At 70.7% G+C, this 225,748-nt stretch carries 229 protein-coding genes, 1 tRNA gene and 1 pseudogene (1 of these 231 cut by a window edge); 118 read left to right on the forward strand and 113 right to left on the reverse strand.

The features are described from left to right. Positions 1-102: 102 nt before the first annotated feature. Positions 103-558, reverse strand: coding sequence for a helix-turn-helix domain-containing protein (locus HQQ88_RS16315; RefSeq protein ID WP_173170315.1), 456 nt, complete (start codon positions 556-558; stop codon positions 103-105). Between the two features lie 85 nt (positions 559-643). On the opposite strand from HQQ88_RS16315, the gene HQQ88_RS16320 reads away from it, so the two are divergent. The 3 genes from HQQ88_RS16320 (at position 644) to HQQ88_RS16330 (ending at position 2,432) form a co-directional block, all read left to right on the forward strand. Continuing rightward, positions 644-1,339, forward strand: coding sequence for an SDR family oxidoreductase (locus HQQ88_RS16320; RefSeq protein ID WP_173170316.1), 696 nt, complete (start codon positions 644-646; stop codon positions 1,337-1,339). A 101-nt stretch (positions 1,340-1,440) separates the two neighbouring features. Then, the gene (locus HQQ88_RS16325; RefSeq protein WP_173170318.1) at positions 1,441-1,854 is read left to right on the forward strand and encodes a hypothetical protein; all 414 of its coding nucleotides are present in this window, start codon (positions 1,441-1,443) and stop codon (positions 1,852-1,854) included. Then, positions 1,851-2,432 carry a DUF6036 family nucleotidyltransferase gene (locus tag HQQ88_RS16330; protein ID WP_173170320.1) on the forward strand — a complete coding sequence of 194 codons (582 nt, stop codon included), beginning with the start codon at positions 1,851-1,853 and terminating at the stop codon, positions 2,430-2,432. Before HQQ88_RS16325 ends, HQQ88_RS16330 begins: the two co-directional genes overlap by 4 nt. Before the next feature lie 6 nt (positions 2,433-2,438). On the opposite strand, the gene HQQ88_RS16335 is transcribed toward HQQ88_RS16330, so the two are convergent. The 5 genes from HQQ88_RS16335 to serS form a co-directional block, all read right to left on the reverse strand. Next, a complete protein-coding gene (locus HQQ88_RS16335) occupies positions 2,439-3,002 on the reverse strand; it encodes a GrpB family protein (RefSeq protein WP_173170322.1) in 564 nt (187 codons plus the stop codon). Beyond that, positions 2,999-3,541: a GNAT family N-acetyltransferase gene (locus HQQ88_RS16340; protein ID WP_173170324.1), complete on the reverse strand. Its 543-nt coding sequence runs from the start codon at positions 3,539-3,541 to the stop codon at positions 2,999-3,001. Before HQQ88_RS16340 ends, HQQ88_RS16335 begins: the two co-directional genes overlap by 4 nt. Then, positions 3,541-3,628, reverse strand: a tRNA-Ser gene (locus HQQ88_RS16345). The genes HQQ88_RS16340 and HQQ88_RS16345 overlap by 1 nt, the downstream gene beginning before the upstream one ends. Positions 3,629-3,716: 88 nt before the next feature. Next, on the reverse strand, positions 3,717-4,580 hold the full coding sequence (locus tag HQQ88_RS16350) for an HAD-IIB family hydrolase (protein WP_123291842.1): 864 nt from the start codon (positions 4,578-4,580) through the stop codon (positions 3,717-3,719). Continuing rightward, positions 4,577-5,839 carry a serine--tRNA ligase gene (gene serS, locus HQQ88_RS16355; protein WP_173170326.1) on the reverse strand — a complete coding sequence of 421 codons (1,263 nt, stop codon included), beginning with the start codon at positions 5,837-5,839 and terminating at the stop codon, positions 4,577-4,579. Before serS ends, HQQ88_RS16350 begins: the two co-directional genes overlap by 4 nt. A gap of 72 nt (positions 5,840-5,911) precedes the next feature. Between serS and HQQ88_RS16360 the strand changes: the two genes are divergently transcribed. Next, positions 5,912-6,988, forward strand: a complete 1,077-nt coding sequence (locus tag HQQ88_RS16360; protein WP_159573183.1) for a diacylglycerol kinase family protein — start codon at positions 5,912-5,914, stop codon at positions 6,986-6,988. Between the two features lie 307 nt (positions 6,989-7,295). Here HQQ88_RS16360 and pheA read toward each other — a convergent pair whose 3' ends face one another. The 4 genes from pheA to HQQ88_RS16380 form a co-directional block, all read right to left on the reverse strand. Further along, on the reverse strand, positions 7,296-8,252 hold the full coding sequence (gene pheA, locus HQQ88_RS16365; RefSeq protein ID WP_123338582.1) for a prephenate dehydratase: 957 nt from the start codon (positions 8,250-8,252) through the stop codon (positions 7,296-7,298). A gap of 65 nt (positions 8,253-8,317) precedes the next feature. Continuing rightward, the gene (locus HQQ88_RS16370; protein ID WP_123291838.1) at positions 8,318-8,863 is read right to left on the reverse strand and encodes a MarR family winged helix-turn-helix transcriptional regulator; all 546 of its coding nucleotides are present in this window, start codon (positions 8,861-8,863) and stop codon (positions 8,318-8,320) included. Positions 8,864-8,872: 9 nt separating this feature from the next. Next, a complete protein-coding gene (locus HQQ88_RS16375) occupies positions 8,873-9,322 on the reverse strand; it encodes a hypothetical protein (RefSeq protein ID WP_123291837.1) in 450 nt (149 codons plus the stop codon). Next, entirely contained in the window at positions 9,319-10,719 is a 1,401-nt protein-coding gene (locus HQQ88_RS16380; protein ID WP_173170328.1) for a molybdopterin-dependent oxidoreductase, read from the reverse strand. The genes HQQ88_RS16375 and HQQ88_RS16380 overlap by 4 nt, the downstream gene beginning before the upstream one ends. Before the next feature lie 21 nt (positions 10,720-10,740). Here HQQ88_RS16380 and HQQ88_RS16385 point away from each other — a divergent pair, with 21 nt between their 5' ends. From HQQ88_RS16385 to HQQ88_RS16395, 3 genes are read left to right on the forward strand one after another with little or no spacing between them, the layout of a single operon-like run. Continuing rightward, entirely contained in the window at positions 10,741-12,180 is a 1,440-nt protein-coding gene (locus HQQ88_RS16385) for a glycosyltransferase family 87 protein (protein WP_173170330.1), read from the forward strand. 5 nt (positions 12,181-12,185) lie between these two features. Continuing rightward, complete coding sequence (moaA, locus tag HQQ88_RS16390) at positions 12,186-13,232, forward strand: GTP 3',8-cyclase MoaA (protein ID WP_134194601.1); 1,047 nt, start codon at positions 12,186-12,188, stop codon at positions 13,230-13,232. Between the two features lie 3 nt (positions 13,233-13,235). Next, positions 13,236-13,475 (forward strand): MoaD/ThiS family protein, encoded by a 240-nt coding sequence (locus tag HQQ88_RS16395; protein WP_173170332.1) that lies wholly within the window; start codon positions 13,236-13,238, stop codon positions 13,473-13,475. Between the two features lie 278 nt (positions 13,476-13,753). Here HQQ88_RS16395 and HQQ88_RS16400 read toward each other — a convergent pair whose 3' ends face one another. The 6 genes from HQQ88_RS16400 to HQQ88_RS16425 are packed head-to-tail and all read right to left on the reverse strand — an operon-like array spanning position 13,754 to position 19,039. Next, positions 13,754-14,854: a calcium:proton antiporter gene (locus HQQ88_RS16400; RefSeq protein ID WP_123938380.1), complete on the reverse strand. Its 1,101-nt coding sequence runs from the start codon at positions 14,852-14,854 to the stop codon at positions 13,754-13,756. A 12-nt stretch (positions 14,855-14,866) separates the two neighbouring features. Beyond that, entirely contained in the window at positions 14,867-15,892 is a 1,026-nt protein-coding gene (locus HQQ88_RS16405) for an ABC transporter ATP-binding protein (RefSeq protein WP_132099866.1), read from the reverse strand. Next, positions 15,889-16,689 carry an ABC transporter permease gene (locus tag HQQ88_RS16410; RefSeq protein ID WP_131846675.1) on the reverse strand — a complete coding sequence of 267 codons (801 nt, stop codon included), beginning with the start codon at positions 16,687-16,689 and terminating at the stop codon, positions 15,889-15,891. Before HQQ88_RS16410 ends, HQQ88_RS16405 begins: the two co-directional genes overlap by 4 nt. A 3-nt stretch (positions 16,690-16,692) precedes the next feature. Further along, positions 16,693-17,502, reverse strand: a complete 810-nt coding sequence (modA, locus tag HQQ88_RS16415; protein WP_132099865.1) for a molybdate ABC transporter substrate-binding protein — start codon at positions 17,500-17,502, stop codon at positions 16,693-16,695. Next, on the reverse strand, positions 17,499-17,915 hold the full coding sequence (locus HQQ88_RS16420) for a molybdopterin-binding protein (RefSeq protein WP_111084694.1): 417 nt from the start codon (positions 17,913-17,915) through the stop codon (positions 17,499-17,501). The genes modA and HQQ88_RS16420 overlap by 4 nt, the downstream gene beginning before the upstream one ends. Positions 17,916-17,968: 53 nt before the next feature. Further along, the gene (locus tag HQQ88_RS16425) at positions 17,969-19,039 is read right to left on the reverse strand and encodes a HesA/MoeB/ThiF family protein (protein WP_165918768.1); all 1,071 of its coding nucleotides are present in this window, start codon (positions 19,037-19,039) and stop codon (positions 17,969-17,971) included. 95 nt (positions 19,040-19,134) lie between these two features. On the opposite strand from HQQ88_RS16425, the gene HQQ88_RS16430 reads away from it, so the two are divergent. Continuing rightward, on the forward strand, positions 19,135-20,787 hold the full coding sequence (locus tag HQQ88_RS16430) for a glycosyltransferase family 39 protein (protein ID WP_131921467.1): 1,653 nt from the start codon (positions 19,135-19,137) through the stop codon (positions 20,785-20,787). A 66-nt stretch (positions 20,788-20,853) separates the two neighbouring features. Here the strand turns inward: HQQ88_RS16430 and HQQ88_RS16435 are convergent, their stop codons facing one another. The 5 genes from HQQ88_RS16435 to HQQ88_RS16455 form a co-directional block, all read right to left on the reverse strand. Beyond that, positions 20,854-21,786, reverse strand: coding sequence for a 4-(cytidine 5'-diphospho)-2-C-methyl-D-erythritol kinase (locus tag HQQ88_RS16435; RefSeq protein ID WP_131921466.1), 933 nt, complete (start codon positions 21,784-21,786; stop codon positions 20,854-20,856). A gap of 9 nt (positions 21,787-21,795) precedes the next feature. Next, entirely contained in the window at positions 21,796-23,103 is a 1,308-nt protein-coding gene (locus HQQ88_RS16440) for a PLP-dependent transferase (protein ID WP_173170334.1), read from the reverse strand. Next, positions 23,103-24,155 carry an LLM class flavin-dependent oxidoreductase gene (locus tag HQQ88_RS16445; protein WP_173170335.1) on the reverse strand — a complete coding sequence of 351 codons (1,053 nt, stop codon included), beginning with the start codon at positions 24,153-24,155 and terminating at the stop codon, positions 23,103-23,105. Before HQQ88_RS16445 ends, HQQ88_RS16440 begins: the two co-directional genes overlap by 1 nt. Before the next feature lie 109 nt (positions 24,156-24,264). Further along, a complete protein-coding gene (locus HQQ88_RS16450; protein ID WP_173170338.1) occupies positions 24,265-25,263 on the reverse strand; it encodes an alpha-L-glutamate ligase in 999 nt (332 codons plus the stop codon). Between the two features lie 172 nt (positions 25,264-25,435). Beyond that, complete coding sequence (locus tag HQQ88_RS16455; RefSeq protein ID WP_111084701.1) at positions 25,436-26,278, reverse strand: helix-turn-helix transcriptional regulator; 843 nt, start codon at positions 26,276-26,278, stop codon at positions 25,436-25,438. A 102-nt stretch (positions 26,279-26,380) separates the two neighbouring features. Here HQQ88_RS16455 and HQQ88_RS16460 point away from each other — a divergent pair, with 102 nt between their 5' ends. Beyond that, complete coding sequence (locus HQQ88_RS16460; protein WP_131921464.1) at positions 26,381-27,121, forward strand: SDR family oxidoreductase; 741 nt, start codon at positions 26,381-26,383, stop codon at positions 27,119-27,121. Positions 27,122-27,239: 118 nt separating this feature from the next. Here HQQ88_RS16460 and HQQ88_RS16465 read toward each other — a convergent pair whose 3' ends face one another. The 8 genes from HQQ88_RS16465 to rsmI form a co-directional block, all read right to left on the reverse strand. Further along, on the reverse strand, positions 27,240-27,656 hold the full coding sequence (locus tag HQQ88_RS16465) for a hypothetical protein (RefSeq protein WP_173170340.1): 417 nt from the start codon (positions 27,654-27,656) through the stop codon (positions 27,240-27,242). A 52-nt stretch (positions 27,657-27,708) separates the two neighbouring features. Continuing rightward, positions 27,709-28,248: a hypothetical protein gene (locus HQQ88_RS16470; protein WP_173170342.1), complete on the reverse strand. Its 540-nt coding sequence runs from the start codon at positions 28,246-28,248 to the stop codon at positions 27,709-27,711. 37 nt (positions 28,249-28,285) lie between these two features. Next, a complete protein-coding gene (locus tag HQQ88_RS16475) occupies positions 28,286-28,819 on the reverse strand; it encodes a PIN domain-containing protein (RefSeq protein WP_165901072.1) in 534 nt (177 codons plus the stop codon). A gap of 2 nt (positions 28,820-28,821) precedes the next feature. Further along, positions 28,822-29,094, reverse strand: coding sequence for a hypothetical protein (locus HQQ88_RS16480; protein WP_173170344.1), 273 nt, complete (start codon positions 29,092-29,094; stop codon positions 28,822-28,824). A 92-nt stretch (positions 29,095-29,186) separates the two neighbouring features. Beyond that, positions 29,187-30,038, reverse strand: a complete 852-nt coding sequence (gene rsmA / locus HQQ88_RS16485) for a 16S rRNA (adenine(1518)-N(6)/adenine(1519)-N(6))-dimethyltransferase RsmA (protein WP_173170346.1) — start codon at positions 30,036-30,038, stop codon at positions 29,187-29,189. Beyond that, positions 30,038-30,946 (reverse strand): TatD family hydrolase, encoded by a 909-nt coding sequence (locus tag HQQ88_RS16490; protein ID WP_173170348.1) that lies wholly within the window; start codon positions 30,944-30,946, stop codon positions 30,038-30,040. The genes rsmA and HQQ88_RS16490 overlap by 1 nt, the downstream gene beginning before the upstream one ends. After that, positions 30,943-32,520, reverse strand: coding sequence for a methionine--tRNA ligase (metG, locus tag HQQ88_RS16495; RefSeq protein ID WP_173170350.1), 1,578 nt, complete (start codon positions 32,518-32,520; stop codon positions 30,943-30,945). Before metG ends, HQQ88_RS16490 begins: the two co-directional genes overlap by 4 nt. A gap of 134 nt (positions 32,521-32,654) precedes the next feature. After that, on the reverse strand, positions 32,655-33,476 hold the full coding sequence (gene rsmI / locus HQQ88_RS16500) for a 16S rRNA (cytidine(1402)-2'-O)-methyltransferase (RefSeq protein WP_123292295.1): 822 nt from the start codon (positions 33,474-33,476) through the stop codon (positions 32,655-32,657). A gap of 66 nt (positions 33,477-33,542) precedes the next feature. On the opposite strand from rsmI, the gene HQQ88_RS16505 reads away from it, so the two are divergent. Then, complete coding sequence (locus tag HQQ88_RS16505) at positions 33,543-35,174, forward strand: phospholipid carrier-dependent glycosyltransferase (RefSeq protein ID WP_173170352.1); 1,632 nt, start codon at positions 33,543-33,545, stop codon at positions 35,172-35,174. A 178-nt stretch (positions 35,175-35,352) separates the two neighbouring features. Here the strand turns inward: HQQ88_RS16505 and HQQ88_RS16510 are convergent, their stop codons facing one another. Further along, positions 35,353-36,015: a TetR/AcrR family transcriptional regulator gene (locus HQQ88_RS16510; RefSeq protein ID WP_159574131.1), complete on the reverse strand. Its 663-nt coding sequence runs from the start codon at positions 36,013-36,015 to the stop codon at positions 35,353-35,355. A gap of 169 nt (positions 36,016-36,184) precedes the next feature. Between HQQ88_RS16510 and HQQ88_RS16515 the strand changes: the two genes are divergently transcribed. From HQQ88_RS16515 to HQQ88_RS16545, 7 genes are all read left to right on the forward strand, one after another. Continuing rightward, positions 36,185-37,726 carry an MFS transporter gene (locus HQQ88_RS16515; RefSeq protein ID WP_123291813.1) on the forward strand — a complete coding sequence of 514 codons (1,542 nt, stop codon included), beginning with the start codon at positions 36,185-36,187 and terminating at the stop codon, positions 37,724-37,726. Between the two features lie 344 nt (positions 37,727-38,070). Further along, the gene (locus HQQ88_RS16520; protein WP_165932391.1) at positions 38,071-38,943 is read left to right on the forward strand and encodes a sulfurtransferase; all 873 of its coding nucleotides are present in this window, start codon (positions 38,071-38,073) and stop codon (positions 38,941-38,943) included. A gap of 31 nt (positions 38,944-38,974) precedes the next feature. Beyond that, a complete protein-coding gene (locus HQQ88_RS16525) occupies positions 38,975-40,042 on the forward strand; it encodes an NAD(P)-dependent oxidoreductase (protein WP_131880447.1) in 1,068 nt (355 codons plus the stop codon). A 2-nt stretch (positions 40,043-40,044) separates the two neighbouring features. Beyond that, complete coding sequence (locus HQQ88_RS16530) at positions 40,045-40,584, forward strand: ATPase (protein ID WP_131880445.1); 540 nt, start codon at positions 40,045-40,047, stop codon at positions 40,582-40,584. A 90-nt stretch (positions 40,585-40,674) separates the two neighbouring features. Then, positions 40,675-42,519 carry a DUF255 domain-containing protein gene (locus HQQ88_RS16535; protein ID WP_173170353.1) on the forward strand — a complete coding sequence of 615 codons (1,845 nt, stop codon included), beginning with the start codon at positions 40,675-40,677 and terminating at the stop codon, positions 42,517-42,519. 18 nt (positions 42,520-42,537) lie between these two features. Next, positions 42,538-46,395, forward strand: coding sequence for an ATP-dependent RNA helicase HrpA (hrpA, locus tag HQQ88_RS16540; protein WP_173170355.1), 3,858 nt, complete (start codon positions 42,538-42,540; stop codon positions 46,393-46,395). A 19-nt stretch (positions 46,396-46,414) separates the two neighbouring features. Then, a complete protein-coding gene (locus HQQ88_RS16545; RefSeq protein ID WP_123292292.1) occupies positions 46,415-46,783 on the forward strand; it encodes a VOC family protein in 369 nt (122 codons plus the stop codon). Here HQQ88_RS16545 and HQQ88_RS16550 read toward each other — a convergent pair whose 3' ends face one another. After that, positions 46,784-47,338: a YbaK/EbsC family protein gene (locus HQQ88_RS16550; protein WP_173170357.1), complete on the reverse strand. Its 555-nt coding sequence runs from the start codon at positions 47,336-47,338 to the stop codon at positions 46,784-46,786. A 40-nt stretch (positions 47,339-47,378) separates the two neighbouring features. On the opposite strand from HQQ88_RS16550, the gene HQQ88_RS16555 reads away from it, so the two are divergent. Together HQQ88_RS16555 and HQQ88_RS16560 are read left to right on the forward strand one after the other, a co-directional pair. Beyond that, positions 47,379-48,071, forward strand: coding sequence for a maleylpyruvate isomerase family mycothiol-dependent enzyme (locus HQQ88_RS16555; RefSeq protein WP_132099849.1), 693 nt, complete (start codon positions 47,379-47,381; stop codon positions 48,069-48,071). Continuing rightward, positions 48,068-48,721 carry a CatA-like O-acetyltransferase gene (locus HQQ88_RS16560; protein ID WP_132099848.1) on the forward strand — a complete coding sequence of 218 codons (654 nt, stop codon included), beginning with the start codon at positions 48,068-48,070 and terminating at the stop codon, positions 48,719-48,721. The genes HQQ88_RS16555 and HQQ88_RS16560 overlap by 4 nt, the downstream gene beginning before the upstream one ends. A gap of 158 nt (positions 48,722-48,879) precedes the next feature. Here HQQ88_RS16560 and HQQ88_RS16565 read toward each other — a convergent pair whose 3' ends face one another. The 3 genes from HQQ88_RS16565 to HQQ88_RS16575 are packed head-to-tail and all read right to left on the reverse strand — an operon-like array spanning position 48,880 to position 52,420. Beyond that, a complete protein-coding gene (locus tag HQQ88_RS16565) occupies positions 48,880-50,502 on the reverse strand; it encodes a hypothetical protein (protein ID WP_173170359.1) in 1,623 nt (540 codons plus the stop codon). 5 nt (positions 50,503-50,507) lie between these two features. Beyond that, positions 50,508-51,434, reverse strand: a complete 927-nt coding sequence (locus HQQ88_RS16570; RefSeq protein WP_123291805.1) for a carbohydrate ABC transporter permease — start codon at positions 51,432-51,434, stop codon at positions 50,508-50,510. Next, a complete protein-coding gene (locus HQQ88_RS16575; RefSeq protein ID WP_235036018.1) occupies positions 51,431-52,420 on the reverse strand; it encodes a sugar ABC transporter permease in 990 nt (329 codons plus the stop codon). Before HQQ88_RS16575 ends, HQQ88_RS16570 begins: the two co-directional genes overlap by 4 nt. Positions 52,421-52,584: 164 nt before the next feature. Between HQQ88_RS16575 and HQQ88_RS16580 the strand changes: the two genes are divergently transcribed. Together HQQ88_RS16580 and HQQ88_RS16585 are read left to right on the forward strand one after the other, a co-directional pair. Then, positions 52,585-53,592: a LacI family DNA-binding transcriptional regulator gene (locus HQQ88_RS16580; protein WP_173170361.1), complete on the forward strand. Its 1,008-nt coding sequence runs from the start codon at positions 52,585-52,587 to the stop codon at positions 53,590-53,592. A 61-nt stretch (positions 53,593-53,653) separates the two neighbouring features. Continuing rightward, positions 53,654-54,040: a VOC family protein gene (locus HQQ88_RS16585; protein WP_243698104.1), complete on the forward strand. Its 387-nt coding sequence runs from the start codon at positions 53,654-53,656 to the stop codon at positions 54,038-54,040. Positions 54,041-54,199: 159 nt separating this feature from the next. Here the strand turns inward: HQQ88_RS16585 and HQQ88_RS16590 are convergent, their stop codons facing one another. Then, positions 54,200-54,859, reverse strand: coding sequence for a triacylglycerol lipase (locus tag HQQ88_RS16590; protein WP_123292289.1), 660 nt, complete (start codon positions 54,857-54,859; stop codon positions 54,200-54,202). Between the two features lie 170 nt (positions 54,860-55,029). Here HQQ88_RS16590 and HQQ88_RS16595 point away from each other — a divergent pair, with 170 nt between their 5' ends. The 3 genes from HQQ88_RS16595 to HQQ88_RS16605 all read left to right on the forward strand — a co-directional run bounded on the left by HQQ88_RS16595 (position 55,030) and on the right by HQQ88_RS16605 (position 57,494). Continuing rightward, the gene (locus HQQ88_RS16595) at positions 55,030-55,524 is read left to right on the forward strand and encodes a hypothetical protein (RefSeq protein ID WP_173170363.1); all 495 of its coding nucleotides are present in this window, start codon (positions 55,030-55,032) and stop codon (positions 55,522-55,524) included. 19 nt (positions 55,525-55,543) lie between these two features. After that, positions 55,544-56,092: a dihydrofolate reductase family protein gene (locus tag HQQ88_RS16600; RefSeq protein WP_173170365.1), complete on the forward strand. Its 549-nt coding sequence runs from the start codon at positions 55,544-55,546 to the stop codon at positions 56,090-56,092. A 67-nt stretch (positions 56,093-56,159) separates the two neighbouring features. Then, complete coding sequence (locus HQQ88_RS16605; RefSeq protein ID WP_258373215.1) at positions 56,160-57,494, forward strand: NAD(P)/FAD-dependent oxidoreductase; 1,335 nt, start codon at positions 56,160-56,162, stop codon at positions 57,492-57,494. 273 nt (positions 57,495-57,767) lie between these two features. Here the strand turns inward: HQQ88_RS16605 and HQQ88_RS16610 are convergent, their stop codons facing one another. Beyond that, on the reverse strand, positions 57,768-58,673 hold the full coding sequence (locus HQQ88_RS16610) for an SDR family oxidoreductase (protein ID WP_173170367.1): 906 nt from the start codon (positions 58,671-58,673) through the stop codon (positions 57,768-57,770). 109 nt (positions 58,674-58,782) lie between these two features. On the opposite strand from HQQ88_RS16610, the gene HQQ88_RS16615 reads away from it, so the two are divergent. The 3 genes from HQQ88_RS16615 to HQQ88_RS16625 all read left to right on the forward strand — a co-directional run bounded on the left by HQQ88_RS16615 (position 58,783) and on the right by HQQ88_RS16625 (position 61,847). After that, positions 58,783-59,355, forward strand: coding sequence for a TetR/AcrR family transcriptional regulator (locus tag HQQ88_RS16615; RefSeq protein WP_173170369.1), 573 nt, complete (start codon positions 58,783-58,785; stop codon positions 59,353-59,355). Positions 59,356-59,444: 89 nt separating this feature from the next. Beyond that, entirely contained in the window at positions 59,445-60,656 is a 1,212-nt protein-coding gene (locus tag HQQ88_RS16620; protein WP_173170371.1) for an acyltransferase, read from the forward strand. 9 nt (positions 60,657-60,665) lie between these two features. After that, entirely contained in the window at positions 60,666-61,847 is a 1,182-nt protein-coding gene (locus HQQ88_RS16625) for an NAD(P)/FAD-dependent oxidoreductase (RefSeq protein WP_173170373.1), read from the forward strand. 30 nt (positions 61,848-61,877) lie between these two features. On the opposite strand, the gene HQQ88_RS16630 is transcribed toward HQQ88_RS16625, so the two are convergent. Both HQQ88_RS16630 and HQQ88_RS16635 read right to left on the reverse strand, forming a co-directional pair. After that, positions 61,878-62,747: a UbiA family prenyltransferase gene (locus tag HQQ88_RS16630; protein ID WP_367917041.1), complete on the reverse strand. Its 870-nt coding sequence runs from the start codon at positions 62,745-62,747 to the stop codon at positions 61,878-61,880. Then, positions 62,744-63,667 (reverse strand): DMT family transporter, encoded by a 924-nt coding sequence (locus HQQ88_RS16635; RefSeq protein ID WP_111084731.1) that lies wholly within the window; start codon positions 63,665-63,667, stop codon positions 62,744-62,746. Before HQQ88_RS16635 ends, HQQ88_RS16630 begins: the two co-directional genes overlap by 4 nt. A 71-nt stretch (positions 63,668-63,738) precedes the next feature. Between HQQ88_RS16635 and HQQ88_RS16640 the strand changes: the two genes are divergently transcribed. The 9 genes from HQQ88_RS16640 (at position 63,739) to HQQ88_RS16680 (ending at position 72,300) form a co-directional block, all read left to right on the forward strand. Next, positions 63,739-64,587, forward strand: a complete 849-nt coding sequence (locus HQQ88_RS16640) for a LysR family transcriptional regulator (RefSeq protein ID WP_131880419.1) — start codon at positions 63,739-63,741, stop codon at positions 64,585-64,587. Between the two features lie 74 nt (positions 64,588-64,661). After that, positions 64,662-65,096, forward strand: coding sequence for an excisionase family DNA-binding protein (locus HQQ88_RS16645; RefSeq protein WP_131921444.1), 435 nt, complete (start codon positions 64,662-64,664; stop codon positions 65,094-65,096). Positions 65,097-65,124: 28 nt separating this feature from the next. Further along, on the forward strand, positions 65,125-65,691 hold the full coding sequence (locus HQQ88_RS16650; RefSeq protein ID WP_132099842.1) for a putative toxin-antitoxin system toxin component, PIN family: 567 nt from the start codon (positions 65,125-65,127) through the stop codon (positions 65,689-65,691). A gap of 45 nt (positions 65,692-65,736) precedes the next feature. Continuing rightward, positions 65,737-66,549, forward strand: a complete 813-nt coding sequence (locus HQQ88_RS16655) for a fructosamine kinase family protein (protein ID WP_131880415.1) — start codon at positions 65,737-65,739, stop codon at positions 66,547-66,549. Positions 66,550-66,641: 92 nt separating this feature from the next. Continuing rightward, positions 66,642-68,822, forward strand: coding sequence for a glycosyltransferase family 39 protein (locus HQQ88_RS16660; protein ID WP_243692414.1), 2,181 nt, complete (start codon positions 66,642-66,644; stop codon positions 68,820-68,822). Between the two features lie 35 nt (positions 68,823-68,857). Further along, on the forward strand, positions 68,858-69,580 hold the full coding sequence (locus HQQ88_RS16665; protein ID WP_131880413.1) for a response regulator transcription factor: 723 nt from the start codon (positions 68,858-68,860) through the stop codon (positions 69,578-69,580). After that, the gene (locus tag HQQ88_RS20235) at positions 69,577-71,151 is read left to right on the forward strand and encodes a HAMP domain-containing sensor histidine kinase (protein ID WP_173170378.1); all 1,575 of its coding nucleotides are present in this window, start codon (positions 69,577-69,579) and stop codon (positions 71,149-71,151) included. Before HQQ88_RS16665 ends, HQQ88_RS20235 begins: the two co-directional genes overlap by 4 nt. 108 nt (positions 71,152-71,259) lie before the next feature. Continuing rightward, positions 71,260-71,538: a hypothetical protein gene (locus tag HQQ88_RS16675; protein WP_173170380.1), complete on the forward strand. Its 279-nt coding sequence runs from the start codon at positions 71,260-71,262 to the stop codon at positions 71,536-71,538. A gap of 273 nt (positions 71,539-71,811) precedes the next feature. After that, complete coding sequence (locus HQQ88_RS16680) at positions 71,812-72,300, forward strand: hypothetical protein (protein ID WP_111084734.1); 489 nt, start codon at positions 71,812-71,814, stop codon at positions 72,298-72,300. Positions 72,301-72,339: 39 nt separating this feature from the next. Here the strand turns inward: HQQ88_RS16680 and HQQ88_RS16685 are convergent, their stop codons facing one another. Continuing rightward, the gene (locus HQQ88_RS16685; protein ID WP_216834979.1) at positions 72,340-73,170 is read right to left on the reverse strand and encodes a helix-turn-helix transcriptional regulator; all 831 of its coding nucleotides are present in this window, start codon (positions 73,168-73,170) and stop codon (positions 72,340-72,342) included. 131 nt (positions 73,171-73,301) lie between these two features. On the opposite strand from HQQ88_RS16685, the gene HQQ88_RS16690 reads away from it, so the two are divergent. From HQQ88_RS16690 to HQQ88_RS16700, 3 genes are all read left to right on the forward strand, one after another. Beyond that, positions 73,302-74,588: a bifunctional glycosyltransferase family 2/GtrA family protein gene (locus HQQ88_RS16690; protein WP_254067194.1), complete on the forward strand. Its 1,287-nt coding sequence runs from the start codon at positions 73,302-73,304 to the stop codon at positions 74,586-74,588. A gap of 328 nt (positions 74,589-74,916) precedes the next feature. Further along, positions 74,917-80,484, forward strand: coding sequence for a glutamate synthase-related protein (locus tag HQQ88_RS16695; protein WP_173170384.1), 5,568 nt, complete (start codon positions 74,917-74,919; stop codon positions 80,482-80,484). Then, positions 80,481-82,271 (forward strand): sulfite reductase subunit alpha, encoded by a 1,791-nt coding sequence (locus tag HQQ88_RS16700; RefSeq protein ID WP_173170386.1) that lies wholly within the window; start codon positions 80,481-80,483, stop codon positions 82,269-82,271. Before HQQ88_RS16695 ends, HQQ88_RS16700 begins: the two co-directional genes overlap by 4 nt. 398 nt (positions 82,272-82,669) lie before the next feature. On the opposite strand, the gene HQQ88_RS16705 is transcribed toward HQQ88_RS16700, so the two are convergent. Genes HQQ88_RS16705 through HQQ88_RS16720 form a run of 4 tightly spaced genes read right to left on the reverse strand, consistent with a single transcriptional unit; the run spans position 82,670 to position 85,515 of the window. After that, positions 82,670-83,065, reverse strand: coding sequence for an ATP-dependent DNA ligase (locus HQQ88_RS16705; protein WP_123291787.1), 396 nt, complete (start codon positions 83,063-83,065; stop codon positions 82,670-82,672). Between the two features lie 8 nt (positions 83,066-83,073). Next, positions 83,074-84,216 (reverse strand): S9 family peptidase, encoded by a 1,143-nt coding sequence (locus tag HQQ88_RS16710; RefSeq protein ID WP_131880401.1) that lies wholly within the window; start codon positions 84,214-84,216, stop codon positions 83,074-83,076. A gap of 4 nt (positions 84,217-84,220) precedes the next feature. Next, entirely contained in the window at positions 84,221-85,126 is a 906-nt protein-coding gene (locus HQQ88_RS16715; protein WP_123938426.1) for a hypothetical protein, read from the reverse strand. Then, positions 85,126-85,515 (reverse strand): hypothetical protein, encoded by a 390-nt coding sequence (locus HQQ88_RS16720; RefSeq protein ID WP_173170388.1) that lies wholly within the window; start codon positions 85,513-85,515, stop codon positions 85,126-85,128. Before HQQ88_RS16720 ends, HQQ88_RS16715 begins: the two co-directional genes overlap by 1 nt. 197 nt (positions 85,516-85,712) lie before the next feature. Here HQQ88_RS16720 and HQQ88_RS16725 point away from each other — a divergent pair, with 197 nt between their 5' ends. After that, positions 85,713-86,696 (forward strand): SRPBCC family protein, encoded by a 984-nt coding sequence (locus tag HQQ88_RS16725; RefSeq protein WP_123938428.1) that lies wholly within the window; start codon positions 85,713-85,715, stop codon positions 86,694-86,696. Positions 86,697-86,762: 66 nt separating this feature from the next. Here HQQ88_RS16725 and HQQ88_RS16730 read toward each other — a convergent pair whose 3' ends face one another. From HQQ88_RS16730 to mvk, 5 genes are read right to left on the reverse strand one after another with little or no spacing between them, the layout of a single operon-like run. Next, positions 86,763-87,914 carry a hydroxymethylglutaryl-CoA synthase gene (locus HQQ88_RS16730; protein ID WP_173170390.1) on the reverse strand — a complete coding sequence of 384 codons (1,152 nt, stop codon included), beginning with the start codon at positions 87,912-87,914 and terminating at the stop codon, positions 86,763-86,765. Continuing rightward, the gene (locus HQQ88_RS16735) at positions 87,911-88,975 is read right to left on the reverse strand and encodes a hydroxymethylglutaryl-CoA reductase (RefSeq protein WP_173170392.1); all 1,065 of its coding nucleotides are present in this window, start codon (positions 88,973-88,975) and stop codon (positions 87,911-87,913) included. The genes HQQ88_RS16730 and HQQ88_RS16735 overlap by 4 nt, the downstream gene beginning before the upstream one ends. Then, positions 88,968-90,050, reverse strand: a complete 1,083-nt coding sequence (locus tag HQQ88_RS16740; RefSeq protein ID WP_123291779.1) for a phosphomevalonate kinase — start codon at positions 90,048-90,050, stop codon at positions 88,968-88,970. Before HQQ88_RS16740 ends, HQQ88_RS16735 begins: the two co-directional genes overlap by 8 nt. Next, positions 90,047-91,072 carry a diphosphomevalonate decarboxylase gene (mvaD, locus tag HQQ88_RS16745; protein ID WP_248703840.1) on the reverse strand — a complete coding sequence of 342 codons (1,026 nt, stop codon included), beginning with the start codon at positions 91,070-91,072 and terminating at the stop codon, positions 90,047-90,049. Before mvaD ends, HQQ88_RS16740 begins: the two co-directional genes overlap by 4 nt. Further along, positions 91,072-92,067: a mevalonate kinase gene (gene mvk / locus HQQ88_RS16750; protein ID WP_123938432.1), complete on the reverse strand. Its 996-nt coding sequence runs from the start codon at positions 92,065-92,067 to the stop codon at positions 91,072-91,074. The genes mvaD and mvk overlap by 1 nt, the downstream gene beginning before the upstream one ends. An 81-nt stretch (positions 92,068-92,148) precedes the next feature. Between mvk and HQQ88_RS16755 the strand changes: the two genes are divergently transcribed. Genes HQQ88_RS16755 through HQQ88_RS16765 form a run of 3 tightly spaced genes read left to right on the forward strand, consistent with a single transcriptional unit; the run spans position 92,149 to position 94,068 of the window. After that, positions 92,149-92,622 carry a MarR family winged helix-turn-helix transcriptional regulator gene (locus HQQ88_RS16755; RefSeq protein ID WP_173170396.1) on the forward strand — a complete coding sequence of 158 codons (474 nt, stop codon included), beginning with the start codon at positions 92,149-92,151 and terminating at the stop codon, positions 92,620-92,622. A 21-nt stretch (positions 92,623-92,643) separates the two neighbouring features. After that, positions 92,644-93,066 (forward strand): organic hydroperoxide resistance protein, encoded by a 423-nt coding sequence (locus tag HQQ88_RS16760; RefSeq protein WP_123291776.1) that lies wholly within the window; start codon positions 92,644-92,646, stop codon positions 93,064-93,066. 27 nt (positions 93,067-93,093) lie between these two features. Continuing rightward, entirely contained in the window at positions 93,094-94,068 is a 975-nt protein-coding gene (locus HQQ88_RS16765; RefSeq protein ID WP_173170579.1) for a zinc-binding dehydrogenase, read from the forward strand. A gap of 91 nt (positions 94,069-94,159) precedes the next feature. Here the strand turns inward: HQQ88_RS16765 and HQQ88_RS16770 are convergent, their stop codons facing one another. Both HQQ88_RS16770 and HQQ88_RS16775 read right to left on the reverse strand, forming a co-directional pair. Beyond that, positions 94,160-95,617: a sugar porter family MFS transporter gene (locus HQQ88_RS16770; protein WP_123938434.1), complete on the reverse strand. Its 1,458-nt coding sequence runs from the start codon at positions 95,615-95,617 to the stop codon at positions 94,160-94,162. 158 nt (positions 95,618-95,775) lie between these two features. After that, positions 95,776-96,309, reverse strand: a complete 534-nt coding sequence (locus tag HQQ88_RS16775) for a hypothetical protein (RefSeq protein WP_123938435.1) — start codon at positions 96,307-96,309, stop codon at positions 95,776-95,778. Positions 96,310-96,447: 138 nt separating this feature from the next. Between HQQ88_RS16775 and HQQ88_RS16780 the strand changes: the two genes are divergently transcribed. Continuing rightward, positions 96,448-97,350, forward strand: a complete 903-nt coding sequence (locus HQQ88_RS16780) for a LysM domain-containing protein (RefSeq protein ID WP_173170398.1) — start codon at positions 96,448-96,450, stop codon at positions 97,348-97,350. Between the two features lie 186 nt (positions 97,351-97,536). On the opposite strand, the gene pgi is transcribed toward HQQ88_RS16780, so the two are convergent. The 4 genes from pgi to HQQ88_RS16800 all read right to left on the reverse strand — a co-directional run bounded on the left by pgi (position 97,537) and on the right by HQQ88_RS16800 (position 102,204). Beyond that, entirely contained in the window at positions 97,537-99,258 is a 1,722-nt protein-coding gene (gene pgi, locus HQQ88_RS16785) for a glucose-6-phosphate isomerase (RefSeq protein ID WP_173170400.1), read from the reverse strand. 167 nt (positions 99,259-99,425) lie between these two features. Then, positions 99,426-101,663: a heavy metal translocating P-type ATPase gene (locus tag HQQ88_RS16790; RefSeq protein ID WP_173170402.1), complete on the reverse strand. Its 2,238-nt coding sequence runs from the start codon at positions 101,661-101,663 to the stop codon at positions 99,426-99,428. Beyond that, complete coding sequence (locus HQQ88_RS16795; RefSeq protein ID WP_123292282.1) at positions 101,660-101,848, reverse strand: heavy-metal-associated domain-containing protein; 189 nt, start codon at positions 101,846-101,848, stop codon at positions 101,660-101,662. The genes HQQ88_RS16790 and HQQ88_RS16795 overlap by 4 nt, the downstream gene beginning before the upstream one ends. Before the next feature lie 65 nt (positions 101,849-101,913). Continuing rightward, on the reverse strand, positions 101,914-102,204 hold the full coding sequence (locus tag HQQ88_RS16800; protein WP_111084793.1) for a metal-sensitive transcriptional regulator: 291 nt from the start codon (positions 102,202-102,204) through the stop codon (positions 101,914-101,916). 114 nt (positions 102,205-102,318) lie between these two features. On the opposite strand from HQQ88_RS16800, the gene HQQ88_RS16805 reads away from it, so the two are divergent. The 11 genes from HQQ88_RS16805 (at position 102,319) to HQQ88_RS16855 (ending at position 108,602) form a co-directional block, all read left to right on the forward strand. Further along, positions 102,319-103,527 (forward strand): AraC family transcriptional regulator, encoded by a 1,209-nt coding sequence (locus tag HQQ88_RS16805; RefSeq protein WP_173170404.1) that lies wholly within the window; start codon positions 102,319-102,321, stop codon positions 103,525-103,527. A 162-nt stretch (positions 103,528-103,689) separates the two neighbouring features. Beyond that, positions 103,690-104,157 carry an Asp23/Gls24 family envelope stress response protein gene (locus HQQ88_RS16810; RefSeq protein WP_123353902.1) on the forward strand — a complete coding sequence of 156 codons (468 nt, stop codon included), beginning with the start codon at positions 103,690-103,692 and terminating at the stop codon, positions 104,155-104,157. After that, complete coding sequence (locus HQQ88_RS16815; protein ID WP_123291766.1) at positions 104,154-104,345, forward strand: DUF2273 domain-containing protein; 192 nt, start codon at positions 104,154-104,156, stop codon at positions 104,343-104,345. Before HQQ88_RS16810 ends, HQQ88_RS16815 begins: the two co-directional genes overlap by 4 nt. Further along, complete coding sequence (locus HQQ88_RS16820) at positions 104,342-104,659, forward strand: hypothetical protein (protein WP_123291765.1); 318 nt, start codon at positions 104,342-104,344, stop codon at positions 104,657-104,659. Before HQQ88_RS16815 ends, HQQ88_RS16820 begins: the two co-directional genes overlap by 4 nt. A gap of 9 nt (positions 104,660-104,668) precedes the next feature. Continuing rightward, positions 104,669-105,244 carry a DUF6286 domain-containing protein gene (locus HQQ88_RS16825; RefSeq protein WP_111084757.1) on the forward strand — a complete coding sequence of 192 codons (576 nt, stop codon included), beginning with the start codon at positions 104,669-104,671 and terminating at the stop codon, positions 105,242-105,244. Next, positions 105,241-105,804, forward strand: a complete 564-nt coding sequence (locus HQQ88_RS16830; protein WP_173170406.1) for a hypothetical protein — start codon at positions 105,241-105,243, stop codon at positions 105,802-105,804. Before HQQ88_RS16825 ends, HQQ88_RS16830 begins: the two co-directional genes overlap by 4 nt. Positions 105,805-105,902: 98 nt before the next feature. Continuing rightward, positions 105,903-106,076: a CsbD family protein gene (locus tag HQQ88_RS16835; RefSeq protein ID WP_123291762.1), complete on the forward strand. Its 174-nt coding sequence runs from the start codon at positions 105,903-105,905 to the stop codon at positions 106,074-106,076. A gap of 76 nt (positions 106,077-106,152) precedes the next feature. Then, positions 106,153-107,235: an Asp23/Gls24 family envelope stress response protein gene (locus HQQ88_RS16840; RefSeq protein WP_173170408.1), complete on the forward strand. Its 1,083-nt coding sequence runs from the start codon at positions 106,153-106,155 to the stop codon at positions 107,233-107,235. After that, complete coding sequence (locus HQQ88_RS16845) at positions 107,232-107,648, forward strand: MFS transporter permease (RefSeq protein ID WP_131880374.1); 417 nt, start codon at positions 107,232-107,234, stop codon at positions 107,646-107,648. The genes HQQ88_RS16840 and HQQ88_RS16845 overlap by 4 nt, the downstream gene beginning before the upstream one ends. Positions 107,649-107,686: 38 nt before the next feature. Continuing rightward, complete coding sequence (locus HQQ88_RS16850) at positions 107,687-107,878, forward strand: hypothetical protein (protein ID WP_111084762.1); 192 nt, start codon at positions 107,687-107,689, stop codon at positions 107,876-107,878. 73 nt (positions 107,879-107,951) lie between these two features. After that, positions 107,952-108,602 carry a gamma-glutamylcyclotransferase family protein gene (locus HQQ88_RS16855; RefSeq protein ID WP_367917042.1) on the forward strand — a complete coding sequence of 217 codons (651 nt, stop codon included), beginning with the start codon at positions 107,952-107,954 and terminating at the stop codon, positions 108,600-108,602. On the opposite strand, the gene HQQ88_RS16860 is transcribed toward HQQ88_RS16855, so the two are convergent. Genes HQQ88_RS16860 through rimK form a run of 4 tightly spaced genes read right to left on the reverse strand, consistent with a single transcriptional unit; the run spans position 108,578 to position 114,610 of the window. Continuing rightward, complete coding sequence (locus tag HQQ88_RS16860) at positions 108,578-109,564, reverse strand: NAD-dependent epimerase/dehydratase family protein (RefSeq protein ID WP_173170410.1); 987 nt, start codon at positions 109,562-109,564, stop codon at positions 108,578-108,580. The two genes, HQQ88_RS16855 and HQQ88_RS16860, sit on opposite strands and share 25 nt — an antisense overlap. Further along, positions 109,561-112,275, reverse strand: a complete 2,715-nt coding sequence (locus HQQ88_RS16865; protein WP_367917043.1) for an alpha/beta fold hydrolase — start codon at positions 112,273-112,275, stop codon at positions 109,561-109,563. The genes HQQ88_RS16860 and HQQ88_RS16865 overlap by 4 nt, the downstream gene beginning before the upstream one ends. Continuing rightward, the gene (locus HQQ88_RS16870; RefSeq protein WP_123939401.1) at positions 112,272-113,378 is read right to left on the reverse strand and encodes a 3-oxoacyl-ACP synthase III; all 1,107 of its coding nucleotides are present in this window, start codon (positions 113,376-113,378) and stop codon (positions 112,272-112,274) included. The genes HQQ88_RS16865 and HQQ88_RS16870 overlap by 4 nt, the downstream gene beginning before the upstream one ends. A gap of 53 nt (positions 113,379-113,431) precedes the next feature. Beyond that, a complete protein-coding gene (gene rimK, locus HQQ88_RS16875) occupies positions 113,432-114,610 on the reverse strand; it encodes a 30S ribosomal protein S6--L-glutamate ligase (protein ID WP_123291758.1) in 1,179 nt (392 codons plus the stop codon). Positions 114,611-114,957: 347 nt separating this feature from the next. Between rimK and HQQ88_RS16880 the strand changes: the two genes are divergently transcribed. Genes HQQ88_RS16880 through HQQ88_RS16890 form a run of 3 tightly spaced genes read left to right on the forward strand, consistent with a single transcriptional unit; the run spans position 114,958 to position 116,579 of the window. Next, positions 114,958-115,434: a hypothetical protein gene (locus HQQ88_RS16880; protein WP_173170412.1), complete on the forward strand. Its 477-nt coding sequence runs from the start codon at positions 114,958-114,960 to the stop codon at positions 115,432-115,434. Continuing rightward, positions 115,431-116,063, forward strand: coding sequence for an RES family NAD+ phosphorylase (locus tag HQQ88_RS16885; RefSeq protein ID WP_173170414.1), 633 nt, complete (start codon positions 115,431-115,433; stop codon positions 116,061-116,063). The genes HQQ88_RS16880 and HQQ88_RS16885 overlap by 4 nt, the downstream gene beginning before the upstream one ends. Before the next feature lie 33 nt (positions 116,064-116,096). Beyond that, positions 116,097-116,579: a RimK/LysX family protein gene (locus HQQ88_RS16890; RefSeq protein WP_173170416.1), complete on the forward strand. Its 483-nt coding sequence runs from the start codon at positions 116,097-116,099 to the stop codon at positions 116,577-116,579. A gap of 118 nt (positions 116,580-116,697) precedes the next feature. Here the strand turns inward: HQQ88_RS16890 and HQQ88_RS16895 are convergent, their stop codons facing one another. Further along, the gene (locus HQQ88_RS16895) at positions 116,698-117,591 is read right to left on the reverse strand and encodes a hypothetical protein (RefSeq protein WP_216834985.1); all 894 of its coding nucleotides are present in this window, start codon (positions 117,589-117,591) and stop codon (positions 116,698-116,700) included. 119 nt (positions 117,592-117,710) lie between these two features. Beyond that, positions 117,711-118,271, reverse strand: coding sequence for a TetR/AcrR family transcriptional regulator (locus tag HQQ88_RS16900; protein ID WP_173170418.1), 561 nt, complete (start codon positions 118,269-118,271; stop codon positions 117,711-117,713). A gap of 23 nt (positions 118,272-118,294) precedes the next feature. Here HQQ88_RS16900 and HQQ88_RS16905 point away from each other — a divergent pair, with 23 nt between their 5' ends. Next, on the forward strand, positions 118,295-119,551 hold the full coding sequence (locus tag HQQ88_RS16905) for an MFS transporter (protein WP_173170420.1): 1,257 nt from the start codon (positions 118,295-118,297) through the stop codon (positions 119,549-119,551). On the opposite strand, the gene HQQ88_RS16910 is transcribed toward HQQ88_RS16905, so the two are convergent. Next, positions 119,457-119,795, reverse strand: a complete 339-nt coding sequence (locus HQQ88_RS16910; protein WP_173170422.1) for a YciI family protein — start codon at positions 119,793-119,795, stop codon at positions 119,457-119,459. The genes HQQ88_RS16905 and HQQ88_RS16910 overlap by 95 nt on opposite strands. A 147-nt stretch (positions 119,796-119,942) precedes the next feature. Here HQQ88_RS16910 and HQQ88_RS16915 point away from each other — a divergent pair, with 147 nt between their 5' ends. From HQQ88_RS16915 to HQQ88_RS16935, 5 genes are all read left to right on the forward strand, one after another. Then, entirely contained in the window at positions 119,943-120,617 is a 675-nt protein-coding gene (locus tag HQQ88_RS16915; protein WP_123939331.1) for a peroxiredoxin-like family protein, read from the forward strand. A gap of 10 nt (positions 120,618-120,627) precedes the next feature. Further along, positions 120,628-121,902: a sensor histidine kinase gene (locus tag HQQ88_RS16920; RefSeq protein ID WP_173170424.1), complete on the forward strand. Its 1,275-nt coding sequence runs from the start codon at positions 120,628-120,630 to the stop codon at positions 121,900-121,902. Further along, positions 121,884-122,588, forward strand: coding sequence for a response regulator transcription factor (locus HQQ88_RS16925; RefSeq protein WP_173170426.1), 705 nt, complete (start codon positions 121,884-121,886; stop codon positions 122,586-122,588). Before HQQ88_RS16920 ends, HQQ88_RS16925 begins: the two co-directional genes overlap by 19 nt. A 329-nt stretch (positions 122,589-122,917) precedes the next feature. Beyond that, the gene (locus HQQ88_RS16930; RefSeq protein ID WP_173170428.1) at positions 122,918-123,799 is read left to right on the forward strand and encodes an ATP-binding cassette domain-containing protein; all 882 of its coding nucleotides are present in this window, start codon (positions 122,918-122,920) and stop codon (positions 123,797-123,799) included. Continuing rightward, positions 123,796-124,872 (forward strand): ABC transporter permease, encoded by a 1,077-nt coding sequence (locus HQQ88_RS16935; RefSeq protein ID WP_132099822.1) that lies wholly within the window; start codon positions 123,796-123,798, stop codon positions 124,870-124,872. Before HQQ88_RS16930 ends, HQQ88_RS16935 begins: the two co-directional genes overlap by 4 nt. Positions 124,873-124,992: 120 nt before the next feature. On the opposite strand, the gene HQQ88_RS16940 is transcribed toward HQQ88_RS16935, so the two are convergent. Together HQQ88_RS16940 and HQQ88_RS16945 are read right to left on the reverse strand one after the other, a co-directional pair. After that, positions 124,993-125,496, reverse strand: a complete 504-nt coding sequence (locus HQQ88_RS16940; RefSeq protein ID WP_123673676.1) for a flavin reductase family protein — start codon at positions 125,494-125,496, stop codon at positions 124,993-124,995. Next, the gene (locus tag HQQ88_RS16945) at positions 125,493-126,008 is read right to left on the reverse strand and encodes an NADPH-dependent FMN reductase (protein ID WP_173170430.1); all 516 of its coding nucleotides are present in this window, start codon (positions 126,006-126,008) and stop codon (positions 125,493-125,495) included. Before HQQ88_RS16945 ends, HQQ88_RS16940 begins: the two co-directional genes overlap by 4 nt. Positions 126,009-126,627: 619 nt before the next feature. On the opposite strand from HQQ88_RS16945, the gene HQQ88_RS16950 reads away from it, so the two are divergent. From HQQ88_RS16950 to HQQ88_RS16995, 10 genes are read left to right on the forward strand one after another with little or no spacing between them, the layout of a single operon-like run. After that, on the forward strand, positions 126,628-127,809 hold the full coding sequence (locus HQQ88_RS16950; protein WP_173170432.1) for a sugar ABC transporter substrate-binding protein: 1,182 nt from the start codon (positions 126,628-126,630) through the stop codon (positions 127,807-127,809). Continuing rightward, complete coding sequence (locus HQQ88_RS16955; protein WP_248703865.1) at positions 127,806-129,419, forward strand: sugar ABC transporter ATP-binding protein; 1,614 nt, start codon at positions 127,806-127,808, stop codon at positions 129,417-129,419. The genes HQQ88_RS16950 and HQQ88_RS16955 overlap by 4 nt, the downstream gene beginning before the upstream one ends. After that, entirely contained in the window at positions 129,419-130,456 is a 1,038-nt protein-coding gene (locus HQQ88_RS16960; protein WP_123341179.1) for an ABC transporter permease, read from the forward strand. The genes HQQ88_RS16955 and HQQ88_RS16960 overlap by 1 nt, the downstream gene beginning before the upstream one ends. 55 nt (positions 130,457-130,511) lie before the next feature. After that, positions 130,512-131,612, forward strand: a complete 1,101-nt coding sequence (rutA, locus tag HQQ88_RS16965; protein ID WP_131846595.1) for a pyrimidine utilization protein A — start codon at positions 130,512-130,514, stop codon at positions 131,610-131,612. Further along, complete coding sequence (locus HQQ88_RS16970; RefSeq protein WP_132099820.1) at positions 131,609-132,520, forward strand: carbon-nitrogen hydrolase family protein; 912 nt, start codon at positions 131,609-131,611, stop codon at positions 132,518-132,520. Before rutA ends, HQQ88_RS16970 begins: the two co-directional genes overlap by 4 nt. Beyond that, complete coding sequence (locus HQQ88_RS16975) at positions 132,517-134,193, forward strand: amidase (RefSeq protein WP_173170434.1); 1,677 nt, start codon at positions 132,517-132,519, stop codon at positions 134,191-134,193. Before HQQ88_RS16970 ends, HQQ88_RS16975 begins: the two co-directional genes overlap by 4 nt. A gap of 43 nt (positions 134,194-134,236) precedes the next feature. Further along, positions 134,237-135,694: an MFS transporter gene (locus HQQ88_RS16980; protein ID WP_165932389.1), complete on the forward strand. Its 1,458-nt coding sequence runs from the start codon at positions 134,237-134,239 to the stop codon at positions 135,692-135,694. A gap of 46 nt (positions 135,695-135,740) precedes the next feature. Continuing rightward, positions 135,741-136,364, forward strand: a complete 624-nt coding sequence (locus HQQ88_RS16985; protein WP_173170436.1) for an isochorismatase family protein — start codon at positions 135,741-135,743, stop codon at positions 136,362-136,364. Further along, complete coding sequence (locus tag HQQ88_RS16990) at positions 136,361-137,005, forward strand: TetR-like C-terminal domain-containing protein (protein ID WP_132099817.1); 645 nt, start codon at positions 136,361-136,363, stop codon at positions 137,003-137,005. Before HQQ88_RS16985 ends, HQQ88_RS16990 begins: the two co-directional genes overlap by 4 nt. Beyond that, complete coding sequence (locus tag HQQ88_RS16995) at positions 137,002-137,820, forward strand: GntR family transcriptional regulator (protein ID WP_173170438.1); 819 nt, start codon at positions 137,002-137,004, stop codon at positions 137,818-137,820. The genes HQQ88_RS16990 and HQQ88_RS16995 overlap by 4 nt, the downstream gene beginning before the upstream one ends. A gap of 20 nt (positions 137,821-137,840) precedes the next feature. Here HQQ88_RS16995 and HQQ88_RS17000 read toward each other — a convergent pair whose 3' ends face one another. Then, positions 137,841-138,872, reverse strand: a complete 1,032-nt coding sequence (locus HQQ88_RS17000; protein ID WP_173170440.1) for a putative sulfate exporter family transporter — start codon at positions 138,870-138,872, stop codon at positions 137,841-137,843. A 57-nt stretch (positions 138,873-138,929) separates the two neighbouring features. Between HQQ88_RS17000 and HQQ88_RS17005 the strand changes: the two genes are divergently transcribed. Both HQQ88_RS17005 and HQQ88_RS17010 read left to right on the forward strand, forming a co-directional pair. Then, positions 138,930-139,613: a hypothetical protein gene (locus tag HQQ88_RS17005; protein ID WP_173170442.1), complete on the forward strand. Its 684-nt coding sequence runs from the start codon at positions 138,930-138,932 to the stop codon at positions 139,611-139,613. Beyond that, positions 139,610-140,275, forward strand: coding sequence for a hypothetical protein (locus HQQ88_RS17010; protein WP_173170444.1), 666 nt, complete (start codon positions 139,610-139,612; stop codon positions 140,273-140,275). Before HQQ88_RS17005 ends, HQQ88_RS17010 begins: the two co-directional genes overlap by 4 nt. On the opposite strand, the gene HQQ88_RS17015 is transcribed toward HQQ88_RS17010, so the two are convergent. Further along, entirely contained in the window at positions 140,266-140,874 is a 609-nt protein-coding gene (locus HQQ88_RS17015; RefSeq protein WP_173170446.1) for an LppP/LprE family lipoprotein, read from the reverse strand. The genes HQQ88_RS17010 and HQQ88_RS17015 overlap by 10 nt on opposite strands. A gap of 329 nt (positions 140,875-141,203) precedes the next feature. On the opposite strand from HQQ88_RS17015, the gene HQQ88_RS17020 reads away from it, so the two are divergent. Further along, complete coding sequence (locus tag HQQ88_RS17020; RefSeq protein ID WP_123291739.1) at positions 141,204-141,548, forward strand: hypothetical protein; 345 nt, start codon at positions 141,204-141,206, stop codon at positions 141,546-141,548. Positions 141,549-141,580: 32 nt separating this feature from the next. Here the strand turns inward: HQQ88_RS17020 and HQQ88_RS17025 are convergent, their stop codons facing one another. The 4 genes from HQQ88_RS17025 to HQQ88_RS17040 form a co-directional block, all read right to left on the reverse strand. Further along, positions 141,581-143,065: a hypothetical protein gene (locus HQQ88_RS17025; RefSeq protein WP_173170448.1), complete on the reverse strand. Its 1,485-nt coding sequence runs from the start codon at positions 143,063-143,065 to the stop codon at positions 141,581-141,583. Positions 143,066-143,147: 82 nt separating this feature from the next. Continuing rightward, the gene (locus HQQ88_RS17030; RefSeq protein WP_173170450.1) at positions 143,148-144,299 is read right to left on the reverse strand and encodes a Gfo/Idh/MocA family protein; all 1,152 of its coding nucleotides are present in this window, start codon (positions 144,297-144,299) and stop codon (positions 143,148-143,150) included. Beyond that, a complete protein-coding gene (locus tag HQQ88_RS17035) occupies positions 144,296-145,129 on the reverse strand; it encodes a sugar phosphate isomerase/epimerase (protein ID WP_132099813.1) in 834 nt (277 codons plus the stop codon). Before HQQ88_RS17035 ends, HQQ88_RS17030 begins: the two co-directional genes overlap by 4 nt. Before the next feature lie 99 nt (positions 145,130-145,228). Then, a complete protein-coding gene (locus tag HQQ88_RS17040) occupies positions 145,229-146,593 on the reverse strand; it encodes an MFS transporter (RefSeq protein WP_123939344.1) in 1,365 nt (454 codons plus the stop codon). 132 nt (positions 146,594-146,725) lie between these two features. Between HQQ88_RS17040 and HQQ88_RS17045 the strand changes: the two genes are divergently transcribed. Further along, positions 146,726-147,310 (forward strand): TetR/AcrR family transcriptional regulator, encoded by a 585-nt coding sequence (locus HQQ88_RS17045; RefSeq protein WP_133937762.1) that lies wholly within the window; start codon positions 146,726-146,728, stop codon positions 147,308-147,310. Between the two features lie 132 nt (positions 147,311-147,442). Here HQQ88_RS17045 and HQQ88_RS17050 read toward each other — a convergent pair whose 3' ends face one another. Further along, positions 147,443-147,625 carry a hypothetical protein gene (locus HQQ88_RS17050; RefSeq protein ID WP_123673659.1) on the reverse strand — a complete coding sequence of 61 codons (183 nt, stop codon included), beginning with the start codon at positions 147,623-147,625 and terminating at the stop codon, positions 147,443-147,445. A gap of 172 nt (positions 147,626-147,797) precedes the next feature. Here HQQ88_RS17050 and HQQ88_RS17055 point away from each other — a divergent pair, with 172 nt between their 5' ends. The 4 genes from HQQ88_RS17055 (at position 147,798) to HQQ88_RS17070 (ending at position 150,452) form a co-directional block, all read left to right on the forward strand. Beyond that, positions 147,798-148,559, forward strand: coding sequence for a 5-oxoprolinase subunit PxpA (locus HQQ88_RS17055; protein WP_173170452.1), 762 nt, complete (start codon positions 147,798-147,800; stop codon positions 148,557-148,559). Continuing rightward, a complete protein-coding gene (locus tag HQQ88_RS17060) occupies positions 148,556-149,188 on the forward strand; it encodes an allophanate hydrolase subunit 1 (RefSeq protein ID WP_173170454.1) in 633 nt (210 codons plus the stop codon). Before HQQ88_RS17055 ends, HQQ88_RS17060 begins: the two co-directional genes overlap by 4 nt. Continuing rightward, positions 149,185-150,069 carry a biotin-dependent carboxyltransferase family protein gene (locus tag HQQ88_RS17065; RefSeq protein WP_173170457.1) on the forward strand — a complete coding sequence of 295 codons (885 nt, stop codon included), beginning with the start codon at positions 149,185-149,187 and terminating at the stop codon, positions 150,067-150,069. The genes HQQ88_RS17060 and HQQ88_RS17065 overlap by 4 nt, the downstream gene beginning before the upstream one ends. Positions 150,070-150,149: 80 nt before the next feature. Next, entirely contained in the window at positions 150,150-150,452 is a 303-nt protein-coding gene (locus tag HQQ88_RS17070) for a putative quinol monooxygenase (protein ID WP_111086660.1), read from the forward strand. Positions 150,453-150,463: 11 nt separating this feature from the next. Here HQQ88_RS17070 and HQQ88_RS17075 read toward each other — a convergent pair whose 3' ends face one another. Beyond that, entirely contained in the window at positions 150,464-151,222 is a 759-nt protein-coding gene (locus HQQ88_RS17075) for a glycoside hydrolase family 16 protein (RefSeq protein WP_131880326.1), read from the reverse strand. 238 nt (positions 151,223-151,460) lie between these two features. On the opposite strand from HQQ88_RS17075, the gene HQQ88_RS17080 reads away from it, so the two are divergent. Together HQQ88_RS17080 and HQQ88_RS17085 are read left to right on the forward strand one after the other, a co-directional pair. Further along, positions 151,461-152,087, forward strand: coding sequence for a DUF433 domain-containing protein (locus HQQ88_RS17080; protein ID WP_173170459.1), 627 nt, complete (start codon positions 151,461-151,463; stop codon positions 152,085-152,087). Next, positions 152,084-152,494, forward strand: a complete 411-nt coding sequence (locus HQQ88_RS17085) for a hypothetical protein (protein WP_173170462.1) — start codon at positions 152,084-152,086, stop codon at positions 152,492-152,494. Before HQQ88_RS17080 ends, HQQ88_RS17085 begins: the two co-directional genes overlap by 4 nt. Positions 152,495-152,516: 22 nt before the next feature. Here the strand turns inward: HQQ88_RS17085 and HQQ88_RS17090 are convergent, their stop codons facing one another. Genes HQQ88_RS17090 through HQQ88_RS17100 form a run of 3 tightly spaced genes read right to left on the reverse strand, consistent with a single transcriptional unit; the run spans position 152,517 to position 155,333 of the window. Then, positions 152,517-153,572: a DUF2891 family protein gene (locus tag HQQ88_RS17090; protein WP_254067196.1), complete on the reverse strand. Its 1,056-nt coding sequence runs from the start codon at positions 153,570-153,572 to the stop codon at positions 152,517-152,519. Further along, positions 153,559-154,629 carry a DUF979 domain-containing protein gene (locus tag HQQ88_RS17095; protein ID WP_173170465.1) on the reverse strand — a complete coding sequence of 357 codons (1,071 nt, stop codon included), beginning with the start codon at positions 154,627-154,629 and terminating at the stop codon, positions 153,559-153,561. The genes HQQ88_RS17090 and HQQ88_RS17095 overlap by 14 nt, the downstream gene beginning before the upstream one ends. After that, positions 154,626-155,333, reverse strand: coding sequence for a DUF969 domain-containing protein (locus HQQ88_RS17100; protein WP_123291728.1), 708 nt, complete (start codon positions 155,331-155,333; stop codon positions 154,626-154,628). The genes HQQ88_RS17095 and HQQ88_RS17100 overlap by 4 nt, the downstream gene beginning before the upstream one ends. Positions 155,334-155,453: 120 nt before the next feature. On the opposite strand from HQQ88_RS17100, the gene HQQ88_RS17105 reads away from it, so the two are divergent. Continuing rightward, complete coding sequence (locus HQQ88_RS17105; RefSeq protein ID WP_131880322.1) at positions 155,454-156,098, forward strand: GntR family transcriptional regulator; 645 nt, start codon at positions 155,454-155,456, stop codon at positions 156,096-156,098. Positions 156,099-156,144: 46 nt separating this feature from the next. Here HQQ88_RS17105 and HQQ88_RS17110 read toward each other — a convergent pair whose 3' ends face one another. Then, positions 156,145-156,366 (reverse strand): hypothetical protein, encoded by a 222-nt coding sequence (locus HQQ88_RS17110; protein WP_173170468.1) that lies wholly within the window; start codon positions 156,364-156,366, stop codon positions 156,145-156,147. 32 nt (positions 156,367-156,398) lie between these two features. Beyond that, positions 156,399-156,974 (reverse strand): TetR family transcriptional regulator, encoded by a 576-nt coding sequence (locus HQQ88_RS17115; protein ID WP_173170470.1) that lies wholly within the window; start codon positions 156,972-156,974, stop codon positions 156,399-156,401. Between the two features lie 182 nt (positions 156,975-157,156). Here HQQ88_RS17115 and HQQ88_RS17120 point away from each other — a divergent pair, with 182 nt between their 5' ends. The 9 genes from HQQ88_RS17120 to HQQ88_RS17160 all read left to right on the forward strand — a co-directional run bounded on the left by HQQ88_RS17120 (position 157,157) and on the right by HQQ88_RS17160 (position 167,446). Then, positions 157,157-157,678, forward strand: coding sequence for a hypothetical protein (locus tag HQQ88_RS17120; RefSeq protein WP_134194784.1), 522 nt, complete (start codon positions 157,157-157,159; stop codon positions 157,676-157,678). After that, complete coding sequence (locus HQQ88_RS17125; protein ID WP_148061833.1) at positions 157,675-157,932, forward strand: hypothetical protein; 258 nt, start codon at positions 157,675-157,677, stop codon at positions 157,930-157,932. Before HQQ88_RS17120 ends, HQQ88_RS17125 begins: the two co-directional genes overlap by 4 nt. A 256-nt stretch (positions 157,933-158,188) precedes the next feature. Beyond that, the gene (locus HQQ88_RS17130; RefSeq protein ID WP_173170473.1) at positions 158,189-159,670 is read left to right on the forward strand and encodes a DUF6421 family protein; all 1,482 of its coding nucleotides are present in this window, start codon (positions 158,189-158,191) and stop codon (positions 159,668-159,670) included. Next, entirely contained in the window at positions 159,667-160,356 is a 690-nt protein-coding gene (locus HQQ88_RS17135) for an SDR family oxidoreductase (RefSeq protein WP_367917044.1), read from the forward strand. The genes HQQ88_RS17130 and HQQ88_RS17135 overlap by 4 nt, the downstream gene beginning before the upstream one ends. A gap of 4 nt (positions 160,357-160,360) precedes the next feature. Further along, entirely contained in the window at positions 160,361-161,434 is a 1,074-nt protein-coding gene (locus HQQ88_RS17140) for a low specificity L-threonine aldolase (protein WP_173170476.1), read from the forward strand. Between the two features lie 18 nt (positions 161,435-161,452). Next, positions 161,453-162,919: an SDR family NAD(P)-dependent oxidoreductase gene (locus HQQ88_RS17145; RefSeq protein WP_173170479.1), complete on the forward strand. Its 1,467-nt coding sequence runs from the start codon at positions 161,453-161,455 to the stop codon at positions 162,917-162,919. A 55-nt stretch (positions 162,920-162,974) separates the two neighbouring features. Further along, positions 162,975-165,707 (forward strand): LuxR family transcriptional regulator, encoded by a 2,733-nt coding sequence (locus HQQ88_RS20240; protein ID WP_173170481.1) that lies wholly within the window; start codon positions 162,975-162,977, stop codon positions 165,705-165,707. A 138-nt stretch (positions 165,708-165,845) separates the two neighbouring features. Beyond that, positions 165,846-166,562, forward strand: coding sequence for an alpha/beta fold hydrolase (locus tag HQQ88_RS17155; RefSeq protein ID WP_243692408.1), 717 nt, complete (start codon positions 165,846-165,848; stop codon positions 166,560-166,562). A gap of 47 nt (positions 166,563-166,609) precedes the next feature. Next, entirely contained in the window at positions 166,610-167,446 is an 837-nt protein-coding gene (locus HQQ88_RS17160; RefSeq protein WP_173170483.1) for an alpha/beta fold hydrolase, read from the forward strand. Between the two features lie 122 nt (positions 167,447-167,568). Here the strand turns inward: HQQ88_RS17160 and HQQ88_RS17165 are convergent, their stop codons facing one another. Continuing rightward, entirely contained in the window at positions 167,569-168,006 is a 438-nt protein-coding gene (locus HQQ88_RS17165) for a hypothetical protein (protein WP_173170485.1), read from the reverse strand. 82 nt (positions 168,007-168,088) lie between these two features. Next, complete coding sequence (locus HQQ88_RS20245) at positions 168,089-169,267, reverse strand: GDSL-type esterase/lipase family protein (protein ID WP_173170487.1); 1,179 nt, start codon at positions 169,265-169,267, stop codon at positions 168,089-168,091. A gap of 90 nt (positions 169,268-169,357) precedes the next feature. Here HQQ88_RS20245 and HQQ88_RS17175 point away from each other — a divergent pair, with 90 nt between their 5' ends. Beyond that, complete coding sequence (locus HQQ88_RS17175) at positions 169,358-170,851, forward strand: family 20 glycosylhydrolase (protein ID WP_173170489.1); 1,494 nt, start codon at positions 169,358-169,360, stop codon at positions 170,849-170,851. Between the two features lie 81 nt (positions 170,852-170,932). On the opposite strand, the gene HQQ88_RS17180 is transcribed toward HQQ88_RS17175, so the two are convergent. Next, a complete protein-coding gene (locus HQQ88_RS17180; protein WP_173170491.1) occupies positions 170,933-171,874 on the reverse strand; it encodes a LysR family transcriptional regulator in 942 nt (313 codons plus the stop codon). Between the two features lie 119 nt (positions 171,875-171,993). Here HQQ88_RS17180 and HQQ88_RS17185 point away from each other — a divergent pair, with 119 nt between their 5' ends. Next, positions 171,994-172,956 carry a putative oxygenase MesX gene (locus HQQ88_RS17185; protein WP_173170493.1) on the forward strand — a complete coding sequence of 321 codons (963 nt, stop codon included), beginning with the start codon at positions 171,994-171,996 and terminating at the stop codon, positions 172,954-172,956. 20 nt (positions 172,957-172,976) lie between these two features. After that, positions 172,977-174,026: a methionine synthase gene (locus HQQ88_RS17190; protein ID WP_173170495.1), complete on the forward strand. Its 1,050-nt coding sequence runs from the start codon at positions 172,977-172,979 to the stop codon at positions 174,024-174,026. A gap of 168 nt (positions 174,027-174,194) precedes the next feature. Here the strand turns inward: HQQ88_RS17190 and HQQ88_RS17195 are convergent, their stop codons facing one another. Both HQQ88_RS17195 and HQQ88_RS17200 read right to left on the reverse strand, forming a co-directional pair. After that, positions 174,195-175,040 carry a serine hydrolase domain-containing protein gene (locus tag HQQ88_RS17195; protein WP_367917045.1) on the reverse strand — a complete coding sequence of 282 codons (846 nt, stop codon included), beginning with the start codon at positions 175,038-175,040 and terminating at the stop codon, positions 174,195-174,197. Between the two features lie 110 nt (positions 175,041-175,150). Beyond that, complete coding sequence (locus HQQ88_RS17200) at positions 175,151-175,390, reverse strand: PLDc N-terminal domain-containing protein (protein ID WP_173170499.1); 240 nt, start codon at positions 175,388-175,390, stop codon at positions 175,151-175,153. 57 nt (positions 175,391-175,447) lie between these two features. Here HQQ88_RS17200 and HQQ88_RS19975 point away from each other — a divergent pair, with 57 nt between their 5' ends. Continuing rightward, the gene (locus HQQ88_RS19975; RefSeq protein ID WP_216834990.1) at positions 175,448-175,852 is read left to right on the forward strand and encodes an SdpI family protein; all 405 of its coding nucleotides are present in this window, start codon (positions 175,448-175,450) and stop codon (positions 175,850-175,852) included. A 129-nt stretch (positions 175,853-175,981) separates the two neighbouring features. Beyond that, positions 175,982-176,407, forward strand: a complete 426-nt coding sequence (locus tag HQQ88_RS17210; RefSeq protein WP_173170501.1) for a hypothetical protein — start codon at positions 175,982-175,984, stop codon at positions 176,405-176,407. 684 nt (positions 176,408-177,091) lie between these two features. On the opposite strand, the gene HQQ88_RS17215 is transcribed toward HQQ88_RS17210, so the two are convergent. Further along, positions 177,092-177,613 carry a hypothetical protein gene (locus HQQ88_RS17215; RefSeq protein ID WP_173170503.1) on the reverse strand — a complete coding sequence of 174 codons (522 nt, stop codon included), beginning with the start codon at positions 177,611-177,613 and terminating at the stop codon, positions 177,092-177,094. 81 nt (positions 177,614-177,694) lie between these two features. Here HQQ88_RS17215 and HQQ88_RS17220 point away from each other — a divergent pair, with 81 nt between their 5' ends. Together HQQ88_RS17220 and HQQ88_RS17225 are read left to right on the forward strand one after the other, a co-directional pair. Further along, on the forward strand, positions 177,695-177,835 hold the full coding sequence (locus HQQ88_RS17220; RefSeq protein ID WP_173170505.1) for a hypothetical protein: 141 nt from the start codon (positions 177,695-177,697) through the stop codon (positions 177,833-177,835). A 92-nt stretch (positions 177,836-177,927) separates the two neighbouring features. Beyond that, the gene (locus HQQ88_RS17225; protein WP_173170507.1) at positions 177,928-178,389 is read left to right on the forward strand and encodes a hypothetical protein; all 462 of its coding nucleotides are present in this window, start codon (positions 177,928-177,930) and stop codon (positions 178,387-178,389) included. Between the two features lie 227 nt (positions 178,390-178,616). Here the strand turns inward: HQQ88_RS17225 and HQQ88_RS17230 are convergent, their stop codons facing one another. Next, the gene (locus HQQ88_RS17230; protein WP_173170509.1) at positions 178,617-179,378 is read right to left on the reverse strand and encodes a hypothetical protein; all 762 of its coding nucleotides are present in this window, start codon (positions 179,376-179,378) and stop codon (positions 178,617-178,619) included. A gap of 95 nt (positions 179,379-179,473) precedes the next feature. On the opposite strand from HQQ88_RS17230, the gene HQQ88_RS17235 reads away from it, so the two are divergent. After that, complete coding sequence (locus tag HQQ88_RS17235; RefSeq protein ID WP_173170511.1) at positions 179,474-180,508, forward strand: hypothetical protein; 1,035 nt, start codon at positions 179,474-179,476, stop codon at positions 180,506-180,508. Positions 180,509-180,907: 399 nt separating this feature from the next. Here the strand turns inward: HQQ88_RS17235 and HQQ88_RS17240 are convergent, their stop codons facing one another. From HQQ88_RS17240 to HQQ88_RS17250, 3 genes are all read right to left on the reverse strand, one after another. Next, positions 180,908-181,627, reverse strand: coding sequence for a hypothetical protein (locus HQQ88_RS17240; RefSeq protein ID WP_367917046.1), 720 nt, complete (start codon positions 181,625-181,627; stop codon positions 180,908-180,910). A gap of 173 nt (positions 181,628-181,800) precedes the next feature. Further along, positions 181,801-182,202 (reverse strand): hypothetical protein, encoded by a 402-nt coding sequence (locus HQQ88_RS17245; RefSeq protein ID WP_173170513.1) that lies wholly within the window; start codon positions 182,200-182,202, stop codon positions 181,801-181,803. A 254-nt stretch (positions 182,203-182,456) separates the two neighbouring features. Then, a complete protein-coding gene (locus HQQ88_RS17250) occupies positions 182,457-183,209 on the reverse strand; it encodes a YfbU family protein (protein ID WP_173170517.1) in 753 nt (250 codons plus the stop codon). Positions 183,210-183,401: 192 nt separating this feature from the next. Here HQQ88_RS17250 and HQQ88_RS17255 point away from each other — a divergent pair, with 192 nt between their 5' ends. Then, on the forward strand, positions 183,402-183,677 hold the full coding sequence (locus HQQ88_RS17255) for a hypothetical protein (RefSeq protein WP_173170519.1): 276 nt from the start codon (positions 183,402-183,404) through the stop codon (positions 183,675-183,677). Positions 183,678-183,693: 16 nt separating this feature from the next. Here HQQ88_RS17255 and HQQ88_RS20250 read toward each other — a convergent pair whose 3' ends face one another. The 3 genes from HQQ88_RS20250 to HQQ88_RS17270 form a co-directional block, all read right to left on the reverse strand. After that, positions 183,694-183,906: a histone-like nucleoid-structuring protein Lsr2 gene (locus HQQ88_RS20250; RefSeq protein WP_173170522.1), complete on the reverse strand. Its 213-nt coding sequence runs from the start codon at positions 183,904-183,906 to the stop codon at positions 183,694-183,696. A gap of 163 nt (positions 183,907-184,069) precedes the next feature. Beyond that, entirely contained in the window at positions 184,070-184,822 is a 753-nt protein-coding gene (locus tag HQQ88_RS17265; protein WP_173170525.1) for an RES domain-containing protein, read from the reverse strand. After that, entirely contained in the window at positions 184,819-185,196 is a 378-nt protein-coding gene (locus HQQ88_RS17270; RefSeq protein WP_173170527.1) for a hypothetical protein, read from the reverse strand. The genes HQQ88_RS17265 and HQQ88_RS17270 overlap by 4 nt, the downstream gene beginning before the upstream one ends. 198 nt (positions 185,197-185,394) lie before the next feature. Here HQQ88_RS17270 and HQQ88_RS20255 point away from each other — a divergent pair, with 198 nt between their 5' ends. Further along, positions 185,395-186,144: a DUF4145 domain-containing protein gene (locus HQQ88_RS20255; protein WP_173170529.1), complete on the forward strand. Its 750-nt coding sequence runs from the start codon at positions 185,395-185,397 to the stop codon at positions 186,142-186,144. A gap of 89 nt (positions 186,145-186,233) precedes the next feature. Here HQQ88_RS20255 and HQQ88_RS17280 read toward each other — a convergent pair whose 3' ends face one another. From HQQ88_RS17280 to HQQ88_RS17295, 4 genes and pseudogenes are all read right to left on the reverse strand, one after another. Continuing rightward, positions 186,234-187,043 (reverse strand): hypothetical protein, encoded by an 810-nt coding sequence (locus HQQ88_RS17280; protein WP_173170531.1) that lies wholly within the window; start codon positions 187,041-187,043, stop codon positions 186,234-186,236. Position 187,044: 1 nt separating this feature from the next. Beyond that, the gene (locus HQQ88_RS19705) at positions 187,045-187,617 is read right to left on the reverse strand and encodes a hypothetical protein (RefSeq protein WP_254067197.1); all 573 of its coding nucleotides are present in this window, start codon (positions 187,615-187,617) and stop codon (positions 187,045-187,047) included. 47 nt (positions 187,618-187,664) lie between these two features. Next, positions 187,665-188,225 (reverse strand): annotated as a pseudogene (locus tag HQQ88_RS20260) (AAA family ATPase); the annotation flags it as partial. Between the two features lie 135 nt (positions 188,226-188,360). Next, positions 188,361-188,594, reverse strand: coding sequence for a hypothetical protein (locus HQQ88_RS17295; protein ID WP_173170537.1), 234 nt, complete (start codon positions 188,592-188,594; stop codon positions 188,361-188,363). Between the two features lie 838 nt (positions 188,595-189,432). Here HQQ88_RS17295 and HQQ88_RS20265 point away from each other — a divergent pair. Both HQQ88_RS20265 and HQQ88_RS17305 read left to right on the forward strand, forming a co-directional pair. Next, positions 189,433-190,179 (forward strand): TIGR02391 family protein, encoded by a 747-nt coding sequence (locus tag HQQ88_RS20265; protein WP_367917047.1) that lies wholly within the window; start codon positions 189,433-189,435, stop codon positions 190,177-190,179. A 138-nt stretch (positions 190,180-190,317) separates the two neighbouring features. Continuing rightward, positions 190,318-192,159 (forward strand): hypothetical protein, encoded by a 1,842-nt coding sequence (locus tag HQQ88_RS17305; protein ID WP_173170539.1) that lies wholly within the window; start codon positions 190,318-190,320, stop codon positions 192,157-192,159. Between the two features lie 251 nt (positions 192,160-192,410). On the opposite strand, the gene nrdF is transcribed toward HQQ88_RS17305, so the two are convergent. From nrdF to nrdH, 4 genes are all read right to left on the reverse strand, one after another. Continuing rightward, positions 192,411-193,412 (reverse strand): class 1b ribonucleoside-diphosphate reductase subunit beta, encoded by a 1,002-nt coding sequence (nrdF, locus tag HQQ88_RS17310; RefSeq protein WP_111086559.1) that lies wholly within the window; start codon positions 193,410-193,412, stop codon positions 192,411-192,413. Positions 193,413-193,506: 94 nt separating this feature from the next. Then, the gene (gene nrdE, locus HQQ88_RS17315; protein ID WP_123939379.1) at positions 193,507-195,612 is read right to left on the reverse strand and encodes a class 1b ribonucleoside-diphosphate reductase subunit alpha; all 2,106 of its coding nucleotides are present in this window, start codon (positions 195,610-195,612) and stop codon (positions 193,507-193,509) included. A gap of 17 nt (positions 195,613-195,629) precedes the next feature. Continuing rightward, positions 195,630-196,046, reverse strand: a complete 417-nt coding sequence (gene nrdI, locus HQQ88_RS17320; RefSeq protein WP_071291227.1) for a class Ib ribonucleoside-diphosphate reductase assembly flavoprotein NrdI — start codon at positions 196,044-196,046, stop codon at positions 195,630-195,632. 110 nt (positions 196,047-196,156) lie between these two features. Further along, complete coding sequence (nrdH, locus tag HQQ88_RS17325; protein WP_017886897.1) at positions 196,157-196,390, reverse strand: glutaredoxin-like protein NrdH; 234 nt, start codon at positions 196,388-196,390, stop codon at positions 196,157-196,159. Positions 196,391-196,723: 333 nt separating this feature from the next. Between nrdH and HQQ88_RS17330 the strand changes: the two genes are divergently transcribed. The 3 genes from HQQ88_RS17330 to HQQ88_RS17340 all read left to right on the forward strand — a co-directional run bounded on the left by HQQ88_RS17330 (position 196,724) and on the right by HQQ88_RS17340 (position 199,551). After that, positions 196,724-197,929 (forward strand): MFS transporter, encoded by a 1,206-nt coding sequence (locus HQQ88_RS17330; protein WP_123673613.1) that lies wholly within the window; start codon positions 196,724-196,726, stop codon positions 197,927-197,929. A gap of 196 nt (positions 197,930-198,125) precedes the next feature. Further along, positions 198,126-198,944, forward strand: coding sequence for an aldo/keto reductase (locus HQQ88_RS17335; protein WP_173170541.1), 819 nt, complete (start codon positions 198,126-198,128; stop codon positions 198,942-198,944). Positions 198,945-198,978: 34 nt separating this feature from the next. Further along, the gene (locus HQQ88_RS17340; RefSeq protein WP_123341236.1) at positions 198,979-199,551 is read left to right on the forward strand and encodes a hypothetical protein; all 573 of its coding nucleotides are present in this window, start codon (positions 198,979-198,981) and stop codon (positions 199,549-199,551) included. Here HQQ88_RS17340 and HQQ88_RS17345 read toward each other — a convergent pair. Beyond that, on the reverse strand, positions 199,548-199,799 hold the full coding sequence (locus tag HQQ88_RS17345; protein ID WP_173170543.1) for a hypothetical protein: 252 nt from the start codon (positions 199,797-199,799) through the stop codon (positions 199,548-199,550). The genes HQQ88_RS17340 and HQQ88_RS17345 overlap by 4 nt on opposite strands. 105 nt (positions 199,800-199,904) lie before the next feature. Between HQQ88_RS17345 and HQQ88_RS17350 the strand changes: the two genes are divergently transcribed. From HQQ88_RS17350 to HQQ88_RS17360, 3 genes are all read left to right on the forward strand, one after another. After that, positions 199,905-200,735, forward strand: a complete 831-nt coding sequence (locus tag HQQ88_RS17350) for a LysM peptidoglycan-binding domain-containing protein (RefSeq protein WP_173170545.1) — start codon at positions 199,905-199,907, stop codon at positions 200,733-200,735. Between the two features lie 70 nt (positions 200,736-200,805). After that, positions 200,806-201,327 (forward strand): ribonuclease H, encoded by a 522-nt coding sequence (locus HQQ88_RS17355; protein WP_123294960.1) that lies wholly within the window; start codon positions 200,806-200,808, stop codon positions 201,325-201,327. 86 nt (positions 201,328-201,413) lie between these two features. Continuing rightward, the gene (locus HQQ88_RS17360; RefSeq protein WP_173170547.1) at positions 201,414-202,451 is read left to right on the forward strand and encodes an NAD-dependent epimerase/dehydratase family protein; all 1,038 of its coding nucleotides are present in this window, start codon (positions 201,414-201,416) and stop codon (positions 202,449-202,451) included. Between the two features lie 31 nt (positions 202,452-202,482). Here the strand turns inward: HQQ88_RS17360 and HQQ88_RS17365 are convergent, their stop codons facing one another. Further along, positions 202,483-202,995: a GNAT family N-acetyltransferase gene (locus HQQ88_RS17365; protein ID WP_173170549.1), complete on the reverse strand. Its 513-nt coding sequence runs from the start codon at positions 202,993-202,995 to the stop codon at positions 202,483-202,485. Further along, the gene (locus tag HQQ88_RS17370) at positions 202,995-205,619 is read right to left on the reverse strand and encodes a DEAD/DEAH box helicase (RefSeq protein WP_173170551.1); all 2,625 of its coding nucleotides are present in this window, start codon (positions 205,617-205,619) and stop codon (positions 202,995-202,997) included. The genes HQQ88_RS17365 and HQQ88_RS17370 overlap by 1 nt, the downstream gene beginning before the upstream one ends. 87 nt (positions 205,620-205,706) lie before the next feature. Here HQQ88_RS17370 and HQQ88_RS17375 point away from each other — a divergent pair, with 87 nt between their 5' ends. Then, entirely contained in the window at positions 205,707-206,723 is a 1,017-nt protein-coding gene (locus HQQ88_RS17375) for an LLM class flavin-dependent oxidoreductase (RefSeq protein ID WP_173170553.1), read from the forward strand. 447 nt (positions 206,724-207,170) lie between these two features. Here HQQ88_RS17375 and HQQ88_RS17380 read toward each other — a convergent pair whose 3' ends face one another. Together HQQ88_RS17380 and HQQ88_RS17385 are read right to left on the reverse strand one after the other, a co-directional pair. After that, complete coding sequence (locus tag HQQ88_RS17380; protein ID WP_367917048.1) at positions 207,171-209,630, reverse strand: glycoside hydrolase family 3 protein; 2,460 nt, start codon at positions 209,628-209,630, stop codon at positions 207,171-207,173. 48 nt (positions 209,631-209,678) lie between these two features. Next, the gene (locus tag HQQ88_RS17385) at positions 209,679-210,947 is read right to left on the reverse strand and encodes an MFS transporter (RefSeq protein WP_243648859.1); all 1,269 of its coding nucleotides are present in this window, start codon (positions 210,945-210,947) and stop codon (positions 209,679-209,681) included. 131 nt (positions 210,948-211,078) lie between these two features. Between HQQ88_RS17385 and HQQ88_RS17390 the strand changes: the two genes are divergently transcribed. Continuing rightward, complete coding sequence (locus HQQ88_RS17390) at positions 211,079-211,669, forward strand: TetR/AcrR family transcriptional regulator (RefSeq protein WP_123341243.1); 591 nt, start codon at positions 211,079-211,081, stop codon at positions 211,667-211,669. 110 nt (positions 211,670-211,779) lie between these two features. Continuing rightward, positions 211,780-212,640, forward strand: a complete 861-nt coding sequence (locus HQQ88_RS17395) for an NAD(P)-dependent oxidoreductase (protein ID WP_123341264.1) — start codon at positions 211,780-211,782, stop codon at positions 212,638-212,640. A 22-nt stretch (positions 212,641-212,662) separates the two neighbouring features. Here the strand turns inward: HQQ88_RS17395 and HQQ88_RS17400 are convergent, their stop codons facing one another. Both HQQ88_RS17400 and HQQ88_RS17405 read right to left on the reverse strand, forming a co-directional pair. Further along, positions 212,663-214,210 (reverse strand): class I SAM-dependent methyltransferase, encoded by a 1,548-nt coding sequence (locus HQQ88_RS17400; protein WP_173170599.1) that lies wholly within the window; start codon positions 214,208-214,210, stop codon positions 212,663-212,665. A 44-nt stretch (positions 214,211-214,254) separates the two neighbouring features. Next, positions 214,255-214,620 (reverse strand): helix-turn-helix transcriptional regulator, encoded by a 366-nt coding sequence (locus tag HQQ88_RS17405; protein ID WP_123673599.1) that lies wholly within the window; start codon positions 214,618-214,620, stop codon positions 214,255-214,257. 100 nt (positions 214,621-214,720) lie between these two features. Here HQQ88_RS17405 and HQQ88_RS17410 point away from each other — a divergent pair, with 100 nt between their 5' ends. Beyond that, positions 214,721-215,974 (forward strand): MFS transporter, encoded by a 1,254-nt coding sequence (locus HQQ88_RS17410; RefSeq protein WP_123673782.1) that lies wholly within the window; start codon positions 214,721-214,723, stop codon positions 215,972-215,974. 161 nt (positions 215,975-216,135) lie between these two features. On the opposite strand, the gene HQQ88_RS17415 is transcribed toward HQQ88_RS17410, so the two are convergent. Beyond that, positions 216,136-216,591, reverse strand: coding sequence for a TIGR02611 family protein (locus HQQ88_RS17415; RefSeq protein ID WP_254067198.1), 456 nt, complete (start codon positions 216,589-216,591; stop codon positions 216,136-216,138). Positions 216,592-216,722: 131 nt separating this feature from the next. After that, positions 216,723-217,055: a TraR/DksA family transcriptional regulator gene (locus HQQ88_RS17420; RefSeq protein WP_134194835.1), complete on the reverse strand. Its 333-nt coding sequence runs from the start codon at positions 217,053-217,055 to the stop codon at positions 216,723-216,725. A gap of 50 nt (positions 217,056-217,105) precedes the next feature. Between HQQ88_RS17420 and HQQ88_RS17425 the strand changes: the two genes are divergently transcribed. After that, on the forward strand, positions 217,106-218,143 hold the full coding sequence (locus HQQ88_RS17425; protein WP_131881724.1) for an LLM class flavin-dependent oxidoreductase: 1,038 nt from the start codon (positions 217,106-217,108) through the stop codon (positions 218,141-218,143). A 36-nt stretch (positions 218,144-218,179) separates the two neighbouring features. Here HQQ88_RS17425 and HQQ88_RS17430 read toward each other — a convergent pair whose 3' ends face one another. After that, the gene (locus HQQ88_RS17430; RefSeq protein ID WP_367917049.1) at positions 218,180-218,650 is read right to left on the reverse strand and encodes an ASCH domain-containing protein; all 471 of its coding nucleotides are present in this window, start codon (positions 218,648-218,650) and stop codon (positions 218,180-218,182) included. 123 nt (positions 218,651-218,773) lie between these two features. Here HQQ88_RS17430 and HQQ88_RS17435 point away from each other — a divergent pair, with 123 nt between their 5' ends. Further along, positions 218,774-219,220 (forward strand): DUF2510 domain-containing protein, encoded by a 447-nt coding sequence (locus HQQ88_RS17435; protein WP_216834998.1) that lies wholly within the window; start codon positions 218,774-218,776, stop codon positions 219,218-219,220. A gap of 112 nt (positions 219,221-219,332) precedes the next feature. Here the strand turns inward: HQQ88_RS17435 and HQQ88_RS17440 are convergent, their stop codons facing one another. The 6 genes from HQQ88_RS17440 to HQQ88_RS17465 all read right to left on the reverse strand — a co-directional run. After that, complete coding sequence (locus tag HQQ88_RS17440) at positions 219,333-220,325, reverse strand: site-specific tyrosine recombinase XerD (protein WP_173170603.1); 993 nt, start codon at positions 220,323-220,325, stop codon at positions 219,333-219,335. Between the two features lie 19 nt (positions 220,326-220,344). Continuing rightward, positions 220,345-220,926, reverse strand: a complete 582-nt coding sequence (locus HQQ88_RS17445) for a DUF1349 domain-containing protein (RefSeq protein ID WP_173170559.1) — start codon at positions 220,924-220,926, stop codon at positions 220,345-220,347. Continuing rightward, complete coding sequence (locus tag HQQ88_RS17450; protein WP_173170563.1) at positions 220,923-221,498, reverse strand: NUDIX domain-containing protein; 576 nt, start codon at positions 221,496-221,498, stop codon at positions 220,923-220,925. Before HQQ88_RS17450 ends, HQQ88_RS17445 begins: the two co-directional genes overlap by 4 nt. A 163-nt stretch (positions 221,499-221,661) precedes the next feature. Beyond that, positions 221,662-223,377 carry a CTP synthase gene (locus HQQ88_RS17455; RefSeq protein WP_173170571.1) on the reverse strand — a complete coding sequence of 572 codons (1,716 nt, stop codon included), beginning with the start codon at positions 223,375-223,377 and terminating at the stop codon, positions 221,662-221,664. Positions 223,378-223,578: 201 nt separating this feature from the next. Then, positions 223,579-225,273, reverse strand: coding sequence for a DNA repair protein RecN (gene recN, locus HQQ88_RS17460; protein WP_173170573.1), 1,695 nt, complete (start codon positions 225,271-225,273; stop codon positions 223,579-223,581). Between the two features lie 25 nt (positions 225,274-225,298). Further along, on the reverse strand, positions 225,299-225,748 hold the 3' end of the coding sequence (locus HQQ88_RS17465) for an NAD kinase (RefSeq protein ID WP_111086586.1). It continues 480 nt past the right edge of the window; the window shows 450 of its 930 coding nt (coding positions 481-930); the start codon falls outside the window, past its right edge; the stop codon is at positions 225,299-225,301.

A 225,748-nucleotide genomic window follows, 5' to 3' on the forward strand; every position in this document is an offset into this window, starting at 1 on the left:
TGAGCCCGGTTCAATACCGAGCTCACGCCCTCGCGGCCTAATCTGACTTCACGGTCCAACAAACCGGGACCAGTTCAGGGGCCGCCACGGGCCTCCCGTCCGTCAGGTGGCCGGGTCCATGACGGCGGTGAGCCGCTGGAGCGGCACACGCTGCTGGGACTCCTGCGCCACCGCGACCGCTTCGACCGGCTCGCCGGAATCGGTGTCGACGAAGCGCAGGTCCGACGTCAGCTCCGTGGGGCGGTACCGATCCGCCCAGCCGCCGAGTGCCAGGAGCACCAGCGAGAGATCGCGGCCGGCGTCGGTGAGCACGTACTCCTCGCGCGCCCGGGCACCCTCCGCCTTGTAGGTCGTGCGCTCGAGCACTCCCCCGTCGACGAGGGAGGCCAGTCGTGCGGTCAGGACTTCGCGCGGGACGCCGAGGCTCTGCTGGAACTGACCGAAGCGCGTGGAACCGGCGAGGGCGTCACGCACGATCATGAGCGTCCACTTCTCGCCGAGGACGTCGAGGGACCGTGCGATGGGGCAGCGCTCGTCGCCGCCGAGGATGCCGAGCATGCCTTCATCCTAGCTGAGTTCGATTTCCGGACACAACGTGCTAGGTTCGGTTTTCGTACTCAACTTCTCTCGTCTGGAGCCCCTCATGACCGACCTCACCAACGCCATCGTCCTCGTCACCGGAGCGAACGGCGGCCTCGGCGCCGAGTTCGTCCAGCAGGCCCTGGACCGCGGCGCCGCCAAGGTCTACGCGACCGCCCGCACCCCGCGCACCTGGGACGACGAGCGCATCGTGCCGCTCGCCCTCGACGTCACCAGCCAGGAGGGCGTCGACGCCGCAGCCCGTGCCGCCGCGGACACCACGATCGTCGTGAACAACGCCGGGATCGCCGGCGCCGACCCGCTCGTCGACACCTCGGTCGCAGAGGTCGAGCGCATCTTCGCGACGAACGTCTTCGGCGCGCTCCGTGTCGCCAAGGCCTTCGCCCCCTCGATCGGCGGCGGCGCACTGATCGACGTGCACTCGGCCCTGAGCTGGGTCGCCCTCGCCGGCGCGTACTCGGCGTCGAAGGCAGCGTTCTGGTCGATCACGAACTCGCTCCGCCTCGAGCTCGCACCCCAGGGCACCCAGGTCGTCGGCGCACACCTCGGTTACACGGACACCGGCATGACCGCGGGGCTCGACGTCGAAAAGTCCGACCCGGCCGACATCGTCCGGCTCATCTGGGACGCCGTCGAGGCCGGTGAGCACGAGGTGCTGGCGGACCAGGTCAGCCGTGACGTCCGTGCCGGACTCAGTGCGCCGCTGGCGGCACTGTACCCGGCGCTCGCGACCGCTTGACCGGTTCGGCGGCTCCGGTTCAGGACCTCCGCGGTTCACGAACCGGAACCGCCCGCAAGATCGAGTGCGGGCGCGACCGGACGGACCCGTAGGATTCGACCATGGCCGGGAACGCACTGTTGATCCCGCTGTCGAGGGCAGCGGAGCTGATCCGCGACGCGCTCCGGATCGGCCACGTCGCCGCCGCCGACCGGGCTCTGACCGATGCAGTCAGCCGCATTCTGCACGCCGCTCCCGACACACCGGTAGATCCGGGTGTGACGGAGCGCGCTCCGTCGGTCGGCGATGAGCACTACGACGCGCTCCTGACCACGGCGTACGCGTACGCGCTCCTCCGGCACGGGACCCAGCCGCCGACGTGGATGCTCGAGCTCCGTCCGCTCGATCGCGAATGGCTCTGGGACGGGGATGCCGAGGCTTCGCTCGAGTGGCGTTCGTTCATCAAGGAACGGACGCCCGATCTCTTCCTGCGGAAGAACATCTTGCTTCGCGAAGGCGACCTCGAGGCCGCATGACCGAGGATTACCGTCTCCTCAGTGGCGCTGAGGTCGTCGACCTCCTCGGTGAGCTGTTGGAGCGCCTGGCTGGCCGCGGCGTCGAGGTCGAGACCTACATCGTCGGAGGCGCCGCTGTCGCTGTGCAACTCGGCCGCGACGAGGTGACCCCCGACATCGACGGACTGTTCCAACCGATGGACGAGGTGCTCGTCGAAGCGCGAGCCATGGCGGCCGAACACCGACTCGACCCCGAGTGGATCAACTCCCGCGCGTTCTCGTTCATGGAGTTCTCGCCGAATGACGACACCGAAGCGCTGCACACCACCATCAACGGTCGCCCGGTCGTCGTGGCCTCGAAACGACGGCTCTTGGCGATGAAGCTCGCAGCGTCCCGCCCGAAGGACCGGACGGACCTCAACCGTCTGATCATCGACCTCGACGTGAGGACCGCCGACGAACTCGTGGCGATCGCGCGCGAAGCGTACGGCGAGCACAGCATGACGCTTCCGGACGACCCAGCCGAGGTCCAGCTGATCGCCGAGGAGGCGCTCCGTCGGGCTGACGCTTGGAGACGACGAACGCACACGGCGGAGTGAGCGAACTCAACCGCGGGCGCCTCGGCCGGTGATGTCGCGGTTCACTTCGGTGATCGCGGCGCGCTCCTCGACCGAGATCCCCGCCGCAGCCAGGACACGACCGAGCACGCCGCTCTTGCGCTCGATGTAGTCGTCGATGTCCTCAGCCTCGGCAGCCGCCCGGCGCTTCACGGCGGCGTACTCGTCGCGCAGCCCCGGGTCGGCGCGCAGCACATCGCGGACGGCGAGGTGGTTCCGGAGCGAGAGCGATCCGGCGGTGGCGACGTAGGTGTTGCTCGGGGCGAAGTGCTCGGGCGTCCGGAAGGCCTGCCGGTCGGGAACACCGAGGTCTCCGCGTGGCTCGAACCCGATCGTGGTCAGCGCTGCGACCGCCGCCGCGACGTCGCCGGCATCGACCACGATGTCGACGTCGATGACGGGCTTCGCCGCGAGGCCGGGTACCGAGGTGCTGCCGACGTGCTCGATGCTCCGGTACCGAGCGCCGGCGGCGTCGAGCGCTGCGGCGTAGGCGTCCCGCAACACCGCGAACCGCTCGGGCCAGGATGGCTGGTACTCGACGACCTCGATCATCGAGTGCGCCGTGTGGCAGGAGGGGGTGCGAGGAGCTGGAACATGACGTGGTCGCGCCAGGCTCCGTTGATCGTGATGTACTCCGGCGCGAACCCGTAGCGCTCGAACCCCGCGGACTCGAGGGCACGCTGCGACCCCACGTTCTCCGGCAGCGTCTCGGCCTGCACCCGGTGGAGTCGGAGGACGTCGAACGCGTGGCCGGCGGCAGCGGCGACGGCGCGGGAGGCGTGGCCCTGGCGGAGTCGGTCGGCGCGGATCCAGTACCCCATCGCGCACGACTGTAGGGCGCCGCGGGTGATGCCGCTCAGCGTGATGCGCCCGAGGAGCTCACCGTCCGTCGACTCGATCACGAACGGGACCGCGGTGCCCGCGCGCTCTGCAGCGAGCGACTGCACGATGACGTCGTGCTGGCCCTGCTCGGTGAAGTACGCCGGCGCCCGGGACGGCTCCCACGGGCGCAGGTGCTCGGCGCTCGCGGTGGTGACGGCGGCGAGCGTCGCCGCGTCGTCGACGCGGAGCAGGCGCAACCGGGTGTCCATGGCGGAGGGTGTGGGATTCGAACCCACGAGACATCTCTGCCCACCTGTTTTCAAGACAGGCTCCATCGGCCGCTCGGACAACCCTCCAGTGACGCGACCACGTGGCGAGACGTGACCGCGTCCCGGGAAGTCTAACGGGCCTCCCGTCCGCCGTGCGCGTCAGCGCATGCCGGGGTCAGCGCGGCAGGGAGTCGAGCGCCGCTGCCAGGCCGTCGTCGGACACGCCACCGGTGAGTTCGTTGCCGGCGTCCACGACGTCGTCGGGCGCCTGGCCCATCACGACGCCACGACCGGAGGTCGAGGCCCACCGCAGCATGTCGATGTCGTTGCGGCCGTCCCCCGCGGCGAAGACGCGGGAGCGCGGGATGTCGAGCCACTCGCGCACGCGTTCCATCGCGGTGGCCTTCGTCACCCCCTCTGGTGCGATGTCGAGCCACGCGGTCCACCCGACCGTGTACGAGACCTTGTGCAGGCCCATGTCCTCGACGATCTGCAGGAACTCCTCGAGCCCGTGCTCCGGCGAGATCACGACGACGCGGGTGGCCTCGACCGTGAGCAGCTGCTCGAACGGCACCAGCTCGCCGGCGTTCGTCATGGTGTCGGCGGGGAAGTTCTCGGACAACCGGAAGTGGCCGGTCTCGTCCTCGACGCCGAAGGCCGCGTTCTCCAGAGCACCACGGATGGTCTGCAGCACGTCGCTCGGGTCGAAGTGCTCGACGTGGACACGCTCGTAGGACCCGTCCGGACGGCGGGCCAGGGTCAGCGCACCGTTGGCGCAGACGAGGTACTTCGGCTCGATGCCGAGGGTCTCGAGCAGCGGCACCGTCATGCCCTCGCTGCGGCCCGTGGAGAGCATGACCTCGTGCCCAGCGGCCTCGGCATCGCGCACGGCGGCGACCACGGCCTCCGTGATGACGCCGTCCTCGCGCATCGTGGTGCCGTCGATGTCGAGCGCCACCAGCCACCGCTTCGTGCGGGCGGGAGCACCGGCGCCCGCGCCCTGCGCCGCGCCGTCCACGAACCGCCCCTGCGTGCTCATCGGGGCTCGATGACCTCGACGCCACCGAGGTAGGGGCGCAGCACCTCGGGCACGACGACGGAGCCGTCGGCCTGCTGGTGGGTCTCGAGGATCGCGACGATCCAACGGGTGGTCGCGAGGGTGCCGTTCAGGGTGGCGACCGGGGTCGTCTTGCCGCTCTCGGTGCGGTACCGGATGTCGAGGCGACGGGCCTGGAACGTCGTGCAGTTCGACGTCGAGGTGAGCTCGCGGAACGTGCCCTGCGTCGGGACCCAGGCCTCGATGTCGTACTTCTTCGCCGCGCTCGTGCCGAGGTCACCCGCGGCGACGTCGATCACGCGGTAGTGCAGTCCGAGGTCCTGCAGCATCTGCTCCTGGTACGACACCAGCTTCTCGTGCTCGGCCTCGGCCTGGTCCGGGTGGACGTAGGCGAACATCTCGAGCTTGTTGAACTGGTGCACGCGCAGGATGCCGCGGTTGTCCTTGCCCGCCGAGCCGGCCTCGCGCCGGTAGCAGGTCGACCAGCCGGCGTAGCGGTGCGCGGTCTTCTCGATGTCGAGGATCTCGTCGGCGTGGAAGCCGGCGAGTGCGACCTCGCTCGTGCCCGTCAGGTACAGGTCGTCGGCCTCGAGCCGGTAGACCTCGGCCGCGTGCTCGCCGAGGAAGCCGGTGCCCGCCATCGTCTCGGGGCGGACGAGCGTCGGGGTGATGAGCGGTTCGAACCCGGCGGCGATGGCGCGGTCGAGGCCGAGCGACATGAGCGCGATCTCGAGCCGGGCGCCGAGGCCGCGCAGGAAGTAGAAGCGCGAGCCGGAGACCTTCACGCCCCTCGGGATGTCGATGATGCCGAGGTGCTCGCCGAGGTCGGCGTGGTCCTTCGGCTCGAAGTCGAACTCGGGCTTCGTGCCGACGGTGCGGAGGGTGACGAAGTCCTCTTCGCCACCGGCGGGGACGCCGGGCAGCACGACGTTCGGGATGGCGCGCACGACGGAGTTGAAGGTCTCCTCGGCCGCGGTGACGGCCGCCTGGGCTTCCTTCACCTGGGCCGAGAGCGCCTGGGCCTGCTGCACGAGCGCGACCTTCTCGTCCTTCGGGGCCTTGGCGACGGTCTTGCCGAAGGCGTTCTGCTCGGCGCGGAGCGACTCGAACGCGGTGATCGCGCTGCGTCGGGCGGCGTCGGCAGCGACGGCCTCGTCGACCACGGCGACGGATGCGCGGCGGGACTCCTGCGAGGCCTTGATGACGTCCGGGTTGTCGCGAAGCAGCTGGGGATCGATCACCGCTCCATCCTAGAGGCGGCGGCATGGGGAGGAACCCGCCGCTCGCAGCGTCCGATCGGTACCGTTGATCCCATGTCGACCCCTTCGGAGACCGCGCCCGCGGACCAGGACGCCCTCCCCACCGAGCACCGGACGGCTGCCGTGGTCTACAACCCGGTCAAGGTCCACCTGCCGACCCTCAAGGCCACCGTGGAACAGCACCAGCAGGAAGCCGGCTGGGCCGAGACGCTCTGGTTCGAGACCACCGAGGAAGACCCGGGCGGGGGCATGGCCCGCGCAGCGCTCGACGCGGGGGCCGACGTCGTCGCCGCCGCGGGTGGCGACGGCACCGTGCGCGCGGTCGCCGAGGTCGTGCACGGCTCCGGTGCCTCGCTCGCACTGCTGCCGAGCGGGACGGGCAACCTGCTCGCCCGCAACATGAAGCTCCCCCTCGACGACCTGGCGAGCAGCGCGCACACGATCTTCTCCGGCCACGAGCGGGCGATCGACTTCGGCCTGATCGGCATCGAGCGGCCGGACGGCGCCCGCGAGCAGTTCGGCTTCGTCGTGATGGCGGGCCTCGGACTCGACGCCCGGATGATCGCGAACACCCGCCCCGAGCTGAAGAAGCGCGTCGGGTGGCTCGCGTACCTCGACTCGCTGCTCCGCTCCGTGCGGGACACCGACGGCTTCGAGTTCAAGTACCGGCTCGACGAGTCGGCCCGCAACGGTTCGGTGCGCGCGCACTCGGTCATCGTCGGCAACTGCGGCATGCTGCAGGCGAACGCGATGCTGTTGCCCGACGCCGAGATCGACGACGGCGTGTTCGACATCGTCGTGATGCGCCCCCGCGGCTTCTTCGGCTGGGTGCGGATCGGTGCCCGCGTGTTCTGGGAGAACGGGATCCTGCGCTGGTTCCGGCGTTCGGCGCTGTCCGAGACGCTGATCGGTCGACGCATCACCACGGCGGCGAAGCAGGAGCGTCCGCTGCGCTACATGCGCGGCGAGGAGTTCACGCTGCGGCTCGAGAAGCCCGACGAGTTCGAGATCGACGGCGACCCGGTGGGCGAGATCACGGCGTTCCGCGCCCGGATCGACCCCGGTTCGCTGACCGTCAAGGTGCCGACGGTGGAGCCGCGGCCGAGCTGGGTGCGCGGCCGCAAGCGCTGAGCCGGGAGCTGGCCGCGCTGCACCGTGCGGGTTTGTTCGGCCCGTGCGCGGTTGCGCGGGCCGGGCGATCACGCACCGTGCGGGTTTGTTCAGCCCGTGCGCGGTTGTGCGGACCGGTGTGAGCACGCACCGTGCGGGGTCGTTCGACTGGTGCACGGTTGCGTCCTCGGTGCGAGGTTGTAGCGGCGCACGGAGCGGGGAACCTCGCACCGGCCGACAAGAGCCGCACCGTGCGGCGGACGCGCCGACCGACGAGCAGAGCACCGGCCGACAGCACAGCGCCGACCGACGAGCACACCGCCGCGCGTCAGCCCGCGTCGGGCTCGCCGGACACGATCGCTCGCAGCCAGTCCCGCGCCTCGACGAACGCGGCGTCCGAGTAGCGCGCCGGCACCTCGGGCTGCGCGCCATCGGCTCGCGGGTACGACCCGAGGAACGTCACGCGGGGGCTGAACCGACGGAGACCGAGCAGGGCGTCGGCCACGCGCTCATCCTGCACGTGCCCGTCCAGGTCGATGACGAACCGGTAGCGGCCGAGCTCGTCGCCGATCGGCCGCGACGACAGCAGCCCCATGTTGATGCCGCGGGTGGCGAACTGCTCGAGCATGTCGACCAAGGCGCCGGGGTGGTCGGCGGGCAGCTCGACGATGACGCTCGTCTTGTCGGCACCGGTCGGCTCGGGCAGCGCCAAGGTCTTGGACACGAGCACGAAGCGCGTGACGGCCGAGGCGTTGTCGCCGATCGACGACGCGAGCACGACGACGTCGTGGTGGTCGGTGATGCCGGGCGGTGCGACGGCGGCGTCGGCGGTGGGGTTCGCCTCGAGCAGGGCGAGCGCGGCGGCGACGTTCGACGACGCCGGGATGTGGCCGTGACCGGGCAGGTTCGCCTCGAGCCAGTTGTGGGTCTGCGCGTACGCCACCGGGTGCGCGTTCACGGTGCGGACGTCGGCGAGCACGGTGCCGGGGCGCGCGACGAGCACGAAGTCGACCGGCACGAGGTACTCCCCCACGATCCGCACGCCGGGGATCCGGGCGAGGGCGTCTTGCGTCGCGCTGACGCCGCCGTCGACGCTGTTCTCGATCGCGATGACCGCGCCGACCGAGCGGCCGGACATGACGTCGTCGAGCGCTTCACCGACGTTGTTGACGCTCCGCCAGGGCTTGCCGGCCGCGGCCTCGACGAGCTTGAGGGCCGCCTCGGTGAAGGTGCCGGCGGGTCCGAGGTAGGAGTACGTGTCGGACGGCGCGGCGGGGTCGGTCATGGGCCGAGCCTATTGCAACGACCGAGCCCGCAGACGCGGGCGCAGACGCGGGCGCACAGCGCCGTTCAGTCGGTGCTGGCACCGGTCAGCCGGGCCTCGCAGATCGCGGTGTCGTCGTCGTCCCGCGGGTACGTCAGGGCAGCGAACCGCCCCTCGGGGTCGAGCCGTGTGAGCAGTGCGGCCGCGATGCCGTCGAGCTGGACGACCTGCTCGTCGCTCAGGGCGTCGATCACGACGTGGCGTGCGGTGCGGACGTGGTCCGGAGCGGCCTCGACGATCGTGGCGTACCCGGCGTCGGTGAGCCGGACGTCGGTCGCACGGCGGTCCGAGGTCGAGGGGCAGCGCGTCACGAGCCCGCGCTTCTCGAGCCGGGACACCACGTGCGACAGCCGGGGCAGCGAGGCGTTCGTCGCCGAGGCGAGGGCCGACATGCGCAGCGTGCGACCGTCGGTCTCGGAGAGCATCGCGATGACCATGTAGTCGAAGTGCGTCAGGTCCGCGTCACGCTGCAGCTGCTGGTCGAGCGCCGCCGGCAGGAGTTCCATGACGGCCACGAGCTTCATCCACGCGCGCAGCTGCTCGCGGGTGAGCCACGGGGTCTCGTCGGTCATGTCTGCATCCTACCGAATGGTTGTCGCTTTAACCAGTGCCGTCCGCCGCGCACGAACCACCCCGACGACGAGCACCGCCACCACCACGAGCAGCAGCACCCCCTCGACGATCAGCAACCGCGTGCCGTAGTCGAACGGCAGGATCGTGGGGTTCTTCTGCCCGTGCCGCTTCGCCGCGATCTCGGGCAGCACCACGAGGGCGAGCACACTGCCGAGCACGATCACCGTCTGCACCACGACGAGCACCCACGCCCGGAGCGACCGCCCCGCCCGACGCAGGAGCAGTCCGGCGCCGACGACGAACGGCGACAGGATCGCGTCGTGCAGGATCACCGCGCCGAGCAGCCAGGTCGCCAGCCCGCCGATCCGGTTCGGCTTGACCGACGTCACCAGGACGTAGGCGCCGAACGCGATCACCAGCACGCCGAGCACGACGAGCACGATCCGCGCGGCCTTCACCGCAGCACCTCGATCTTCTCGATCCACTTGGTCTGCAGCACGCCCGGTCGCCCCGGAGCGATGATCCGCGCCGGGAACCCGTGGTCCAGGTCGAGCGTCGAACCGTTCAGCTCGAGCGCGACCAGGGTGGTCGGGTCCTCGGCGTACTCCGGCCCCATGTCCATGATCCGGTAGCCACCGTGCCGTTCCAGGCTCGTGACCCGCACATGAGATCCGGGCTCGGCCTGCACGGCACCGAGCAGGTCGCGCATCCGCACGCCCTTCCAGCTGCCCATCTGGCTCCACCCCTCGACGCACGAGATCGGCAGGTCGACCTCGGTGGTACCGAGCGCGACGAGTTCCGCGCGCACGAAGGTCCGGGTCACGTCGGGTCCGACGACGGTCAGCGTCCAGTCCGCGGCAGTCGCACTGGCGAGCACCCCCGCCGCGCGGGCGGTGCGGTTGACCGGCAGGCCGTTCGCGCCGAGACCGCGCTGGCGCGCGCCGAACACGTTGAACGGTTCGGCGAGCTTCGAGGACTGCCCCGCCGTCAGGGCGACGACGCCGACGACCGCGGCCGTCACACCGCCGAAGAACCCGCGTCGTGCGATCCGCTGGCGTCGGCCCTGCGCGCGCTCCTCGACCGACCGGGAGGCCCGGGTCGGCTCCGGCGCATCGGCCGTCGGTTCGTCCGGGGCTGCGTCGACCGCCTCGACAGCCTTGACCGCGTCGACGCCGTCGATCCAGCGGAACACGCGGCCGAGCAGGCCGGGGGCCGTGGACTGGGTCGTCTCGGCACCCGCAGCCGGCGGGGCGGACGCCGGGCGGGCCTCCAGGACGGGTGGGAGCAGCTCACTGCCGGACGCGGGGTCCACGATGAACCGGCCCTGCTCGTCGTAGGAGTCGCGCTTCCGCCAGTAGCGGGCGATCACCGGCAGCTTCGACGCGATGTGGATGATGAGCGACCCGATGATCACGTACGCCATCGCGTTGTGGACCTGGCGGAACGGGAACGGCCACGGGTACCACTGGTACGTGTTGAGCAGGCCGGTCGTGACCTGGATGATCGAGGCCGACACGAGCACGGCGATCGACAGCCGCTCGAACAGGTGCAGCACGCCGCGCACCGGCGGGACCTGCACCAGCGCGGGCATGACGGTGTTGAGCTTCGCCAGCAGCAGCGGGATGATCGCGATGCCGGTGGTGATGTGCAGGCCCTGCGTGAACTGGTAGAGCTGCGTCGGCCGGGTCGGGAACCGCATCCAGCCGAGGGGCTCCTGCAGCAGGTGACTGTAGATGCCGGTGCCGAAGCACACCACGAAGGCGATGCCGAGCAGTCGTCCGAGCACCACCGCGGAGCGCGCGTTCCGGTTCGGCGAGGCCAGCGCGGCCCGCGCCTCGAACAGCAGGTGCCGCACGCCCGCTAGCCTCGACGGACCATGAGCGACCGACTGCGTGCCGTCCGACCGTCCTCCGCCGTCGGACCCGGTGCCCGCCTCGCCGCCGTGGGCGCGGTCGTCGGGGTACTGGCCCTCGCGGGCGTCATCGCCTTCGGCGTCACGCATCTGGGGTTCCTCCGATCCGACACTCGTTCGTCATTCGTTGCGTGGACGCTGATCGCTTGGACGGTGTTCGTGATCGCCGTGCTCGCGCTGCGGTTCGTGCCCGCCCGGTGGATGACCGCCGTGGTCATGGTCGGGGCGGTGGTGGTCGGTCTCGCGGCGCTGGCCGGCCCACCGAGCACGAGCACCGACTCGGCGCGGTACGCGTGGGACGGCATCGTCCAGCATGCCGGAGTCTCACCGTACGCGCACACCCCCCAGTCCACGGCACTGTCCGGTCTGCGGCCCGACTGGCTGTTCCCGGACAAGGTGAACGGCACGTGCGACGACCTCAAGCCCCGGTTCCGCGGCCTGGGCGACGGCGCGGACGGCCACTGCACCGCGATCAACCGGCCGGACGTGACGACGATCTACCCGCCGATGGCGCAGCTCTGGTTCGCCGCGGTCCGTGCGTTCGTGCCGGCGACCGCGCAGTACATGCCGTTCCAGGTGGCGGGTCTGCTCCTCTCGCTGGTCGTGAGCGTCGCCCTCGTCGTGGTGCTGCGGAAGACCGGCCGTCCGACCTGGTGGGCGGCGCTCTGGGCCTGGTCGCCGCTCGTGGCGTCGGAGGCCGTGACGAACTCGCACGTCGACGCCCTCGGCGCGGCGCTCGCGACCGCGGGTGCCGTCCTCGTCGCGTTCGGCCGACCGATCTGGGGCGGGATCGCGCTCGGAGCGGCCACGGCCACCAAACTCATCCCTGCGATCGTGTACCCGCCGTTGCTCGGCCGGTGGCGTTCCTGGTGGGCGATCCCGGTCGGGATCGCCGTGTTCGGGCTGCTCTACGTGCCGTACGTGCTGACGACGGGGCTCGACGTGCTCGGGTACCTGCCCGGCTACCTGAGCGAGGAGGGCTACGAGGACGGCTCGCGCTTCGCCCTGGTCTCGCTGGTGTTCCGGGGCGACGCCGCGACCGTGGTGGTCGGGCTCGCCGTGCTGCTCGCCGCCTTCGTCGCGTGGCGGCTGTCCGACCCGTCGCGGCCGTGGTCCGGCGAGGTCCTGATGATCGGCGTGACGTTCCTGGCCGTGACCCCGCGCTACCCCTGGTACTCGCTGCTGCTCATCCCGTTCGTGGTGCTGTCGGGGCGGTGGGAGTGGCTGTCGATCGGGCTCGCCATCGCGCTGCGCGGGGTGTGGCCGTCGACGGACGCCTACCGGTGGTGGCTGCTCGTCGCCGTGGCCGTCATCGTGGTGGTGACGCTCCTGCGCACGAGCCGGTCGGACTGGCGGCGCTGGTGGGGACGGCTGTCGTTCCGGCGCGTCGAACACGTACGCTGAGCCGCATGGCACCCGCGACCCTGCTCGGCACGACCGTGGACCCGGCGTCCGCCGGGCTCGTCGACCGCTTCGGGCGTCGTGCGATCGACCTGCGGGTGTCCCTGACCGAACGGTGCAACCTGCGCTGCACCTACTGCATGCCGGCCGCCGGGCTGCCGTTCGCCCCCGACGACGCCCTGATGACCGCCGCCGAGATCGAGCGGCTGGTCCGGATCGGGTCGTCGCGCTTCGGCGTGCGCAAGGTGCGGTTCACCGGCGGCGAGCCGATGCTCCGGCACGACCTGGTCGACGTGATCGCCCGGTGCGCCGCGCTGCCCGACGCCCCGGAACTGTCGCTCACCACGAACGCCATCGGCCTCGCCCACCGCGCCCAGGCCCTGTACGACGCCGGGCTGCGGCGCGTGAACGTGTCGCTCGACACCGTCGACCCGGACGTGTTCACCACCGTGACCCGCCGCCCGTTCCTCGACAAGGTCATCGCCGGGCTGTCCGCCGCCCACGACGCCGGCCTCGACATCAAGGTCAACGCGGTGCTGCTGCGCGGGATCAACGACGAGGCCGCGCCGGAGCTGCTGCGCTGGTGCCTCGACCGCGGCTACGAGCTGCGGTTCATCGAGCAGATGCCGCTCGATCCCGACCACGCCTGGGACCGCACCGAGATGGTGACCGCTGCCGAGACCCGGGCGTTGCTGGCGTCGTCGTTCGTGCTGACGCCGGACGAGGCACCGCGTGACGGCGCCCCGGCCGAGCGGTACCGGGTGCAGGACGCACACTCCGGTGCGTCACTGGGCACCGTGGGCATCATCGCGAGCATCACCGAGTCCTTCTGCGCCGACTGCACCCGCACCCGGTTGACCGCCGACGGCAACGTCCGGAGCTGCCTGTTCTCCGACGCGGAGACCGACGTGCTCGGCCCGATGCGCGCGGGGGTCTCCGACGACGACCTTGCCGAGCTGTGGCGCCGGGCGATGTGGGCGAAGCCGCGCGACCACGGCGACGACAGCGACGAGCTCGTGCACCCGACGCGCGGCATGAGCGCGATCGGTGGCTGAGCGGTGACCACGATCCGGTTCTTCGCCGCTGCCCGTGCGGCGGTCGGCGCGGACACGCTGACCACCGCGGCCGGCACGCTCGACGAGGCGCTGCGCGAGGTCAGCGCCACCGACCCATCGCGGTGGAGTGCGCTGCAGGAGCGGTGCTCGTACCTGGTCGACGGCGTGACCACCCGCGACCGGGCCACTGCGCTGTCCGGGGTCGCGGTCGTCGACGTCATGCCCCCTTTCGCCGGCGGCTGAGCGCCCCCTCGCCCGTTCTTTCCCAGAACGCCCGCGATGCCTGGTGTTTCCGGGCATACCGGGTCAGAACTTCCGACCAGGTACGCCCGATCCGACCAGGTACGCCCGGAACGACCTGGTACTCCCGACTCGTCCCCGTGCCTGCGCGCCCTGTGTCCGTTCTTTCCCAGAACGCCCGCGATGCCTGGTGTTTCCGCATACCGGGTCGAAACTTCCGACCAGGTACGCCCGATCCGACCAGCTACGCCGCCGCCGCGCCGCGCCGCGCCGCCGCGCCCCTACGGCGAGACGGACAGCACGATGAACGCGGCGAAGATCACCAGGTGCACCCCGCCCTGCAGTCGCGTCGCCCGACCCGGCAGCACGGTGAGCACCGCGGCGACGATCGTCAGCGCGAGCAGCACGATCTGCGACGACCCGAGGCCGAGCAGCAGCGTGCCCGGCATGAACAGCGACGCCACCGCGATGGAGGGGATCGTCAGACCGATCGACGCCATCGCCGACCCCATCGCCAGGTTCAGGCTCGTCTGGATCCGGTTGCGGGCGGCAGCCTTCGACGCCGCGATGCCCTCGGGCAGCAGGATGAGCAGGGCGATCACGACACCGACGAACGACGGCGGGAACCCGACCGCGGCCACGCCGGCCTCGATCGCGGGCGACTCGACCTTGGCGAGCCCGACGACGGCGACGAGCGCGACGACGAGCAGTGCGAGCGAGATCATCGTCGCGCGTCCGGTCGGCCGGGCGGCGTGGGCGTCCTCGGACTCCGTGAGCACGCCGCCGGAGCGGTTGACCGGCAGGAAGAAGTCGCGGTGGGCCACGGTCTGCGTCACGACGAACAGCCCGTAGAGCACGATCGACGCCACAGCCACGAAGACGAGCTGCGTGCCGGTGAAGGACGCGTCGTCGGTGCCAGTGGTGAACGTCGGCAGCACCAGGGTCAGGACGGCGAGCGCGGCCACCGTCATCGTCGCGGCGCTCGCGCCCTCCTGGTTGAAGCGCACGGTGTTGTGCCGGAGCGTCCCGATCAGGATCGCGAGGCCGACCAACCCGTTCATCGTGATCATCACGGCCGAGAACACCGTGTCTCGCGCCAGCGTCTCGGCCTGGGCACCGCCGGAGCTCGACAGCGAGATGATCAGCGCGACCTCGATGATCGTGACCGCCACGGCGAGCACGAGTGACCCGAACGGTTCCCCGACCCGGTGCGCGACGACCTCGGCGTGGTGCACCGCCGCGAGCACGGTGGCGGCGAGCACGACCGCGACGATCGCCACGACCACGGTGCCGAGTCCGTAGCGGCCGTACGAGAACGCGAGCACGACGGCCGCCAGGATCGGGATGGCCACGGGCCACGCCTTGGGGAACCAGGAGGTCATCCGTCCATTGTCTCAACCGCGCGGCGCGTACACCGCCAGTTCGGACGCGGGAACGTCCACGTGGACCGCATCGCCGGGTCCGATCCCGAGCGCCGTGACCCGCGCCAGGGTCAGGTCCGCGACCAGGTCGCCAGCGCGCACCCGCACCAGACCGTCCCGCGGCTCGAGCGACGTGACGGTGCGCTCCGGTCCGGCGCCGTCCCGCGTGAGCACGGCGGCCGTCGGGTGGAAGGCGCCCAGGGCGGGCCGTCCGGGAGGCACGGCGTGCGTCCCGGACGCCAACTCGCCCCCGCCGTCGGTCGCGATCCCACCCGCGGTGGCGGTCCCGCGCACCAGCGCGAGTCCGGAGAACGCCGCCGCGAAGGCACTCGTGGGCCGTCCGAGCACGGCCGCTGGGGTGCCGTCCTCGACGACCCGGCCGTGCTCGACGACGACCACCCGGTCGGCCAGGGCGACGACCTCGACCGGGTCGTGCGTGACCAGGACGCTCGGACGCCCGCCGATCGCGGTCCGGAGGGCCGCACGGACCTCGTCGCGCGCGGAGACGTCGAGCGCCGACGTCGGTTCGTCGAGCAGCAGGACCGCCGGGTCGGTGGCGAGCGCCCGGGCGATGGCGACGCGCTGGGCCTGCCCGCCGGACAGCGCATCGGGGCTCCGTCCCGCCAGGTCGTCGATGCCGAGGGCCGCCAGGGCACGGAGCGCGCGGGCACGGGCAGCGGCCCGTCGGACACCGGCGGCGCGCGGGCCGAACGCCACGTTGCCGACCACGTCGAGGAACGGGAACAGGTCCGGCCGTTGGGCGACGAGTCCGATGCGGCGGCGGTGGGCGGGGACGGTCCGCCGCTGGTCCGACACGACGGTGCCGCCGAGGACCACCTGTCCGGCGTCGATCGGCAGCAGGCCGGCGAGGGCCTCGACCACGGTGGACTTGCCCGCGCCGTTCGGCCCAATGACCGCCACGCACTCCCCCGTCGCGACCTCGAGGGCGACGTCGACCCCGCGTCGCTCGACGACGATGCGTGCGGTGACCCCGCTCACGCTGCCACGCCCCGGGTCCGGAGCGACGAGGCACCGATGACCACGACGGCGACCACGACGAGCACGACCGCCAGTGCCACGGCGGTGTCCGGGTCGACCTCGCGCTGCAGGTAGATCTCCAGCGGCAGGGTCCGGGTGACCCCCTGCAGGCTGCCCGCGAACGTCAGGGTCGCACCGAACTCGCCGAGTGCGCGCGCGAAGCAGAGCACCAGTCCGGAGACGATGCCGGGCAGGACCCTCGGGGTCGTGACGGTGAGGAACGTGCGGGTGGGACCGGCGCCGAGGGTCGCGGCGACCCGCTCGTACCGGTCCCCCTCGACGCGGAGCGCACCCTCGATCGAGGAGACCAGGAACGGCATGGCGACGAACGTCTGCGCGATGACGACCGCGGTGGTGGTGAACGCGATGTGCAGTCCGTGGTCGTCGAGGAACGCCCCGACCACCCCGAGGCGACCGAACGCCGCCAGCAGCGCCAGCCCGCCGACGACGGGCGGCAGCACGAGCGGCAGCAGCACGACGGCGCGGGCGACACCCACCCACCGTGACCGGGACCGGGCGAACAGCACGGCGAGCGGGTACCCGAGCACGAACGCGACGGCAGTGGCGGTCAGCGCGGTGCCGAGGCTGAGCCCGAGGGCCGTGAGCGACGCCGTCGAGGTGACGAGGGCGACGAACGACGACCAGTCGACCCGACCGAGCATCGCGAGCACGGGGACGACGACGAACAGGCCGCCCAGCACCGCGGGCAGCGGGAGCCACCAGGCGACCGGCGGCCGTCCGTCAGCCCGCGAGGCCACGGGTCACGGCTTCCCGAACCCGGCGGCGGTGAGCACCTTCTGGCCGGTGGCGGACCGGACGTAGTCGGAGAAGGCCTGCGCGAGCTCCGGGTCCTCGGACGCCTTGAGCACGCCGATCGGGTACGTGTTGACGGCCTTGCTCGACTCGTCGAACGGGACACCGTCGACCTTGCCGTCGGCACCCTGCACGTCGGTCACGTAGACCAACCCGGCGTCGGCCTGACCGGACTCGACCTTGCCGAGCACGTCGGTGACGGACTGCTCCTCGCTGACGGGCTGCAGGTCGACGCCCGAGGCGGACTCGACCTTCGCCGTCGCGGCGCCGCACGGCACCGGGGCGGCGCACGTGACGAGCTGGACGTCGGAGCCGGTCAGGTCGTCGAGGCTCGTGATGCCCTTCGGGTTGCCCGGCGCGACGGCGATCTCGAGGACGTTCGTCGCGAAGTCCTCCGGTGACCCGCTCGCCAGGTCGGTCGCGGACAGCTTCGCCATGTTCGCCTCGTCGGCGGAGGCGAACACGTCGGCGGGGGCGCCGTTCTGGATCTGGGTGACCAGGTCGCTCGATCCCGCGAACGAGAACTCGATCGAGGCGCCGGGGTTCGCGAGCTCGAAGTCCTTGCCGAGCGTGGTGAAGGTCTTCTGGAGCGACGCCGCTGCGAACACCGTGATCGAGCCCGACACGCCTGCGTCCGCGCTCGACGACGATGACGGCGACGACGACCCGGCCGGAGCGTCGGCGGTGGAACACGACGCCAGGCCGAGCGCCGCGACGACGGCGAGGGGCACGAGCAGCGAGCGGGGACGACGGGTCATCGGGGGTCCTCCTGGTGGGTGGGCGCCTCGACGGTGACCATCGTGGCCTTGACGGACGCCACGGCGACGGACCCGACCTCGAGCCCGAGGTCGCGCACCGCCTCGGCGCTCATGAGCGAGACCACGCGGTGCGGGCCGCACTGCAGTTCGACCTGCGCCATCACGGTGTCGACGACCAGGTCGGTGACGATGCCGACGAAGCGGTTCCGTGCCGAGCTCTTCACGCCGGTGTCCGGGGCGGCCAGCTCGGTGCTCCGCGCCCGGGCGTACTCGGCCACCTGTCGACCGTCGACGACGGCGCGACCGGCGTCGTCGGTGGCCCGGTCGAAGGTGCCCCCGTCGACGAGTCGGCGCACGGTGTCGTCGCTCACCCCGAGGAAGGCAGCAGCATCGCGGATCCGCAGTTGCGTCATGATGCGACCATCCTAGCCGCGGAAGCGGCGCTCTGGACCCGATCAGTGTCGGATCAGGACATCAGCCCGTTCACCACGGGCAGCCCTTCGCGGCGCCAGGCCTCGAACCCGCCGTCGAGGACCGCCACGTGCCTCCAGGCCGGTTGTGCGGCAGCCCACGCGTCCGCACGCGGACCACGGGCGCAGTAGACGACCACGTCCGCCGCCTCGGCGTCGCCGGTGACCGCGTCGTCCGTGACGGCTCCGGCGACCACCCCGTCCGCCCGTTCGGCGTCGGTGCGCACGTCGACGACGACCACCGGGTCCGCGGGGTCGGCCAGGCGCGCGGCGAGCGCCGACGGGGCGATGCGGTCGGTCCGCGCGGGAGCGACCACGACGGGTCGGTGTGATGCCGGTCCGCGCCGGACGGGGCTCTCGCTCCACCGCCAGCGGCGTGCGTCGACGGTCAGGACGCGCCCGAGCAGCGGTTCGCCGGTGCCGGTGACCAGGGCCAGCACCTGTCCGGCCATCACCGCTCCGACGGCGCCGCACAGTGCCGGCACGACGCCGTCCAGGGCGCAGGAGCCCTCGTCGGGCAGGGCCTCGGGGTGCAGGTCGTGGAAGTCGACGCCGTCCGGTCCGGCGTCGCGGAACACGCTGACCTGGCCGTCGTGACCGAGCACCGTGCCCCAGACGAACGGCACGCCCGCGTCGGCGCAGGCGTCCGAGACCGCTCGGGTGACCAGGACGGAGTCCGCCGCGTCGACGACCACGTCGTGCCCGGCGACGAGCTCCGGGGTGAAGGACCCGACCACGGCGACGGCGTCGAGTTCCGGGTCGACGGCGCGGGCGCGGGCGACGGCGACCTCGGCCTTCGACGATCCGACGTCGGCCGCGGTGAAGAGCGTCTGGCGCGCGAGGTTCGACGCGTCGACCACGTCGGGGTCGACGACCGTGAGCCGTCCGACCCCCGCGAGGTACGCGACGACGGGCGCGCCGAGCCCGCCGGCGCCGACCACCAGGACGCGTGAAGCGGCCAGCCGGCGGAGCCCGATGCCGCCGACGTCGGACAGGGCAGCGGTCCGCGAGCCGAGCCGTGTCCGCCACGGGGAGAGCGCTGCGACGGGGGCGACGAGGGGGTCCATCCCGTCATTCTGGCCGGTCGCGCCGAATCCCTGCATGTGAATGCTCAGCGGGTGGACGCGGCGGATGCTCAGTGCCGCTCGGTACGGTCGCGGGCGTGAGTTCTCCCCGCACCGGCACCGTCACGGTCCGACGCACGACGTCGGACGCGTCGACGCGCGCACGGCTCCGGGCACTCGCCCTGTCGACCGTGCGGACCCTGGTGCGTGCGCCGGAGATCACCGTCGGTGTGGTCGGTGTGGTCGTCGCCGCCGCCTTCACGTGGGTGCCGTCGGTCTGGTACGACGAAGCCGCCACCCTGACGAGTGCGCAGCGCAGCTGGCCGGCGCTCTGGGCGGAGCTACAGAACGTCGACGCCGTGCACGGCCTGTACTACGCGCTCATGCACGTCTGGCTCGCGCTGGTCGGCTACTCCCCGTTCACGCTCCGCTTCCCGAGTGCCCTGGCGATCGGGATCGCCGCCGCCCTCGTGGTGGCGCTCGGCCGGCGGCTCGGCGGTGTCCGGCTCGGGGTCGTCTCCGGTCTGGTCTTCCTGCTGCTGCCCCGCGTCGCCTGGGCCGGTACCGAGGGCCGCCCGTACGCGACCGTCACCACCTTCGCGGCGCTCCTCACACTCGTCGGCCTGACCGCGGTCCGTCGCACCCGGGTGCGGCACCACGCGACGCGGTGGTGGGTCGTCTACGGCGTGCTGGCGGCCGTGGCCGTCCTGTTCAACGTGTACCTGTCCCTCGCCGTCGTGGCGCACGGCGTCGTGCTCGCGTGGACCGGGGTCGCCGACCGGGCGGCCCGACGGCAGGCCACGGTGACGGATCGCAGTGGCACGGTGCCCTCGGCGATGGTGGACCGCGCCGTCGTCGTCCGCTGGGCCGTCGCCGCCTCCGCCGCGGCCGTCGTGGTCCTGCCGTTCATCGGACTCGCCGCCGGTCAGGCCAAGCAGGTCGGCTGGATCACCGGCATCGGGTGGGCCACCCTGCGCCAGGTGTTCGCGACCGCGTGGTTCGGGGTCGTCTACCCGTACGCCGCCCTCGGGTGGCTGCTCATGATCGTCGCCGTCGTGCTGGCGGTGCGCGCGGCCCGACGCCCGTCGCCGGCCGCCCGCGACGTGCTCCGCATGCAGGCCGTCCGGGTCGCCGTGCCCCTGACGATCGTGCCCACCGCGCTGCTGGTCGCCGCGACCGCCGCCGGCGAGCACCTGTACTCCCCCAAGTACGCGAGCATAAGCCTGCCGTTCGTGGCGCTCCTGATCGGACTGGCGATCACGGCCATCCGGCCGCGACGCTGGATCGCGATGGCCGTCGTGGCCATGGTCCTGGTGTCCGTGCCGACGTCGACGATCGTCCGACTGCCGCACGCCAAGCAGTCCTCGCACTGGGCGAACGCGGCGGCGATCATCGAACGCGAGCGGAACGTGACCACCGACGCCGACGAAGGGGTGATCTACGGCAGCGTGTGGGAGCACCCGACCGCGACGGCGCAGGTCATCGCCGACGCCTACCCCGAGGCCTTCAGCGGCATGCGGGACCTGGCGGTGGCGAGCACGGGTGCGCAGCGTGGTGAGCTCTGGAACGTGAACGGCGACATCGCCACGACCGTGCCGGCACGCCTGGCCGACATCGACACCGTCTGGTTCGTCGGCGCCAAGTCGCGGAACATCCGCCCCGAGGTCTCCGAGACGCTCAAGGACCAGGGCTTCCACGTGGTGCGGTACTGGCACACCGACACGGTCATCCTGTGGAAGTACAGCCGCTGAGCTGACGGCCGGTCAGCGTTCGTCGTACGGTCAGCGTCTGTCGTACGGTCAGCGTCTGTCGTACGGTCAGTGCACGAGGCGGGCGCCGTGCACCGGACCGGTGGCTCGGAGCGCGACCAGGCCGGCAGCGCTGAGCTCGACCTGCAGTTCGAGCGCGGTGTCACGGTCACCGACCAGGAACGCCACCGTCGGACCGCTGCCCGACACCAGACCCGCGAGCGCTCCGGCCTTCTCGCCGAGTTCGAGGGTCGACGCGAGTCCGGGCTGCAGCCGCATGGCCGGGGCCTGCAGGTCGTTGTGGACGCAGTCGGCGAGCAGGTCGGGGTCGCCGGCACGCAGCGCCTGCAGCACGTTCGACTCCACAACGGGGTGGGACGGCGCCGGTGCGATGTCGGCGCGGTAGCGCTCCCGGTGCTCGTCGAGCGCACGGTACACCGCGGGGGTCGACAGCCCGTCGTCGCTCAGCGCGAGGACCCAGTGGAACTCGCCCTTCGCCAGCGCGGGGCTGAGTTCGTCGCCGCGGCCGGTGCCCACGGCCGTGCCACCGGCGAAGGCGAACGGCACGTCCGCGCCGAGCTGCGCGGCGAGACGGAGCAGTTCCTCACGCCCGAGGGCGGTGCCCCAGAGCGTGTCCACGGCGAGCAGCGTGGCCGCGGCGTCCGCCGAGCCACCACCCATGCCGCCGGCCACCGGCACCTGCTTGTCGATCGTCAACCGGACTCCGCCCCGGTGCCCAGCGGCGTCGGCCACCAGTCGGGCCGCACGGATCGCCAGGTTCGACTCGTCGACCGGCACGTTCGACGTGTCGATCGGACCGGTGAAGGTCACCGAGAAGTCGTCGGCGTGCTCGGCCGTGACGTCCTCGTACAGCGACACGGCCTGGTACGCGGTCGCCACGTCGTGGTAGCCGTCGTCCTGCAGCGCACCGACGGACAGGAACACGTTGATCTTGCCGGGGGCGCGCGTCCGCACGCGGGTCGGGGCGGCCAACGTGGTCATGCCCCCAACCTATCCCGCTGCGGCTGCCGCGAAGCCCCGCGCCAGGTCGGCGAGGACGTCGTCGATGTGCTCGAGGCCGATCGACAGCCGGATGAGCCCGTCGCCGACACCGGCCGCAGCACGCTCCGACGACGTCATCTGCACGTGGGTCGTCGACGCCGGGTGTACGACGAGCGACCGGACGTCACCGATGTTCGACACGTGGTCGAACAGCTCGAGGGCGGCCACGAACCGCCGTCCGGCCTCGACCCCGCCGTCCAGGTCGAACGCCAGGACCGCCGACGGCCCCTTCGGCACGTACCGCTGCTGCAGGTGGTGCCACGGCGACGACGGCAGTCCCGCGTAGTGCACGCCGAGCACCTGGTCGTGCGCGTCCAGCCACGACGCGACGGCGGCCGCGTTCGACACGTGCCGCTCCATCCGCAGGGAGAGCGTCTGGATGCCCTGCAGCACCAGGAAGGCGTTGAAGGGGGCGATCGCCGGACCGAGGTCGGCGGAGAGCTTCGACCGGGTGCGCTGGATGAACGCGCGCCGCCCGAACTTCTCGGCGAAGTCCGTGTTCGCGAACCCGGACTGTTCGGCGGTCGCGAGCTGCGGGAACCGCTCCGGAAAAGCCGCCCAGTCGAAGTTGCCGCTGTCCACGATGAGCCCGGCGATGGCGCTACCGTGACCGGCCAGGTACTTCGTCGCCGAGTGCACGACGATGTCCGCGCCGTGCTCGATCGGCCGGACCAGGTACGGCGTCGCGATCGTGTTGTCGACGATGAGCGGGACGCCGGCGTCGTGCGCGACCCCGGCCACCCCGGCGAAGTCCAGGACGTCACCGCGCGGGTTCGGGATCGACTCCCCGAAGAACGCCTTCGTCTCCGGACGCACCGCGGCAGCCCACTCGTCCAGGTCCGTGGGGTCCTGCACGAAGGTGAACGCGATGCCGAGGTCGTGCAGCGTCGACGCGAACAGCGTGTACGTCGCGCCGTACAGCGAGGCACTCGACACGACGTGGTCACCGGCCCGCGCGACGCCGAGGACGGCCAACGAGGTGGCCGCCTGGCCGGACGCCAGCGCGAGCGCGCCGACGCCGCCCTCGAGGTCCGCGATGCGCCGCTCGAGCGCCGCCGCCGACGGGTTGTTCACGCGCGAGTACGTGTGCCCCGGGGCGTTGAGCATGAAGCGGTCCGCCGCGTCCTCACCGGACGGGTAGACGAAGGCCGCGGTCTGGGCGATCGGCGGGACGTTGCCACCGAATCCCGGGTCGGCCTTGAAGCCCGCGCGGATCTGCCGGGTCTCGAACGCCCACTCCTCCTCGGTCGAGCCCATCAGACGACCGCCTCGGACGCCGCGGCCACCGACGGGCGGACGAGCGGGATGACCTGTTCGCCGAAGCGGTCCATCTCCTCGAGCTGCGGCGAGAACTGGAGCAGCAGTGTGTCCACCCCGGCCTCCTCGAACTCCTTGATCCGGGCCGCGACCTGCGCGGGCGTGCCGACGAACCCGGGGCGCAGGCCGCGGTTCGACACCGAGTAGTCCTCGAGCGAGGGGACGTGCTCGAGCTGCGACTTCGAGATGAAGTCCTGGTACGACTCGTACGCGTTGCCGTGCTGCACGTCGGTGATCCGCGCGAGCTCGGCCTGCGCCTCTTCCTCGGTCTCGCGGACGATGACGTACGCGGCCATGCCGAACGCCTCGAACGGCGGCAGTCCGGCGTCGACCCGGCGCTGCTTCATCTCGGCGATCTTCGTGCGGAGTTCCTCGACCGTGCCGCCGTGGGTCACGTAGGCGTCGGCGTACCCGGTGATCGCGGCCTTGCCCGCCTCGCTCTCGCCGCCGGCGTAGATCCGCGGCGTCACGCGGGGCTTCGGCTCGAGGTGCGCGTTCTCGATGTCGTAGTACTCGCCCGAGAACGAGTACGGCGTCTCCCGCCACATCCCCTTCATGACCTCGACGAACTCCGCCGTCCGCTTGTACCGGTCGTCGTGCTCCGAGAAGATGCCGCCGTACTGCTTGGCCTCCTCCGCCCACCACGCGCTCACCACGTTGAACGTGAAGCGGCCGCACGAGATGTCGTCGATCGTCGCCGCCTGCTTCGCCGTCACCGCGGGCAGGTGGTACCCGGGGCGCATGGCCGCCATGATCTCGAGGCGCTCGGTCGTCGCCGCGATGGCCGCAGCGAGCGACCAGGCCTCGAGCGACGGCGCGGCCGTGCCCTTGATGTCGTTGAGGTTGAGCTCCGGCACGAGCGTCAGGTCGAAGCCGATCCGCTCGGCGCGCTGCGCCAGCCGCTTCACGTAGTCGAAGGTGACCGGCATGTTCTCGTTGTCGACGTTGCGCAGCCAGCCGCCGAAGAGCGGGGTCCAGTATCCGAATCGCACGGGGTGAGTTCCTTGGGGAGGTGGGGAGTGCCCGGGAAGGGGCGCGGAACGGACGGGAGGCCCGTGGCGGGGCCCGCCACGGGCCTCCAGTCCGGTGGTTCTTGCGTGCTCAGGCCGTGAGTTGCGCCGCGTACTGCGTCTCCAGCAGGCCACCGAGGTAGCGCGCGATGGAGCGCGGGCCGGAGGCCGGCGCGGACTCCTCGACGGCTGGGTTGTAGTTCGTGTTCGTGTTGATGTCGTAGACGACCGTGCGGCCGTCCGTGGTCTCCATGAACTCGACGCCCGCGATCGTGACGCGCTGGTCGGCGAGGAACGTGCGGAGCTGCTGGACGAGCGGGTGCTCGGCCGTGACCTCGGTCCGGACGCTGAACGCCGGCGGTGCTCCGGCGGTCTCGGTTCCGGGCACGTCGCAGACCGCTCCGGCGATGACCTGGGGGACCTCGCACGCGTCGGCCGGGCACAGCTCGAAGCTGCCGGCGCTCGTGTCGACGCGGACGGCGTACACGAACTCGCCGCCGACGAACTCGACGCGGGTGATGAAGGGCTCACGGGCCGTCAGGAACTCCTGCAGCAGCGTGATGCCGTCGACCGGCGCCTCGAACTCCGGCGAGTCGACGTAGGCGTCGAACTCGGCGAGCGAGTCGAACCGGCGGACGCCCAGGCCCTTGCCGCCCTGGTTGTGCTTCGTGATGAACGAGACGTCCTGGCCGTTCGTGAAGTCCCGTGCCGCCTGCTTGAGCGTCGTCGTGCCGAACACGGCGGTGGTGCGGGGCACGTCGAACCCGGCGTGCTGCAGCAGCCCGTGCTGGGCCACCTTGGAGACCTCGAGCTCGAGCACGTGGCTGCCGCCGACAACCTGGCGACCCGCTCGTTCGAGCCAGCCGAGGACCGCGCGGGTGTACTCCTTGCTGTGCTCGTGGCCGCGGGTGTGGCTCGACGCCGACATGCGGGACCAGTACACACCGGGCTCCGGCTCGGCACCGAGGTCGATCTGTCCCTCGGTCAGCAGGATCTCCTGCACCGGGACGCCCTCGGCCTCGAAGGCTGCGGCGAGCGGCGGGAACCACTCGGGGTTCTCGTGGATGACGTACACGCGGGGAGTGCTCACCCGCCCACCCTAGGCACGGTATACCGCACGCGGCCAAGTGTGTGACGCGCGGTTGCTCCGTGTGGTGCGTCCGGGTGCGTCTTCGCGTGGTGCGAGGTTGGTCACTCGGTGCCGGCCTGTAGGGCGGCACCGAGTGGTCAACCTCGCACGAGCCGCGCGGGCCCGCGCCGCGTCAGCCGGCGAAGGCCTGCTGGCCGACGACGCCGAGGAGCTCGAGCTTCTGCGCGTCCTCGGACCCTGGGGGTGCGGTGAACAGCAGCAGCGCCTGGGCTTGGTCGTCGGTGTGCAGGACCTGGCAGTCGACGGTGATCCGGCCGAGCTGCGGCTGCACGATCGTCTTGTTGTCGGACCAGCGACTCGTCACCTCGTGCAGTGCCCAGAGCTCGCGGAACTCGGGGCTGCGGGTCTCGAGCTCGGCGATCAGCTCGGTGGCCCGACGGTCCCCCGGTCCGGCCAGCCCCACCGCAGCCCGCAGCGACGCCACCACGACCCGGGCCAGTCGCTCGTGTTGCTCCGGCGCGTACTTCGCGAGCTCGTCGCCGGTCACGAACCACCGCCACGCCTGGTAGCGCTCGTTGCCGGGCAGGCTGACGGACGACCCGAGCAGCGCCGCCGCGAGCCGGTTCTCGACCAGCGTCTCCCCCAGGTGGCTGACCACGATCGCGGGGGTGTCCTCGAGCCGGTCGAGCACCCGCAGGATCGCGGGGTCGACGTGGTCGGCGCGGTGCAACCGGGTCGGCGCGTTCTGTCCGGCCAGGTGGAACAGGTGGTCGCGTTCGTCGAGGCTGCAGCGGAGCGCCCGGGCGATCGCGGCGATCATCTGCTCCGACGGCTGCGGTCCGCGCTGCTGTTCGAGGCGTGTGTAGTAGTCGACCGACATGCCCGCGAGCGCAGCGACTTCTTCGCGCCGGAGACCAGGCGTCCGGCGTCGTGGTCCCTGACCGAGGCCGACGTCCTCGGGGCGCAGCAGTTCGCGGCGACGGCGGAGGAAGTCGGCGAGTGCAGCGCGGTCCATGGTCCCGATTGTCGTCGGGTTCCCGCCGCCGTGCCAGGGATCGCCGATCCCCCGATGACCGAGGTCTGGATGGGTTGCCGACGACAGCGCATGGTGGTGGACATGGACATCACGAACTCCACCGTCTTCATCCCCGGCGCGACCTCCGGCATCGGTCTCGCCCTGGCCCAGCGCCTGCAGGCCGCCGGCAGCACCGTCGTCATCGGCGGGCGCCGCCAGTCGCTCCTCGACTCGCTCGCCGCCGAGCACGGCTTCGGCACCGTGCAGATCGACGTGAGCGACGCCGCATCCATCGAGAAGGCCGCCGCCTCCGTCCTCGAGGCGTACCCGTCGCTCGACACCCTCGTCACCATGTCGGGGATCATGCGCAACGAGGACCTGCGCTCCCCCGACCACATCCACGACGCGCTCGAGATCATCCAGACCAACCTGGTCGGCACGATCCGCCTCATCGACGCGTTCCTGCCGCACCTGCTGGCGCAGCCCGCCTCGACCATCGTCACGGTCTCATCCGGCCTCGCGTTCGTCCCGCTCACCGCGACGCCGACGTACAACGCCACCAAGGCCGGCATCCACTCGTACACGCAGTCGCTCCGTCAGCAGCTCCTCGGCACCCCGGTGTCGGTGCTCGAGCTCGCTCCCCCGGCGGTGTCGACCGACCTGATGGGCGGAGCGGACTTCGGCGGCATGCCGCTCGACGCCTTCGCCGACGAGGTCCTCTCGCTGCTGGAGTCGGGGGCATCGCCCGAGATCCTGGTGCAGAACGTGCTGCCGCTCCGGTTCGCCGAGCGCGACGGCACGCACCAGCAGATCTTCGAGGCGATGGCGTCGCGCGCGCACTGACGCGCGGCGACGCCTCGAACGGTGCGAGGTTCCGCGTTCCGTGCGAGGCACTTCGGCTCGCACCGACCACGGAACCTCGCACCACGCGTGGTGTGCCTCGCACGGTGCGAGGAGCGCGTCAGTCGTCAGCGCCGTCGGCCTGCTCACCACGGCGACGGGCGAGCCGATCGAGGGCACGGCTCGCGAGCGGAAGCGCTGAGGCGATCACCGCGCTGTACAACGCCGAGTCGAGGGGCTTGTGGTGCAGCCGTGTCACCGCCCAGGCGGCGGTGAACGCCGTCACGGCCAGTGCCCCCTCGGCCAGCCGGTCGAGGCGCATCGGCGGCCGGAAGTCGTCATCGACGTCGCTCGGATCGTCTCGGAACGCCGAGACCGCGACACCGAACACCGGTAATGCGACCCCGAGGACCGCACCCGCCCACGCCGCGTCGTGCGCCGGGTCCCGCACGACAGCGGGTACGGCGAAGAACTCGATGACGAGCCCGCCGAGCACGGCGACGATCGCGAGCCACTGGGAAAGGGTGATGCGACGCACCCGCCGATCGTAGGGGTCCGCGGGTCCTGCGCGCGCTCCCCCGTTCGCGGCGTCAGAGGCTGGCGAGCAGTTGCTGCAGTTCAGCCGTGGCGTCGGGCATCCGCTCGGGGCCGGTGAGCCGCTCCCGCTGCACCGAGATGCGGACCGTTTCGGGCTTGGGACCGTCCTCGGTGTTCAGCAGCACGGATTCGCGGTCGGGGAAGGTCCACCGGGCCGACGGGCGCTTGCCGCCGCGGCGCTCGGACGTCGGCGTGGACCCGAGTGCGGTCGCGAACACCGGCACGATCCGATCGAGCACCGCCTCGCGCTCACCGGGGACCTGCCGTGAGGCCGACACCGCGAAGGTGCCGTCCGTGCGCTGCCCGGGGATGCGGAGCCCACGCGCCTGTTCGTACCCGATGGTGATGCCCTGCGCCCACCACGGCTCGACGCCTTGGCCCACGATCCACGACGCGATCGCAGAGTGCCCGATGGTGGCTCCGCCCGCCGTGTCGATCAGCGCGTGCCACTCGTCCGGTGACTTGCCCGTCGCCGCGAGGACACGGTCCGGCGCCATCCCCTGCGCGTGCGAGCGAACCGTTCCGTCGGTCATGCCGCCATCGTAGGCCGCAGGACACCGCCATCGCGGATCAGCGCTGGGAACCTGCCCGCAGGCGACGCGCCAGCTGCGCACCCTCGGCGTCGATGATCAGCGGGAGGCGCTCCTTGTCGACGACCCCGAACGCAGGATCGACCGTTACGAAGCCGTCGACTTCCCAATGCCGAGCTGTTGCGACGTGCAATGCACCCGAGACGGTCAGGCCGAATTCTTCCATGAGATCTGGGACCTCATCGCTGACGGCATCGATCCCGACCCAATGCAGTTGCGTCGACCGCAACAGTTCTCGCCATGCGGCGACATGGCGACGAGCGGCTTCCGTGGCCATGCCGTGAGCAGCTCGCAGAACCTCGAACTCCGTGTAGGCGCTGTACATCATCTCTGTACCTGCGAGGTCGAGGTGGTCGAGGAACGCGACCGCCTCGACCTTGTGACGATCGGTCCGGCGCAGCGCGCTCCGGATGAAGCTCGACTCGACGAGGACGGCGTCCGGGCGGGCGGCGCAGTCGTTGAACTCGAGGACCCGGTGCTGGTCGAAATGCTCGGGCGTGAGTCGCTCGAACACGGTCAGGGATGCGTGTGGAACGAGACGGTCGGCTCGACCCAGAAGTCCGGATCGATCGACTCAATCGCGCGCCGTCGGCGCTCGCGGCGTTCTTCGAACGTGCCTTCAGGTCGCGGCGTCCGAGCGAACAGCGCTTGCCGTTCGGCTTCGGTGGAGATCCTCGGCCCCCGCTGCCGACCGGGGTCCGCGCTGAGCAGGGCGCGACGACGTCCCGCTGTGAGCTGTTCCTCGGTCAGGCCGCGGCGGTTCGGTCGGCGTGGTTCGGTCGGCTGCATGGTGTCTCCTTGGTCGATGTGATCAACCGTAGGAGCACCGAACGGACGGTACCAAACATTCCGTATTTCGCCGATCCGAGGCGGGAGACGAGCTACTCCGCAGCCGCGAGGACCGTCCGACCGAGCCGCACGAAGTCGTCGACGCCGATCGCCTCGCCCCGCGCTGTCGGGTCGATGCCCGCCGCCGTCAGGACCTCGGAGGCGTGGGCACTGCCGCCGAGCACACCGGACAGGCTCTGCCGCAGCATCTTCCGACGCTGCTGGAACGCCGCATCGACCAGGGTGAAGACCCGCGACCGCAGCCGCTCGCCCCCCGGGGGCTCGTGCCGGTCGAACGCCACGAGCACACTGTCGACGTTCGGGACGGGCCAGAACACCTGTCGGCTGACGAGCCCGGCCGTGCTCCACGAGCCGTACCAGGCGGCCTTGACGCTCGGCGACCCGTAGACCTTGCTGCCCGGGCCCGCCGCGAGGCGGTACCCGACCTCGGCCTGCACCATCACGAGCGACCGCTCGATCGACGGGAAGGTCGCGAGCAGGTGCAGCAGCACGGGCACCGAGATGTTGTAGGGCAGGTTCGCGACGAGGTGGGTCGGTTCGGTGTCGAGGTCCGATGCGGCGACGGTCATCGCGTCCTGCTGCACGACCGTCAACGAGGCCTCCGGCTGCATCGCGCTCACCGTCGACGGCAACCGCGCCGCGAGCCGCTTGTCGATCTCGACGGCGGTGACGTGGGCGCCGGTCTCGGTGAGCCCGAGCGTCAGGGAGCCGAGGCCCGGCCCGATCTCGAGCACTCGGGACGACGGCGTCACGCCGGCGACCGACACGATGCGCCGGACGGTGTTGGCGTCGTGCACGAAGTTCTGCCCGAGCTTCTTCGTCGGGGTCACGTCGAGTTCGGCGGCGAGCTCCCGGATCTCGGCCGGGCCGAGCAGCGCGCCCACTACTCGTCCACCGTCACGGGCTCGGCGTCCCACGCACCGTAGACGAGCTCGGTGTTCGACGCGATCTGCGCGGCGAGCATCGAGGCATCGGTGCCGAGGGTCTCCGCCATCGACCGCAGGGTGATCGGGATCAGGTACGGGGCGTTCGGCCGGCCGCGGTACGGCGTCGGGGTCAGGAACGGCGCGTCCGTCTCGACCATGATCAGGTGCCGCGGCGCGACGACGAGGGCTTCGCGGAGCAGTGCCGCGTTCTTGAACGTCACGGTTCCGGCGAACGACATGTGCCAACCGCGCTCGGCACAGAGCCGAGCCAGGTCGGGTCCGCCGGAGAAGCAGTGGAACACGGTGCGCTCCGGAGCCCCGACGCGGTCGAGCACCTCGACCACGGCGTCGTGCGCGTCGCGGTCGTGGATGGTCAGCGCGAGGCCGTGCTCCTTCGCGATGCGGATGTGCTCTTCGAACGAACGGATCTGGGCGTCGCGCCCGTCCTCACCGGTGCGGAAGAAGTCGAGCCCGGTCTCACCGATCGCCCGGACGCGGGGCAACGCTGCCAGCGCCTCGATCCCGGCGAGGTGCTCGTCGAGCAGCCCCTGCTCCTGCAGCGACGGCGCCTCGTTCGGGTGCAGTGCGACCGCTGCGAGCACGCGGGGTTCACGGGCGGCGATCGACGCGGACCACTGCGAAGTGGCGAGGTCGGTGCCGACCTGCACGACACCGCGGACGCCGACGCTCGAGGCACGGCCGAGGTGCTCGCGGTAGTCGAGCGCCCCGTCGCCACCGTCGGCGATCTCCATGTGCGTGTGGTTGTCGTAGACCGGGACCACGAGCGCCTCGGGCAGGGGCGGGTAGGTCAGGTCGCGCTTGGAGCCGTCCCCGTCGCCACGGGAGCGGAGGTGGGCGTCGGTCACGCGGCGCCCTGCTCCGCCTGCTCGATGCGCGGGAACAGCCCGCTCTCGAGCGCCACGACGTGCGAAGCACCCTGCCACTCGAAGGCACGATCGACTCGCTGCTCGGCGATCGAGCCGCCGGCACCGATCGACGCCCACAGCTTCTCGGTGGCCTTCGGCATCACCGGGGAGAGCAGGACCGCGACGGTGCCGAGCCCACGGAGCGCGGTGGTCAGGACGGTGCCGAGCCGCTCGCGGTTCGCGTCGTCCTTCGCCAGGGCCCACGGCTGCTGCTCGGTGATGTACCCGTTCAGGGCATCGACGAGCTCCCAGACGGCAGCGATCGCCTCGTGCGGGGCGAACGCGGCGATGGCGGCGTCGGCACGCTCGGTGACCGAGACCGCCAGGGCATCGATCGCCTGGTCCGACTCGGTCAGCGAGCCGCGCGCCGGCACTGCGCCGTCGAAGTACTTCTGCAGCATCGCGACCAGGCGCGAGGCCAGGTTGCCGAAGCCGTTCGCGAGCTCGGCCTGGTACCGCGCCGAGATGTCCTCCCAGCTGAAGTTGCCGTCCTGCCCGAAGGTGATGGCGCGGAGGAAGTAGTAGCGGAAGGCGTCGGAGCCGAAGGTGTCGGTGATCTCCGACGGCGCGATGCCGGTCAGCTTCGACTTGGACATCTTCTCGCCGCCGACGAGCAACCAGCCGTGACCGAAGACGCGCTCGGGGACGGGCAGGCCGGCAGCCATGAGCATCGCCGGCCAGATGACCGCGTGGAAGCGGGCGATGTCCTTGCCGACGATGTGCACGCTCGGCCACAGGCGCTTGAAGGCCTCGTCGTCCTCGGTGCCGTAGCCCAGCGCCGTGACGTAGTTGAGCAGGGCGTCGAACCACACGTACAGGACGTGGTCGCTGTCCCACGGGATCTTGATGCCCCAGTCGAAGCTGGACCGCGAGATCGACAGGTCGCGGAGGCCCTGCTTCACGAACGAGACGATCTCGTTGCGGACGCTCTCCGGCTGGATGAACAGCGGGTTCGACTCGTACAGGTCGAGCAGGCGCTGCTCGAAGTCCGACATGCGGAAGAAGTAGTTGCGCTCGGACAGCACCTCGACCGGGATCGAGTGGATGGCACAGACCTGCTGCCCCTCGTACGCACCGGTGCCGGGGACCAGGTCGCTCGGCTGCTTGTACTCCTCGCAGCCCACGCAGTAGAAGCCCTCGAACTCGCCGGCGTAGATGAAGCCGTCGTCGTAGAGCTTCTGCAGGAACGCCGTCACACCGCGCTCGTGGCGCTCGTCGGTGGTGCGGATGAAGTCGTCGTTGGCCACGTCGACGGTGTCGAGCAGCGGCTTCCACGCCTCGGTCACGAGTCGGTCGGCCCACTCCTGGGGCGTGACCTCGTTCGCCGAGGCGGTGCGCAGGATCTTCTGTCCGTGCTCGTCGGTGCCGGTGAGCAGCCAGGTGTCGTCACCCCGCTGCCGGTGCCAGCGCGCGAGGACGTCCGCGGCGACCTCGGTGTAGGCGTGCCCGATGTGGGGCACGTCGTTCACGTAGAAGATCGGCGTGGTGATGCTGAACGAGGACCCGGCGGACATGCGGACCATCCTACGGGCGCGCGGAACCCGGATGACGCGCGCGGCGGTGGACTGTGGAAAACCGGATCCGGGAGGCCCGTGGCGGGCCCGCCCCGCGCCTCCAGACCGGCCGACGCGAACGTGACGAGCCCCGCTCAGCGCGCCGCGAGCGCCCCTTCGTACAGGTCCCGCTTCGACAGCCCGGTCGCGTCCGCGACCGCCGCTGCGGCCTCCTTCATGCGCATGCCGGCGGCCACCCGCTCGAGCACGAGGCGGACCCCGTCGTCGAGCGTCGCCTCCTCGGTGGCCTCGGCGGCACCGGCGACGACGATGCAGATCTCGCCCCGGACCCCCTCTGATGCCCACGTGACGAGCTCGTCGAGCGGACCGCGCCTGACCTCTTCGTACAGCTTCGTGAGCTCACGGCAGACCGCGGCACGACGGTCGCCCCCGAACCCGACGGCCATGTCGGCGAGCGTCTCGGCCAACCGGTGCGGCGACTCGAAGAAGACCATCGTGCGCTGCTCCCCCGCGAGCGCCTGGAACGCGCGGCGACGCTCCCCGCCCTTGCGCGTCGGGAACCCCTCGAACGTGAAGCGGTCCGTCGGCAGTCCGGAGACGGCGAGCGCCATGAGCACCGCCGACGGGCCGGGCAGTGCCGTGACCGTGACGCCAGCGGCTGCCGCTGCCTCGACGAGCGGGAAGCCGGGGTCGCTGATCGCGGGCATGCCGGCGTCGGTGAGGACCACGACGTCCTCGTCACGAGCGAGCTCGACGACCTCGGACGCCTTCGCCCGTTCGTTGTGCTCGTGCAGGGCGATGAGCCGCGGACGGTTCTCGATGCCGAGGGCACGCATGAGGTGGATGGCGGTCCTGGTGTCCTCCGCCGCGACCACGGTGGCGTTGGAGAGGGTCTCGACGAGACGGCGCGAGGCGTCCCCGAGGTTGCCGATGGGGGTTGCTGCGAGGACGATCACGCCACCCATTGTCGTCGCAGCGGGGTCGCAGCGCGGACATGCGGTCGATCCGTAGGATGCTCAACGATGACCAGCGAGCTGACCGACGACCGCACGGCCGTGTCCGACGCGCCGGTCGGCTCGCGCCTCGACGACTGGTGGGGGCGGGTGCTCTCCACCGCCCAGCGCGTCGCGGTGTGGCGCTGGGCCGGACCGATCGCGGTGACGCTGCTCGCCGCCGTGCTGCGCCTGGCGAACCTGGGGAACCCGCACTCCCTGGTCTTCGACGAGACCTACTACGTCAAGGACGGCTGGTCGATCGTCCACCTCGGCTACGAGGGCACCTGGCCGGCGAACCCGAGCAGCGACTCCGCCCCGACGACCGACGACCGGTTCTCGAGTGGTGAGACGGACATCTTCACCAGCGCCGCGGAGTTCATCGCGCACCCGCCGCTCGGCAAGTACCTGATCGGGCTCGGCATGCTCCTGTTCGGGGCGGACAACTCGTTCAGCTGGCGGTTCGCCGTCGCCGTGCTCGGCATCGCGACGGTGTTCCTCACCGCGGTGATCGCCCGGTCGCTGTTCCGCTCCACCCTGGTCGGCACGCTCGCCGGCGGCCTGCTCGCGATCGACGGCCAGGCCATCGTGATGTCCCGCGTCACGCTGCTCGACGGGATCCTGACGTTCTTCGTCGTGCTCGGGTTCGGGGCGCTCCTGCTCGACCGGCGCCGGAGTCAGCGGCGGCTCGACGACTGGGTCGCCGAGCGCGTCGCCGCCGGCCGGGACACCCTGTGGGGGCCCGTGCTCTGGTGGCGTCCGTGGCTGTTCGCGATGGGGCTGACGATGGGGTTGGCCACCGCGACGAAGTGGTCGGGGATGTACTTCCTGGCGTTCTTCGCCGTGTACTCCGTGCTGAGCGACATGATGATGCGCCGCCGTGCGGGGGTCGAGTTCTGGTCGTCCAGCGCGCTGCTGCAGCAGGCCCCCGTGTCGTTCCTGCTCACCGTGCCGATCGCCGCCGTCACCTACGTCGCGTCGTGGACCGGCTGGTTCGTGTCGAAGGACGGCTGGGACCGGAACTGGCTGGCCTCCGGCGGCGAACGCTGGACCGGATTGCTCCGGTGGGTGCCGGACAGTCTGCAGAACTGGTGGCACTACCAGTCGGAGATCTACAACTTCAACATCGGGCTGCACACGCCGCACTCGTACCAGGCGAACCCGCTGCTCTGGCTCGTGATGCAGCGGCCCACGTCGATGTTCTACGTCGGGACCGATGCCGGCCAGGACGGCTGCTCGGCGAGCCGCTGCGGCGAGGCGATCACCGGCGTCGCGAACCCGTTCATCTGGTACGCGGCGGTCATCGCGACCGTGGCGCTGCTCGTGCTCTGGATCCTGCGCCGACAGTGGCAGTACGGCTTCGTCCTGCTCGGCGTCGCCGCGGGCTACCTGCCGTGGCTGATGTACGTCAACCGGACGGTGTTCCAGTTCTACACGATCGCCTTCGAGCCCTTCATGGTGATGGCGCTGGCGGCGGCGATCGGGTTGGTGCTCGGGTCACGGACCGATCCACGGCCCCGACGGACCCGGGCGATCGTGTGGGTCGGCGTGTACCTGGTCGTGGTGGTGCTCGCGTCGGCGTACTGGTACCCGATGTGGACCGCGATCCAGGTGCCGTGGGACTTCATCCGGTCGCACTACTGGCTGCCGAGCTGGCTGTAACGCGCGTCGAGTTTCGGCCCGTCGCGCTGGTCGCGACTGGCCCGGCGCCCTGGTCGTGACCGGCCCGGCGCACTGGTCGCGACCAGACCGCCGGACGGGAGGCACGGGTCGACTCCGCCACGGGCCTCCAATCCGCAGTCGGTTGGCACCGGAGCCGCGCGCGGTCCGCGGGGACGCGTCAGGACTGCGCGTGCAGCGCGCGCTCGATGGACTCACGGTCGAGCGGGTCGCCGACCATGCTCGGCGCGGTCCGGGTCTGCGGCAGGACGCCCTCGATGAGGAGTTCGGCGTACCGGCGCCAGGCGTTCGGGTCGTGCTCGCGGGTGGCGTCCGCGACGGCGCCCACCATGGCGGTGAGCATCGGGAGGTCGCGGTAGTCGAAGCCGGCGCGGACCACCCCGGCGGTCTCGGCCCGACCGATGATCGCGGAGACCTGGCGTTCCAGCCGGTCACGCTCCTGCACGATCGACGGACGCGCCTTGCCGGCACGCACGATGGCGTCGGCGAGCGCACGGTCGCGGGCGCGGAACTCGAACACCCCGGTCAGGTAGACCCGCAGGGCCTCGCGCGGGTCGACGACGTCGGCGGCGCGGGCTGCTGCGTCGTTCATCGCCTCGAACTTGGTGGCGAGCAGCGCCTCGATCAGGGAGTCCTTGTCGGCGAAACGTCGGTACACGGTGCCGACACCGACCCCCGCTTCGTGCGCGATGTCGTTCAGGGTGACCGACAGCCCGCGCTCCGCGAAGCACTTGCGAGCGGTCTGCAGGATCAGCTCGCGGTTGCGTGCCGCATCGGCGCGCAGCGGGCGCTCGAGGTCGGGCGCGGACTCGGTGGTGCTCACGATGCCGAACCTAGTTGAACTTTCTGGGAATAAGTGGATGCGGACCTTCCGTTTCGGTCTACACTGTCGACAAACGGATGCCGCGCATCCGTTTGACACCTCCCCTCTTCGAAACGCCCGACGGTGCGCGCTTCGTGCTCCCCCTCCAACCTTCTCGAAGGAGGCTGCCGTGACGGCAGAACACACCGTGCCGACCCCCACCGGGGCAGCACCCACGACTTCTGGCACCACCCCCGCCAAGAGCAACCACCGCTGGATCGCCCTGGCGGTCATCGCCCTCGCCCAGCTGATGGTCGTGCTCGACGCCACGATCGTGAACATCGCGCTCCCCTCGGCCCAGGCCGACCTGGGGTTCGGCACCGACCAACGCCAGTGGATCGTCACCGCGTACTCGCTGGCGTTCGGCTCGCTCCTGTTGCTCGGCGGGCGCCTCGGCGACCTGTTCGGCCGCAAGAACACGTTCATCATCGGACTGGTCGGCTTCGCGGTCGCGTCCGTGCTCGGCGGCCTCGCCGACTCGTTCGGCCTGCTCGTCGCGGCCCGCGCCCTCCAGGGTGTCTTCGGCGCCCTGCTCGCACCGTCCGCGCTCGGCATGCTGACCACCACGTTCCGCGACCCGAAGGAGCGCGGTCGTGCGTTCGGCATCTTCGGCTCGATCGCCGGTTCCGGTGCGGCCATCGGCCTGCTCCTGGGCGGCGTGCTCACCGAGTACGCGTCGTGGCGCTGGTGCCTCTACGTCAACGTCGTCTTCGCCGTGCTCGGCGTGATCGGCGCGCTCGTGTTCATGGAGAAGCCGCCGAAGGTCGATCGCCCGCGCATCGACGTCGCCGGCGTCATCACCATCACCGCCGGTCTGGTCGGCGTCGTCTACGGGTTCTCGAACGCCGAGACCAACGGCTGGGACTCCCCCGTCACCATCGCGATGCTCGCCGGTGGCGTCGTCCTGATCGCCGCGTTCGTGTTCATCGAGACCCGTGTGGCGCACCCGCTGCTGCCGCTGCGGGTCGTGCTCGACCGTGACCGCGGTGGGTCGTTCATCGCGATCGGCCTGGTGGCGATCGGCATGTTCGGCATCTTCCTGTTCCTGACCTACTACCTCGAGCAGACCCTCGGGTTCAGCTCGCTGCAGACCGGTCTGGCCTTCCTGCCGATGCCGCTGTCGATCATGATCTCGGCGACGCAGATCGGTGGGCGACTGCTGCCGCGCATCGGCCCGAAGATCCTGATCTTCGCCGGTGGCCTCGTCGCCGCGATCGGCCTGCTCCTGCTGCTGCGCACCGACCTGGACAGCTCCTACGCGGGCACCGTCCTGCCGGCGCTGATCGTCATCGGGCTCGGCATGGGCACGATCTTCTCGTCCGCGATGAACACCGCGACCACCGGGGTGGCCCGAGCCGACGCCGGTGTGGCCTCGGCGACGGTGAACACCATGCAGCAGATCGGTGGCTCGATCGGCACGGCGCTGCTGTCGACGATCTTCGCCGACGTCGTGAAGAACAGCCTGACCGGGCTGTCGGCGGCGCCCACGAAGCTGCAGCAGGCGCAGGCCACGCTCGACGGCTACCACGTGGCGTTCGGCATCTCGGCCGGTGTGCTCGTGCTCGTCGCCCTGGCGGGTGGCCTGCTCATCAACCGGCAGTCGGTGCGGCTCGACCGGCTCGCCCACGCCGCGTCCACGACGACCGGGAGCATCCCCGCCGCCGCACACTGACGCCTCAGCTCGTCCGAACGGCCCGTCCTGGTTCTGCCGGGGCGGGCCGTTCGTGCGTGTGTGTGTGGCGGGGCAGGGTGGGGCTGGGGTGCGGGCGGGGGCGGTTGCGGGCGGGGGCGGGTGCCGGGTCGCACGGGTTTTGCGACGTTCCACGAGTCGTTCAACGCGTGGATCGTCGGAACATGCACCCGCAGTCATTGCGTGTGCATGTTGCGACGAACCACCGGTCGAACAACTCGTGGATCGTCGGAACATGCGCACGCACCAGCCACCACACGCGCCCCGGTTGCGCAGTGTGTCGGTTTCCCTGTCACCCGTCAGTGGTCCGCATTATCGTGTGCGGCATGGCCCCCGTCCTGACCTCGCCGCTCGTGTCGACGCAGTGGCTCGCCGACCACCTCGGTGGTGACGAGCTCGTCGTCCTCGACGCCTCCGTGCACACGGTGGGGACCGGCCTCGAGACGATGTGGCACTCCGCGGTCGCCTCCTACGAGCAGCGCGGGCACGTCCCCGGCGCCCGCTTCGCCGACCTCGTCGACGCGTTCTCCACGCCGGGCGCCGAGGTGCCCTTCACCCGCCCGAGTGCCGAGCGGTTCGAGGCAGCTGCTGGCGACCTCGGCGTCACGAACACCTCGACGGTCGTGGTCTACGACGACAGCATCGGCGAGTGGTCGGCGCGGCTGTGGTGGATCTTCCGGTCGTTCGGCTTCGACTCCGTCGCGGTCCTCGACGGCGGGTTCACGAAGTGGCGCGACGAGGGCCGGCCGGTCCGCGTCGGTGCACTGCGCCATTCACCATCGCCGGCGAAGGCGCCCGACGACGACAGCGCCTTCCTCGCCGGTGAAGAACGCCCGCTCTGGGCCGACCACGCCCGTGTCCGCCGAGCAGTGACGGGTGAACAGCCCGCGGCACTGGTGTTCGCGGCGCCCGCAGCGGCCCTCGGCGACGACCACCCGCCGATCATCCCGGGGAGCACCCCGATCACCGTGGACACCCTGGTCGACCCGGACACCAACGCGTACCTGCGCGGGCCGAAGCTCGCCGAGGCGTTCGCCGCGGTCGTCGGCGAGGACGAGATCGTGACGTACTGCGGGGTCGGCAGCGCCGCGTGCGTCGATGCCCTGGCGCTGACCGTGCTCGGCCACGACAAGGTCACCGTGTACGACGGCTCGCTGCTGGACTGGTGGCGGCACGAGCCCGAGGCCATGGCGTCCTGACGACGACGCGCGCCCCGGCTAGCGTTGGCGCATGAGCTCCAGACGCGCGGTCATCCTCGGCGGTACCGGCGGGATCGGTTCGGCCGTCGCGCGTGAACTCCTCGACGCCTCCGGGCGGGGCGGCGACGACTGGCAGGTCGACGTCATCGCGCGCCGCGGTGGCCCGGCAGCCGATTCCCTCACCGCCCGCGGCGCGACCTTCACCGCGGGTGACCGCCGCGACACGAGCACCCTGCGCGACCTCCTCCGCCCCGGCGCGGACCTGCTCGTCGACACCGTGGGGCTGACCCGCGACGACGCGACGCAGCTCCTGCCGTTCCTCGACGACGTCGGTTCCAGCGTCTTCGTCTCCTCGCGTGCGGTCTACGTCGACGACCAGGGCCGGCACGCGAACTCGACGGACAAGCCGGTCTTCGGCGCCGCGGTCACCGAGATCCAGCCGACCGTCACGGCGGGCGACGGCGACCCGACCAGCCGTGACGGCTACGGCGCGGCGAAGGTGGCGTCCGAGCAAGTGCTGCTCGACCACGGCGCCCCGGTCACGGTGCTGCGCCCGTCGAAGGTCTACGGCGTCGGCATCGGTCGACCGCGAGAGTGGTTCGTGGTCCGCCGGGTCCTCGACGGCCGGGAACGCATCCTGCTCGCCGACCACGGCCGCGGTGTGGACCACACGACGGCGGCGAGCGGCATCGGCTCGCTCGTCCGACTGGTCGCGGACGCTCCGGACCGGCGCATCCTCAACGTCGCCGACGACACCGCTCCGACGGCGCTCGAGATCGTGCGGACCATCGCTGGACACCTCGACCACCGGTTCGACGAGGTCCTGCTCGACGCCGACGCCCCTGCCTTCGTCGGCACCACCCCCTGGTCGTCGCCGTCACCGTTCGTCCTCGACACGACGGCGGCACGCGCGCTCGGGTGGCAGCCGCCGACCTTCGCGGCCGCGGTCCTGCCCGAACTCGACTGGTTGGTGGAGACGGCGCAGTCCACACCGGCTGACGGTGACGTGCCGTGGGCCGACGACCCGTTCTGGGAGCGCATGTTCGACTACGGCCCCGAGGACGCTGCCCTCGCGCTCCTGTCGCTGGGCCTCGGGTGACGGTGCCGAGCACGCCCCGCTCCGAGGTCCTGTTCATCGGCGGGCGGTCCGGTGTCGGCAAGTCCACCGCTGCCGAGGCGCTGCACGACCTGCTCGTCGCCGCGGACGTGCGCCACGCGGTGATCGAGGGCGACCTGCTCGACCTGGCGCACCCGGCACCGCACGTCGAGCACCCCGAGGCGCGGCTCGCGGAACGGAACCTCGCCGCCCTGTGGACGTCCTACCGCGAGCTCGGCCACCACCGGCTGGTCTACACGAACACCGTTTCCGTGCTCGAACACGAGCGTCTGGCGGCCGCCATGGGCGACGACCCCGTGGTCACGACGGTCCTGCTGCGCGCGGCGGACGGTCCCACCGCCGAGCGGCTGGCCCGACGGTCGGGTGGCGAGGTCCCGCAGGCGCAGCTCGCGCACAGCACGCGGACGGCCGGGAGGCTCGACTCGGCTTCCGGGGACACGGTCACCCGGGTGGACACGGACGGTCTCACCCCCACCCAGGTCGCACAGCGTCTCGCCGCGTTGACGGGGTGGCTCCCCCGCTGACCGTCCCGCTGCGGCCTGTGGACTCCGCGATCCGTCCACAGATCGCCTCCGTCGCTGGCCCGCTCAGTCGCCACGGGGCACGCTGGAGCCATGAACGACAACCGACTCGGCACCTCGGTCAGCCCGTACCTCCGGCTGCACGCCGACAACCCCGTGGACTGGCGCGAGTGGGGCCCCGAAGCCTTCGCCGAGGCACGTGAGCGCGGCGTCCCGGTCCTGGCGTCGGTCGGCTACGCCACGTGCCACTGGTGCCACGTCATGGCGCGTGAGAGCTTCGCCGATCCGGAGATCGGTTCACTGCTCCGCCAGGACTTCGTCGCCGTCAAGGTCGACCGCGAAGAACGTCCCGACGTCGACGCCAGCCTGATGGCCGCCGCGAGCGCGTTCACGCAGCAGCTCGGGTGGCCCCTGACGACGTTCCTGACGCCCGAGGGCCACGTGTTCTTCGCCGGCACCTACTTCCCGCCGACCCCCGTCGGTCAGGTGCCCGCGTTCCGGCAGATCCTGGCGGCGGTGCTCGATGCGTGGACCGAGCGGCGGCACGAGGTCGACGCGAACGCCGCGGCCATCGCGACGGCGATCCGGCAGGGGGCCGAGGCGGACGCGACCGCCCGCGCTGGCGAGGGTGCTGGCGGAGCAGCCACGGGCCTCCCGTCCGCCGACAGCATCCGGGCCGTCACCGGTCAGCTGTCGCAGGCAGAGGACACCACCTACGGTGGTTTCGGCGGTGCTCCGAAGTTCCCGAGCACGCCGCTGCTGGAGTTCCTCGCCGACGCAGCACGCGACGGCGATGCCGAGGCCGACGGCCTGCTGGACCGGTCGCTCCACGCGATCCGGGCCTCCGAGTTGACCGATGCCGACGGCGGTGTCTTCCGGTACGCCACCAAGCGCGACTGGAGTGTGCCGCACTACGAGCGGATGCTCTACGACAACGCCGGACTCCTCGCGGTCGCCGGCGCCGAACAGGCGCGCGGCATCGCGGACTTCCTGCGCGACACCCTGCGCCAGGACGACGGGGCGTTCGTCGCCGCGCAGGACAGCGAGTCCACGATCGACGGCCAGCGGGTGGAGGGCGAGTGGTACCGGCGGCCGCTGTCGGAGCGCGCGCTCCTCGAGCCGCCACCACTCGACGACCAGGTCCTGACCGGTTGGAACGGCCTGGCGATCCGCGGACTCGCGATCGCCGGTGACCGCCATGACGACCCCGAGATGATCTGCCTCGCCCGGGATGCGGCCGATGCGCTGCTGCGGTCGCACGTGCGTGACGGGCACGTCGTGGTCCGCTCGAGCACGCCTCGCGGCGCGTCAGCAGCACCGGCGACCATCGAGGACGTCGGACTGCTGGCCGAGGGTCTGCTCGAGCTCGCCCTGGTGACCGGCGAGGTCACCTACGCCGTGACGGCTCGTTCCCTGGTCGACGACGGCCTGGCGAACCGGTTCGACGTCGACGCCGTGCTCGCCGGAGCGGGCACGGCGACCGGGGAACAGCCGCAGACCGCGATGCGCTCCGGCACGGTGGCGCTGGCCGCAGCGGCAGCCGGCCTCGCGGCGTTGACCGGGGACTCCGCGTACCGGACAGCGGCGGCGCGGTTGGTGGCCGACCGCGCGACGACGGGTACCGAGCGACCGCTCGGGCACGCCGACGCCCTCGGTGTCGCACTCGGCCTGCAACGACCCTCGCGCGAGGTCGTGGTCGTGACGTCGGACCAGCACGACCCGCTCCGCGACGCCGTCCGCGCCGCGCGCCGACCCGGCACGGTCATCGCTCGTGTGACCCCGACGCAGGCTGCGGATTGGGCGGCTGCGGGGTTCGAACTGTTCGAGGCACGAGACGCCCTCGACCCGGCTGCGTACGTCTGCCACGACCGCGTGTGCGCCCTGCCCGCTCGATCCGCGGCGGACCTCGCCGCCGGACTCGCAGCACCGGCGGCGTGACGGTATCCTGGAATGCTCATGTCTCCCACGCCGCCAGTCATCACGTACCCGCCCGAACTGCCGGTCTCGCAGCGGCGGGACGACATCGCGGCCGCCATCCGTGACAACCAGGTCGTCATCGTCGCGGGTGCCACCGGCTCGGGCAAGACCACCCAGCTGCCGAAGATCTGCCTCGAGCTGGGGCGTGAGCACATCGGGCACACCCAGCCCCGCCGGATCGCCGCTCGCACCATCGCCGAGCGCGTGTCCGAAGAGCTCGGCAGCGACCTCGGCGACCTGGTCGGCTACCAGGTCCGGTTCACCGACAAGGTGTCGTCGAACACCCGCATCAAGCTGATGACCGACGGCATCCTGCTGAACGAGATCCACTTCGACCGCGACCTGAAGCGGTACGACACGATCATCATCGACGAGGCGCACGAGCGGTCGCTCACGATCGACTTCCTGCTCGGGTACCTCAAGCGACTCCTGGTGCGGCGCCCTGACCTCAAGCTCATCATCACGAGCGCGACGATCGACCCCGAGTCCTTCTCGAAGCACTTCGGCGATGCCCCGATCATCGAGGTCTCCGGGCGGACCTACCCCGTCGAGATCCGGTACCGCCCGCTCGTGTCCGAGGACGCGGACGACACCGACGAGGACGACGAGACCGACTCGCGCACGGCCGACCGCGGCGGGGCGAACGGCGCCGACGACCGCGACACCCTGCAGGGGATCACCGACGCACTCGACGAACTCGCGCGCGAAGAACCCGGCGACGTGCTCGTGTTCCTGTCCGGCGAGAACGAGATCCGTGACGCGCAGGACGCGATCGAGGGCAAGCGCTACCAGGGCACCGAGGTCCTGCCCCTGTACGGCCGGCTCTCCGCCGCCGACCAGCACCGCGTGTTCGACCGACGCACGACGCCGGGGATCCGCCGACGCGTGGTGCTCGCCACGAACGTCGCCGAGACCTCGCTGACGGTGCCCGGCATCAAGTACGTCATCGACACCGGGACCGCCCGCATCTCCCGGTACTCCCCGCGCGCCAAGGTGCAGCGGCTGCCGATCGAGGCGATCTCGCAGGCCAGCGCGAACCAGCGTTCGGGTCGAGCGGGCCGCACGAGCGCCGGCATCGCGATCCGGCTCTACTCCGAAGACGACTTCGAGCGTCGCGACGAGTTCACCGACCCCGAGATCCTGCGGACGAACCTCGCCGCGGTGATCCTGCAGATGATCTCGCTCGGGTTCGGCGACATCGAGTCGTTCCCGTTCCTGCAGCCACCGGACTCCCGCGGCGTGAAGGACGGCCTGGACCTGCTGCGCGAACTCCGAGCCGTCGACAAGGACGGCCGGATCACCAAGTCCGGACGACAGCTCACCCGGCTGCCGATCGACCCGCGGCTCGGCCGGATGGTGCTCGAGGCCGGGCGCCAGGGCGTCGGTCGCGAGGTCGTCGCCGTCGTCAGTGCCCTGAGCATCCAGGACCCCCGCGAACGCCCGCTCGAGAAGCGCGCCCACGCCGACCAGATGCACGCCCGCTTCGCCGACCCGACGAGCGACTTCCTCACCCTGCTCGCGCTGTGGAACTACATCGAGGACAAGCAGGACGAGCTGTCGTCGAGCGCGTTCCGCCGGCTCTGCAAGGCCGAGTTCCTCAACTACCTGCGCATCCGCGAGTGGCAGGACCTCTACCGCCAGCTCTCCCGCGCCGCGAAGCAGGTCGACGTCCGGGTCGGGCAGTCCCGTTCCGACGACGGCGACGCGGTGCACCGGTCCCTGCTCGCCGGTCTGCTCAGCCAGATCGGGCTGCGCGACCGCGAGAAGCGCGACTACCTCGGCTCGCGGAACACCCGGTTCGTGGTGTTCCCGGGCAGTGTGCTCGCGAAGAAGCAGCCCGACGCGGTGATGGCGGCCGAACTCGTCGAGACCAGTCGACTGTTCGCACGGACCGTCGGCCGGATCGACCCCGCCTGGGTCGAGCCCCTCGCCGGTGACCTGCTGAAGCGCACCTACGGCGAACCGCACTGGGAGAAGAAGCAGGGCGCGGTCGTCGCCTACGAGCGGGTGACCCTGTTCGGCGTCCCGATCGTGCAGCGGCGCCGCGTGCAGTACGCCCGGATCGACCCGGAGCACTCGCGCGAGCTCTTCATCCGCCACGCCCTGGTCGAGGGCGAGTGGGAGTCGCAGCAGGCGTTCGACCGTGCCAACCGGAAGCTCCGCAAGGAACTCGAGCAGCTCGAGGAGCGCACGCGCCGCCGCGACATCCTGCTCGACGACGAGAACGTCTACGAGTTCTACGACGCCCGCATCCCCGCCGACATCGCGACGACCCGCGACTTCGAGGGGTGGTGGCGGACGACGCGCCGCGACCAACCGGACCTGCTCACGATGCGCCGGGCGGACCTCCTGGACGAATCCGCTGCCGAGGCGGCGGAGGACGACGTCGAGTACCCGACCCAGTGGCGGAGCGGCGACCAGCGACTCGCGATCCAGTACCGCTTCGAGCCGGGCGCGCAGGACGACGGCGTCAGCGTGCAGGTTCCGCTCGCACTGCTCCCCCGCATGCGCGAAGAGGGCTTCGACTGGCAGGTCCGCGGCCTCCGCAAGGAGCTCGTGACCGCCCTCATCAAGTCGCTGCCGAAGCAGATCCGCAAGAACGTCGTACCCGCAGCCGACTGGGCCGAGAAGATCGTCGCCGAACTGCCGGACGACGCCCCGACCGAGCCGACCGAGTCGTTCCGCGCGACCCTGGCCAAAGCGATCCAGCGCATGACCTACGTGCCGGTGTCGGAGTCCGACTTCGACCTGGCCCGCGTGCCGTCGCACCTGCTGCCGACCTGGGCGGTCGTCGACGAACGTGGTCGGCGCGTCGAGGCCGGCAAGGACCTGTCGGTCCTGCAGACGAAGCTCAAGGACCGCACGCAGCAGAGTGTCGCCTCCGCCACGGTGCGGGCTGCGGGACAGCCAGGAGGCGCGGCTCGCGTCGCCGCCGCCGGTGGCGGTGCCGGGGTGGAACAGTCCGGCCTCACCACGTGGCCGCCCCAGGACCTGCCACAGACCCTCGACACCAAGCAGGCCGGTGGTGTCATCCGTGCCTACCCGTCCCTGGTGGAGGAGGGCTCCGGCCCGAAGGCGACCGTCGGCGTGCAGTTGCTCGCGACGCCGTCCGACCGGCAGGTGCGCATGCCCGCCGGGGTCCGTCGCCTGGTGATGCTCGCGGTGCCGTCGCCGGTGTCGTACATCCAGTCGCACCTGACCGCGCAGGAGAAGCTCGCACTCGCGGCGAGCCCGTACGCCTCCACGAACGCACTCTTCGACGACGTGCTCGCGGCCGTCGTCGACGCGGTGATCCGTCGCGCTCACCCGGACGGGCTCGTGTTCACGAAGGCCGCGTTCGAAGCGGTCCGTGACGCCGTGTCGGCGACGGTCGTCGACACGATGTTCACGGCGGTGTCCGAGCTCGCTGCCGTGCTCCTCGCCCAACGGTCCGCCGAACGAGCACTCAAGCAGGCGAACTCGATGTCCCTGCTCGGTGCGCTGACGGACATGCGCCAGCAGATGGAGCGTCTCGTCTCCCCGGGGTTCGTCTCCGTCGCCGGGACCGACCGGCTCCGGCGCATCCGGGTCTACCTGCAGGGCATCGAGGCACGCGTGCAGAAGCTGCTGCAGAACCCCGGGCGCGATGCCACGTGGATGCGCGAGGTCACCGTCGCCACCGACCGCTACGTCGACGCCGGCGGGGCCTTCCCTCCGGCAGTCGGTTCGCACTCCGAGCTCGTGCACGCGCGGTGGATGCTCGAGGAGTTCCGCCTCAGCCTGTTCGCGCAGGAACTCGGCACCGCTGAGACGGTGTCGTTGCAGCGGATCACGAAGGCCCTGACCGCGGCGCGCTGATCGGTCTACCGTGACGGCCATGATCGGCACACTCGACATGGTCGTCCTGGACTGCGCAGACCCTCGCGGCCTGGCGCGCTTCTACGCGGAGCTGCTCGGCGGCGAGATCGTCGGCTTCGACGAGGACTGGGCCGAGGTCGCGCTCCCCTTCACCGACCAGCGGCCGCTCCTGGCGTTCCAGCAGGTCGAGGACTACCGCGCACCCGAGTGGCCCGGCCAGCTCGTCCCGCAGCAGAGCCACCTCGACGTGAAGGTCGAGGACCTCGACGACGGCGAGGCCGCGGTCCTGGCGATCGGTGCGACCGCGACGGGCTCGGCGACCCCGACGTTCCGCGTGTACCTCGACCCGGCGGGCCACCCGTTCTGCCTCATCCGCCCGAACGACTGATCAGCCTTCGGTCGCGAGCCCCTCGGTCGCCAAGCCCTCGACGACCTGCACACCCGGCAGCGCTCCGAGGACGGAGCCGGGCAGGAACACCTTCGCGCCGCGTCGTCCGGCTCCGATCACCGCGTCCGGTGCATCGAGCACGCGGGAATCGACGTACACCGGCCACGAGGAGGGCAGCCCGATCGGGGTGATCCCGCCGTACTCCATGCCCGTCAGCTCCACGGCCTGGTCCATCGGCGCGAAGCTCGCCTTCCGCACGTCGAGCAGCTTCCGGACGACACGGTTCACGTCGAGGCGGGTGTGGGCGAGCACGACGCACGCGGCGAACCGGACGTCCTCGCCGCGCTTGCCCGCGACGACGATGCAGTTCGCCCCGCCGTCGAGCGGGAAGCCGTACGCATCCGAGAACGCGGCGGTGTCGGCCAGGTCAGGGTCGATCGGAGCTGCCTCGATCCGTGCGGCGACATCGGCGGGCAACACGGCGAGCGCCGCGGCGACCGGTGCGGCCAGCAGTTCCGGGGCGGTCAGGGCAGGAACCCGTTCGAGCGTCGGCATGGCTCCACCCTAGGGAGCACCTCGTGACCATGCTGGCTCCATGTCGACGTACGACACCCACCTCACCGCCCTCGCCGGAGCAGCGCAACGGTTCGACGACGTCCTGCGGTCCGGCGACCGCGCGGCACCGGTGCCGTCGTGCCCTGGTTGGTCCGTCGAGGACCTCGGTGTCCATCTGACCGACGTGCACCGGTGGGCGCTCGGGCAGCTGACCGGTTCGGAGCCCGCACCGCTCGCGCACGACGACCTCGCGGACCGCTTCCGCACGGGAGCCGACGAACTCGTCGCGGCGCTCCGGGCACGCTCCTCGGACACTCCGTGCTCGGCGATCTACCCGCCGGACACGGCCGCGACCTGGGCACGTCGCCAGGCGCACGAGACCGCGATCCACCTGTGGGACGCGCAGCGGGCGCTGGGAGTCGAGCCGGGCCTCCCGGTCGAGCTGGCGACCGACGGCGTTCGTGAGGTCGTCGGTGACCTGTACCCGCGTCAGGTGCGGCTCGGCCGCATCGCGGCGCTGGCGCGGACCGTCGCGTTCGCGTTCTCCGACGCACCCGGCGAGGCCTCGCTCGACGGCACGGACGGTGGCGACGCCGCCGTCATCGTCACTGGTCGGGCGGAGGACGTGCTGCTCCTCCTGTGGAAGCGACGGGCGCTCGTCGAGGTCGCGTTGACGATCGACGGTGAGCGGGCAGCACTCGACGCCGCACTCGCGACCAGACTGGTGCCATGACGGAACTCCGACCGATCGACCTGGACACCTGGCCCCGCCGCGAGCACTTCGAGCACTACCGGCAGCGTGTGCAGTGCTCCTACGAGGTGACCGTCGACGTCGACGTCACGGCGTTCGTCGCGGCGGTCCGCACGAGCGCGGCGAAGACCTACGCGTCCCAGATCTGGGCGATCGCGACCGTGGTCAACCGCCACGCCGAGTTCCGGATGCAGCTGCTCGACGACGGCTCCCCCGGCGTCTGGGACGTCGTGCACCCGATGTTCACGGTGTTCCACCCGGACACGGAGACCTTCTCGGCGTTGGTCGTGCCCTACGACGAGGACCCCGGCCGGTTCCACGCGGCCGCGGTCGACACGATGGAGCGGTACCGGGACGACGTCCGGATGTTCCCGCAGGACGACCGGCCCCGGAACGTGTTCGACGTCTCCACCTTCCCCCGCACGTCGTTCACGGGGTTCGCGCTGCACGTCCGCGACGGGTACGACCACCTGTTGCCGATCATCACGCTCGGCCGGTACCGGACGGAGGGTGACCGCACGGTGATGCCGCTGGCCCTGCAGATCAACCACGCGGCGGCCGACGGTTTCCACACCTCGCGGTTGGTCCAGGAACTCGAGGACCTGTTCGCCGATCCGTCGTGGCTGGTGTGAGCGCGCCACGCTGACGGACGGGAGGCCCGTGGCGGACCCCGCCACGGGCCTCCCCTTCGCTCGCCCCGAGTCCAGGGCCGCGCACGACGCCGTCGTGCGCGCGGGACGCCGCGAAACGGCGCGGCGCCTGGGCGCCACACCACGCGACGACGATCGCGTCAGGACGACCGCGCTGCCAACGCCTGCTGGTTCTCGCGGCGGATCGCGTCACCGCCCCGGCGACGCCACTCCCGCACGGTCCCCTTCCACGACGACACCTTCGCCCGCCCGAGCAGCACGTCGTTGATCGCGTTCGTCGCGAAGGTGCCGAGGGCCGGCCCGGTCGTCGAGTTCGTCGGCGAGTACAGGCCGTAGGCGGGGTTCGGCAGCCCGCGGTCGACCCACGACGACAGCGACTCGTAGACGGTGTCCGTCATCGTCGGGTTGCCCGAGTAGTACAGCGGCAGCGGGCACTCGGTGAAGTACTGCAACGGGAACTCGCCGAGCGCGGTCTCGCTGTTGCCCGTCTTCGTGAGGACCGGCGCTCCGTCGCGGTACTCGAAGTCGCGGCCCTCGATGCCGAACTTGCGGTACATCCAGGCCTCGGTGCCGAAGGGCGACGCGCACCAGTTCAGGACCTCGAGGAGCATCTTCACGCGCTCCTCACCGCCGGCGGCGACGGCCGCGATCGCGTTGTTCGGGTCGCCGAGCCACGGCTTCGACTCCGCTCCGGACGGTCCGACGAAGGGGGCGATGGTCAGCTCGAACCCGCTGCCCGGGGTGGCCTGCTGCAGCAGTCCGGGGATGGCGCTGTACGTGTCGGAGAGCATGAGGGCGGAGCCCTGCACGAACCAGACCTTGCCGTTGTAGGCGGTGATGCTGTCCGGGTGGACGAGGTCCTCGGCGATGAGCTTCCGCGACACCTCGAGCAGGTCCTGGTACTCGTCCAGCTCGTACATGTGGGTGAACCGGCCACCCTCGACCTGCCACTGGTTCGGCAGCCCGAGCATCGGACCGAGGATGTTCGTCGGCACCGAGGCCAGGGCCCACCGGTTGCTGTGCGGGTCCGAGACGTCGCGGCAGACCTGCACGAACTCGTCGACGCTCGAGAACGCGGGGTCGACGCCGAGGGCTTCGAACCGGTCCTGCCGGCGGTACAGGGCCTGCGACGTCAACGGTCCGCGCGGGACGGGGACGCCGTAGATGCCGCCGGAGAAGACGGTGCCGCGCCACGACGCAGTCGGCAGGTTGGCGAGGTAGGGGTAGTCGCGGACGCCACTGCCGGACAGGTGCGGACTGAGGTCGGCGGCCTTTGCCTCGAGGAACTGCGGCAGGTACGGGAACGACCCGAACACCGTGAACACGTCGCCGAGGGTGTCGCCCGCGACCTGCGTGGCGAACTTGTTGCCGAAGTCGGCGTTCGGCGTGATGGTGAGGTCGAGGTCGATCCCCATCCGCTGGTCGAGCCCCTGCCAGTACGGGTTGCTGCCCTTCGAGGGCGGCACGGGCGAGTTCGTCGGCACGCTGCCGTGCACGGTCGAGCCGTCGCCGGGCTTGCCGTCGGTGGGCACGAGCGACGCCGGGATCTTCCGGAAGGCGCTCGGCATGAGGGCGCTCGTCTTCGGGAACGCCGGCTCCGGCCCGCCGGCCCACGGCACGTAGTCCGGCAGCGTGACCGCCTGGTTGATCGCCTTGACGTCGGTCGAGCGGGTCACGGTGGAGCAGCTGGCCAGGAGGCCCGTGGCTGCGACCCCGAGACCGCCCGCGATGAGCGCGCGGCGGGTGATTCCGTTGTTCGTCACGCTGGTCAGCCCTTCACCGCACCGGTCAGGACACCCTTGGCGAAGTGCCGCTGCAGGAACGGGTAGACGATGAGGATCGGCACGATCGAGACGACGAGGATCGCCATCTGGATCGAGGCCTGGGGTGGGAGGGCATCGGCGGACGCCCCGAGGTCGGCGCCACCGAGCTGCGCGTTGTTGATCACGTAGGTGCGGAGCACCAGCTGCAGGGGCCACTTCGCGGTGTCGTTGATGTAGAGCAGCGCGTTGAAGAACGCGTTCCAGTACCCGACGGCGTAGAACAGGCCGATGACGGCGAGGACGGCCTTCGACAGCGGCAGCACGATCCGCCAGAACACCGCGAAGTCCCCGGCACCGTCGATGCGTGCCGACTCGAGGAGCTCCTGCGGGATCGCCATGAAGAACGACCGCATCACGATGACGTTGAAGGCGCTCAGGGCGGTGGGCAGGATGAGCGCCCAGTACGAGTCGAGCAGCCCGAACTGCTTGACGACGAGGTAGTTCGGGATGAGGCCGGGCGCGAACAGCAGGCTGACGAGCACGAGGCCGAGCACGGCGCCCGACCCGTAGGAGCCCGGACGGCTGAGGGCGTAGGCGAGCATCGCGCTCACGAACAGGCTGATGAGCGTGCCGACGGTGGTGATGCCGATGCTCACGACCAGGGCCCGGGTGACGACACCGCCGGCGAAGATGCTCTCGTAGGCGCTGAGGTCGAAGCCCTTCGGCCACATCACGAACCCGCCGGCGTCGTTCACCTGGCTGGTGGGTGCGAGGCTCGTCGACACGATGCCGACGAACGGCAGGATCACCACGAGGCAGATCACGAGCAGGACCGCTCCGGTGAGCAGCCGTCCGGGCAGCGGAGCCGCGTCCGGGCCACCGCGCTTGCGCTTCTTCGCCCGTGGGACGGTCACGGTGTGCGTGGCGGTCATCGCGACTCCTTCTGGTAGACGCCCGCTTCACCGAAGACGTGCGCGAGCTTGTTGGCGCCGAGCACGAGCAGCACGCCCACGACGCCCTTGACGAGTCCGACGGCCGCGGCGACACCCCACTGCCCACCGAGCACGCCGTTGTTGTAGACGTAGGTGTCGAGGACCTCGCTGGCGGCACGACCGACGGCCTGCTGCTGCAGGATGATCTGCTCGAAGCCGACGGTGAGCGAGTCGCCGAGCCGCAGGATGAGCAGCAGGATGATGATGCCGCGCATGCCGGGCAGGGTGACGTGCCACAGCTGGCGCCAGCGCGAGGCGCCGTCCATCTTCGCCGCCTCGTACAGGCTGGCGTCGATCGAGCTGAGGACGGCGAGGAACAGGATCGTCGCCCAGCCGGTGTCCTTCCAGATCACCTGGCTGGTGAGCAGGGCGATGAACCCGTCGGGGTTGCCGAGGAAGTCGATCGCGTCACCGCCGGCGGCACGGATCGCGTTGTTCACGAGCCCGGAGCCTCCGAGGATCTGCTGGAACACCGCGACGACGATCACCCACGACAGGAAGTGCGGCAGGTACAGGATCGACTGCACGACGCCCTTGATCCGCTCGGACAGCAGCGAGTTGAGCATGAGCGCCAGGATGATCGGCGCGGGGAACACGAACACGACCTGCACGAGGGTGATCACGAGGGTGTTCCGGAGCGCGCCGAGGAACTCGCCGTTGCCGTCGAACACCACCGAGAAGTTCTCGAACCCGACCCAGGGGCTGCGGCCGAGCGGGACGAACGGCAGGTACTCCTGGAACGCGATGAGGTTCCCGAGCAGCGGCAGGTAGTGGAACCCGAGCAGCAGGGCGACTCCCGGCAGGCCCATCAGCAGCAGCACCCGGTCGCGGCGGATCCGCTGCCACGTGCTCCGTCGGCGGAGCCCGGGGTCGGGTGGTGGTGCGGTGTGCGCGGTGGTCGTCGCGCGGACGTCGAGCTTCGTCACTCGGTGGCCTCCTCCGTTGGATTCCTGCAGCGACCCTGGCGTGCTGAGTTACAACGTGGCAATCCGTTGCCAAACGTTTCCATCGTTGTAACGCTCCAGTGAGCGCACACCCGCAACCCCGCACGACGACTCCACCGGAGACCGGCCGCGCTACGCTCGTCCCGATGCGCGCAACCGTGCGGGACGTGGCCACCCTCGCCGGGGTGTCGCCGAAGACCGTCTCCAACGTCATCAACGGCGGCGTGGTGGTGCGCCCGGAGACCCGCGAGCGCGTCGAACGGGCCGTCGCCGAACTCGACTACGTGCCGAACCTGTCCGCCCGCGGGCTGCGGAACGGCCGCTCCGGTGCGATCGCCCTGACCCTTCCCGAGATGGGCAGCGCCTACTCCGCCGAACTCGCGCAGTGGTTCGTCGAACTCGCCCGCGAGCGCGGATGGGTCGTCCAGCTCGACCAGACCGGCAACGACCCGGCCCGCGAGCGCGAACTCGTCTCACGAGCCCGCGCCCACCTCGTCGACGGCCTCGTGCTCAACCCGGTGTCGCTCAGCGCGAGCGTCCTGGCCTCAACCGAGGGGCTGCCGCCGACCGTCGTGATCGGTGAGGTCGAACCCGAGCACGTCGACCAGGTGCACGTCGACAGCCGGGCCGCCGCCGAGCAGGTCACCGCCTACCTGGCGTCCCGGGGCCACCGCCGGATCGCGGTCGTCGGTGCCGCCCGGGCGTCCGAGCCCACCGCCACCAGCGAGCTGCGGGAACGTGGGTACCTCGCCGCACTCGCCACCGCCGGGATCGAACCGGATCCCGCACTGCGGGTGCCGCTGCCGTCCTGGACGACGAGTTCGGCAGCGACGGCGTTCGCGGCCTGGCTGGACGAGCACCCCCTGCCCGACGCCGTGTTCGCGTTCACGGACTCGATCGCCTTCGGCGTGCTGCACGTCCTGGCCGCCCGAGGTGTCCGCGTCCCCGAGGACGTCAGCGTCATCGGGTTCGACGACATCGACGGTGCGGCGTACGCGATCCCCGCGCTCAGCACGGTGTCGTTCGACCGGCGGGCGTTCGCGACGGCAGCACTCGACCTGCTGACGCGACGGATCGAGGACCGGAGCCTGCCACCCGAGACCGTGGTGGTGCCGCACCGCATCGTCGAGCGCGCGAGCGTCGCCGACCGCTGATCGGTGGTCGCTGATCGCTGATCGCTGATCGGTGGTCGCTGATCGGCGTACGCTCCGCGGCATGACCAGCGAAGACGCCTCGATGCCGACGCTCGCCGCGACCGTCCTGCAGTCCCCGGAGCCGATCGCCCTCGCCCGGTTCTACGGCGCCCTGACCGGGTGGACCGTGTACGAGGACGACCCGACCTGGGCCCGCATCCGCCCCGCCGAGGGCCCCGGCCTGTCCGTGCAGTACGAGCCCGAGTACGTCGCGCCGACCTGGCCCGGCACCGCCGATGCCCCCGGCATGCAGCTGCACCTCGACTTCCAGGTGGAGGACCTGCCGGCAGCCGTCGCCCGCGCCGAGGAGCTCGGTGCCACACAGGCCGCGTTCCAACCGCAGGACGACGTCCGGGTGCTGCTCGACCCCGACGGGCACCCGTTCTGCCTGTTCCTGCCCGGGGCCTGAGCCTGAGCCTGGTTGGCCGCGCCCCGAGGTTCCACAACATGCCGGATGATCTCCGCCGAGGTTCCGAACTGCGGCGATCCGAGCGCCGACATGCCGAGATTTCGGAACCTCGGGGACGAGACGGAACGGGCGGGGGGACGCGACGGGGACGGGCGCGGCTCAGGCCGGGTCGGCGGCCGCCAGCACCGCGGCGCGCGTGCGGGCGTCACCGAGGATCCGGAAGTGCCCGCCCACCGGCAGCCGCACGTTCGTCGCCCCGGACAGTTCACTGCCCTCGGGGATGAGCGTGTCGAACACCCCGTAGACCGAGGTGATGCGGGCGTTCGCGTCGAGCTCCCGCGCCAGTCCGGCCAGCACGGGGTCGGCCGCCCGGAACACCCGCAGGTGCCGTACCGGAGCCAGTCGCGCGTAGCCCGACCCGGCGAACGGCGTCGAAACGGCGACCATGCGGTCGATGCGGCCGTGGTCGTCGAGCTGGGTCATCGCGTACTTCCCGATGAGCCCGCCCTTGCTGTGCGCGAGCACGAGCACGTTCCGCAGGTCGTGCTCCTCGAGGTACGCGAACACGTCGCGCGCCGAGTCCGGCACCGGCCGTAGGTTGTGCCGCAGCACCGGCAGCACGTGCACCGGGTGCCCGCGGTCGTGCAGGGCGTCCATGAGCGGCCGCATGAAGTGCCAGGTCTCGTAGACGCCGGGGATCACCACGACGGGCTGGCCGTCACCGGTCCGGTAGTCGTCAGCGGTGGTGGGCCCGAGGCTCCGCACCTGCCACGAGATCGCGTACCACCAGTCGAGTGCGGCCCACCTCGCGCGTCGCACCAGCGGGATGCCGGGAGGCTCGGGTCGGCCCGTGCGCGCCGGCTCCGTGCGGAACGTGGTCGGGTCTGTCTCCAGCTCATCGCGCACGCCCCGAGGGTACGCGGCGGTTCGCAGCACTGCGTCAGGCTCGTCATCGACTGCACATAGGGGCGCGGTGTGCACTGCCTTCCATGAGCGACACCACTCCCACGAACGGCCACGAGCCGGGCAACGCCGCCCGCACTCCCTCGGCAGCGGCACCGGCCGGCTGGGGTTCGGCACCCACGCCGACCTCCACGGCGACCCTCGACGCACCCGCACCGAACCAGTCCGCCCAGCAGCCCTACCGCTCCGACGCCGGATCCTGGAACGCCGGCGACCCGAACGGCGCCACCCCGTGGTACGGCGCCTCGGCCCCGACGAGCCGGAAGAGCGCACCGAAGCCGCCGTGGTTCTGGCCCGTCCTGGCTGCGATCGTCGGACTCGCAGCACTGCTCGTCGGCGGTGGCATCGGCTTTGCCATCGGGCATGCGATCGGTGGGGACCAGTCCCAGTCGACGACGCAGGTGCCCGGCACGAACGGCGGCACGAACCAGTTCCCGGGCAACGGCACTGGGCAGCTCCCCGGGTACGGATCCGGCAGCGGCACGGACGGCAGCAGCAGCGACAGCGGCACCGGCAGCTGATCCGCAGTACGCTCCGGCCATGCGCAAGGTCACCGCAGGGCTGTTCACGTCGGTCGACGGCGTCGTGCAGGACCCGTACGAGTTCCAGTACGACAGCTTCGACGACGAGCTCGGGGCCGGGATGGGCGCGTTCATGGCCCGCACCGACACCGTCCTGCTCGGCAGGAACAGCTACCTCGAGTGGTCCGAGTGGTGGCCGGCGCACCCCGACGACGGCTTCGGGCAGTGGATCAACCCGATCGAGAAGTACGTGGCCTCCACGACGCTCGGCGACGACCTGACGTGGCAGAACACCACCAGGATCCCGGGCGACCTCGACACCTTCGTCCGCGAGCTCAAGGAACGCGACGGCGCCGGCATCGCGGTGTGCGGCAGCGTGAGCGTCGTCCGGCACCTGCTGTTCGCTGGGCTCCTGGACGAGCTCCAGCTGATGGTGCACCCGGCGATCGCCGGCTCCGGCCGGAAGCTCTTCGAGCCGACCGACCCGGCCACGCGCCTGCGGCTGGTCGACAGCACCGTGACGAGCAAGGGGAACGTCGTGAGCACCTACGCACGGCTCGACGCCTGACGGAGCCGACCCGGGCCTCCCGGTCGGCAGTGGACGGGAGCGGTCCACAGCGCGCGTACCCTCGTGGGTGACCACCTCACGAACCGAAGAAAGCCGGATCAGCATGCCCCAGGACACCCGCCCGCACGTCGTCATCGTCGGCGGTGGATTCGCCGGTGTCGCTGCCATGCGCGAGCTGGCGGACGCTCCCGTCCGGGTGACGCTCGTCGACCGGCACGTCTACAACATGTTCCAGCCCCTCATGTACCAGGTGGCGACGGGCGGACTGAACGCCGGCGACGTGACGTACTTCCTGCGCAGCCTGCGCGCCAAGCAGGACAACGCCGAGTTCCGGCACGGCCTGCTCACCGGCATCCGGACCGACGAACGCATCGCCGAGATGTCCGACGGCGAGCACCTGCACTACGACTACCTGGTGCTGGCGAACGGCGTGAACACGAGCTACTTCGGCACTCCGGGCGCCTACGAGTACGCGTACTCGATGTACTCCCGCTCGCAGGCCCTGCGCATCCGCGACGAGCTGTTCACCCGGCTGGAAGAGGCTGCCGCGAACCAGGGCCCCGACGAGATCAAGATCGTCATCGTCGGCGGCGGCGCGACCGGCGTCGAGATGGCCGGCGCGCTCGCGGAGCTCCGCGACCAGGCACTCGAGGGGGCGTACCCCGAGCTGGACAAGGGTGCCATCACGATCACCCTCGTGCACCGCAGTGGCGAACTGCTCAAGCCGTTCGCCCCGCGTCTGCGCCGGTACGCGGCGAAGGTCCTCCGGAAGCGCGGCGTCGTCCTCCGGCTGAACACCGGCGTCTCCGAGGTCAAGACCGACGGCGTGATGACGGCTGACGGCGAGTTCATCCCCGCCTCGCAGGTCATCTGGGCCACCGGCGTCGCCGCGCACAAGGAGGTCTCGGGCTGGGGCCTGCCGCAGACCAGCGGCGGACGCATCCAGGTCGGCGACGACCTGCGCGTCAACGGCGCCGAGCGGATCTTCTCGGCCGGCGACATCGCGGCGCAGTCCGAGGCCCTCGCGCAGCTGGCCCAGCCGGCGCTGCAGGGTGGACGGCACGTCGCGAAGCAGATCAAGCGTCTGCTCGAGGGCAAGCCCACCGAGCACTTCAAGTACTTCGACAAGGGCACGATGGCGACCATCGGCACGAACGCCGCGGTCGCGCAGCTGCGGGGTGGCATCACGCTCGTCGGGCCGGTCGCGTGGCTGGCGTGGGTGGCGGTGCACATCGCGTCGCTGCTCGGCAACGGCAACCGGCTGTCGACGCTGTCGCACTTCTTCGTCCGCTACCTGTGGTTCATGCGGAAGCGTGCGATCCCGATCGTCGGAGACGTCCGGCCCGTGCGCCCGAACGGCGACCGCGAGCCGGAGCCGTGGCAGATGCAGAAGTCCGAGTAGTCGGCGCCGACGCGCTCGCGCGTCGCGCGTCGCGCGTCGCTTCGCGGTTCGCTTCGTGAGTAGAAATGGTCGGGTCCGGAGACGGAACCCGACCATTTCTGCTCACCATGCGCCGTGGTTCGGACCGGCGACGGCCGGGAGGCGCGGGGCGGGGCCGCCACGGGCCTCCCGTCCGTTGCCGGGGCGCGTGGGGCTGGCGCCGACTCGGAACGACCATGTCGACGTCGTGCGACATCGAACTCGTCGTTCCGAGTCGGGCCCGAGCCGCGCGGGCTACGCGACCCGCACGCCGGAGTAGGCGCCGGCGGCGATGTCCTCGAGCAGTCCGGGGCCGGTGGGCTCCCACCCGAGGAGCTCGCGGGTGGCGTCGGACGTGGCGGACATCTCCATGCCGAAGAACCGGCCGATGAACCCGAAGTGCGCGTCCGCGTCCGCCGGGTCGATCGAGGTCACCGGCAGCCCGAGGACCTCGCCGATGGCCTCGGCGATCGCCCGGGTCGGGATCGCGGTCTCGGCGACGGCGTGCATCCGAGTGCCGGCGGGGGCCTGCTCGAGCCCGAGGCGGACGAGCCGGGCGGCGTCGGTGACGTGCACGGCGGACCAGCTGTTCGTGCCCTCGCCCACGTAGCCCGACTCGCCTCGCTCCTGAGCGGCGGCGACGATCGCGGCGATGAAGCCGTGGTCACCGGTGCCGTGGGTGGTGGGGCTGAACCGGGCAGCGATCGTGCGCACCCCCTGGCCGACGAAGTCGAAGCCGCGGTTCTCGCTGCCGCCGCGCATGCTGTCCGGGCCGACGAACGGGTTGGCGTCCGATTCGGTCGAGGGGCGGCCTTGGGCGAGCCCGGCGACGCCCGACGCGAGGACGAACGGGCGGTCGGTGCCGACGAGCGCTGCACCGATGGTCTCGACGGCGGCCCGCTCGCTGGCATTGGTGGCGGCGGCGTTCGCCCAGTCGTGCTTGTTGGCGAGGTGCAGCACGCCCTCGGCCTCGGAAGCGCCCCGGCGGATGACGTCGAGGTCGTCGAGGTCACCGCGCAGGACGGCGACGCCCTTCGCCTCGAGCGCGGCGGCCGACGCGTCGGAACGCGCGAGCCCGGTAACGGTGTGCCCGGCGGTGAGCAGGTCGTCGACGGTGTGGGAGCCGATCCAGCCGGATGCCCCGGTGACGAACACGTGCATGAGTGGTCCTTTCACAGGTGTCCACGGCGCTGATGTCATGAACTGACATCACCGTAGCACTCGATGTCAGCCGCTGTCATCAAGGTGTCCTGATCAGTAGACTCTGCGCATGGCCCGATGGCAACCCGGAACGCGTGATCGACTGCAGGCGGTCGCGCTGCAGCTCTTCGCCTTCGAGGGCTACGACGGCACCACGGTCGCGCGGATCGCCGCCGAGGCCCAGGTCACCGAGCGCACCTTCTTCCGGCACTTCGCCGACAAGCGCGAGGTCCTGTTCGCCGGCCAGGACGACTTCCTCGCGATGTTCGTCGACCCGATCACGGCTGCCCCGGCCGACGCGGCGCCCTTCGACCTGGTCGACCGCGCCCTCGACGCCGCCGCCGGGTTCTTCCCCGAGGACCGCCGGTCGTGGTCGCGGGCCCGGCAGACGATCATCGACGCGAACGCAGCGCTCGGCGAACGGGAGCTCGGCAAGCTCGCCACCCTGAAGGCACGCCTGGGCGTGGTCATGCGCGAGCGCGGCGTCCCCGAACCGACGGCGACGATGGCCGCCGAGACCGCCGTGACGGTGTTCCACCTGTCCTTCGCTCAGTGGATCGCTCCGGATGAGGACCGCCCGTTCGCTGCGATCGTGCACGAACGACTCGACGCCCTGGCGACGCTGGTGCACCCCGGGCGTTGAGTCGGCTCTTACCTGCCGCGCGCATCATGTGACGATCCGGTCACGACGCGTCCCGCTGTCGTGGCCGCCCGATCGCGCAGGAGGTGCCCGTGACGACCGACGTGCTGTCGCCCGAGCTGGTCCGCGCGACGACCGCGCCCGGCCACGCGACGACCGCGCGGGGCCGAACCGACGGCGACCCGATGGGCCGGACGCCACCGCCCCCGCTCACCCATCGCGCACCCGCCCTCGACGGACTCCGGACCATCGCGATCCTCGCCGTGATCCTGTACCACCTGCACGTCCCGCAGTTCGAGGGCGGCTTCATCGGCGTGACGGTGTTCTTCGTGCTGTCCGGCTTCCTGATCACCACGCTGCTGCTCGGTGAACGCCGACGCACCGGTCGTGTCCGGCTCGGCTCGTTCTGGCTCAAGCGCCTGCTCCGGCTCTACCCCGCGCTGCTCGTGTTCGTCACGGTGGGTCTGCTGCTGTGGAACTGGGTCGGTGACTACAAGGGCGCGTCGTTCTCGGCGGGCGAGGCCGGGGTCATCGCCCTGACCTACACCGGCAACCTCTTCCGCGCGTACTGGGACACCACGCAGGGTGTGTTCGCGCACACGTGGAGCCTGTCGATGGAGGAGCAGTTCTACCTGGTCTGGCCACCCGTGCTCGTCCTGCTCGCGACGCTGCGGGCCCGACGGCGCTGGCTGCTGACGGGCCTCGGCGTCCTGGTGGTCGGGGCGTCGGCGGCGTCGTGGGCGAGCTACCGGTCCCCGAGCGGCGGCGCCACCCCAGACGTGTACTTCTCGCCGGTGCTCGGCGTCGTGCCGCTCGCGATCGGGTGCGCGCTCGCACTGCTGCTCGACGACGAACGGGTGCGCGTCCGGGCAGCCGCGGTCGCCGGACACGTCGCGACCTGGACCGGCCTCGCACTCCTGGTGGGTGTGCTGCTCTGGATCGACGATGACTGGACGCAGCACGCCTGGACCTTCGGCGTCGTCCTGCCGGTCACCGGGGTGATCGCGGCGGTGCTCATCGGTGGCCTGGTGTCGGTGCGCTCTCCCGTCGCCACCGCGCTGAGCTGGACCCCGGTGGCGTGGTTCGGACGACGGGTGTCGTACTCGGCCTACCTGTGGCACCCGCTCGTCATCGCACTGCTCGGCACGTTCGCGATCGGCGCGTGGGGCACGGTCGGGCTGGTCGGCGTCGTGCTGCTCGTGTCGATCGGTGCCGCCTACGCGGTCGAGGTCCCCGTGGAGCGGTTGCGGCGCCGGCTGCGCACGAGCATTGCAGCTGTGCGCGGCTCGGCCACCCGACCGTAGGCTCGGCCCGTGACCACGGAGCGCACCGACGTCCTCGTCGTCGGCGGTGGTCCCGTCGGCCTCTTCCTCGCCGCGCTGCTGGCCGCCCGGGGCATCGCCGTGCAGGTGTGGGAGCGTCGCCCCGGTCCACCCGAGGGGTCGCGCGCCATCGGCATCCACCCGCCGTCCCTCGATGCCTTCGCCGCGATCGGGCTCGACGTCCCGGTGCTCGCCGAGGCGACCCTCGTGCGCACCGGCGTCGCACGGAGCCGCGGGCGGACGCTCGGCACGCTGACCTTCGACCGCGCCTCGGACACCCACCCGTACGTCGCGACGCTCGACCAGCACCGCACCGAGTCCCTGCTGCGGGACCGGCTCGCCACTGCCGACGGAGCCGCGCTGCGCACCGGGACGACGGTGACCGCCCTGTCCCGGCACCGTGACCACGTCGACGCGGTCGGCTCCGGCCCGGACGGCGCACGGGTCCCCGTCCGGGCGGCGTTCGTCGTCGGGGCCGACGGCGCACGGAGCGTCGTCCGTGACCTGCTCGGCATCGGCACCACCGGACGTGACTACCCCGACCGCTACGTGATGGGCGACTTCGCCGACCCCGAAGGCGCCGACGCCCGGACCGCCGCCCTGGTGGACGTCGGCCCCGGAGGCGTCGTCGAGTCCTTCCCCCTGCCGCACGGTCGGCGCCGGTACGTCGCCCTGGTGCCGGACTCGCTGGCGTTCGCCCCGAGCGGCGCGGCCCCCGACCCGGAGCCGGCGGCACGACTGGCCGCGATCGTCGCCGCACGCACCGGCGTCGTCCCGGATCCGTCCTCCTGCACGATGCTCAGCGGCTTCCGAGTGCGGCGCCGAGCGGCCGACCGTGTCGGGGTCGGCCGGGTCGTGCTCGTCGGCGACGCCGCCCACGAGATCAGCCCGATCGGCGGTCAGGGCATGAACCTCGGCTGGCTCGACGCGGCCGAGCTCGCGCCGTTGCTCGCCGGGGCGGTCCGGACCGGAGTGCCCGGACCGTGGCCCGGCTACGCCGCCCGCCGGCAGGCAGCCGCCCGCCGTGCGGCCCGGCAGGCCGAGGCGAACATGGGCCTCGGTCGTCCGCTCGGTGCCGTCTCCACCATCGGACGGGAGGCGCTGCTCCGGACCGTCCTGTCGCTGCCGACCGCGCACGGCCTGGCTCGGCTCTACGCCATGCGCTGGGCCTGACGGCTCGCGTCGGCGCGCGGCCGGCTCGCGTCAGGCGACGAGCCGCGCCCCGGCGAACCCGAGCTCGACGACGAGCACCAGGGACGACGCGATGACGAGCCGGAACAGGGTCCGCGACGCCCGTCCCGCCAGCACCAGCCGGACCCCCACCACGGCGAGCGCCAGCACGACGACCGCCCCGACCACGGCGAGCACGACCCCGCCGCCGCGGACCGGGTCGTCACCGAGCACCTGTCCGCCGAGCACCAGGCCGGCCGCGACGACGAGCGACCCGAACGCGACGATCCCGGCTCCCCGGAGCCCGAGGCGGTGCGGGAACCCGCGGACCCCGGTGGCGGCGTCGTCGACCAGGTCGGGCAGGACGTTCGTGCAGTGGATCGCGACGCCGAACACCGCGCCGGTGGCGATCGCCCACCACGCCGGCCACAGCTGCTCGGGACCGGCGGACACCGCGACCACGGGCAGCAGCCCGAACGCGACGACGAACGGCACGACCGACCACACGGTGCGCTTGAGCCCGGCGTCGTAGGCCCACCCCGCGGCGACGAGCACCAGGTGCGCGACGGCGGCGACGGGCCCGAGGAACAGCGAGAGGACCACGGCGACCCCGGCGGTCACGAACGCCGCCGTGCGGACCGTCTCGACCGCGATGAGCCCGCGGGCGACGGGCTTGTCGCTCCGGCCGACGGCACGGTCGCGGTCGGCGTCGATCCAGTCGTTCGCCAGGCCGATCGACAGCTGGCCGGCGACCACCGTCAGCGCGACCAGGACCACGAGCCACACCGGGTGTCCGACCGCCGCGGCGATGACGGCGGCGAGCACCGTGACCGTGACGGTCGGGCCGGGGTGGGACGAGGCGAACAGCAGTCGCACCACGTGGGGGTCCTGGCCGGAAGTCACCCGGCCAGCGTACGGGCGGGGCGTGCCGGGCGACGCAGACTCCGACGGCCGAGCACCCCCGAGGCCAGCGCGATGCCGAGCAGCACGACCAGTCCACCGACCGGTTCGTTCCACCGCACGCGCTCACCGAGCACGAGCACGCCGAGCGCCACGCCGACCACCGGCGTCAGGTAGGTGACCGTCGACGCCCGACCGGCGCCCCACGCCTGCACCAGGCGCGTGTTCCACGCGTAGGCCAGCCCGGTGCCGACGCAACCGAGCGCGACCATCGCGGCCACGATCCTCCCGTCCAGCTGTACCGGGCCGGTGGCGATGGCGGGCGCGACCAGCAGGAGCATGCCGGACGCCAGCGTGAGCTGCACCGTCGCGATCGTGACCGGGTCGTACGCGCTGCCCACCGCCACGCGCCGCAGGTAGGCGAGGCCGATGCCGTAGGACGCGGTCATGCCGAGCAACGCGACCTGCCCCGGGACGCTCGCCAGGACGGCCGGGTCGCCGAGCAGGTCCCACGGACCGACGAGCACCAGCACGCCGACGATGCCGACCACGATCCCGGCCACCTGCCGGCCCCGCAGCCGTTCGGAGGGCACGAGCACCGCGAGCGCCGCCAGCGTCATGATCGGGGTCGTCGCGTTGTAGATGCTCGCGAGCCCGGACGGCACGGTCTGCTCGGCCCACGCCATCAACGACGACGGCAGGGCGTTCAGGAAGAACGCGACGACCGCCAGGTGCGCCCACACGCGGGGCTCCCGCGGCCAGCGCCGACGGGTCGCGAGCAACAGCACGACGAGCGTCACGCCGCCCAGGACGGTCCGCACGGTGGCGACCTGCTGCGGTGCGAGTCCGTCGAGGCCGATCTTCGCGAAGAGGAAGCTCGAGCCCCAGGTGAGGGCGACGAGACCGTAGAGGAGGGCGTTCATGTGGCCTAGTGTCGAACCACCAACGCCCATGCGGCAAACGCATGGGGTTCATGCCGACATGAGGAGCACGCATGACCGTCTCGGTCCCCCAGCTCCGTGCGTTCGTCGCCACGCTCGACGCCGGGTCGTTCACGTCCGCGGCCTCCGTGCTCGGCGTCGGCCAGTCGGCCGTCTCGCACGCCGTCGCCGGGCTCGAGCGCGAGGTCGGCGGGCCGGTCGTCCGGCGCGGCGCGGTCGCCGTCCCGACACCCCTGGGCGACCGCCTGCTCGCCCACGCCCGCAGCGTGCTCGCCTCGGTCGACGCCCTGGAGGCAGTGGTCCGGCCCGCCACGGCGCGCGGCACCGTGCGACTCGCGGCCGTCCCCACCGTCTGCCAGGGCCTGCTGCCGCGGCTCCGCGAACTGTGGGCGGTGACGTTGCCCGACGTCGACGTGCAGGTCTACGAGGGCGACGACGACGAGATGCCCGAGTGGCTCGAGAGCGGCACCGTGGACGCTGCCGTGCTCGTCGACCCCGCGCCGGTGCCGGCCGGGGGCGTCGTCGTCGCCCGGGACGAGATGGCCGCCGTCGTCCGGCGCGACCACCCGCTCGCCGAGCTGCCCGCGCTCACGCTCGACGACCTGCACGAGGACGGCCTGGTCGCGGGCGGCGGCGGGTGCGAGTACCAGATCCAGAAGCTGCACGAGCTCGACGGACGCCCCTTCCGGTACGCCCACCGCGTGCGGGAGATGAGCACCATGTTCGGGATGATCGAACGGGGCGAGGGCGTCTCGATCGTGCCGACGCTCGGCCGGGTGATGCTGCCGCCGGACCTCGTGATGGTGCCGATGGCCCGGCGACTCGAGCGGACCCTGGTGCTGAGCGGCCCGTCGTCGCGCGAGTGGCACCCGCTGGCGAGGGCGCTGGTCGACGCGGTCTGACGGGTTGCACTTGCAAGTGCAACCCCGGTACCGTTGAGCCAGTTGCCCACCAACGGACGCGAGACGGAGACCCGATGCGCCAGACCACGACGCCACGGCCCCTCCGCGTCGACGAGGTCGCTCGCGCCGAGGCCGTCGACCTCGTCGAGCGCGCTGGCGATCGACAGGTCGCGACCGTCGAGCTCCACCTCGACGACGGCACGGAACTCGTGCTCCCGGAGCGACTCGGAGGCTTCGTCGCGAACCTCGTCCGCAGCATGGCCGACGGGGCTGGCGTGTCGACGAGCATCCTCCCCGACGAGATGACGACGACCGTCGCCGCCGACGTCATCGGGATCTCCCGACCCACCTTGATGAAGGCCATCGGCCGAGGTGAGATCGCTGCACACACTGTCGGGACCCACCACCGGCTCCGGCGCGCGGACGTCCTCGCAGCCCGAGACGCACGACGGGTCACCCGCGCTGCGGCAGCTCGCGAACTGCTCGAGTCCGGTGAGGCCTTCGACTGACACCCGGTCAAGGTAGGCTTGATATGTGATGCTTCAGCGGGTCTTCGTCGACGCGAACGTCTTCTGCAGCCGGACGTTGCGAGACTGGACGTGCCTGCTCCGACTCCACACGGACGGCATGTTCCAGCTCCACACGACCGAGGACGTACTGGCCGAGACCACGCACACCCTCCGCCGACTGCACCCCGACAGGCCGGGGTCGGCCGTCTCCCGGCTGCGAGCAGCGATCCTCGACTCGATCGACGAGCTCGTCGACGACTTCGACGCCACGGTCGAGTACCACGGAACCGATCCCGACGACCGGCACGTGCACGCCGCCGCGATCGCCTGCGGGGCGCACGTCCTCCTCACGCAGGACCGTGGTCTCCGCGCGACGGATGCAGCGATGTACGAGGTGTACCGCTGTGACGAGTTCTTCAGCCTGGTCGACGACTCGGCGCCGTGGATCGTGCGCGACGTCGTGCGCGAGCAGGCGCGGTACTGGTCCAGCCGTCCCCGCGGCGCACGGAAGAGCCTGCCCGGGGCGCTCCGTGACGCCGATTGTCCGACGTTCGCCGGGCGGGTGGAACGACATCTGCGGTTCCTCGCCGGATGACCGTGCGCTGAACGGACGACGGGGACCCCTCGGCAGGATGGACCGATGGCCGAGACGCACGTGAAGACCTTCACCACCCCGGACGAAGCGGCAGCCGAAGCCGCCGGCCTCGGCTGGCTCGCCGAGGCCGAAGACGCTGGCGGCACCAGGATCGCGCGGGTGCTGGACCGGCCGGCCACGACCGTGCTCGACCTCGAGCTGATCACTGACGGCTCCCCCACCGCCGCACAGGCCGAGCGCTTCGGACGCTCCCTCGCGCACACCCACGCCGCCGGCGCCGACCACTGGGGCGCACCGCCCGCCGGCTGGACGACGGGTTCCGCGCTCCGGATGGGACGCTCCCGCACCCCGTTCGTCGACGCAGCGCATGCACCGAGTACCTGGGGCGCGTTCTTCGCCGAGTACCGGATCCGCGACTTCGTCCGCCGAATCGTCGACGCCGGCGGGTTCGACCACGCCCAGGCGGCCGTGTTCGAGCGGGTCGCCGACCGGGTGCAGGACGGCACGCTCGGGTCGCCGCAGCCCGCACTCGTCGGGGACCGGCCCGCGCGGCTGCACGGCGACCTGTGGGCCGGCAACGTGCTCTGGCCGACGGACGCGTCCGAACCGACCGGCGCGGTGCTCATCGACCCGATCGCGCACGGCGGGCACGCCGAGACCGACCTGGCGCTGCTCGGACTGTTCGGGCTGCCTCGGTTGGAGACGGTGCTCGCCGCCTACGACCGGGAGTCGCGGCTCGCCGACGGCTGGCAGGAGCGCGTCGAGCTCCACCAGCTCGCGCCGCTGCTGCTGCACGTGTTCCTGTTCGGTGGGTCGTACACGGGGGCGGCCCTGCACGCGGCGCAGCGGTACGCCTGACCGCGCACGGTGCAGGCTCGCACCGTGCATCCTTAGGCCGCGCACAGCCGGCGCAGTGCCGCGCTCGGGGAACGCCCCGGATGCTCATCGACATGACCACGTACCCGATACCCGTGACCGATCGAAGGGGCCCCGCGCTGACCGACGCGCAGGATCGGCGTCGCAAGCCGCTCGCCCGCCTGTTCCTCGGCGAGCGCGAGGACGCCCGCTGGCTCCGGCCGGCGTTCTGGGCGCTCCTCGCCGTGACCGCCGTGGTGTACCTCTGGGACCTGAGCGTCTCGGGGTACGCCAACAGCTTCTACGCCGCCGCCGTGCAGGCCGGCACGAAGTCGTGGGAGGCGTTCTTCTTCGGCTCCCTCGACTCGTCGAACTTCATCACGGTCGACAAACCCCCGGCGTCGCTCTGGGTGATGGTGTTGTCGGCCCGGCTGTTCGGCTTCTCGAGCTTCAGTCTGCTGCTCCCCCAGGCACTCATGGCCGTGGGCTCGGTCGCGCTGGTGTGGGGCACGGTCCGTCGCACCCTCGCCCGCGTCGGCACCACCACCGCGAACGTGGGCGCCCTGCTCGCCGGCTTCGTCGTCGCGGCCACGCCGGCGGCGGCCCTGATGTTCCGCTTCGACAACCCGGACGCGATGCTCGTGTTCCTGATGACCGTCGGCGCGTACTGCACGGTCCGGGCACTGCCGCGGGGCAGCTGGAAGTGGATCGCCCTCGCCGGGGTCGCCCTCGGCTTCGCGTTCCTGACGAAGATGCTGCAGGGGCTGCTCGTCCTGCCGGCCTTCGGCCTCGTCTACCTGTTCGCCGCCCGCACCACCTGGGGCAAGCGCGTCATCGGGCTGCTCATCGCCGCTGGGTCCCTCGTGGTGTCGGCCGGTTGGTGGATCGTCGCCGTGTGGCTGTGGCCGGCCGAGTCCCGCCCGTACATCGGCGGTTCGACGAACAACACCGTCCTCGACCTGGTGTTCGGCTACAACGGCCTCGGTCGGATCTTCGGCGGCTCGGGCAACGGTGGCGGAGGCGGTGGCATGACCGGCGGCACAGCGGGTGGCTCCTTCGGTGGCTCGACGGGCCTGAACCGGCTGTTCTCGTCCGAGATGGGGCTCGAGATCTCGTGGCTCCTGCCCGCAGCGCTCATCGCACTGGTGGTCGGTCTGGTCGTCGTCGGACGCCGTCACCTGGCCGACCCGGCCCGCGCCGGACTCGTCCTGTGGGGCGGCTGGCTCCTGGTCACCGGCCTGGTGTTCTCGTACATGTCCGGCACGATCCACCCGTACTACACGGTCGCGTTGGCACCGGCGATCGCCGGGCTCGTCGGCACCGGTGGCGCGCTGCTCTGGCACGCACGAGCGCGGTTCGTCGGCCGGCTCGGCCTGGCCGCGATGATCGGCATCACCGCCTTCTGGGGCTGGTGCCTCCTCAATGAGAACCCGACGTGGCTGCCGTGGCTCCGCTGGGTGATGCTGGCCGGCGGGCTGCTGTCCGCAGCGCTCGTGGTGATGGGCAGTGTCCCGTCGCTCCGCAAGCTGGTCACGGTCGGCGTCCTCGCGGGCACCCTGTTCGGGCTCATCGGCACCACGGCCTACGCCCTCGCCACGACGACCGTCGCGCACTCCGGTTCGATCCCGAGCGTCGGTCCGGCGGGCAGCAGCTCCGGTGGGATGGGCGGCGGCACCGGCGGCTTCCCGGGAGGCACGGGCGGACCGGGTGGGTCGACCTCCGGCTCCGACGACGGCGGCTCCGACAGCACGTCCGACTCCCAGCAGGGTCCCGGCGGGACCCCGCCGGAGGGCGCGTCCGGCGAGGCGCCGGAGATGCCGGACGGCACGTCCGGCACGGCACCGGGCAGTGGCCAGGACGGCACGGACGACGCGACCTCCGAGGGTGGGTCGGGGACGGGCCTCCAGACCGGGGGCGGTGGCGAAGGTGCGTCGACCTCGTCGGCACTGCAGAAGCTGCTCGAGGCGTCCGACGCGAAGTGGGCGGCCGCCGTCAACGGATCGCAGTCGGCCGCGCAGCTCGAACTCGACACCGACACCGCCGTCATGGCGATCGGTGGCTGGTCGAGCGACCCGGCACCCACGCTCGCGCAGTTCAAGGCGTACGTCGCCGACGGGGACATCGGGTACTACGTCTCCTCCGGCTCCGGCTCCGGTGGCGGCGGCATGGGCGGCGGGTCGTCCACCGCATCGGCGATCCAGGAGTGGGTCGCGGCGAACTACGAGTCGACGACGGTCGGCGGGCAGACCGTCTACGACCTGAGCAGCACGAAGTGATCGACGACGAGGGCGCGGTGGATAGGCTCGCGGACGTGACCGGCCAACCGCTGCAGCGCACCGACGGCTCACCCGTCCGCGCCCTCGTCGTCGACGACGAGCACGCCCTGGCCGACGCCGTCGCCCTCGCGTTCGAGGGGGACGGCTGGGCCGTGCGGGCGGTGCACCGAGGACGCGACGTCCTGTTCGCCGCGCGGGAGTTCCAACCCGACGTCATCGTCCTCGACGTGATGCTGCCGGACATCGACGGGTTCGAGGTGCTCGAGCGGCTCCGCGACTCCCGCGACGCCGTCCGTGTGCTCTTCCTCACCGCGCGCGACGCCCCCGAGGACCGGCTCGCCGGACTCACCGGCGGCGGGGACGACTACCTGACGAAGCCCTTCGGCATCGACGAGCTGCTCGTCCGGGCGCGGATCCTCGCACGGACCTCCGCTCGGGTCGCAGCGGTGGGCGGGAGCGCCGAGGTGGTGGTCGGTGACCTCCGCCTCGACGAGGACGCCCGCGCCGTCAGCCGTGCCGGCGAACCGATCGAGCTCACACCGACCGAGTACGAGCTGCTGCGGCACCTGGCGCGGAACGCCAACCGGGTGCTCTCGCGGGAACAGCTGCTCGCGGGCGTCTGGGGCATGGACTTCGGGTCGTCGTCGAACCTGGTCGACATGTACGTGTCGTACCTGCGGAAGAAGCTCGACGCCGGACGCGAGCCGATGCTGCAGACCGTGCGCGGGGCTGGGTACGTCTTGCGGCCGACGACGTGAGCCGATCGACGAAGGCGATCCGGGCCCGTCCGACTCGCGCCGGACGGGTGCCGTCGTTGCGGTGGCGGGTCGTGGCTGCCGTCGCGCTCCTGCTCGTCGCGACGAACGTCGTCGTCGGAGCGGTGACCGTCGTCGCGTTCCGGGGGTACCTGGTCGACCGCCTCGACGCGGAGCTGTCGACGGCGGCGAACCGGACCGTCGGTGGCCGGGACGATGCAGACGCACCCACCGGCCCGCCGCCCGGGTCGTCGTCGGGATCGTCGTCGGACCGTCCGGATCCGGACAACGCCTTCATCGGGGCGCCGGGGCAGTCCGCCGGCACCGTCGTCGCGATCGTCCGCGACGGCACCGTGGTGCTCGGCGGGTACACCGACAGCGACGGCGACCAGCACGGGCTGTCGTCGGCGCAACGGCGGACGCTCACCGCGGTCGACAGCGGCGCCGACCCGGCGACGATCGACCTCGGCTCGCTCGGCACCTACCGGGTGCAGGCGGTCGGGGACGACGGCGACGTGTTCGTCACCGCACTCCCCCTCGGTGACCTGAACGCCGCCATCGCCCGCCTGTTGCTCGTCATCGGGATCGTCACGGTGCTGGGCCTCGTCGTCGCCGCGTGGGCCCTCGCACTGCTCGTGCGGCGGTCCCTCCGACCGCTCGAACGCGTCGCCGCGGTCGCCTCCGGGGTGACCGACCTCGACCTGGAACGCGGCGACACCGACATCCCGGTGCGGGTCGCCGACGCCGACCTCACCGCGAACCGCGAGGTCGGACAGGTCGGCACCGCACTGAACCGGCTGCTCGGGCACGTCGCCCGAGCCCTGACGGTGCGCCGCGACGCCGAGGCCGGCATGCGGACCTTCGTCGCCGACGCCTCGCACGAGCTGCGGACGCCGATCGCGACCGTCCGGGCCTACGCCGAGCTGACCGCGCGCTCGTCGGACGTCGACGCGATCCACCGGAACGTCGACCGGATCGGCCGGGAGGCCGTGCGGATGGGCGACCTCGTCGAGGAGCTCCTGCTGCTCGCACGGCTCGACGCGACGGCCCTGGCGTCCGGGGCTCGGGTGTCCCCGATCGTGCGCGAACCCGTCGACCTGACCTCGATCGTGGTCGAGGCGACGATGGACGCCCGGGCCACCGCGCCCGGGCACCGGTGGACCCTGCAGATCGTCGACGACCACCCGCTGACCGTGACGGGCGACGCGGAGCAGCTGCGCCGCATCGTGACGAACCTGCTCGCGAACGCCCGGACGCACACCCCGACCGGCACCGCGGTGGTGGTGTCGTTGCAGCGGATGGGGCCGTCCGGTGCTGGTGCGGCCGCTCGCCTCGTCGTGGCCAACGACGGGCCGCCGATCCCGGCGGACGCACTGCCGACCCTGTTCGACCGGTTCACCCGGGGTGAGGCCTCGCGGACCCGTGCGCAGGGACAGGGGACGAGCGGCCTCGGGCTGGCGATCGTGCAGGCCGTGGTGTCGGCGCACGGCGGGAGCGTGCGGGTGGCCTCCGGCCCCGGTCGGACGGCGTTCACGGTGGACCTGCCGGACGTGGTTCCTGTGCCCGCTTCGTGACGTCCGCCTCGCCCGCTTCGTGAGCAGAAAAGGTCGCGTGCTCTGGCGCGACTCGACCATTGCTGCTCACGAAGGACGCCGATCCCGACGGCGACGCATACTGGTCGCATGACGAAGGAGTACGGCGAGCTGCCGGGTCGCCCGGACCCGTCGGAACTGGTGGTCGAAGTGCCCGCGTTCGAAGACGACCGTCCGCAGCCCGAACCTGCACCGCCGGCGGCCGCACCGGAGCTCGTCGCAGCGACCGAGTTCGCCCGGAGTTCCCACGCACCGCCGACGATCCGCCGAACCCAGGTCCGCGCAGGGATGTGGATCGCGGGCGTGCCGATCGCGGTCCTCGCGGTCATCGCGATCGTGCAGATCCTGCAGATCCTGCTGCAACCCTGACGGTACCCGCGTGCTCGTTCCGGGTCAGTCGTCACGGTCGTCGACGTCTGATCCGCAGAACTCGCCGAGAAAGCGCGAGACCCGAGCGCCCAACCGTCCGGATGGGGCCCGCGCCGGAGGATGGCACGCGCCCGGCGCAACCGTCCGCATCATCAGACGATCGTCCAACGTCCGGGCCGAACGCGTGCAAGCCGGCACCCGGCGACGCAGGCTGGGTCCTGTCCGAGCTGGACGACCCACACGGGTCACCACCGCAGAGATGGGAACACGATCATGAACTCGTTCAAGCGCAAGTCCGTCAAGCTCCTCGCCGGCACCGCACTCGGTGGCGCCGTCATCGCCGGGGCGTTCGTCGCGGCACCGGCACAGGCCGCTGAGCCCGCACCGAGCACCTCGGCCTCCGTCGGCGGCAACGTCAACGTGAACCTCGACCCGGTCGCGATCGTCAACGCGATCAAGGACGCCGTGAACGACCAGAGCGACCGCGGCGGCGCCGTGCAGGCCGCGCTCGACGTCGGCTACTGGAACGCGGGCAACCCCGACCGCCTCACCGTCGCGGTGGTCAACAAGAACCAGGACATCACGGTGTCCGGCGACGTCGCGGACGCGCAGTCGATCGACATCAAGGGCGGCAACTACGTCATCTACTGGTTCAAGGGCCCCGGCTCGATCACGAACAACGGTGACGGTGGCTGGCTGAACTGGGGTGCGTTCGGCAACATCGAGCGCATCGACAACGTCATCCACGTGAACGGCGGCTGATCCGCCGACGCCGCACCGACGCCCCCGGGGACCACGGTCTCAGGGGGCGTCGTCGTGTGTGGCGGGACGCTCGGCGGCGGGCTCGATCGCCGGGGGCCAGGTCCGTGCTGCACCGCGGACCTCGCGCCGTGCACGGATCCACCCCTTCACGAAGGCGACCGACACCAGCGCCGTCCGGTTCGGCGCCTTCCACGACTTCATCAGCCGTCCGAGGTGCCACGCGACGGCCTGGCGGCTGTAGGCCGTCTCCTTCGCGATCTCGTCGTTCGAGAGCCCCTGCGCGGCGAGCGCGAGCATCTGCTCCTCGGTCTCGTCGAGGCCAGGCGCACGAGCGACGAGGTCGATCTCCCCGGTGGTGACCGCCGCCGCGGACTCGACCGCCGATCGCCGTCGCTGCTGGGCCCAGGCCTCGGCCCAGCACGAGCCGAGTTCGTGGGCGACGAGCGAGGCGCGGCTCATCGCGAGCATCGTCCGGCCGGCGTGGTCGAGGGTGACGGCGTGGTCGCGGGTGGCCGTGTGCATGACGAGGGCGAAGACCCGGATCGCCGGCAGGGCTCCGCGGAGCACGACCGACACGTCGACGCGGGGGTCCTCGGCGCTCGCGGCCGCCACCGCGCGCAGCTGGGCGAGGCACTCGCGGTCGACGGGTTCACCGCGCTCCACGGCACGCAGCGCGGCGGGGAGCACGAGCGGGACGATCTCGGCGTACCGGCGTCGCAGCCAGTCGTGGCCGTCCGGTCGGATGCCGTGCAGCGGAGGCGTGAGCAGGAGCTCCTCGAACTCCGGACACCGCTCGTCGAGCGCCAGGCCGAGCCGCTCCCCCGGGAGCAGCACCGCCGATCGGTGTGCGTCGTCGCGCTCGGTCGTCATCGTCCGTCGACCGTATCCGCGCGACACCTGTCGTGTTCGACCGTGACGTGAACGGTCGCCGAACGCCGTTCTTACCGGGAGCACAGCGCACTGCCTCGGTCCGCATGTGCCCGCTGCCGAGCATGAGCGGCATGACGGAGACGAACCAGACCCTCGACATCGACATCGTCGTCCCCTGCTACAACGAGCAGGACACGCTCGCGGCCCACGTGCGACGCCTGCACACGTTCTGCCGGACGTCGTTGCACCACACCTGGCGGATCACGATCGCCGACAACGCCTCGACGGACGACACCGCGCGGATCGCCGACGACCTGGCCGCCATGCTGCCCGGCGTGCACGCGGTCCACCTGCCCGAGAAGGGTCGTGGGCGGGCGCTCAAGGCCGTGTGGGGTGCATCTCCGGCGACCGTGCTCGTGTACGTCGACGAGGACCTGTCGACGGACCTCGCGGCACTCGAGCCGCTCGTGGCGCCGCTGCTCTCCGGGCACTCCGACCTGGCGATCGGCACGCGGTTGGCGGACTCGTCGCGGGTGGTTCGGGGCAGCAAGCGCGAGTTCATCTCCCGCTCGTACAACCTGCTGCTCCGCACGACGATGGGGGTGTCGTTCTCGGACGCGCAGTGCGGGTTCAAGGCGGTCACGAAACGGGCGGCCGACCAGCTGCTGCCGCTGTGCGAGGACGACGCGTGGTTCTTCGACACCGAGATGCTCGTCCTCGCCGAGCACGCGGGACTGCGCATCCACGAGGTCCCGGTGGACTGGGTCGACGACGTGAACTCGTCCGTGCAGATCGCCTCGACGGCCACCGAGGACCTCAAGGGCATGTGGCGCGTCTCGCGGGGCATCGCCAGCGGGCGGGTGCCGGTGGGTGCCGTGTACGAGACCATCGGCCGCCGTCCGTTCACGCCACCGCACGTCGGGTTCCTCGGGCAGGTGCTGCGCTTCGGCGCCATCGGGGTGCTGTCGACCGTCGCGTTCGCGGTGCTGTACGCACTGTTCCGTCCGGCGATCGGGGCGCAGACGGCGGACTTCACTGCCCTGTTGCTGACGGCGATCGGCAACACCGCACTGAACCGGCGCTTCACCTTCGGCCTCCGCGGGCGGGCTGGCGCGGGTCGGCACCACGTGCAGGGGCTGGTCGTGTTCGGCATCGCGTGGGCGATCACCTCGGGGTCGCTGGTCGTGCTCCACAGCAGCGTGCCGGGAGCGTCGCACGGTGCCGAGATCCTGGTGCTGACGGCCGCCAACCTGGTCGCGACCTGCGTTCGGTTCGTGCTGTTCAAGGCGTGGGTGTTCCGCAGCGGGCGCCGTCGCCCGGAGCTCATCCGCCCCGGCACGACCCCCGCCGCCGACGCCAGCACGGCGGTGACGGAGCCGATCGCCGTCGACGAACGGACCGGCGAGCGCGCAGCCTGACACCGTGCCGGGCTGTCCACTCGGTGCGGGGTCGTTCGGCCCGCGCGGCCCGTCGCACCGTGCGGTGTGGCCCGTCCCGTGCGAGGTTGCACGCTCCGTGCAGCGGAACAACAGCGCACCGAGCGGGCAACCTCGCACCAGCCGAACAGACGCGCACGGTGCGCCGCACCGCGCGGTGTTGCGTGGGCGGTATACCGCGCCGTAGCATCGCCGTACCGCACCACAACCCCACAGGGCCCGACTGCCAACACCGGTCTGCCCGCGGCGAGCGCTCCATCGATGCAGCCTGGCCGTCCGCTGCCGGCAACGCCCCACTGGACCCGCACACGTGAACCCCACATCTTTCGGTCTCTACGACCCTGCCCGCGAATCGAGCGACTGCGGCGTCGGTTTCATCACCCGACTCGACGGCACGCCCCACCACGACGTCATCCGCAAGGGTGACGAAGCACTGTGCGCCATCCCCCACCGCGGCGGCAAGTCCGCCGAGGGTGTCGGTGACGGCGCCGGTGTGAGCATCGACCTGTCGGTGGAGTTCTTCAGCGCCATCACCGGCCAGGAGCTCCGCGCCGGTCACTTCGGTGTCGCGAACTGCTTCGTGCCGAGCGGCGCAGGTGCGGCGGCGGACGCCGAGCGCGCCCGTGCGCGGCAGACCGTCACGGACGCCATCGAGCAGCAGGGCTTCGAGCTGCTCGTGGTCCGCGACGTCCCGGTGGACCACTCCGTCGCCCGACCCGAGGCCGAGCAGTACCAGCTGCCGATCGTGCAGTGGGTCTTCCGCGCGCCCGAGCAGTGGGACCGCACCGAGGTCGACGCCGCGGCGAACCGTGCCCTGCTCACGATCGAGTCGGTGTCCTACGGCGAGGCCGCCGAGCAGCGCGCCGAGCACGCGGCCCTGTACCCGCTGTCGCTCAGCGCCCGGACCCAGATCCTGAAGGGCCGTCTGAACTCAGGCGAGGTCATCGGGTACTTCACGGACCTGCGTGACCCGCGTCACTCGGTGCGGACGCTGTACTTCCACACCCGGTTCTCGACGAACACCGAGCCGCACCCGACGATGGCGCAGCCGTTCCGGCTGATGGCGCACAACGGCGAGCTGAACACCGACCGGAAGAACCGGCTGTCGGACGAGGCACTGGCGCGTGCCCGCACCCGCAGCATCGTCCGCCCGCCCGGGCAGTCGGACTCGAGCCGCCTCGACCAGACGCTGCAGAGCCGCGTGTTCGACGACGGACTCGAGATCGTCGAGGCCGTGGTCTCGCTCATGCCGCCGGCGTGGGAGAACGACCGCACGCTGACCGCCGACGTGCGGGACATGCTCGAGTACTTCTCGCTGTACGAGGAGAAGAACGACGGCCCCGCCGCCGTGATCTTCAGCGACGGCGACGTCGTCGGCGCGCGCCTGGACCGCCTGGGGCTGCGTCCGCTGCGCACCGTCGAGACCACCGAGTACCTGATGGTGTCGTCCGAGGCCGGTCAGGTCACGTTCGACGCCGACGAGGTCGTGCACCGCGGCCGCATCGAGGCCGGCGGCATGCTCGTCGTCGACCACCGCACCGGGACCCGGATGCGCACGGACGAGGTGCTGCGCATGCTCGCGGCCCGCCGCGACTACGGCACGCTGCTCGACGCTGCGCGTGTGGACCTCGACGACCTGCCCGCTCCGGACTACGAGCGCACGACGACCACCCTCGGCTACGAGGGCGACCTGTCGCTCGCCGGCCGGTACGTGGCGTACTCGCTGAACCAGGAGAGCTTCCGGTTCATGCTCGACCCGATGCTGCAGAACGGCTCGGAGCGGATCTCGGCGATGGGCTACGGCAACGCCATCAACGCCCTGAGCGACACCGAGGGCGGCATGGCGAAGTACTTCTCGCAGCGCTTCGCCCAGGTGACGAACCCGCCGCTCGACTCGATCCGTGAAGCCGACGGCATGAGCATGCGCGTGGCGCTCGGCGCGAAGCCGGACGGCACGGGTTCGACGAGCCGACAGCTCGTCGTGCAGTCGCCGATCCTCGGCCACCTGGACATGGTGCGCCTGCGCGACCAGGACATCGTGCCGCTCGAGCGCTTCGACATGCTCTACGTGCCGGTGCTCGGCGACGAGCAGGCGAACGCCGACGCCGTGCGCGACGCCGTGGACGCCCTGTGCGACGCCGTGGAGCAGTTCGCGGGGACGTCCGGCGGCATCGCCGTGCTGACCGACCGCGAGGTCTCGTCGGCCCGTGCGCCCCTGCCCGTGATCCTGGCCGTGGCCGCCGTGAACCAGCGGCTCATCGAGACCGGGCTGCGCCTGCGGGTGTCCGTCGTCGCCGAGAGCGGTCAGCTGCCATCGTCACACCACGTGGCGACGGCGCTGGGCTTCGGCGCCTCGGCTGTGTACAGCTTGAGCGCGCGCCTGCGTGCCGAGGAGAAGTACCCCGCCGCGCCGGCCCCCGCCGGTGAGCTCACCGCGACGGACCTCGCGCTGAAGCAGTTCCGCAAGGCCGCCGAGAAGGCCCTGGCGAAGACCATGGGTCGCGTCGGCCTCTGCACCGCCGAGAGCTACATCGGTGGCGCGTTCTTCGAGCCGAACTACCTGGACACCGGCGACGACGTCCTGGCGCGGGTGTTCCCGCACATGCAGGCACCCGTGGGCGGCGTCGGCTTCGCCCGCATCGCCCAGGCGGCGACGGACTGGCACGAGCGTGCCCGCTCGGTCGCGGCCGAGGGCCAGGTCCCCCTGCTCGGCCTGTTCAAGGAGCGCTCGGACGGTGCCGGCCACTCGTTCGGCGTCGCGAGCGTCCGCGGGTTCGGCGGCATGACCGAGGAGCGTCCGGCCTTCGAGCGCTCCGGCGACTCGGACGCACTGCGCCTGCTGACGCTCGGCCAGCTCGACGACTCCTTCGGCATCACCGACGCGGCGTACCGCAACACCGGCTACGACCGCCTCAGTGACACCGAGATCGACCAGCACCGGATCACGCCGGGCTACGTCACGTTCCTGCAGACCACGCACGACGAGCGGTCGCGCCGTCCCGCTGCGCTCCGCGACGTGCTCGCGCTGCCCGCGGACGTCACCGGCATCGACACGGCCGAGGACTTCGCCCGCGAGCTGGGCCGGTTCTCGACGACCGGCAACGCCAGCGTCACCGTGCGCGGGCTGTCCGGCTCGCGTCCGACGGACGACCAGGACCTGCCGGGAGGCACGGAGCGGTTCCGCCTCGCCCTCGCGTCCACGGGGACCACGGGTGCACTGCGCCACCAGGCCCTGGCAGACGGCCTCGCGCTGCTCTACCCGGGCCAGGTCGACGTCGACGCCGTCGACGCCACCCAGGTGACGCTCCGCGCCACCGGCGCGGCCGTCGGGCTGCTCGCCCTGCTCGAGAGCGCGCCCGACAGCGTCGAGCTCGACGAGGTCCAGCCGGCGCACGAGATCACCCGGACCCTGGCGTCCGGCGCGATGAGCCACGGCGCCCTCGTCGCCACCGCGCACGAGGCGGTGGCGCACGGCACGAACATGGTCGGCGGCATGTCGAACAGCGGTGAGGGCGGCGAGCACCACTCCCGCTACGGCACCATCCGCGGCTCGCGGATCAAGCAGTTCGCCTCGGGTCGCTTCGGCATCTGGGCGGGCTACCTCGCCGACCCCATGCTCGAGGAACTCGAGATCAAGATCGGTCAGGGCGCGAAGCCCGGCGAGGGCGGTCAGCTGCCCGCGCCGAAGGTCACGGTGGACATCGCCGCGGCCCGTGGTGGCACCCCCGGCGTCGAGCTCATCTCGCCGCCGCCGCACCACGACACGTACTCGATCGAGGACCTGGCGCAGCTCATCCACGACTGCAAGGCCGCCCGTGTCCGGGTGATCGTGAAGCTCGTGTCCTCCGAGGGCATCGGCACCATCGCGGTCGGCGTCGCCAAGGCCGGTGCGGACGTCATCAACGTCGCGGGCAACACCGGTGGCACCGGTGCCGCGGCCGTCACGAGCCTGAAGTACGCGGGACGTTCGGCGGAGATCGGCGTCGCCGAGGTCCACCAGGCCCTCGTCGCGAACGGCCTGCGCTCCAAGGTCACGCTCCGGTGCTCGGGTGCGCACCAGACCGGGTCCGACGTCGTGACGAGCGCCCTGCTCGGCGGCGACAGCTTCGAGTTCGGCACGACCGCGCTCATGATGCTCGGCTGCGTCATGGCGAAGAACTGCAACGTGAAGTGCCCGGCCGGCCTCACCACGAACGCCGAGGCGTTCGAGGGCGACCCGCGTGCCCTCGCGCAGTACCTGCTCAACATCGCCCACGACGTCCGGCAGATCCTCGCTCGCCTCGGTCTGCGCTCGCTGCGCGAGGCACGGGGTCGCACCGACCTGCTGCAGCTCCTCGACCACCCTGCGAGCGTCGGGCGTCTGGACGCCCGCGCCCTGCTCGCGCAGGTGCCGGAGAAGGTCGTGACGGACCCGGAGTACCTGGAGAAGGACTTCCACACCGACGACGCGCTGCTCGAGCGCATCCGCACTGCGCTGGTCGACCACGCCCAGGAGCACGTGCTCGTGCACGGGGTCCTGCTCGGCAACAGCGACAAGTCCGTCGGCGGCCAGCTCGGCATCGACGTCGAGCGCCTGCTCAACCACGAGCTCCGCGCCGAGGACGTCCAGGGGCTGCCCGCCGTGGCGACCGACGACCGCGGGCGCCGCCGGCTGGTCGACGGTGCGGTCACGATCCGCACCCAGGGCTCGGCCGGTCAGTCGTACGGCGTGTTCAACAACGACGGCATCGTGCTCGAGCACACCGGCACCGCGAACGACGGCGTCGGCAAGAGCCAGAGCGGCGGTCGGATCATCGTCCGCGCTCCGGGCGGCGGCAGTGCCGACCAGGGCGGGAACGTCCTGATCGGCAACTTCGCGCTCTTCGGGGCCACCGGCGGCCGCACGTTCGTCGAGGGCGAGGCCGGAGACCGCTTCGCCGTGCGCAACTCCGGCGCCACGGCCGTGGTCGAGGGCGTCGGCGACTTCGGGTGCGAGTACATGACGGGCGGCGCCGTGTTCAACCTCGGCGCGTTCGGCAAGGGGCTCGGCAACGGCATGTCCGGCGGGTTCCTGTACCAGTACGACCCGTCCGGTCAGGTCGCCCAGCGCGCCAGCACCGACTCGCTCCTCGTGTTCCCCGTCACCGACACCGAGCGCGGCGCGTTCCACGAGGCCGGCGCGCGCCTGCTGCTCGAGTGGCATCTCGAGGCGACCGGGTCGGCGCTGGCCGAGCGGCTGCTCGCCGACTGGGAGACCACCCGGCAGCACGTCTTCGTCGGCATGCCGCGCGCCCTGCTGCTCTCGCAGGACGCCGGCGAGATCCTCGCGGCGGCCACCCGCTCCGAGCTGCTCGACGAGCTCGCGTCCTCGATCGCCACGGACAAGCTCCGTGCGTTCAAGGTCGACTACCGCGACCAGCGCACCGTCCTCGACGGCCGTGCCCCGGCCCTCGGCGACCAGGGCGACGACATGTTCTCGCTGCTGTCGTCGTACACGGTGCTCGGCGTCGCCCAGGACGTCGCCCTCGAGCGCGTCCCCGGTGCGGGGCCGAACGACCCCCGCGTCACCGAAGCGGTGAAGAACCTCGTCCTGACCGAGGACTTCTCGGTGAAGCAGCGCGTCGTGAAGTACCTGCGCGGCACGCTCGACCGGTTCGCGGACGACCAGCTCGCGACGCTCATCGCGATCAAGCGGCTCGACGACTACAAGCGTGCGCTCACGCAGCGGAACAACCGCAGCATGGACGCACCGGGCACCACGGGGTGGATCATGCACCAGAACGCCAAGAACGACGGCCGCGTCCGCGAGGCCCGCTTCGACGAGCTGCTCGCCACCGCGGCGCTCGAGGACATCGCCCGCCGTGCACCCCAGGCGCCGACCGAGGCGGTGTCCGCGTGAGCCTGCTCCCCCCGACCGGATCGCTGATCCCCGTCGACGCACCGTTCTCGGCTGCCCAGGAGTCCTGGCTGGCCGGGTTCATCGCGGGCATCGCCGCCGCCGGCAGGAAGGCGTCCGGCGCCGCCCCCACGACGACGATCGACGTGCTGTTCGGCACGCAGACCGGCAACGCGGAGTTCCTGGCCGACGAGCTCGTCGCCGGGGCGAAGGCCCGCGGGCTCGGTGGCCGTGCCGCTGCACTCGACGCCGTCACCCCGGAGCAGCTCGCCGGGATGACCCACGTGCTCGTCGTCACCTCGACGTACGGCGAGGGCGAGATGCCCGACAACGCCGGTCTGTTCTGGGAGGCGGTCCAGGCGTCCACCGTGCCGCGGCTCGAGGGGCTGCAGTACGCGGTCCTCGGCCTCGGGGACACCAGCTACGACGAGTTCTGCCAGGCCGGCAAGCTCCTCGACACCCGCTTCGAGCAGCTCGGCGCGACCCGGGTGCACGACCGCGTGGACTGCGACGTCGACTTCGAGGACGCCGCCGCACTCTGGAGCGCCGCCGTGCTCGACCGGCTCGCTGCCGAGGCCGGCGCGACGGGCGCACCCGGCGCGACCACGGGCAGTGGTGCCGACGGCGGTGCCACCGCGACCGGCGGGGCGGGCGCGGGTCGTGCCTCCCGGCCGGGGTCGCAGTGGAACAAGCGCAACCCGTACCCGTCGCGACTGGCCGAGAACCGCCTGCTCTCCTCGCCGCGCAGCGCGAAGGAGATCCGGCACTACGAGTTCGACCTCGGCGACTCCGGCATCGAGTACGCCGCCGGCGATGCCCTGGCGGTCGTGCCGGTCAACGACGAGGTCTTCGTCGCGGAGCTGCTCGAGCAGGTCGGCGCGAACGGCGGCGAGGCGTTCGACGGCCGACCGATCACCGAGGTGCTGCGGAGCGACCGCGAGGTCCGCACGCCGTCGAAGGAACTCATCGCGGACCTCGTGCAGCGCGCCCCGGCGAGCGAACTCGCCGCGGTCGTCTCGCACGGCGACAAGCACGAACTGGACCGCTGGCTGTGGGGCCGTGACGTCCTCGACCTGCTGCGCGACGCCGGACCGGCCGCTCCCGGACTCGACGAGCTGCTGCCGAACCTGCGCCCGTTGCAGGCACGCCAGTACTCGATCTCGTCGAGCCCACTGGCGCACCCAGACCGCATCCACCTGACCATCGCGTCCGTCCGGTACGGCGACCCGCACCGGATGTACGCCGGTGTCGCGTCGACGTTCCTGGCGGACCGGGTCGACCCCGACGGGACGGTCGACGTCTACCTGCAGCCGAACGCGTCGTTCGGCGTGCCGGCCGACGCATCCGCACCGATGATCATGATCGGACCGGGCACCGGCATCGCCCCGTTCCGCGGGTTCCTGCACGAGCGGGCCGCGGCCGGTGCGACGGGGCGCAACTGGCTGTTCTTCGGCGACCAGCACCGCGACACCGACTTCGTCTACCAGGACGAGCTCACCGAGCTGCAGGAGCAGGGCGTGCTGAACCGCCTCGACCTGGCGTTCTCACGCGACCAGGCCGAGAAGGTCTACGTGCAGACCCGGATGCGCGAGCAGTCCGCCGAGCTGTTCGCCTGGCTCGAGGACGGCGGCCACGTGTACGTGTGCGGCGACGCCTCGCGGATGGCGAAGGACGTCGAGGCCGCGCTGCTCGACGTCATCCGCATCGGCCGCGGCCGCGACGAGGACGACGCGCTGTCGTACCTGGCCGACCTGCGCCGCACGAAGCGGTACGTCCGCGACGTCTACTGAGCCAGCAGTGCCCGCCCGATCCGGGCAGCAGAACGCCCGGGCAGCAGAACGCCCCGGTAGCGGAACCCGAATCCGACTGCCGGGGCGTCCTGTGGAAGGGTGCCGGTCAGTGAGGCCTGACCGACGAGCCCAGTGGCGTGACGCAAGGACCCGGGTGCGATGACCCGGCTTCCTGGACGACGAGTCTCCTGATCCGGGACTCCCGTCGTGCTCGCCACTCGATCGCCGATGGTTGGTCGGCGCCGGGCGCGCACTGCGTCACGGTCATTCGGGTCCCCCTCCTGCCGCGGTTCGTTGCCGTCACCGGCTCCCTGGATGCCGGCCCGAAGGGACGACTCTGATCCGCGGTACAGAAACGCTACGACGATCGGCGGATCTTCGGAACCCGTTGACGGGAATCACTCAGCCGTGCTACCGCTCGGTGTCCCCGAAGCGTCGTCGGCGTCCCCCGGTGCGACCGCTCGCGACCACGCCGAGTCGGCCGCCGTGCTCGTGTCCGGCGGTTCCGGCGTCAGGACGAGCCCCGACCCGGACGTGGCTGAGGCGTAGAGGTCCTCGAGCCAACTGCGGTTGATCGACGGCACCCGGCTGCCGGAGAACTTGAAGTGCAGGCCGACGTTCGGGTTCAGCCAGATCGTGCTGCGGCCGTTGCCGTGGACGACGTCGTCCTTCCACGAGAACGCGAACCGGTGATCACGCCGGAGCATGTTCACGATCACGATCTGCAGGTGTGTCATGGCACGGTCGTCGATGCGGAGGTCGAGCGGCTGGCCGTCGTAGATGAGCTGACCCATGGCCCCTTCTACTCCATGGTGCCGGTGTGGTCGAGCGATCTCGCCCAGGTCGTGATGGTGGTGTCGAACCAGACGGCGTCGACGTTCCGCTCCCAGGCGTGCTCGGCGGGCTCACTCACCGCCAACGTCACGGTGTCGGGGTGCGCGTCGGCGAACTCCCGACTGACGGCGAACGGCACGGTGGTGTCCCCCGACGAGTGGATGAGCAGGGTCGGCGGCAGGCTCCGCGGCGCGTGCAACCAGGAGAGCGCGCGGACGTCCACGGGTGAACGGAGCCCGACGAGGCGGCACACGAGCGGCAGCGCCATCGCCCGGAGCGCGGCACCGACGACGAACCCGGGGAGCCCGGCACGACCGGCCTGGGAGCGCACCGTGGTCGCCCAGTCGAGCGCCGGCGACACGAGGACCAGCCCGACGAACCGGTCGCGGTGCGCCGACCGTGCCAGCAGTTCGTGGGTGATCGTCGCGCCCATCGACCACCCCACGATGACGAGCCGTTCGGCCCCGTTCGCGACGGCGTGGTCGAGTGCGGCCTCGACGTCGGGCCACTCGCGGGCGCCGAGGTGCGAGGCACGGCCCTGCCAGGGCGCTTCGCCGTCGCCGCGGAACGACGGGACGATCGAGGTCCAGCCGGCCTCGAGTGCCGCCGGCACGGTCCGGAGCGCCGTCACGCGGGTGGTGCGGATGCCGTGCACGTGGACGGCCCAGGTGGCGGCGGGCGCGGCCTCGGGGCCGCCGGGCCGGATGACCCAGGCCGGCGCGGGTCCCACGGGCGTCGCCAGGTCGACCTCCGCCCAGTCGACGTCCATCGCGGCGGGGTCCGGGTGCACGTGCCCGCTCCACCGCACCCGTGTCGACACGTCGCCCGTCGTCCGGACCACCGCACGCCGCACGGTGCCGGCGGCCTCGTCGACGTCGAGCACCGGTCCGACCGTGGTGTGCCCGGTACCGTCGTGCCACAGGCCGTACTCCCCCGGGCGCACGGTGTCGTCGGTGATCGGGAGCCGGATCGAGTCGTCGGTCGTCTCGAGCACCGGGGTCCAGCGGTCGCCGCCGGGCAGCACGATCTTGCCGACGACCTTCCGCACCACGAGCAGGAACGCCGCCGCCAGCACGACGAGCACGCCGAGCACCCACCAGACGATCGTCATCGCATCAGCCTCCGAGACTGCGGGTCAGGGTCAGTTCCGCCGATCGCACCTGGGCGAGTTCGGCGTCGTCGAGGGTACGGCCCTGCACCTCGGCGTCGCGGATCGCGATGACGAGGTCGTAGGTCCGTGCCTGCACGTCGCCGTCCCGTTCGACGGCACGCAGTTCGTGGCGCCGGGCGATGCGGCGGAGCCGTCGGTGGTGCCGACGGCACGTCACGTCCCGCCACCACCGGCGGAACGTCAGGGACGCCATTGCGACGACGATGAGGACGATGCCCAGGTAGAACGGTGGGTCGAAGCCCAGACGGAGTCCGTCGCGCAGCGGAGCGGGGAACCACCCGAAGTGGTCGGCGGTGAGGGAGAGGAGCTCGTCGATGCTCGCGATGACCACGAGCGACAGGCCCACCCGGAAGACCACGAGCGCGACCGGGTTGCGCAGCACGCCGTACCGGAGCGTCGCGGCGGCGATCACGCCGACACCGACCATGTAGACCGACCCGTAGAGCCACATCGCCGGCTGGTGGATCTCCCGCACGATGAAGTGGAAGTCGGTGCCGCCCCGGTCGCGCACGGCGAAGAACGGGACGGCGAAGGCCACCACCACCACGAGGAGCGCGAGCGGGCTCGCCAGCCCCGGCCGCTTCGGCAGGTCGGACGTGCTCGCCCGGAGCATCAGCCAGAAGGCCGCCGTGGCGCACACGTTCTGCACCAGGTTGATGAGGTTCGTGCCCCCGAGGGCGCCGTCGAGCACGGTCTGCGGTACGACGCTGCCGAGTGTCAGCAGCCCGAGCGCACCGACGCCGGTCGCGCCCCAGGCGGCGCGGCCACGTGGGTTCCGCAACACGTAGGGCGTGCGGGCGAGGAAGATCAGCGCCGCGCACCAGAAGGCGGCGGCGTGCAGGACGGCCATCAGCCGTAGGCCCGCTCGTCCGCGCTCGCGCTGCCGGCGAGCAGCACGGTCGCCAGCTCGTACGCGAACCGCTCGGCGAAGTGCTCGTCGTCGTCCGAGATGCTCACCAGTCCGGTGTCGCCGTCGAGGGCGCGGCGGCACACGTGCCCGCCCGAGGCGAACTCGGCGATCGAGGTGGTGGTCGGGGCTCCGGCGTCGCCGTGCACGAGGTGTCCGAGCTCGTGCAGGACGCAGTGCATCCGGTACAGCTCGGGGGCGCCGGCCGGCACCAGGACGAGGTTCTCGTGCTCGAACTGCGACACCAGCGCGGTGAGCGACCCCCAGCTCGGACCGTCGACGTCGACCACGCGGGTCGGCTTGCCGACGAACCGACCGACCCCGGCGACCACGTCCGGGAGCCTCGGCGACGGAGGAAGGGTCGCGACGAGGGCACTGACGGTGTCCGACGCGCTCGAGCCCACTGGCATCGCCCCTTTCGATCTCCGCGGACAGACTACCTGCACGTCCCCCTTGCGCACGAGGTCGCACGGACGGAGCCTGGGACCAGGACCGAACCCGACGACCGAACCGACGACCAGGAGCGACGATGCCCACCACGTCCGTCCACACCGATCCCGAGGCCCTCGCGCTGACGCTCGTCGCCGAGTTCCCCGTCCCGGTCGAGCGCCTCTGGGGCGCCTTCGCCGATCCCCGTCAGCTCGAACGCTTCTGGGGTCCGCCCGGCTTCCCCGCCACCTTCACCTCGTTCGACCTGCGGCCCGGCGGCCGCGCCGACTACCGGATGACCTCACCTCAGGGCGAGCGGTTCCACGCGGTCTGGCAGGTCACCGCGGTCGACGAGCCACACCGCATCGTGTTCCGCGACCTCTTCACCGACGCCGACGGCGAGGTCGACGACGGGTTGCCGGCCAGCGAGACCGTCTTGTCGTTCGAGACCGTCGGAACCGGGTCGCGTGTGACCGTCCGGTCGTCGTTCGGGTCCACCGCCGACCTCGAGACCATGGTGGACATGGGCATGGTCGAGGGCTACGAGCAGGCCTTCGGGCAGCTCGACGCCGTCCTCGCCGACCTGCGCGAGTACGCCCTGGGCAACGGCACCGTCACCGAGCTCGTCGACGACACCCACGTCCGCATCACGCGGGCCTTCGCAGCACCACGCCACCTGCTGTGGCGGGCGCACACCGAGCCCGAACTCGTCCGGCAGTGGTTGCTCGGACCGGACGGGTGGGAGATGACGGTGTACGAGAACGACCTGACGCCGGGTGGCACGTTCCGGCAGGCGTGGGCGCCGACGGGAGACACCGAGGGCGAGCCGTTCGGCTTCGAGGGCGAGAACCTCGTCGTGGAACCGGAGCGGCGGATGGTGTCGACCGAGCGGATGACCGGTGCGCCGTTCCCGCCGAACACGAACGACCTGCAGTTCGACGAGGCCGACGGCGTCACCCTCCTGACGCTGCGCATCACCTACCCCGACCGGACGCAGCGGGACATGATCCTGGCCACCGGCATGACCGACGGCATGGAGACCAGCTACCAGCGTCTGGAACGCGAGGTCCTGTCCGCCACGTGACCAGCGGACGGACGGGAGGCCCGTGGCGGGGCCGCCACGGGCCTCCCGTCCGTCACGCGGTGCGTCTCAGGACGCCTCGTAGTGGCGCGCGCCGCCGCGCACCCCGGCGAAGCGGTACGGCCCTGCCGTGACGCGCGGACGCTCGACGTCGTCGCTCGTCGCGGCGCCGGTCGCGTGCAGCTCGCGGTACGCGTCCACGGTCAGCGGAACGCGGGCCGAGAGCAGCTGCCGGACCCGGCCGCCGCGACGGTGCTCACGGTAGGACGGCTGCACGATGCCGGTGAGGAGCTCGCCGACGCTGCCCGAGCCGTAGCTGAACAGGGCGATGCGCTCACCCGCCAGGTCCTCGTCGAGGTCGAGGAGCGCGGCGAGCCCGATCCAGAGCGACGCCGTGTACGTGTTGCCGGTCTGCTTGTTGTACGTGAAGCCGACGAACAGCTCCGACTCGTCGAACGGCACGCCCACGTGCTGCGTCAGCTTCCGGTGGGCCTTGAGCGCCATCTTCGTGAACGGCTGGTGGTGGACGAAGCGCACGATGTCCTCGTACGCCGGTCCGCCTTGCTCGGCGAGGTCGTCCCACGCGCCCACGAAGGCGTCGACGTAGGCGCTGACGGACAGGCGGCCGTCGACCAGTGCGGTGGAGCGGTCGTTCGGGCGCCAGAAGTCGTCGACGTCGGCGGTGAACACGCCGGCGGCCGGCTCGATCTCGATCAGGTCGGGGTCGGCGGACACCAGGATCGCAGCCGCACCGGCACCCTGGGTGGGCTCGGCGGCGGTGTCGACGTCGTAGCGGGCGACGTCGGCGGCGATGACGAGCACGCGCTCGTGCGGTGCCCGGGCGATGATGCCGAGGGCGAGCTGCACGGCGGCCATCCCGCCGTAGCAGGCCTGCTTCAGCTCGACGACGCGGACGTTCTTCGGCAGGCCGAGCAGCCCGTGCACGAACACCCCGGCGGCCTTGGACTGGTCGACGCCGGACTCGGTGGCGAACAGCACGGTGCGGATGCCCTCGACGCCGTGGCGGTCGATGACCTCCTTGGCCGCGGCGGCCCCCATCGTGACGATGTCCTCGTCCGGGGCGGGCACGCTGAAGGCGTCCTGGCCGATGCCGACGTGGTACTTCGCCGGGTCGACGCCAAGGCGCTCGGCCAGGTCGTCGAGCTCGAGCACGTGGTGCCCCGTCGCGATGGCGATGTCGTGGATGCCGATGCGCGTCATGCTGCGCCTCCGGCCGGCTTCGTGCCGCGTCGCTCCATGGCGACGTGGGCGGCCATCAGCTCACCCGGGTTCGTCTGGGCGGCGAGGAGCGAGAGTTCCCCGCACAGCACCGTGGCGGCGCACAGGGCGGCGAGACGACGGGCGTTCGCACCGGGCTCGCGGTCCTCGCGGCAGCCGAGGCGCACCAGGGCGTCCTCGACGACGGGCAGGTCCCCGCCCTTGCCGTTGCCGACCGTGCCGACGATCAGGTGCGGCAGCGAGGTGGCGAAGTACAGGTCGCCGTCGCGGTTCTCGGCACTCGTGATGCCCTGCGAGCCCTCGACGATGTTCGCGGCGTCCTGCCCGGTGGCCAGGTAGAAGCCGAGCAGCATGTTCGCGTAGTGCGCGTTCGCGGAGCGGAGCGCCCCGGCGATGGTCGAGCCGATGAGGTTCTTCGCGATGTTCAGTTCGACGATGCGCTCGGTGCTCGACCGCAGGCGCTTCTCGACGATCTCGCCGGGGATCACGATCTCGGCGATGGTGTTGCGGCCACGACCACGGATGCCGTTCACCGCGCTGGCCTTCTTGTCGGTGCAGAAGTTGCCCGACACGGACACGTAGCGCAGGCCCGGCTGCCACGCCAGGATCGCGGGCAGGAGCTTGTCCGCCGCCTGCGTGACCATGTTGTGGCCGGAGGCGTCACCGGTCGTGAACGCGAACCGCAGGAACAGCAGGTCGCCGACGATCTCGGGGTGCACCTCGATGAGCTTCGCGAACCGGCTCTGCCCGGCGACCAGCGCCTCGAGCTCGTCCTGTCGCGCGAGGATCTGCCCCGCAGCGACGTGCGCCGCGGCGGCACTGGCCGCGCGGACGACGACCGAGCGGGTCATCCGCTCGTCGACGACGGTCGCGACGATGCCGTCGTCGACCATGCGCGAGATGCGGGCGCCGCGGCCGACGGACGGCCAGAGCGGCGACTCGTACGTGGCGAGCGGGACCTCGTACTCGCCCTGGACCGCGTTGCCACTGATGCGGATCGGTCCGACCCACTTGGTCGGGATCGGCGTGAGCAGGTCACTCATCGAGGGCTCCTTCTGGTGCTCGCACCGCGACGCTGAGGTGTCTGATGTCGTGCGCCTCCCAGGCGCGGTGGATGCCGGCGGGGTCGATGTCCGCGGGGACGAGTGCGATGCCGCAGTCGCCGCCGCCGGCGCCGGACGGCTTCGCCGCTCCGCCGGCCGCCTCGACGACGTCGCACAGCGTCGCGAGGCGTTCGGTCTCGATCTTCGACCCGACCGAGTCGCCGAGGCGCTGCATGAGCACCCGGGCACGTCGGAGCGCGTCGAGCGTCTGCTCGGCGTCGCCGGTCTGGAGGCCCGTGGTCAGGTCGTCGACACAGCTGCGGCTCTCGTCGAGGAACGCCTGGTACCCGCCGTTGCGGTGTCGACGCACGACGCCGACGAGCTTCGTGGTCGAGGCCGGCGAGCCGGTCCAGCCGACCAGGAGCTGCAGGTTCTCGGGGGCCGGCAGCCGCTGGACGTCGAAGCCCGCCCACGCGGCGGCGTCGGTGAGGATGTCGGACACGCGGCGCTCGTCGACGAACGACGCGAGGTGGTCGCGGTCCGGGGCGCTGTAGCGCAGCCATCCACCGAAGGTGCTCGCGGCGAGGTCCCCGCCGGAGGCCCGCGGGTTCACCCGGATGGTGGCGAGCAGGGCGACCTGGAAGCGCTGCCGCTGCGTCAGGCCGATGCCGTAGAAACGGTCGAGGGCACCGACGGTCGCGACGGTCACCGCCGCCGAGGACCCGAGCCCGAACTTCCGGCCGCTGGCGTCGTCGAGCTGGCTCTCGATCCGCAGGTCGTGGAAGCGCGGGGCGATCCCCCGCTCGGCGCGGAGCTTCTCGACGAGGTCGATCGTCGCCATCACGTAGTCGTAGGGGTGGTGCTCGCGGTCCAGGGCGAGGCCGTCCTCGTCGCGCGTCCACGTCAGCGGCAGGTGGCCGTACTCCTCCGAGTGCACGCTGCCCGCACCGTGCGCCTCGGACACGCGTGCCGTGATGGCGCGGTCGAGGGCGATGAGGACGGACGGCTGGCCGGGCTCGACGACGGCGTACTCGCCGGCGACGAACAGCTTGCCGTGGGCGCGGAACTCGATCACTGCACGGACTCCTTCTGGTCGGGGCTGTCGCTCGCTGCGGCGACCCCGATCTCTTCGGAGCGGAGCACCCGAGCGGCAGGTCCGGTGCCGGACTCGATGACGTCGCCGAACGACGCCAGCGCGGTGGCCACGGCGGAGCGGTCCTCGGGCCGGCAGAGCACGACCACGTTCGGGCCGGCGTCGGCGGTGGCGTAGGCCTCGAGCCCGGCGGCGCGGAGTTCGCCCACGGCGTCGAACACGGCGACGCTGCGCGCGTTGAGGTAGCGGATGGGCGGGAAGGCGCCCTCGATCGTGGCGTGCATGCGCAGCGCGTTGCTCTCGGTGATCTCGCCGATGCGCGTGAAGTCGCCGGCTGCGCAGGCGTCGAGCATGTCGCCGACGGTCTCGGTGGTCGACGTGACCCAGGCCGGGTAGAACGGCGACGTGGCGATGGTGCGGCGCATCGCCTCGCGCGAACCGATGGGCTTCGGTCCGGCGTCGATCGTCACGACCACCATGGCCATCGGCGGTGCCGGGATCGGCTCGGCGAAGGACCCCTGGTCGTCGCCGGCGTGCCACACGGCGACACCGCCGGGGATCGACCGCGTGGCCGACCCCGAGCCGCGTCGGGCCAGGCGGGACAGGTCGCGCGGGGACAGGTCGAGGCCGTACGCCGCCGAGGCCGCGGTGGCGAGCGCCGCGAACCCCGACGCGCTCGAGGCAAGTCCAGCACCGGTCGGCACGGTGTTCTCGGACACGACGGACGCGCGGGCGTCGCTGCCGACGAGCTCCCGCACGAGGTCGAGGAACTGCTGCACGCGCACCAGGGCGCCGTCCTCGACGACGTGACCGTTCAGCGTGAACCGGTCACGGGCCTCCTGGCCGGTGCCGGACCCGCCGTCCAGCGTGACGGTCGTCGTCGTCGGGAACACGTCGAGGCCCATGGAGACGCTGCCCGTGGCGGGCAGCGCGAGCTGCGCGTCCGCCTTGCCCCAGTACTTGACGAGGGCGATGTTGGGGTGCGCGACGGCGGTGGCGGTCATCAAGCGCGGGCTCCGATCGTGGTGGTCCAGGTGGCTGCGGCCCCTGCGCCGCGGAGTGCGGCCGCGATGCGGTCCGCGTGGTCGTCGTCCGCGGCGAGTGCGAGCACGCACCCGCCCCGCCCGCCGCCGGTCAGCTTCGCGCCGAGGGCGTCCGCAGCACGTGCGGCGTCGACGAGCCGGTCCAGGTCGGCACTCGACACGTCGAGTGCGCTGAGCAGGTCGTGCGCGGCGTCCATCGTGGCACCGAGCCCCTGTGCGTCGCCAGCCTCGAGTGTCCCCCGTGCCCGCCGTGCGAGCGCGCCGATCCGGTCGATGACCGCGTCGACGGCGACCGGGTCCTGGTCGTGCCGTTCCCGCACGGCCGCGACCGCCTGCCGGGTGTGGCCGGGGACACCGGTGTCGGCGACGACGAAGGTGAAGCGGGCCCCGAGGGCGACGGGCTCGATGCGGCCACCCTCGAACCAGACCGGCACCGCGGCGACGACACCGCGGGCGTCGAGTCCTGACGGACGGCCGTGGGCGACCCGCTCGCACTCCTGGATGAGGTCGTGGTGGGTCTCGGCGTCGAGGGACTCGCCGAGGGCGTCCGCGACGGCTGCCGTCACGGCGGCGGCGACCGCTGCGCTCGAGCCCATGCCCCGGGCGGTCGGGACCTCGCTCTCGACCCGGACGTGGAAGTGCCGGTCGGTCACGCCGAAGTGCCGCAGGGTCGCGGTGACGGCGGTGACGGTCGGCATCACGGCTGCAGGTGCGAGGTCGAGCGGCCCCGTGTGCACGGTGGACTCGAGGGTGTGCCCGACGACCGTGCCGGTGGCCTCGTCGACGCCGGCGGTGACGGGGCTCACGGTCGCGACGACCCGGGCGTCGAGCACCGGCAGGACGAGAGCGGGTGCGCCGTAGACCACGGCGTGCTCACCGATCAGGATCGTCTTGCCGTGGGACGACGCGGTCCCGGAGCCGGGGGTCGTGGTGGAGTCGAGGTCGCTGCTGGTCATCGTGGGTCACGTCAGCCTAACCGTCCGGGCCGGAGCACGTATTGGGTTGTGCACAACCGAGTTGCGTGCGATCCTGGTGGCATGCCCGTGACCGACGAGATGGTGTGCTTCTCCCTCTACGCAGCGAGCCGCGCGACCACGCAGGCGTACCGCTCGCTGCTCGAACCCTGGGGACTGACCTACCCGCAGTACCTGGTGCTCGTGACCCTGTGGATCGAGGGTGACCAGACCGTCTCGAGCCTCGGTGACCACCTGCAGCTCGACTCCGGCACCCTGTCGCCCCTGCTCCGCCGCATGGAGCAGTCCGAGCTCGTCCGCCGCGAACGCCGCAGCGCCGACGAGCGCGTCGTGACGATCACGCTCGGCGACCGCGGCCGCACCATCCGTGCCGACCTCGCGCACATCCCGGCGACGATCGCCGCCGGCATGGGGCTCCCCGACGAGCAGGCCGCCACGGAGCTCATCGCGACCCTGCACCGGCTGACCGAGACGATGCACGCCGCGGCCACGAACGACACCGCCGCGACGCCCGACCGCGCCGCCGTGGACCACTGACCCCACGAAGGAAGGAACACCATGGAAGCCCTCTACACCGCCGAGGCCCTGGCCACCGGCGAAGGCCGCAACGGCCACGTCGCCACGAGCGACGGCACGGTCGAGTTCGACCTCGCCATCCCCAAGGAGATGGGCGGCTCCGGCAACGGCGCGAACCCCGAGCAGCTCTTCGCCGCCGGGTACGCCGCCTGCTTCCACTCCGCACTGCAGGGCGTCGCCCGCAGCCAGAAGGTGAAGATCACCGACTCGTCCGTCGGCGGCCGCGTGCAGATCGGCCCGAACGGCGACGGCGGCTACCAGCTCGCCGTCATGCTCGAGGTCGTCATCCCCGGCCTGGAGCACGACCAGGCCCAGGCACTCGCCGACGCAGCCCACCAGGTCTGCCCGTACTCGAACGCGACCCGCGGCAACATCGACGTCACCATCGTCGTCTCGGAGGACTGACCCATGAGCACCACCACCCCCACCACCATGCGCGCCGTCGTCCACGAGACGTTCGCCGAGCCCGCCGACGTCCTCGGCGTCCAGGAGCGCCCGGTCCCCACGCCCGGCGCCGGCGAGGTCCTCGTCCGCACGGTCCTCTCCCCCATCCACAACCACGACCTGTGGACCGTCCGCGGCACCTACGGCTTCAAGCCGGAGCTCCCCGCCGCCTCGGGCACCGAGGCACTCGGCGTCGTCGAGGCCCTGGGCGAGGGCGTCACGAACCTGACGGTCGGCCAGCGCGTCGCCGGCGGGGCCTTCGGCGTCTGGGCCGAGTACTACACCGCGAACGCCGCCGGGCTCGTCCCGGTGCCGGACGCCATGACCGACGAGGCCGCAGCACAGCTCGTCTCGATGCCGTTCAGCGCCATCAGCCTGCTGCACTCGCTCGACCTGCACGAGGGCGACTGGCTCATCCAGAACGCCGCGAACGGTGCCGTCGGGCGCATGGTCGCCCAGCTCGGCGCGGCCCGCGGCATCAATGTCATCGGCCTGGTGCGTCGCGCCGCCGGTGTCGAGGAGCTGCGCGAGCAGGGCATCGAGCGCATCGTCGCCACCGACGCGGACGACTGGAAGGACCAGGTCGCCGCGATCACCGGAGGCGCCCCGATCGTCGCCGGTGTCGAGTCCGTCGGCGGCAAGGCCGCTGGCGACATCGCCAGCGTGCTCGGCGAGAACGCGACCCTCGTCGTCTTCGGCGCGATGGCCTCGCCCACGCTCGAGATCCCCTCCGGCAAGGTCATCTTCGGCCAGCTCACCGTGAAGGGCTTCTGGGGCAGCGTCGTCAGCAAGACGATGCCGGCCGAGACGAAGGGCCAGCTCTTCGGCGACCTCATCACCCGCGTGCTCGACGGCTCGCTGACGCTCCCCGTCGCCGAGACCTTCGCGTTCGAGGACGTCCGCGACGCCGTGCGCGCCTCGGACACCGCCGGCCGCGTCGGCAAGGTGCTCCTGCGCCCGTAGCGCGACCACTGAACGGACGGGAGGCCCGGTGCCAGCTGGCACCGGGCCTCCCGTCTGTCTGCACGCGCGATCACCGCGCCACGCGCGCGACCTAGCCGCGCGACGCCTTCTGCGGGACCGTGAAGATGTTGCCGGTGGTGACGCCCTCTTCCACCTCTTCGAGGGTGCGGCCGCGGCTCTCCGGCACGAACTTCCAGATGAAGAGCAGCGCGAGCAGACCGACGATGCCGAAGCCGAAGAACGTCCCGGTGATGCCGGTCGCGGCGACGATCGTCGGGAAGTAGAGCCCGAGGAACGCGTTGGCGATCCAGAGGCAGAACACCGAGATGCCCATGCCGAGCGCGCGGATCTGGGTCGGGAAGATCTCCGACAGCACCACCCACACGGCGATGTTGAGGAAGGTCTGCATCGAGCCGACGAACGCGACGACGAGGAACAGGATCACCCACGGGCGAGCCGGGTTGCCCTCGGGCAGTGCGACCGAGGCGATGCCGATCAGGAAGTGGCAGACCGTCGTCAACGAGAAGCCGATGATCAGGGTCGTCCGGCGGTTGATCTTCTCCATGTTGTACAGCGCGATGACGCCACCGACCACGGCGATCACGCCGGGGGCGATGTTCGCGATGAGGGCTGCCGACGCCTGGAACCCGGACTCGATGAGGACGGTCTGCCCGTAGTACATGATCGAGTTGATGCCGGTCAGCTGCTGGGCGACGCCGAGTCCGGCACCGATGAGCACGATGCGGATGAGCCACTTGTTGCCGCGCAGCGTCTGCCACCCGCTGACTCGATCGGCCTTCGCCTCGAGGTCGTTGCTCCGCTTGATGTCGTCGAGCTCGGCGGTCGCACGCTCCGTGGTGCGGACCTGCTGCAGGACGGACAGCGCTTCGTCGTAGCGCCCCTTCGACGCGAGCCAACGCGGCGACTCCGGCACCCGGAGCATGCCGACGAACAGGGCGATCGCGGGGAGTGCACAGACGGCCAGCATGACGCGCCAGACGCCGTTGCCCTCACCCCACAGGTTGCCGATGATGGCGTTGACCACGAACGCGGCGAGCTGCCCGATCACGATCATGAGCTCGTTGCGGCCGGACAGCGAACCCCGGATCTCGTACGGAGCGAGTTCGGCGAGGAACACCGGGACGACCGTCGATGCACCACCCACCGCGAGGCCGAGGAGCACACGACCGACGACGATGACGCCGAACGTCGGTGCGAAGACGCAGATGAGCGTGCCGAGGAAGAACGTCACGGCGAGGGCGATGATCGTCTTGCGCCGCCCCCACCCGTCGGCGATGCGGCCGCCGAGCATGGCACCGATCGCGGCACCGAACAACAGGGAGCTGGTGACGACGCCCTCGGTGAAGTTCGTGAGGCCGAGCTCGGCCTTCATCGGGTTCAGGGCACCGTTGATGACGCCGGTGTCGTACCCGAAGAGCAGTCCGCCGAACGTGGCGACCAGGGCCAGGACGCCGAGGCGGCGTCGGTGTGGTCCGGTCCCGATCGGGGGCAGTGCGACAGTCGGGGCTGTCGGCTTGATGTCGACCATTCGGTGACTCCTTCGTCGGTGATCGCGCTTCAGTGCGTGCACCGATGGTAACCCGATTCCATGTCCTGTCAATTGGACATTCTGTCGTCAGGACGATTGGATCGGTCCACATAACGCCTGATCAGGACGGGAGCGGTCCAACGGCCCCCGTTCGACCGTCAGGACTCGTCGGGCGTCGGGCTGTCCCCCAGCACGTCACCGAGCGACGCGATGTCCGCGCCGTGGTCGGTGTAGCGCCGGACGGTCCGTCGGGCAGCTGCGCTCGCGGCACCGGACAGCGCCGGGTTGCGTCGCGCGGCATCGGCCACCCGGCCCGCGTGCCCCGCCGTCGAGAGCAGGACGTTCGCCAGCGCCCGGGCGTCGCCGCGCTCGGGCACCCCGGTGACCGTCCACGCTGTGCGCACCTGGGCGTCCGGCGTCACACCGCGTCGGGTGCCCATGCGGTGCCAGTCGGACAGCACGCCCTCGGTCCGGGACGCCGCGCGGTCGGCCTCGCCCGCTCGACGGCGCGCGGCGTCGCGTGCAGCGGACTCGCTCGCGCCCTCGACCGTGTCGTACCGGTCGGTGAGGCCGTCGGCCCGGCGCCGGACACTCTCCGCCCGTTCACGAGCAGCGCCGTCGTCACCGCCTTCTTCTGCGATGCGGGCGGCGTGCGCGGCGGCAGCCGCGGCGAGGATCTCCGAACGCTCCATGGCCTCGACGGTAGCCGTTCCGACCGACACCGGCGACCGCCGCTCCGCCGGATCCGCGGTACGTCTGCAGACACAGGACGGAGGCGCTGCGTTCGCCCCGGGGACACCGCGCGGTTAGCATCGAGCTGAGGGGGAATCATGAACCGGACGCTCGCGATCGGGGTCGTCGTCGCGGCCACCGTGGCACTGTCGGGGTGCTCGCTGCTGCGCGGGTCGGACCGAGCCCTCCCCGCCCCGTCCACCCCGGCGACGACGCCGACCTCGTCGCCCACCCGGACACCGACGCCGGACGCCGACCCGGAGGGTGACCTCCTCGAGTCGTCGGCGCACCCCCGCACGCCGACGCCGGAACCGACCGAGTCGGCGGCTCCGGCGCCGACGCTGACGCCGATCCCCGCCGGGACCGTCCTCGCGCAGGGTGACGTCGCATCACCGAAGGGCAGCGTGCACTTCCGGTTCCGCGTGGTCGCGGTCGGCGACGACACGTTCACCGCGCAGTACTCCGGCTTCACCTCGACCTTGCCGGTGCCGGTCGGGGTCGGCCTGTTCGACCTGCCGCGCGCGGTCGGCGACGGCCTGACCTACCCCGGCGTCGGCGACCGGACGCTCGGTGGGCCCACCAGCACGGCGACCGCGGTGGACGTCCCGCTGAGCGGATCCGGCGTCGACCCGTCGCACCTCACCACGCTCGTGACCTACTCCGCGGCGGCTCCGGGGCAGGAGGTCCCCGTCGAGATCGCTGCCGGCAAGGTGCTCGCGGTGACCACCGTGCGGTGGTCCGTCCCGGCGCGGCAGACGAACGTGCACCCGGAGGACGCCGGTGCCCGGGCGAACGCGACCGGTCCGGTCACCGCGACCACGACGGGCGGGGCGCCGCGGTCGTACACGGTCGCGCCGGACGACCTCATCGGCGACGTCGCCGCCCGCTTCGGCATCAGCGTGCGGGCGCTCGTCTGGCTCAACGAGGGCGTGCAGGTGTTCGGGACGGACCAGCACCTCTACGAGGGAACGACGCTCAACCTCGACCCGCTCGCCCGCTGACCGCGGCGGCCACGGCGCCGGCGACCTTTCGCGGTGAGCGACACCTCACGGGCCGCGCCGCGCGTGAACTGTCGCTCAGCGCGAAAACCGCCTCGGGTCCGCCCCGCGGCCAGCGCGACCGGCAGACGGACGGGAGGCCCGTGGCGAATCCGCCACGGGCCTCCCGTCCGTCAGGTGGGTACGTCGCTACTTGCGCAGCTCCAGGTACTTCGCGATGAGCGCCTTGGTCGAGGCGTCCTGCGCGTCGAGCGCGGCCTGGTCGCCCTCGACGGCGGGCGTGACCTGCAGCGCCAGCTGCTTGCCGAGCTCCACGCCCCACTGGTCGAACGAGTCGATGCCCCAGATCGTGCCCTCGGTGAACACGATGTGCTCGTAGAGCGCGATGAGCTGGCCGAGCACGCTCGGGGTGAGCTCCGGCGCCAGGATCGACGTCGTCGGCTTGTTGCCCGGGAAGGTGCGCGCCGCGACGATCCCCTCGTCGGTGGTGCCCTCGGCACGGACCTCGTCGGCGCTCTTGCCGAACGCCAGCGCCTTGGTCTGCGCGAAGAAGTTCGCCAGGAACAGCGTGTGCACGTCGGTGCCGGGTGCGACGCCCTTGCCGTCGCCGGTCTCGTCCTTGAGCGGACGGGCCGGGTTCGCGACCGTGATGAAGTCGGCCGGGATCAGGCGGGTGCCCTGGTGGATGAGCTGGTAGAACGCGTGCTGGCCGTTCGTGCCGGGCTCGCCCCAGAAGACCTCGCCGGTCTCGGTGGTGACGGGCGAGCCGTCCCAGCGGACGCGCTTGCCGTTCGACTCCATGGTGAGCTGCTGCAGGTACGCGGCGAAGCGGTGCAGGTACTGCGTGTACGGCAGGACCGCGTGGCTCTGCGCACCGAGGAAGTTCGTGTACCAGACGTTGAGCAGGCCCATCAGGACCGGGACGTTCTGCTCGAGCGGCGTGGTGCGGACGTGCTCGTCGATGGCGTGGAACCCGGCGAGGAACTGCTCCCAGTTCTCCTGGCCGATCGCGACGATGACGCTCGTGCCGATCGCGGAGTCGACGGAGTAGCGGCCGCCCACCCAGTCCCAGAACCCGAAGGCGTTCTCGGGGTCGATGCCGAAGGCCTCGACCTTGTCGAGCGCGGTGGAGACGGCGACGAAGTGCTTGGCGACGGCGTTCTTCTTCTCGTCGTCGGCGGCGTCGGTCAGGCCGAGCCGCTCCCACAGCCACTGGCGTGCGAGGCGCGCGTTCGTCAGGGTCTCGAGGGTGCCGAAGGTCTTCGACGCGACGATGAACAGCGTGGTCTCGGGGTCGAGGTCCACGGTCTTCTCGTAGATGTCCGCGGGGTCGATGTTCGACACGAAGCGGGCTTCGAGCCCGGCCTGCACGTACGGCTTGAGTGCTTCGTAGACCATGACCGGGCCGAGGTCGGACCCGCCGATTCCGATGTTGACGACGGTCTCGATGCGCTTGCCGGTGACACCGGTCCACGAGCCGTCACGCACCTGCGACGCGAACGCGTAGACCTTGTCGAGCGTGGCGTGCACGTCGGCGTCGACGTCCTGGCCGTCGACGGTCAGCGGCGCCGCCGGGACGAGCCCCTCGGTCGTCTTCGGACGGCGGAGCGCGGTGTGCAGGACGGCGCGGTCCTCGGTGACGTTGATGTGCTCGCCGGAGAGCATCGCCTGGAAGCGCTCGGCGACGCCGGTGTCCTTCGCGACCTGCAGCAGGGCGGCGAGGACGTCCTCGGTGACGAGGCCCTTCGACAGGTCCACGGTCAGGTCGGCTGCCTGGAACGTGTACTGCTCGGCACGGCCGGGGTCGCTGTCGAACCACCCGCGCAGGTCAGGGGTGAAGTCGGCAGCGATGCTGTCGAGCTTCTTCCAGCCTTCGGTCGATGTGGGGTCGACGGGAGCGGATTCGGTCACTTCGGTCCTCCTGGGATCACGTTCGAGACGTACAGCCCGCAGGTCACCGCACCAGTGCGTCGCGGACCGTCTTCGAGCGTAGTGCCGTCGGCACCGTGGTGCGCACCGCCGGACGGGAGGCACGGGGCGCGTTCGCTGCGCGCGTCACGTCCGGCGGGTGGTCGGCCTCAGGGCCGGGGTGCGAAACGCCGCAGCCGCAGGCTGTTCGTCACGACGAACACCGACGAGAACGCCATGGCGGCGCCGGCGAGCACCGGGTTCAGCAGCCCCGCCATCGCGAGCGGGATCGCCGCCACGTTGTACGCGAACGCCCAGAACAGGTTGCCCTTGATGATGCCGAGCGTGGCGCGCGACAGCCGGACGGCGTCGGCGACGACGGTGAGCCGACCGCTCACGACCGTGATGTCACTGGCCGCGATCGCGGCGTCGGTGCCGGCCCCCATCGCGATGCCGAGGTCGGCCGCGGCGAGCGCCGCAGCGTCGTTGACGCCGTCACCGACCATGGCCACGCTCCGTCCCTGGGCCTGCATGCCCCGGACGGCGTCGAGCTTGCCGGCCGGGGTCGCGCGGGCGTGCACTTCGTCGATGCCGACCTGTGCGGCGACGGCGCGTGCGGCGCCGTCGTTGTCGCCGGTGAGCAGGACGGGGTGCAGGCCGAGGGCCACGAAGCGCGCGACCGCGTCGGCTGCCTCGGGCTTCACGGTGTCGCCGACGACCACGACGCCCAGCACGCGGCCGTTCCGCGCGACGACGACCGCGGTGCCCCCTTCGGCCTCGGCGGCGGTGACCGCGGCCGAGGCCTCGTCGGGCACGACGACGGCCCAGGACGCTGCGAGCCAGCGGGTCCCGCCGACGAGCACGACGTCGCCGTCCACGACGGCCTGCACGCCGGCGCCGGGGGTGGAGTCGAACTGTTCTGCGGCCGGGACGTCGAGTTGCCGGGCCGTCGCGGCCCGCACGACCGCACGTGCCACGGGGTGTTCCGATCCGTGCTCGACGGCGGCGGCGAGCCGCAGCACCGCGTCCGCGTCGAGGGTCGCGTCCGTCGAGGTCACGGCGCGCAGGGTCATCTCGCCGGTGGTGACGGTGCCGGTCTTGTCGAGCACGATGGCGTCGACGCCACGGGTCCGTTCGAGCACCTGCGGACCACCGATCAGGATACCGAGCTGGGACCCGCGGCCGGTGCCGACGAGCAGTGCGGTCGGCGTCGCGAGTCCGAGGGCGCACGGGCAGGCGATGATGAGCGTGGCGACGGCCGCGGTGAACGCCGCCGTGACCGAGCCGCCGAGCACGAGCCAGCCGACGAACGCCAGCACGGCGAGCGCGATGACGATCGGCACGAAGACACCGGAGACCCGGTCGGCCAGGCGTTGGACGTCGGCCTTGCCGGTCTGCGCGTCCTCGACGAGCCGCCCCATCCGAGCGAGCTCGGTGTCGGCGCCGACGCGGGTGACGGCGACCACGAGCCGGCCGCCGACGTTGATCGTCGCGCCGGTCACCCGATCGCCCGGTCCGACCTCGACGGGGACGGATTCGCCGGTGACCATGCTGCGGTCCACGGCCGAGGACCCGTCCTGCACGAGGCCGTCGCTGGGGATCCGCTCCCCCGGCCGCACGACGACGACGTCCCCGACGACGAGCGCGGACGCGGCGACACGCCGCTCGACGCCGTCGCGCAGCACCGTGGCCTCCTTCGCGCCGAGTTCGAGCAGGGTGCGGAGTGCCGCCCCGGACTGCTTCTTGGCGCGGGCCTCCATGTACCGGCCGGCCAGGATGAACACCGTCACGGCCGCGGCGACCTCGAGGTACAGGTCGGTCGCCTCGGGGTCGGTCGCGATCCACGAGAACGTCATGTGCATGCCGGTGGTGCCGGCGTCGCCGAAGAAGAGGGCGTAGAGGGACCAGCCGAAGGCCGCCAGCACACCCACGCTGACCAGGGTGTCCATGGTCGCGGCACCGTGTCGGGCGTTCACCCACGCGGCGCGGTGGAACGGGAGCGCGCCCCACACCGCGACGGGCGCGGCGAGTGTCAGGGCGAGCCACTGCCAGTTCGGGAACTGCAGGACCGGGACCATCGAGAGCACGACGACCGGCACGGCCAGGACCGTCGACACGACGAGTCGTCGGCGCAGCGCTCCGGCCGGGTCGTCGGCGTCGTCGTCCGGCTCCGTCGTGTCGGCCGGCGGCGCGGGGACGGTCGCACCGTAGCCCGCGGACTCGACGGCGGCGATGAGGGCAGCGGGGTCGGCGGGGCCGTCCGCGGCGACCTGCACCTGTGCCTTCTCGGTGGCGTAGTTGACGGTGGCGGTGACCCCGGGGAGCTTGCCGAGCTTCCGTTCGATGCGGTTCGCGCACGAGGCGCAGGTCATGCCCGTGATGTCGAGCTCGACGATGCCGTCCGTCACGACGGCACGACCTCGTACCCCGCCTCGGCGACCGCGCCGCGGAGCGCATCGGCGTCGACGGGCGCGTCCGAGGTGACGGTCACCGACGAGGCACCGCCGGGGACGAGCGCGACGGCGACGTCGGACACCCCCTCGAGTTCGGTGAGTTCCTCGGTCACGCTCAGCACGCAGTGCTCGCAGGTCATGCCCTCGACGAGCAGCAGTTCGGTGGTCACGGTGTCTCCTCCTGTGGTTCGGGTGCGGGCGGCGGTCACGAGCGCACGAGCCGGGCGATGGCCTGGCTGGCTTCGCGGACCTTCTCGTCCGCGGCGTCGCCTCCCTCGGCGACCGCCTCGGCGACGCAGTGCTTGAGGTGGTCCTCGAGCAGCGACAGCGCCACGCGTTCGAGCGCCCGGTTCGCCGCCGAGATCTGGGTGAGGACGTCGATGCAGTACGTCTCGTCCTCGACCATGCGGGCGATGCCGCGCACCTGGCCCTCGGCGCGACGGAGCCGCTTGAGCAGGTCGTCCTTGTCGCCGATGTACCCGACGTGTTCGTGCATGGTGGCCTCCACGGTCCTCAATACGGTACCCCCCTAGGGTATTCCCTCCGGTGGACGCGCGGACACGAACGAGGGTATTCACCTCGCCGTGCCGTCGATGTCATGATTTCGACCATGACCGATCCGGCGACGAACGGCTTCCGCAGACTGCGGTTCGCCGACGGCGACGGCTCCGACTACTCGGACATCTTCGAGGCGGAGTACCACGGGTCCGACTTCGCCTCGGAGACGTACGCGACGAACGACACCCGGTACGAGTACACCGTGGTGGGCGACGACGACCTGACGCTGCGGACCATGCGCGCTGAGGGCGGTCGACGGGGCGGGGTCATCGGGGCGCGGGAGGACCACGTGGTCTTCTGGCTCACCAGGGGCCGGCTCGAGATGCACTTCCCCGACCGCACACGCGTGGTCGAGCCGGGCAGCCCGTACATCGCGAGTGCGTCCGAGGCGTACCGCTTCGAGTCCGACGGCACCGTCTACAACGGGGTGCACATCGCGGACTCGTTCCTGCGGACCGTCGGGCGCGACCTCGGCTACCGGCTGCCGGACGGCCCGCTGCTGTTCGAGCAGCAGGACGAGGTCATCGCCCGCCGCGAACCGCTGCGCCACCTGATCGGGGAGCTCGGCCCGGCTCTCGTGGACGACCGCGTGGTCGGTCCGATGCGGACGGCGCTGAACCGTCGCCTGGCGATCGTCGTGCTCGACACCTTCCCGATCCGCAACCGCGGCGACGACGTCCCCGTCGCGAACCGCCTGCGCGACGCGATCCGCTACGTCGAACAGCACGCGGCCGAACGTCCGGCGGTGTCGGACATCGCCGCGGCGTGCGGGCTCAGCCAGCGGGGGCTGCAGGACGTGTTCGCCCGTACCCTCGACTCCACGCCGCACCGGTTCTTGCGCGAGCACCGGCTCGACCGTGCCCGGAGCGAACTCCTGCGCGCGGGCGACGACCGGGCCCCCGGCGCCGACGGGGTCGCCGTGGTCGCGCGTCGGTGGGGCTTCACCAACCCGGGCCGGTTCGCCACCGCCTACCGCGAGCGGTTCGGCGAGGACCCCGCCGCCACGCTCCGCACGTCGCTGTCCGCACGCCCCGACAGCGGTCGGTCGTCGTGGCGCGTCCGCCGCGCGGTCGCGTTCATCGAGGAGCACGCCGCCGAGGACCTCTCCCTGCAGGACATCGCCGACGCGGCCGGGGTCCTGCCGCGACGCCTGCAGCAGCTCTTCCGGGCCGAGCGGGGCGAGTCCCCGATGGCGTGCGCCCGAGCGATCCGCGCCGCTGCAGAACGCAACGCGGCGGACGGAACACGCGAAACCGCCTGAGCGGACGGCCAGGGGGTACAGCCACATCCCCGTGTTTCCGCGGATTCCTGGATTTCTGCCGAATCCGAAAAGTCATGTGTGACGAATCTCTGGTGCAGCCCGTCTCATCCGTGAACAGCAACCGCTGGGAACGCCCGGCGGGTCACTCGGAAGGAACGAACCATGGCTGACTCCATCACCACCACCCCGGCAACCACCGCTGCGGCCCGTGCCACCTCGCACGCCGGCTCGAACAGCGGCGTCACAGGCAAGACCGTCATCGACGACACCGTCGTGTCGAAGGTCGCCGGCATCGCGGCCCGCGAGGTCAACGGCGTGCACTCGCTCGGCGGCGGCGCTGCCCGTGCGATCGGCGCCCTCCGCGACGCGATCGGCCAGCGCGACTTCGGTCAGGGCGTCAAGGTCGAGGTCGGCGAGAAGCAGGTCGCCGCGGACATCGTCATCGTCGCCGAGTACCCGGTGTCGCTCCAGCAGGTCGCCGACGGCGTCCGCAGCAGCGTCGCACGTGCCCTCGAGCAGATCGTCGGCATGGAGGTCGCCGAGGTCAACGTGACCGTCCAGGACGTCTTCATCCCGGGTGACGACGACGACAACGACAACGACGAGAAGAAGGAAGCGCGAGTCGCATGAGCAACACACTGATCGGTGCCCTCATCGGCGCCGTCCTCGCAGTCGTCGCACTGCAGTTCGGGTTCTGGGGCTTCGTCCTGGTCATCGTCTTCGGTGCGATCGGGGCCCTCGTGGCCGCCCTCGCCACCGGCAAGATCGACCGTGGCGCCCTGACCGACGTGCTCACCGGGCGCCGGAGCTCCCGGTGAACGCCGGCCCGGACGTCGTCCCGGGCCGCGTCGAGATCACCGCTCGTGCACTGACCTCGCTGGCGCGGGCCGTCGCAGCCGAACGGCTCGGCGCCCCCGCCAAGCGGGTCAGGGTCGGTCTCGGAGACGCGGCCGGAGCGATGGCCCTCGACGTCACCGGCCCGATCGCCGCGGGCGACGACCTCGTCGCCCGTTCGGCCCAGGTCGCCGACGAGGTCAAGCGCCGCGTGAGCGAACTCACCGGCCGACGCGTCGGCAGTGCCCACATCGAACTCACCGGGATCGTGCGCGAGCGCGAGTCCCGAACCCGGTAGGAGACCATCATGAGCAACGGTTCCGTCGAACGACGCATCCGTCGTCGGAGCGTGCACCGCTCCCGCTCGACCGCAGTGGCGGTGGCGCTGGTGGTCCTCGCACTGGTCGCCGCGTGGATCGGCACGGAGTCGGTCCTGCGGGCGATCGGGCGGCCTCCGCTCCTCGCCGACCCGCAGACCGCCGTCGACGCCGCACTGCAGCCCGACGCCGCGTTCGTCACGATCGCCGAGGTCATCGCCGTCGTGCTCGTGGTCCTGGGCATCGTGCTGATCGTCCTGGCCCTGAAGCCGGGCCGCCAGCACCGCTCCGTCGTCCAGCACGACCGTGGCGCCGTCGTCATCGACACCCGCATCGTCGCCTCGACCGCGGCCAACGCCGCCGGGACGGCCGCGGGGGTCCCCGAGGGCAACGCCTCGGCCACCGCCCGCGGTCGCCGCACCGACGTCCGGATCGTGCCCGTCACCGGCATCCCGGTCGACGAGCAGGCCGTGCAGGCAGCCGTCCGCGACCGCCTCAGTGGTCTCGACGAGCGGTTCGGCCAGAACATCCGCGTCCGCATCGACGAGAAGGGGACCCTCGCATGACCAAGAGCAACCGGACCATGAACCGGATCATCCTCCTCGTCCTCGGCCTCGTCGCCGTCGTCGTCGGTCTCACGATCGGCGCGGGCGTCGTGCCCGCCGTGCAGGACGCGATCAAGCCCACCGTCGACCTGCCGAGCAGCCTGGACGTCCCCGCGTCCTCGCTCTGGATCGTCGCCGCCGCCTGCGCCGTCGTCATCGTGCTCGCCCTGGTCTGGGTGTTCACCCGCGGCGGGGGCGGCACGTCCGTCGCCGTCCGCGAGCGTTCCGGTGAGGACGCCGTCACGGTGAACGTCGCACTCGTCCGCGACGTCGTCGAGCACGAGCTCGCCGGGGTCCGCGACGTCGTCGGCTCCCGGGTCGACACCTACCTGGTGCGGAAGCAGCGTGCCGCTCGCATCCGCGTCGCGGTCCGCCGCGGCGGGGACGCCGTCTCGGTGCTCGACGCCGTCGACCGCGCCGTCGCGGTCCTCGACCGCACGCTCGGCCGCCAGGTGCCCGTCCTGGTCCACCTCACCGGTGGGACCCGTTCGGCGCTCGCGAAGTCGACGCGCGTCCACTGACACCCGTCAGCCGGACGCGACCCCGGGCCTCCCGGCCCACCGAAGACCCACGCAACACCCACCACCGGGCGCACGCCCGACCGATGAAAGGACCCGTCATGGGACTCGACGACAAGATCAAGAACGCTGCTCAGGACCTCGCCGGCAAGGCGAAGGAAGCCGTGGGCAAGGCCCAGAACGACGACTCCAAGGTCGCCGAGGGCCAGAAGGACCAGGCCTCCGCGAGCGTCAAGAAGACCGGCGAGGACGTCAAGGACGTCTTCAAGAACTAGGACGCTCGATGCGTGTCGGGGCACTCGCGACGTCGAGTGCCCCGATGCGTTCCGCGGACCCGAACGAGGAGGAACCATGCAGCACGACCCCCATGCGCACACGCAGGTCACCGAGGTGGCCCTGCCCGCAGAACTGACGGAGCCGCTGCCCGACGACGCGACCCCCGCGATGCTCATCGCGCGAACCGCGGCGGAGACGGCGCTCGGCGTGCCCGGCGTGCACCACCTCGGCGGGACCGTGTCCCGAGCCGCCGACGAAGTGCGGAAGCGGCTCGGCCGCTCCGCCGGGACCGCCGGTGTGCAGGTCGACGACGAGGACGGCACCTTCGCGGTGCAGGTCTCCGTCATCGTGACCTATCCGCAGAACGTCCGCGAGGTCGCCGACGAGGTGAAACGACAGGTCGCTGCAGCAGCCGGCCAGGTCGCATCCGCGCCGACGACCGTGGACGTCCGCGTCCTCGACGTGCACGGGCCGTTCGACGACGAGCCCTCGCCCGTCGAGCGTGCGGCCACCGCCGTCGGCGATGCCGTGCAGGATGCCGCCAAGGCGACGAGCGAGACCACGAAGCGCGTGGCGACGGCGACCGTCGACGCCACGAAGCAGGCGGCCGACGCGACGGCCGAGGCGACCAAGCGCGCCGCCGACGCCACCGCCGACGTCACGAAGCAGGCAGCCGAGGTCACCGCCGACGCCACCAAGCGTGCCGCCGACGCGACGGTCGACACCGCCAAGCGTGCTGCCTCGGCCACCGCTGAGGCCACCAAGCAGGCCGCTGACCAGGCCGCGGACGCCACGAAGCGTGCGGCCGACGTCACCGCGGACGCCGCAGAACAGGCCGTGGACGCGACGACCGCCACCGCCGGCCGTGTGCACGAAGCCGCGTCCGATGCGCTCGACCGTGCGTCCGAGGGCGCACGGGACGCTGCCGACATCGCGCGCGACGCGGCCAGCAGCGCACGTGCGGCCGTCGTCGACGAGGACATTGCGACCCCCGTCGTGGCCTCCGAGACGGCTGCCGATGCCGCCGTGCGCGCCGCCGACTCCGCCGAGGACGCCGCGCAGGACGCCGCCGACGCCGCAGCCGACGCCAGCGAGGCAGCGCGGGCAGCAGCCCGCGACGCCGACCAGCCGACCGACCCGACCACGGACCGACCGTGACCACCGCCTGGTCCGGCGGTCGTCGGCCCCGCACCCGTCAGCCCCGGCCGCGCGGTGTGTGGATCGCCGGTGGCATCGGCGTGGTCCTGGTCGCCGGGGTCCTGCTCGGGGCGTTCCTGCCCCTGGTCGGGTTCCTCGGCGGCGTCACCGCCACCACCGCCGGCCTCGTGCCGTTCCCGTTCGTGCGGGTCACGGTCGTCGCGGTCCTCGGGCTGATCGTCGTGCTGGCGCTCCTCGCCATGGCCCTCACCCGTCGGCACACCACGACGGCGACGATCTCGGTCGTGCTCGCCGTCCTGGTGAGCATCGCCGTCACGATCGTCCCCGTGGTCCTGGTGGCCGTCGGGTCCGCCGACCGCGCCGGGGACGTGTGGCCGATCGTCACCGAGCTCTGGCAACGCTTCACCGGCTGATCCGCCGGCACCTGCACCACCGACCAAGGAGTCCCACCATGCGCAACCGCATCATCGTCATCGGCCTGATCGTCCTGATCGGGTTCTGGTTCGGCTCCCGCGCGAACCGTCCGGTCATCAAGACGTCCAAGGGCGAGACCGTCCGCAAGGCCTGGAACGACCCGCACGCCCGCAAGGCCCGCAAGAAGCTGGGCAAGAAGATCGCCAAGGCCGCCAAGCGGCACAGCTGACGACCGGGAGGCCCGGATCACCTGCGCCGATCGGCGCGCGTGATCCGGGCCCCGCGTCCGCTACCCTCGCGACGTGAAGCGTCTCTCCCCCGGCCAGCGCTGGGTCATCGGTCTCGGCGCGTTCGCGCTCGTCTGTCTCGTCGTCGGCATCATCGGTCTGGTCGTCGGCGTCAGGAACCGGTACGGGTGCCTCTCGGACGGAGACGTCTGGCCGCAGGAGCGCTGCCTCGGCGATGACTCCGGCATTTTCTGGGGCAGCGCCCTCGGCATCATCGGCCTGCTGCACCTCGGCTTGACCGGCCTGGCCGGTGCGCTCGTCTGGACCTCGACCCCGGCCATCGCTCCTGGCCCCGCTGAGCGCCCCATACCGGGCGCCGGTGCGACTCACCGGGTGTTCTCGTACGGCACGCTGCGGCAGCCGCTCGTGCAGGAGTCGCTGTTCGGCGGCCACGTCCCGACCACCCCGGACACGCTGCCCGGGTGGCGGCTCGACTGGGTGGCGATCACCGACCCCGAGGTGGTCCGGACGAGCGGCTCGGACCTGCACCCGATCCTCCGCCGGGGTGCACCGGACGACGTCGTCGAAGGTGTCGCCCTGACCCTCGGCTACGAGTGGCAGCTCCGCGCGGTCGACGACTACGAGGTCGCTGACTACCAGCGCATCCGGGTCGAGCTCACCTCGGGTCTGTCCGCCTGGGTCTACGTGGCGGCCGACGAGGCCTGAGCCGCCGCCAAGCGCGCGAGGCCCTCGTCGATCGACACCGACGGGGACCACTGCAGGTCGGCTCGGGTGCGGCGTTGGTCGAACCAGTGCGCCGTCGACAGCTGCTCGGCGAGGAACCGCGTCATCGGCGGCTCGTCCTGCCCCGGACGTACCCGCCACACGGCCTCGACGAGCGACCCCGCGGCCCGGGCCACGACAGCCGGCACGTGCCACCGCGGTGCCGCGACCCCCGAGGCCGCGCAGATCCCGGCGAGCAGGTCCGCGACGGGCCGGGGTTCGCCGTTCGTGACGACGTAGGAGTTGCCGTGCACCCCGTCGTCGGCCGCGTGCTCGAGCGCCGCGACCATGGCGGACGCGGCGTTGTCGACGTAGAGGGTGTCGATCAGGGCGGCACCGGAGTCGAGCAGCGGGAGTCGCCCGGCCCGTGCCCGCTCGACGATCCGGCCGATCAGCTGGGTGTCCCCCGGCCCCCACACCAGGTGCGGGCGGACGGCGACGACGGCGAACCCAGGAGCGTCGGCGTCGAGTGCGAGGAGTTCGGCCGCGGCCTTCGTGCGGGCGTAGTCGCCTCGCGCGTGCTGCGGTTCGGCGACACCGGCTCCGGCGCCGACGAGCGACGACCCGGTGTGCGCGACCGACGGCGACGAGACGAACACGAACCGCCGGGCGCCGGCACGGCGTGCGGCGTCGACGAGTGCTCGGGTGCCGTCGACGTTCACACGGACGAAGTCGGCCCGGTCACCCGCCAGGGAGACCTTCGCGGCGAGGTGCACGACGGCGTCGACCCCGTCGACCGCGCGTGCCACCGCGGCGGCATCGGTCATCGAACCGGCGACGTCCTGCACGCCCGCGACCCCGGACGGCCGTCGCTGGAACGTGCGGACCTCGTGTCCGGCGTCCCGCACGGCTGCGGCGGTCGCCTGTCCGAGGAACCCGCTGGCGCCGGTGACCAGGACCGTCACGGGCGGGCCATCCGTCCACCCGACAGCACCGCGGTCGCCCAACGGGACAGCCGGGCGCGGTCGACCTTCGAGTTGTGCCGGATGTCGGTCGGCAGCACGGGCACGGTCAGCACCGCTGCGAGCGGGACCCCGGCCGCGGCACGGACCGAAGCGGCCAACGCCGGCGGAGCCAGGGCAGGCCGTCGGGCACGTCGCCCGCCGGTGGTCTCGACCACGGCGACGACCTGCTGCGTTCCGCGCGGGCCGATCCCTGCGACGCCGGCACGACCGACCCCGGGTACGCCCTCGATGCGCTGCTCCGGTCCGACCGGGGTGACGACGCCGTCGGGCGTGGTGAGCACGTGCTGCATCCGCCCCTCGACCCAGAGGCGCCCGGACGCGTCCAGGTGTCCGACGTCACCGGTGCGGTGTCCGCGCGGGTCCTCGACGCCGAGCCGCGCGACGCGGTTCGTCCGCCAGAGCCGGTCGTAGTGGTCGCGCACGTGTGGTGCCACGACGACGATCTCGCCGGTGACGCCCGCCGCGTCGGTCAGCCCACCGGTCGCTGCACCCGCGGCGTCGAGCGGCGCGATCCGCACCCGCACGTTCGCCGCCGGGAGCCCGACGCAGATGCCCTCGTCGTCCGAGGCCGCCGCCGAACGGACGCCGTCCAGGTCGACGTCGGTCATGAGCAGCCCCTCGGTCATGCCGTAGGGGGTGTGCGCACTCGCGTTCGGCATCAGCTCGGTCGCCGCGGTCAGCAGCGCGGCCGACACCGGGGCGCCCGCCGACAGGAACAACCGGACGCGCGCGAGTGCCGCACGGTCGGCGTCGGTCAGCACCGATGCCGTCGCCACGACGTTCGCCAGCGCCGCCGGCGACAGGAACACGACGGTCGCGTCGGCAGCGGCCACCGAGGCCGCGACGGCGCGCGCGGTCAGGGTCCGGGGCGCGGTGACGTCCATGTCCGGCGCCACCGACCGGGCCCCGAGGGCCGGGCCGAGCAGCGCGAAGGGTGCGAAGCCCGCGACGAGGCCGGTGCCGACACCGATGTCGTACTGGGCCGCCAGGACGTCGCGGACGGCACCGAGCTGTCCGTGCGTGTAGACGACGCCCTTCGCCGGGCCGGTCGAACCGGACGTGAACAGGATCGCGGCCGGAGCATCGGACGCCGGCACCGTGGGCAGCACGGAACCGTGCGCGAGCCGACGGGCACCCCGCCGGGCGACGTCGACGAGCGTGTGCTCGACGCTCAGCGCACGCCGTGCGGGTGCGGGCAGCGGGACGGTCGCGATGCGCCGACCCGGCCAGCCGAGTGCACGAGCGGCTCCGAGGCCGGGCAGCGCGCCGATGATCCAGTCGGGCCGGGCTCCGCGGACCGCACGGGTCAGACCGCGCAGCCCCAGTCCGGCATCGGCCACCACGACGACCGCGCCGATCCGCACGCAGGCGTACAGGACGGCCGTCAGGTCGGCTCCCGGGGTGACGAGCAGCGAGACACGGTCACCGCTCCGGACACCGAGGTCGTCCAGCCCGGCGGCGATCTCGTCCACACGACGGGCGAGCAGGCGCCACGTGATCGTCCGGGGGCCGCCGGCCGCGGCCATCTCGACCAGGGCGGGTTCGTCGCTGTCGCGCAGGTCCTCGAGCGCGGCGCCGAGCGGGCGGCTCACGTCGGTCGACTGGTCGGCGTCGACCGGGAGGCCCGTCTCGGCTGGAGCAGGCACGTGTCCGTCCGGCAGACGGTCACCGATCCAGTCGAACACCGCCCCCGCCACGTCGGCGTCGTCGGGCAGCAGGTGGCCGGCACCCTCGAAGCGGTGCACGTCGGCGTGCGGCAGCCGCTCGGACAGGTCGTCGAGGTAGCGCTCCAGGAACACCGGATCGCGCGGACCCCAGAGCAGCAGCGCCGGGACGTCGAGCGCAGCGACCCCGGCGGCGATCCGGTCGAGCTCGGGCGCACTCCGGTGCCGGGCGTCGACGGGGATGTCCGCCACGAATCCGCCGATGCCACCACGACGCGCGGCGCCGCGGTAGGGGGCACGGTAGCCGTCGGCCACGGCACGGTCGAGCTTCGGGTGGGCGATGCCGAGCGTCGTCTCGAGGAACGCCGGCGTCACGACGGTCGCACGGCCGAGCAGCCCCGGGCCCAGGGCGAGCCGCAGCGGCGCGGGGATCGGGGCGTCGTCGGGCTGGTGCACGGCGGTGTTGCACGTCATCACGGCAGCCAGGACGTCGGGGTGGTCGACCGCCCATCCGAGCGACACGACGCCGCCCCAGTCGTGGCCGAGGGTGACGACCGGGCCGGTCAGCCCGAGTTCGTCGGTCAGGGCGCCGAGGTCCGCGACGCGCTGCGGCAGCCCCCGTTCCACCCCGGTGCGCTCCGAGAAGCCCATGTCGAGCTGGTCGACGGCGACCACGCGCCAGGCCGGGCCACCGGCCTGGGCGACCTCGAGCGAGGTGCGGAGCACCGACCGCCACAGGTACGACCACGTGGGGTTGCCGTGCACGCACAGGATGGTGCCGACCGGTTCCACGCCGAGCGCCGCCAGGGACCCGGCCGTGTCGAGGAGGTGCCAGGTGCGCGCGGCGCGATCCGTGCCTCCCGTCCGCTCTGCAGACCACGCGGGGACCGTGACCAGGCGTGACCAGGCCGGGTCGAGTCCGGGCAGGGACGGCGGCTGCGTCGCCGGAGCCGTGCTCGCGGCGACGCGGGGCAGCCGGGACCTCACCAGTGGAGTTCCATCATCGCCGTGTTGATGCCGGAACCGACGCCACCCAGGAAGACGCGGTCACCGCGACGGATGCCGCCGGACTCGACCTCGTCGGCCAAGGTGATCGGGATCGACGCCGGGCCGACGTTGCCGAAGCGCTGGTAGGTGGTGGGGACCTTGTCGCGCGGGATGCCGATGGCCTCGACGAACGCGTTGGTGTGCACGTCGGAGACCTGGTGCAGGACGTAACGGTCCATGTCGGCCCAGTCGAAGTGGGCACGGGCCTCGGTCCAGGCCGCGACGACGAGCTCCATGCCGCCCTTGAGCAGCATCTTGGCGTCCGTGAACATGCCGTCCACGCTGCCGACGCACAGGTCGTACCACTGGGTCGCCGCGCGGGTGACGCCGCCGACGATCCGGTGTCCTTCGGGGTGCAGGTCCGCCGGGCCGAGCACGGCGGCCGCGGCACCGGACCCGAGGGTCAGGCTCGCGAACTCGCTCATGAAGTCCTTGCGGTTCCGACCACCCTGGTTCAGGCGGTCGATGGTGTTGAGCTGCACCTGGTCGGCGTCCTCACCGTCGACGACGAGCGCGTACTTGATCTGACCGGAGTCGATCATGCCCGCGGCGACGCTCATGGCGTTGACGAACCCCAGGCAGGCGTTCGCGATGTCGAAGTTGATCGCGGACGACGGCAGACCGAGCCCGTGGTGCAGGCGCACGGCGACCGACGGCTCGAGGTGCGGACGGGTCACCGAGGTGTTGATCAGCAGCCCGATCTCGTCCGGACGCACCCCCGCCTCGGCCATGGCACGACGGCCGGCGTCGATGGCGGCGTCCTGGAAGGTCTGGCCCTCGCCCCAGTTGCGGCGCTCGATCACACCGGCGACCCGCTCGAGCAGTCCCATCGGCAGGCGGAGGCGGCGGAGCACGCCGCGCAGCTTGGCCTCGATGTCGGCGGAGGTCGTCACGCGTTCGGCGGTCGTCGTCGCCACGGACAGCAGCGAGACGTTGTGGTGCTTCGCCGTGGCGTTGCCGGGCTGCTCGGGTTCACTGCTCGGCGCCCGGTCACTGCTCGCTGCCCGGTCGACCGGCCGTTCCGTCATGATCGTCACCGACACATACTTCCTCATTTCACCTGTGTGTGCAGTCCGGCTCGGCTGGACGCGCGGTGTCAGGCGTCCTTCGGGAGCTTCCGGATCTTGCTGCGACGGCGTCGACGGTCCGGCACCATCGAGCGCATCTCCTCGAGCTTGCCGAAGCAGAGCAGCCGGTCACTGGCCTGCAGCTCGACGCCACTGCGCGGGTTCGGGATGACGGTCGCGCCCCGGTGCAGGGTCAGCACCGTGATGTCCCGGTCCCACAGCCCGGACTCCTTGATCGTCTTCCCGACCAGGTCGGCGTTGGTGTGCACGAGCAGCTCGGCGACGCCGTAGCCCGTCGAGACACTGAGCCGCTGGCGCACGTCGATCTCGGGGAAGGCCACCTGGTTGCCGATGAAGTCGATGATCGCGCCCGCGACGTCCAGGCCCGTCGCACGCTCGATGCCCTCGAGCCCCGGTGACGAGTTGACCTCCATCACGAGCGGACCGTCGTTGCCCTCGAGCATGTCGACACCGGCGACCTTGAGCCCCATGATCTGCGCCGACCGGACCGCGACCGCCTCGTACTCGGGCGACAGCGTGACCTTCTCGACCGTGCCGCCACGGTGCACGTTGGAGCGGAACTCGTCCCCCGACGCCGTCCTGCGCATCGCGGCCACCACCCGGTCGCCGACGACGAGCGCGCGGATGTCACGGCCACGGCTCTCCGAGATGAACGACTGGATCAGGACGTTCTGCTTCGTCGAGTGCAGGGTCTCGACGATCGACTCGGCGACCTTCTCCTCCGGTGCCAGGATCACGCCGATCCCCTGCGTGCCCTCGAGCAGCTTGATCACGACCGGAGCCCCGCCGACCCGTTCGATCGCGCCGCGGACGTCGGCCCGGCTGTTCACGAACGTCGTCGCCGGCATGCCGATGTGGTGGCGGGACAGGATCTGGTTCGCCCGGAGCTTGTCGCGGGAGTTCGTGATGCCCGTCGCGGTGTTCGGCGTGTACACGTCCATCTGCTCGAACTGCCGCACCACCGCGGTGCCGTAGTAGGTGATCGAGTTGCCGATCCGGGGCAGCACCGCGTCGTAGTCGGACAGGAGCTTGCCGCGGTACAGCAGGTCCGGGTCCTCGCCGGACAGGTCGATCGCGAAGCGCAGCGTGTTCAGCACCTTGACGTCGTGGCCGCGGTCGAGCGCCGCAGCACGGAGGCGCTGGGTCGAGTACGCCTGCGGGGCGCGGGACAGGATGGCGAGTTTCATCGAGGGGTTCTCCGCGGGGTGGGATCGACGGCGACGGTCCATCCAAGCACGCCCGCGCCGCGGCGCCGCCGACCGCCTTGCAGAGCGAGCGCGTTGTACTCTTTTGACGCATGTGCGGTACGCTGGATTGACTGATCGGACGGTGCGCAATGGCGAAGAACCAGCACGGTCTCCGGGCGACCCGGAGCAACCGGACCCCTCGACTCGCAGGGTCCGGACGGTCGACGTCGCGGCGACCCGCGTCGTCCGAGTGGCGTGTCCGATCGCGCAGACCGTCCTCGACCGAGGCGGTCGCGCCACCGACCACGACCTCCACCGGTCCGGCCGACGACCTCAGGGATCGCCTCGTGGCCGCACTCCTGCGGCACGTCGACCTGATCGACCTCGCCGAGGTCGAGCGGGTGAACGGATCGATGGACGCCGTCGCGGAGCGGATGCTCGCCAGCATCCCCGGCGCCGATGTGCTCGACGAGCGCGTCGGACCGTTCTACGACACTGCCGGCCTGCGGAAGTGGTTCCAGATGAGCCGGCAGACCCTCGACGCGCAGGCCAAGGTCGGCGACGTGCTCTGCGTGCTGTCAGCCGACGGCTTCCGGCTCTACCCGTCGTTCCAGTTCGATGCACGGGGCATCCTGCTGCCACGGTTGCGCGATGTCCTGGCCGGCCTGGACCCCGACCGGGTCGACCCCTGGGGCGAGGCCGTGTGGCTGAACGCGCCGGCGGACGAACTCGACGGACTCACGCCGGCCCAGGCGCTCCGGACGGACCGCGCGGACGAAGCGGTCCGTCTCGCCGCACTCGCCGGAGCGTTCCGACTCGGATGACCACCGTCGCACGCACCGACGTCGTCCAGACCGCACCACCGGCCGGTCTCGACCTGACCGGCTTCCCCAACGGGGGCAGACTCCCCACCGAGGTGTTCCGCGCGCACCTCGCCGAGTTCGCGCCCTGGTACTTCGCCAGCCACCCCCACGGCCGCTTCAACCTCCGGGAGCCGAACGGCACGTGCTGCTTCGCAGCCGCGGCCTCGACTGCTGTCCGAGAGTTCTTCGGCCCGAAGGTCCGCCGCAACGAAGTGAGCGCTGCCGACGCTGCCGCCCTCCGCGTCTCGACGATCACCCCGCCGTCCGATGCGAGCTCCGCCCACGTCAGCGGCGCGGGCGCTGCACGCTTCGGGGTCACGAGCGAACTCACGACCATGGGCGACTACGCCGTGACGCAGGCATGGGCCGAGCTGTTCAAGGACCGGGTCGATGCACTCCGCTACGACTCGAGGTTCGACCCGGGGGGCGAGGCGTGGGCACTGTTCGGGACCGCGGGGCCGGCACCGTCGCTCGGCGGCGCGACCGCGGTCATCGACGGAGCACGTGCGGCCGAGGCAGCCGGCGTTTCGGTGCTGCCCGGGCCGCCGCGGAAGAGCGCCGTCCGGATGGTGCCGAACCCGCCCGCCTGACCGGCACAGTCGCGCATGGGACAGGATGGGCACATGGCCCGTGCTCCGAAGTCCCCCGACGGCGGACTCGTCGTCGCCGGCTGGCGCGAGTGGGCCGGCCTGCCGGACCTCGGTCTGCCGTGGATCAAGGTCAAGCTCGACACCGGTGCACGCAGCTCGGCACTGCACGCGTTCGACCTCGAAGAACTCCCGGGCGACCGGGTCCGGTTCTCCGTGCACCCGTGGCAGGACACCGATGCCGACGCCGTCACGATCGAGTACGACGTGCACGACCGGCGCATCATCCGCAGCTCGACCGGGCACACCCAGGAGCGCATCGTCGTGCTCACCACGATCACCCTGGCCGGGCGCGCCGTCGTGTCCGAGGTCACCCTGAGCAACCGCGACCAGATGGGGTTCCGGATGCTCGTCGGGCGCGAGGCCCTCCGACAGGGCTTCCTCGTCGACCCTGCGAGGTCCTTCATGGCCGGTCGGGCGCCGAAGGAGATCCGGCGCCGCAACCGCGGGCGAGCCTGAGCGCTGCTCGCCACGCGGCACGGGCCGTGGGCGCGACCGATCGGCGGCCTGGAGGCGCGGTGCGGGGACGCCACGGGCCTCCCGTCCGCCTCGGCGACCGCCCAGGGCGCGGGCTGGGTCAGCGACCGAGGTGACGGCCGAGGAAGGCGAGTTGCTGCGGTGCCAGGCGGCGCCAGTAGCCGTGCGTGTGGGCGCCGGGCTCGAAGCCCCCGGCGGGCGGCGTCGCGAAACCGTCGACGTAGGCGTGCGCCGCCGGAGCGAACCCGTCACCGTTGCCGCAGTCGACACGGACGGCGACCCCGTCGAGCGCGCGCTGCCGACCGAGGACCGTGTTCGCACGGAAGTCGGCCGCGTCGTCGAAGGCTCCGCGGGCGGTGTCCGCTGCTGACGTCCAGAGCGCCGGACTGATCGCCGACACGGCGCGGACGCGGGACGCACCGAGCACCCCGCCGAGCCGGAGGGCGCCGAACCCGCCCATCGAGTACCCGGTCAGCGCGAGCCGGTCGGTGTCGAACCCGCGCCGCGCGATCCGGGGCAGGAACTCGTCGACGACCATCGCTGCGGGGTCGTCCCCGTCGGAACGGTGGTGCCAGTAGCGGTTGCCGCCGTCGATCGAGGCGATCGCGAACGGAGCGCCGCCACCCGTGATGTGCGCCGCGAGGAACCGGTCCCATCCGAGCTCCCGCCCGAAGAACGCCGAGTGGTCGTCGCCGTAGCCGTGCAACGCGACGGCCACCGGCAGCGGGGTGTCCGACGCCGGAGCGGCGATGGTCCAGCCGACCGTGCGCCCCTTCCTGGAAGCCGACACGAAGGTGCCGGAGACCGAGGGGACCGGGTCGACGTCGGGGATCGTACCGTCGGCACCGTTGAGCCCGAGCACGCGGTACATCGTCGACCGACCCGGCAGCAGGTCGAGGTTCACCGCCTCGGCGGCTGCACCCGCGGCGACGATGCCGACTCCCCCGATCAGCAGCGACCGACGGGTGATCGTCGACGCACGCGAACGGGTCATCCGAGGGGCACCGTTCCGTCAGAGGTCACGCGCTTCATCACGAGGGTCGAGGAGAGTCGCTGCACACCGGGCAAGGTACCGAGCGCAGCGTCGGAGAACCCCGGGGCGCTGATGAGCGGTCAGGATGCCGCGACGAGCGCCGCGGCGACCGCACGCGCCGTCGCCGTGCCGACCGACGGATCGCGCAGGCGCATCGCGAGGTACCCGGAGACGACGAGCAGCAGCTGGTCGGCCAGGGCGCCGGCGCGCTCGCCGACGACGGGCGCGGCACGTTCGGTCAGCCGGGTCCGGAGCGCACCGGTCTCGCGGTCGAGCACCTCGTGCACCTCGGCTGGGGCGTCCGCGTACTCGGCAGCGGTCCCGAGGAACGCGCACCAGCGCGAACCGGCGGCGGTCGACCGGTAATCGTCGAGCGCGTCGAACACCGCGAGCAGGCGGCCACGGTCGTCCGGAGCAGCCTCGACCGCGCGGTCCCACGTGGCGAGCCAGTGGTCGTGCCGGCGATCGAGGGCCGCGGCGACCAGGGCTTCCTTGCTCGCGTACCCGCGGTAGAGCGTGGCGCTCGAGATCCCGGCGCGGTCGAGCACGGCGTCGATCGGGGTGGCGGCGATGCCCCGCGTGAAGAAGAGCTCCTCGGCCGCGTCGAGCAGCCGCTGCTCGGTTCCTGGACGCATCGCCATGCAAGCACCCTAGGCTCTCAAAAGTGAAACGATCGTTTTCGTTACGACAGTGGGTGTTCCTCGGCAGCGGTCTGGCCCTGATCGCCGCGACGTACGGGCTGGTGCGCCTGGCGTTCGGCCTCTTCCTGCCCGACGTCCAACGTGACCTCGGCCTGCGCCCGGACGCCGCCGGGTGGGTCTCCTCGGGGGCCTCGGCGATGTACTGCGTCGGCGCGGTGGTCGGGTTCCTGGTCGCCGCACGCGTCCCCCGGGTGCTCGTCGCCGCAGCCGCCGGGGTCGCCGGGGTCGGTGCGCTCGCGATGGCAGCGGCGCCGGGGCCGTGGTCCTTCGGGATCGCTGCGGTGGTCGCCTCGACCGGAGCGGGGCTCGCGTCACCGGCCCTCGTGCAGCTCGTGTCGCGCACGGCGCCGGGGTCCGTGCAGGGAACGGCGCAGGCGGTCGTCAACTCGGGGACCGGCCCGGGGCTGATCGCCGCCGGGGCGCTCGCACTCGTGCTCCTGCCGGACTGGCGGACGGCTTGGGCGTGGTCCGGGGTCTTCGCACTCGTCGTCGGCGTCGTGCTGCTGGTGGTGTCCCGTGGGAGCGGGTCCGGCGGTGACCGACCAACCGCACCGGGGACGGCGTGGTTCGCGGTGCACCGACGGGTCATCGCGCTCGCGCTGCTCTTCGGTGCCGGATCGGCGGTCGTGTGGACCTACGGCCGCTCCGCGCTGGTCGACGCGGGCGCGCCCGTCGCGGTGTCGGTGTCGGCGTGGATCGCGCTCGGGGTCGGCGGTGCTGCGGTCGCCGTGACGGCTCGGTGGACGAGCGGACTCCGCGCGCGGACGCTCTGGGCGGTGACCGCGGGCGCCGTGGCGGTGGCCGTCGTCGCACTCGGTACCGCGCCGCAGTCCACGGCGGTCGCGATGCTGGCGTGTGCGGTGTTCGGTTGGGGCTACACAGCGGCCACCGGCGCGTTGATCGCCTGGACGACCGAACTCGACGCTGCGCGGTCGTCGGCAGGGACGTCGATGCTCTTCGTCGCGCTCGTGCTCGGCCAGGCCGTGGGATCGGCGGCATCGGGCGCACTCGTCGGCACGGCGGGCTACGCGGCGACGTTCGTGGTCGGGGCGCTCGTCACGGCGGCGAGCGCCGTGCCCGCCGTGGTCGGCAGGCGCGGAGGCACTCCGCACGGTGACGCCGCCGTCACAGCAGCGGACGCAGCTCGATCTTCCGGTTGCACGCCCGCGACGCCTCGTGCGCCACACGGAGCGCCGTCTCGGCATCCGGCAGCTCCATGACCCAGAAGCCCGCGACGAACTCGGCGCTGTCGGCCACCAGTCCGGGCGTGGTGTCCGAACCGCCGCCACGGGCGTCGACGACCGTGCCATCGGCGGGGGCGGACACCCCGGCGGCGAACACGACGGCATCGCCCAGGCGTTCGTTGAGGGCATCGACCGCAGTGGCCTCGGCCTGGGTAGCGGACTCCGTGCGACCGGCGGCGTCGGCCTGCCCGTCGTCGATGACGTTGACGAGGAACTGCATGGTGACTCTCCTGCTCGTTGGCCGGAGGCTACTCCCCGACCACCCGGTTCCGTGACGCTCCGTGACGAGCGACGGGACCGCGAGCCCCGGGACGTGCCTACGCTCCCTCCGACGGCGACCCGGCCGCCCACGACCACGGAGTACCCGATGCCCCACGACACCATCGCTCGTCGAGTCGACGAGTTCAACGACGGCTTCACCGCGCAGATCGGCCCCGAGCTCAGCGCCGTGTTCGATCGGGAACAGGCCGACCTGCGTGCCGACGGCGTCCCCGACGGTGTCCTCGCCGTCGGGGACGACGCCCCGGACGCTCCACTGCTGGACGCGACGGGCGCCGCCACGTCACTGGGCGCCGCGCGTGGTGACACGCCGACCGTGATCGTGTTCTACCGCGGCGCCTGGTGCCCGTACTGCAACCTCACGCTCCGCACCTACCAGCAGGAGTTGCTCCCCGCGCTGCAGGGACGCGGGGCACGACTCGTCGCCGTCTCGCCGCAGACCCCCGAGGGCACCGAGCAGTCGATCGCGAACGGCGAGCTGGCATTCCCGGTCCTGTCCGACCCGGAGAACGTGCTCGCCGGTCGGTTCGGCGTCGTCACGGCGCCGAGCACTGAGGCACGAGCAGCCCACACGGAGCTCGGGTTCGACGTCGCCGACAGCAACGCCGACGGAACCGCCGCGATCCCGTTCCCGTCGGTCTTCGTCATCGACGAGCACGGTGTCGTCCGGTTCGTGGACGTGCACGTCGACTACACGACGCGCACCGAGGTCACGACGGTCCTCGCGGCCCTCGACGGCCTGGACGGGGGCGGCACCCGCTAGCGTTTGCTGCATGGGGACGACAGCGGAGTGGTCACGGCTGCCCGTGGGGCGCCGCGAGCACCGCCAGGACGCCGTGCTCGCCCTGGTGCTCGCCGCCGGCCTGACGATCACCACCGTCCTGTACGGGGCGTCCGGCATCTACGGCGACGACCAGGCGGCCTGGTGGGTCTCGGCCCTGATGATCGTCGCGAACGCGGTCCCGATCGCGTTCCGTCGCCGGTTCCCGATGTCCGCTGCAGTGTTGTCCGCGCTGGCGTTCGCGGCCACGCAGCTCCTGCACGTGCCCGAGGTGTTCCTGGTCAACTTCACCCTGTTCATCTCGCTGTACTCCGTCGGTGCATGGTGCGCCGACCGGGTGCGGGCCGAGGTGGTCCGGTGGGTCGTCATCGGCGGGATGTTCGCGTGGCTGTTCCTCGCGATCTCGTTCGGCTGGGCGGTACCGAACGCACTGCCCAACGACGACGGCGCCCTCATCCCGCCGTACATCGCGTACTCGCTGCTGAACATCGTGATCAACGTCATCTACTTCGGCGCCGCCTGGTACGCGGGCAACCGGGCCTGGGCCTCGGCCGTCGCCCGACACCAGCTCGACGAGCGCACCGCGGAGCTGGCAGCCGAACGGGAGCGCAGTGCTGCCCAGGCCGTGACGATCGAGCGGGTCCGGATCGCCCGCGAACTGCACGACGTCGTCGCGCACCACGTGTCCCTGATGGGCGTGCAGGCCGGCGCTGCCCGACGGGTCATCGACCGTGATCCCGCGCAGGCGACGGCATCGCTCGGCGTGGTCGAGGAGAGTGCGCGCACGGCTGTCGAGGAACTCCGGCGGATGCTCGGCACCCTGCGGTCGGCGGACGAACCGGGCACCGGTGACCGCGGTGTCGGGGACGCTCCGAGCACCGAGGGCATCGCACGCATCGTCGAGCTCGCCGAGTCCGCTCGGGTCGCCGGTCACCCGACCGAGTACGTGGTCGTGGGCAACGAGCGTCCCGTGCCGCCGACGGTCGCCGCCGTCGCGTACCGGATCGTGCAGGAGGCCGTGACGAACGTCCTCAAGCACGCCGGCCCCACCGCCCGCGCGGACGTCCGGCTCAGGTACCTCGACGACGGCGTCGAGGTCGAGGTCACCGACGACGGGCACGGCGACCGTGCTGCGCGGAACACGTCGGGCAGCGGCCTCGGGCACATCGGCATGCGGGAGCGGGTCGCCGCCGTCGACGGACGGATCGAGATCGGGCCACGCGCCCGGGGAGGCTACCTGGTGCGGGCATGGCTGCCGACGACGTGAACGAGACGAACGACCTGAACGGCACGACCGACCTGACGATCGTGCTCGCGGACGACCAGGAGCTGGTGCGAGCCGGGTTCCGCGTGATCCTGGAGTCCGAGCCGGGGTTCCGCGTGATCGGCGAAGCCCCCGACGGTGCCCGTGCTGTCGAGGCCGTCCGGGCCCTGCGCCCCGACGTGGTGTGCCTCGACGTGCAGATGCCCGGCGTCGACGGGCTCGAGGCCGCTCGGCGGATCGCAGCGTTGCCGGACCCGCCGGCGGTGCTCATCCTGACGACGTTCGACAGCGACGACGCACTGTTCCAGGCGCTCGAGGCTGGTGCCAGCGGCTTCCTGCTGAAGAACGCCTCCCCCGAACGGCTGATCGACGCCGTCCGGACCGTCGCCGCCGGGGACGCCCTGCTCGCGCCCGACGTCACGCGCCGGGTGATCAGCCGAGCGACGGCCGCGCCGGTGGCGAGCGCGCGGACCGCGGACGGCGCGCTGGCAGCCGCCGGACTCACCGAGCGCGAGACCGAGGTGCTCCGGCTGCTCGCCCGGGGGTTCAGCAACGCCGAGATCGCCGCCGAGCTGTACGTCGGTGACGCCACCGTGAAGACCCACGTGTCGAACGTGCTGCAGAAGCTCGCGCTGCGCGACCGCATCCAGGCCGTCGTCTGGGCGTTCGAGCACGGCGTCGCCGGCTGACCGAGCCCGACTCGCCGACCGGCCGCCGCCGCGAAGTCCGACGTTCCACGAGACGTTCGACGCGTGGAACGTCGGAAGATGCACACGCATTGCGTGCGGGTGCATGTTCCGACAGAACGTGAGTCGTTCGACGCGTGGAACGTCGGAAGATGCACACGCATCCGGCCTGGAGGCACACCACGGCACCGCGGGACGACGCAGCCCGCCCCCTCCGCCGCGCGGTGGAGCCGACCACCCACCCAAGTCCCGCCGGATGGCGGAGGCGCCCCGTGCCTCCCGGCCAATAGCGTCGACGCAGGCGGCGCAGGCCGTCGCGAGAGGGGTACGACATGCTCACCATCGAAGGGGTGACCAAGCACTTCGGCGACCGCCGGGTGCTCGACGACGTGGGGTTCACGGTCGGCAACGGCCGCCTCACCGGGTTCGTCGGCGGCAACGGCGCCGGCAAGACGACCACCATGCGGATCATGCTCGGCGTGCTGCAGGCCGACGCGGGATCCGTCTCGATCGACGGCACCGCGGTCCGGCCCGCCGACCGCCGCCGTTTCGGCTACATGCCCGAGGAACGCGGGCTGTACCCGAAGATGCCGGTGGCCGAGCAGATCACCTACATGGCCCGGTTGCACGGCGTCGACAAGCGCGCGGCGACCACGCGGACCACCGAGTTGCTCGAACGACTCGAGCTGACCGGCCACGCCGACGACCCCGTCGAGAAGCTGTCGCTCGGCAACCAGCAGCGGGTGCAGATCGCCGCGGCCCTGGCCCATGATCCCGAGGTGCTGGTGCTCGACGAGCCGTTCTCGGGCCTCGACCCGATGGCCGTCGACACGGTGCTCGGCGTCCTGCGCGAGACCGCGGCGCGCGGGGCCCCGGTGCTGTTCTCGAGCCACCAGCTCGACGTCGTCGAACGGCTCTGCGACGACGTCGTCGTGATCGCGGGCGGCACGATCCGTGCCGCCGGCCCGCAGGACGAACTCCGCAAGCAGGCCGGGCCCGCCGCCTGGGAGCTGCTGGTCGACGGCGACGTCGCCTGGCTCCGCGACGAGCCCGGTGTGACGGTCCGCGAGTTCGACGGCGGCTACGCCGTCTTCGAGGCCGACCCGTCCACCGCCCAACACGTCCTGCAGCGGGCCGTCCAGCAGGGCACCGTCGGGTCGTTCGCCCCGCGGGTCCCGCGGCTCAGCGAGGTCTTCCGGGAGGTCATCCGATGAACGACTCCTTCGTGCAGGCCGTGCGGCTCGTCTCCGCACGCGAGATCCAGGCACGCATCCGCAGCAAGGCCTTCGTGGTCTCCGCCCTCATCCTGATCGGCATGGTCGTCGCGTCCATCGTCGTCGGCGGCATCGTCGGCAAGGCCACCGCCGACGACACCACGCCGGTCGCCGTGGTCGACAGCGTCTCGCTGCCCACCACGAGCGGGCTCGACGTCACGAAGTCCGGTTCCGTCGCCGACGCGGAACGGCTCGTGCAGAACGGCGACGTCGACGCGGCGATCGTGCCGTCCGACGACCCGCTCGGCTACAAGGTCGTCGGCCTCGACGAAGCCCCGACCGACGTCGTCTCCGCGCTGAGCGTCACACCGCGGATCGAGCTGCTCGACCCGGACGCGCTGCCCGGCGGACTCGTCTACCTCATCGCCATCGCGTTCGGCGTCGTGTACTTCGCCTCGGCCGTGACCTTCGGCCAGTCGATCGCGCAGAGCGTGGTCGAGGAGAAGTCGACCAGGGTCGTCGAGATCCTGATGTCCGCGATCTCGGCCAGGGCGCTGCTCGCCGGTAAGGTCCTCGGCAACAGCGTGATGGCGTTCGCGCAGATCGTCGCCGTGGCCATCGCCGCCGTCGTCACCCTGGCGGTGACCGGGCAGGACAACATGTTCTCGATGCTCGGCCCGAGCATCCTGTGGTTCGTCGGGTTCTTCGCCGTCGGCTTCGTGCTCATCGCGTCGCTGTTCGCCGCGGCGGCCGTGCTCGTGTCGCGTCAGGAGGACGTCGGCAGCGTCACCACGCCGGTGATGATGCTCGTGATGATCCCGTACATCCTGATCATCGTCGCGTACAACAACCCGACCGTGCTCGGCATCATGTCGTACGTTCCGTTCAGTGCACCGATCGGCATGCCGATGCGGATCTTCCTCGGCACGGCCGAGTGGTGGGAGCCGATCCTGTCGCTCCTGATCGTGGTCGCCGCGGTGGTCGTGGTCGTCCTGGTGGGCGCCCGCGTCTACGAGAACGCGCTGCTGCGGACGGGCAGTCGCGTGAAGCTGACGGAGGCGCTGCGCGGCTGACGCCGCGGTGTGGACGGGAGGCCCGGATCACGTGAGCAGATCGGCTCACGTGGTCCGGGCCTCCTGTCCGTTGCCCGGTGCCGGCCCGGCACGCAGCGTCGGTCCGGCACGCAGCGCAGGTCAGGCGCTCAGCGTCGCGAAGGCGGACCGGTGCCAGACCAGCGGGCTGTGCGCGAAGTCGGACATGAGTCCGAGCACGCGGAGCACGACGATGTCGTGGTCGCCGGCCGGGTAGGTGTGCTCGACCGAGCACTCCAGCCAGATCGGCGCCCCCTGCAGGAAGACCGCTCCCGTGTCGGCGACCGTCGTGTCGACCCCGACGAACCGGACCGACTTGTCGCGTGAGGCGAGCTGCCGCGTGACCTGCGCGTGCCCCTCGCCGAGGATCGAGACGCCGATCGTGCCGGCGTCGCGGAGCACCGGCCACGTGGTCGAGGTGTGCTGCACCGCGAACATCACCAGCGGCGGGTCCTGCGAGACCCCGACTGTGAACGACGACGCGACGAGCACGGTCGGTTCGCCGTCCACGACGGCGGACAGCGCGGCGACACCGCAGGGGAAGCCCGAGAACGCCTGCTTGAGTGCGGAGAGGTCCGGGGCCTCGGTGGAGTAGGGGCTGATCATGACGCGGTTCCTTCCTGGTGGCGGGCGGTCGCACCGACAACGACGTCCCGCCAACGGGCGAGCCAGACGTCGGTCGATGCGGGGTCCGAGTACTGCTTGTCGTTCAGGTACAGGGCGGGGGCGGGGACGGTCGCGCCGAGTTCGACCAGCACCGGTTTGAGGAAGACCTCCGGGGCGAGCGCGTGGGCCGGACCGGCACCGAGCATGAGCGGTACCGCGACGACCCCGGCGAGTCCGTCACCGGTGCCGAACTGGTCGAGGAACAGCTTGAGCACACCGGTGTAGGTCGCCTTGAACGTCGGCGACGCGACGACCACGAGGTCGGAGCCGGCGACGGTCCGGACGGCGTCGGACACCGCCGTGTCGCCCCAGCCGAGCAGGCCGGCGCCGAGGTCGATGACGTCGACGACGTGGTCGGGGGCGCGACCGGTGAGGCGTTCGAGCACGACCGTCGCGGCGTCGAGCGTCCGTGAGGCCGGCTTGGGGTTGCCGGCGACGACGGTGGTGATCATCGGGGTGCTCCTGTCGTGGTGGTTGGTGCTGCGGTCGTTGGTGCAGTCCACCGCTCGTTCGTTTCGCCGTCGTACCGGATCCGTATCGGCTGGGTTACGCCAGCGACCCCCGGACCGGCAACACCGGAATGTCCCGGTCAGCCGGGCTGTGCGTCCGGGGGCCCGGGGCATTCCGCCAGCCGCCGTGCGCGGCCGTCGCCTGCGAATTGTGAGAGCGCCGTTACCGGAAGTCGCCTCGGATGCGTCCAGCGTGTTTCGCCCCGCCGTCGCCGCCCCGTCACCGCCCGGATCCGCGCGTGCACGGGCCTCGGTGGCGCAGTCGTCCCCCGCGGAACCACGCGGCGGACGCCCCGCGCGCACCATCGCGACGGGTGGCCTAACACCAGCGAAACAAACGCCTAACAGGACCGTTACCGGGCGACCGCCTGCTGGCTCCCCGCTGCCGTTACATTCGCATCAGCCCCACTGCAGCGGCCGGCGTCACCCCGACGCCCCGCCGCCGCCGGTGAACGTCTCCCGGCTCCCTGCACACGCCACCCCGCGCCGCGGGGTGTTCGTCGTACCCGCTGCAGCTTCCCCGCACCTTCCCTGCTCCACCCGTCCAGGAGGTCCCCGACCGATGTCGTCCCCCGCACCGTCCCGAACGCGTCTCCCCCGCCCCGCGCTCCTCGCCGCCGCACTCTCCGGCGTGCTGTTCCTGTCCGCCTGCTCGGCCACGTCGACCGCATCGACGACCTCCGGCGACGACACCGCCGGGGTCGAGCACGCCACGAGCCAGATCGAGGCGGCCAGCGTCGACCCCGAGTTCACCTTCGAGGGCGAGCCCTTCGACATGTCGGGGATCGCCGGCAAGACGATCTTCAACATCCCGAACTCGTCCGCTGTCCCCTTCATCACCGCGGTCGACGAGGCCGGCGAGAAGGTCGCCGAGCAGTACGGCGCGAAGTGGATCGAGTACACGAACCAGGGCACGCCCACCGAGCACTCCGCCGGCATCGACCAGGCGATCAGCCGCGGCGCCGACATCATCGTGCTGGCGCAGGGCGTCAACGGTGAGCTCATCGTCCCGGCGCTGAAGCGTGCGAAGGCCGCGGGGATCCCCGTGCTGATCAGCCACACGTACCAGACCGGCGAGGCGCTGCCGGACCAGCTGCAGGACCTCGTCGCCGCGCAGGTGACCGCCCCGTTCCACGAGGCCGCGAAGCTCAACGCCGACTGGGCCATCAAGGAGACGAAGGGCCAGGGCGACGTCCTGATCATCACGTCCTCCGAGGTCCCCCCGTCGGACGGCATCGTCAAGGCGATGCAGGACGAGTTCGAGGCGCAGTGCGACGGCTGCAGCGTCAAGGTGACGAACGTGCCGGTCGCCGACTGGGCGACGAAGATCTCGTCGACGGTGCAGTCCGCCGTGCAGTCCAACCCGAACCTCGACTACGTGCTGCCGGTCTACGACTCGATGACCCTCTACGTCGAGGCCGGCGTGACCGCGGCGGGCAAGACCGGCCAGGTGTTCACCTCGTCGTACAACGGCACCCCCGCCGTGCTGAAGATCCTGCAGGACGGCAGCGTCCTCACGATGGACATCGGCGAGAACATGGAGTGGCTCGCGTACGCCACGCTCGACCAGGCCGGCCGCGTCCTGACCGACACCCCGATCATCGAGGACGGTGACGAGAAGACCCCGCTCAAGGTCTTCACGAAGGACAACGTCGACGAGACCGGCACCCCGCCGGCGCCGAGCAAGGGCTACGGCGACGCGTACAAGACCGGGTACGAGGCCATCTGGGGCGCGGCCGAGTGACCGCCGTGCCGGTGCTGCGGATCAGCGGACTCACGAAGCGCTTCGGCGGACTGACCGCACTCGACGACGTCGACCTCGAGGTCCTGCCGGGCCAGGTCCACGCGCTCCTCGGCGAGAACGGCTCCGGCAAGTCGACCCTCATCAAGATCCTGTCCGGCACCTACGCGCCGGAGCCGGGAGCGACGATCGAGGTCCGTGGTGCCCGACTGCCACTGCCGGTGCCGCCCGGGTACTTCCGCCGCGTCGGGATCAGCTTCGTCCACCAGGACCTCGCGCTCGTCCCGTCCCTGGGCGTGACCGAGAACCTGCGGCTCGCGACCGTCGTGGCCGGCCGGGGCCCCTTCGTCCGCTGGGGCGCCGAGCACCGCGCCGCCGCCGAGCTGTTCGCGCGGTACGGGGTCGACATCGACCCCCGTGCACGGATCGACGAGCTCTCCGACACCCAGAAGGCGCTCGTCGCGATCCTGCGGGCCGTCGCCGAACTCGGTGACGACCGCGCGCTCATCGTGCTCGACGAGCCGACGGTGTTCCTGCCGAAGGAGGACGCCGACCTGCTGTTCCGGGTCGTCAAGGACCTCGTCGCGGACGGCCGCACCTCGGCACTGCTGGTGTCGCACGACATGTCGGAGGTCCTCGAGCACGCCGACCGGGTCACCGTCCTGCGGGCCGGCCGGGTCCAGGCACACCGTGACACCGCCACGACGACGGCCGAGGAACTCGTCGCGCTCATCGTCGGACGCGGGCTCGACGGCGCCGCCGCCAGGACCCCTCGGCCGGCGACCACCGGTGACGCCGTCGTGGCGGTCCGCGACCTCCGGGTCGGTGTCGTCGACGGCCTGTCGTTCGACGTCGCCGACGGCGAGGTCGTCGGCATCACCGGCCTCGCCGGCTCCGGGGTCGAGGACGTGCTGCCCGGCCTGTACGGCGCACGACCCGCGACCGGATCGCTCACCGTGCGGGACGACGGGGTGCAAGCCGCCCCGATCGACCTGACCCGGGTCTCGCCCGGTTCCTCCATCGCCCGCCGTGTCGTGTACGTCCCCGCCGACCGCAAGCGCGAGGGCGGGGCGCTCACCCTGTCCGTCGAGCAGAACGTCACGCTCCCCGTCCTCGGGAAGCTCCGAGGGCTGCTCGGCCTCTCCCCCGCACGGGAACGGTCGCACGTCGCGGGACTCGTCCGTGACTACGACGTCCGACCCGCCGACCCGTCCGCCCTGTTCGGCACGCTGTCCGGCGGCAACCAGCAGAAGGCCGTCCTGGCGAAGTGGATGCAGGACGACCCCCGGCTCGTGCTGCTGCAGGAACCGACCCAGGGCATCGACGTCGGCGCCCGCGCGGCGATCTTCTCGATGCTCCGCCGGAGTGCGGAGCAGGGCGTCGCCATCGTCTGCGCGTCCACCGACTACGACCAGCTCGCGCAGCTGTGCGACCGCGTCGTCGTCCTCGCCCACGGCCGCGTGCACGACGTGCTGACCGACGAACGCGTCGACCGCGACGTCATCGCGGCCGCCGTCGTGGCGAGCCTCGTCGACGCGGCCGAACCCGCTGCTCCGTCCGCCGCTGCTCCGTCCCCTGCTGCTGTTCCCTCCCTCGTCAAGGAGAACGCCTGATGTCCACCACCGCCGACCCCGTCCTCGAGACCTCGATCGTCCGTCCGACCCGCCCGCGCTTCTCATGGGGGCACACCGAGCGCTACGCCCTGCTCGGTGCCTGGCTCGTCATCGTCATCGCGTTCAGCATCGCGCTGCCCGACACCTACCCGACCCTCGGCAACCTGCAGAACATCCTCGGGTCCCAGTCGGTCCTGCTCATCCTGGCGCTCGGGTTCCTCTTCCCGCTGACCGCGGGCGAGTTCGACCTGTCCGGCGCCTCGACGATGTCGCTCTCCGCCATGACCATCGCCGTGCTCAACGCGAAGATGGACGTCCCGCTCGTGCCCGCGATCGCCGCCGGTCTCGTTATCGGCGTCGTGGTCGGGCTCGTCAACGGCCTGCTCACCGTCGGGTTCCGCATTGACTCGTTCATCGTCACGCTGGGCACCTCGACGTTCATGATCGGGATCATCCAGTGGATGAGCGCCTCGTCGTCGGTGACGGGCATCGACCCCGCGCTCGTGCAGGCCACGGTCGGGTGGCGCGGGCTCGCCGGCCTGCCGCTGGCGTTCGTGTACGGCCTGATCGCCACCGTCGTCGTCCTGGTCGTGCTGAGCGCCACCCCGGTCGGCCGACGGCTGTTGTTCGTCGGCACCGGTCGCACCGTCGCCGAACTGTCCGGGCTGAACGTGCGACGGCTCCGGGTCGGTGCGTTCGTCGGCGCCGGCCTCACCGCCGCGGTCGCCGGGGTCGTCTACGCCGGCACGCTCGGCGGCGCGGACCCGTCGAGCGGACAGTCGTTCCTGCTCCCGGCGTTCGCCGCCTGCTACCTCGGCGCGACCGCCATCATCCCGGGCCGGTTCAACGCGATCGGCACCTTCATCGCCGTGTACTTCCTGTTCTCCGGGGTCGTCGGCCTGCAGATGCTCGGCGCGGACAACTTCGTCCAGCAGCTGTTCTACGGCGGCGCCCTGATCGTCGCCGTCGCCGTGTCGCAGACCATCCGGCGGCACTCCGTCGCGACCGCCGCCAAGGCCGCCGCGAAGCGTTCCTGACCCACCTCGTCCTCCCCCTCCCTGCTCGACACCCACCACAGAAAGCGAGTCCCCCATGGACATCGGAGTCTTCATCCCGATCGGCAGCAACGGCTGGCTCATCTCCACCACGTCGCCCCAGTACAAGCCGTCCTTCGACCTGAACCTCGAGATCGTGCAGAAGGCCGAGGCGTACGGCTTCGACTTCGCGCTGTCGATGATCAAGCTGCACGGGTACGGCGGCCCGAGCGGGTTCTGGGACGAGAACCTCGAGTCGTTCACGCTGATGGCCGGTCTCGCCGCCCGCACCGAGCGGATCCGCCTGTTCGCCACCACCGCGGTCCTGACGATCCCGCCGGCGATCGCGGCGCGCATGGCGGCGACGGTCGACTCGATCTCGCACGGTCGCTTCGGCCTGAACCTCGTCGCGGGGTGGCAGAAGGCCGAGTACGACCAGATGGGTCTGTGGCCCGGCGACGACGTGCACTTCAAGCGCCGCTACGCCTACCAGACCGAGTACATGCAGGTCATGAAGGAGCTGTGGGAGCACGGCGAGTCCGACTTCAAGGGCGACTACTTCACGATGAACGACTGCAAGATGCTGCCGAAGCCGACCGGACACATCCCGATCGTCTCGGCCGGCCAGTCGTCGCAGGGCATGGCGTTCGCCGCCCAGTACTCCGACTACAACTTCTCGATGGGCGTCGGCGTGAACACCCCGACCGCCTACGCCGACCAGAACAAGGCCCTCATCGAGGCGCGGGCGAAGACCGGTCGTGACGTCGGCTCGTACGTGCTGTTCATGATCATCGCCGACGAGACCGAGGAGGCCGCCCAGGCCAAGTGGGCGCTCTACAACGACGGCGTCGACGTCGAGGCGATCTCGTGGATGACGGGCCAGGCGCTCACCGACACCGAGGGTGAGGAGGGCAACACCGCCAAGCGGATCTCCCTGCCCGAGGGCGCCGTGAACATGAACATGGGCACGCTGGTCGGCTCGTACGAGCAGGTCGCTGCGATGCTCGACGAGGCCGCCGTCGTCGAGGGCACGAAGGGCATCATGGTCGTGTTCGACGACTTCCTGCAGGGCATGGACGACTTCGGCACCCGCATCCAGCCGCTGATGCGCACCCGCGAGGGCGTGGAGTCCGTTGCTCCGAGCGCGGTCACCGCATGAGCGCCGCAGGGAGCCGACCGGTCATCGAGGTCGCGGTCGTGCAGGCCGGACAGACCCCGGCCGACGGCGACGTCGCGCTCGACGAGCTCATCGCCCTGTTCGAACAGGCGGCCGAGGGCGCCGACCTCGTCGTGTTCCCCGAGCTCTGCACCACGCCCTACTTCTGCGGCGTGGTCAACGACAGCCGCAAGGCCTGGGCGCAGCCCGTCCCCGGCCCCGCAACCGCACGGTTCGCAGCGGCGGCGAAGCGTCTGGGCACCGCCGTCGCCTTCGGCCTGTACGAGGACGCGGGCGACGCGCAGTACAACAGCGCCGTGCTCATCGACGCCGACGGCACGCTCGTGCACGGCACCGACGTGCACGGCGAGCAGGTGGCGTCGTACCGCAAGACCTCGATCCCGACCAACGCGATCTCCGACGTCGACGAGAAGCACTACTTCGCCGCCGGCTCCGGGCCGGTCGTGTTCGACGCGCTCGGCACCCGCTTCGGGATGCTCATCTGCTACGACCGGAGCTTCCCGGAGTACTGGCTCGCATCGCGGGCCGCCGGTGCCGAGGTGATGCTCGTGCTCGTGTCGTCGATGGGCTTCCGCGAGACCCTGTTCACCCAGGAACTGCAGGTCCGCGCGCTCGAGACGCAGACGTGGATCGTCGCCCCGAACCGCGGCGGCGAGGAGACCGTCGACGGCAAGACCGTGAGCTACTTCGGTCGGTCGTCGGTCGTCTCACCGCGGGGCGACCTGGTCGTCTCGGCACCGGCCCACCAGGCGGGGCCGATCATCCGGGCCACCATCGACGTCGGCGAGGTCGCCGCGGCACGCCACGACTTCCCGCTCGGACGCGACCGCCAGCCCGGGGTGTTCCGGTACCTCGCCGACGCCCACGCACCGGCGGCGGTCCCCGCGTGACGGACGTCGCCGCCGTGGTCCGCGGCACCATCGCCCCGCAGCTCGACCGGGCGCTGGCCGCCAGCCGCGCGAACCCGCTGCCGGCAGCCCCGTCGTCGCTGCGCGCGGAACCGGCACACAGTGCGCAGCTGTTCGGCCTGCTCCTGGGCGCAGCGATCGAGGCGGCCCCGGCCGTGGCGGCGACACCGGGCACGGGCGCCGACACGACCCCGGCCCGGCCCGCAGACGCGCCGTCGGCGTCCCGCCCCGCCGCCGCCGACCCCGCCGCTGCCACGGTCGTCGAGCTCCTCGACGCCTACCGTTCCGGCACCACCACCCCGTCCGCCGTCCTGGCCGCACTCGCCCCGCACTGGACGAGCGACGACGTCTGGTCGGACGCGGTCCTGCGCCTGGTGGACGGAGCCGAGGCAGCCGCCGCCGAGTCCACCCGCCGCTGGGCGGACGACGAGGCCCGGCCGCTCGAGGGCATCCCGTTCGCCGTGAAGGACATCATCGACGTCGCGGCGACGATCGTCACGAGCGGCTCGCTCCAGACCGGCGACCGTGTGGCCCCGGCCGACGCGACCGTCGTGGCCCGACTCCGTGCAGCCGGCGCGATCCCCGTGTTCACGGCGGCCACGACGGAGTTCGCCTGCGGGGGGCCGCACAACGCCCGCTACGGTGCCGTACGGAACCCCTGGGACCCCGAGCGCTGGACCGGTGGCTCGTCGACCGGGTCGGGTTCGGCGCTCGCCGCCCGGATCGTCCCGCTGGCGCTCGGATCGGACACCGGCGGGTCGATCCGCGTGCCGTCCGCACTCTGCGGCACCACCGGCATCAAGCCGACCTACGGCCTCGTGCCGCGCACCGGGGTCGCGAGCCTGTCGTGGACCCTCGACCACGTCGGACCGATGGCCCGCTCCGCCGAGGACCTCGCGCTCGTCCTGGCGGTCATCGCCGGGTCCGACGGCGAGGACCCGACGACGTTCACCGCCGTCCCGCTCATCGAAGCGGCACCGGAACGGGTCGAGGAGCTCCGCATCGGGGTGCCGCGCGGCTGGTTCACCGAACGCGTCGACACCGCGGTGCTCGACGCCCACGCCGCCGCGACCGAGCAGTTCCGCGCCCTCGGAGCGGCCCTCGTGCCGATCGAGTTCGACGACCTCGAGTCGATCGACGCGGAGTGCTGGACCGTCTTCTACGGCGAACTCGCCGCGAACCAGGAGGCCAACGCCGCCACGGCCGACCTGTTCGACGCCGGGACCCGAGCCCGGTTCGACGTGTCGTTCCTGCCGACCGCGGCGGACTACCTCCGGGCGCTCCGCCGCCGCCCGCTCGTGCAGGCCGCGATGGTCGCGCGGATGGACGAGGCGGGCGTGGACGTGGTGCTCACCCCCGGCATCGGGGCCACCGCTCCGCGACTCGACGACCTGACGATGTCCGTCGACGGTGAGCGGTTCAACCTGCACGACGTCATCCCCCGGAACACCCGCCTGTTCGACTACGTGGGGTTCCCGGCACTGATGATGCCGGCGGGTACCGCGCCCGACGGTCTACCCGTCGGCGTACAGCTCGTCGCGCGGCCGTGGGACGACCGCCTGGTGCTGTCCGCGGCCGCCGCCTTCCAGCGGGTCACGACGCACCACCGCCTGGTGCCGCCGTCGTCCGCCGTGCGAGGGCCGACCGATCAGTAGCCGCACCATCGACAAGGGCGCCGCCCGACGACGCGCCTGGCAGGTGCTCTGCGCCTCGAGCCTGAGCGTCGTCCTCGTCTTCATCTCCTCGAGCGCCCTGCTCGTCGCGCTCCCCGACGTCAGCCGCGACCTCGACGCCAGCGCGGTGCAGTCCAGCTGGGTGCTCCTCAGCTACATGCTCACCACGACCACCCTGATCCTGGTCTTCGGACGGATCGCCGACCTCGTCGGTCGGCGCCGCCTGTACATCGCCGGCATCCTCGTCTTCCTGCTCGCCTCGCTCGCGTGCGGGTTCGCCCCGGACGCCGCCGTCCTGCTCGGCGCCCGGCTCGTGCAGGGCGTGGGTGCGGCGGCCATCGTCACGAACACGACCGCACTGCTCACCGACGTCTTCCCGGAGTCGATCCTGTCGCTCGGCCTCGGCCTGAACGCCACCGTCGCCGCGGTGGGGCAGGTCATCGGCCCGGTCGTGGGCGGGTTGGTCGCCGAGTCCTTCGGGTGGCGCTGGATCTTCCTCGCCGGTGTGCCGATCTCGCTCGCCGGACTCGTCTGGTCGCTCCGGTTGATCCCGCACAGCACCCGTCCCCGTTCCGGCGAGCGCCTCGACGTGCCGGGGTCGATCCTGTCGGTCGCGGCCGTCGGCCTGCTCGTCGGTGCCGTCTCGATGGGCGGCTCGATCGGCTGGTCGGCCGTGCCCGTCGTGGCGATGGCCTCGGGCGCAGTCGTCCTCGGCGGCGTGTTCGTGTGGACCCAGCGCCGGGTCGCGCACCCCCTGGTCGACCCGGCGATCTTCCGCGACCGCGCCACCATCACCCTGTTCTCCGCAGCTGGTCTCTGCGCCCTGTCCAGCTACGCACTGGTGCTGCTGGCATCCCTGTCGTTCCAGGCCGTCGACGGCAAGGACGCCGTCGAGGCCGCCCTCTGGGTGCTCCCGACCCCGATCGGCACGACCGTCGCCGCCGTGACCGCGGGGTTCCTCGCCCGTCGCGTGGCCGCCAGGACCCTGTCGACCATCGGCATGCTCCTCATCGCCCTCGGCGCCGCGGTGCTCGCGGTCTCCCTCGCCGACGGCAGCGCCTACGTCGTCACCGCCACCGGCCTCGGCGCGGTCGGGGTCGGGACGGGCGTGTTCATGACGCCGAGCACGTCCGCACTGATGACCCGGGTCCCGGAACACCGACGCGGCATCGCCAACGCCATCCGCTCCGCCCTGCAGAACGCCGGCTTCCTGTTCTCGACGGCCCTCGGACTCGCGATCGCGACGGGCGGCCTGTCCGCGTCCCAGGCGGCAGCCGCCTACGACGGCAGCCTGCTCGGCCTGCCGGCCGGCGACGTCCAGGTGTTCGTCGACGGCGTCCGCGCCGCAGCGCTCACCTTCGCCGGCTGCGCGGCCCTCGGTGCGCTCATCGTCGCGTTCGGTCCGTTCGGACCACCCGACCGGGAGGCACCACTCCGGCCCGACAGGTCGGGTCCGGTCCCCGAGCCGGGGGCGTCCACGTGACCGTCCCCACCCTGGCAACGACCACCCACGACGGAAGCAGGACCCCATGACCGACGACCACCAGGACTACGCGGCGGCCGGGTTCACCGGCGCGCTGCAGCCGGGACGACGCGCTGCGCTCGTCGTCGTCGACCCGGTCCGCGCCTACGTCGACCCCGACTGCGGGCTCTACGCCGGGGTCGAGGAACCCGTCGAGCGGATGCGGGAGCTCACGATCGCTGCCCACGCCGCCGGGGTGCACGTGGCGATCACCACCATGGCGCTGTCCGCCGACGGGTCGAACGCCGGGGTGTTCTTCCGCAAGGTGCCGGCGCTCGCCGCGTACCTGCCTGGGGCGTCCACGGGGGCGTTCGTCGACGGGCTCGAGCCCCAGGACGGGGACACCCTGGTGCCCAAGCAGTACCCGAGTGCGTTCTTCGGCACCTCGCTGGCTGCCGACCTCGTCGCCCGCGGTGTGGACACCCTGTTCATCGCGGGGCTGTCGACGAGCGGGTGCATCCGCGCGACCGCCACGGACGCCATGCAGCACGGGTTCGTGCCGATCGTCGTGCGCGAGGCGGTGGGCGACCGGTTGCCGAGCGTGCACGAGGCGAACCTGTTCGACATCGCCGCCAAGATCGGCGAGGTCTGGAGCATGGACCGGGTCCTCGAGCACTGGGACGCGGCATGAGCCCCGCGACGAGCACGGTGACGAGCACCGCGGCGCCGGTCCGCGGTCGGCCTCGGAGTGCCGCCGTCGGCGAGGCCGTCTACACGGCGTGCGTGGAGATCCTGGCCGAGGGCGACCCGCGCGCGTTCACGATCCGGGCCGTCGCCGACGCGGCCGGGGTGGGGGCGGCGACGATCTACCGGCGGTGGTCGAGCAAGGAGGTGCTGCTCACCGAGACCGTCATCCGGTTGATGGAGGAGCACATCCCCACGATCCAGGACGCCCCGATCGCCGAGGGGGTCCTCGGGCTCACCCGAGGGTGGGTGCACGCCCTGGTCGCGACGCCGGTCGGCCGCGCACTCCCGCTCATCGTGGAGACCGCGTCGCACGAGCCGCGCGTCGCCGAGGCCGTCACCGAGTGGCACCTGGACCGGCGGCTGCGGGTGAACGCGATGCTGCAGCGCGCGATGGACGCCGGCGACCTGCGTCCGGACGTCGACCTCGGCATCGCCGTCGACCTGCTCGGCGGACCGACGTTCTACCGACGCGTGTTCGTCTCGCTCGACATCCAGGCGCCCGACTACCCGGTGCGCCTGGCCCGGGAGTTCCTGCGGTGGGCCGGCTGGACCGGCGACGTCTCGACGGTGGGGGTGGCCTCGTGACCGGGATCGTGCCGGAGGAGTTCGCCCCGACCGCGGCCTGGACCGACATGGGCGTCGGGACGACCCCGTCGGCGCCGGGGCACTGGATCGGGTTCAACCGACGTTCCGACGCAGCGCGCCAGGTGTCCGACCTGATCCGGGCCGACATCGTCGCCGGCCGGTTCACCGGCCCGCTGCCCTACGAGTGGGAGCTGCTCGACCTGTACGGCACGACCAGGAACGTCCTGCGGGCTGCGCTGACGTTGCTCAAGGAACAGCGGCTGCTCACCCGTGCACCGCGATCCGGCACGTTCGGTGTCCGGCCCGTCGCCTCGGTGAGCCTGGCCCGCACGTCCGACGAGGTCACGATCTACGGCGAGACGGCCGGCGGCAGCGTGTTCGAGTCACCCCGGCTCAGCATCGTGCACCTGTGCGTGCAGCAGGTGACCGCGCCGGAGACCGTCCGACGCAACCTGCAGATGACCAGCAGCAGCGCGTTCTTCGTCGAGAGCCTCATCTCGTTCGACGGCGAACCGAGCCGGGTCCGGACGAGCTGGGTCCCGCACGAGCGCTTCCCCGACCTGGTCGCCGAACCGCTCACCGAGTACGTGCCGGACGTGCTGGTCCGGAAGGCCGGTGCGCGTCCGGAGGCTCGACGCTTGCTGCTGAGCACCGTGAACGCCGACCAGTGGACGGCCGACCTGCTGGACATCGATCCCGGGCAGGCGATCTTCCACATCGAACGGCTGATGTGCCTGGCGGACGGGACGCCCGTCGAGTACGGGTTCTCGCGGTACCGCGGCGACCGGGCGGTGATCGACTCGCGGATCATCTGACGCCGGCGCGGCTCCGCGTTCTACAGCAGGCCGAAGACCGCCTGCGCGCCGAGGCTCGTGCCCGCCACGAGCACCCAGAGCGCGATGCCGAGCAGCATCGGACGGAACCCGGCACGTCGCAGCGCCGCGAAGTCCGTCGAGCAGCCGATCGCCGCGAGCGCCACCGTGATGAGGAACGACGCCGCGGTCGCGAACCCCGGTGCGGCATCAGCCGGCAGCACCCCGACCGTCCGGAGCAGCACCACCACGAGGAACCCGATCAGGAACCACGGGACCAACCGGAACACGCGGAACCCGCTGCGCGACCCCGTGTCGGGCGCGAGCTGCGCGCGGGAGGCGCGTCGGGCCTTCAGTCCGGCCAGCCCGATGACGATCGGGATGATCATCAGGGTCCGCACCAGCTTCACGACGACCGCCGTGTCGGTCGCCTGGCGACCGTAGACCGTCGCGGTGGCGACGACGGACGACGTGTCGTTCACCGCAGTGCCGGCGAACACGCCGAAGGCGTGCTGGCTGAGGCCGAGGGCGTGGCCGAGCAGGGGGAAGGCGAACACCGCGGCGATGTTGCAGAGGAAGATCGTCGACATCGCGTAGGCGACGTCCGCGCTGACCGCACCGATGACGGGCGTGACGGCCGCGATCGCGGACGCACCGCAGATGCCGGTCCCCACGCCGATCAGGGTGCGGAGGGCGCTCGACACCCGCAACAGACGGCCGATCCCCCAGGCGGCACCGAGGCACACCACGAGGGTCGTCAGCATGACCGGCAGGGTCTCGCCGCCGATGCGCAGGACCTCGCCGATCGACAGCTGCGCGCCGAGCAGCACCACCGCGAACTGCAGCACACGGCTCGACGAGAACTTCACGCCGGGAGCGAGCACGGCGAGGGTGCCGCCGGTGCGGCGACGGACGAGCCAACCGAGCACCGCGCCGATCAGGACGGCGGGGACGGGCCCGCCCACGACCGGGAGGACCGATCCGATCAGGGTCGCGACGAGGCCGATCGCGACGGCGACGGCGACACCGGGTGCGGCGGTGCGGGCGAACTGCATGGGAACAGCATCTCGTGCTCGCGGCCGTCGTGCGGTCCAGCCGGGCAGGATGGTGCGGTGGAGTACTCGGGCGAGCGGTGGGTGCAGCGGCTGCGCGACGGCGAGATGCCGAAGCGGTGGCCGTTCCTCGTCGGCCTCGCGATCGTCACGGTGGCCGGCGGGATCGGGGTGTACTTCTCGGCGACCCACCTCGACGGCATCCTGCACTCGGACGCCCGACGCCCGTTCGCCGTCCCGCTGTTCTCGGTGCTGCTGCTCGGGTTCGGGCCCGTGGCCGCGGTGCTGTCGTGGCTGCGCGGGCGGCGCGACCGCGTGGTGCTGGACCGGATCCGCCGGAACGGGACCACGACGCGCTTCCACCTGCCCGTCCTCCGCACGGGCCCGTACGCCGCCGACGACTTCCCGGACCCGAGGCCGGAGCTGTGGACGGTCGACGCGGCGGGTCTCCACGCGTGGTCACCCGAGCGCGACGAGCCCGTGTTCGACCTCGTGTGGGACGACGTCAGGACGATCGAGCTGGCCTCGACGGACGTCCGCGGACAACGCACCGACACCGGGATCTGGATCGTCACCGAGGCGGTGGGCCGGTTCGTGCTGCTGCCGCGCGCAGTCATCGGGCGGCCGTTCGGCGCGAGCGTGACGAAGATCCACATCCTGATGCAGGTGCTCCGGTCGCTGCGGCGCGAGTTCGATCCGCGCCACGACACCGGGCGCTCCGGTCGAGCCCCGGCCGATCGATGACGACACCCGACGAGCAGTGGGTGCAGCGGCTGCGTGACGGCGAGATGCCGAAGCGGTGGCCGGTCCTGCTCGTGGCCGCGGTGACGACGGCCGCGGGGCTCGGCGTGCTCGTCGCCGAGTTCGCGTCGCCGGACTTCCTGCGCGGTCTCGACAGCGCCCGCACACAGGCCAACTTCGTCCTGTGGCCGCTGCTCGTCGCCGGGTTCGGCCTGCTGCTGGCGGTGGTGACCTGGAGCGCCGGTCGGACCGATCGCCGCACCCTGGCACGGATCCGGGAACGCCACACGCCCCGGTTCCACCTGCCGGTCTCCGCGTCGGGGTTTCGGGCAACCGACGACCTGCCGGGCCCTCGACCTGAGATCTGGACCGTCGACGCGTCCGGTCTGCACGCGTGGGCGCCGTCGCGGGCGGAGCCGGTGTTCGACCTGCCTTGGACCCACATCCGGAAGTTCTCCGTCGCCACGAAGGACGCACGCGGACAACGGGTCGACTTCGGCGTCTGGATCAGCACGACGGTCGGCGAGGACGTCGTGGTGGAGCCACGACCAGCGCTCGGACGCGGGTTCGAGGGCGGCCCGGACAAGCTCGCGACGATCGTTCGGGTCCTCCGCGCACTGCAGCGCGAGCTCGGCGGTCGGGGCGCTGCCGCCGATCAGCCCTGAGCGGGCGGGACCTCGCCGGTCATGTCGACGCGCTCGGTGCCGTCGTTCCAGATGTACGTCGCGGTGGTGCGACCGGAGGCGTCCGCGTTCGCCTCGTTCGCCTTCGCGTACGTGTAGGTGACCTTGATCGAGGCGTCGGCCAACCGCTCCACAACCGGCTCGAACGCGTACTGCTCGGAGGTCGCGGTGCCGAGGTACCGGCCCTGGTGGAAGAGCAGGATCGCGTACGGCGACCCGGCGGTGCCGAACTCGGGCGCGACGACGGACCAGGACAGTGAGGCGCAGGCGTCGTAGCCGCTGTAGTCGGCGTTCGCGGCGTCCCACTTGGTGTCCTCGAGGCCGGCGGGTGACGGCAGCGCAGCGATCCCGGCGGCTGCTGCCTCGGAGCCGGTCGCGGGACCACAGGTCGGGGTGGGGGTCGGCGTCGGTGTCGGCGTGCTCGTCGACGTCGGGGTGGCTGCCGTGTCCGTCGGCGCCGCGGTCACGGTCTCGGTGACGGTCGGGGTCGCGTCGCCGCCGTTCCCGCCACCGGAGCATCCGGTCAGCAGGGCGACCACGGCGGCGCCGGTCAAGATCAGGGCAGTCTTCGAGGTACGCACCACTCCACGGTGCACCGGCGGCGGTGTCGGCGCTCGCATCGTTACCGGCCCGTAGTCTGCTTGCATGCGGGGAGAGGGCATCGGGGCATCGGCGGGGACGCGTTCCTCAACCGACCGGACAGCATCGACTTCGCGGCTGCCGTCGACCTGATCGCTTCGTGGATGGTCCGTCGACCCGACTGAACGTTCGAGCGTGTGCGACCGTCGGACATTCCGGTGACGCCACGACGAACCGGACGTATTCTGCTGTCGGAAGCAACGGCGGTTCCGAACACCCTTCGCCACGTTCACCGTCGTGGCGTCCCGCCTCTGCGACGAAGAGTCCAACCGTGACCGAACATCTCATCGAGTACGTCGCCCGTGACCGCACGGGCATCACCGCCGTCGTGACGACCACCAGCGTCATCGACGTCGACACCGTGATCCAGCACATCCGCTCCGGCCACACCGGCTACTACGTGGCTGCCGATTCCTGGAAGCGCACCCCTGTCCGGAGCATGTCGTTCATCGGCGGCACCTACCTGTTCGCGAACTGGGACGGATCGAAGCGGAACATGCTGCACGACCTGGCGTTCCGGTCGCCGACGCGCGCGGTCCAGACCGCGCCGCCGGCGGAGTCCCGCTTCGCGCGGTTCCTCAGCGCGGTGTTCGGCCGCAGGCTCTCGCAGCCCTGACCCGGGCACACGCCTTCCAGCGCGTCAGCTGACTACGACGTCAGGGTCCTCCGGATCGGATTGCTCACGTTTCCCGTCGCATCGACCGCCCAAGCGAGCAGGGTGTACCGCTGACCTTCGTGCAGACTCGGCAGCGGGGCTGAGCCGGGACTGCCCCCACCGATCGCCGAGCCGGAGAGCACGGTCGCGCCGGTGCCGTCGCCCTCGACCAGACGAACCACGGTGGACACGGCGTCAGACGACTTGGAACGACCCCAGCTGACAATCCGGCGCTCAGCTCCGGTGACCGTCACCCCTGCGGGACCGCGCGGCACAGTGACGTCTGCCCGGTGACGGAAGAGCAGCTCTCCCTGGACCGGGTCGGGATACGGGTCGCTCCCGCAATCGACGGTGAAGACGACCTTCGCGCGGTCGACCATTCCCCGGCCCTTGAAGGTCAGCCCGGAGATCTTCTCCGTTCCCCTCGTCCCGTTGCAGTCCCGGTACGCGCGCGAGATGTTCAGGGTCGGGACGCCGGTCCCGGTGTCACCGACGGCGAACGTCCCGTCCCGCAGCGACTGGCCCGGCGGCATCGCGAGTTCGAGACGGTTGACGTCGACACCGTTGACGTAGGTGGCGGTGGCACTGAACGCGACTGAGGAGTCGCCGGTGCGTTGCCCCCAGAGCGCGTACGGCCCGTCGGCATCGGTTCGGGTCTTTCCCAGCGCGATCCAGTTGCGTCCCTTGACGGTGAGCCGTGTGATGCCGAGGGGCGCGTCACCCGCCAGGTCCGCCGTGACCGTCGAGCCGTTCGACGGCACCGTGAGCGCCGCTGTCCGGGGACCACCGTGCGCTGGTGAGAACCCGACGCGCACTGAACAGGTCGATCCTGCTGCCAGGACCGTCCCACTGCACTTGTCGTCCGCCAGCGCCCAGTCTCCAGCTTGCGGTCCACCGAGAGCGACATGTCCGAGCCTGACGGGAGTTGAGCCGGCGTTGTGCACGGCCTCGTTGGCCCATACTCGCGTCCCGTTGACCGGAGTCTGCGGCCAGTGCAGGTGTGTCCCAGCGAACCGGACCGCGGGGTCGTCCTGTCCGAAGCGGATCTGCCCGAAGTACGCGTCCGATGGGAGGTCTCCGCGCAGGCGGAACACCGCGTCGAAGCGAGTCATCGTGCCAGCGTCGTCGAACGCGAGGTCGCGCACCTCGAGCTCGCCGGTGTCTCCGAGCGGGAACGTACCGACGGCGAGGTCTTCGCCGTCGGCACGCTCCAGGTCGAAGTCCTCCATGGTGAGCGAGGTCCCGTCCTGGTGCGGGAACGTCACTCCCACGGTCGTCTTGGTCGCGTAGCGCAGCGTGACGTCGCCGTCACCCCAGCGTTGCGGCACGATCCGCTCTGGGGGTGTCGTGTTCCCGAGCATCCCGATCACCACAGGCTGCTGATCAGCTGCACTGGCGGGCTGTGCAGCCATGGCTGAGCCGACGATCGCGATGATTGCGCATGCGGCGATGGTGCCGATGCCTGCCGTCCGTGGCATGGTGCTCCTTGGGCGATTTGAGTGACTGTCACTCATATCCTGTCCGACGGGGCCACCGTTGTCCGGTCAACTCAGCGACGGGTCACCCCTGGGCGCCCTCCAGCGTCGCCGCGAGCGGGTCGAAGCCCTCGGGCAGCGACGCGATCGGTGCGACGGTCGACTCGACCTCGATGAACGAGCGGGCGGCGATGGACTCCTCGACCGCGACCATGGTGTCGAGCACGTGGTACCCGACCTCGCCGGTCGCGATGTGCGAGCCACCGCCACGGATGGCCCGCGCCATGTCGAGCACGCCGAGGCCTCGTCCGACGGTGGGCTCCTCGTCGAGCAGCACGTCCCACTCCTGCGAGAACGGGAAGGACGCATCGGCGGTCAGCGGCCGCGCGATCCGGATCGGGTGCCCGCCACCGAACGTGTTCGGGTCGGGCAGGACGATCGTGCCCTCGGTCCCGTTGACCTCGAACACGCCGTGCCGGAACAGCGGGGTGTCGAACGACAGCAGCGACTGTGCGTTGCCACCCTGCTCGAACGAGGTCAGGACGGAGACGTGGGTCGGCACCTCGACGGGGAACGAGTCGCCCGCGTTCGGCCCGACGACCAACTGCCGCGTGGACCGCGACTGAGACCCAGTCGCGACGACCGAGTCGATCGGTCCGAGCAGGTGCACGAGCGCCGTGAAGTAGTACGGGCCGATGTCGAACAGCGGGCCCGCGCCCTTGGCGTAGAGGAACGACGCGTTCGGGTGGAACACGTCCGGCCCCTGCCACTGCATGCTCGTGACCGCGGTGAGCGGGGTGCCGATCGCACCGGCCTCGATCGCACGCTTGGCGGTCTGCCAGCCCGGACCGAGCACGGTGTCGGGCGCGATGCCGAGCTTCAGCCCGAGGGAGTCGGCGAGTTCGACGAGCGACGCAGCCGAGGCACGGTCCACACCGATCGGCTTCTCGCTCCACACGTGCTTGCCGGCACGCAGTGCGTCCATCGAGACGGCGACGTGCGTGGCGGGGAGCGTCAGGTTGATGACGATCTCGACGTCGGGGTCGGCGAGCACGGATGCGCCGTCGCCCGAGGCCGCGACACCCCACTTCGAAGCCGACGCCGCGGCGCGCTCCGTGTCGATGTCGCCGATCCGGACGACCTCGACGTCGGGGAACGTCGTGAGGTTCGCCAGGTACTGCTCGCTGATCATGCCGGCGCCGATGAAGCCGATGCCGACGCGTCCGGTGCGGGTCATGCGGACACCTCCGACGCGGACGACGAACCGGCCGGCGCGAGCTGCGCCGCGAGCCACTCGTACGACTGCTGCACACCGTCGAAGACGTCCCCGTCGAACCCGTCGAACTCGATGACGGCGTACTCGAGGGCCGTCGCCGCACGCAGCGCCTCGGCGAGCCGGACGTCGCCCTGGCCGGCCGGGGTCTGGTCGGTGGGGATCGTCGCGGTGGAGATGTCGTCGCGCATCGGACCGTCCTTGACGTGCACGGCGACGATGCGGTCACCGAGCTCCTCGATGAACGCGACGACGTCGATGCCCGCGGCCGATGCCCAGTACAGGTCGAGCTCGAGCACCACGGCCGGGTCGAGCAGCGACGCGAGCACCTGCAGCGCGGGCTGCCCGTCGATCTGCGGCCGGAGCTCGTGGTCGTGGTTGTGGTAGCCGACGCGCAGACCGTGCTCGGCGGCCTCGACGGCGGCGGCGTTCAGCCGTGCGGCGACGCGCTCGACGCCCTCGCGGGTCGTCCACGCGTCGGGCCCGACGAACGGGTCGATGACGATCTCGAGGCCGAGTTCCTTCGCCGCGGCGAAGGTGTCGGCGTGCGACGGAGCGGTCATCACGGTGCCGTCCGGCAGCGGGATGGTCTCCTCGACCAGGAACGCGTGGCCGGTCTTCGCTGTGATGCCGTGGGCGTCGAACGCGGACTTGAGCTGCGCTGCTCGGTCCACGAACGCGAACGCTTCGACGGTGTCGAAGCCGATCTCGGCCAGGCGGCGGACGCCGCCGTCGAGGTCGGGCTCCAGCGCGGCGTTCACCGTGTAGAGCTGCAGGGAGATGGCGGGAGCCATGTCGGGTCCTTTCCGGGGGTGGTACAGGTGACTGCCTGGAGGCGCGACTCGCGTTGCAGACGCACGCCGCGCCTCCAGGCCGCTGGTTTGGTGCGGTGCCTACCGGACCGACTTGATCGGCAGGATGACGAGGGCGCCGAGGATGACGGCCACGCCGGCACCCCAGAGCATGAGCGTGTAGTTCTGACCACCGCCGATGCCGAGCAGGAACAGGCCGACGGCCGGAGCGAGCGACTGCGGCAGCGCGTTCGCGATGTTGATGACGCCGAGGTCCTTGCCGGGGCGTTCCGGGTCGGGCAGCACGTCGACGATCAGGGCGGTGTCGATGGCAGCGTAGATGCCGAAGGCGAAGCCGAGGACGATCTCGGCGAAGTAGAAGCCGCCGACGGTGTCGACGTGGGCCAGGATCACGAGGCCGACCGCGGTCAGTGCGGTGGAGCCCCAGACGAAGACCTTGCGGCGCTGGACGCGGTCCGACACCCAACCGGAGACGGCGGCGCTGACGAGCAGGGCGACCGTGTAGAGCAAGACGCCGAACGCGACGACCCCGACGGCCTCGGCCTGCGGCAGACCGATGCGGTCCTGCATGTAGAGCAGGCGGTACGTCGTGAACATGAACGTGCCGAACGTGATGAGGAAGCGACCCCACCAGGCGAGTCCGAAGTCGCGGTGCTTGAACGGGTTCGTCCAGAACGAGCTGATCAGGTTGATCCAGCTGAACGGCTTGACCGGCGTCGTCGGCAGGTCGTCGCGTGCCACGAAGCAGTAGACGAGGATCGCGATGATCGCCAGGACACCGGGGGCGATGAAGAGCACCGGGAGGTTGCCGACCAGGTACACGGCCAGGTACAGGCCGGCGAGGATCGCGATGTTCTGCGCGAGGGCGATGACGCTCGAGGCCTTGCCGCGCTGGAACTCCGGCACGTTGTCGGCGAAGCTCGCGGTCAGCGTGGCGAGGACGGCGTTCGCCGTGACCTGCGCGAGGACCCAGGCCAGCGTGAGCTGCAGGACGTTCGGCGAGAACGCGAGCCAGGCGAGCGAACCGACGAAGACGATGACGCCGCCGAGCATCCACGGGCGTCGACGTCCCCACCGGCTGCGGGTGCGGTCGGAGATCGCGCCGAACAGCGGGTTGGCGAACAGTGCACCGAGGGCACCGAACGGCAGGACGGAGCCGACCACGGTCTCGGGGCTCGTGGGGTTGAGCTCGGTCGCCTTGATCGACATGCTCACGAAGACCGGCGTGAGCAGGGCGACGAACAGGCCGAACTGGGCGAAGCTGAGGCCCCAGAGGTAGCCGCGGCCCACACGCATCGTGCTGACGGACTGCGTGATCCCCTCGACCGAGAACGCTCGGGGCGCCGCGGCGTCCGAGGCGGTGGCACCGGCGGCTGCGGTGACCGCTGGTGATGCGGTCCCGGCGATGCCGCGGGTGGGTTCTTCCTTCGACGTCGGTGTCGACATGACTCCTCCTCGAGTCATAGGGGGCTTCGGGGCCCTCGAATACCTAGTGCTGCTAGGTGATCGGGACTGTAGCACCGGAAACCTCCGACCGGAAGTTTTTGGCCCGATTGTTGCGCCGGTACATTGGCACTCGTGACCTCCAACGATGGAATCGGCACCAGGGGCCCCTACGCCAAGGGCGTGCAGCGTCGGCGGGAGATCCTCGACCAGACGCTCGACGTCGTCGCCTCGCGCGGGATCGACGGCACCTCGCTGCGCGCCATCGGCGATGCGATCGGGGTCTCGCACGCGGCACTGAAGCACTACTTCTCGTCCCGCGAAGCGCTGCTGGTCGAGGTCCTGCGGGAACGCGATGCCGCCTCGGACCGGGCACTCGGCGACACGGCCGGGGTCTTCACCCGGCTGGCCTTCGTCGCCGACCGGAACGTCAGCGAGCCGGCACTCGTGACGCTCTACACGACCCTCCTCGGGGCGTCGGTGGAGTCCGGCAACGAGACGGCGCGGGAGTTCTTCGCCGCACGGTTCGCCGAGGCACGGGGGAACCTGGTCGCCCAGCTGCACGACGAGCTCGCGGCGTCGGGGCGGCACTCGGACGCCGACCTCGAGCAGGTGGCGTCGCTCATCATCGCGGCGTTCGACGGGCTGCAGGTGCAGTGGCTGCTGGACCGGAACGTGGACATCGCGGGGACGCTGCGGTTGCTGGAGCGGGTGTTGTAGGGGGCTTTCGGTCGGTCGCGCGTCGACGTAGAACGACACCGGGTCGACTCGGAACGACACCGGGTCGACTCGGAACGACGTCCACGTCGTCGTGCGACAACGAGGACGTCGTTCCGAGTCGACGGACGACCCCTACTTCTCGCCGTCCTCTTCCGGGTTGAAGTGCGAGTCGTCCCCGACGTGCCCAGCGGCCAGGCCGTCCGGGTCGTTGGGGATGGTGTTGTCATCGCCGAGCCCGCCCGGCTTCTCGATGCCCTCGGAGTCGTTCACGGGGGCCTTGGCGTCGTCGTCGTGCGTGTTGCTGCTGTCGGTCATGGTCTGCTCCAGTGCAGTGGTCGAACCGAGGGCGACGCCCCCGGCAGGTGCTGACCTCGGACGCTACGTGCCGCTGCTCGGAATCCACCCACCAGCCGCGTGCCCCGACCGGTCGACAGCGGAGTCGCCGCTCGGTAGATTGTTCAACAACCCGCGACGACAGGGAGTCCCCGTGACGACGATCGACCTGAACAGCGACCTCGGCGAGGGGTTCGGCGCCTGGACGATGGGCGACGACGCCGCGATGCTCGACGTCGTGTCGAGCGCCAACGTCGCCTGCGGATTCCACGCCGGCGATCCGACGATCATGCTCGCCACCGCCCGCGCTGCCGCCGAGCGCGGGGTCGCCATCGGAGCGCACGTCGCCTACCGCGACCTCGCCGGCTTCGGGCGCCGTCCGGTGCACGTCACACCGGACGAACTCCACGCCGACGTCGTGCACCAGCTCGGCGCGATGGCCGCCACTGCGCGGGTCGCCGGCACCGCGGTCACCTACGTCAAGCCCCACGGCGCCCTGTACAACACCGCGTGCGCCGACCCGGTCCAGGCCGAGGCCGTGGTCCGGGCGATCGCCGACGTCGACAGCTCGCTCGCGGTGCTCGCGCTGCCGGGTTCCGAACTCCTGCTCGCTGCCGAACGTCACGGGCTCCGCGCGGTCGCGGAGTCCTTCGCCGACCGCGCCTACGAACCCGACGGCTCCCTGGTGTCCCGCAGCACGCCGGGTTCGGTGCTGCACGATCCGGACGAGGTCGCCGCCCGCGTCCTCCGCATGGTCACCGACGGGGTCGCGACCGCCTTCGACGGCGCCGAGCTGCGGGTCAGCGCCGACTCCGTCTGCGTCCACGGCGACTCCCCCGGTGCCGTCGCGATGGCCCGTGCGATCCGAGCCCTGCTGACCGAGCACGGCGTCACGATCGCGTCGTTCGCACCGTGACCGTCCTCGACCTCCGGCCAGCTGGGCGCACCGCCTTGCTCGCGACCTTCGACTCACTGCCGCAGGTCGTCGCGTTCCGCGCCGGGCTGACCGCGACTCGGCTTCCCGGCCTCACCGAGGTCGTGTCCGGCGCGCGGACGCTGCTGCTCCGCTACGACCCGGCGACGACGGACGCCGCGAGACTCCGCAGCGCACTCGAACGAGTCGTCCCGTCCGCCGACGCCGATGCGGCGAGCGCCGCGGACCCGCTCGTCATCCCGGTGGTCTACGACGGCGAGGACCTCGACCAGGTCGTCGCCCTGACGGGCATGCGCCGCGACCGCGTGATCGCGTGGCACACCGGCCAGCTCTGGACGAGCGCGTTCTGCGGCTTCGCTCCGGGCTTCAGTTACCTCACCGGCACCGAGCCGTCACTCGACCTGCCTCGCCGGAGCACGTCGCGCACCGTCGTGCCGAGCGGCGCCGTCGCACTGGCGGGCGAGTTCAGCGCCGTCTACCCGCGCGCCTCCCCCGGCGGCTGGCAGCTCATCGGCCGCACCGACGTACCGATGTGGTCGCTCGACCGGGAACCGCCGGCGCTGGCACCCGCCGGCACCCGGGTCCGGTTCGTCGACGCGGGTGCGGCATGAGCGCGCTGACCGTCCTGCAGGTCGGCTACGGCGCGGCAACGCAGGACCTGGGGCGGCCGGGCTTCAGTGACATGGGCCTCGGCGCGGCGGGCGCCGCCGACCGCGGTTCCGCAGCACTGGCCAACCGGCTGGTCGGCAACCGTCCCGATGCGGCCGTCCTGGAGGCCCTGCTCGGCTCCGTCACGCTGCGGACCGACGCGTACGTGGCCGTCGCCACCGCCGGGGCCGCCTGCCCGGTCGAGATCGAGCGAGCGGACGGCCGGGTCCGCGGTGCGGCCTCGCACGAGATCCTGATGCTCGCACCGGGTGACACGCTCCGGATCGGCACCGCCACCGCCGGGCTGCGCTCCTACATCGCGGTCCTCGGCGGGTTCGCGGTCGAGCCCGCACTGGGTAGTCGCTCGTGGGACTCACTTGCACGCCTCGGGCCTCCGCCGTCGTCGCCGGGTGACGTCCTGCCGATCGGCGACGCGCGCGCTTCGTGGCCGATCGTCGACGCCGTGCCGCAACCCGACGAGCACTGGCCGGACGACCCGGTCGTCCTCGACGTCACCGCGGGCCCCCGCGACGACTGGTTCACGTCGGACTGGCGCGACACCCTGACCCGTCAGGACTTCACCGTCGGGTCGGACAGCGACCGCGTGGGGGTCCGCACCACGGCTCCGCAGCCACTCGTCCGCGCCGTGACGGTCGAGCTGCCGAGCGAAGGGGTGGAGACCGGTTCGCTGCAGGTCCCGCCGGAGGGCTTCCCGGTGCTGTTCCTCGCCGACCACCCGGTCACCGGCGGCTACCCCGTCGTGGCGGTCCTCACGCCGGAGTCGGTCGACCGTGCCGCGCAGCTCCGCCCGGGCGACGCCATCCGCTTCCGGTTCGTCCACTGACGACCGGCTCGCTGACCGATCCGGAACAGGTCGGCGCCGCTGCGGGTTGAGTCGGACACTGCTGACGAAAGGTGCACCACATGTCGATCACCGTCCTGCTCGAGGTCCAGTTCCGGAGCGACGTCCCTGCCGACACCGTCGAGGCGGCGATCCGCGAGACGCTCGCGCAGACCCGGGCCTTCGACGGCTGCGAGTCCCTCGAGGTGCTGGTCGACGACGCCGACCCGACGCGCATGGTCGTCGTCGAGTCCTGGACGAGCGGGGCCGCCCACGACGCCTACGAGGCATGGCGGGCGACCCCGGACGGTGCCGCAGCGATCGGACCGATCGTCGCCGCTCCGCCCGTCGCGCGGACGTTCGCACGGACGATCGCGATCAGCTGACCTGCTGTGGGTCAGCCCGTGTACTCGTAGGTGCTGACCCAGTCGATGTCGAGGTGCCCGGCGGCACCCCAGTTGCCGACCTGGAACATGTACCGGTGCGCGGTCTTCGGCACGTTCGACGTGACCGTCTTGATGACCTTGCCGTCGAGCAGGTACTGCACCGACTTGCCGGGGATCCACTCGACCGAGTAGACGTGCCAGCTGCGCCAGGTCACCCCGGTGCTCATGCTCGTCGAGTTCGCTTCCTGCCCGGCGACCATCGAGTGGTGGTGGAGCATCGGCGACCCCTCGAAGTTCGCCTCGGGGTAGTCGATCTCGCCGTCCGACCAGACGTTCGACGACGGCCACAGCATGAACGCTGCACCGTTCCCGTCGCCGCCGGTGGCCTTCGCGCGGACGCTGAACTTGCCGCCCACGTGCGACCACGCGCCGTTCGGGGTCCCGAAGGTCCCGGCGGCTCCGTGCTTGCCGTCGAGCGTGACGTCCATGTAGCCGTTGCGGGCACTGACCTGCGAGCCCGAGTAGTACGTGCCGCCCGTCCCGTCCGGGTAGGGCTGCCACGAGTTCGCGTAGGTCTTCGCGAACTGGCCGTTGGCCGAGGCCGTCGTGCTGAAGTTCTCGACGAAGGTCTGCTTGAACTTGCCGACGTTGCCGACCGGGGCGGTGACCCCCGCGTAGGCAACGGTTCCCGCTCCGAGCGGTGCCGCCACGACGACGGCTCCGATGAGTGCGGCGATGAGTGCGGTCCGCCTGATCCTGCGGTGCTGCATGTGTCACTCCCTGGTGTGACTGGTGGCACCCGTTCCCCTCGGGCACCCAGCCGGATCTCGGCTGCGCACCGAGGGTAGGTGCATTCTGCAACCGATGCAGGGGGTTGACACTCACTGCTCGCGATGTTGCAGAGCGGCACACTCCAGACCAGGGGCTGCGCAGCTCCCCCGTCGGCGGTATCTTGTTTGCATGCAAACGTCGGCCGTCGACGGTGTCTACACCACCCCCATCTACGCGTTGAACGAAGCCGCGCAGATCGTCCGTGCGCCGTCGAGTTCGTTCGCGCGGTGGGCCCATGGACACAAGTTCCGACAACGGCGCGAAGGCGAGTGGGGGTGGAGCGAACCGATCCTCACCGGAGTGCGCGAAGGACGTGGCTACACCGTGCCGTTCAACGCCCTTGCCGAGGGGTACATCGTCGAGACCTTCCGCCGAGCCGGGCTGCCCATGGCGCGGATCCGTCCGGCGATCACCGCGCTCCGGAACGAGATCGGCATCGAGAACGCGCTCTTGAGCGAACGCCTCAAGACTGACGGTGCGGAAATCCTTTTCGAGAATGGTGACGACGAGCTGGTCGTCGTCCGGAACAAGCAGGGCGTGTTCCGGGACGTCGTCGCGGAGTACCTCCGGACGATCACCTACCGCAACGGATTCGTCCAGTCCGTACGACTCCCGACCTACGAGCGGGCAGAGGTCGTCGTTGATCCGCTCCGGAACTCGGGCCAGCCGACGATCGACCGGATCGGCGTAAGCGTCGAGAGTGTCGTCAGCCGCGTCCGTGCCGGAGAACCGATGGCGGATGTCGCCGAAGACTTCGGTCTGGCGAAGCGAGAGTTGCAATCACTGCTCGTTCAGGCAGCGTGATCTTGCTGTCTGCCCAGTTTCTTCTCGACCGATCTGTCGGAGGGCGACTCCTCGTCCGCAGGCTCCGCGAAGCAGGCTGGGACGCTCGCACGCTCGCAGAGGTGTACGGCGACGACCGCGCACAACGAATGCGCGACGAAGAGTGGATTGCCGAGGGCACTCGCGGCGGGTTCCTTCTGCTGGCCAAGGACCACCGCGTGGCCAGCCGGCCGCTCGAAGCACAGGCGATCTACATGAATGACGCGAGAGTCATCGCCTTTGCGCGGGGAGAGATCACCGCTGGAGTGATGGGTGACTTGTGTCTCGAGCACGAGCGGTCCATCCATCGGCTGGTGCAGGCCAGCCCGCCGTTCGTGATGTCCCTCAGCGAACGCGGGATCCGGAGGAAGCGGCTCAACTTCCCGTGACGGGACTCAGCTGACGGCAGGGTCAGCGCGCGGCGTGCTCGCGTGCTTCCATGGCGTCCCAGGCGAAGCTCGCGAGCCAGTGCGTGGAGTAGTACTCCTCGCCGACACTGGCGGCCAGGCCCGAGGCGAGCAGCCGGTCGGCCGCCTCGTCGAGCAGGCTCGCGAGCCTGTCGTCGTCGAGCTCACCGGCGCGCAGGGCCTCCGCGATGCGCCGGGCCGATCCGGCTCGCGACAGGTCGAGCCCGAACAGGTGCACCTGCTGCGGGTCGTTCTCGTCGCGGACCACGGTCGACTGCAGGATCGCGTCGCCCGACCGCACCTGGGCGAAGAAGCCGTCCGACCACGTCGCGAACTCGGCCGGGGTCAGCACGGCCCGCATCAGGTCGGCCTCGGCCAGTCCGGCGGACAGGAAGTCGTGTCCGCTGCGCTCCCAGGCGAACGGCCACCCGGCGTCCTCGCCGAACCACTCGCGCGCCGCCTGCTCCACCGTCGCGGCGAGCTCGTCGCGGCCGAGCGACCGTGCGGCCTCGAGCACGAGCAGCAGACCGAACGCCGAGTTCGAGTGCACCCCGTGCCGCACCGGGTGGGCAGCGCCGTCGACCCAGCGGGTGACGAGGTCCTCGAGCACGTCGACGACGGGCGCGAACCCGGGGGCGAGCTGCCGGATGGCCGGCACCTCGGACGCGGAGACCTCGGCGGCGAGCTTCGCGAGCCAGGCCCACCCGTAGGGGCGCTCGTAGTGCGGCGTCGTGCGGAAGTAGGCGGCTTCCGTCGCCAGGTGATCCGCGCTCAGGTGGGCCTGCAGGATCGCGGTGAGCCGGGCCTCCAGGTCGGCCGGCAGGCCGTGCGCGACCAGACGCGCTGCGAGCCAGTGCATGTGCACGGACGAGTGCCAGTCGTACGACGTGGCGAAGGCGGGGTGCAGCTCGACCGGCAGCGCCCGGTCGTCCGGGCCGGACGTCGTGTGGTGCGCCGCGTACGGGTACTCGCGGGTGGTGTTCTCGGCGGCGACGGCCGCGAAGCGGTCGGCCCACGCGGCCCGGGTCAGGTCGAGCGGGGCAGCATCAGAAAGCGACAAGGTACATGACTCCCATGTTGACGACGAGCAGGATGGCGGCGGTCGGGATCTGCGCCTTGATCGGACCGTACTTGTCCCGCATCTCGAGCAGGGCAGCCGGCACCAGGTTGAAGTTCGCGGCCATCGGGGTGACGAGCGTGCCGCAGAAGCCGGCGAGCATGCCGATGGCGAAGATCGCGGCGGGGTTGCCGTCGAAGCCCTGCACCAGGACGGGCCAGCCGATCGCGGCCGTCATGATCGGGAAGGCGGCGAACGCGTTGCCCATGATGATCGTGAAGAGCGCCATGCCGAGGCAGTACACGACCACCGCAGCGAACAGCGACCCGCCGGGCAGGATCGACTTGATGATCGTGCCGACGGCGTCGCCGACCCCGGCCTGGGTGAACACGATGCCGAGGGTGGAGAGCATCTGCGGCAGCAGCGCTGCCCACCCGATGGCCTGCAGCAGTCGGCCGCCCTCACGGATGGGCGTGGCGATCCTCGGCGGGCGCAGGACGAACACCGCGACGACCACGGCCAGCACCGAGCCGATGCCCAGGCCGGTCAGGGTCGCGCTGCCCTCGGCGAGCAGGGGTGCACCGCCGATCGAGACGAGCGGACCGAGCGTCGCCACGAGGACGGCGACCACGGGCACGACCAGCGCCGGGATGAAGAGCTTGCTGCCGAACCGGGTGGCGAACGCCGCGCGCTCGTCCGGGCTGGTCGTCGCGAGGACGCTCGTGCTGGCGGACGGCTTCGTGGCGGCAGCGGTGGGCTCGGCCGGGCCGGTCTCCGCACCCGTGCCGGCACCGGGGATGCTGGCGACCCGCGTGCGACTGGTGGTCCCGGTGAACCCGAGTCCGGCGAGGGCGACCATCACGAGGACGGCGATGCCGAGCACCCACGACGGCGCCGTCTTCGCGGCGACGAAGGTGCCGTAGAAGAACGAGACCCCGAGGATCCCCCAGAACGCCGCGTTGCCGAGTCGCTTCGCGTGCGACGTGTCCGTGACGATGAGGACGGCCACCGCGATGAAGAACGCGCCGATGAGCCAGTAGAGCCATTCGCTGGTGATCACGCTGCGGCTCCCTGCGTCGGGGCGTCGACGCGTGCGTCGGCGGCCATCTTGTCGAGCGTGCGGTCGAACAGCAGCAGTCGCGTGCCGTGGACCAGGAGCGCGGCGATGCCGGTCGGGATCGCCCACAGCGCCAGGTCGATCGGTTCGAGCGACAGGCCGTAGGTGGCGTCGACGAAGGTCGTGATGAGCAGGATCGAGCCGACGGCGACGAAGACGTCCTCGCCGAAGAAGACCCCGACGGTGTCCGACGACGCCGAGTAGCCCTTGATCTTCTCGCGCATCCGCTCGTCGATCCGGCCGTACTTCTTGATCGCAGCCCCTTCGGCCATCGGGTGCACGAGGGGCCGAACGGTCTGCGCCGGCCCGCCGATGCTGGTGAGGCCGACCGCGGCCGTGACCTGCCGGATGGCCAGGTACCCGGCCAGCAGACGACCCGTCGTGAGCTTGTCGAGCTTCGCGATCAGGCGCTTGGCCTGGTCCTGCAGCCCGTAGCGCTCGATCAGGCCGATGACCGGCAGGACGAGCGCGAAGGTCGTGACGGACCGGCTCGACGCGAAGCCGTCGCCGAAGGCGGTGAGGATGCCGACGGGACCGATCCCGCCGATGGCTGCGGTGACGATGCCCGCGACGGTCACGACGAGCAGCGCGTTGATGCGCAACGCGAACCCGATGATGACGACGGCGACGCCGATGAGGACGAACATGCGGGACAGTCTGGACCGCATTGTTCAACAATCGCAAGGGGGCGTTCTGCTCTGTAACACGACGGTCACACGGTGCGGGGTTCGCACCTGCGATGCCCGAGGCCGTGTCAGGATCGGGACATGACCCGAACCGTCAGTGGTGCCGACTCGACGGCCGACCGGCTGCGCACCATGATCGCGGCGGGCGAGTTCTCCCCCGGGGCACAGCTGTCGGAGGAACGGTTGAGCGACCAGCTCGGGGTGTCACGGAACACCCTGCGCGAGGCCTTCCGGCTGCTCGCGCGGGACCGGCTGGTCGAGCACGTGTTCAACCGCGGGGTCTTCGTGCGACGCCTCTCTGCCGAGGACGTCACGGACCTGTACTCCGCCCGTCGGGTGCTCGAGGAAGCCGCGGTCCGCGCGTGCTCGCCCACGTCACCGGCCCTCGATGCAGCCGCGGCGGCCGTCGCAGCTGCACGGGACGCTGCCACCGCGGGCGACTGGGGCGCCGTGGGCACCGCGGACATCCGGTTCCACTCCGAGCTCGTCCGAGCGGTCCCGAGCGCGCGCATCCACGGCCTGATGGACGGGCTGCTCGCCGAGATGCGGCTGGCCTTCCTGACGACCGACGACCCGGGGTCGTTCCACGCCGAGTTCGTGGACCGGAACGACGCGATCGTCGCGGCGTTGCGCGCCGGAGACCAGGCGGGAGCGTCGGCGCTGTTGGCGGACTACCTCGACGATGCGGAACGGACGCTGCGGGTGGCCGCGGACGCGGCAGGCTGACGGGAGGCCCGGTGCGGTTCCTGCCTGCGCGCTCGGCCCGCCTCGACTAGCGCTGGTACCGGCCGAGGCCGCGCTTCCTGTCGCGGAGTGCGACGGCGAGCATGCTGCCGCCCAGCAGGAGCCACAGGACGGCCATGATCGCGTGGAAGACACTCGGATCGATGATCGCCAGGACGCTCCAGAGCACCCCGACCGCGAGCCACACCACGCCGACCCAGACCAACGGCCGCCCGAAGGTCGCGCGGAGGAACCGGTTGTCGCTGCTCATGAGCCGAACCCTACGCCCGGCCGTGTGCCACGTCAGCCCCCGACGAGCGCCTTCACCGCGTCGATCACGATCTGCCGACGCCGCGCAGGTGCGACCGCCGCGACCAAGGAGCCGTACTCGGGGGAGGTCGAGCTCCAGAACGCGGCGAGGTGCATCACCAGACCGAGCAGCACCGCCGGCCGGTAGCTGCGCGGCAGGACCCCAGCGCGCTGGGCGTGCTCCACCGCGGCGACGGCCTCGGCGTTGCTCGCGATGACGGCTTCGAGCGCACCGTCGCTCCCCCGCTCGAGGCGGTGCCACGTCGCGAGCCGTTCGGCCCACGGACGCTGAACGTACGAGTCGTGCAGGCGAGCAGCCCACTCGGCGAGGTCGTCGGTGTCGACGGGGACCTCGTCGAACGTCTCAGCGACGGTCTGGGCGAGGAGCGCGTCGAACAGCCCCTCCTTGCTGCCGAAGTAGTGGAAGATCTGCGCCTTGTTGCTCGACGACGCCGCGGCGATCCGCTCGATCTTGGCGCCGACGAGCCCGGCCGCGGCGAACTCGTCGCGTGCTGCGAGCAGGAGTCGTGCGCGCATCGCGTCGGCGGCTGGGGGCGTGAAGCGTGCCATGCCGACAACCGTATCGACCGAGTCGACGCCGCGGAGCCGGACGGCCGCGATGCCGGGCCGGTCAGGCGCGCTGCCCTGAAGCACAGCAGCGAACACGACGCGCTGGTGACGTTGCACATTTCACCGGTTACCGGCAGGTTGGTGTTCATTCGGCGAGGGACGCCGATCAGGAGGGAAGACCCATGACGTCAACTACCGCCTCAGCGAGCAAGCTCGCAGTCGTTGGACTACTAGCAGCCGGACTGTGCGCACCGATGCTGGCCGCCCCGCCAGCTCAGGCAGCGACAGGAGCTCCATCGTCATCGGTCGCCTCGATCGTCCAGGATCTCGACCTTCAGGCCGTCGATGTCGAACGGGGATTAGCGCTCATCGAGAGCATTCCGGAAGCTGTACTGCTGAACGGCCAGTCTGCGTACGAGGAATGGGTAGCTGGTAACCCGACGATGCAGCGAGCGGCTCGGGCGAGCATCCTCGAGTGCACGGGCGCGATCGCCCTCATGATTGCATCGACGGCATTCCCAGTCGCCAAGATCTTGAAGATCAAACGTTTGATCAACTCACTCGGCGGTGTCACAAAGGCAGTCCGAATCATGTGGGGCGCTTCGTTCAGCTGGGAGAAGATCCGAGCCCTCGGCGGGGCCGCGGCCGCACTTGGTGCAGAGCTCCTCGGGGTCGCGGCCGTGAAGCGAGGGTGCTTCCGATGAGTCGCTGGACGCCAGCACTGATCATCCTCGGTGGAATCGCGTTGACCGCCTGCGCATGGCTCACGCTCGACCTGCTCTACTCGTGCATGGCCGCGCTCGCGACGATCACGTACGCCACCTTCGCACCGGGCATCGTGGGAAACACGCCGATCCCGCGAGGGTCAGCGCCTGACCCCAGCCAGGTGAAGAGATGGCGCGAAACGCACCCGGGCTCGACCGTGAGCGAAGCAATCGCAGCCGTCACGAAGCGCTAAGGAGTCGGCTCGGAGGCCTGTCGGGACAGCGCCTCCGAGCCCCTCCCAGTGCCGCTGGCTCCGCGCACCATGGCTGCCGGCGCGCGACCAGCGATGCATTCGTGCGCGAGAGAGTCGGTTTGCCGCGCGGAGAACGGCGCCGCGCACGAATCCCCCGGAAATGGGCAAGAATGCGTCCCCCGATCCTCCCTAGGCTCATGACAAGCGCACCACCACGCCGCAGATCCGCGGCTGACCCAATGACGGGAGGTTCGACATGTCACAGTTCGTCCAGGAGTTCACGCAGGGCGCCATCGTCGGAGAACCCGAGGTCGTCGAGGACCGCCCGTCGGTGCGCGAGGTCGCCGAGCATCCCGCGTGGACGCGACTGAAAGCCGCTGTCGTGTCGTTCCGTGCGCTGCAGACAGCCGATGGCTCTGTACCCGACCAGGCGGACCACGCGACCGCTTCCGAGCACCTGGCCACGATCCTCCCGGCCATTGCCGAACTGGCCCCGTTCTTTCCGCACGATGCGGCGTACCTCGCTGCACTGCAGCGCGATTTCGCACGCTGGGAACGCGACGGTTTCGGCGTTCCCGACTTCCTCGACGCCCTGAACGAGTTCCAGCCGCAACAGCACCGCATCGACGGACTCGGCCACCTGGTCGTCTTCCCGATGGTGACGCAGAACGGGAGTTCCTCGCGGTTCGTCGAAGCCGTCCTGGTCGAGGTCATCTGGCCGGAGTTCATCGCGGAACTCGAAGCGGGCGACTACAGCAACAAGCTCTTCGTCGCGTTGCGGTTCGTCGACTTCACGCCCGGGTACGACACGAATTCTGCGGTGCTGTTCCCCGAGACGGTCGCGATGCGCGAGATCCCGACGTTCACGTGGGGTGCGATCTTCCAGGACCGCGAAGCCGCTCGCTACCGCCGAGTCGTCCGTGCCGCTGCGGAGATCACCAAACTGGAGTTGCCGGACGACGCTGCAGCAATGCTCGACGACCAGGAGCTGACGGAACAGGTCTTCGTGATGTGGGACATCATCCACGACCGATCGCACATGCGCGGCGACCTGCCGTTCGACCCGTTCATGATCAAGCAGCGGATGCCGTTCTTCCTCTACTCGCTGGAAGAACTCCGCTGCGACCTGACGGCGTTCCGCGAATCCGTGCGGCTCGAACGCGCGCTTTCCGCTGTGCCGGATGCAGATCTCGACGAGGCGCAACGCGCGATCCGCGACCACGCCCGCCTGGTGCAGTACGCCGTCGTCTTCGACCGCATCTTCCGGTTCGCGATCACCGGCAGCCGTGTCCGGAACTACGACGGCCTCGGTGGGCAACTGTTGTTCGCGTGGATGCACCAGCACGATGTCCTGCACTGGACCGACACGCAGCTCACCATCGACTGGGATGCCGTTCCCGATGTGATCATCGCGCTCAGTGATCAGATCAACGAGTTGTACCGGCGGTCGATCGACCGGCCGAAATCGGCGCACTGGCTCGCTGCGTACGAGATGCTGACCCGGACGCTCACGCCGCACCCGGCATCGAGATGGGCGCGGGGACTGCCGGAGGAAACGCTCGCCGGAATGCCGAAGGGCTACACCGACGCGGTGCTCGACGACGAATTCCCGCTGTCGATGTTCTACGAGGCGCTGAACAAGAAGATGGCTGCGGTCATCGCTTCGACCGCCGGCATCACCGGCTCGTCGTCGGTTGCTCCGTCCGCTGTTCCGTCCGTTCCGGACGTCGCCGCGTGAGCGCTGGCTCCCTGTCCGGTCGCACGGTGCTGGTCGCGGGCGCGACCAGCACCAGCGGCGCGGCGGTCGCGCGCGCACTCACCTCCTCCGGGGCGGCCGTCGTCGCGGTCGGCACCAGACCCGACGCACTGGAGGCCCTGCACGCCTCCGTCCCGGGCGTCACGACCCACACGTGCGACCTCGCAGACCTCGGCGCGGTCACCGCGCTCGCGGCTGCGGTCCACGAGACGGCGGGACCGGTCGACGGGCTGGTCCACCTGGTCGGTGGGTGGCGTGGGGGCGGCGGCATCGCCGGCCAGTCGGACGACGACTGGGACTTCTTCGACCGGGCGTTCCGCACCCTGCGGAACACCACACGCGTCTTCTACGACGACCTGGTGGCGTCGCCGGCCGGACGGCTCGCGTTCGTCTCGTCCACCACCGTCGACTCCCCCACGGCGGGCGCCGCGAACTACGCAGCAGCCAAGGCCGCCTCCGACGCGTGGGTCCGTGCCGTCGCCCAGGGCTTCCGGAAGGACGCTCCGGACTCGGCGGCAGCCACGGTCTTCGTCGTCGGTGCCCTCGCCGGTCTCGAAGAGCGGCTCGGCGTCGAGGTCGTGCGGCTCTGGACGGCACCGCCAGCCGACGTGAACGGCGCCCGTCTCCCGCTCCCGGCCGCTCCAGCTGCGGCCTCGAACCTAGGATGAACCAGTGACCCTTCGACTCCACGACCTGGACCTGCGGGGCTTCGCCTCGGACAACTACGCCGGTGTCCACCCCGAGATCCTCGACGCGATCGCAGCGGCCAACGACGGCCACCAGATCGCCTACGGCGAAGACGTCTACACGGCCCGTCTCAACGAGGTGATCGGCGACCACTTCGGTTCGCAGGCGCAGGCGTTCCCGGTGTTCAACGGGACCGGAGCCAACGTCGTCGGGCTGCAGTCGATGCTGCCGCGGTGGGGCGCCGTCGTCTGCACCACGACCGCGCACATCCACACTGACGAAGCGGGCGCTCCCGAGCGCATCGGCGGGATCAAGCTGCTGCCGGTCGAGACCCCCGACGGCAAGCTCACCCCCGAGCTCATCGACAAGGAGGCCTGGGGCTGGGGCGACGAGCACCGCGCCCAGCCGCTCGTCGTCTCGATCACGCAGACCACCGAGCTCGGCACCGCCTACACGGTCGACGAGATCCGGGCGATCGCGGACCACGTCCACCCGCTCGGCATGACGCTGCACATGGACGGCGCTCGCATCTCCAACGCCGCCGCGACCCTCGGCCTGCCCCTGCGCGACTTCACCACCGATGCCGGCGTGGACGTGTTGAGCTTCGGCGGAACGAAGAACGGCATGCTCTACGGCGAGGCGATCGTGGTGCTCAACCCCGACGCGTCAGAGGGACTGCGCTACCTGCGCAAGATGAACATGCAGCTGTCGTCGAAGATGCGGTTCGTCTCCGCGCAGCTCATCGCGCTGCTGTCCGACGACCTGTACCTGCGCTCCGCCGGGCACGCCAACGCCATGGCCGCCCGACTCCGCGGCGCGCTCGAGGCCCGGATCGCCGACGGCAGCATCCAGGGCGTCGGGTTCAGCCAGGAGACCCAGGCCAACGGGGTGTTCGCGACGCTGCCCGCAGGGGTGGCCGAGCGGCTGCGCAAGCACTTCCGGTTCTACGACTGGGACGCCAGCCGCAACGAGGTGCGGTGGATGTGCGCCTACGACACGTCGGAGCAGGACATCGACGACTTCGTGGCGGCGTTGACGCGGGAGCTCGACGCGGCCTGATCCAACGTAGAATCCCGTGTGATCTCCGAGCAGCCCGAACCCAGCGGCATCCTCCCCGAGGACCTCGACGCCACACTCCGGGTGCTCGAGCAGATGAGCGACATCGACGAGACGCACCCCGACTTCGTGCGGGTGCGTCAGGCCACGGCGAAGATGTTCAAGGCCGTGAAGCGTGCGCACCGACTCGAGAAGCGCGCGGTCATCGCCGAGGCCGACCGCCTCGTCATCGCCGCCACCGCGACCGGAGCCGCCGACCGGATCGACGACGAGACCCGCGGGGTCCCGATCAGCACCTCGACCACGGCGTCCACCGCCGGCACCCTGCTGAAGTCACGCCCCTGCTACATGTGCAAGCAGCAGTACACGGTCGTCGACGCGTTCTACCACCAGCTGTGCCCCTCGTGCGCGGCGATGAGCCACGCGAAGCGTGATGCCAGGACGGACCTGAGCGGCAAGCGGGCCCTGCTGACCGGCGGCCGCGCGAAGATCGGCATGTACATCGCGCTCCGCCTGCTGCGCGACGGCGCCCACACGACCATCACGACGCGGTTTCCCCGCGACGCCGTGCGCCGGTTCACGAGCCTTCCGGACTCCGCCGACTGGATCTCGCGCCTGAAGGTCGTCGGCATCGACCTGCGTGACCCGGCCCAGGTCATCGGTCTCGCCGAGGACGTCGCCGCTGCCGGCCCGCTCGACATCCTGATCAACAACGCGACGCAGACCGTCCGCCGGTCGCCCGGCGCGTACCAGCCCCTCGTCGATGCCGAACTCGCACCGCTGCCGGACGGCCCGCTGCCCGAGCTCGTGACCTTCGGGCACACGAACGACCAGCACCCGCAGGCGCTCGCCCGGTCGGTGACGGCGCACCCGATCCTCGCGGCCGCCGCAGCCCGCGCCGACGAACTGACCGAGCAGGCCATGGCTCCGGGGTCGAGCTCGCTCAAGCGCCTGGCCATGGGCACCGCGATCGACGCCGGTGGTCTCGTGCCTGACCTGCACGACGTGAACTCGTGGACGCAGGCCGTCGACGAGGTCGACCCGCTCGAGATGCTCGAGGTCCAGCTCGCGAACACCACCGCGCCGTTCATCCTGATCTCGAAGCTCCGTCCAGCGATGGCGGCGAGCGAAGCGCACCGCACCTACGTGGTGAACGTCAGCGCGATGGAAGGGGTGTTCGGCCGGGCCTACAAGGGACCGGGGCACCCGCACACGAACATGGCGAAGGCTGCCGTGAACATGCTCACCCGCACGAGTGCGCAGGAGATGTTCGAGACCGACCGCATCCTGATGACGAGCGTCGACACCGGGTGGATCACCGACGAGCGACCGCACCCGACGAAGGTCCGGCTGGCGGAGGAGGGCTTCCACGCGCCGCTCGACCTCGTCGACGGGGCTGCACGCGTGTACGACCCGATCGTGCGGGGCGAGGCGGGCGAGGACGTGTTCGGCGTGTTCCTGAAGGACTACAAGCCCAGTTCCTGGTGAGCTCGGCGGCCGGAGCCGCTTCGCTGCGGTCCAGCAGCGCTGCCATACTGACGACGTGACGAAGGCGCAGCCCGTCATCGGGCGTGAGCGGGAGACCTCGGCTCTCCGAGACGCGGTCGGTCACGTGGACAGCGGTGGTTCCGCGTTCGTGATCGACGGCGAAGCGGGCATCGGCAAGTCGTCGCTGGTCGCCGATGTGCTCGAGCACGCGAGCCGCCGAGGACTGCGAGTGCTCACGACGACCGGCACCCTCGCTGAGTCGGCGGAGCCGTACTCAGCGCTCCACATGCTCCTGTACCCGTTGCGCGGCGGCATCGCGAACCTGCCGTCGCCGCAGCGACGGGCGTTGGACGTCGCGTTCGGGGTCGCCACGGGAATCCAGCCGTCGCCGCTCCTCGCCGGACTCGCCGCGCTGACCCTGCTCTCGGACGCGGCGGCCGAACGTCCGCTCCTGATCGTCGCCGAGGACCTGCACTGGATGGATGCACCCTCCGAGTGGGCGCTCCGCATGATGGCCCGTCGCGTCGGCGAGGACCCGGTCGTCATCGTCATGACCACGCGGAACACCGATGCGGTGGAGAACCCGGGCATCCGACGCCTGCACCTCCGTCCACTCGACCAGTCCGCTGCCGACGAACTGCTCGACGGAGTGCCTGGAGCACCGACGGGGCAAGCGCGACGCGACCTCGTGCTCCGCGCCGAGGGCAACCCCCTGGCACTGCACGAGCTCGGCCGGTCAACTGCGGCGGCCGAGCGCACGCGGGAACGACCCGTCGTCGGACGGGTCGAGAAGGAGTTCGCGGATCGGTACACGGAGCTCGACCAAGGGGTCCGGTTGGCGATCCTCGCCGTGGCACTGTCCGGCGGCACCGTCGCCGAGGAAGCCGCCCGAGTCGCCGCACGCGCAATCGGCAGGTTCCCGACACCGACCTGGACCGAGCAGGCATCAGCGGCCTCGCTCCTCGAGTGGGTCGCACCCCGTGCAATCCGGTTCCGGCACCCGCTCGTGCAGTCGGCGGTCCTGTCGGTGGCGTCACCGCCGGAGCGCACCGCTGTCCTCCGGTCGCTCGTGCTCGAGCACCAGGACGACCCGGCACGGACCATCTGGTGGCGCGCCGAGCTCGCCACCGGTCACGACGATCCCCTCGCGGACGAGATCGCCGCGCTCGGCGACGAACGGACCGCGATGTCCGACACCTTCGTCGCGAGCCGGGCGTACGAGCGTGCCGCCGAGCTGACGTCGGACGTGGCCCGACGCGTCGAGCGACGCATCGTCGCGGCGGAACTCGCCGGGCTGTCCGGCAGGACCTCAGACGCGTCGCTCTTGGTGCAACAGGCTCGCGACGAGGCGCCTCCCGGGTTGCTCGCGGCGCGCGCAGCGTGGGTCGCCGAGACCCTGCCCACTGGTCGGACGGGCCTGGCAGTCGGCGACCTCGGACCGGCGCTCCACGCCGTCTCCGAGATGCAGCTGGCAGGCGGCGTCGAACACGCCACCGCCGCACTGCTCCACCTGGCCGCGATCGCCTGGGACCACACTGCCGAGGCGGACCCGGGCGACCCGATGCTCGTCGTCGTCGAAGCCCTCGCGCTTCCCGAGGACGACCCTCGGTCGATCCTGCTGGCGGCCCGGACCGAGCCGCTGGCCCGGGGCGATCGTGTGCTGGAGCTCGCGTTGGCGGCGGCGCCCGCGGCCCTGGACGAAGAGACAGCGTGGCTCCTCGGGTACGCGCTCAACCTCGTGGGCGAGATCGACACGGCTCGTGTCCTGCTCGACCGTGCCCTCGCGAGCATGCAGACGCGTGGCGAGTTGCGGACGTTCCCGCAGGCCCTCATGGGGACCTCGATGACCACGTACCTCGCCGGGGACGTCGCCCGGGCGCGCGCCCTCGCGCAGCAGGCCGCGTCGCTCGGACGGGACCTGGGCGACGCCGGGTTCTCTGCCGCGGCGCGGTGCGCGCTCGCCTGGTTCGACGCCCTCGAGGGCGAACAGCCCGACACCGAGCGGATCGCCGGCGGGACCGAGGCGGGCGCGCAGGTGCTCCGCTCGAGTGCGATGCGCGCAACGCTGCTCGGCGCGACCGGATTGGCGCACCTGGTCTCCGGCCGGGCAGCGGACGCACTCGAGCCCCTGCGACGTCTCTTCGACCCCGACGACGACGCGTTCAACCCGACCTTCGCCGTGCTGACCTCCCACGACTACGTCGATGCCGCGCTGGAGTCCGGCAACCGACCGGACGCCGAGCAGCGGTTGGCGGACCTCGAGCGGCTCCACGAGCGGTGGCACGCTCCCCTGGTGCGCACGGCCGTCCACTCCGCCCGGACCGCGCTCCTGTCGGACGACGACCTCGAGTCGGCGTGGGCGACCCTGCAGCACGATCGTTGGCCGGTCCCGTACGTGCAAGCGCGAGCGCTCCTCCGACTCGGTCGCCGTCTGCGTCGCGCAGGGCGGAGCACCACCGCCCGAGCAGTCCTGCACGCAGCCCTGGACCTGTTCGAGGCGATGCCCGCACCGATCTGGGCAGAGCGGACACGAGACGCCATCCGGGCCACGGGCGAGCGCCTGCCGACGACGGGGCAACGCAGCATCGACCTGCTCACCCCGCAGGAGCTCCGGGTCTGCACGCTCGCAGCCCAGGGCCTGAGCAACCGCGCCATCGGCGAACACCTCTTCGTCTCCCCCAGGACGGTGGGCGCCCACCTGTACGCGGCGTTCCAGAAGCTCGGCGTCTCGACCAGGCAGCAGCTGCCGTCGGTCCTGGCACCCGGGGCGACCGCGGCGGACGACTAAGTCACACGACGCCACATCTCGGTCATCGTGACCGATGTGCACCGCCGGCCCGCGGCCCTAGCGTCACGGATGGAAGCAGACGCTTCCACCACCGACGGAGGTCCACGGCACCGGCTGTGGACCGGGACGGACCGCACCGTGACCGAATCGCCCACCATCGTCCTCATCCACGGAGCCTTCGCCGACGCCGCCAGCTGGGCGCCCGTCACGAAGCTCCTCCTCGATCAGGGGCACGAGGTCCTCGTTCCGCCCGTGTTCAACCGCAGCCTGTCCGGCGACGCGGCCTACATCCAGTCGTTCGTCGAGCAGATCGACGGACCGGTCCTGCTCGCCGGGCACTCCTACGGCGGTGCGATCCTCACCGTCGCAGGCGTCGCCGAGAACGTCGTCGGGCTCGTGTTCGTCGCCGCCTACGCGCTCGAGGAGGGCGAGAGCCTCGGCGCCCTCCAGGGCGGGTTCCCCGACAGCGACCTCGCGGCGAACCTCGTCTACGCGCCCTACCCCGTCGACGGCGCCGAGCCCGGCACCGACGTCTCGGTGGCCATCGACGCCTTCCCCGCGGTCTTCGCGGGCGGCCTCGACCTCGAGAAGGCCAAGGTCCTCGCAGTGTCGCAGCGCCCGCTGTCCGCGGTTGCGTTCGGCGAACCCGCATCCGTCGCGGCGTGGAAGACCAAGCCGTCCTGGGGCATCGTCTCCAGCGCCGACCACACCATCAACCCGGACGTCGAGCGTTTCGGCTACCAGCGCGCCGGGGTCCGCAAGGTGGTCGAGATCGACGGACCACACCTGGTGATGCAGACGCACCCCGCCGAGGTCGCGGCCTTCATCACGGACGCCATCGCCGAACTCGGCTGACCACCCACCGACCACCACAACCGAACACCAGCCACAGGAGACCGACCATGGGTTACGTGACCACCGACGACGGTGCAGAGATCTACTTCAAGGACTGGGGCAACGCCGATGCGCAGCCGATCGTGTTCCACCACGGCTGGCCGCTGTCCTCCGACGACTGGGACGCGCAGATGCTGTACTTCCTGGCCGAGGGCTTCCGCGTGATCGCGAGCGACCGACGGGGCCACGGGCGCTCCTCGCAGATCGGCACCGGCCACGACATGGACCACTACGCCAGTGACGTGTCCGCCGTCGTCGAGCACCTCGATCTGCACGATGCGATCCACATCGGACACTCCACCGGTGGTGGCCAGGTCGCCCGCTACGTCGCGAAGTACGGTCAGCCGCAGGGCCGGGTCGCCAAGGCTGTCCTCGTGTCCGCCGTGCCGCCCCTGATGGTGAAGACCGACGCGAACCCCGAGGGCACCGACATCTCGGTCTTCGACGGGTTCCGCCAGGCACTCGCCGCCAACCGCGCCGAGTTCTTCCACGCCGTCGCCTCCGGCCCGTTCTACGGCTTCAACCGTGACGGCGTGACGCCGTCCGAGCCGGTCATCGCCAACTGGTGGCGTCAGGGCATGACGGGCAGTGCCGTCGCGCACTACGAGGGCATCAAGGCGTTCTCGGAGACGGACCAGACCGAGGACCTGCGCGCGATCACCGTGCCCGTCCTCGTCCTGCAGGGCGACGACGACCAGGTCGTGCCCTACGCGGACGCCTCGCTGAAGCAGGCAGAATTGCTCAGCGACTCGACCTTGAAGGTCTACGAGGGCTACCCGCACGGCATGCTGACGACGCACGCGGACGTCATCAACCCGGACATCCTCGCGTTCATCCGCGGCTGACGTCGCTGACGCTGCGTTCGCAGCAACCCGGACTGGAGGCGCGGTGCGGGTGAGTCGATCGACTCACCTGCACCGCGCCTCCAGTCCGTTGCCCACCGTGCGTCAGCGGCCCGGCCGGCGGTTCAGAACAGGTAGCCGCCGGACGCGAAGTCCGTGACGAACTCAGCGACGACGAAGGCCGCCAGGAGGCCGGCGAGCGTGCCCAGAGCGGCGAAGGACCCCGGTTGCCACCGGCGCCGACGGGCGACCACCCAGCACGTCCCGACGACGGCGATGACACCCGAGACGAGCGGATACGCGATGAGGACGACCGAACTCGCGTCGTAGTTGCAGTTCCTCGCGGTGTCCGTGCACCCGACGAAGGCCATCTGGCTGAGCACGACCCAGAACCAGGCGAGGGGCGCGGCGACGTAGGTGACGGCCAGCGTGACAGCGGTCACGACGAGGTCGATCGCGCCGGGCTTCGTCGGGACGTACGGTGTCCGAGGCTGCGCTCGTGCCGGGCGGAGGTACGCGTCCTCATCGGGGCCGAGCCACTGGTGGTTGCGTTGCTCCCCCATGCGCTCACGCTAGTGGATCGTCGCACCACTCCGGGGATGCCTCGGTCCAGGGCTCGACGGCCGCACGGAGCAGCTCCGCCCCTCAGTCGCCCTCGTGCGCAGCCAGGGTGGCGAGTACGAGCTTCGTGATCCGACGCTGCCCTTCGTCGTTGGGGTGGATGCCGTCCGTCGAGTAGATCCCCGTCCCGGACGTGTCGGCCTCGGGGAAGGTGTCAGCCATGCTGACGTACGCGGCTCCGCCCTTCGCCGCGGCACGCTTGATCTCGGCGAGGTAGCTCGACCACGGCTCCGCCATGCCGTCCGTCATGCTCGAGGCCGGGGTGAACTCGCCGATCACGAGCAGCGAGGGCTTCGTGGGCAGCGCCGCGAGCGTCTCGAGGAACGCCACGTACTGGGCGCCGAGCTCGTCGGGTGTGAGGTTCGCCGCGTCGTTGCCGCCCAGCGTGATCGTGATGAGGTCCGGAGCAGCACGACGCATCGCCGTCAGGAAGCCCTCTTGGTTCATCGTGAACGTCGCGATCGTCGAGCCCGAGTGCGCGGAGTCGTAGCGGTGGATGCCCGCGTCCCGGTCGCCGTCGTAGATCGTGAACCCCAGCAAGGAGAACGGCGCGACGGCGGTGACGGTCACCGTGTGCTCCCCGCTCGACAGTCCGTCCACCTTCGTGATCGTCCCGGTACTGGCAGTCCCGGTGGTGGCGACGGTCGTCGGTGCGGCTCCGTCGACGCTGTAGGTGAAGTCGCCGGAGCCGGGGTAGCGCGCCCACCAGATGTCGATCCCGGTGCCCGTGAAGCCGTAGCTCCGCGAGGCGCCCGCCTGCATCGCGACCGATCGGTAGCCGAGGTCGGGGGTGGTGATGTCGAACTGGCTCTCCCCCGTGCGCGCCGTCGCCCAGTCACCCCAGGTCGAGTCCGGTGCGTACACGGCGAACTGCGCCGGGAGGTACCCGGCCCCTCCGGTGACCCCGTTCGTCGGGTGCTCCGTGCGCAGCTGGTCGAGCGTGAGGTCCATCCACCGGGTGGAGCGTGACGAGGCGCCCTGCCCCTCGGTGATCGAGTCCCCCAGGGCGACCCAGTTCGCGGGCGCCTCGGTCCGGTCGGCCACGGCGGCGTTCCAGGTCGCGAGCGGCTCGGCGACCTCCGGGGTCTTCGCCGCGGAGCACCCCGTCGCGACGATCGACACGATTGCGACGACCAGGCCGGCGACGAGCCGGGGCGCCCCGCGACGCCGACCGCGATCGGTGGTGCGCTCGTGGCCGTTCACGTTGTCTCCCCTGGGTGGGATGTGGTCCGCGACCGGGCGCCGGGTCGGGCAATGCTAACCGCGCAACCCTGGTGAACTACCGTCGTCTCCGTGCCCTCCTCCACCGGGACTCCGGACCCGACTGCCGGTCCGCCGACCGCGCCGCACTCCGTCAGACGGACCATCGCGGTCGGTCTGGCGATCGCCGTGTCGGCAGCAGCGCTGGTCGGCATCGATGCGGTCGCCGGGTCCGCTGACACCGCGGCGTCGCCGGTGACGGTGACCAAGGTCACCGCGGCGTCCACCGTCACCTCGACCGGCAGCGCCGTGCGGGCCACCCTGAAGGTCACGAACACCACCTCGGTGCGGAAGCCAGCTTCGTCGGCCTGGCTCTCCCTGTCGACCGGCACGAAGAAGTACTCGCTCGGCCGGGTCGCGGTGCAGGCACTCGCCCCGGGCTCGAGCACGACGGTCAGCGCGGTCCGCACGACGCCTTCCCGTGCCGCGGCCGGGAAGTACTCGGTCCTCGCCTGCGTGGGTGCGTACTCCGGGCAGCACTGCCGCACGTCCGCTTCGACCGTCACCACCAAGCCGACGCCCCGACCACGTCCCCAGACCGGCGTGATGCTCGACGTCGCTCGCGCCTACTACCCCGTGGCACTGATCAAGCGGTACATCGACCTGCTCGCCGACGACGGCGGCCGCTTCCTGCACCTGCACCTCACCGATGACCAGAACGTCGGGATCGAGAGCAAAGTCCTCGGCCAGACCCTCGCGAACGCCGATCTCGACCACGGCGTCTACACGAGCCGCGTGACCGGCCGTCCGTTCCTCAGCGCCGCACAGGCACGCACGATCGCCGGGTACGCGGCGAAGCGGCGGATCGCGATCGTGCCCGAGGTCGACACTCCCGGCCACATGGCTGCCGCCTTCGCCCTGCTCGAGGCGGAGCACGGCACGAAGTGGGTCGACCGCATCCGTTCGGGCGAGAGCGAGCTCGACCCGTCGGCGCCGGGCAGTCTCGCGCTGGCGACCAAGCTGTACGCCGAGGTGCAGCGGACGTTCCCGTCCAGCCGCACCGTGCACATCGGTGGGGACGAATGGGGCGGCGACGTCACCGCCGCTCAACGCGTCGCGTGGATGAACGCGATGGCGGCCGCGCTCGGCAACCGCGAGGTGTGGGCCTGGAACGACGGGATCGATCGCGCTGCGGTCGGGCGACTGGACCCGCGCATCCACGTCACGTACTGGAGCTTCGACGGTGACACCGAGGACGCAGCCGAGCGCCGCGAACGCCGAGCACGCCGGGCCAGTGCGGGCGACCTGCAGCAGGCCGGGATCGACCTGCTCAACTACAACTCGTACTACCTGTACGAGGTGCCGACCGACCTCGACCCCGCCGACAGCGACTACACCGTCGCCGACCTCCGCGAGCACTGGTCACTCCGGACGTGGGACGGCGACTCCGGTGCGCTTCTCGCTGCTCCGATGTCGGGCGCGGCCGTCGCGATCTGGGGCGAGGACCTCGACAGTCCACCCGCTGACGCGCTCCTGCGGTGGAGCGCGCCGCACGTGAAGGCGATGATCGAGACCGCAGCCTCCTGACGGACGCGTGTCGTGCCTCCCGGCCGACCGCCGGAACCGCCGGACCACCGGAGCCGCCGGACCACCGGAACCGCCACCTGCCTACCCGAGCGGCTCGACGCCGTAGCCGGCGACCACCGCGCGCAACTCGTCCAGGTACGTCTGCGCCTGCACGGTGAGGGGAACCGAGGCGTGCGCGATCCAGCCGATCTCGATGCGTTCGTCGACGTCGAGGGGGATGGCGACGATCTCGGGGTCGAGGTCGTCGCTGATGAGCCCGGTCGAGATCGTGTAGCCACCCAGACCGATCATGAGGTTGAAGATCGTCGCCCGGTCCGAGACACGGATCTCCCGCTTGCTCGACATCGTCGACAGGATCTCCTCGGACAGGTAGAAGGAGTTGTTCGCGCCTTGGTCGAACGTCAGCCGAGGCAGGTCGGCGAGGTCCTCGAGCGTCGCACGCTCCCGTGACGCGATCGGGTTCCGCCGGGCCACGAAGATGTGCGGCTCGGCGACGAACAGCGGCGTGAAGACGACCCCGGCGTCCCGCAGCAGCTTGCCGAGCACCTGCTTGTTGAAGTCGTTGCGGTAGAGGATGCCCACCTCGCTCCGCAGCGTGCGGACGTCCTCGATGATGTCCCAGGTGCGTGTCTCGCGCAGCGAGAACTCGTACTCGTCTGCCGCCGCGCCCTCGACCATGCGGACGAAGGCCTCCACGGCGAATGAGTAGTGCTGGGAGGACACCCCGAGCAGCCGACGCGACCGCTGCCGGCCGATGTAGCGCTGCTCGAGCAGGGAGACCTGCTCGATGACCTGCCGGGCGTACCCGAGGAACTCGACGCCGTCGACGGTGAGCACGACTCCCCTGGCCGAGCGCACGAAGAGGGGACGCCCGATCCGGGTCTCGAGGTCCTTCATCGCCGCGGACATCGTCGGTTGCGACACGTAGAGCAGATCGGCAGCGGCACTGATCGAGCCCTCGGTCGCGACCTCGATGAAGTACCGGAGCTGCTGGAGGGTGATGTCGTTCGGGACCCGAGCCATAGGCTGAACCTATACCGCCGCATAGCGTCTCGGTATTACCTGATGGCCTGCGGTTCCCGTCATGATCAAGGAACCCCTTCCCCAGCGCCCTCGGGCGCTCGACGAACAGATTGCCGACCATGGCGAACGACCTCACCTTCAGCATCACCCGGACCCGCTTCGACGAGGACTACTCCCCCGCCGACAGCTCCCGGCTGACCACGAACTTCGCCAACCTGGCGCGCGGCGAGCACCGTCAGCAGAACCTCCGTGCTGCGCTCGCGATGATCGACGGGCGTGCGAACGAGCTCTTGGCTGCCGGCGATCGCTACCGCCTGCAGCTCGACATCGTCTCGGCCGCGCTGGCGTTCTCCGATGGTGGAGCCGACGCCGAGTTCCCGCTGCTCGAGATGCTCGACGTCACGATCGTCGACCAGCACACCGGCGAGCACCACCACGGCATCCTCGGCAACAACTTCTCGTCGTACCTGCGCGACTACGACTTCTCGGTGCTGCTGCCGTCGTCTCAGGGCCTGCCGTCCGACTTCGGCGTGTTGCACGGGGCGCTCTTCCAGCGCTTCCTGGAGTCCCCCGCGTTCCGCTCGGACTTCAGCGCCGAGCCCGTCGTCTGCATCAGCGTCTCGACGAGCCAGACCTACCGCCGGACCGGGTACGTCCACCCCGTCCTCGGCGCCGAGTACGAGCACGAGCACTCCTCGCTCACCGACGACTACTTCGGTCGGATGGGCATGCGGGTCCGGTACTTCCAGCCCGCCGGAGCGTCGGCCCCGCTCGCGTTCTACACGCGCGGTGACCTGACCGGGGACTACACGGACCTGCAGCTCATCGGCACGATCGCCACCATGGAGACGTTCCAGAAGATCTACCGCCCGGAGATCTACGCCGCGAACACCCCGGCTGGGAGCACCTACCAACCCACCCTCGACCACACCGACTTCACGCCCACCCCGGTCACCTACGACCGCGAGGAGCGCAGCCGCCTCGGGATCACCCAGGGTCGGTGGACCGAGGAGCACCTCGTGACGCCGCACCACGCGCTCCTCTCGCGCTTCGCTGCCGACGCCGCCGTTCCTTCTCTTTGATCGTTAGGACTCGCAACAGCATGAGCACCCTCCTGCCCACCTCGATCGTCGGCAGCCTGCCGAAACCGTCCTGGCTCGCCGAGCCCGAGCGACTCTGGTCCCCCTGGCTGCTCGAAGGAGACGCCCTGACCGAGGGCAAGCAGGACGCCCTCCGCTCCGCCGTCCACGAGCAGGAGCGCCGTGGCATCGACATCGTCAGCGACGGCGAGCAGACCCGCCAGCACTTCGTCACGACGTTCATCGAGCACCTGGACGGGGTCGACCTCGAGCGCAAGGAGACCGTCCGCATCCGCGACCGGTACGACGCGGCTGTCCCGACCGTCGTCGGTGCCGTGAGCCGCCGGGCGCCCGTGTTCGTGGACGACGCTCGCTTCCTGCGCGCCCAGACCGACCGTCCGATCAAGTGGGCGCTCCCCGGCCCGATGACCATGATCGACACCCTCTCCGACCAGCACTACAAGAGCCGCGAGAAGCTGGCGTGGGAGTTCGCCACGATCCTCAACCAGGAAGCGCGCGAGCTCGAAGCCGCCGGCGTCGACATCATCCAGTTCGACGAGCCCGCCTTCACCGTCTTCCACGACGAGGTGCAGGACTGGGGCGTGGCCGCACTCGAACGCGCCACCGAGGGCCTGCACGCCGAGACCGCCGTGCACATCTGTTACGGCTACGGCATCGAGGCGAACAACAAGTGGAAGGAGACGCTCGGAGCCGAGTGGCGGCAGTACGAGCAGTCGTTCCCGCTCCTGCAGCAGTCGTCGATCGACATCGTCTCGCTCGAGTGCATCCACTCCCACGTTCCCCTCGAGCTCGTTGAGCTGATCCGCGGGAAGAAGGTCATGCTCGGGGCGATCGACGTCGCGACCGAGACCGTCGAGACGCCGGAAGAGGTCGCGGAGGTGCTGCGTCGGGCGCTCGAGTTCGTCGACGCGGACAAGCTCATCCCGAGTTCGAACTGCGGGATGGCTCCGCTGGCGCGTGGGGCCGCGCTGGACAAGCTCGGGGCGCTGTCCGCTGGCGCAGACATCGTGCGGGCTGAGCTCGTCGGCTCGGCGGTCCCGTCAGCGCGTTAGTCGTCGTCAACTGCAGGGCGGCTCCCTTCCGCAAGGAGGAGAGCCGCCCTCTTCGTTTCGCCCGCCTCGTGCTCGGCTATCGATCCGGCCTGGAGGCGCGGCTGCCGTCCGGCTGACAGGTCCGGTTGGCACTGGCGTCGCCCTTCACCGCCTCCACCAGCTCGGTCATCAGCCGTCGCGTGTCGGCCGCGCCTCCTGCTCGATGAGCGCCGCGGCGATCGCGTCTGCCGCATGCGGAGCCTTCGCGAGGGCGTGGACCGCGGCAGTGACTCCTGCCGCGTTGGCGATGACCGCTCCTGCCGCTCGCACCTCTCCGTTGATCCAGATCGATGCCCCTTCCCGCTGCCAGCTCACCGTGCGGGAGGGGCCAGCTCCAGGTTCGAGCGCCCAATGGGCGTAGCGACAGAGATCCTCGAACGTGGACCAGACGCCGCCTGCAGCCGCGAACGACGATTCTCCGAGCGCCCACGGCTTGATCGCACGACCGAAGAGCTTAGGAACCACGCGATCTACCGGAGCGGGCACGAGGGCCGCAGAGCCAATCCCCGCCGGCTCGAGGACGTGCTGGCGCACAGCGTCGAACCAGTCGCCGTGCACCTCGTCGAGTACCGCGCCGAGCAGCGCGCACCCGAGGTTCGAGTACACGAAGCGGCCTCGCGGCGTGGCCGGCACCGCAGCTGCCAGATCCAGAGAAACCCCGACGGACTCTCGGTACGGGTCGCCGAACAGACGGTCGCGCATCGTGGCGGGAAGCCGTGGCAAGCCCGAGGTGTGGTGGACGAGGTCAGCAATGGTCATGTCGGCATCGGGCACACCGGGGAGGTAGTGCACGACCGGCCGCTCGACCTCGAGTGTGAGCCAAGCCGTCGTGCCCACGAGTCCCTTCGTGATGCTCCCCCACTCGAGCATCGAGGCAGTGGCGTAGGGCCCGCGGGGCTCACGGACGGTTCGCCAGCCGTCAGCCGTGCGAAGACTCGCTCGCCAGAGCCCTTGAAGTTCACGCGGGGTCCGCACCTGATCTCTTCCTCCGCAGAAGCGTCGTCAAGGCGTCTGCAGCGCCGTTCCGCCGCGACCGGACTCGGGACTGGCGGCTCGGGACATCACCGATCGCCATTCGATGGGAATCAGGCGTCGTCATCGAGGTACCGAAACCTCTGCCGCCGCCCGCGGAGCCGAACGGCGAACCACGACACCGGACCGACGAAGGGGACGAAGAGGACGACGAGAGCCCAGGCGAGCAAATGCCATCCCGTCGGTGACGCGGCTCTGATCAGCGACGTGAGAGCTGCAAGGGAAAGCAACAGCCCGAGGATGCAGACGCTCATCGCGGCACCATCCAGCGCCGTCGGGACGAGAGGACTCACGCCCAGTCCTCCGTCGGTCTCGACATTCCGTCCGCTGCCCTTCTCGGCGACGAAGAGGTGACCATCGAAACATTGCCGTTCATACATCGGCACACTAGCGTCGAACTTATGGATGGAGCAATGGTGTTTGCGCTGGCTCTCGAGGTCGGTGCCGCGGTACTCGTGACCTGGGTGACCTGGAGAGCCGCGAACGGGTCGCTGGCTCGGAACGATCTCGCCGGCGTCCGGACCCGGATCACGATGTCCAGCGATGCGGCCTGGCGCATCGGGCATCATGCGGCACTGCGTCCCACCGTCATCAGCGGGACGATCACCGTGGCTTGGTGCATGGTCAGCATCGGTCTTGCGCCGCTCCGCCATCCGATCTCGGTCCTCGTGGCCGCAGGAGTGCTCGTCGGCGACGCAATCCTGTCGATTCCGGTGGCGCACCGTGCAATCCGTCGGGCCTCCCTCGAGAGCTGATCGCGAAGTCGTCTCTGCCAGGTCTGCGTGCCACGCGCCGGACAGGAGACACGGTGCCAGCTGGCACCGTGCCTCCTGTCCAAACACGCGTTGCCGCGAAGCGTCAGGCGCACGGCGTTGACTACGCCCATGATCTCCAAGAGCCTCATCCATCAGGTCGAGAGCGCGACGGTCCGGGATCGCGACGGCGCGATGGTCGGCAATGTGACGCAAGTGTTCCCCTCCGACGAGGACGGAAGCGCGGCCTACGTCAGCGTCGCGACGGGAATGCTCGGGAGACACCAGGCGCTGGTCCCGGTCGAGGACGCCACCTTCGACGGTACGGATCTGCACGTCGGGTACACGAAGAACGCAATCAAGGGCGCGCCATCCCTCGGAGTCGGACACATCCTGTCCCCTGCCGAGGCGAACGCCGTCCGCAAGCACTTCGGGCTCTCCCCCGCCGGCAAGGCCACCGGCGACATGGGCGACGCGCACGAAAACCTCAATCAGGCCGGGACAGGTCCGGCAGGCGCGGACGACACCGAGGGCGCTGGGACGACGCCGCCGGCGTGAACGGTGCCTGAGCGATGACGTCCGCCTGCGTTCCGTACTCCCTACAAGCGGACCTCGGCGCGCCCCGCCCACGTGCCAATAGGAGTCTTGAGCCGAGCGTGCGCCAGCGGCTGAACATACGATCCGATGGCGGGATCTAGCAGGGCTCGGGGTTGGCGGTGGCCGAGGGCTCTGGATGGGCACCCTTCGACGATCGCCGTCGTGCAGGGTGGCCGCTAGAGGACTACGGCCAGGACGACCCATCCGACGATCGCTGATGCCACTACCAACAAGAGCGGGGAGACCGACACTGGTCGTCCCTCAGGCGGTCCTCGCCGTTCTCGCACGACGACGAAAACGACGCTGGCTGTGAGAACCCCAAGTACGACGGCCCATACCGCCCACCAGGCACCCCCACGTCCCAATGCAAACGCAAGCCAGCCGCCCTGGGCCGGAAGTAGGAGGGCTCCGCCAACTCGGTCGGCCACCGCACGTCGTCGCCGGCCACGGTTCCGCCGCGCGCCGAGCTCACGATCACGGACCATCCGCTCAATCTAGCGAGCGAGCGGACTATGACCCGATTCTGTCAACCGCTGTGGTGTCGGAGCATCCAGCGCGTCCGGTCGACGATCCGCTTGCGGACGGGCTGACTGCCTCTAGCGGTAGCCCCCATGGCTCGGAGTCGCCGGTACCGCACGGGCTTGGTCAGCGGCCCATGCCGAGCGCGGACTCGATCCGGCTGATCGTCCGGCGCATCGCATACTCGTCTTGCGCCGGCTGGTCGTCGGCCACCCACAGGTGGACCGCTCCGAGCTCCAATGTTCTGGGTGCAAGGTGGACCACGATCCCCCATCTGCGCGCGACACCGCGCGGCGTGGGCTCGCTGAACACATCGAAGCCGAGCGCCTCCGAACGGTGGGCGATCGGGGACCCCTGCCCATCGTTGCGCGTCGACCAGCTCGTAATGCCCGTCCGGTCGAAGCCGAGGTCGCACGGGAACCAGATGCGCAGTCTGGGGCTCCAGGCTGCGAGGTCGGCGGCCGTCGATTCTGTCGCGTGCGCGGTGACGAACGCGGTACCGGGATGGATCTCGGCCTTCTGTTGTAAGCGCGCCCGCCGGCGGTGGTTGACCTCGGTGGTGACACAGGCGACACCGAACCCGAACGTGATGAGGATGCCGAGACGGAGCTCGGTGGACAGGGCCCGTCCCTCGTCGGTGCCGATCAAGACCGCGAGGACGATCGTCGCGGCGCCGAAGACGACGGTGATGGCGGCGAGGACGATCGTCGACGGGCGCACGGCTCGACAATGCCAGAACCCGCGGTGCAGCGGAATGCTCACACCGTCACCGTCACCGTCACCGTCACCGTCACCGTCACCGTCACCGTCACCGTCACCGTCACCGTCACCGTGAGCACTGCGACAGCGGAGTGCGAACCGTCCGGTTGACGATCCGCGACTGGGACGGTGCCTGCGGCACCACGGGCACACACCGCCCGGATCCTTCGCGTGCCAACGACCACGCCCAGTAGGGTCGCGTCATGCGCACCAGGGTTGCTTCGCCAGGGGATCCGTACCTCAACCGCGTCGGTGAGCTCGCGTACGCGGTCACTTCCCTCGAGGGGACGCTGATCTTCGACATCCCCAGGCTCGCGTCGACCATCCCAGCGGGAACGTTGGACGTGGCTGCGCTTCAAGGTGAATCGGCAGGGACCATCGCGCGGCTCTTCAGGGAAGCGGCGATCGTCGTCACGGACGAGCGCACCAAGAAGTACTTCGCGCACGGTGGTCGGTCACTCAACGAGGTCGCGACGCTTCGGAACGATGTTCTGCATGCGCGTCCGGCAACCGTCTCCGGCAAGCAGCGGCTGCATCGAACTCGGAAATCTGGCGCGTCGTTCCCGATTGATGACGTATGGCTGGATGCCGCGCTCGATGCGGTTCAGGTTGAACTTGACGCGGTCAACGCGGTCCGCCCGAGCTTCGCGGACTTCCCTGCCTAAACCCCCCTCGAGGTCCTCTCGAAGGTGCTCGTAGGAACGGTCGAATCCGTCGCCGCCGAATCCTCCAGAGCGCTCCAGGCACCAGTCGTCAGCCTGGGGGCTGGTCCACCCCCAGGAGCGTGCCCACGCACGAGCGGTTTCGTAGGACTCGGCGTGTACATCCGTCACTACGGCAGCTCGCTGACATCCGGACACGTCGCAGACGATGGCGACCGCGGGCAGTGCGCTCACGATCGCGTCGCTCTGTGGATCACACCGTCCGGGGTGATCCGCGCTGGCGTGTACGCACCCTGACGTGCCGGAGCGGCGAGCTGCTGCCCCGGCTCGAATGCGGACGGCCACCATGCCGGCACCCAGGCTGGCGCTGCGGAACCCCGGACCCACGGGGCGCTGCCCGCGCCGAGGGCGGAGTACTTCGTCTGGCCAGACTCGCGGATCCACCCGGCGACCTCATAGACACGCTCGATCTTCCCGTCGACGGCGAGAACAAGTGGGTGCGCTTGCGCTCGGACCTCGGCGCCGACCGCCCAGTATCGGCGGTCGGCTTGCTCCCGCTCCGCCGGAGTGGTATCCCCATACACGCGTCCGTCCGGCTGCACCCACTGCCGGTCCCGACGCCACACGGTCGGCACCCACCGCGTCACGAGTCGCTCGTACGGCGGGTAGAGCATCCGGCCGGTGAACCCGTCGGCGTGCGCCAGCAGCGCGTCGCCCGGCCACTCCGAGATCAAGTGCAGTCGCCGCGGCAGCGCGGCCGGACTCGTGCCCGACGGCTCCGAGGTGATCTTCGAGACTCGGGGCTGGGAGATGCCGGCAACGGCCGCGATCATCGACTGCGCGATCCCATCCGCGGCCGCGTTGCGTTGCGCCTCCTCGAGGAGCGTCTGCACCTCGCCCTCGAGCGCCCGGAGCCGATGCACCAGTCCCGCCGCGATCGACACGTCCGCCAGTCGGCTCTGGATGTGCTCGTCCCGGTCGCTCGCGCTCATGGCGCGAGACCACCAGTACTCCCCTATCTCATAACCACGGTGACCGATAATCCCCATTATGTTCGTACGTGTTTTGATGCGGCTAATCTCTGGGAATGGACTCACCCTCTGAACGGGTCGGACGTGCGATCGATGACGCGCTCACAGCCACTGCCGCGAACGCGCCAGCGAGCGTGATCACACGGGCCGCCCTCCGTGTCGCAATGCTCCGACAGGACGCCGTCGCGGAGTTCTGGTTGCGCATGGAGGTGCAGGGAGTCGACGACTCCACCCAAGACCGCAACCGGGCGCTACTCGCGCGGCTCACTGCCCAGATTGGAGCTGAGGATGCCCAGAAGGAGTGGGCGATCGCGGCGAAGTCATTCGAGGTACGACGCAGGATGAAGCTCGACGACAAGGAGACCTTCCTGTTCCCGTCTGTCGCGAGCCTTGAGTCGTCGCTCGCCTCCCTGGTCACCATCCACGATGACGAGATCCCCGAGGGCATGACACCACTCGACACCGGATTGGCCTTCCTCGACCGCCGGAAGTTGCGCGCGAGCCTGACGATGCCTGTCTCGGAACGCCGAAGCATGCTCGAACGAATCAAGGATGCCGCGTACACCTACGTCCTCGACGCCGAGGCGCAGATTCTCGTAGGCGAGGCAGTCCCAGACTCCGTCGCGAGGGGGCGAGCGTTCGTCGAGACGGAGCTCGCGAGGGTTGCCCCGTCCGCGCTTGAGGCACTGCGGGCCGCGGAAACTCGTTCTGTTGACGACGAGCAGGAGGCCGCCAGCCAGGCCGCAACTTCGTGTCGCCGCGCCATCAAAGCCCTGGCAGATGCGCTCTACCCGCCTGGACCTCCCGTTGCAGGCGAAGACGGCGTGACCCGCTCGATGGACGACGATCACTACCGGAACAGGCTCACGACCTGGGTGCACGAGAGGAAGGGGCGCTCAACCCATGCAGACCTGCTCGCGTCCAACCTCGTCACGCTGGGTACCCGCCTGAAGTCGCTCGACGACTTGGCGAGCAAGGGCGTGCACGCAGACCTTTCACGGGCCGAGGTGGAGTCGTGCGTCTCATGGGTTTACATGCTCGCAGCGGATCTCCTCCGCGTGGAAGTCCAGTCCACCGCTCCAGTGGAGTGACCTGATTGCAAACAATGTGCTTGCACCCTGCTTGCGGAATGCAAGCATTGACACACTGAGCCTCGCAGTTAGTCGCGAATCCGCGGTAGAGTGGCCAGTGTTCGGGAATTACCTGGATACAGAACCGCCCCGGCGATGCCGGGGCGGTCTGTCCTGCACAACCCGCTGACCATCGAACTTGCCGTCTCACCGTCAGCGGAGAGGTCTTTATGACCAGGCACTTCGCCGTGTCCATGCGGATGCGCGTCCATCGCGTTGTCCGTGTTCGTATCGAGTCTACCGCGGATGAAAAAGTTACGCCAGCGCGTAAAAGCTCTGCGGTAGCTATTTCGTTTATCCCTTTCGTGTTGACGACGATGCTTACGACGTTCCAGTTGTGGGACCACGTATCGTCCGCCATCACGACAGTGTTCTAAACGAAGCAGAACGAACGGCCCGTCTCGCGCTTTCCGCTTTCGGGTCACCGGGCAGACGTCGCCGGAATAGGAGCAGGTCGGTGACGGCTTCCGTGCCAGCGGAGCGGCGGAACGCGCCCGAGGGCAGCCGAACAGCGCCGACAAGGTCGGCCATCTGGTTCATCTCCCGCCGGGCGGCCGGGTTCGCAGCGTCCAGGGTGAAGTGGCTCGTCAGCACGGCGACCATGCCGCCGGGCCGGGTGAGGGCGAGAGACTTGATGATGAAGTGGTTGTGGATCGAGTGCCCGCCGGAGTTGTGCGCCGGGTCGTGGAGGGCCACGTTCGCGAACGGGACGTTCCCGACGACGGCGTCGAAGTGCCCAGTCGGGAACCGGGTGTCTGCGAACGACTCCGCCCGCACCTCCGCGCCCGGGTAGAGGTGCCGGGAGATCCCGGCGGTGGTCCTGCCGAGCTCGACACCGGTCATCGCCGCGGTAGCCGGGGCCATGCCGATGAAGATGCCGGCGCCGGAGCCCGGTTCGAGGACTCTCCCTCCGGTGAACCCGAGTCGGTCTAGCGCCGACCAGACCGTCCGCACGTAGGCGGGGTCCGTGTAGTGGGCGTTGATCGTGGTGCGCCGCGCCTGCGCGTACGCGTCGTCGTCGAGCAGCTGCCGGAGCTGTGCCCGTTCGGTCGCCCATCCGAGCTTGGTGTCGTCGAACACCTCGGGCAGCGCACCCCAGCTCGACCACCGCGCGAGCTGCTGCTGCTCTGCCGTCGTCGCGGGTCGCTGCTCACGATCGAGAGTGCGAGCGGTGAGGATCGCGGTGACGTTCGCGTCGAACCGGGCCTTCTGCCCCGACGGAGCAAGGTCTTCCTGCGACGTCGGCCGGAACGCTACCGGTACAGGCCCTGCAACCGAGTCAGCTCCGCCGTGAACTCCTCCGTCGCCAGCTCGCCCCGTCGCGCCTGCAGGATCGCGATCAACTCGTCGACCCGCTCCCGGCTCGGCAGATCGCCCTCCAACTCCCCAGACACCGGCAGGTACTCCTCCAGAGCCTCCGCCATCGCGGCGTCCTCCGCCTGCAGCCGGATCGAGTTCAACCGTCCGACCCGCTCGAGGTACGTCTCGCCCGCCGGCACATTCTGGGCCTCCAGGAGCGAGGCGACCTGATCGGTCTGCGCCGCGATCCGCTCCCCCAAGTCCTCGAACACCGTCTCCGGGTCCCCGGTCTGCCGGAACCGATCCAGCGCCTCCGCGTGCACGCGCTGCATCGCGAGACTCCCGTACTTGTTCATCAACATGCTCCTTCGTGCTCTCCCCGCCGATGGGCTCGTCGGCGGCAGTGGTGATCGCGGTGGACGCGTCGCCGCGGCTGAGTCCCCAGAGATCAAACAGGGGAATCTGGTCAGCGGGAATCGGGTGGCGGTGACGCGGCGCCATGCGAGGTCCTTCTACAACCGGCGGACCCCGCCGTTCGGGGCCCGCTGTGAGTGGGGCACCCGTTCTCCGTGTCGTATCGCCGAGTACGACACGGGTCTACACAACCTCGCTAGGCGTTGAGGACCTCAGCGAGCTCGTCCGGTGTCAGGTCGAAGGAACCATCGCCGAACGCACCAGCGCGAATCTTCTCGCGCCAGATGGGGGTGAATGCTTCCAGCATTCGCTTGTACGAACGCAACCAGGTGTGGTGCGAGTTGCCGCCGTCGTAGGGCGTCCCGTCCGCGAACCGATCCGCCAAGTCGACCCACTTCCCCTGATCGACGACCAGGTGCTGTGCGTAGCTGAGCAGGCGGCTCTCATAGTCGTCGTTGGCGTCGAACCCGCGGAAGACTGCGCTGTTGTGCGACCGCGCCTCCACCGCCTTGCGCTCCTCGTCGTCAAGACGCTTCATCGACGTCTCGAGAGCACGGAACATGTCGAGGATGTCCATGACGAGCCCGCTGTCGCGTCGCGGCAGCTCGGCGTAGATCGCAGTAAAGAGCTGCGGGTACTCCCCTGTCCACCCGTACTCGAGGACCTTGGCGCGCTCAAGCTCCCACCCGGCGCCATCAGGGTCCGCGGCGAGCTGTCGCGCGTGGATGCGGTGCAGCATCGCGAGGGTGTGACGTTCGACCGTGCTGAGTCGCTCCGGAACGGGCGCCTGACCCGATCGATCGACTTCGTCACGGTCGTCGCCGCGTTCAAGACTCGCGAGAAGCACTTCCCTGGAGTGCTCCCCGATCTTCAGGCCGTGTTCGCGCGCAATGGATTCCAGGCTGTCGTACGCCCCGTCAGGGACACGTGTGGTGATGACTTTGCTCATGCGAAACAATGTAACGCATACATGTATACATCCGCAAGGGGAGTTGTCGCTGGTGAAGGCAGCCGCACTCACGGACGTTCGTCCGTAGCCTGGACAGCGACGAGGAGGTGCCCGGGTGACGATGACAACGCGTGTGCTCTACAGCAACGTGAAGCCGCACGCCTCGAAGACCTCCACGGACCCGAGCACGGCGTGCTCGGGCTGCCCGTGAACGTGTACTGGGGCCCGAACCCGGTCGTCGACTTGGACACCGATGACGGCATCGAGAAGGCCTACCAGTCGGTGATCCAGGAAGGTCGCGTCGAGGACCTCATCGCGATCCTCCACCCGGCACGCCTCCGCGCCATCTGGGCAGACCTGCTGATCCCGGGCCGTGCTCGCACCGAGTGGGAGTCCCGCTTCCCGGCCCTGGCCGCGGGAGCAAGGACACCACCAAGCTGCAACGACAGATCACCCACGCCGCCCTAACGCTGGGCCCTCAATATCAGCGGCGTTCTACCCGCGGGAGTTGGGTCGTTGTGTATCGGGCTCGCCGGACCGCCGCGATGTATGGCGCAAACGTGGCGCGTAGGCGCGCCCGGCCCTGCGGCGTCAAATCGATCTCGTAGTCCACGCCATCGAAGCTGAACCGCACCGGCTGACCGTCGGGCAACGACTCCCCCGTGAGGTCATCTACCCGTTCAACCCGCAACGCCACCCTGCGAACCTAATCGACCGCGGAACTGCAAGGCGACGTCGGGGACGAGCAGCCCTGCCCGCGAGCTCTTCGCCACTCTAGTTGCCGCACGGCGGCACGCGAACGCTGTGGATGGACTCCTTGTGAAACTTCCCACGTATGGTCCGGCGCACAGGCCGGGCCTTCAGAACGCGCGAATGCCGAACCGTCGAGTGACTGTGACCAAGTCCGGGTCGCGCACTTCGATCGGGGCCGTGTTTGTGACTGCGAGGTGTCCGTGTGCACGGTCTAGCCAGATCGCTCGACACCAGGATTCACCGTGCTTGCTCCCGAAGTGGATGCCCATCGGGTGGGTGCCGTCGTCGAGGCGAGCGTCGTGGACGATGTCCGCGATCGCAGTTGTGAGCGCGCGATCTTCACCACGCAACCCGGCCGTGGTGAAGGTGTCGTAGCCGCCGACGAGCAGCTGCGTTTGAAGGCTCGGCTCGAGCGCACTGATCGAGTCGGGGTGCTCGATGTCCACGAACCAGCCCGTCGACGGGTGCTGGATCTGGAGCACGGTGCGATCGTCTCGCCAGGAACGCGGGAGCGCCCCGGTCTGCATGAAGGTCCGCTCCTCCCACTCAGCGCCAACCTCGGCAAGAAACTCTTCAAGGGTGAGACTCATCGCTGCTGCGTCCGCCTCGAGAGCGCTGCCGGTCCCGAGAGGCAACTTGAAGCCGGCTAACACCTCGGCGAGAGCCCCTGTGCGAAGGGCTGCCGTGTAGAGCGTGCTGGTGTCGACAGCGTCGTAGCGGCCCCAGCTGGAGCGTTCGGTTTCGTGTCGGAGCGGAGCTGAAATCTCGGGGTACGTGTTTTTCGCCACACGGTGCCCAATATCGCCGGTACATGGGATCAGGCGCAGGCCGGTCGAGGTGCAAGTGCGCGCGTCTCTCACGCGTCGACGGTGCCATCGATGAACGACTGGACGGCGCGGCCGAGCTGAGCTGCGTCATCTTCACGGACTGCAGTGAGGGGGGTGCGTTCGCCGAGGAAGGGGTTGGCGCCGATGAACCAGGCGCGGGCAACGTGAGCGCCCTCATGCTCGGCAACGAGGCTCCAAAGACGGGCCAGCAGGCGCAGCCGCCGCTCAAAATCAGCGCCTGGGCGGGGGCCGTCGTCCTTTGCCCATTTGAACGGAAGCTTGCGGTCCTTGCTTCCGGTCGCCGCCGCAATGAGGGTAGGACCAAGCACAGCGTTGAGCTCGCGGACAAGTTCGTGGATGTCGAGCCGAGTGACGCGACCGTGCTGCACCTCTGTTGCGACCGTCATGACACCAGTATTACACCCTTCCAATTGGCTCTGCCAGGGCAGGTTGTCAGGGGGCGCGGTCCAGGTAAGCGCGCAAGTCATCGTCCGCGTTCCCAGCTGCGCATCGGTAACGACCCCGCAGAGCCCGATGTCTTCGCCGAACGATCATCGTTCCGAGGCGCGAGTCCTATCGTCGGTGACTACTCGTAGTCTGAGGGCGTGACCGACCCTCGCTTCCAAAAGTCATCCTTCGTCTGCCCGCACTGCGGTGTGCTTTCGCAGCACCATTGGTCGCAAACCTTCACCCGTGGTGTAGGGAACGCTGTGCAGTCGATGAATGAGCGCCCAAAACGCAGCGTGGATTTTCCCCCCGCGTGGTCGGCTTCCCGATGCACGGTCGAGTCCTGCCAGCGGTACTGCTTGTGGCTCGGCGATGAGCTGAAGTACCCCGCTAACGGGTCCTCCGCGCTTCCGCTGCCAGCGGCGGCGATGCCGGCGGAAGTCCGTGATCTCTATGAAGAGGCTGCACTGGTCTTCGGGGTGTCCCGACGTGCGGGCGCCGCGCTCGCGCGAGCCACGCTCGAGGCGCTGCTGCGTCACGTGGACCCGAACGCCGGCAAAGCGAACCTCGATGAGCGGATGGCGCGCATGGAAGGCCGGCTCTCGACGACCCTTTGGGACACCTTGGATCTCGTCCGCCACGTCGGCAACAAGGCGCTCCACGTCTCAGGAGCACCCGACGAAGCTGTGATCCTGGTGCTCGACGAAGCGGACAGCGACGTAGGGCCCGCACTGTTCGAGATCATCAACGACGTCGTCGACGAGACGATCGTGAAGGAGCAGAAGCGGGCACGCCTGGCCAATCTGATTCCATCAAGCGTGCGCGACGGCGTTGAGCGAGTCCGTAATCGTGTCCGAGACACCACCTCGATCGGCGAACCATCGGAACAGAACCCGCCAGCGAGCTGACGACGCCTCGTCCATCGGGCTAGGGCGCCGGCGCGACAACAACCTCGCAGCACGATCGGCAAGCCTTCAGCTGCCGCGACCGGGGCACGCTAGTTCAGGGTCGGCGATTCGCCCGAGTCGCCCGCTTCCCACGGCGGCAGCGATGACACGTCGGCTGCCCGCGCCCGGCGCGCGGTCCGCCCGTTCGCTTCGGTGCGGCGGATGGGTTCGGGCTGGCCGTTCCGGAGGCGCTGCTCGGTGACGCCGTCGTCGATGCGGGCCATGACCTTCCGGTACGACCTCGACAGCTTCGCCTGCTGCGCGCCGTCCTGCTCGAGTGCGGTGGCGAGCCGCTCGCGGGCGCCAGCGAGCTTGCCGCGTTCGGCAGGTTCGACGGGGCGACCCGCGTGCCGGTTCGCGTCGTCGCGGGAGGCGAGCTCGGCGAGGCGTTGGTCGAGCTTGACCAGGGTCCGCTCACGCTGGCCGATCCGATCGACGACCTTCTCGAGCGCGTTCCGCGCATCGTGCTGCACGGCCCGCTCGGACTGCAGGCGGTCGTCGATGTCGGCGACGTGCCCCCATGGGCGGTCCTGCCATGGTGCCGGCACGTCCGGCTCTCCCGGCGCCCGGGCGGCGGTGTCGAGTTCCGCCTGCGCGGCGGTCCGGCCATCGGCGATGGTGGTTTCGGGGATGCCACGAGTGATGGTGTCGATCAGCTGCGCGCGGGCGTCGTCGAAGGTGCCGGCGATGTGGATGGACTCGTTGTGGAACTTCCCACGCGTGTTCCCGACGTACAGGCCTGCCGCGTCGACGCCGGGGCCGGTGTAGGCATCGTCGGTGGTTTCGCCCTGGATGCCCGACGCGTACGCCAGGTGCAGGTGCAGGTGCTTCGCCGCGTAGTCCGCGTCGATCTTCCGCACGTCACCGGAAACCCCCCGCCGCACGCATCGTCAGACTGCCGTCGCGGTGGATCTTCGCGACCGTCCACAAGGCGCGGTTCTCCACGTCCAGGTCGCGGTCGTTCTTCCTGGTCTGCACGACGTCGCCGACGTGCACGGCCTGCTCGTGTTGCCCAAACCCGGTGCGGGACGAGTTGACGGTGATCTGGCTGCGGCGGATGCGTTCGGCCTGGATGGCTTCGTTGACCGCCTGCGCGGTCTCGTTCGTGCCGGTCACGAGCGCGATGCTCTTCCGGCGGCCGGTGACGTCGAAGTGCTTCTCCACCATCCGGTCGCGCACCTCCTGCTCGTTCGCGGCCAGCGACACGTGGCCGCCGGCAACGAGCTCGTCGACGATGCCGGCGGCGGTGTCCGTCGTCGCGGCCCACAGCCGGAGGGTGAGGTCCGCGTAGGCAGTGTCCGGCCTCGAGGGGTCGGCCTTGTCGCGGAACCGGTGCACGGTGGACAGCTCCACGGTGGCGGAGGCGCGCCTCGCGAGCATGGCCATCGCGCCGGCATGGCCGACGGGCATCGCCTGGTACTGGTCCCCGACCATCGGATCCCAGCGCCGGTCTCCCGCGCGACGACGGCGAGGGCATGGGCGGCGTCGAGGTCGACCATGGACGCTTCGTCGACGACGATCCGGTCCCCCGCACGCAGCGGGAACGACCGGCCGTACTCGAACGCGTCCTTGACGCTCGGCTTCCACTGCTTCTCCGGTCGGCGCGACCAGATGGTGCGTCCGGTACGGCGGTCCGTGTCCCACTGGAAGCCGTAGTCCATCGGCAGCCGGTGCAGCGATGACCCGGTCGTGCCGATCTCCCGGCTGGCCACGGACGCGGCCTTCTTCGTCGGCGCGACGACGACCATCTGCCGGCCCTGCTCTTCCAGGGCGCGACGGGCGACCTTCAGCAGGGTGGTCTTCCCGGCGCCGGCGGGTCCGATGACCGCGACGAGCCGGTCCGTCCCCGCGACCGCGGCCGCCGCGTTCGCCTGCCCGGCGTCCAACGACTTGCCCGTGTCGAGCTCCTTCGCCGCTGCCGTGGCCAACGGCCGGTCATCGAGCGCCCGGCCGGGTCCGTGGAGGGTGTCCTGCGGCTCGAGCCCGCTGTATCGAACCATCCGAGAGGCGACATCCGGTACCGGTCCCTCCATCGAACGCATTGCCTACGCGTGCTCCAACCCGCGGTGCGCGCACGCCGACGAGCGCGCTAACGGGATGGGTGGGCGCAGTAGAAGGGCTCTCCCTGGTCTCTCGATAGCCGATTCGCAAACGGACGGGTCCGTGTAGGTGCGTTCTCAGTACTCGAGCGTGGGCCACTCCTGCAGTCGTGAGAAGCGTGGACGCGAGGGGATCGGCTCGTCGTCTTCCATGACGCGGAGCTCGGTGAGCACTGTGATCTGACCGACGTCGTACGAGCGGTGTGCGACTCCGTCGCGCTCGTCGACGACCATCGTCGTGCGTTGCGCAGGGTCGAACTCGTGCTCAAACGTGAACAGCAGCCAGTGCTCCTTGATCCGCTGGACGAGCATCGGTGAATAGCTCGCGGGCGCCCCCCACAGGAGAAGCAGCTCCGGAGTGAGCAGTCGAACAGGAGGGGCCACTGTGCCGCTACGCGCGAAACTCACCTCGGACGGGCCGTCAACAGAATGAAGCACGCCCTCCGCATAGCGGTCCCGATGCGAGTCCCCCTGCCGGTCAAACATCCAACTTTGGTCGCGCTCGTCAACAACCGCTTGGAACTGCCACGGGCGTTCACGACCGTCCCGTCGCACACTAACGCCGCGCGCGAGCCGGCGTCTTGGGAGTCGGAGGGCAGCGACCTCAGTTCGGAGCGTAGGGACGTCGGCCTCGGTCAGGACAGTATCGAAACGCACCTCGTCAGTGTGGCCGATCCGCATCGCGCAGCGTGCAGCGTGCGGGGAAGTTCCCGCTAACCGATCGTCTAACGGACGTCGGTGTCCTCTGGCGCATCTCCGCGACGGCGGATAGCTCGGAGAACCGCTCTCCAGCTGGCGAGGTACACCACGAGGCCGATTGCTATCGCGATCGTTGCGGGGCGCCGACGAGCACGAGTACCAGCGCTGCGGAGAGCGCTGCCAGAAGAGCGCCGACGAGAAGTAGGGTCTGGAAGTTGCGCAGCCGCCGCTCGGCTCTGGTCGCTCGCATGTTTCGAATCTAACGAAAGCGTCCGTCAGCCTATCGGCTACCGGACAGAGGACGGGTCCGGGCTATTGGGCAACCGATTTCCACTCTCGGAGACTGAGACAGAATGGGTGCAGGGTCAGGACAGCGCTCAACATGATCGAGACTACTGCAGGTAAGTTCGTGCTCCGGCATGCTGTCGCTCGTCGCCGATACAGTGATGCCGTGCCACAGACCATCGACCCCGAATGGGCCCGCGAACGTCTCGAATGGTGGGTTGAACGGACTACGTCTGGCCGATCGACGAGTGCCAGTGGAGGTCTTGTCTCGTGGGTCTCGGCGGGTCCGGTACTGACGGACCTCCGCCGAAACGAACATCAGATCCAGTCCATCCTGCGCGTGATTCTCAGCCGGAACAGCGTCTCGACGCTTTTGTCTCCATTTGGTACACAGGGCCACGTGCATGTGAATGCCGGAGTTGAGCGGGTGCAGTACGCGATCGGCGTGCTCGAAACGTCCGCGGACACACGAGCTCATATCCGCGGCACGGAAGCTCCCACCATGTCCGCGGATGCGTTGCACGAAGACGTCTGGCGAGCAGCCTCAAAATTGTGGGGCGATGGACACTTCTCCAAAGCTGTCCAGCGTCCCGCGACGTTCCTCAACGCGGACGTGCAAGCGCGTGTAAGCCGCTCCGATGTCTCGGATCAGCCGCTTATGGTGCAGGCTTTCTCGCTTGCTGCCCCCGAGCCAGGCAAACCCAGATTGCGGTGGCCAGGTGAAGACACGAACCTGACCGTGAAGGCGATGCGAACCGGCTTGCTCAACTTCAGCCAGGGTGTATTCGCCGCGATCCGAAACCCTGCCACACACAGCACCGAGGAGCTGCCGAAGCAGATCGCGCTCGAGCAGCTAGCGACCCTCAGTACTCTCGCCCGGTGGATAGATCGCTGCGAACTCATCACCGCGTGAGCGCGAGTGACCGGTGCGATCCTCCGCGAATCTCGATCTCGGTCCGCCGAATGAACGGCCCGTGGTCTTCCACCGCGGCGCATGTGCCAGCATAGTCGTATCCGCTCCCTCCCGACGAGAGATGGTTAACGACTGCAGATGACGAACGACTATGCGGAGTCTGCTGCGGCCGACGCGCTGGAAAGACTTGCCCTAAGCGTTGACGAGGCCTGCACGACTGGTGAGGATCCTTGGTCGGCGCTCCAGCAGTTGGGTACTCTGCGTCAGGGGAGTGAGGAAGTAAGCGAGCTGCTGTCATACGCGGAGCGCGCTCTTGCGTACGAGTTCGAGGAATTGACTGGCGCTTGGGGTGAAGTGACTCTCGGGCGCAGGTTCTCCTCAGCTACGGGGGACTGGCCGCCGGCTTTTGACCAGGTGGGCGACGCGGAGAAGCGATGCTGGAGCGGACTCGCTGAGCGAGTGCGCTCGCCGCTTGCACTCGCACATTTCAAAGACCTCACGCTTCAGACGGGCGCAGCGCAGGGCCGTGAGAGGGCTCTGGAAGTCATTGACCTGTACTTGCAGCTCTCGAGGGTCGAGAGCCTCGATAACTACTACCGCGCGTCCTGCCTGCGAAGAGCCTGGACCCTTGCGCGGCGTTTTGGGCTCGGAGATCACGAAGAAGCGGCGCGACACGCGCTATTCGATTTCAGCGGCGCTGCAACACGAGTTTGGAACGCAAGCCCTGCTGTGATCTTCCGCGCTTTGGAGCCGCTCGCGGTTGCACCGCGACGAGGCGCATTCGTCGATCCCTCGAGGGCTGAGGTGCTGGACTTGCTTGCTCTCGTAGAAGCGGCCCATCCCGCCGACGTAACGACTCTTGAGGCCGTCTTCCAGGCACGTGAAGCGGGCGCTTTGGGAGATCCAGATCGGGAACTGGCACGTCGGAGACTCGTAAGCGGCTACATGCAGATTGCCGCGGTGACGGAAGGGTTGGTGAAGCAGCACTGGCTGCACACGGCGGCGCAGGCTGCTCAGCGCTTCGGGCTGACGGACCTTCGGAGGGAAGCCGTCAGCCTCCTTCAATCCATCGACCTCTCCGAACTCGGGCTCCGGTCGGTGAGCCATGAGGTGCTCATGCCCCGGTACGCGTTCGACGCCCGGCTGGGGCAATATCGGAAGAGCAGGGATGCTGAAACTGCGCTCGCACTCTGGCTGACGACGCCGGCCCCGACTGGGAGCTACGAGCGCAACTCGGCATCTGTCGCTCGCCAAGGCCTTGGTCTACTTGACCTCGTTTCGAGGTCGATCCTGGACCAATATGGACTTCCAGTCCGCACCTCGACCGGGCCCGAGAGTGGAAGGTCTGAAGCCCTGGAACGTCTCGAGTCCGCAACAAGTGCATCCCAAGCGATCCTTCTCGCTCGCGAACTGCTAGCTATCGGTAGAGAGTACGGCCCGATAGCGGAGACGCACGTGGTCGCGACGTTGGTGTCTCGTTTCGGGTCGGACCATAGACTTACGGCATCTTGGCTCTCGGCGTTGTGCAGCTTCTGGGATGGGCGCCCCGGAGACTCGGCTCGAGCTGCTTTTCCGTTGATTGAAGCAGCGACGAGAGGTTTACTTCTATCCCTTGGGGATCCGCTGTACCGCATCGAAACCGGTGCGGCCGGCGGGAGGTTCCCTAGTCTTGAGACCTACGCGGATCACCTCGAGCAGCACGACTTCGACCAGGACTGGCTCAGGACAATCCGTGGACCTATTTCAGACCTAAGGAATGCGTTGGCGCACGGGCACCTACTCGATCCCAGCGCGGAGGACGCAGCGCTGCTGCTTCGCGTCGCGGGCCTTCTCGTCGCGATAAGCCCGCCTGACTCGACCACGGTAGATCAGAACGAGGTCGTTGCACGCCTTCGAGACCCGGTCAAGGTAGCGGCGCGGTCAGCACGTCTTCGGAGACGATGGCGGCTCGTCTGGGTTTCGGCCAAGGCCGCCGATTGACCAACAGTCACCTAGGCCCGCCCCGACCGTACGGAGTGACGTTCGGGTGTCCCACCCGCTTCGATTGGTGCCTTGTCGCTGGCCTCAATAGCCGGTCGACCATCGAACGAACTGCTCCACGCTTCAGCAGGTAGATGAGCTCTGTCTCACATAGCCCGTCCGCGCTCGACTTCGTTGACGGGGGGCGACATACGGACATAAGAACGCCCCGCCAGCCGAAGCCAGCGGGGCGTTCCCCGGTCGAGCGGAACCTAGAAGTCCCAGTCCTCATCCTCGGTCTTCTCCGCCTTGCCGATGACGTACGACGACCCCGACCCCGAGAAGAAGTCGTGGTTCTCGTCCGCGTTCGGCGACAGGGCCGACAGGATCGCCGGGTTCACGTCCGTCGTCTCCTTGGGGAACATCGGCTCGTAGCCCAGGTTCATCAGCGCCTTGTTCGCGTTGTAGTGCAGGAACTTCTTGACGTCCTCGGTCAGCCCGACCTGGTCGTAGAGGTCCTGCGTGTACTGCACCTCGTTCTCGTAGAGCTCGAACAGCAGGTTGAACGTGTAGTCCTTGATTTCCTGCTTGCGCTCTTCCGATGCGCCCTCGAGGCCCTTCTGGAACTTGTACCCGATGTAGTACCCGTGGACGGCTTCGTCACGGATGATCAGGCGGATCAGGTCAGCCGTGTTGGTGAGCTTGGCGCGCGAGGACCAGTACATCGGCAGGTAGAAGCCGGAGTAGAACAGGAACGACTCGAGCAGCGTCGAGGCGACCTTGCGCTTCAGGGGGTCGTCACCGGTGTAGTAGTCGAGGACGATCTGGGCCTTCTTCTGCAGGTTCACGTTCTCGGTGGACCAGCGGAAGGCGTCGTCGATCTCGGGCGTCGACGCCAGGGTCGAGAAGATCGACGAGTAGCTCTTCGCGTGCACCGACTCCATGAACGCGATGTTCGTGTAGACGGCTTCTTCGTGCGGGGTGATCGCGTCGGGGATCAGGCTGATCGCGCCGACGGTGCCCTGGATGGTGTCGAGCAGCGTCAGGCCGGTGAAGACCCGCATGGTGAGCTGCTGCTCTGCCGGCGTCAGCGTGTTCCACGACTGCACGTCGTTCGACAGCGGCACCTTCTCGGGCAGCCAGAAGTTGTTGACCAGCCGGTTCCAGACCTCGACGTCCTTGTCGTCCTGGATGCGGTTCCAGTTGATGGCACTGACCGAGCTGATCAGCGGGATGGACTTGCCCGTGGCGTGGACCGGGTCGGTGAGGGTCATGGGATTGTCTTCCGGATTCGAGATGGTGATCTGATGACGGACTGGAGGCGCGGGGCGGGGCCCGCCCCGCGCCTCCAGGAAGAGAGCAGCAGCTCTACAGCATGCAGCTGACGCAACCCTCGACCTCCGTGCCCTCCAGCGCGAGCTGGCGGAGACGGATGTAGTAGATCGTTTTGATGCCCTTGCGCCATGCGTAGATCTGCGCCTTGTTGATGTCACGCGTGGTGGCGGTGTCCTTGAAGAACAGCGTCAGGGACAGGCCCTGGTCCACGTGCTGCGTCGCAGCGGCGTACGTGTCGATGATCTTCTCGGCACCGATCTCGTACGCGTCCTGGTAGTAGTCCAGGTTGTCGTTCGTCATGAACGGCGCCGGGTAGTAGACGCGGCCGAGCTTGCCTTCCTTGCGGATCTCGATCTTCGACGCGATCGGGTGGATCGACGACGTCGAGTGGTTGATGTACGAGATCGAACCGGTCGGCGGGACGGCCTGCAGGTTCTGGTTGTAGATGCCGTGCTCCTGGACAGACGCCTTCAGCGCCTTCCAGTCCTCCTGCGTCGGGATGGTGATGTTCGCGTTGTCGAACAGCGAGGCGACACGAGCGGTCGCGGGGGTCCACGCCTGGTCGGTGTACTTGTCGAAGAACTCACCCGACGCGTACTTCGAGTCGCGGAACCCGTCGAAGGTCTCGCCGGTCTCGATGGCGATGTTGTTCGAGGCGCGCAGGGCGTGGAACAGCACCGTGTAGAAGTAGATGTTCGTGAAGTCGATGCCCTCTTCGGAGCCGTAGTAGACGCGCTCACGAGCGAGGTAGCCGTGCAGGTTCATCTGGCCGAGGCCGATGGCGTGCGACTTGTCGTTGCCGTCCTCGACGGAACGCACCGAGGCGATGTGCGACATCTGCGACACGGACGTCAGACCACGGATCGCGGTCTCGATGGTCTTGCCGAAGTCCGGCGAGTCCATCGTCAGCGCGATGTTCAGCGACCCGAGGTTGCAGGAGATGTCCTTGCCGATCTCCTTGTAGGACAGGTCCTCGTTGAAGGTCGTCGGGGTGTTGACCTGCAGGATCTCGGAGCACAGGTTGGACATGTTGATCCGACCCTTGATCGGGTTGGCCTTGTTCACCGTGTCCTCGAACACGATGTACGGGTAGCCAGACTCGAACTGGATCTCGGCGATGGTCGTGAAGAAGTCACGCGCCTTGATCTTCGTCTTCTTGATGCGCGAGTCGTCGACCATCGCGCGGTAGTTCTCGGAGATCGGGACGTCACCGAAGGGGACGCCGTAGACCTTCTCGACGTCGTACGGCGAGAACAGGTACATGTCCTCGTTGTTCTTCGCGAGTTCGAACGTGATGTCCGGCACGACGACGCCGAGGGACAGCGTCTTGATGCGGATCTTCTCGTCGGCGTTCTCGCGCTTGGTGTCGAGGAACTTCATGATGTCCGGGTGGTGGGCGCTGAGGTAGACCGCACCGGCACCCTGACGCGCACCGAGCTGGTTCGCGTAGGAGAAGGAGTCTTCCAGCAGCTTCATCACGGGGATGATGCCCGAGGACTGGTTCTCGATCTGCTTGATCGGGGCGCCGGCCTCGCGGATGTTGGAGAGGAGCAGGGCCACGCCGCCGCCGCGCTTCGAGAGCTGCAGCGAGGAGTTGATGCCGCGCGAGATCGACTCCATGTTGTCCTCGATGCGGAGCAGGAAGCAGGAGACGAGCTCGCCGCGCTGTGCCTTCGCCGTGTTGAGGAACGTGGGGGTCGCGGGCTGGAAGCGGCCGGCGACGATCTCTTCGACCAGGTCGATGGCGAGCTGCTCGTTGCCCTGGGCCAGGCCGAGGGCGGTCATGACGACGCGGTCCTCGAAACGCTCGAGGTAGCGCTTGCCGTCGAACGTCTTGAGCGTGTAGCTCGTGTAGTACTTGAACGCACCGAGGAACGTCTGGAACCGGAACTTCTTCGAGTACGCCAGGTCGTTGAGTCGCTGGATGAAGTCCAGCGAGTACATGTCGATCGTGGCTTTTTCGTAGTACTCGTTCTCGACCAGGTAGTCGAGCCGCTCCTTCAGGTTGTGGAAGAAGACGGTGTTCTGGTTGACGTGCTGCAGGAAGAACTGCTTGGCGGCCTCACGATCCTTGTCGAACTGGATGTTCCCGTCCGCGTCGTAGAGGTTGAGCATCGCGTTGAGGGAGTGGTAGTCCATCCCCGTCTGCGGCGACGTCAGATCGACGTCTGCAACTGCTGCGTCCAAAATGCATCCAATCCTGAGTTGACCGCCGACACGTCGTCAGGGGTCCCGAAGAGTTCGAATCTGTAGAGAAGGGGGACGTTGCACTTCCGCGCGATGACGTCCCCGGCCAGGCCGTAGGCCTCGCCGAAGTTCGTGTTGCCGCCGACGACCACACCGCGGATGAGCGAGCGGTTGTGCGCGTCGTTGAGGAACTTGATGACCTGCTTGGGGACCGCACCCTCGCCGTTGCCGCCACCGTAGGTGGGCAGGAACAGGACGTAGGGCTCGTCCACGTGGAGGAAGGGTTCGCTCGGGTAGAGCGGGATCCGGTCCGCGTCGCGGCCGAGCTTCTCGACGAAGCGCGCGGTGTACCCGGACACGCTCGAGAAGTAGACCAATCGGCTCATGGCGCGCTCCTCGGTGGAAGGTGCGGACAGACGGACCGGGGGTGTCCTGTGGGCGGCGATCCGGGCCTCCTGAGCGGGTCCGGGGTGACCGTCCACAGGACGGGAGGCGACTACGCCAGTTCGGCGCTGAGCGTCGCGATCTTGTCGGGGCGGAAGCCCGACCAGTGGTCGTCGTCCGTGACGACGACGGGGGCCTGCATGTAGCCCAGGCTCTTGACGTGCTCGAGGGCTGCCTCGTCGGTGGAGACGTCGTGCACTTCGTACTCGATGCCCTTGTTGTCGAGGGCCCGGTACGTCGCTGTGCACTGGACGCAGGACGGCTTGGTGTAGACGGTGACGGCCATGTTCTCCCCTGGTTTCTGGGCCTGATTCCAGGTCCGAAGTTCGTGTGCGGTGCTGAGGACGACGCTACTACATGTTGTGCCCGGCGGACCCGTCGACCACAAGAGAAAGTGTTACACGCCTGTAGTTTCCACAACCCGATCCACAGACTGTGGATTCCCGGAGGCCCGGTTTTCCGCCACTCTCGCACCCACCACCGACACTCTCCACAAGCTGTGGACGGAAGTTCTCGACACCTCCCGTCGGCGTGTCTGAGAACGGTGTCGACGAGGACCTCCTCCACACCTCCCCCGGACGGGTGACACCCCGATCCGTCCGGTCCGTACACTCGTCTCGTGAGCACGTACGGCCCCCTCCTGAAGACCCCCGGCGTGGGTCGTGTCATCGCTGCACAGCTCACCGCGCGCTTCCCGTTCGGGATGCTCTCGCTGGCCTACCTGCTGCACGTCGAGCACGTCTTCCACTCCTACGGCGCCGCCGGCCTGGTGCTCGCGACGACGAGTGTCGGGCAGGCACTGGCCGGCCCGCTCACCAGCCGCTGGATGGGCAGCTGGGGCATGCGCCCCGTCCTCATCCTGACGAGCATCGTCGCGCTCGTGAGCATGGGGGTCATCGGCTTCGTGCTCATGCCGCTCTGGGGCTACGTTGTGGTCGGGTTCCTCGGCGGCCTCGCGGTCCCGCCCGTGCAGCCGGCGGTCCGCACCATCTACCCCAAGATGGTGACCTCGTCGCAGCTCACCCCCTTGTTCTCGCTCGACGCCAGTGCCCAAGAACTGATCTGGGTCGCCGGCCCGGTCATCACCACGTTCGTCGCGACCCAGGTCGGCACGGTCGAGGCGATCGTCGTCGCCATGGTCTTCCTGGTGGTCGGCGGCATCTGGTTCATCGCCTCCCCCGAGCTCGGACGCGTCCGCATCCCCCGCTCGAAGCGGGCGTTCGGCGTGGTGCTGAAGCGGCCGTCGGTCGTCGTCGCCACCCTGACCGGTCTGCTGCTCATCGGGGCGTGCGCCGCGGTCGAGGCCAGCGTCACCAGCGTCTTCGGCGAGGGCAGCCCGAACGCCGGCATCGTCCTGGCCGTGTTCGCGGTCGGGTCCCTGTTCGGCGGCCTGGCCTTCGGCCACCGTCCGATCTCCCCCAACACCCTGTGGACGCGCATGGCGATCGTCTTCGTCGGTCTCGCGCTCGCCCTGGGCGGCACGAACTTCTGGTGGCTCTGCATCGCCCTCGTGATCGCGGGCATCGGCATCGCGCCGGCACTCGCGGTGATGTTCGGCTCGGTCTCCGCCACCGTCAAGTTCTCCGACACCGCCGAGGCCTACGGCTGGATGGGGACCGGTCAGCTCATCGGCGCCGCGGGCGGTTCCGCGGTCGCCGGCTTCCTGATCGACAGCAGTGGCCCGGTGGGCGGCTTCACGGTCGGTGCGGTCATGGCCGGGGTGGGCGTCGTCGTCGCACTGGGGGCGAAGCGCTGGCTGCCCGACCTGCGCGGCCGTGACGCCAGCCCCATCCCCGACACCGAGCCGGTGGTCCTGCCGACCTGAGCGCGGGCGCGGGCTTTCGGCGGCGTACTTGGTCGAATCGGGCGTACCTGGTCGAAAGTTCTGACCAGGTACGCCCGTTTGCGTTTGCGATCGCGGCCGGTATGGGAAGGAACGTGCGTCCGGCAGACGGGTCGCGTTCTCCACAGATGGCCGGGAGGCCCGGCGCGCGCCCGCCACGCACCGGCAGGATGGGTGCATGGTCAGTTCACTTCCCCTGCGCGACGGCGCCGCGATCCCCGCGATCGGGTTCGGCGTCTACAAGGTCGACGACACCGAGGCCGAGACGGCGGTCGGTCTCGCGCTCGACGCCGGCTACCGGCACGTCGACACGGCCGAGATGTACGGCAACGAGACCGGCGTCGGGAAGGCGATCCGGGCCTCCCGGCTCGACCGTGACGACGTCTTCGTGACGACCAAGGTGTGGAACGACCACCAGGGGCGCGACGCGACCCTGCGGGCGTTCGACGGCAGCCTCGAGCGGCTGGGGCTCGACGCGGTCGACCTGTACCTGATCCACTGGCCGGCCGCGGCGAACGACCGCTACGTCGACACCTGGCGCGCGCTCGTCGAACTGCGCGACTCCGGGCGTGCTCGGAGCATCGGGGTCTCGAACTTCCAGGTGCCGCACCTGCAGCGGCTCGTCGACGAGACGGGTGAGGTCCCGGCGCTCAACCAGGTCGAGCGGCACCCGTGGCTCCCGCAGCGCGAGCTCATGGAGTTCCACCAGCAGCACGACATCGTCACCGGAGCGTGGTCACCACTCGGTCGCGGTCGACTGATCGACGAACCGGTCCTCACCGGCATCGCGGACGCCCACGGGGTGAGCGTCGCGCAGGTCCTCGTGCGGTGGAACGTGCAGCAGGGGGTCGTGGTGCTGCCGAAGTCGGTGACGCCGTCGCGGATCCGGTCGAACCTCGATGTCGACGGCTTCGTGCTCAGCGACGACGAGCTCGCGGCGATCGCCACGCTCGAGTCCGGGCAGCGGACGGGTTCGCACCCCGACTCGGTGTCGTGACGCGGAGCGTGTGTGACGGCGTAGGTTCTTCGGGGTGAACGATCCTCAGCAGACCGCCCGTGAGCACCTCGGACCCGATGAGCACCTCTACTGGGCCGGCTCGAGCGACCCGGCGAAGCTCTTCACGGGGCGGGACGGCTTCCTCATCCCGTTCTCGCTGTTCTGGACCGGCTTCATCCTGTTCGCAGTCCTCGACGTCGTGCGGAACGGATACCTCGGCGTGGGCGCGATCATCCCGATCGTCTTGTCGCTGGTCGGCCTGCACCTCGTGTTCGGGCGCTTCATCGTGAAGGCCCACCGCAAACGCACGACCGTCTACGCCGTCACCGACCGCCGCGCGCTGATCATCAGGCCGAACACCACCCGCGAGGTCCCGGTGGGGCGCACCGATCGCACCATCACCTGGACCGGGGGCCGACGGCACTGTTCGGTGGAGTGGAACACCGGCGATCCGAGCGGAGTGGCGGCGTTCTTCGCCGGCGGAGCGACCGCCAAGATCTACGCGAACACCGGACTCGACGGGCTGTTCGGACCGCAGGTGTTCGCGTTCTGGGACGTCCGCGACGGCGAGGAACTCGTCCGCGAACTGGACCGGGTGTCCCGCTAGCCCCGGCGGTCCTCCTCCGACTGCCACGGCAGGTGCAGGTCGCCCGGCGCAGGCTCCACGTCGCCGGCGTCATCCGCGCCGCCCGTTCCCGGTGCGGCGGTGATCTTGGACGTGTCGATTCCGTCTGCCTCGAGTTCGGCTTCGCTGCGCTGGTTCGTCTGCGACGCCTCGGTCTCCCGCTCGCTCGACGGGCTGTACGCAGTGTCGGTCGAGTCGGGATCCGGCGTCTCCGGGATGCTGTCGCTCATGACCCGGACGGTAGTCCGTGTGCCCCGAGTACCAGTTCGGTCACGGCGGTCGATCGGGCCGGACCCCGGCGGTACGCTCCCTGCCGTGGGGGAACGATGACACGGATGCGGACCGCGGCGAGCGCGGTCATCGGTACGGCGATGGTGGGGCTGCTGCTGACGGGCTGCACGGCGTTCGGCGGGGACGACACCCTGCCGAAGCCGATCCGACAGGCCACCGAGCGGACGGCGGAGCCGATCCCCGATCCGACGCTCACGACCGAGCAAGTCGACGGGGAACCTGACGAGGTCGAGCAGGTCCTGCCCACGGGCACGATCGCGGCGGAGACCGACGTCACGTCCCCGAGCGGTGACACGAGCATCCACGTGCGCATCGTGGCGAACGACGAGGGTACGTTCACCGCGCAGCTGTCCGGCTACCGCACGACCAACCCGCAGCAGATGAGCCTGCAGTTCCGGCACCGGACCGCCAGCCCGCTCGATGGCGGTGACGCCTCGGCGCGGGACACGACCGAGTGGACCGCCGCCTCCGGGCCGCCGAAGACCGTGGTCATGAACGACGCCGGTGCACGACCGGACTACTTGCGCAGCGTCGTCCTCGTCCCTGCCTCGGTGCCGGACGAAGACCCCGCGAAGCGTCCGTGGGTCGGATCGGTGCTCGCCGCCGGCGCCCTGGAGTGGAAGATCCCGAACCCGTACCCGGACCTGCGCATCACCGTGGGCAAGGACCGACCAGGGGCGTACGGCATCGTCACGGACGCCGACGGACGACCGGCCGACTACCTGGTGGCGCACGGCGACGAGCTGACCACGGTCGCGCAGCGGTTCGGCATCACGCCGGCCGAGGTGCAGTGGCTCAACCCGTACATGGAGACCCGCGCCGACGACTGGTTGCTCGAGGGCAGCACGCTGAACCTCGACCCTGCGCGCCGCTGACCTCGGCGCGGACGGCACCCGACCGTCCGTTACGCTCGACGGGCACCAGCCCCGACCAGGAGGTCCCCTCGTGACGATCGTCGCCGCAGCAGACGGCTCAGCCCTCGGCAACCCCGGCCCCGCTGGCTGGGCCTGGTACGTCGACGACGACCGCTGGGCCGCCGGTGGTTGGCCCCGGGCAACGAACAACATCGGCGAACTCACGGCCGTCCTGCAGTTGCTCCGCGCGACGAAGGACTCCGGCGAGCCGCTGCACATCCTGTGCGACAGCCAGTACGCCATCAAGGCCTGCACCGAGTGGCTCGCCGGGTGGAAGCGGAAGAACTGGCGCAAGGCCGACGGCAAGCCGGTCATGAACGTCGAGATCATCAAGGAGCTCGACGCCGAACTGCAGGGCCGCAAGGTGACGTTCGAGTGGGTCCGCGGGCACGTCGGCCACGAGATGAACGAGGCCGCCGACGTCCGCGCCCGTGGTGCGGCCACCGCCTACCAGAACCACACCGACGTGCCGCACGGTCCGGGCTGGCCCGGCGTCGAGGTCACCGAGCCGTCTGCACTGCCCGAGGCGACCCCGCCGGCCACGCTCTTCTGACCGACGAGCTCGGTCAGCCTGGGTCTGGGAGACCCAGGAACACCGAGGCACTGGTCCGCATCCGACCCCGAGACGATGCTGGGCGCATGGAGAACACCGAACACGTCCTGGTCACCGGCGGCTCCGGCTTCATCGCTGGCCACCTGATCCTGCAGTTGCTCGACGCCGGACACCGCGTCCGCACCACGATCCGGTCCCTCGACCGTGAACCCGCGGTCCGTGCGGTCGTCGCCGAGGCCGGCCTGACCGCCGACGACCGGCTGGAGTTCGTCGCCGCCGACCTGACGTCCGATGACGGATGGGCTCAGGCGGTCGCGGACATCCACGTCGTGCACCACGTCGCCTCGCCGGTGATGCCCGGCCACGTCGAGGACGAGGACACCGTGATCCGTCCGGCGGTGGAGGGGACGCTGCGGGTACTGCGCGCCGCACACACGGCCGGAGTCGATCGGGTCGTGCTGACCTCGGCCTTCCATGCGGTCAGCTGGGGTTACCCGCACTCCGACCACGTGTTCACCGAGGCCGACTGGACGGTGCTCGACGGGCCCGGAGTCGACGCCTACGGGAAGAGCAAGACCCTCGCTGAACGCGCCGCGTGGGACTTCGTCACGTCCGAGCCCGGTGCGCCGGAGCTCGTCACGACGATGCCGGTCGCGGTGATGGGCCCGGCGATGGGGCACGCGGTGTCTGGCGCGAACCACATCCTGCAGTCCATGCTCTCCGGGGCGATGCCCGCGACACCGCGACTGTTCATCCCCATCGTCGACGTGCGTGACGTCGCCGCGGCCCACGTCACCGCGACGACCGCCCCGGATGCAGCGGGCAAGCGGTTCCTCTTGTCGAACGGCCCGGCGCTCGAGATGGCCGAGATCGCCGCCACCCTCCGCGAGCACCTCGGTGACGACGCCCGGGCAGTCCCGACGCAGACGCTGCCCGACGACGTCGTACGGACCGCGGCCGAGACCCAGCCGCAGTTCCGTGCGATGGTGCCCGACCTCGGCTACGCCAAGCGCACCTCGAACGAGCGGGCCCGCACCGTGCTCGGCTGGACCCCTCGTGATCCGCACGAGGCGATCGTGGCGGCGGCCCGGAGCCTCGTGGCGAAGGGCCTGGTCCGCCCCTGACGAACCCTGCTCCACCACTGACCCACGAGGATCAGACCGCCCGCTCCCAGAGCGCCACCGTGCTCTCGAGCCCGTCGTACCGGTACGGCTTCCGCTCCCCTGTCGGTGCGTGCCCGAGCGCCCGCCAGAACGGCTCGGCACCGACCGCGTTCGTCGCCACGATACCCAGTCGCAGTCGGTCGGCGCGGGCGTCAGCCGCCAGGGACACGACGGCCTCGTGCAGGACTCGTCCGAGGCCGGAACCCTGCCGATCGCTACGGACAACGAGCAGCCCGATGTACGCCGTGGTCGGCGCTGGGTAGCCGAGCAGCACGTCCGCGAACGCCACGAGCGAGTCGCCGTCCCACAGCCCGATCCCGTGCTTGCCCGCCGGGTCGAAGCCGTCCGGCACCGACACGAGTGCGCTCAGCCCGTCGGACCGCCCCGGCGGGTACCCGGTGATCCGCTCGGCGTAGTCCGGCACGGTCTCGAGCAGCGCTTGCAACGCGTCGACGTCGTCAGCGCCGAGCGCGCGCACGACGAACGAACCAGCACCGCCCGGCATCAGTCCACGTCCACGTCGGCCCACCCGTCGAACCGACCGATCTCGGTGACCCGGACCACGGCCTCACCGGCTTCGTCCGAGGCGTCGAGGTCGATCGTCGCCGAGAACCCGAAGTCCTTGTCACCCGACGGGTCCGCGAAGATCTGCCGGGCACGCCACACACGCGCCGAGCCTGCAGCCCCAGAGCCGGACGCCCCCACACCCGTCGCCCCAGCACCCGTCGCCCCCGCCTGGTCGAGCACCAGGTAGGACATCGACCGCGCCTCGGCATCGGTGCCGATGGTGTCGTGCTCCTCGTAGTACTCCTCGAGCACCGCGTCCCACGCGTCACCGTCGAACCCGGCTGCGGCGTCGAGCGCCCCGAGGCCGTCGACGTCGTCCCGTGCGGCGAGCAGCACCCGCTGGAACAGTGCGTTCCGCACGAGCACGGTGAAGGCCCGCACGTTGCCGGTGAGCCGCGCAGGCTGCGGCGGCGCGATCTCCTGCTCTTCGGCGAGGGCGAGCAGCACGTCGCCGTTGAGCAGCGCCTCCCACTCGTCGACGAGCGAGGAGTCGGTCTGCCGGACGACCTCGCCGAGCCACTCGATCAGGTCGTCGAGCTCCTGGTTCCGCTGTTCCTCGGTGATGGTCTGCCGCATGGTCCGGTAGGCGTCGGACAGGTACCGGAGCACGAGCCCCTCGGACCGGGTGAGCTGGTAGAACCGCACGAAGTCGCCGAATGTCATCGCGCGCTCGTACATGTCACGGACGACGGCCTTGGGCGAGAGCTGGAAGTCGAGGACCCAGGGCTGTTCCGCCGCGTACGCCTCGTACGCCGCCTCCAACAGCTCGGACAGCGGGCGAGGCCAGGTGACCTCCTCGAGCAGCTCCATCCGCTCCTCGTACTCGATGCCCTCGCGCTTCATGCGGGCGACCTCTTCGCCGCGCTCCTTGAACTGCTGCTGCGCCAGGATCGCCCGCGGGTCGTCCAGTGTCGCCTCGACGATCGAGACCATGTCCAGCGCGTAGGTGGGAGAAGCAGGATCGAGCAGCTCGAACGCGGCGAGCGCGAACGGGGACAGGGGCTGGTTGAGGGCGAAGTTCGACTGCAGGTCGACGGTGAGCCGGTAGGAGACCGGAGGCCCCGGCACCCGCTCGATGACCTGCGCGTTGATGAGGGTCCGGGCGATGACGAGCGCACGCCGGGCCATCGCGAGCTGGCGGGCACGCGGTTCGTGGTTGTCGAACACCAGCGCGCGCACCTCGTCGAACGCCGAACCGCCGCGGGCCACCACCGACAGCACCATCGCGTGCGTGATGCGCATCCGCGACACCATGGGTTCCGGTTCGGCACCGATGAGCCGGTCGAACGATGCCTGCCCCCAGGACACGAACCCCTCCGGTGCCTTCTTCCGCTTGATCTTGCTCTTCTTCTTCTGGTCGTCGCCAGCCTTGGCGACGGCGCGGGCGTTCTCGATGTCGTGCTCGGGGGCCTCGGCGACGACGTCACCCTCGGTGTCGTACCCGGCACGTCCGGCACGGCCGGCGATCTGGTGGAACTCGCGCGCGGACAGCTGGCGCATCTTGGTGCCGTCGAACTTCGTCAGCCCGGTGAACAGCACGGAACGGATCGGCACGTTGATGCCGACGCCCAGGGTGTCGGTGCCGCAGATGACGGGCAGCAGTCCGCGCTGTGCGAGCTGCTCGACGAGCCGTCGGTACTTGGGCAGCATGCCGGCGTGGTGCACGCCGATGCCGGCGCGGATCAGGCGCGAGAGGGTCTGTCCGAAGCCGGCGCTGAAGCGGAAGCCCGCGATCGCCTCCGCGATCTGGTCTCGACGCGCCCGATCAGCGACCTTCGCCGACATGAGCGACTGCGCCCGCTCGAGCGCCGCGGCCTGCGCGAAGTGCACGATGTAGATCGGTGCCTTGCCCTCCTCCAGCAGCCGTTCGACGGTCTCCTGCACGGGCGTCATCACGTACTCGTACTCGAGCGGCACCGGTCGGCTGACCCCGGTCACGCGCGCGGTGGGTCGGCCGGTGCGTCGGGACAGGTCGTCGGCGATGGTCGTGACGTCGCCGAGGGTGGCGGACATCAGCAGGAACTGCGCGCGTTCGAGCACGAGCAGCGGCACCTGCCAGGCCCAGCCGCGGTCGGGGTCGCCGTAGAAGTGGAACTCGTCCATCACCACGACGTCGACGTCGGCGTCGGGTCCTTCGCGCAGGGCCAGGTTCGCCAGGATCTCGGCGGTGCAGCAGACGATGGGGGCGTCGCCGTTCACACTGGAGTCGCCGGTGACCATGCCGACGTTCTGCGCGCCGAACAGCTCGACGAGCTGGAAGAACTTCTCGGAGACGAGCGCCTTGATCGGTGCCGTGTAGTAGCTCCGCTTGCCCTCGGCGAGCGCGGCGAAGTGCGCGCCGGCCGCGACGAGCGACTTGCCGGTGCCGGTCGGGGTGCTCAGCACGACGTTCGCGCCGGAGACGAGCTCGATGACCGCTTCGTCCTGTGCCGGGTACAGTGGCCGGCCGCCCTCCTCGGCCCAGGCCGCGAAGGCCTCGTAGACCTCGTCGGCGTCGACGACGCCGTCCACCGCCGCCGGGATCGCGGCGACGAGCGGGGGCACGGTGGTGACGTCGGTCATGGCCCCATCCTCCCAGGCTGCGGTGACGAGGTGGTCGGTACGGACGACCGGGAGGCCCGGCTCCATACGCGCGCATAGACTCGCGTCATGCGCGAACTCGGCTTCCTCACCTTCGTCCCGAACCACGGCGGCACTGCGGGTGCGGCGAGCGCCCTGCAGGATGGTCTGCGGCTGTTCGAGACGGCCGAGACCCTCGGCTACGGCACGGGCTGGGTCCGCGGTCGGCACTTCGAGCCCTTCCTGACGAGCCCGATGACGTTCTTCGCCGCCGCGGCCCAACGGACCAGCACCATCGCCTTCGGCACCGCGGTGCTCGGCATGCGCTACGAGGACCCGGTGCGCCTCGCCGAGGACGCCAGCACGGTCGACCTGCTGAGCGGTGGGCGCGTGCAGCTCGGCATCAGCACGGGCATCGCCGGGTACGGGCCGATCCTCGACCCGGTGTTCGGCTCCGTGGACCGCTCGTTCCGCGACGAGGCCGAGGCCCGGGCCGCCCGACTGCTCGAGGTGCTCGACGGCGACGCACTCGGCAGCGCCGGCTCTGGCTACGAGAGCATCCCGGCCGGTGCGGACCTGACCCTGCAGCCGCTCAGCCCCGGCCTGCGCGACCGCGTGTGGTGGGGCGGCGGCAGCATGGGTACCGCGGTGCGCACGGCCGAGAAGGGGCTGCTCCTGCACTGCTCGACCCTGAACACCGAGGACACCGGTGCACCCTTCGCCCAGGCGCAGGCCGACCAGGTCGCGGCGTACCGCGAGCGGTTCACCGAGCTGCACGGCGGGACCGGCCGCACGTCGAAGGTCGCGGTGGGCCGCATCGTCGTGCCGTTGCTCGACGACCACGACCGCGCGGTCCACGACGAGTTCCTGACCGGGTACGCCTCGGGAATGGACGACGAGGGCCGACCGCTCTCCGGTCCGCCGTTCCGGTTCAGCAAGGTGCTGTCCGGCGAGCCGGCCGCCATCGTCGACGCCCTGCTCGCCGACCCCGCCGTCACCGCCACGGACGAGCTCGTGATCACCCTGCCCGCGAACGGCGACGTGGCCGCCCACGAGCGGATCCTGCGCATCGTCGCCGAGGAGATCGCGCCGGCACTGCGGGCCTGAGAACGGATCAGGACACCCGGCGGGGCTCAGATCGAGTCGGTGATGCTCGAGAGCCCTGCCGGATGACCATCTCGTCCCTGATCCGCACGGGATGGTGGGACCATCGTTCCACCTACCGAGCGGTTTGTCACACTCGGTTGCGCCCTCAGGACGAGAAAGTTGACCATCCGTCACCCGTTTTGCCCGGATTGCACGAAGTCCGTCAACCGGTTGGCCGAAGCCGTTCCCGGCGGGAACCGTCGGAACGGACGAATGCGCCCCCGCGCGGACGCGGGGACGCATTCTGGACGCACCGGGGAAGCTGGGGCATCGTCAGCCGGATCAGGAGGCTGATTCGCACAACCAGCGACCCCGTAGTCGGTGCGTGCGCCGACGGTAACCAGCCGACTGGCGCACATCGATGTTACTCAACAGGCGTCGTCGGTGCGCGGAAACCGGACGAACTGGTCAGACCAGTTCGACGGCCGCGCTCCCGGACTCGTCGGTGACCGAGGCTCCGACGTGCAGCGTGAAGGCGCCGGGCTCGTACTGCCAGGCTCCATCCCAGTGCGCGAACGCCCGGGCCGGCACCTCGATCGAGACCTCGGTCGACTCCCCCGCGCCGAGGCGGACCGGGGCGAACCCGACGAGCCAGCGCGCCGGACGGTCCACCGCCGAGGACTCGCGCGAGGCGTAGACCTGCACGACGTGCTTGCCGGCGCGCGGTCCGGTGTTGGCGACCGTCGCCGTGACGATGACCGCGTCCCCCTCGGACACGGTCGGCGTCGCGACGACGCCGTCGATGGTCCAGGTCGTGTAGCCGAGGCCGTGACCGAACGGGTACGCAGGCGTGGTGCCGGCACGGAGCCAGGCACGGTACCCGATGTGGACGCCCTCGTCGTACGACACCTTGCCGTCGACGGGGGTGACGTCCAGCACAGGCACGTCGGCCATCGCGACCGGCCAGGTGGTGGGCAGACGTCCGCCGGGCTCCTGCGCGCCGGTCAGCACGTCGGCGAGCGCGTTGCCGTACTCCTGGCCACCGAACCAGGTGAGCAGGACCGCGGCGACGTCGTTCCGCCACGGCATCTCCACGGGCGAGCCGGCGTTCACGACGACGACCGTGTTCGGGTTGGCCGCCACGACCGCACGCACCAGGTCGTCCTGGTGGCCGGGCAACGCGAGCGACGAGCGGTCGTAGCCCTCGGACTCGACCTTCGAGTTCGTGCCGACGACCACCACGGCGACGTCAGCCGTGCGGGCAGCATCGACTGCGGCATCGATGAGCACCGACGGGTCCTCGTCGGACGGCTCGGTGCCGAACTGGTACGCGAGCACCCCGCCGAGGGTCTCGTCCTGGATGACGTCGTACTCGATGCGGATCGCGACCTGCTGCCCCGAGGTCACCGACACGGGCACCGAACGTGCCGGCGGGTTGAGGAACGCCGCGCCGAGCTGGTCGCCCTCGAAGGGCACGTCCTCGTCGAGCACGAGCTCGCCGTCGATCCACATCCGCGACCGGCCGGCCGCACCGATGCCGATCCGCACGGTGCCGGTGGACGGCGCGGTGTAGGTCGTGGTGATGTCGAGCCGGTCGGCCTCACGCGTGGGGGCGTCGCCGCCGAACCAGAACAGTGCCGTGGCGCGGCGGTCCTCGACGTACAGCTCCTCGCCGTCCTTGACGAAGGCGACGCGGGCGCCGGGCTCGCCGGTGCCGGGGTTCGTGATGGTGGACAGCGGGAACTCCGCGATGCCCTCCTGCACGACGGCACCGATCGCGTAGTCGACCGTGGCGCCCGGGAACGCCGAGCGGATCCCGTCGAGCGGCGAGACGACCTGCGACGGCACGACCGTGGCCGAGCCACCACCCTGCGTGCGGGCCTGGTCGGCGTTGTGGCCGATGACGGCGATGCGGGAGACGGCGGGCGCGTCGAGCGGCAGCACGCCGGTGTTGCGGACGAGGACGGTGCCCTCGGCCTCGGCTTCGCGGACGAAGGCGACGCCGTCCTCGACGTGCACCGGCTGCGCGGCCACGGGCTCGAAGCCCTCGAGCGCGCCGACGCGGGCGGCGAGGGTCAGGATGCGGCGGACCTTGCGGTCGATCGCCTCGATCGGCACCGCACCGGACTGCACGGCGGCGAGCAGCGGGCCCTCGCTCCACCACTGGTTCGGTCCGGGCATCGCGACGTCCTGCGACGCCTTCGCCGAGTCGACCGAGCGCACGCCGGTCCAGTCGGACACGACGATGCCGTCGAAGCCCCACTCCGAGCTCAGCGGCGTCTCGAGCAGGTCGTGCTCCGACGCGGTGACGCCGTTGATGGAGTTGTACGACGACATGATCGCCCAGGCGTGTGCCTCGGTCACGGCCTTCTCGAACGCGAGCAGGTACAGCTCGCGCAGGGCCCGGTCGGAGACCTCGGTCGACGCGGTGAAGCGGTCGGTCTCGTAGTCGTTCGCGATGTAGTGCTTCGGGGTCGCGGCCACGCCGTTCTCCTGCACACCGTCGACGTACGACGCGGCCAGGTCACCGGTCAGGACCGGGTCCTCGCTGAACGCCTCGAAGTGCCGGCCGCCGAGCGGCGAGCGGTGCAGGTTGATGGTCGGGCCGAGGACGACGTCGACGCCCTTGCGGCGTGCCTCGACGGCTGCTGCGGCGCCGTAGCGCTTCGCGATCGCACGGTCCCAGGACGCCGACAGCGCGGTCGCCGAGGGCAGGTTCAGCGACGGGTCGCGTTCGTCCCAGACCTCACCACGGACGCCCGAGGGGCCGTCCGACATCAGGATCCGGCGCAGCCCGATCTTCTCGATGGGCCAGGTGGTCCAGAAGTCGCGCCCGGTCAGGAGCTGCACCTTCTCGTCGGTGGTCAGCTGGTCGACGAGCGCGTCGATGCGCTCGGCCGTACTGGAGGCAGTTGTCACGTCGTTCACGGTAGTCACGGTGGTCGGTCCTTTCGTTCAGAGCCTGGGGAAGCGTGGTCAGCGCACGCCGCGGATGCGGGACACCGAGACGATGCCGAGCAGTCCGACGACGGCGCCGGTGATGAAGAAGCCGCTGTACCCGCCGGTCAGGGCGATGACACCAGGGGCCGCCGCGGGCACGATCGACTGGGGCAGGGCCTGCGCGATGTTGACGACGCCGAGGTCCTTCGCGTTGTCCTCGTCGGACGGCAGCACGTCGGTGATGAGCGCCAGGTCGACGGCGTAGAAGACGCCCATGCCGGCACCCATCACGAACTCGCCGACCAGGACCATGCCGAGCGACGGCGCGAGCGCGATGATCACGAGCCCGACCACGCCGACGATGCCCGCGATCGCGACGAACAGCTTGCGGCGGCCGAGCTTGTCCGACAGCCAGCCGGCGATGAGCGAGGTGAGCACGATGCCGACGACGTTCCACAGCGTGCCCTGGAACACCGCGTTCGCGACGTGGTCCGGGTCCACGCCGATGTCGTCGCGCAGGAAGTACGTCAGGTAGCTCACCGCGGTGTACTGCGCGGCGACCATCAGGAACCGGGTGAGCCAGGCCCAGCCGAGGTCCGGGTGCTTCACGGGGTTGAAGACGAACGAGCCGAAAACCTGCCCGATGCCGAGCTTCGACGTCGGCCGGTGGGTCAGCACGCGGTCGCGGAACACGAGCGCGTAGAGCACGACGACGATCGACCCGATCGCACCGGGGATGATCATCTGCGTCGCCGAGGTCGAGAAGAGCTGCACGAGGAACGTGCCGCCGACGAGCGCGAGGTTCTGGGAGAGCCCGAGCAGCGCCGCGACCCGGCCGCGCTGGGACCGCGTGACGTGGTCCGGCAGGACCGCGGTCATGGCGGCGATCGTGGCGTTGTAGGCGATCTGCGTGACGCCCCACGCGAGGACCAGCACGACGGTCGAGGTCGTCGTCGCGACGACCACGAGGCCCGCGAAGCCGACCACGGTGCCACCGATGATCCACGGACGACGCATGCCGAGCCTCCCGGCAGTCCGATCGCTGAAGCGACCCGCCAGGGGGTTGGCGACCATCGCGGCGAACGCGCCGACACCGAGTGCCAGGCCGAGCACGCCCGCTTGGTTGTCCGGCGCGATCTCGGCGACCTTGAGCGCCATGGCGACCAGCACCGGCGGCAGCAGCGCGATGTACAGGCCGAGCATCGCGATCGGCATGCCGAGCGTGTACATGAGCGGGGCACCTCGGCCGCGCGTGGGTGCGACTGCGGTCGGGGTGTCGTTGACGGTCAGGGCGTCGTTGGCCACTGCAACCTCTTCTCGGGTACGCCACCTGCACCGGTGACTCGCACGCCTTCGTCGGCGGCTCCGCCCACGGTAACACCAAAACCAAGTGCGGCTAGGTTTTCTGTGTGCACTCCGAGCGGTACAGTCCTGCCATGGCACGACGGGGTTCGTACGCGAAGGGCATCGCGAAGCGCGAGGAGATCCTCACGGTCGCGCTCGACCTCGTCGCCTCGCAGGGGTTCCGCCGCACCAGCATCAAGGACATCGCCGACGCCGTCGGGCTGACCCAGGCCGGACTGCTGCACTACTTCGACTCCAAGGACGAGCTCTGGGTCGAGATCCTGCGACGACGCGACGAGCTCGACCTCGCCCACGACTGGCAGGCGCCGGACCCGGCCGCCCTGCTCGCCGCGATCGTCCGGCACAACGCCGAGGTCCCCGGCCTGGTGCAGATGTTCGTCAACCTCTCCGCCGCAGCTGCGACCGACCCCGAGCACCCCGCGCACGCGTACTTCCAAGAGCGCTACGAGCGCAGCCGTCGCGACCTGTCCGCCGACTTCCGCACCATGCAGCAGGACGGACGGCTCCGCGCCGACGTCGATGCCGAGGAACTGACGAGCGTGCTGCTCGCGGTGTCCGACGGCATGCAGATCCAGTGGCTGTTCGACCCGTCGCGGGACATGGCGCAGCACGTCGAGCTCGTCGCCCGCCTCGCGATCGCCCAGGTCGCCCCCACCGCCTGACGCTCCCCCGCCGGACAGCGGGGTACGGACAGGGCCTGGTCGGGTCAGGCGGCGCCGGGCAGGATGGGGCGTGCCCGGAGGGCGACCCGACGACGATGTGGAGTGACGCGATGACGCGTGTAGTGGTGACCGGCGGCAGCGGCAAGCTCGGACGAGCGGTGGTGCGCGACCTCGATGCGCACGGGTACGACGTGGTGCTGCTCGACCGCGTGCCCTCCCCCGACCAGCCCGAGGGCGTGCAGTTCGTCCGGATCGACCTGACCGACTACGGCCAGGTCCTGAACGCCCTGCTCGGCATCGACGACCGGTACGACCACGTGGACGCCGTCGTGCACCTCGCGGCCGTGCCCGCGCCGGGCCAGGTCCCCGACGTAGCGCTCATCACGAACAACGTGACGGCGTCGATCAACGTCTTCCACGCCGCACGCGCCGCGAAGGTCAAGAACCTGGTGTGGGCGTCGAGCGAGACCCTGCTCGGCATCCCGATGGGCGAGCACCACCCGCCCTACCTGCCCGTCGACGAGGAGTTCGCGGTCCGCCCGCAGTCGTCGTACTCGCTCGGCAAGGCGGTCGAAGAGGAGATGGCCCGCCACTTCACCCGCTGGGACCCGGAGCTGAAGATGATCGGCCTGCGGTTCTCGAACGTGATGGACGAGACCGACTACCCGGCGTTCCCGTGGGACGCCACCCCCGAGGCGAAGACCTTCAACCTGTGGTCGTACATCGACTCGCGTGACGGCGCCCAGGCGGTCCGCAAGGCCGTCGAGGCCGAGCTCACCGGGTTCGAGGCGTTCGTCATCGCGAGCCCCGACACCGTGATGGACACCCCGACGATCGAGCTCGTCGAGCGCTACGTGCCCGACATCGAGCGTCGCGCGGACATCGACGGCGTCAGCTCGCTGCTGTCGTCCGAGAAGGCCCGCGAGCTGCTCGGCTACGCCCCCGAGCACAGCTGGCGCGACGGCCGCTGACAGCGACCGCGCCGTCCGTTCGCTAGGCCGGCAGCAGCAGCCCGTCGAGCACCAGGTCGCGCGCCGCCGGCAACAGGTCGGCGGCGAGCACCTGCTCGTCGACACCCGTGATCTGCGCGAGCGCGCCGACGATCGCCGCGACGGACAGGTCCCCGTCGCAGGCTCCGACGAACGCGGCGAGCGCCGTGTCCGCGTCAACCCGCCGTCCGAGTCCGCCGCCCTGCACGAGCGTCATCACCGTGGGGTCGTCGTTGCCCGGCCAGTAGTAGCGCTCCTCGGTGACGTCGCCCGCCACCGTCAGGTGCGCCGTGGCGAGCGCGGCGTCGTCGTGCGCGGCGAGCCACGCGGCCGCGTCCAGGACGCGAGCGACCGTGGCTCCGAGCCCGGCGGGGTTGGAGCCGAGCGTCTCGGGGACGCGCTCGAACCGGCGGAGGCTCGCCGTTCCTCCTGGCAGGGCTCGACGCACCACGACGTACCCGAAGCCGACGCCGGTGACGCGGCGGTCCGCGAAGTCGTCGAGCCAGGCGCCCATGAGCGTGTCGAACTCGGGCGTCCCGGGCTTCGTGCCGCCGTCGCGGATCCAGGTCTCGGCGTACGACGTGGGGTCCTGGCGCTCGCGCTCGACGACCCACGCGTCGAGGTCGGTGTCCTCGAACCAGCTGCGCACGCGGTCGAGGCCGTCGACGCCCCAGTGGTACTCCCAGTTGCCGAGCAGCTGCGCGGTCCCACCGGGCTCGAGGTGCTCGGACAGGCCGCGGAGCACGGTCTCGACGAGCGCGTCGCCGACCATGCCGCCGTCGCGGTACTCGTACGAGGGGACGCCCGGCCGACGGGGTGTGATGACGAAGGGCGGGTTCGACACGATGCGGTCGAACCGCTCCCCCGCGACGGGCTCGAAGAGCGAGCCGTACCGGAAGTCGATCCCGTCGATGCCGTTGAGCTGCGCGTTGAAGCGGGCGATGTCGAGGGCGCGGCGCGAGATGTCGGTGGCCACGACGTGCTCGGCGAAGCGCCGGGCGTGCATGGCCTGGATCCCGCAGCCGGTGCCGAGGTCGAGGACCGTGCGGACGGGGACGGGGACCTGCAGGCCGCTCAGCGTGGTGGTGGCGCCGCCGATGCCGAGGACGTGCTCCTCGCTGATCGCGTGGCCGAGGGCGAGTTCGCCGAGGTCCGAGACGATCCACCAGCTGCCGGCGCCGAGGTCGTCGACGAAGGCGTAGGGACGCAGGTCCACCGTCGGCTCCACGACTGTGGCGTCGGTGTCGCAGACCCGCAGCAGCCCTGCCGCGACCACGGCGTCGAGCCCGGCGGTCGGGAACGCGACTGCGGCGTCCGCGCGGGACGTCGGCAGTCCGAGCACGAACAGGGTGGCGAGGGTGCCGAGCGGGGATGTCTCACGAGCGGCCAGGGCACGGAGGGCCGCCACTCGCGACCCCCGGTGCAGCGATGCGGCCGCTTCGGTCCCCCAGAGTGCATCGACCCGGTCGACGGTGAAGCCGGCGGCGTCGAGGTCCGCGGCGAGCGCCGTCGTCACGGCCGGGTCAGCACCGATGTCGGGGAGCGTGTGCACGGCCACCCCGGCGCCGGCGTCGGCACCCGCGCCGGGCACCGCGCTCACGACTCGATCCCCTCGCGGAGCAGGGCCGCGGGCACCTGCCAGTCGAGCACCAGGTCGAGCAGCCCCGGGAACCGCTGCTGCACGTCCTCGATCCGGACCCGGCTGATGCGGGTCAGGCCCTCGAGGTGCTGTTCGAGCAGTCCGGCCTCGCGCAGGACCCGGAAGTGGTGGGTGAGCGTGGACTTCGGTCGGTCGATGCCGACCCAGCCGCAGCTCCGTTCACCACCGGCGGCGTCGACGAGGTAGCGGTGCAGGATCGCCAACCGGATCGGGTCGCTCAGGGCATCGAGGACGACGGGGAGGTCCATCTCGGCCACGGACGGCTGGGGCAGCCGCTCGGGGGCATCGACGTGCGCGGGCATGGACGGGACGCTACCACCGTTCGGCTTGCTGTACGACTTGCGTCGTACTGCGGACTGCGGTACGAATGCAGTCGTACAACGGACCATCGGAAGGATGCTCATGCAGCAGTCAGCTCGCTCGGTCGCCGGGTTCTGGATCCTCGCGGCGATGCTCCTGGTGTCGGTCGCGTCGTCCGCGGTCCCCTCGCCGATCTACCCGGTCTACGCCGCCGAGTGGCACCTCACGCCGCTCATGCTGACCGGCGTCTTCGCCATCTACGTCGCCGGGCTGCTCGCGAGCCTGCTCATCGCCGGGCGGCTGTCCGACCACGTCGGCCGCAAACCCGTGCTCGTCGCCGGTGGTCTCGGCGTCGCCCTGTCGCTCGGACTGTTCGCGATCGCGGACGGCGTCGGCGCGCTCATCGTCGACCGCATCGTGCAGGGCGTCTCCGTCGGGCTCCTGATCGGTGCGCTCGGGGCGGCCCTCATCGACAACTCGCTCGAGCGGCACCCGACCCTGGCCGGCGTGCTGAACGGCGTCATCCCGCCGATCGCACTCGCCACCGGTGCGATGTCGAGCGGCGCGCTCGTGCAGTGGGGTCCGGCGCCGGAGCAGCTCGTCTACCTGGTCTTCGGCGCACTGCTCGTGCTCCTCGTGCTGGCGCTGTTCGTGGTGCCCGAGCAGGTCCAACGGCGCCCCGGAGCACTCCGTTCGCTGCGCCCGACGATCAGCGTGCCGCGGAGCTCGCGTCGACTCTTCCGCGGGGTCGTCGGTTCGCTCGTCGCCAGCTGGGCCCTCGGCGGCATGTTCCTCTCACTCGTCCCCTCGGCCCTCGGTGCCGTGTTCGGCATCACGAACCACTTCGCGGCCGGCGCACTCATCGCCGTCGTCACGGGCGTCGGCGCGCTGACCGGGCTCGCGACGCAGCGGATGGACGCTCGTCGCGCCGTGCTCGTCGGGCTCGTCGCCCTGGTGCTCGGGCCGATCGTGACCGTGGCGTTCGTGATGGCCCACTCCCTGCCCGGCCTCGTCGTCGGCAGTGCGATCGCCGGCGTCGGCTTCGGCGCCGGGTTCCAGGCGCCGCTGCGGATGCTGCTCGCGACCGCAGCACCGACCCACCGCGCCGGACTGCTCTCGACGATCTACGTCGTCAGCTACCTGGCGTTCGGGGTCCCCGCCGTCATCGGTGGGCTGCTCGAACCGTCGATCGGACTCGTCCCCGTCATCGCCGGGTACGGCGGGTTCATCGTCCTCGCTGCCGTCGTCGCGCTCGTGCTGCAGCTGACGTCGAAGGACGCGGCCGCCGTCGAGGAGCAGGCCGCCGAGGTCATCGAGCGCACCGCCACCGGCTCGATCCGCGTCGCGGCGGAGTAGCGGGCCGTCCGCCCGGAGGGCGGCGCGCGCCAGGCGCACGGTGCGAGGTTGGTCATCCCGTGCGAGGTTGCTCGCTCAGTGCGCGCATACAGCGCCGCACGGAGCCATCAACCTCGCACGCAGTGACCAACACGGCACGGTGCCGGACGCGCCGGGCCGACTCAGTGCCCCGGGTGCGCCGAGTTCGCGCCGCGCGCCCGTCCACGAGCACGCACCCCGACCGTCCGCGCAGCACCCGTGTGGGCGGCGTCGACGTCGGCCTTGCCCCGGTCGGCAGCATCACGCAGGCGCTTCGGTCCGTGCCGCTTGGCCCAGTCCCAGAATCGGTGCAACTGCGCCTTGAGCCACACGATGATCTTGTGGAAGAAGTGGAACTCGCTCGCCAGCACCGTGAGTCCGATGAACACCACGAGCCAACCGGGCCCGGGCAGCGGCACCAGGATGAGTCCGATGATGACGACCAGCCCGCCGACGATCCCGACGAGCACCTTGTAGAACAGGTGCAGGTGCGGCCGCGCGTGGATCCAGGTCCGCATGTCGTGGAACCACTGGAAGCGCTGACGCGGCGCACCGTCGGTCCGGCTCTCGCCGGGTCCGTCGTTCACGTCGCCGTCCATGCCGAAAACGTAGGGCCCGCGGCTGGGAATCCGCGGCGCACGCGGTGGACGCGCGGTGCGCGTGACGGACGACGCGTGGCGGGGATGCGCCGCGCCTCCCGTCCGTCAGCGAGTGTCCGCCGGGAGGCCCGTCACGCGTGGGCGACGCACGTCGCGGCCCACGGGACGGCGGCCAATCGGGCCGCTGGGATCGGTTCGCCGCCGACCGCGCAGGTCCCGTAGGTGCCGGCGTCGAGCCGCGCGAGCGCGGCGTCCACCTGCTCGATCCGCTGCCTGGCCGCGTCGCGGACGGCGCCGAGCGAGCCGCGCTCCCACGCGAGGGTCGCGCCCTCGGGGTCGTGCTCGTCGTCGGAGTTGGCGTCCTGGCGGGCGTCACTGACATCGCGCATGCTCCGCTCGACGTCGGCGAGCAGCCGTACGTTGCGGGCGCGCTCCGTGTCGAGCGCAGTGCGGGGGTCGTCCATGGCGGACACCGTAGTCGTGACGGAATGCCCGACTCTCCGGATGCGTTTGCATCGACATGACGAAGATCGGGTTCCTGTCGTTCGGACACTGGCGCGACGTGCCGGGGTCGAAGGTGCGCAGCGGGCGTGAGTCCCTGGTGCAGGCGATCGACCTCGCGGTCGCTGCCGAAGAGGCCGGCGTCGACGGCGCCTACTTCCGCGTGCACCACTTCGCACCGCAGCAGGCGGCACCGTTCCCCCTGCTGTCCGCGATCGCCGCGAAGACCAGCCGCATCGAGATCGGGACCGGCGTGATCGACATGCGCTACGAGAACCCGCTCTACATGGCCGAGGAGGCCGCGGCGACCGACCTCATCTCCGGCGGACGACTGCAGCTCGGCGTCTCCCGTGGCTCACCCGAGACCGCCCTCGCCGGTTACCAGCAGTTCGGCTACGTGCCGGACGCGTCTGACGAGAACGGCGGCGACATGGCCCGCGCGCACACCAGCGTGTTCCGTCGCGCCATCGCCGGCGAACCGATGGCCAACGCCAACCCGCAGATGACCGGCTCGGTCGGATCGCTGCCGATCTCCCCGCTCTCCGACTCGCTCGGCGACCGCATCTGGTGGGGCGCCGGCACACGCGCCACCGCCGAGTGGACCGCCGAGCAAGGCATGAACCTGATGTCGTCGACCCTGCTCACCGAGGACACCGGCGTGCCGTTCGACGAACTGCAGGCCGAACAGATCGAGCGCTTCCGCCGAGTGTGGGCGGAGTCGGGCTGGGACCGGACCCCTCGGGTGTCGGTCTCGCGGAGCATCATCCCGATCATCGACGACGAGTCGCGGCACTACTTCGGCGTCCGCGCACAGGTCGAGGGGCAGGACCAGGTCGGGCACCTCGACGGCGGGCTCGCACGCTTCGGCCGCTCGTACATCGGCTCGCCCGAGGACCTCGTCGCGGAGCTGGCGGCCGACCAGGCCGTCCGCGCTGCCGACACCGTGCTCGTCACGGTGCCGAACCAGCTCGGCGTCGACTTCAACGCGAGACTGCTCGCCGCGGTGAAGGACGTGTTCACCGAGGTCGACGCGGCACCCGTCCCGGCCTGATCTGCTCGGTCAGGCGCTGACGGTCGGCGGCTGCGTCTACGCAGGCGCCGTCGGCGTCGGCCAGATCAGCCGGAAGCGCTCGCAGACCACCGGCATGTCCGGTTCGAAGCCGCGCGGGTTCTCGGAGTGCTCACGCCAGTACGCCTCGTGCACCGTCCGCCAGTGCTCGAGAGTCCGGTCTCCTTCGCCTTCGGCGCGCGCGTGCTCGGCCCCGACCGCGTCGAACGGGACGATCCGGACGTCCGTCGTCTCGATGACGGCCCTGGGAACACCGGCGCCGTCGGTCACGATGCTGCACTCACCGGCCGCGGGGAGCGGGTCCCCCGTCGCCTCGTAGTCCCAGAGCGATGACGCGGTGCCGTCCTTGACCCCGCGGAGCACCAGGCCGAGCAGCTCGTCTGCCTGCTCCGGAGTGGCACCGAACGACCACGCCTCCGGCACCTCGGCCGGCAGTTCCGGAGCCTCGTCGCGCCGCTCGTTCCAGAAGTCATCCAGGCTCGCGGTCACCAGCCGACCGTAGCGCACCGCCGGGTGTCCGCACTTGTGCCGACACCCGCCTTGGGACTGTGGCGGCGGGGCGGCGTCCCCTACCGTCGAGGAGCACCATCCCCCGCACCTCGAGGAGTCCCCGTGACACTGCCGGCCGCAGGCTGGTTCCCGGACCCGCAGGACGCCAGTCGTCTCCGCTGGTGGGACGGTCACGCCTGGGGTGCCGCGACCCGTGTCCTGCCGAGTGCTCCGGAACCGGTCCTGCCGATCGTCGTCGCGCCTGTCGGCCCCGCGTTCTCGGTGCACACGGCATCGATCCGGACCCACGCGTGGGCGTCCGGCGGCGGTCGCGACCGCCGGCTGTGCGTGTTCACGGTGCTCGCGGTGCTGCTGGCTCTGACGTCGATCCTCATCAACCCGCTGGGTGTCTGCAGCGCGCTCGCTCTCGGGTGCGGGCTCGTCGGCGTCGTCCGCCCCGGTGCGACCGGCGGGTGGGCGGTCGCTGCGAGGAGTGCGTCCTCGAGCGCGGTGGTGGTCGCGGTCGCGACGGGCGCGGTGGCGGCGTCCGCCCAGTTCCACCTCTTCTGAGGCATGCGGGGCCGTCACCGTCCGACTTCGTGAGCAGAAATGGTCGGGTGCCGACCAACGACCCGACCATTGCTGCTCACGAAGTGCACGTCCGGGCCCGCCGCAACGAGACCTACCGCCGCGCCCGCGGATGCGCCGTCTGGTACACGTCCCGCAGCATGTCCGCCGTGACCATCGTGTAGATCTGGGTCGTCGCGACGCTCGCGTGCCCGAGCAACTCCTGCACCACCCGCACATCGGCACCGCCCTCGAGCAGGTGCGTCGCGAACGAGTGCCGGAAGGTGTGCGGCGAAACGTGCGCCTCGAGTCCCGCCGCCTCGGCCGCCGACTGGATCACGAGCCACGCGCTCTGCCGTGACAGCCGAGCACCTCGGGCGCCGAGGAACAGCGCCGGCGTCGAGGCTCCTCGCGCTGCGAACACCGGACGGGCCCGCACCAGGTAGGCATCGATCGCCGCCCGCGCGAAACTGCCGAGGGGCACGACCCGCTGCTTGTTCCCCTTGCCGGTGACCTTCACGACGGCGAGGCCATCGGCGTCGGGGGCTGAGTCGTCGGACAGGGTCGTCACGTCGTCCACCGACAACCCCACCGCCTCGGAGATCCGCGCGCCGGTGGCGTAGAGCAGTTCGAGCAACGCCTTGTCCCGCAGCTGCACGGGGTCGTCGGCATCGACGGACACCGCGCCGAGCAGCCGCTCCATGTCCTCCACCGAGATGGCCTTCGGCAGCCGCATCGGGGCCTTCGGCGGCCGGACGGCGGTGCCGGGGTCGAGCGGCAGCCAGCCCTCCCCCGCCGCGAAGGCCGTGAACGAGCGCACCGAGCTGAGCATCCGGGCGATCGACCTCGGTGCCAGCGGACCGTCCGGCTTCGTCGCCAGGTGGGTCACGAACTCCGAGACGTCTGCCCGAGCGAGCCGCCCGACGTCGTCGATCGCGGACGCCCCGCCGGCCCGGTCGGCACCGTCGGAGTCGACCACCGGAGCCGTCGCCAGCCACGAGGTGAACACCGCCAGGTCACGCCGGTACGCCGACAGCGTGTGCTGTGACAGTCCCCGCTCGATCGCGACGTGCCGCAGGTACGTCTCCGTGGCACGGTCCAGGGGAATCACGACAGCAGGCGCACGGTCAGTGCAGTGCCTCGTCGGGGGCCCCGACCCGGTACCCGGTGAACGTCACGGTCAGGCCGGCACGCGTCGGAGCTGCACACAACAGTCCGGCCGACACCGCAGCATCGGGATCGAGGTACGCAACCCGCACCAGCCGGGGTTCCTCGTCGTCGACCCACGCCCGGACGGTCACGGCATCACCGTCGCGGCTGGCCCGGACGGTCACCCCACGTCCCACCCACTCCGGCACGGGCGCCACCGACCAGTCCGAGAAGTCACGGGTCACCACGGCGCCGAGCTGCGGCGTCCCATCGGAGAACTCGACACCGGCCTTGATCCAGTTCCGCTCGTCGACGCGCAGGAAGAGACCGGCCTGGTCGAACTGCTCCGTGTAGTCGAGGACGAACGATGCCTCGACCGAGAACGACCCGTCGAGGGGCTGCACCAGCGCGTGCTCGGAGTCGTGGACGAACCCGTACGAGGTGGTCCGCCAGGCGTCGCTGCCCTCGACCGCGGTCACGCGCAGCACATCGCCGTCGAGCTCGACGGCCTCGGGCTCGTGCGTCCACGTCGCCGCGTCGACCAGTTCTCGCAGGCTCATGCGCGGCCTCGCTCGAGCGCATCCACCGCGAGCACGGCCACGACCAGCCCGGAGTTGTGCAGCCGACCATCGAGGATCGCCTCCACCAGCTCGGCCCGCGGCACCCACCGCTTCACGATGTCGGCTTCCTCAGCCTCGCGCTCGAACGCCGTCGTCGTGGGCCGCACGCCCCGGGCGCGGTAGACCTGCAGGAACTCGTTGCTCCCGCCGGACGACGTGTTGTACCGGACCAGCGGCTCCCACGTGTCCGCTTCGAGGTCGGCCTCTTCAGCGAGTTCGCGAGCGGCAGCGACCTGGAGGTCCTCGCCCTCGACGTCCAGCAGCCCGGCCGGCAGCTCCCAGTCGCGCACCCGAACCGGGTGTCGGTACTGCTGGATCACGAGGACACGGCCCTCGTCGTCCTCTGCGTAGACCGCGACTGCACCGGTGTGGTCGATGTACTCCCGCACCATCGTCTCGTCGTGGTACGCGATCGCGTCGCGGCGCACGTCCCAGACGGCGCCGTCGTACACGACGGTGGACTCGGTGACCTCGAACGAGGCGGCTTCGTCAGCGATGGGTGCGTCAGTCACGGAACCATCCAAGCACGCGCCCCTCGCGGAACCAGGTTCCGGACACAGCACCGCGTCGTTCCGCGGTTCCGTGTCCGGAACCAGGTTCCGTGGGCGCGACCAGACGACGGACGGGAGGCGCGGTTCCAGCTGGCACCGCGCCTCCCGTCATCGACAACGCGCGTTACGCGACCTGCTCCTCGTTCTGCGGGTCGAACAGGCTGGACGCCTCGTGGCGCTCGATCGCGGCCGCGACGAGCCCCGCGAACAGCGGGTGCGCGTTCGTCGGACGCGAGCGCAGCTCCGGGTGCGCCTGCGTCGCGATGTAGAACGGGTGCACGTCACGCGGCAGCTCGACGTACTCGACCAGGCTGCCGTCGGGCGACGTGCCCGAGAACACCAGGCCGGCGTCCGCGATCTGCTGCCGGTACGTGTTGTTGACCTCGTAGCGGTGACGGTGGCGCTCGGACGCCTCGGGCGCACCGTAGAGCGACTCGGCCAACGACCCGGAGCTGAACGTCGCCGGGTACAGGCCGAGGCGCATGGTGCCGCCCAGGTCGCCGCCGGCGATGATGTCCACCTGCTCCGCCATGGTCGCGATGACCGGCGTCGAGGTCTCCGGGTCGAACTCGGTGCTCGACGCGTCGGTCAGGCCGGCCTCGTGGCGGGCGTACTCGATGACCATGCACTGCAGGCCGAGGCACAGGCCGAGCGTCGGGATGCCCTGCTCACGGGCGAAGCGCAGCGCGCCGAGCTTGCCCTCGATGCCGCGCACGCCGAACCCGCCGGGGATGCAGATGCCGTCGACGTCGCCGAGCTGCTTCGCAGCACCCTCGGGCGTGGTGCAGTCGTCGGAGACGACCCACTTCAGCGTCACCTTCGCGTCGTGCGCGAAGCCACCGGCACGGAGCGCCTCGGTGACCGACAGGTAGGCGTCCGGCAGGTCGATGTACTTGCCGACCAGGGCGATCGTGACGTCCTTCTTCGGCTCGTGCACGGCACGGAGCACCGGCGTCCACGCGGTCCAGTCGACCGGGCCGGCCTCGAGCTTGAGCGCGTCGACGATGACCTGGTCGAGGCCCTGGTTGTTCAGCAGCGTCGGCAGGTCGTAGATCGACGGGACGTCAACGGCGTTCACCACGGCGTCCTCGTCGACGTCGCACATCAGGGCGATCTTCTTCTTGTTCGAGTCCGACACCGGGCGGTCCGACCGCAGCACGAGGGCGTCGGGCTGGATGCCGATCGAGCGGAGCGCGGCGACCGAGTGCTGCGTCGGCTTCGTCTTCTGCTCACCCGACGCGTTCATGAACGGCACGAGCGACACGTGCACGAAGAACACGTTGTTGCGGCCGAGTTCGTGGCGCACCTGGCGCGCCGACTCGATGAACGGCTGCGACTCGATGTCGCCGACCGTGCCGCCGACCTCGGTGATGATGACGTCGGGCTGCGGGTCGTTCTCCGCCTGCTCGCGCATCCGACGCTTGATCTCGTCGGTGATGTGCGGGATGACCTGCACGGTGTCACCGAGGTACTCGCCGCGACGCTCCTTGGCGATCACCGTCGAGTACACCTGGCCGGTCGTGACGTTCGCCGACTGCGCCAGGTTGATGTCGAGGAAGCGCTCGTAGTGCCCGATGTCGAGGTCCGTCTCCGCACCGTCGTCGGTCACGAAGACCTCGCCGTGCTGGAACGGGTTCATGGTGCCCGGGTCCACGTTGAGGTACGGGTCGAGCTTCTGCATGACGACCTTGAGGCCGCGAGCCGTCAGGAGATTGCCGAGGCTGGCTGCCGTCAGGCCCTTGCCGAGAGACGAGACGACCCCGCCGGTCACGAAGATCTGCTTCGTCACCTTCGGGGTCGGGGTGTTTGCCTGGGTACCGCTGCTGAGAGTGTCCGCCACGGGATTCCATCGTACGTCAGAACTGCCGGGAGGCGCGACCTCGGTTCGCCGTGGGCGTTGCGCGAGGTGGGTGGCCGGGTCTTCGGGCCGTGCGCGCGTGGGCGCGCGTGGGCGCGCGTGCTTGCCTGCGTGCTTGCCGCGCTTGCGCGCGTGCTTGCCTGCCTGCTTGCCGTGCTTGCGTGCTTGCGGCCGCGTGGCAGGTCAGGCCGTCTGGCCAGCCACGTCGAGCAGTTCGCGGGCGTGCTCCACGCCGCTCGCGCTGTCGCCGAGCCCCGAGAGCAACCGCGCCATCTCCTGCAGGCGGTCCTCGCCCTCGAGCCGTCGCACACTCGACGAGGTCACGGCGCCACTCGCGTCCTTGACCACGTTGAGGTGGTTGTTCGCGAACGCCGCGACCTGCGCCAGGTGCGTGACGACGATGACCTGCGTGCGCTCGGCGAGCTTCGCCAGCCGACGGCCGATCTCGATCGCCGCCGCACCGCCCACGCCGGCGTCGACCTCGTCGAAGACGAACGTCGGCACGGTCGTGCTGCCGGCCATCACGACCTCGATCGCGAGCATCACGCGCGAGAGCTCGCCGCCCGATGCCCCCTTGCCGATCGGTCGGGGGTCGGTGCCGGAGTGCGGCTGCAGCAGGATCGACACCTGGTCGCGTCCGTGTCGGCGGTACTCCCCCGCGTCGGTGACCTCGACCACCAGGGTGGCGCCGGCCATCGCGAGTGTCTTCAGCTCGGTCGTGACGCGCTTCGCGAGGTCCGCTGCCGCCTTCGTGCGGGCAGCGGTCAACGCGGCCGCGGCCACCCCGAGTGCCTGTTCGTCCTGTTCGACGGACTGCTGGAGGGCGGCGATGCGGTCGTCGTCGCCGTCCAGCTCGAGCAGGCGGTCGCTCGCCCGCTGCCCGTAGTCGATGACGTCGTCGACGGTCTCGCCGTACTTGCGGGTGAGGCCGGCGAGCAGGGCGCGCCGTTCGTTGATGAGCTCGAGGTCGTGACCGGCCTCGGGCTCGAGCGAGCCGAGGTAGCTGGAGATGCTCGCCGAGGCCTCGGCCGCCTGGATGCCGAGCTCCGTGAGCTGTTCGAGCACGGGCTGCAGGGCGGCGTCGGAGTCGGCGACCCGCTCGACGGCGCGTCGGGCGGACTCGACCAGGCCGACGACGTCGGAGACGCCGTCGAGGGACTCGCTGGACAGGGCCTCGTGCGCCAGGGCCGCGGACAGCCGGAGTTCCTCGAGGTTGCCGAGCCGGTCGGCGCGCTCGGCGAGCTCGACGTCCTCGCCGGGCTGCGGGTCGGCCGCTTCGATCTCGTCCGAGGCAGCGCGGATCCGGTCGGCTTCGGCCACCCGCTCGTCGCGGTCGCGCGTCAGTGTCTCGAGTTCGCCCGTGTGCTGCTGCCACGCGTCGAACGCGGCGACGTACCGGTTCAGGGCCTTCTCGAGGGCCGCCCCGCCGAAGCCGTCGAGCGCCGCACGCTGCGCGGTCGACGAGGTCAGTCGGATCTGGTCGGACTGGCCGTGCACCGTCACGAGCTGGTCCGCGAGTTCACCGAGCACCGCGACGGGAGCGCTGCGGCCCCCGACGGTCGCACGGCTGCGGCCCTCCGCCGAGACCGTGCGCGTGAGGATCAGTTCGCCGTCCTCCACCGCGCCGCCGGCGTCCTCGACTCGTTCGGCGACGGCAGCGTGCTCGGGGACGTTCCACCGGCCCTCGACCACGGCGCTCGAGGCACCACGGCGGACCGAGCCGGCGTCCGCCCGAGCACCGAGCAACAGCCCGAGGGCCGTGACGATCATGGTCTTGCCGGCACCGGTCTCGCCCGTGACGACGGTGAACCCCGGACCGAGTTCGAGCGTGGTCTCGCCGATGACCCCGAGGTCACGGATCGCGATCTCCTCGATCATCGGTGGTGCTCCTCGCCTCGGCCGGTCACAGGTGGTCCTCGTCCTCGTCGGTCTGCGGCCCGCGCCACCCGGTGACCGGGAGCCGGAACTTCGCGACCAACCGGTCGGTGAACGGGGCGTCCTTGAGGCGCGCGACCCGCACGGGGTCCGGCGACCGTCGGACCTCGACGCGAGCGCCCGGCGGCAGGTCGTGCGTCCGGCGACCGTCGCACCACAGCACCCCGACACCGCTCGTGCGCCGCAGGACCTCGATCGCGAGCGTGCAGTCCGGGCCCACCACGATCGGGCGGGCGAACAGGGCGTGCGCGCTGAGCGGCACCATCAGCAGGGCGTCGACGTCGGGCCAGACGATGGGACCGCCGCCGGAGAACGAGTACGCCGTGGACCCGGTGGGGGTCGACACGACGACGCCGTCGCACCCGAACGAGGACAGCGGGCGACCGTCGACCTCGGTCACCACTTCGAGCATGCGCTC

Source organism: Curtobacterium sp. VKM Ac-2861, from assembly GCF_013204965.1.
In the GTDB taxonomy this organism is placed as follows: Bacteria; Actinomycetota; Actinomycetes; order Actinomycetales; family Microbacteriaceae; genus Curtobacterium.

Bases quoted from the DNA above. Each gene is read 5' to 3' on its own strand.
- HQQ88_RS16315 (WP_173170315.1), bottom strand. From the start codon at position 558: ATGCTCGGCATCCTCGGCGGCGACGAGCGCTGCCCCATCGCACGGTCC.
- HQQ88_RS16320 (WP_173170316.1), top strand. From the start codon at position 644: ATGACCGACCTCACCAACGCCATCGTCCTCGTCACCGGAGCGAACGGC.
- HQQ88_RS16325 (WP_173170318.1), top strand. From the start codon at position 1,441: ATGGCCGGGAACGCACTGTTGATCCCGCTGTCGAGGGCAGCGGAGCTG.
- HQQ88_RS16330 (WP_173170320.1), top strand. From the start codon at position 1,851: ATGACCGAGGATTACCGTCTCCTCAGTGGCGCTGAGGTCGTCGACCTC.
- HQQ88_RS16335 (WP_173170322.1), bottom strand. From the start codon at position 3,002: ATGATCGAGGTCGTCGAGTACCAGCCATCCTGGCCCGAGCGGTTCGCG.
- HQQ88_RS16340 (WP_173170324.1), bottom strand. From the start codon at position 3,541: ATGGACACCCGGTTGCGCCTGCTCCGCGTCGACGACGCGGCGACGCTC.
- HQQ88_RS16350 (WP_123291842.1), bottom strand. From the start codon at position 4,580: ATGAGCACGCAGGGGCGGTTCGTGGACGGCGCGGCGCAGGGCGCGGGC.
- HQQ88_RS16360 (WP_159573183.1), top strand. From the start codon at position 5,912: ATGTCGACCCCTTCGGAGACCGCGCCCGCGGACCAGGACGCCCTCCCC.
- pheA (WP_123338582.1), bottom strand. From the start codon at position 8,252: ATGACCGACCCCGCCGCGCCGTCCGACACGTACTCCTACCTCGGACCC.
- HQQ88_RS16370 (WP_123291838.1), bottom strand. From the start codon at position 8,863: ATGACCGACGAGACCCCGTGGCTCACCCGCGAGCAGCTGCGCGCGTGG.
- HQQ88_RS16385 (WP_173170330.1), top strand. From the start codon at position 10,741: ATGAGCGACCGACTGCGTGCCGTCCGACCGTCCTCCGCCGTCGGACCC.
- moaA (WP_134194601.1), top strand. From the start codon at position 12,186: ATGGCACCCGCGACCCTGCTCGGCACGACCGTGGACCCGGCGTCCGCC.
- HQQ88_RS16400 (WP_123938380.1), bottom strand. From the start codon at position 14,854: ATGACCTCCTGGTTCCCCAAGGCGTGGCCCGTGGCCATCCCGATCCTG.
- modA (WP_132099865.1), bottom strand. From the start codon at position 17,502: ATGACCCGTCGTCCCCGCTCGCTGCTCGTGCCCCTCGCCGTCGTCGCG.
- HQQ88_RS16420 (WP_111084694.1), bottom strand. From the start codon at position 17,915: ATGACGCAACTGCGGATCCGCGATGCTGCTGCCTTCCTCGGGGTGAGC.
- HQQ88_RS16425 (WP_165918768.1), bottom strand. From the start codon at position 19,039: ATGGACCCCCTCGTCGCCCCCGTCGCAGCGCTCTCCCCGTGGCGGACA.
- HQQ88_RS16435 (WP_131921466.1), bottom strand. From the start codon at position 21,786: ATGACCACGTTGGCCGCCCCGACCCGCGTGCGGACGCGCGCCCCCGGC.
- HQQ88_RS16440 (WP_173170334.1), bottom strand. From the start codon at position 23,103: ATGGGCTCGACCGAGGAGGAGTGGGCGTTCGAGACCCGGCAGATCCGC.
- HQQ88_RS16455 (WP_111084701.1), bottom strand. From the start codon at position 26,278: ATGGACCGCGCTGCACTCGCCGACTTCCTCCGCCGTCGCCGCGAACTG.
- HQQ88_RS16460 (WP_131921464.1), top strand. From the start codon at position 26,381: ATGGACATCACGAACTCCACCGTCTTCATCCCCGGCGCGACCTCCGGC.
- HQQ88_RS16470 (WP_173170342.1), bottom strand. From the start codon at position 28,248: ATGACCGACGGAACGGTTCGCTCGCACGCGCAGGGGATGGCGCCGGAC.
- HQQ88_RS16480 (WP_173170344.1), bottom strand. From the start codon at position 29,094: ATGCAGCCGACCGAACCACGCCGACCGAACCGCCGCGGCCTGACCGAG.
- metG (WP_173170350.1), bottom strand. From the start codon at position 32,520: ATGTCCGCCGGGTCCTCGTTCAGCATCACCACGCCGATCTTCTACGTG.
- HQQ88_RS16505 (WP_173170352.1), top strand. From the start codon at position 33,543: ATGACCAGCGAGCTGACCGACGACCGCACGGCCGTGTCCGACGCGCCG.
- HQQ88_RS16520 (WP_165932391.1), top strand. From the start codon at position 38,071: ATGGCCCCCGTCCTGACCTCGCCGCTCGTGTCGACGCAGTGGCTCGCC.
- HQQ88_RS16525 (WP_131880447.1), top strand. From the start codon at position 38,975: ATGAGCTCCAGACGCGCGGTCATCCTCGGCGGTACCGGCGGGATCGGT.
- HQQ88_RS16535 (WP_173170353.1), top strand. From the start codon at position 40,675: ATGAACGACAACCGACTCGGCACCTCGGTCAGCCCGTACCTCCGGCTG.
- hrpA (WP_173170355.1), top strand. From the start codon at position 42,538: ATGTCTCCCACGCCGCCAGTCATCACGTACCCGCCCGAACTGCCGGTC.
- HQQ88_RS16545 (WP_123292292.1), top strand. From the start codon at position 46,415: ATGATCGGCACACTCGACATGGTCGTCCTGGACTGCGCAGACCCTCGC.
- HQQ88_RS16550 (WP_173170357.1), bottom strand. From the start codon at position 47,338: ATGCCGACGCTCGAACGGGTTCCTGCCCTGACCGCCCCGGAACTGCTG.
- HQQ88_RS16555 (WP_132099849.1), top strand. From the start codon at position 47,379: ATGTCGACGTACGACACCCACCTCACCGCCCTCGCCGGAGCAGCGCAA.
- HQQ88_RS16560 (WP_132099848.1), top strand. From the start codon at position 48,068: ATGACGGAACTCCGACCGATCGACCTGGACACCTGGCCCCGCCGCGAG.
- HQQ88_RS16570 (WP_123291805.1), bottom strand. From the start codon at position 51,434: ATGACCGCCACGCACACCGTGACCGTCCCACGGGCGAAGAAGCGCAAG.
- HQQ88_RS16580 (WP_173170361.1), top strand. From the start codon at position 52,585: ATGCGCGCAACCGTGCGGGACGTGGCCACCCTCGCCGGGGTGTCGCCG.
- HQQ88_RS16585 (WP_243698104.1), top strand. From the start codon at position 53,654: ATGACCAGCGAAGACGCCTCGATGCCGACGCTCGCCGCGACCGTCCTG.
- HQQ88_RS16595 (WP_173170363.1), top strand. From the start codon at position 55,030: ATGAGCGACACCACTCCCACGAACGGCCACGAGCCGGGCAACGCCGCC.
- HQQ88_RS16600 (WP_173170365.1), top strand. From the start codon at position 55,544: ATGCGCAAGGTCACCGCAGGGCTGTTCACGTCGGTCGACGGCGTCGTG.
- HQQ88_RS16610 (WP_173170367.1), bottom strand. From the start codon at position 58,673: ATGCACGTGTTCGTCACCGGGGCATCCGGCTGGATCGGCTCCCACACC.
- HQQ88_RS16615 (WP_173170369.1), top strand. From the start codon at position 58,783: ATGGCCCGATGGCAACCCGGAACGCGTGATCGACTGCAGGCGGTCGCG.
- HQQ88_RS16635 (WP_111084731.1), bottom strand. From the start codon at position 63,667: ATGAACGCCCTCCTCTACGGTCTCGTCGCCCTCACCTGGGGCTCGAGC.
- HQQ88_RS16640 (WP_131880419.1), top strand. From the start codon at position 63,739: ATGACCGTCTCGGTCCCCCAGCTCCGTGCGTTCGTCGCCACGCTCGAC.
- HQQ88_RS16645 (WP_131921444.1), top strand. From the start codon at position 64,662: ATGCGCCAGACCACGACGCCACGGCCCCTCCGCGTCGACGAGGTCGCT.
- HQQ88_RS16650 (WP_132099842.1), top strand. From the start codon at position 65,125: ATGCTTCAGCGGGTCTTCGTCGACGCGAACGTCTTCTGCAGCCGGACG.
- HQQ88_RS16655 (WP_131880415.1), top strand. From the start codon at position 65,737: ATGGCCGAGACGCACGTGAAGACCTTCACCACCCCGGACGAAGCGGCA.
- HQQ88_RS16660 (WP_243692414.1), top strand. From the start codon at position 66,642: ATGACCACGTACCCGATACCCGTGACCGATCGAAGGGGCCCCGCGCTG.
- HQQ88_RS16675 (WP_173170380.1), top strand. From the start codon at position 71,260: ATGACGAAGGAGTACGGCGAGCTGCCGGGTCGCCCGGACCCGTCGGAA.
- HQQ88_RS16680 (WP_111084734.1), top strand. From the start codon at position 71,812: ATGAACTCGTTCAAGCGCAAGTCCGTCAAGCTCCTCGCCGGCACCGCA.
- HQQ88_RS16685 (WP_216834979.1), bottom strand. From the start codon at position 73,170: ATGACGACCGAGCGCGACGACGCACACCGATCGGCGGTGCTGCTCCCG.
- HQQ88_RS16690 (WP_254067194.1), top strand. From the start codon at position 73,302: ATGACGGAGACGAACCAGACCCTCGACATCGACATCGTCGTCCCCTGC.
- HQQ88_RS16705 (WP_123291787.1), bottom strand. From the start codon at position 83,065: ATGGGTCAGCTCATCTACGACGGCCAGCCGCTCGACCTCCGCATCGAC.
- HQQ88_RS16710 (WP_131880401.1), bottom strand. From the start codon at position 84,216: ATGACGATCGTCTGGTGGGTGCTCGGCGTGCTCGTCGTGCTGGCGGCG.
- HQQ88_RS16715 (WP_123938426.1), bottom strand. From the start codon at position 85,126: ATGGCCGTCCTGCACGCCGCCGCCTTCTGGTGCGCGGCGCTGATCTTC.
- HQQ88_RS16725 (WP_123938428.1), top strand. From the start codon at position 85,713: ATGCCCACCACGTCCGTCCACACCGATCCCGAGGCCCTCGCGCTGACG.
- HQQ88_RS16730 (WP_173170390.1), bottom strand. From the start codon at position 87,914: ATGACGCGCATCGGCATCCACGACATCGCCATCGCGACGGGGCACCAC.
- HQQ88_RS16735 (WP_173170392.1), bottom strand. From the start codon at position 88,975: ATGAGTGACCTGCTCACGCCGATCCCGACCAAGTGGGTCGGACCGATC.
- mvaD (WP_248703840.1), bottom strand. From the start codon at position 91,072: ATGACCGCCACCGCCGTCGCGCACCCCAACATCGCCCTCGTCAAGTAC.
- mvk (WP_123938432.1), bottom strand. From the start codon at position 92,067: ATGACCAGCAGCGACCTCGACTCCACCACGACCCCCGGCTCCGGGACC.
- HQQ88_RS16755 (WP_173170396.1), top strand. From the start codon at position 92,149: ATGCCCGTGACCGACGAGATGGTGTGCTTCTCCCTCTACGCAGCGAGC.
- HQQ88_RS16760 (WP_123291776.1), top strand. From the start codon at position 92,644: ATGGAAGCCCTCTACACCGCCGAGGCCCTGGCCACCGGCGAAGGCCGC.
- HQQ88_RS16765 (WP_173170579.1), top strand. From the start codon at position 93,094: ATGCGCGCCGTCGTCCACGAGACGTTCGCCGAGCCCGCCGACGTCCTC.
- HQQ88_RS16770 (WP_123938434.1), bottom strand. From the start codon at position 95,617: ATGGTCGACATCAAGCCGACAGCCCCGACTGTCGCACTGCCCCCGATC.
- HQQ88_RS16775 (WP_123938435.1), bottom strand. From the start codon at position 96,309: ATGGAGCGTTCGGAGATCCTCGCCGCGGCTGCCGCCGCGCACGCCGCC.
- HQQ88_RS16780 (WP_173170398.1), top strand. From the start codon at position 96,448: ATGAACCGGACGCTCGCGATCGGGGTCGTCGTCGCGGCCACCGTGGCA.
- HQQ88_RS16795 (WP_123292282.1), bottom strand. From the start codon at position 101,848: ATGACCTGCGAGCACTGCGTGCTGAGCGTGACCGAGGAACTCACCGAA.
- HQQ88_RS16800 (WP_111084793.1), bottom strand. From the start codon at position 102,204: ATGCACGAACACGTCGGGTACATCGGCGACAAGGACGACCTGCTCAAG.
- HQQ88_RS16805 (WP_173170404.1), top strand. From the start codon at position 102,319: ATGACCGATCCGGCGACGAACGGCTTCCGCAGACTGCGGTTCGCCGAC.
- HQQ88_RS16810 (WP_123353902.1), top strand. From the start codon at position 103,690: ATGGCTGACTCCATCACCACCACCCCGGCAACCACCGCTGCGGCCCGT.
- HQQ88_RS16815 (WP_123291766.1), top strand. From the start codon at position 104,154: ATGAGCAACACACTGATCGGTGCCCTCATCGGCGCCGTCCTCGCAGTC.
- HQQ88_RS16825 (WP_111084757.1), top strand. From the start codon at position 104,669: ATGAGCAACGGTTCCGTCGAACGACGCATCCGTCGTCGGAGCGTGCAC.
- HQQ88_RS16830 (WP_173170406.1), top strand. From the start codon at position 105,241: ATGACCAAGAGCAACCGGACCATGAACCGGATCATCCTCCTCGTCCTC.
- HQQ88_RS16835 (WP_123291762.1), top strand. From the start codon at position 105,903: ATGGGACTCGACGACAAGATCAAGAACGCTGCTCAGGACCTCGCCGGC.
- HQQ88_RS16840 (WP_173170408.1), top strand. From the start codon at position 106,153: ATGCAGCACGACCCCCATGCGCACACGCAGGTCACCGAGGTGGCCCTG.
- HQQ88_RS16850 (WP_111084762.1), top strand. From the start codon at position 107,687: ATGCGCAACCGCATCATCGTCATCGGCCTGATCGTCCTGATCGGGTTC.
- rimK (WP_123291758.1), bottom strand. From the start codon at position 114,610: ATGAAACTCGCCATCCTGTCCCGCGCCCCGCAGGCGTACTCGACCCAG.
- HQQ88_RS16885 (WP_173170414.1), top strand. From the start codon at position 115,431: ATGACCACCGTCGCACGCACCGACGTCGTCCAGACCGCACCACCGGCC.
- HQQ88_RS16890 (WP_173170416.1), top strand. From the start codon at position 116,097: ATGGCCCGTGCTCCGAAGTCCCCCGACGGCGGACTCGTCGTCGCCGGC.
- HQQ88_RS16895 (WP_216834985.1), bottom strand. From the start codon at position 117,591: ATGACCCGTTCGCGTGCGTCGACGATCACCCGTCGGTCGCTGCTGATC.
- HQQ88_RS16900 (WP_173170418.1), bottom strand. From the start codon at position 118,271: ATGGCGATGCGTCCAGGAACCGAGCAGCGGCTGCTCGACGCGGCCGAG.
- HQQ88_RS16910 (WP_173170422.1), bottom strand. From the start codon at position 119,795: ATGCAGTTCCTCGTCAACGTCATCGACGACGGGCAGGCCGACGCCGCC.
- HQQ88_RS16915 (WP_123939331.1), top strand. From the start codon at position 119,943: ATGCCCCACGACACCATCGCTCGTCGAGTCGACGAGTTCAACGACGGC.
- HQQ88_RS16920 (WP_173170424.1), top strand. From the start codon at position 120,628: ATGGGGACGACAGCGGAGTGGTCACGGCTGCCCGTGGGGCGCCGCGAG.
- HQQ88_RS16925 (WP_173170426.1), top strand. From the start codon at position 121,884: ATGGCTGCCGACGACGTGAACGAGACGAACGACCTGAACGGCACGACC.
- HQQ88_RS16930 (WP_173170428.1), top strand. From the start codon at position 122,918: ATGCTCACCATCGAAGGGGTGACCAAGCACTTCGGCGACCGCCGGGTG.
- HQQ88_RS16935 (WP_132099822.1), top strand. From the start codon at position 123,796: ATGAACGACTCCTTCGTGCAGGCCGTGCGGCTCGTCTCCGCACGCGAG.
- HQQ88_RS16940 (WP_123673676.1), bottom strand. From the start codon at position 125,496: ATGATCAGCCCCTACTCCACCGAGGCCCCGGACCTCTCCGCACTCAAG.
- HQQ88_RS16945 (WP_173170430.1), bottom strand. From the start codon at position 126,008: ATGATCACCACCGTCGTCGCCGGCAACCCCAAGCCGGCCTCACGGACG.
- HQQ88_RS16950 (WP_173170432.1), top strand. From the start codon at position 126,628: ATGTCGTCCCCCGCACCGTCCCGAACGCGTCTCCCCCGCCCCGCGCTC.
- HQQ88_RS16960 (WP_123341179.1), top strand. From the start codon at position 129,419: ATGTCCACCACCGCCGACCCCGTCCTCGAGACCTCGATCGTCCGTCCG.
- rutA (WP_131846595.1), top strand. From the start codon at position 130,512: ATGGACATCGGAGTCTTCATCCCGATCGGCAGCAACGGCTGGCTCATC.
- HQQ88_RS16970 (WP_132099820.1), top strand. From the start codon at position 131,609: ATGAGCGCCGCAGGGAGCCGACCGGTCATCGAGGTCGCGGTCGTGCAG.
- HQQ88_RS16985 (WP_173170436.1), top strand. From the start codon at position 135,741: ATGACCGACGACCACCAGGACTACGCGGCGGCCGGGTTCACCGGCGCG.
- HQQ88_RS16990 (WP_132099817.1), top strand. From the start codon at position 136,361: ATGAGCCCCGCGACGAGCACGGTGACGAGCACCGCGGCGCCGGTCCGC.
- HQQ88_RS17000 (WP_173170440.1), bottom strand. From the start codon at position 138,872: ATGCAGTTCGCCCGCACCGCCGCACCCGGTGTCGCCGTCGCCGTCGCG.
- HQQ88_RS17010 (WP_173170444.1), top strand. From the start codon at position 139,610: ATGACGACACCCGACGAGCAGTGGGTGCAGCGGCTGCGTGACGGCGAG.
- HQQ88_RS17025 (WP_173170448.1), bottom strand. From the start codon at position 143,065: ATGCCACGGACGGCAGGCATCGGCACCATCGCCGCATGCGCAATCATC.
- HQQ88_RS17030 (WP_173170450.1), bottom strand. From the start codon at position 144,299: ATGACCCGCACCGGACGCGTCGGCATCGGCTTCATCGGCGCCGGCATG.
- HQQ88_RS17035 (WP_132099813.1), bottom strand. From the start codon at position 145,129: ATGGCTCCCGCCATCTCCCTGCAGCTCTACACGGTGAACGCCGCGCTG.
- HQQ88_RS17040 (WP_123939344.1), bottom strand. From the start codon at position 146,593: ATGTCGACACCGACGTCGAAGGAAGAACCCACCCGCGGCATCGCCGGG.
- HQQ88_RS17050 (WP_123673659.1), bottom strand. From the start codon at position 147,625: ATGACCGACAGCAGCAACACGCACGACGACGACGCCAAGGCCCCCGTG.
- HQQ88_RS17065 (WP_173170457.1), top strand. From the start codon at position 149,185: ATGAGCGCGCTGACCGTCCTGCAGGTCGGCTACGGCGCGGCAACGCAG.
- HQQ88_RS17070 (WP_111086660.1), top strand. From the start codon at position 150,150: ATGTCGATCACCGTCCTGCTCGAGGTCCAGTTCCGGAGCGACGTCCCT.
- HQQ88_RS17075 (WP_131880326.1), bottom strand. From the start codon at position 151,222: ATGCAGCACCGCAGGATCAGGCGGACCGCACTCATCGCCGCACTCATC.
- HQQ88_RS17100 (WP_123291728.1), bottom strand. From the start codon at position 155,333: ATGTTCGTCCTCATCGGCGTCGCCGTCGTCATCATCGGGTTCGCGTTG.
- HQQ88_RS17105 (WP_131880322.1), top strand. From the start codon at position 155,454: ATGACCCGAACCGTCAGTGGTGCCGACTCGACGGCCGACCGGCTGCGC.
- HQQ88_RS17110 (WP_173170468.1), bottom strand. From the start codon at position 156,366: ATGAGCAGCGACAACCGGTTCCTCCGCGCGACCTTCGGGCGGCCGTTG.
- HQQ88_RS17115 (WP_173170470.1), bottom strand. From the start codon at position 156,974: ATGGCACGCTTCACGCCCCCAGCCGCCGACGCGATGCGCGCACGACTC.
- HQQ88_RS17120 (WP_134194784.1), top strand. From the start codon at position 157,157: ATGACGTCAACTACCGCCTCAGCGAGCAAGCTCGCAGTCGTTGGACTA.
- HQQ88_RS17125 (WP_148061833.1), top strand. From the start codon at position 157,675: ATGAGTCGCTGGACGCCAGCACTGATCATCCTCGGTGGAATCGCGTTG.
- HQQ88_RS17130 (WP_173170473.1), top strand. From the start codon at position 158,189: ATGTCACAGTTCGTCCAGGAGTTCACGCAGGGCGCCATCGTCGGAGAA.
- HQQ88_RS17160 (WP_173170483.1), top strand. From the start codon at position 166,610: ATGGGTTACGTGACCACCGACGACGGTGCAGAGATCTACTTCAAGGAC.
- HQQ88_RS17165 (WP_173170485.1), bottom strand. From the start codon at position 168,006: ATGGGGGAGCAACGCAACCACCAGTGGCTCGGCCCCGATGAGGACGCG.
- HQQ88_RS17180 (WP_173170491.1), bottom strand. From the start codon at position 171,874: ATGGCTCGGGTCCCGAACGACATCACCCTCCAGCAGCTCCGGTACTTC.
- HQQ88_RS17185 (WP_173170493.1), top strand. From the start codon at position 171,994: ATGGCGAACGACCTCACCTTCAGCATCACCCGGACCCGCTTCGACGAG.
- HQQ88_RS17190 (WP_173170495.1), top strand. From the start codon at position 172,977: ATGAGCACCCTCCTGCCCACCTCGATCGTCGGCAGCCTGCCGAAACCG.
- HQQ88_RS17210 (WP_173170501.1), top strand. From the start codon at position 175,982: ATGATCTCCAAGAGCCTCATCCATCAGGTCGAGAGCGCGACGGTCCGG.
- HQQ88_RS17220 (WP_173170505.1), top strand. From the start codon at position 177,695: ATGCCAGAACCCGCGGTGCAGCGGAATGCTCACACCGTCACCGTCACC.
- HQQ88_RS17225 (WP_173170507.1), top strand. From the start codon at position 177,928: ATGCGCACCAGGGTTGCTTCGCCAGGGGATCCGTACCTCAACCGCGTC.
- HQQ88_RS17230 (WP_173170509.1), bottom strand. From the start codon at position 179,378: ATGAGCGCGAGCGACCGGGACGAGCACATCCAGAGCCGACTGGCGGAC.
- HQQ88_RS17235 (WP_173170511.1), top strand. From the start codon at position 179,474: ATGGACTCACCCTCTGAACGGGTCGGACGTGCGATCGATGACGCGCTC.
- HQQ88_RS17245 (WP_173170513.1), bottom strand. From the start codon at position 182,202: ATGAACAAGTACGGGAGTCTCGCGATGCAGCGCGTGCACGCGGAGGCG.
- HQQ88_RS17250 (WP_173170517.1), bottom strand. From the start codon at position 183,209: ATGAGCAAAGTCATCACCACACGTGTCCCTGACGGGGCGTACGACAGC.
- HQQ88_RS17270 (WP_173170527.1), bottom strand. From the start codon at position 185,196: ATGACGGTCGCAACAGAGGTGCAGCACGGTCGCGTCACTCGGCTCGAC.
- HQQ88_RS19705 (WP_254067197.1), bottom strand. From the start codon at position 187,617: ATGGTCGGGGACCAGTACCAGGCGATGCCCGTCGGCCATGCCGGCGCG.
- HQQ88_RS17295 (WP_173170537.1), bottom strand. From the start codon at position 188,594: ATGCTCGTCCAGCGGATCAAGGAGCACTGGCTGCTGTTCACGTTTGAG.
- HQQ88_RS17305 (WP_173170539.1), top strand. From the start codon at position 190,318: ATGACGAACGACTATGCGGAGTCTGCTGCGGCCGACGCGCTGGAAAGA.
- nrdF (WP_111086559.1), bottom strand. From the start codon at position 193,412: ATGACCCTCACCGACCCGGTCCACGCCACGGGCAAGTCCATCCCGCTG.
- nrdE (WP_123939379.1), bottom strand. From the start codon at position 195,612: ATGGACTACCACTCCCTCAACGCGATGCTCAACCTCTACGACGCGGAC.
- nrdI (WP_071291227.1), bottom strand. From the start codon at position 196,046: ATGAGCCGATTGGTCTACTTCTCGAGCGTGTCCGGGTACACCGCGCGC.
- nrdH (WP_017886897.1), bottom strand. From the start codon at position 196,390: ATGGCCGTCACCGTCTACACCAAGCCGTCCTGCGTCCAGTGCACAGCG.
- HQQ88_RS17335 (WP_173170541.1), top strand. From the start codon at position 198,126: ATGGTCAGTTCACTTCCCCTGCGCGACGGCGCCGCGATCCCCGCGATC.
- HQQ88_RS17345 (WP_173170543.1), bottom strand. From the start codon at position 199,799: ATGAGCGACAGCATCCCGGAGACGCCGGATCCCGACTCGACCGACACT.
- HQQ88_RS17350 (WP_173170545.1), top strand. From the start codon at position 199,905: ATGCGGACCGCGGCGAGCGCGGTCATCGGTACGGCGATGGTGGGGCTG.
- HQQ88_RS17360 (WP_173170547.1), top strand. From the start codon at position 201,414: ATGGAGAACACCGAACACGTCCTGGTCACCGGCGGCTCCGGCTTCATC.
- HQQ88_RS17365 (WP_173170549.1), bottom strand. From the start codon at position 202,995: ATGCCGGGCGGTGCTGGTTCGTTCGTCGTGCGCGCGCTCGGCGCTGAC.
- HQQ88_RS17370 (WP_173170551.1), bottom strand. From the start codon at position 205,619: ATGACCGACGTCACCACCGTGCCCCCGCTCGTCGCCGCGATCCCGGCG.
- HQQ88_RS17375 (WP_173170553.1), top strand. From the start codon at position 205,707: ATGCGCGAACTCGGCTTCCTCACCTTCGTCCCGAACCACGGCGGCACT.
- HQQ88_RS17390 (WP_123341243.1), top strand. From the start codon at position 211,079: ATGGCACGACGGGGTTCGTACGCGAAGGGCATCGCGAAGCGCGAGGAG.
- HQQ88_RS17395 (WP_123341264.1), top strand. From the start codon at position 211,780: ATGACGCGTGTAGTGGTGACCGGCGGCAGCGGCAAGCTCGGACGAGCG.
- HQQ88_RS17405 (WP_123673599.1), bottom strand. From the start codon at position 214,620: ATGCCCGCGCACGTCGATGCCCCCGAGCGGCTGCCCCAGCCGTCCGTG.
- HQQ88_RS17410 (WP_123673782.1), top strand. From the start codon at position 214,721: ATGCAGCAGTCAGCTCGCTCGGTCGCCGGGTTCTGGATCCTCGCGGCG.
- HQQ88_RS17415 (WP_254067198.1), bottom strand. From the start codon at position 216,591: ATGGACGGCGACGTGAACGACGGACCCGGCGAGAGCCGGACCGACGGT.
- HQQ88_RS17420 (WP_134194835.1), bottom strand. From the start codon at position 217,055: ATGGACGACCCCCGCACTGCGCTCGACACGGAGCGCGCCCGCAACGTA.
- HQQ88_RS17445 (WP_173170559.1), bottom strand. From the start codon at position 220,926: ATGAGCCTGCGAGAACTGGTCGACGCGGCGACGTGGACGCACGAGCCC.
- recN (WP_173170573.1), bottom strand. From the start codon at position 225,273: ATGATCGAGGAGATCGCGATCCGTGACCTCGGGGTCATCGGCGAGACC.